This window comes from Thiosocius teredinicola, from assembly GCF_002009425.1.
GTDB lineage: Bacteria > Pseudomonadota > Gammaproteobacteria > Chromatiales > Chromatiaceae > Thiosocius > Thiosocius teredinicola.
This window is the reverse complement of the sequence record NZ_CP019936.1, coordinates 719,301-949,986: the sequence shown is the minus strand read 5'-3', so window position 1 is coordinate 949,986 and position 230,686 is coordinate 719,301. Positions and strand designations below refer to the sequence as shown.

The window sequence follows — 230,686 nt, the reverse complement described above, 5'->3', positions numbered from 1 at the left end:
ATTTCATTTGTGCTTCCTTTCAGAACATAACGCCCAGTTAAGCGGCGGCCAGCTCGGAGCGCCGTTTGCGTGAAAATGGCGAAGCCACACGCAATAAGGCGCGGAGTGCTGGACGTCCGAGCGAGCATAGCGAGCGGCTTGAACGCTTTGTTAGCCCACCAGCGATTTCGAATAGCGCAACTCATGCAGCGGATTGCCGGAATGGTTGCTATCTGTTTTGCTTCTACCAGAATACTCAAAACCAAACCTCTCATACAGTTTGATAGCTGGCGTGTTGCCCTTTATGACCCATAAATGTAGCGACTTGTAGCTTTCTTTCGAAACGCTCTCAAGTACCCTTTTCAACAGACTCGTACCAAGATTTTGGCGCCAGAATTCTGGATGTACGTTGAGCGCCACCAATTCGCTCGATGATTTATCTAGATCACTGTCGCGAGCCGGCCCGAACACAGCAAAGCCCTGAATGTGGTTTTGGACCTCGGCAACGAGATACTTCCCGCCGCCCGGTTGTTTCAGAGCGTTTTCCCACATTTCTTTTCTTTGATCGATCGACAGCGAATTTAAGAACTCACTGCCCATGAACTCTGTGTAGGCTGCCTGCCACGCAGCCACATGGACTCTTGCTATAGATGCTTCATCGCCGAGGCTGGCTTTTCTTACGATGACTTCCATGTTCATTCTTTCGGGCTAACGCCCAGTTAAGCGGCGCTTTGCGCGGAGCGCCGGCTGCGCAACAATGCCGAAGGCATGCGCAGCAGGTGCGGAGTGCAAAGCGTCCGAGCGAGCTTAGCGAGCGGCTTGAACGACTTGTTATGCATACATTGCACTAGCGAACCCTTTCGCCGAAAAAGAAAGCGACAAAATAGGCTAAGTAACCGACCGTAAACAGACCAGTGATTGCCATTCGGTACCTGTATTCGTTATTTCGCTTATCAATATGGTCAGCAATCATAAGGAGAAACCCAGTGCCCACCAATACCATCGCAACGACTGGCAAGGAAACTTCCCAGCCGAAGAATTCATATCGCCTTCGAATCGCGGAAAAGTACCTGCTGCCATGCGATAACACCAAGTGTTGCGTGAAAACACCATAAATGGACATTGCCAGCAAACCAAAGCCAGCTAGCAGCGCAATAAACCTTTTTTTCTTCGGTAGAGAATTGGGAACGTATGTTTCGGGCTTTAACGTCCAAATTATTGGCTTATAGCAGTTCACGCATTTTCCATTTTCGAACTCGCTACGCATAAAGTGGTTGAGTGCCCCACAGTTTCGGCATTCTATTTCATGACTCCAATCCATGAGTTCGCCGCAGGCATCGCATTTGTAGGACTTACCCGGCGACTCATAGGTGTTTTCTTTGCCGCAGTGCCTGCAGGCTTTGATTCTTCCTTTATCTTGCATAACGCCCAGTTAAGCGGCGCTCGGTATGGAGTACCGTTTGCGCAACAATGGCGAAGCCATGCGCAACAAGGTGCGGAGTACCGAGCGTCCGAGCGAGCATAGCGAGCGGCTTGAACGCCTTGTTAGGTGTTTTCCACATGCAGCCTAACCTCTGGCGAAATACTTGAGTACGTATGGCTCTTAGAGTACTCCGACAAATAGCTATAGCCCTCTTTACGAGTAGCTAAGGTGCCAAGGAATAGATAGAGTTCCTGAAGAGCCTGCTTGCCACCTACCACCCGTAGGATATTTCGGCCCTCCCAATCCTCCATGGAAAGATACTCGTTCCTCGCATTTTGCAACGAAGTGAATAACTCTGTTTCTTCGCCCTTCCCAAGTGATATTTCGACCGAAATTGAGGAGCTTGTAGCCAACTTTATCGGTGTTTTTCCACTACGAGCTGATTCCACCGCTTTGGCGAATTCTTCATAATCCCCTGCAGTTCCATAGATTACGAAATCATCTATGAGGCCATTCGCACGGAATAGTTTGCGAGCTTCCAGCTGCAGCACTTTTACACCTAACGCCCAGTTAAGCGGCGCTCGGTGCGAAGCACCTTTTGCGCAACAATGGCGAAGCCATGCGCAACAAGGTGTGGAGTACCGAGCGTCCGAGCGAGCATAGCGAGCGGCTTGAACGCCTTGTTAGGGCTATTATTGCTCACAGCGCCTCAAGCCCTCCTCAGCCACAAAGGCCAAGAAGTTTCTGAAGCGCGTTGGAACCGCCGCATATGCTTGCTCGTGATCCAGGAAGTAGAGTGTTTCAGAGCATGCTCCATTTTTTATTTCGAATGCGTAGAAATCTCCGCAACCATTCTCAGATACCGGTAAGTACCTGTGTGCTAATTCACCGAGATACTTGGCTGGCTGCAAAATACTTGCTTCTCCGGCGCGGATCGAGAGAACCGACACAAAGCCGAAATGACCAAAACCGTGGTTCAAGGCAAATTGTCGAAAAGCCGCCGGAAGCGCACATGCACAATGTTTTTCAAACTGCCGTAATTCTGATTCAGTTGCCGGAACTTCACGCTCACCCTTGAACCAAATCGGATGCTCTGCTTTCGCTTTCTCAACGCATTCACTAAACGCTGAAAATTCCATTTCTTAGCCCTAATGCCCAGTTAAGCGGCGGCCAGTACGGAGCGCCGTTTGCGCGAACATGGCGAAGCCACGCGCAACACGGTGCGGAGTGCTGGGCGTCCGAGCGAGCATAGCGAGCGGCTTGAACGACTTGTTAGGTGCTGCCTCATAGCCGGATATGCCTCGATACCTTAGTTTGAAGCAACCGAATCAACTCCGGCTGCATTCTCTCGTAATTATCTGGGATATCAAGAACCACCAGCTTCTTGCCCTTCAGCAACTCTTTGTACTTCTTCGACACCATATTTCGATGAGCCTTTTCCATTACCAAAACGATATCTGCCCATTCAATTAGATCACCACTTAGTGGTGTTTCTGCATCTGCATTTGTTCCGGCCGCAAGAGCTTTGACGCCCTCATACCTTGAGAATACTTCTTCTGCCGTAGGGCTACGCAACCGGCACTCACTACAGACAAACAGAAGATGTTGCATTTTCCTTTTTTTCACCTAACGCGCAGTTAAGCGGCGCTTTGCGCGGAGCGCCTGCTGCGCAACAATGCCGAAGGCATGCGTAGCAGGTGCGGAGTGCAAAGCGTCCGAGCGAGCTCAGCGAGCGGCTTGAACGACTTGTTAGGTTTCATTGGTAACCCAACGAGTGAACCGAATTACCTCGACATTGACACACAGTGTGGTTGAAAGCTCTCCGAGCAGTTCATGCACGGTTAGATCGCCATTCTTCACATAGGGTTGGCTCAGCAAAACATAATTCGCATTCATCCGTGCGTTTGCATCGTTAATGGCTTGTAGTTGCGCCTCGGCATCAAGGCCTTTGATTTCCGAATGTATCTCCGCTAGTTCATTGTTGCGGACCTCCGGACTGAGCTCTGACGCTGTTAAAACCAATGGGCCTTCCGCCGCAATATGCACGGCGATGCCTGTTGCGACTTCCTTGAATTCCGGAGTTCTGAACACGATATCATCGACACATCGAAAGTGAACCATGACGCCAATCCGGCCTTGGTGGTTGTAGGTTTCGATGATTTCCGCCATTTCTTTATTCAACCTAACGCCAGGTTAAGCGGCATTCAGCACGGAGCGCCTGCTCGGGCCAAAATGCCGAAGGCATGCCCGAGCAGGTGCGGAGTGCTGAATGTCCGAGTGAGCGTAGCGAACGGCTTGAACGCCTTGTTAGATGATTTTGAAAATGCGTTAACTCGGAGGTAAAAAAGAAAGTTCTAGCACCGGCCGGGCAAACGCTTGATAGCTCAGAACCCTGCACCACGCGGAAATGGCCCTGCTCGATGACTTGCACTGACTTTCCTATTGGCACAACGAAACAACCTCCATATCTGAAAACTCGCAAGTGCTCGCTAATTATGGGCCACGGGCTATCAACTTACTCCGCAACCACGTACCGCGAATAATCGCTGACCGACAAAGAAAGCGGCCTCGACGCCCCACTTTAGCGGCTACTTCGGGACCACGAAACCACCGACTAGCACGGCAGTATTTTCATTCCTTCGGAGCTGCGAGCTTTCTTTTTCTTGTATGCGCATCTAACGCCCAGGTAAGCGGCATTCGGCATGGAGCGCTTGCTCGGGAAACAATGCCGAAGGCATGCCCGAGCAAGTGCGGAGTGCCGAATGTCCGAGTGAGCGTAGCGAGCGGCTTGACCGACTTGTTAGATGCTTTTGGAAATGCGTTAACTCGGAGGCCAAAAAGAGGGCTTTGCTCGGTACAACATAAATGCGCGCATCACGGGCATTGGGCACGGCCGTGGAAAGACCTTCCTCGACGATTGGCACTGACGTTCCTAATGGCACAGCGAAACAACCTCCCCATCTCGAAACTCGCAAGCGCTCGCTAATGATGGGCCACGGTTTATCAAGATACACCGCAACCACGTACCGCGAATAATCGCTGACCACCAAAGAAAGCGGCCTTGATTACTCACTTTATCCGCAACTGCCGGACCACGAAGCCCTCTCGCTACGCAGCAGCTTATTCATTGGCACGGGCTACCCGGCACTCATTTCTTCTATGCGCATCTAACGCCAGGTTAAGCGGCGCTTTGCGCGGAGCGCCGGCTGCGCAACAATGCCGAAGGCATGCGCAGCAGGTGCGGAGTGCGAAGCGTCCGAGCGAGCATAGCGAGCGGCTTGAACGCCTTGTTAGCCATTTGAAGCACTATCTCTAGATAGAGGTTTACCGACAGTGGTGTGCACGTAGCTACCTCCGAGACTTGACGCCTCTTCTTCTACGATCTTAGCCAGCAACGCTGCTTCATGTTTTCGTGAAACTGTTGTGACGACGACTCGATACTTTTTCGAATGCTCGATGAATTTTGATTTTGCTGAATAGCCCTTTTTCCCAAATGAATCTGCAAAAGCCTTCGCGCCAGTTTCTTCGGGGAAAAGCGCGTAGTACTCCCATTCGAACTGCTCGGACTCGGAAAGTGGGAACTCTTCAATTTCATTGCTCTTTGCTCCTTGCGCCATGGCAGGTTGTGCAAAGACAAGAAATACGAACAGGATTATTAGCTTTCTCATGTCTCTCTTCTTTGATTGGCTAACGCCATGGTAAGCGGCATTCAGCATGGAGCGCTTGCTCGGGTGAAAATGGCGAAGCCATACCCGAGCAGGTGCGGAGTGCTGAATGTCCGAGTGAGCTGCAAGCGAACGGCTTGACCGCCTTGTTAGGTTTTTTCACCGTAGATTTCCTTTAGCTCCTCGAATACTTCCACCGCTTGGCTGGTGAAACCGTAGAACGTGTTTTTGGAATGATTTGCCAGATCTTTTTCTTCACGCAGTGCGACTTCAATATCTTCTAGTGTTGGAGTGAAAAGAGCACGAGGCTCTTTCAGCGCAACCAACATGTACTCTTCGAACATTTGAAACAGCAAGACCTTCAACACATCTTCATTCAATCCGTGGGATTGCATGTTCATGAGCATTTCAATTTCGGGATTCCGAAGATCACTGATGCAGGTAAACATTTCTTCAACGTAGCTAAATATCTGATACTTGGCGAAATTCAGACGATTCCTTTCTATTCTTTGTGGAACCTAACGCCCAGGTAAGCGGCGTTTGGTGCGGAGCGGGCGCTGCGCAAACATGGCGTAGCCATGCGCAAGCGCCGGCGGAGTACCAAACGTCCGAGTGAGCATAGCGAACGGCTTGACCGCCTTGTTAGCCCTTCGCTTCATTGTTCGACCGGCGGGAACTCTGAATAACGCGGCAATTCATCAGAGAACTCGGCCCATGACAGGTGCCTCGAGTACCAGTAATGCATAGACGGCTGTACCGATTCGGGTTTATCAAAGCTGCCCACGGTGATATCAATCAGCCCAGGTAAGTATTCAGCCTCAAAACTGATTTGGGTACCGCATTCAGCACAGAACCCTCGTATTGCTTCTTCAGATGCCTCGTACTTCTTCAATTGCCCAGCCACGAACGCAACTTGCCCGGACTCGAACATTGCCCACGCTACAGCAGGCGCGGCATTGGCTTTACGGCAGGTTGAGCAATGGCAGATCGCTGCCATAATCGGCTCGCCTTCAATTACGTATCGCACTGCGCCGCACTGGCAACCGCCCTCAATGATTTGCTTTGGCATTTGGGTTTTCCTCTTCGGGGCTAACGCCCAGTTAAGCGGCGCTTTGCGCGGAGCGCCGGCTGCGCAACAATGCCGAAGGCATGCGCAGCAGGTGCGGAGTGCAAAGCGTCCGAGCGAGCTTAGCGAGCGGCTTGAACGCCTTGTTAGAGCGGCGTTCTATGGTGGAAATTGACATATAGCTCCTTCAACCCTCTCGGTAGCGCCGCCCAATAGCTTGCCGCTTGATGCTCCGGCACCTCCCAGAAGAGATTCTCCACAAAAGCCACATCAATGGCTTTTGCAATTTCTGCACCTTCACTCTCGAATGCATTGCTGATTACTTTCAACAGCGCACCATACAGCGCAGGATCCGTTTCCTTTCGCATTTCGCCATTCAGCGCATTGGCTAACGCCTCGAACCACGAGTAAGAGTAGTACTCCGTATCTGTTAGATCATCCCAGCGCAGCGTGTACCAGCGATCTGCTTTTGCAGAAATTTCAGGAAATCGATCTTTTATCTCTTGGCAAAATCCATCTAAATCCATTTTCGCTCTAACGCCCAGTTAAGCGGCGTTTGGTACGGAGCGCCTTTTGCGCAAGTATGGCGAAGCCATGCGCAACAAGGCGCGGAGTACCAAACGTCCGAGCGAGCATAGCGAGCGGCTTGAACGACTTGTTATGTTCATACCTCTCCTCTCAAGAAGTTAATGCCGTTGATGTGCGCACCAATTAACGCTGCTGCCACCACGAGCCAAAACATGGCCATTAAGCCATCGAAGGGCACACCAATCCCCAAATAGCCAACTACCCAGATTACACCCAGACTCAGTACTGACAGACCGACCAGCGCGAAGAGGTTCCAGGGCACTCCCATTAAAAATGCCACACCCAAGAGGATCAGGCCGGCTTCGTTTCCCATCGCTATGCCCACTGCAATAAGGAGCGCCGCAGGAACACTGAAACGAAATCCATACGCAAACTCGAACAACGCTTCACGAATCTTTCTTAACATAACGCCCAGTTAAGCGGCATTCGGCGTGGAGCACTTGCTCGGGGAACAATGCCGAAGGCATGCCCGAGTAAGTGCGGAGTGCCGAATGTCCGAGCGAGCATAGCGAGCGGCTTGAACGCCTTGTTATGCGCTTCGCCCACATTCTCAAAGACCTCGGGGGATAAACCATACTAGCGCCCCAACCCCGCAAAGGACGAAAATCGCGGATTGAATCATTCGCTGCCGCTTCAATTCTCTTTGAGACTTTACAAAATACTCTGGGTTACGCGGCGGCAGTTCCCAACGACCAGACCGAACAACTTTCAGTAGGTGGCCTACCGACACAGGATAGTAACCATACTCTGCATCTGAGCTTTTCCCGACCTCGGGCAAGAAATGTTTTTCCAGTTCAAACCCCGAAAAATCAACTTTGAACTCTTCTTCTAACGCCTCCACAAGTTCATCCGCATCATCTCCAGTAATGCCTAGATCTTCTTCGAGCAGCGCATTTTCAAATAGCTCTTCCTTCTGAGCACCTGCATATTCGAGTATGACTTGCTCAACGCTGGTTGTAGTGCTCATATCTTTTTACGCATAACGCTCAGTTAAGCGGCGGCCAGTGCGGAGCGCCGTTTGCGTGAAAATGGCGAAGCCACACGCAACACGGTGCGGAGTGCTGGGCGTCCGAGCGAGCATAGCGAGCGGCTTGAACGCATTGTTATGCGACCACCTTTCCGAGATAACTCAACACATCGGTACCTGCCCGGTGAATATGCGCAAGATCTAGACCATCAAAAGAGATACCCGGTTCTTGGATGGTTGCACGGACGTTGCAACCCCTCGCGACCAACAATTTGATGATACTCAAATCACCTCTGGAGCACGCTTTCAGGAAAGGCGTTTTCTCCATATAGCCGCGCTTTTCGATTTCAGCGCCTTTGTCAAGCAGATACTCTACGATCTCAAGAGCAAAAGTTGGATTTTTTGCGCAGTGATCTATCACGCAGAGCAGCGGGGTATCGCCAACCGAATTTGGGGACTCAATTGATGCACCCTTTTCGACAAAATAGCGCACATTCTCGATTTGAATGAGGTCACATGCGGCATTCAACAAATAATCTCCCAGCGCATCTTGCTCTCTCACCGAAAGCGACGAATCGTAGACCTCTTGAATTTCCTCGTGTGTCAGAGATTCAAGAACCTCCGCAAAACTATCGATCGTACTCATTCGTTTTCCGCATAACGCCCAGTTAAGCGGCGCTTTGCGCGGAGCGCCCGCTGCGTAACAATGCCGAAGGCATACGCAGCAGGTGCGGAGTGCAAAGCGTCCGAGCGAGCACAGCGAGCGGCTTGAACGCCTTGTTATGCGTTTTTGATCTCATATGCAATCACTCCAATCCCAGGTAACGCGCACAGTGCGGCCAAAGGAAACAGAATAGCGAACGCTCTTAGTTGCTCGCCAATTCCAAGCTCATAGAAAGTACTTGCGACCACCACTGAAACCAAACCACACATAAGGACCGATGTAAAAAGCAAAGACCGAATTCTTGATGACTTTCTGTTTGTTATTGCGCTCGCCAAAGCCCAGTGATAGACGATAGAAATAGCTGATATCGGCCAAATCATAAAGAGCAAAAACATTCCTGCTCCACGCTCAGCCGCATCATCAATTTGCCCATTGGGCAAGATAAAAGGTTCGTTGTATATTTCCCACACCCCCCAAAATGCAGGCACTATCATCGCGGCCAAACCAGCCAGAACACCAACTTTCAGATTTCTTAGTGCCGTGCTCACTGAATCCACTTCTTCGCATAACGCCCAGTTAAGCGGCGCCTAGCGCGGAGCGCCTGCTGCGCCAAGATGCCGAAGGCGGGCGCAGCAGGTGCGGAGTGCTAGGCGTCCGAGCGAGCATAGCGAGCGGCTTGAACGCCTTGTTATGTTTGGCAATTATTTAGCCCTTAAACCTATATTCAATAATTGGGCGCACCCTATCAACAACAATGCTCACAGTACCGCGGGCATTCGAGATTCGCATTTTACAAACAAGATTTTCGCTCGATTGTTGCTCACGTAGCAGGCCATTATTAGCCTCTGTTTCTAGGCACCTGGCGAGAATGCCTGCATGATCTTTCTCTTCAATCTGAAATCTACCCGACGAATAGACATCTGTTTGATTTGAATCGTGCTCAAATCGAAAGATCTGGACAATTGTTGGCGATCCAATCGACGGAAACGACCCGAATACCGCATCAATGTGGCGCTGCGGAAAGTTCTCCGTACAGCCTTGAGCAGCAGCCACTATTAGCAGGAACAAGACAGTTCTAGTAGCCAGCTTGCTCTCCTGCGGGATCATGCAATTCATCGACAAACATAACGCCCAGTTAAGCGGCGCCCAGTACGGAGCGCCGTTTGCGCAAAAATGGCGAAGCCATGCGCAACACGGCGCGGAGTGCTGGGCGTCCGAGTGAGCGCAGCGAACGGCTTGAACGACTTGTTAGGTGCGCAACGGAGTACGTTACCATGGGCGATGAAATAGCCTCTGCACTCTTCAAATGGCACCCCCACCAAGATCGCACACTGCCAATTTATTGCGTTTCTTCGCACTGACCTTCACTCCAAGAGCAACTTGCGTACCGCGAATACGGCTTCGCGAACCCCCATTTGAATACCGTACCGATCTCATTCCGCTATCGAGCGGCGCGCTTCGATGGAGACTAGCACTGCACCAGATGTTTCGCCGCTGCACTCGAATGAGAGCGCCGTAGTTTCCGCAACTGCCGCAATTGCTAGAAACACAATTTTCTTCTGCACCTAACGCCCAGTTAAGCGGCGCTTTGCGCGGAGCGCCCGCTACGCAACGATGCCGAAGGCATGCGCAGCGGGTGCGGAGTGCAAAGCGTCCGAGCGAGCATAGCGAGCGGCTTGAACGCCTTGTTATGTTCTTGCGGCAATACCATAAACCATGATTCCAAAATACAAGATAACAAATAGAACGAGAAATACCGCCACAGGAACAGTGAGTAGCTTTGCGTGCCCTTTTCTTAGTTGCTTTCCGACACTCAATGCCAATAGCACACCCGACAAAGCGAAACCAGCCGCGTACATCAAGCTGACTGTTCCGGCAAACGCCAATTCATGGCACAAACCATCAGTGCAATTGACGTAGGCTATGAACGAGTAGACAGACAACGCCAGAAATAACAACCAAGCAAGCTCAGATAGCAATGACAGCGAAAACCGCAATTTCTGCCAAATACTCATGAGTACTTATTGAACATAACGCCAAGGTAAGCGGCATTCAGCACGGAGCGCTTGCTCGGGGAAAAATGGCGAAGCCATACCCGAGCAAGCGCGGAGTGCTGAATGTCCGAGCGAGCTTGCGAGCGGCTTGACCGCCTTGTTAGGCGAATTCTTTCTACCCATTAACAAACTGAACCTGTACGCCGCTCTTCCACGCAAACTGAACTGGTGGAACCTGAACCAACTTGCCATTGATGATCATTGACGGCCATTCCACAACATACAACTCGGACTCGCTATTCTGAAAGAAGGCACTCAATTCCAGAAAGTGATCGACAAGCAAGTGAATCTCATTGGTTGAGGGCTTCACGACTGAGCGATTATTGGTGCCATACTGCCCCTTTACGACTTCAACATTGCCGGCGTTCTTTTCGGTAACACCCGAGGTTACCAATGGACCTTCTCTTAGCTTGGCAAATTCTACGGTAATCGGTTTTACCGCCAATCTGGCCTCCTGCCTCTTTTGGGCTGAAAAGCTGTTCTCTCCAGGCAAACGAAGTGGCTGAATATTGAGCTTAAAAATGCTGTGGCCCGCGCCGTCCCGGCCAGCAGAGAAGTAGAACGTTGCACCATCGCGCTCAAGAATCCATATCGGCTCATCAAAGGCGCGCACCGAATGCCCACTCCTGTAACCCTCAGTAGACTCCGGTAGGTAGTACGAATTGATGTAGGGTGCGCAACCAAACAAAAGGAAGAGCGAAAGAAATAGCGGGATTCGGCTCAGCATGTGAGGTGCGGTCATTGTTTTGCGCCTAACGCCCAGTTAAGCGGCGGCCAGTACGGAGCGCCGTTTGCGCAACAATGGCGAAGCCATGCGCAATAAGGTGCGGAGTGCTGGGCGTCCGAGCGAGCATAGCGAGCGGCTTGAACGACTTGTTATATTTCAATTTTTAGCCATACCCATAGAAGATGCGTTTCAACAGCACTTTCTTATTTCTCGGCAATCTTGCACGGCGAAAATCTTGAATTACGTCAGACTCTGCTGGCACGCAGCCTGAAGCCATCAACAACGAAACCACTTCAATATGCCCCTGTTCCAGCGCATAAGAGAGAGAGATACTGTCCGGGCGTGCTCCACACGCCAGAAGCAGTTCCACAATTGCCTCCTTACCTTCCATAGAGAACCAGTTCAGCACCGTTTCCCCGGCATAGCTTCGACATTCAAGTATCGCCGGATCTTCTCTGACCATTGCTGGTACTTTTTCAGGGAAGAATTGAACAGCATCAAACAGCCGATCGAATCCATATTCGCTGCCCTCATGCCCGATCATGTGAATCTCCGGATCATCGGCACTTAGCCTTTTGAAATATAACGCCCAGGTAAGCGGCATTCAGCATGGAGTGCTTGCTCGGGGAAAAATGGCGAAGCCATACCCGAGCAAGTGCGGAGTGCTGAATGTCCGAGTGAGCGTAGCGAACGGCTTGACCAACTTGTTAGCCTTCTAGGGGAACTGGCGAGAGAACGCGGGCAAACCTAGCTTTTGAGACAATGCTTCAAACTCCTCGACCGTAAACGGCCCTTCGGTAATCTCATGCCCATTAAGCTTCGCTCCATCATTGGACTTTGCAATGTAGTAGTACAAAGTTGTTGTTGCACCTGGGCTTTGTTGTTTTGCAACTACGTACTTATCATTACTCCCAACCGCTATGATCTCAGGATCTACCCGACCAAGTAGGCCACCATCTCCAAGGCTGAAAAAGAGCGATCTGTTGCTTTCGACGTCAATCCACACCACCTCATAGGGCGGATCACTCCATTCGGTACCACTGTCGCAGGCAGATAAGGCCAAAGCTGCGATCAACGCCAAATACTTCATGTCCGTTCTTCAGGCTAACGCCAGGTTAAGCGGCATTCAGCACGGAGTGCTTGCTCGGGGAACAATGGCGAAGCCATGCCCGAGCAAGTGCGGAGTGCTGAATGTCCGAGTGAGCATAGCGAACGGCTTGAACGCCTTGTTATGCGCTTCTTCACCAACCCTAATCAAGCCATTTTTTTCCATAGGCACTTCGCGCAACTTCAAAACTCTCAAGAAATTTTTCGTACTCAGATTTTGGCTGCGAGTGGTACGACATGGTTGCCAGTGATTCTGCTTCACGACGCTCCCTCGGGTAATTGAGACAACCTCCCATGCCCCAAACACCTTGCCCCTTCTTTCGACTTCCTTCCCACTGGGGATCGACCAGGAACGTGATGTATGCCTCCGCTTCCATAGGTGACCAGACGGAACGCAATTTCCATATCTCATCAGCCCACCACTCTAGCTCTTCTTTCTCTTTCCATTCGAGCTCCCAACCATAAGCAGCCAGCCACTCTTCCAGCTTCTGCTCGGGCGATTTCATTCTTTTTTACGCATAACGCCCAGGTAAGCGGCATTCGGCATGGAGCGCCTGCTCGGGAAACAATGCCGAAGGCATACCCGAGCAAGTGCGGAGTGCCGAATGTCCGAGTGAGCGTAGCGAGCGGCTTGACCGACTTGTTAGAGCATCAACGATCATTGTTCAAAGTGGACGCAATCTTCTGATACTGCACTCTATCTAACAGCACGATCTTCACGTTACCAAAGCCGCTGTGTAGAACCCAGTGTGCAACAAGCCAATACATCAGGAACATTAGGATGAACGGAACGATTACCGTGGGCCAGAAACCAATGAGGTTGAAAACATCCTCCAAAGGAATCTGATCGAAGAGCCAGCCCAACGCCAATGATAGCAGCGCAAATCTCCAACTGATGGCCCACGTGAATGCCGCTGAGGCACCCTTTCTTCGAGTGAGTTCGTTTGGTAATTCCATTTCTTTTCTGCTCTAACGCCCAGTTAAGCGGCGTTTGGTGCGGAGCGCCTTTTGCGCAAGTATGGCGGAGCCATGCGCAACAAGGCGCGGAGTACCAAACGTCCGAGTGAGCGTAGCGAACGGTTTGAACGACTTGTTATGCATTTTCTACCGCCGATAGATGCTCCTTCATTAGTTGAATTAGCATTACTATCGATTCGTTGACCTTCGGAAACAGTTCCTCTGCCTCCTTCTGGTACTTTGAATCTTGGCTAGAGATTGCGAGCATATTCCCTCCCATTTCCTTTGGAGCTCCCTTCACATGCAGTGTTGACCACCGAAAAAGCAGAACGGATATTTCTTCGACTTGGTTATTGACGCGATCGCTAGCTAAGAGCTTCAAATACCCATTATTTTCAGAGAGTTTCCTTTCTAGATCGCCAGACTCAGGGGTTCCCCGCGTAATCCTAATCGCCATTTCGAGAAGAGAGATGGTTTGAGCATACAATTGCTCAAGTTTCTCAACACGCACCTTCTTCTGTTCAATCTTCCGAACATTGAGCTCCCTTAGCCCAGCAAGGAGCCACGTGACGATTGCTACGATTACGCCGAAGCTCCCGGCAATTATGGCTTGCTCAAGTTCCACTAATTCTTCCTTTTATGCATAACGCCCAGTTAAGCGGCGGCCAGTGCGGAGCGCCGTTTGCGCAACAATGGCGCAGCCATGCGCAACACGGTGCGGAGTACTGGACGTCCGAGTGAGCGTAGCGAACGGCTTGAACGACTTGTTAGGCAATCTGCTGAATTCCAAACCCACTGCACTACTCGCCAGGATAGACATCGAAACACAGCGCCACACCGAGACTGCCGAACTCAGCTTGCATTTTAGGTGATAATTCAATCACGTAGTTTCTCGCGCCGAACGTACCAATGAATAGCTGTATATAACCGCTTTCACGCTGAATTTTCGAGAAGAATTCGGAATACTGCCTGATTGTTGCCAGGGTTTCGGACAGAAAATCCTCGAGCAGATCATCACCCGAATATCGCTCTCCTTCTGGCACTAGCTTTGTGTACCAATAGCTTTCTCTATACTCACCTTCAAGCCGAGTACCCTTCGGAGTTTCGCGCGGCATCCCCACTTTACAAGTGCGAACTGGGGCGAGCGAAAGCGCCTTTGTAATTTCCTCCGGATCGATTGTTGGATGGAAGATTCTGAGGGAAACTGAGTAACTATATGGTGCCATTTTTTGCCTAACGCCCAGGTAAGCGGCGTTTGGTGCGGAGCGCCTTTTGCGCAAACATGGCGAAGCCATGCGCAAAACGGTGCGGAGTACCAAACGTCCGAGTGAGCGTAAGCGAGCGGCTTGACCGACTTGTTAGATGCTTTTTGAAATGCGTTAACTCGGAGGCCAAAAAAGGGGTAATGCACGGAGCAAACCGAGTGCGCGCTTCCCTGCCATTGGGCACGGCCTCGAAATTACCGTGCGTAACGAACTGCACTGACTTTCCTAGTAGCACAGTGAAACAACCTCCATATCTCCATACGCCCGATTGCTCGCCAATTATGGGCCACGGGCCATCAAGCACCACCGCCACCACGTACCGCGAATAATCGCCGACCACCGAAGAAAGCGGCCTCGAAAAACTCACTTTAGCCGCTACTGCGGGACCACGAAACCTGTACTTTGCACAGCAGGACTTTTATTCCTTCACGCTCGCCAACTTTCATTTTCTTTTGCGCGCATCTAACGCCCAGTTAAGCGGCGTTTGGTACGGAGCGCCTTTTGCGCAACAATGGCGAAGCCATGCGCAAAAAGGTGCGGAGCACCAAACGTCCGAGCGAGCGTAAGCGAGCGGCTTGAACTACTTGTTAGGCGCATACCCTTCTCCGGAACCTGGTGCACCAAACCGATTACCGCTCCCCTGGCCTCGTAAGACGAAACCTTGGATCACCAACCACAATATTCCGGCGACTGGAATTATGCTTGAAAGCAGCGCCAGCCCCGAATAATTTCGGTCGTGCAGCCGTTTGACCCAGATATTGATGTTCGCGAAGAACAATGGAACCAGCACCAATGCTGCTAAGGCCACCATTTTTACCGGCGGCTTACCTTCAAAGACCACTATTGCGGACCAGATTGCTCCAAACCACAGCGGCAAGAAAACCAATTGAAATGCCGCAAACGATTTTCTCGATACTCGACCATGGTTCGTCCATAGATATTCGAGCCAACTCCTTTTCATATGCTTCCTTTTGCTCGCCTAACGCCCAGTTAAGCGGCATTCAGCACGGAGCGCTTGCTCGGGGAACAATGGCGAAGCCATACCCGAGCAGGTGCGGAGTGCTGAATGTCCGAGTGAGCCGCAGGCGAACGGCTTGAACGACTTGTTAGATGCTGCTCCACAGCTTCTTTCTCCCTAGCCATAGCAATTGAGCCGTGATCATCAGCGGCACGACAACGACCAACGAATACCAGCCGCCATCGAAGAATAGAGCTGAACCCGCCAAAACTGCGGCTGCTATACCGAATAATACGAACAGTAGCGTAGTTCTTGGGTAACGATATGGTTCGCCATCTTCGTACGAAACCTCAACCGTCAGTATAAGAACGCCAACAGCACCTAGCACTCCCAGAGGCACACCGAGCGCTACCGCCGTTTCGAACATTCCGGCAGTTCCCCCAATCACCATCGCGACGGTTCCCGGCCACACAATGGAACCCCATACCAAAAACATCAGTATGGGAAAGAATCCAATGATCACTTCAAAGATTATGTAAACGCGGTTCTTTATCATCTAACGCCCAGTTAAGCGGCATTCAGCATGGAGCGCCTGCTCGGGCAATATTGGCGAAGCCATGCCCGAGTAGGTGCGGAGTGCTGAATGTCCGAGTGAGCCGCAGGCGAACGGCTTGAACGACTTGTTAGGCGCTTTATTGAACGCAAGCCATGAACCCTTTCGTACTCACACGCTCGAATTGTATTCGCTCCAAAGTTATCTCTTTTTCGCCAATTTTAAGGCCATGGAGTGACACAAGAATGCGGCGAGAAAAGTTGCCTTCAAGCTGCAGCGAGACACCAGAGTGCGCGTAACCCTCAATCAATTATTGAGGCTCACCCAACTTCAATTGCTTTGATCGCTTCTCAGCGCCAGACGAATCGTATACTTCGAGTAATATCGTATCGCCTTCAAGAGTGGCGAATGGCGGGCCAGATAAGACTAAGCCGATTCCGACATTCAGGCGTGTTTTCTCGGGAGCAAGATAAAGGGTAATACGAGCACCGGAGCTTACCTCTTTTGAATACCCGCCATAAGGCACCCACCCGCAATAATAATCTTCTTTACGAACGGCTGCTTCGACGGGGAGATAGTAATCGCGCACCACTGGTGCACAACCAGTGAGAAAGGAAAACACTGCGAAAATTGCTAGTCGCATGGCTTGCTCTCGCCTAACGCCCAGTTAAGCGGCGCTCAGTATGGAGCACCGTTTGCGCGAAAATGGCGAAGCCACGCGCAATAAGGTGCGGAGTGCTGGGCGTCCGAGCGAGCATAGCGAGCGGCTTGAACGACTTGTTATGCATTCCGTTCCCAGTAGTTGTATGAGCTGGACCTTTCAGTTCGGCGCGCTCTCTCTATTTCAACGGGAGTTGTGCAAAATTCTCTGTCTTTCTCGACAAGCTCTCGCCACTTGGGATTCTTCCTATCGGCGGAGCTAGGCGGCCTTGTATCTGAGACAAACCGTTTTTCCATGGCGCCAAAGGCCTTAAAGTTGCTCTGTGCTTCAAACAATGAAGGCGTGTTTGCCCCACCTTGGAACCAAGGATCAGCTTCTTGAACCGGATCATTCTCCCAATAACATATTGGGCAAATTTCGTAGTTCCCCTTCTGATCGATTGTGGCATAACCACAGCAAGCACAGGTTTCCATAGCACATTCTCTTTCTATGCATAACGTCCAGTTAAGCGGCGGCCAGCGCGGAGCGCCGTTTGCGCGACAATGGCGAAGCCATGCGCAACACGGTGCGGAGTACTGGGCGTCCGAGTGAGCGCAGCGAACGGCTTGAACGACTTGTTAGGTGCACAACGGAGTTCGTTACCATGGGCGATGAAATAGCCTCTGCACTCATCAAATGGCACCCCTACCAAGTTCGCACACTGCCTTTTTCGGGCGCTTCCTCGCACTGACCTTCACTCCATGATTCACTTCCGTACCGCGAACATGGCTTCGCGAACCCCCATTTGAATACTGCATCGATCTCATTCCGCTATCGAGCGGCGCGCTTCGATGAAGACTAGCACTGCACCGGAAATTCCGCCGCTGCGCTCGGCCGAGAGCGCCGTAGTTTCCGCAACTGCCGCAATTGCTAGAAACACAATTTTCTTCTGCACCTAACGCCCAGTTAAGCGGCGTTTGGTGCGGAGCGCCTTTTGCGCAAGTATGGCGGAGCCATGCGCAACAAGGCGCGGAGTACCAAACGTCCGAGCGAGCCTAGCGAGCGGCTTGAACGCCTTGTTAGGCGTTGCCACACAACCTTTTTCCTGCCAACCGGTTCTCAACACCATGTTCGCGAAAACATTCATTGCGGAGCTACGATTCAATTGGAGGCCCAAGTTCCGACTCATAGACTTCAGCGCTGTAAATGAATGACTCATTTCTGCCGCGACAGTACGCCAGCACCATCGTCAAACCATCTTCTGAAGTGAAACCTTGATCAAGCTCCAGAATGTCACCGACGATTGGAGCGCGGCCGTTAGCACCTGCAATGGAGTATCGATTTGCCGGCAACTCCGCCATCAGTCGCGCTTGAGGAGAATGTGGAGATGATCGCTTGAACATACCCATACTTTTACGCCTAACGCCCAGTTAAGCGGCGCTTTGCGCGGAGCACTCGCCGCGCAACAATGCCGAAGGCATGCGCAGCAGGTGCGGAGTGCAAAGCGTCCGAGCGAGCATAGCGAGCGGCTTGAACGACTTGTTAGCTATTTCGGTCATGTATGCGATAACCAAAGCACTAGCGATAGCGCAACCAACAACAGAGAATATGTTGCGCTATTGCTGACTCAGCACAACTGCTTGGCCGAAACCGCAGCAATTTCTCCTCGTTTTACCCAGCGCTTGTACAAGACGTAGTGCTCCAACTGAATCGTAAGGAGGTACGACACGACCAGCCAAAAGCACATGAAAGCTACAGACCATTCTGGATACTGCACCCTTTCGAACAACCAGGTTCCGATAGCCAAATAGTAGCCTTGCTGCGAAGGCAGCGCTTCGCTAAGAATACCGGTGATTGCCGCCACTACCAGGGGAACACCAATACCTATGAGTACCGTGGACCAAACGTTTGCAATGAACGAATCTTTGAGCGCATTCATTTTGGATATCTCGCCTTTCGATCCATAAACATAGGCTTCAATCAGTACGATAAGAACACTGCCAAACACAAAGGCGAAGAAGTTCCAATAAAGCAGCAAAGGCCCTCCGCCATTCGCGAGGGCGGCCCCAGGAATCATCAGCATTACCACCAATAGTAAGGCATGCATTCTTATAGCTAACGCCCAGTTAAGCGGCGTTCAGCACGGAGCGCCGTTTGCGCAACAATGGCGAAGCCATGCGCAACACGGTGCGGAGTGCTGGGCGTCCGAGCGAGCATAGCGAGCGGCTTGAACGCCTTGTTAGGCAACCACCGGTTCTTTGAACTCATTGAGTTTGCCATTGGTGCTATTTTGCCACCAGAGTTTCGGCGCCAAAAAGTATTAGATTGGCAATCGTTTGAAGTGCCAACATAACGACGACTACCCAAGGCCATTTGTGCTTGTGCCAATCGTCGGTCGGAATACGTAGAGCAGAAACGACAATAATCAACGCCAGAATTGGGAGAGCGAGCATTGATCTCAAGTTAACAAGCACCAAGAGCAGTATTACGAACGGAAGTGTGCTCTGAAAGAGTGGCGATGCTGCCGACGCACTGTGGTGAGCGGCACCAACCACATTATCTGACTCGATCTCTTCCCTGCTATCTCTCATTTTCCAACAATCTTTCTTGCCTAACGCCAAGGTAAGCGGCATTCGGTATGGAGCGCTTGCTTGGGCAAAATGGCGAAGCCATGCCCAAGCAGGCGTGGAGTGCCGAATGTCCGAGTGAGCATGGCGAACGACTTGACCACCTTGTTAGGCATTTTCTACTACCCGATTTCGAGCAACTGCATTCCAAGCTGCTTGTGCGCCGAAAGAAGGCAGCAACGACAGAATAAGAACAACTACCATTACCCCATAACCTTTTTCAATACTCACGCCTTTGTTTACGGCATAAACGGAAAAAGTGGCAGCTACTAACACCGACATTGCCATAGCCTTACCTACGCCAAATTCTCTTCTGTTTGGGCTCAGACGGTTGAGCAAGCAATGAACGATACCGCCCAATAAACCGAGTTGCGCTGCTAAGACGACCATAAAGGCGCTCTTTCCATCTTGGCCTACAGCCAGCGCTGCGGGAACGAAACCCACAAGTATGGATAGCAGAAGCCAAACACCAATCACTACAACGTACTTAATGATACCCATGAGCCCAATAACTTGTTTTGCCTAACGCCCAGTTAAGCGGCGCTTTGCGCGGAGCGCCCGTTGCGCCAAGATGCCGAAGGCATGCGCAGCTGGTGCGGAGTGCAAAGCGTCCGAGCGAGCATAGCGAGCGGCTTGAACGCCTTGTTAGGCACTTACCACTGCCGCCATTTTTCAGTGACATCAAGCTTGCCGTTTCCATACCCAACCTTTTCAGCAGCCGCAATGATGAGTGCCGCGAGATCTTCTCTTGCATCTGTAAGAATTAGCTCGCCTTCGCATTTCTTGTTCAGCTCGTTCAATGAAACAACCACCTTCCTGACAGCTTCTTTGGCTTTCTGAGTATTCCCTTTTTCGATCTTGCTTAGGGATTCAATGAAAATATCAATGAGCTTCCCACATTTCTTCACATCTTTCTTCGAATACCCCGGATCTAGCCCATTTTCAACGCACTCCGCCAAGTAATCATTCAGCCCATCAAGTGCTGAAGATCTCAGGGTTGCCAGTTCGTTGCTAAGAAGTTGGACCATCTTGTATGCCTAACGCCCAGTTAAGCGGCGCTCAGCATGGAGCGCCGTTTGCGTGAAAATGGCGAAGCCAAACGCAACACGGTGCGGAGTGCTGAGCGTCCGAGCGAGCTTAGCGAGCGGCTTGAACGCCTTGTTAGGCGTTGCCACACAACCTTTTTCCTGCCAACCGGTTTTCAACACCATATTCACGAAAACATTCATTGCGGAACTACGATTCAATTGGATGCCCAAGTTCCGACTCATAAACTTCAGCGCTGTAAATGAATGACTCATTGCTGCCGCGACAGTACGCCAGCACCATCGGCAAACCATCTTCTGAAGTGAAACCTTGATCAAGCTCCAGAATGTCACCGACGATCGGAGCGCGGCCACTAGCACCTGCAATGGAGTATCGATTTGCCGGCAACTCCACCATCAGTCGCGCTCGAGGAGAATGTGGAGATGATCGCTTGAACATACCCATGCTTTTACGCCTAACGCCGTGTTAAGGGGCGGCCAGTGCGTAGCGCCGTTTGCGAAACAATGCCGAAGGCATTCGCAAAAAGGCGCGGAGTACTGGACGTCCCAGCGAGCATAGCGAGCGGCTTGAACGCCTTGTTAGCATTTTGTTTTGCACTGGCTACTTTAGATACTTTAGGTTGGACGTATCAACGTCCTTCAAAACCTGCCGCTCCAGGTGATACTGCGCCGCACGTTCACCTGCCTTACGTTGCTCGGCTAGCTTTTGCTTTTCGACCGCAATTCGCATTTGACGCTGCGCTGCCTCTTGCTGCGATTCGCATTGCCTAAAACCATCTGACCAACCCTGAGCGTAGTTGCTTTCTCGGGAGAATCTTCCTACATCTTTTCGGAATTCATCGAAAAGACTTCCCCCGGCTTTGTTGCCACTATGGCATCCATCGTCGAAGCCTTCCGCATATACCAACGGATAGCCTTTCTTCACCATCGCTTCTTTCTGCGAGACGCACCCTGTTGCCAGTACTAAACTGAGGACAGTAATGACAGGCAGATCGATTGCAACTTTCATAATCACTTCCTCCTCTCAAATGCTAACGCCCAGTTAAGCGGCGGCCAGTGCGGAGCGCCGTTTGCGTGAAAATGGCGAAGCCACACGCAACACGGTGCGGAGTGCTGGGCGTCCGAGCGAGCATAGCGAGCGGCTTGAACGACTTGTTAGCTTCGTTCATGTGTAGGACAACCAAAGCACTAGAGATAACGCAACCAGAAGCAGTGAATACGTTACAGAGTTACTCACCCAGCATAATCGCTTAACTTTAACCACGGCCGCTTCACCTCTTTTTAGCCACCGCTTGAACAACACATAGTGCTCCAATTGGACCGTAAGGAGATACGACACGCCGAGCCAAACATATATGAATGCTACCGAGACGTTTGGATACTGCATTTGATCGAAGACCCACGTGCCTACTGCCAAATAAAGACCCTGGTGCGAAGGCATTGATTCACTGAGAATACCCGTGATCGCCGCCACGACTAATGGCACGCAAAAACCAATTAAAAGCGTGGACCAAAGATTGGCAATGATCGAATCTTTGAGTGCATTCGCTTTGGAAATAGCACCATTAGCGCCATAGACGTAGGCTTCAATTAAAACAATAAAGACGCTGCCAAAGAGGAAAGCAAACAGGTTCCAATACAGCAGCAAAGGCCCGCCGCCATTTGCAAAAACCGGCCCCGATGCCACAAACATTGCCACTGCAAGTAGCGCCCGCATCTTTGAAGCTAACGCCCAGTTAAGCGGCGCTTTGCGCGGAGCGCCCGCTGCGCAACGATGCCGAAGGCATGCGCAGCGGGTGCGGAGTGCAAAGCGTCCGAGCGAGCATAGCGAGCGGCTTGAACGACTTGTTAGGCCTAGACGTTTGCGTAGGCACCTTCGGACTCCATCGTTTCAAACGCAAGTTTTGCGCAAGCCTCGCATATGTGGACACCGGGACCACGAAGAAGACGTTTAGCCTCTCCCTCCGTTTTGCCGCAGAAAGAGCAATATGGCGAGGCTTGTTTCTGTTGTTTCCAGCTGTGAGGGGAGACCTGTGTATTTCTCCAAGCATCCGGAGCTTCCGTATCGACCACGGCCAGATCAAGCGCTGAGAGTTCGCCAGCAACATCATCAGCCCATATCAGTTCTTCGAATTTACCAAGCTCTTTCGAACGGGACGTAGCAGACAGCGTGTAGTAGCCCCGGCCACCGCCTACAGAGTACGTGCATCGCAGCATCAGCATCACTGCATCAGAGCTTCCAGCAGTAGCGACCTCTCTCCCGTTCACCTTCAATCGCAGCGCTTTCATCTCATTTCTCCCGTTGGCCTAACGCCCAGTTAAGCGGCGCTCAGCATGGAGCACCGTTTGCGTGAAAATGGCGAAGCCACACGCAACACGGTGCGGAGTGCTGGGCGTCCGAGCGAGCATAGCGAGCGGCTTGAACGACTTGTTATGTGCGCAACGGAGTGCGTTGCCACAGGGAGATGAATCGGCTACCAAGACGACCCAATTGGCACCAGAGAATGTTGGCACCCGCTTTGGTGAGCGCTTTTCCATTTTTTGCGGCCTTTGCCTCCCTGCCTTAGTTTGCGTTCCGCGATTATTGCTTCGCGAACCCCGGAGGAAAAGCCCCCGATCGCTTTCCGCCATCAGGCGGCACACCCCTTAGCCAGATGATGCAGGGCTTTAGCGTGCTTCAGCACTTGCCAGCGGTAACGGTCTGCACGAAAAGACTTTAATTCTTGACTTGCTATTACCCCGTACATTCTGCACATAACGCCCAGGTAAGCGGCGTTTGGTGCGGAGCGGGCGCTGCGCAAACATGGCGTAGCCATGCGCAAGCGCCCGTGGAGCACCAAACGTCCGAGTGAGCATAGCGAACGGCTTGACCGCCTTGTTAGGCATTTAGGCTTACCTCACCCTTCACGGTTCGATCTGCATCCATGTAAGGGACGCAGGATGACCAACAATATTCGACGTTAAGCTGTTGACCTGTTGCAGTAATTTCTGCCTCGCCTGAAATGATGCGATCCCCTCCAGTCTCAGGAACCCCAATTGCGCCTTTTAGCGCTGCTTTTAGCCCCCTAATATAGGTACATTCTTTAATTCGAAACTCGCCTAGGTATAAGCTGAATTCGGTTTTGCTTCCTATCCACTCGGGGCCCATATCAGAGGTTACAACCCACTCAGCTTCAATTGAGCGCCCTGCGAGATGTTCAAGTAGCTCTGACTTATTTGAGATCTCAATCTCTTTCGGTTCGTCCACTGACTTGCGATTTTCCAGTATGCCTAACGCCCAGTTAAGCGGCGGCCAGTACGGAGCGCCGTTTGCGCGAACATGGCGAAGCCACGCGCAACACGGTGCGGAGTACTGGACGTCCGAGCGAGCATAGCGAGCGGCTTGAACGCCTTGTTAGGCGCTTCACCAATTCTCTTGCACCTCAGGGCATTGCTTGTGAACCATACATGCATAGATTTCCGCTAGCCTGTTCAGCGTTATTCCATGCTCCTGTTCTTGGGCCAACGGATGGCCATTCTTCTCCAGCTCGATAGACGGCCGAATTCCGTTATCACGGATGTGAACTATTGCTTTGAGGTTCTCCGTGTCTGGATACAGCGCAATAGCTGCAGACAACCAGCCCACATAAGGGCCATAGCCGGACCGCTTTTCAACCCCCAGAAGATCTTGGAACTCAAAAAACTCGGATTCGCTCAAGGACACCCACAAGCCCCAAACAAACGGTTCTTCTTCGCCGATCACAGGTATTTCGAGGCAGCCTCGAACAAAAAACCATCTATCTGCGATTACGCATAGATCTTCGGTAAGAAACACTTCTTCATTGCGCTTTTCTTTCGGCACATTCAGATAAAACAACGGGTAATCCCAACCGAACGTCGGAATACCCTCAATCTCCTCGTTACAGCACGCACACTTAAACTTCATGTTTTCCTTTCGCGCCTAACGCCCAGTTAAGCGGCGTTTGGTGCGGAGCGGGCGCTGCGCAAAGATGGCGAAGCCATGCGCAAGCGCCGGCGGAGTACCAAACGTCCGAGCGAGCATAGCGAGCGGCTTGAACGCCTTGTTAGCACTTGCTTCACGGCCAGAGACATATGACCGTAATTCAATCGAATAGTAGTACCCGCCATCGAACATTTCATGAGGATAATCGACGTAGATGTAGCCATTTTGCACTTCATCTTCGCTTAGCAACGTTTCGTAAAAAATGCCCTCTTTCGTAACTTTTGGAATCATCTCCAAGGCAGATAGCACTCGCGCTTTCGGTTGCTCTTTCCACCAGATGTAAGCCCTTAGTTCGGCGCCCGATTTCTCAAGCGGCTGCGCGGTAAGCACCAGCCACGCTTTTTGATACCCATGACCTATAGCGGGGATTTTGATTCGATATTCGCGATTCAGATTTTGGTTTATTTCCGCGAATTCTACTCGGATTCCGTATTCCGATTCCGTGGCGGGAGTAACGTGAGCGAATGCACTCCAGACCGAGTAGGAGCTGGAGGAAAACACGAAGAGCAATATAGCCACAAGCTTTTTCATTACGGGTGCTAACGCCCAGGTAAGCGGCGTTTGGTGCGGAGCGCCTTTTGCGCAAGTATGGCGGAGCCATGCGCAACAAGGCGCGGAGTACCAAACGTCCGAGTGAGCGTTAGCGAACGGCTTGACCGACTTGTTAGATGATTTTTGAAATGCGTTAACTCGGGGGCCAAACAATAAGTTCTGCAGACGCCCCGAATAACACCCATTTGCTCAGCGGGCCGCACGGCATCGAAATAGCCATGCTCAATGATTGGCACTGAATTTCCTATTGGCACAGCGAAACAACCTCCTTATCTTAATACGCACAATCACTCGCTAACTATGGGCCACGGACTGCCAACCTACACCACCACCACGTACCGCGAATAATCGCTGACCCGCAAAGAAAACGGCCTTGATAGCCCACTTTAGCCGCTACTGCGGGACCACGAAACCTTCTTGCTGCACGGCAGCCTATTTACTGGCAGGGGCTCGCCAGCAATCGATTTCTTCTGTGCGCATCTAACGCCCAGGTAAGCGGCGTTTGGTGCGGAGCGGGCGCTGCGCAACCATGGCGGAGCCATGCGCAAGCGCCAGCGGAGTACCAAACGTCCGAGTGAGCATAGCGAACGGCTTGACCGCCTTGTTAGGCGCCCTCATCTTCGCCCAGCTCTCGTTTCAATTTTTTTAGACTTAGACGCGCGAGTTCATCCTGAACAGGCTGCACTTCGACGTACCACTTGTAGAACCCCCACCCCAGGAGACAAAAGCCGAACGCCGCGAAAACGGATATTGCATTTCGTAGGAACTTCTTATCGTCTAACGCTACCTCAATCTTGCGCTTCAAAGCGGAGAATTGAGCTTCTTGGGGAACGCTCCGCGCTTGCATAGACTTCAACGTTACATACTCGACATTCGACTCGAATAGAAGATCGTTGGTTGACTTGGAAATAAGCATAATAGATGCGAAAGACGCTATTACGATCAGCAAACCGAATAACGCCGAAAACTTATATAAGCTATCTGTGGGGAGTGGAATTTGTCCTTGCATAGATTTCTCCTTGTATTTCGCCTAACGCCTCAGCTAAGCGGCCCGCGGCGAAGCCGTGGGTCCGAGCGAGGAACAAAGTGACGAGCGGCTTGAGCGACTTGTTAGGCAACTCGTAGAATAAAAACAGCCACCACGGTTGGCTGCCCCACCCGACAATACACAAGCCATCGAACTCGCCTTTTCGATGAAACTACCACCAATTTTTCTGCGGACAAAAGGGTTGCCTGCGTGCTCAATGATTTGATGCCTAAAACGATGCGCGGCCGCTAGGCACCATTCCGCGCAGGGACTGTTCTCTTGGCACCCAAGGTCGGAGCAACCTTTGAAGCCATATTTGCTCGCAATGCAACCGGGCGGCTTTAGTAGACCTTCGTAGGATTGCAGCATTTCCGATGCTCTAAAGAAACTCAAAGAGTGTTTTGCCTAACGCCCAGGTAAGCGGCATTCAGCATGGAGTGCTTGCTCGGAAAAAAATGGCGAAGCCATGCCCGAGCAAGTGCGGAGTGCTGAATGTCCGAGTGAGCCGCAGGCGAGCGGCTTGACCGCCTTGTTAGCGCAATTCATTCATCGGCGCCTTCAACGTAACCTACGTACCGGTAGTACACCGAACCCTGCTCAGTTTCTACTCTTGACAGTTCCAATAGTGAACCCGATCTGATGGGGCGGCCAACTGGCGCTTGTACCAACACAGTTTGACCATTTTTCAATTGAACGGACAATCTCGAATGCGCTGAGCCAGTGTTTCCTTGGAATTGATGAATACCAACAACCCTTCCGATTTTCTTTTCCGATTTGGCTACCCGATCATTGGCTTTATAGATATTCCAAGCAAGCACGGCCAATACGACAAGAACAAACCCAATTGCGAACTTCGATTTTGTGATTGCCTTTAGCCAAGATTCGCGGCCTTGGCGCTGAATTTCCTTTGCTATTCGATCCATGCCTTCCTAGCGCTAACGCCCAGTTAAGCGGCGGCCAGTGCGGAGCACCGTTTGCGCAAAGATGGCGAAGCCACGCGCAACACGGTGCGGAGTGCTGGGCGTCCGAGCGAGCATAGCGAGCGGCTTGAACGCCTTGTTAGGTTGCATGATCTTTAACCCCTCTTAGCAACGCACGCCTAGTAAAAACGAAAGCAGCTAAGCCAAAAACCAGCACAATAGCAATTGCTAAAAGGTACCCAGCATCGCTAACCGCAAGCTTTGAAAAATGAAGCGGACCGTTGCTAAGTTTGCAATCCAATGTTTCCCAGCGAAAGACTCCACTTTGCTCAAGACAATGATTCCTTGCAACAAACGCGAACGCTGCACTAAGTAGCAGGAGCGTAACAATCGAAGTAGCCACGGCAATGGCAAGGGGCAACATGCTTTGTGATCGATGCTCTTGCATTTGCAACCTAACGCCCAGTTAAGCGGCGCTTTGCATGGAGCACCAGCTGCGCAACAATGCCGAAGGCATTCGCAGCAGGTGCGGAGTGCAAAGCGTCCGAGCGAGCTTAGCGAGCGGCTTGAACGCCTTGTTAGGCGTTTCACCCAAAGCCTTTTGAAAGCTCATTGAAGACATCAATTTCTCGCTGCTTTTCAATGATTTCGACCATTGCCAAAATCTCTGGTTGATCGCATTCCTTTGCCTTGCTCAGCCAATACTCACCAATTAAAAGATCAGCATCTTTGATCAGGCCTCGCATGTGAAGATACGCCACATTTACTTGGGCCATTGGATTTCCATTCTCCGCCAGCGGGAGCCACAACTCGCACGCCTTCTCGAACTCGCGATTCTGTGCGGCAACCAATCCCACTTGCCAGTTATCAACTTTGCTCATTTTCAGACTAAGGATCTATTACGCCTAACGCCAAGGTAAGCGGCATTCGGCATGGAGCGCTTGCTTGGGCAAAATGGCTAAGCCATGCCCGAGCAGGCGTGGAGTGCCGAATGTCCGAGTGAGCATAGCGAACGACTTGACCACCTTGTTAGGCATTTTCTACTACCCGATTTAGAGCAACTGCATTCCAAGCTGCTTGTGCGCCGAAAGAAGGCAGCAACGATAGAAAAAGAACAACTACCATTACCCCATAACCTTTTTCAATACTCACGCCTTTGTTTACGGCATAAGCGGAAAAAGTGGCAGTTACTAACACCGACATTGCCATAGCCTTGCCTACGCCAAATTCTCTTCTGTGTGGGCTCAGACGGTTGAGCAAGCAATGAACAATACCGCCCAATAAACCGAGTTGCGCTGCTGAGACGACCACAAAGGCGCTCGTTCCATTTTGGCCTACAGCCAGCGCTGCGGGAACGAAACCCACAAGTATGGATAGCACAAGCCAAACACCAATCACTGCAACGTACCTAATGATACCCATGAGCCCAATAACTTGTTTTGCCTAACGCCCAGGTAAGCGGCATTCAGCACGGAGCACTTGATCGGGCAAACATGGCGAAGCCAAGCCCGAGCAAGTGCGGAGTGCTGAATGTCCGAGTGAGCGTAGCGAGCGGCTTGACCGACTTGTTAGATGCTTTTTGGAATGCGGTAACTCGGAGGCGAAAAAGAACTTTCTGCGCCGGGCTGGGTAGACGCTCGTTGACTCGACGGGCGGCACGGCACTGAAATGGCCATGCTCAATGATTGGCACTGACTTTCCTACTGGCACCGTGAAACAACCTCCTTATTTCATTTCGCCCCATCGCTCGCTAATTATGGGCCACGGAATATCAGCATACACCGCAACCTCGTACCGCGAATAATCGCTGACCGACAAAGAAAGCGGCCTCGAATCCCTCACTTTAGCCGCTACCGCGGGACCACGAAACCCGCTCGCTACACAGCAGCAAATTTGCTGGCACGGGCTTGCCAGCATTCATTTTCTTTTGCGCGCATCTAACGCCAGGTTAAGCGGCATTCAGCACGGAGCGCCTGATCGGGCAAAAATGCCGAAGGCATGCCCGAGCAGGTGCGGAGTGATGAATGTCCGAGTGAGCATAGCGAACGGCTTGAACGCCTTGTTAGGTGCATTTCTGCTCATCTTTTGTGGACCATAGGAATTCGGAACACGCAAACACGTAACTCACTCCGACAGTGAAGATTGCAGCATAGCCCCAGTGCTGATTGGCGTAAAAAACCACCGAAGCCAGAACCGCAGCGCAAACAGCAAGTACCAACGAAGCTATTAGTGCGATTCGATTGAACAGCAGCATACCGACCGACAACCCAACCATTGCAAACGACGTTGGCAACCCAATCCATTGCTGGTGCGCTCTGTACTCGGTGAATCCGAAGGTATAAACCCACGCCGCCGCAAAAAACAGTGGCACTAAAGCACACAGGACAATCAAACCCTTCTGCATTACACGGTAGCTAAGATTTCTCATTCTTCGACCACCTAACGCCCAGTTAAGCGGCGGCCAGTACGGAGCGCCGTTTGCGTAACAATGGCGAAGCCATGCGCAAAAAGGCGCGGAGTACTGGGCGTCCGAGCGAGCATAGCGAGCGGCTTGAACGCCTTGTTAGCCACGTTTTGATTCCTCAGCCTCCAGCCAATCATCGGTGTGACGATGACGATTGAGGCCAACAGCATCGAATTCATCAACTGCATGTTCCGAAACGGTGACGCCAATTGATGCCAAGGCTTCATTGATCGGGCCAATCTCGGCATAGAATGGCCCATAAGACAACTGGCCACCCGAAAACGCCGCGGCACCTTGCTCACCAACGCCACCAAAATAATCAGTTTCGACATAGACGATCGCGCCACCCTTCGATGCACGTGCTACTAGGAGAGCTAGTTGCTTTGAAAGGTAGGTGAAGCCACTAGCAACCTCCGTTTGCGGTTGTGTGACGAAGGCATCGATGTCCTCGTCACGAAGCGGTAGGAAACCGAAACCTTGGTTAATCTCTCTAGGGTTGGGCAACGAATTTTGAGAAGCAAAGACTTCCAGTAATTCTTTTCTTGCAACGAGGCCTGTAATGGAGTGACTCATAGTGGCTAACGCCCAGTTAAGCGGCGGCGAGCATGGAGCACCGTTTGCGCAACGATGGCGGAGCCATGCGCAATAAGGTGCGGAGTGCTGGGCGTCCGAGTGAGCGAAGCGAGCGGCTTAAACGACTTGTTATGTGCGCAACGGAGTGCGTTGCCACAGGGAGATGAATCGGCCGCCAAGACGATCCAATTGGCACCAGAGAACGTTGGCACCTGGGTTGGTGAGCGCTTTTCCATCTTTTTTGCGACCTTTGCCTCCCTGCCTTAGTTTGCCTTCCGCGATTATTGCTTCGCGAACCCCGGAGGAAAAGCCCCCAGTCTCTTTCCGCCATCAGGCGGCGACCCTCTTGGCTTGATGGTGCAGGGCCCTAGCGCGCTTCAGCACTCACCAGGGGTAACGGGCTGCACGAAAAGACTCTAATTCTTAGCTTGCTATTGCCCCATACTTTCTGCACATAACGCCCAGGTAAGCGGCGTTTGGTGCGGAGTGCCTTTTGCGCGAATATGGCGGAGCCATGCGCAACAAGGCGCGGAGTACCAAACGTCCGAGTGAGCGTTAGCGAACGGCTTGACCGACTTGTTAGACGCTTTTGGAAATGCGTTAACTCGGAGGCAAAAAAGGACGTTCTGCACACACCCCAAATAACGCCTATTTGCTCTACGGGCCGCACGGCAACAAAATAGCCACGCTCAATGATTGACACTGACTTTCTTATTGGCACAGCGAAACAATCTCCTTATCTCGACACCCGCAAGCGCTCGCTAATTATGGGCCGCGGGCTATCAGGCTACACCGCAACCACGTACCTCGAATAATCGCTGACCACCAAAGAAAGCGGCCTTGATAACTCACTTTAGCCGCTACTGCGGGACCACGAAACCCTCTCGCTACACCGCAGCCAATTTACTGGCACGGGCCTGCCAGCAATCAATTTCTTATGTGCGCATCTAACGCTCAGTTAAGCGGCGGCCAGTGCGAAGCGCCGTTTGCGTGAAAATGGCGAAGCCACACGCAAAAAGGTGCGGAGTGCTGGGCGTCCGAGCGAGCATAGCGAGCGGCTTGAACGACTTGTTAGCCATCTTCGCCCTCTTGTTCTTCCACTTCCCATTCGCCATCAACCTCTTCTCTCCATGCCAGCCAACCACGCGGCAATGAGGCAAACGCCCGTACCATCGGATGCTTTTCATACATACACCCTAAGCAAGCTACCACCATATCTTTTTGATCATCTGTGGTACCACAAAGAAACTGCCAATCGCCATTATCATCATGTGCGACCAGCATAATTGGATGCGCTTCGTACATGACCTGCTTGGTTGAAAACGCGGCGCTGTTGATTGGTTCTTCGAACGGCCATTCCCGCTCATCGAAGTTATGTGCATGGGTATCTGTTTTCATGGCTAACGCCCAGGTAAGCGGCGTTTGGTACGGAGCGCCTTTTGCGCAAACATGGCGAAGCCATGCGCAAAACGGTGCGGAGTACCAAACGTCCGAGCGAGCGTTAGCGAGCGGCTTGACCGACTTGTTAGGCGTTTCGAGGCAGCCAAATTTCTTCTCGCTCAAATGCGTACAAATACAAGCCCCTAAGCTCAATCGCGTAGATAAGAAGCGAAATGAACAGGCTACCAATTAACACCGTGATGACAGCTAGCGGCAATTCATCTTCGGCAGAGACACCACTCACTGCCACTGCAAGCAAGATACCGGCTATCGCCAATACTGCTATTGCCGCTAGCCAAAAATAGCCTTTCCAGAAGTTTACACTCCAGATGCGTTTCTCGAATGCCAGACCATATAGCCCGACAAGATTCATAAAAGCGAGAATGAGGCTCGGCTGAAACTCAAAGGATGATATCGCACCGAATACGCTAAACAGAAAAAAAGAGAAAAGAGCAAACCAGATGATTTTCCACATGCTCGGATTCTTTTCAAAATTTTTCCAGCTCATCGAAACTTGTTCCCTTTTTTCTGCCTAACGCCCAGTTAAGCGGCGGCCAGTGCGGAGCACCGTTTGCGCAACAATGGCGAAGCCATGCGCAAAAAGGTGCGGAGTGCTGGGCGTCCGAGCGAGCATAGCGAGCGGCTTGAACGCCTTGTTATGTTTGATTTTCATCTAACAGACTTTGGGCTTCTTCCATTGTTGCGATCGCAACGTTCTGACTTGCCGCTGCCGCCATCAAAAATGCTGATACGCTTCGCAGTGAGGCACCTCGAGACAATAGAAGCTTCGCCAGCTCAAGATTGGCATCTTCATCGCCAGCAGCTATGGCCTTCTTGAACCACGCTTCAGACTTCCGATACAGCCGCTGCTCTTTGTACGCGATAGCAAGATTTGAGAAGGCCGACATTTCTCCGTAAGCCAACGCCTTTTTGTACCAAAACATTTCGCGCTCACGATTTGGCGAACCATTGGCCCCATCTCCGTACAGAACCCCGAGGTTCAACATACAGCCTGAATCGCCCGCCTCTGCGCCACCTTTGAAAAGGCGAAACGCCTCCTTGGGCCTTCCGTTCTCAAAGAGCCTACTCGCACGCATGAAAAGTGGATATACCCATTTCCTCAAACGGATCTCCATCAAACATAACGCCCAGTTAAGCGGCGCTTTGCGCGGAGCGCCGGCTGCGCAACAATGCCGAAGGCATACGCAGCAGGTGCGGAGTGCGAAGCGTCCGAGCGAGCATAGCGAGCGCCTTGAACGACTTGTTAGAGCTTTTTACGCACATTCTTTTGACATACTAAGGCACAGTTAAAAGGGTGACGGCTAACAGCAAGGGTACCAAAGCGTTTATGCCCCAGAAGTTCCGCCACCAACCCAACCCTGGCGCTTTCGACAAACACGTACCCACCAGCACCACCATAGACACCAAGAATACCGGCAAACCCAGCTTGAAAAGAAAAATTGCCAGCTCGAAATCGGCCTGAGCACTTCCGGCACCATCCCCGACCAACGAATATGCTGCGAACAGAATGAGCCAGATGTTCACGCCGGCGACGGCGATTGACGGAACAAATTTAAGAGCCGATTCCATTCTTATCTTTCTAGCTCTAACGCCCAGTTAAGCGGCGCTTTGCGCGGAGCACCTGCTGCGCAACAATGCCGAAGGCATGTGCAGCAGGTGCGGAGTGCAAAGCGTCCGAGCGAGCCTAGCGAGCGGCTTGAACGCCTTGTTAGGCGATTTTCCCCAATCAAAACAGCTCATGTATCTACCGTTACGCCAGTTACCGCGCCGCGCTCAAAATGGCACGTGAACAGGACGCCGGAATTATTCTTGATACACTCGAAAGTGATCTCCCAAGCTTGCGCGATATCTCCTTTCAAAGGAACACCCACGCTGCCCAAGACAAAAGCCTCTCGCCATGAAGGCGGCAAAACCTCTTTGAAAACGTTTGAATACTTGGGAGCGACGAATTCTCGGCACTGTTCGAAATAACGATCGAGGTTATTGGTGACCTCCAAAAAGAACTTTTCTTGCTCGATGGATGGCCGTTCCGTTTCTACAGTATCGATTGCGATACAAACTTCATTATCGGTAAAAGACTCGTGTAGCCAATACGGCCCCTTCGCACCTTGTTGGAATATGAGACTACCAAAGACCGGGTGATCGATAGCCGGCACCTTTCTTCCGAATGCCGCACCTGGGCCAAACCACCTTCTCCCAAACCATCGCTGCAGTATTTCGCGCATGTTTACTCGCCTAACGCCAAGGTAAGCGGCATTCAGCACGGAGCGCTTGCTCGGGAAAAAATGGCGAAGCCATGCCCGAGCAAGTGCGGAGTGCTGAATGTCCGAGCGAGCTTGCGAGCGGCTTGACCGCCTTGTTAGCCATTACTGCTCCTTCTCAATCTCCGATTGCATAAGCTCGTGGAACTGGACAATGCATTTCTCGCAGATACTGCCTCGGCCAAATGCATAAAAATACCAAACCTGATCTGGCCGGATTCCACAGAAGGTGCACGCATCTTCCGAGAACACCTCATCAAGATATGCCTCAGTTTGTTCTTCCGTATATCCCGTTTCCTGCCAGAGACCGGAGATGCCTTCGTAATAGGATTCGGCTTTTTGCTTTGCCTCATCGACCGAAGCACAACCGACAATTCCCAGCACTCGCCACTCTTCATCGCAGTGCAATATTAGGATATCGCTATTATCTGCTTGCGCTATTACAAGAATCGGGACTTGGCCCAATCGCTCACCATCGACAATCAAGCACTGACGCCCAGTGAACTTCACAGGAGGTTGTGTTTTCGCCCAAGCTATTGGACGGGTGCATGCAATTGCGTATGGCGGTTGATCGTTCATTTCTTATGGCTAACGCCGAGTTAAGCGGCGGCCAGCACGGAGCACCGTTTGCGCAACAATGGCGAAGCCATGCGCAATAAGGTGCGGAGTGCTGGGCGTCCGAGCGAGCATGGCGAGCGGCTTGAACGACTTGTTATGTGCGCAACATTCACACGACATTTGAGGATGGGAGCTTTCTTGTGGCAGCAGAGCCGACGAACGCCGACAGAGCGAAACGCCCGGTTATCGGGGAATATTGCAAACGGTTCGGGACTTCTACTCATCAAGCGCACTATTTACTGCCTCCCAATTCATGTAGCGCAGATCTACCGGTAGATTGCGCTTTATACGGACAAAGTAACCGAGAGTTGAGGCTAGGCCACCCAGGAAGACACCAAAAGGAAGACTGTAGGGACCGAATTCGAAAACGACGAAGACTCCAAGCCCAATCGAGAACACCAACGCCAGCCAGAATGGCTTTGGTTGAATCGAAAGCACATCGATGAAAGAGATGCGTTCTTTTCCCCGCAATGCCACCCAAGTTTCGAGCCTGTATCTTTCTGATTTCTTCATCTCTTAAAGCACATAACGCCAAGCTAAGCGGCGGCCGGCGCGGCCGGACGTCCGAGTGAGGAGCAAAGCGACGAACGACTTGAGCGCCTTGTTATATGCGCTACGGAGTGCGTTATCACTGCAGCGGAAGGATTGGGTGATGCCAAGGCCTGGCACCCCAAGATGTTCTGCACTTGGCTGGACGAGTGCTCGAACCATTACCTGCCTCCCTGCTCCCGGTTTCGTTATGTACCTACCGCCTCGATTTTGGCCCGATGCGCCCCGGAGGAAAAGCCCCGGGTACCTTTCCCGCCATTAGCGGCGCACCCCTTGGCAAGAGACTGCAGGCTGTAGCGGCGCATCGGCGCACACAGCCGCCTTGGGCTGCACGAAATGAATTAAATTCGTGGCTTACTACTGCCCGGTATTTACTGCATATAACGCCAAGCTAAGCGGCGGCTGGCGAAGCCAGACGTCCGAGTGAGGAGCAACGCGACGAACGACTTGAGCGCATTGTTATATGCGCTACGGAGTGCGTTATCACTGCAAGAGAAGGATTGGGTGATGCCAAGGCCTGGCACCCCAAGATGTTCTGCACCTGGTTGGACGAGTGCTCGAACCATTACCTGCCTCCCTGCTCCTGGTTTTGTTATGTACCTACCGCCTCGATTTTGGCCCGACGAGCCCCGGAGGAAAAGCCCCGGGAACCTCTACCGCCATTAGCGGCGCACCCCTTAGCCAGATGCTGCAGGCTGTAGCGGCGCTTTGGCGCGCACAGCGGCTATGGGCTGCACGAAATGAATTAGATTCGTGGCTTACTACTGCCCCGTATTTACTGCATATAACGCCAAGGTAAGCGGCATTCAGCATGGAGCACTTGCTCGGGCAAAAATGGCGAAGCCATGCCCGAGCAAGTGCGGAGTGCTGAATGTCCGAGTGAGCCGAAGGCGAACGACTTGACCGCCTTGTTATATGCCATTATTCAGGCTCCGCCATCTTCTCCGACAACTCATCAATGAACGCGGGCTTGATATTCGCTCCAGCACCCCGTGCCGTTTTGACATACCGCCATGCCTCCGCGTACCTCTGATTTTCAAAGTACCAGACCGCAATATTAACGTTCACATCACCATCATCGGGTGCGAGCTGCAGAGCTTTTTGTAGTGACACAAGTGCCTCTTCATTCTTACCTGAATAGAGCAACGCAAGCCCTAGATTGCTGTGCGCGTAGGGAAACGATGGCGCCAATTCGATGGTTTTACGATAGTACTCAATAGCTTCTTCCAGCCTTTTTTCAGTACTCAATACGTACGCCGTACCGAAGTAAGACGGCGCAAAATCGGGCTTCAATATTCGGGCTTGATTGAAACGCTTCAGCGCAGTTTCCGAATCTCCCTGCGCGAAATACTGCCAGCCTAGCTCAACGGCACCCTTCGCATGAGCTTCCATGTTTTCAGCCGCTAGTACTGAGTGCCAGCAAAGTACGAGTAAGATCGAGATAACTGCAGTCTTCATGGCATATAACGCCCAGTTAAGCGGCGGCCAGTGCGGAGCGCCGTTTGCGCAATAATGGCGAAGCCATGCGCAACACGGCGCGGAGTGCTGGGCGTCCGAGTGAGCGTAGCGAACGGCTTGAACGACTTGTTAGGTGCGCAACGGCGTACGTTACCATGGGCGATGAAATGGCCTTTGCACTCATCAAATGGCACCCCTACCAAGATTGCACACTGCCTGTTTATTGCGTTTCCTCGCACTGACCTTCACTCCAAGAGCAACTTGCGTACCGCGAATACGGCTTCGCGAACCCCCATTTGAATACTGCACCGATCTCATTCCGCTATCGAGCGGCGTGCTGCGATCAAGACTAGCACTGCACCAGAAGTTTCGCCGCCGCGCTCAACTGAGAGCACCGTAGTTCCAACAACTGCCGCGATTGATAGAAACACATTTTTCTTCTGCACCTAACGCTAGGTTAAGCGGCATTCAGCATGGAGCGCTTGCTCGGGGAATAATGGCGAAGCCATACCCGAGCAAGTGCGGAGTGCTGAATGTCCGAGCGAGCATAGCGAGCGGCTTGAACGACTTGTTAGATGCTGCTCCACAGCTTCTTTCTCCCTAGCCATAGCAATTGAGCCGTGATCATCAGCGGCACGACAACGACCAACGAATACCAGCCGCCATCGAAGAATAGAGTTGAACCCGCCAAAACTGCGGCTGCTATACCGAATGATACGAACAGTAGCGTAGTTCTTGGGTAACGATATGGTTCGCCATCTTCGTACGAAACCTCAACCGTCAGTATAAGAACGCCAACAGCACCTAGCACTCCCAGAGGCACACCGAGCGCTACCGCCGTTTCGAACATTCCGGCAGTTCCCCCAATCACCATCGCGACGGTTCCCGGCCACACAATGGAACCCCATACCAAAAACATCAGTATGGGAAAGAATCCAATGATCACTTCAAAGATTATGTAAACGCGGTTCTTTATCATCTAACGCCCAGTTAAGCGGCGTTTTGCGCGGAGCGCCTGCTGCGCAACAATGCCGAAGGCATGCGCAGCAGGTGCGGAGTGCAAAGCGTCCGAGCGAGCATAGCGAGCGGCTTGAACGCCTTGTTAGGCATTGGTTTGACCCTTAGAGCCGATATGGCTCTAGCAGCAACTGGTTTGCCTTGGATAGTTTGTTGGAACTCCATTTTCCCTCTACGACCCAGGTTTGATCAGAAATCCTACTCTCAACTTCGCCTAGAACCTCATCGTGGGGGTACAGATAAGTTTCCCCATTCTCGCGGAAACAGATGTGGATGTTTTTACCGCGGTATTTTTTGGCGAATGACAGGCGCCCCTTCAGCTGAACCTTCAGATGCGTGACGCCATCGACATGAACCGCTATGAAATCCGCCCCTTCCCAATCGTTGTTGAGCCACATTGTGGCAAATCCATAGTCGGCCAGCACCGCCGAGACCTTTTGAAAATTGTAGATCTCTTTCGCGCGTGAGTTGAGCTCTTCATAGCTGATCTTTTTCAAGTTCATGATTGTTCTTATGCCTAACGCCAAGTTAAGCGGCGGCCCGTGCGGAGAGCCGTTTGCGCAATAATGGCGAAGCCATGCGCAAAAAGGCGCGGAGTACGGGACGTCCGAGTGAGCGAAGCGAACGGCTTGAACGAATTGTTAGGGGCTTTTTTGCTCGATAGCATAATGCTGCCCATCTTCCATTACGGTTACGGCGGCGCCAAATCGACCAATCACGGTTTCTGACAATTCCCGCTTCATCTGTGAATAGGCTTCGGTTTCACCGCTGCCAGGATGAAAATGCAACAAATCGACCACGACACCATCTGCCACCGTTCGTGCGCCGAGAGTTATTGGGAAGTACTCATCACTGCTCTGATAGTACAAGAGCGTACCTTGCACTTGAGACTCCGCTTTTTTGTTTATGAGCCCTTTTTTCTCTGCAAATGCCGTCACAACCTCGGCTACTGATACTTCCAGTGATTTGGCTTCCTCGGCCTTAATACCCGATCGCACCAGCAGTTGATCGCGATTCAAGGAATCGCACCCAAAAAGGCAGAAAGCAATCAGCAGCACTAGAAAGGATCGCATGCCTATTTTCCCCTAACGCCCAGTTAAGCGGCGCTTTGCGCGGAGCGCCTGCTGCGAAACAATGCCGAAGGCATGCGCAGCAGGTGCGGAGTGCAAAGCGTCCGAGCGAGCATAGCGAGCGGCTTGAACGACTTGTTATGTGCTGCTTCCATTAGGACTCCTAAGCACCGCCTCTCACGCACAATCATCGGACTGCGAAGTTAATACTGAACCCCACCCTAGACCTTTTCTAAACACCTATTGATACACGTTGACGTTGAATATTCGCCAAGCGCCATCAACTCGGTGCAGTACATAGAGTGTTCGGAAATCGATATCTTCCCCAGTCGTGATGATACGCCAATCAATATTTGCCGCCACGCCATCTTCGCCAAGTTTTTCATGGGCTCTCATGCGAAACTCTGAGCGCTTGTAACCGAAGCCACGCATAGTATTGCAACTAGCATCGAGTTTCTTAATCAGCTGTGTTTTCTCGGAGAACACTTGCACGCCATCAATATCCGCAATCGAACACGGCAGACGGTACAAACTTGCGATTGCTTCCGCATCGAAAGCGTCAAATGCTGCCGAATACTTTCTGAAGAAATCTTCCATGATCGAGTTTCTCTTTCTACACATAACGCCCAGGTAAGCGGCATTCGGCATGGAGCGCTTGCTCGGGAAACAATGCCGAAGGCATACCCGAGCAAGTGCGGAGTGCCGAATGTCCGAGTGAGCGTAGCGAGCGGCTTGACCGACTTGTTAGATGCTTTTGGAAATGCGTTAACTCGGAGGCCGAAAAGAGGGCTTTGCTCGGTGCACGATAAATGCGCGCATCATCGGCATTGGGCACGGCTGTGAAACGACCTTGCTCGACGAATGACACTGACGTTTCTAATTGCACAGCGAAACAACCTCCCTATCTCGAAACTCGCAAGCGCTCGCTAATTATGGGCCGCGGGTTATCAAGATACACCGCAACCACGTACCGCGAACAATCGCTGACCCACGAAGAAAGCGGCATTGATAACTCACTTTAGCCGCTACTGCGGGACCACGAAACCCTCTCGCTACACAGCAGCCCATTTACTGGCACGGACTTGCCAGCTCTCATTTCTTTTGCGCGCATCTAACGCCCAGGTAAGCGGCGTTTGGTGCGCAGCGCCGTTTGCGCAACAATGGCGTAGCCATGCGCAACACGGTGCGGAGTACCAAACGTCCGAGTGAGCATAGCGAACGGCTTGACCGCCTTGTTAGGCATTTGCTTCTTCCCCAAGCTTTCTCGGAAGTAGAGCAAACGAGAATACCAAGAATGCAAACCAAAGGAGTGCCAAGAAGAAACTCACAACCAAGAAAGCTACGTAAGCCATTTTGTGATCTGCGATGAAATTTCGGCCGTAGATGATTTTGATACAAGCCACCAGAACCCCAATCGAGAGGATCACCCAAACCAACGAAGCTATGGCGAAGAAATTTGGATGGCTGTCGAATACCGTGTTCGCCAACAAAAGCAACGAAAAGGTTGCGACGGCGTAAAGAACCGATACAGCTTTTAGAACTGACAGATTATTTCGATTCACGACGTTTTGATGCCTAACGCCCAGGTAAGCGGCGTTTGGTACGGAGCGGGCGCTGCGCAAATATGGCGAAGCCATGCGCAAGCGCCGGCGGAGTACCAAACGTCCGAGTGAGCATAGCGAACGGCTTGACCGCCTTGTTATGTTTCATTTCTCACCCGATAAGAAGCGCCCGTAGGCAAATACTTTAGATACTCTTGAAGATCGTTTTCGATTGTGCGCCGTTTGGCGCCCTCGTGCGATACCTCCTCAATGAGCAAGAGTTCAGATTCGAAGATTTTCTTCGCAAACAAGGCAAACGCAGCAGCGCGAGGCACGCCCAGCTCGACCGCTAAGATTTCAGAATGTGTATGAAAATCGCCATCGATGAGTTGGATTGAATCATCCTCATCGGGCCATAGCTTAAGTTCTAGGATGCCAAAATCATTTGGCAGCTCGACATGAATGCAGTCGTGGTAGCAGGAATGCGCCACATCCGCGGCCTTCAACTCTGCTTCGAATTCGCTCAGCTTATCGGACATTTCGAAACATAACGCCCAGTTAAGCGGCGCTCAGCATGGAGCACCGTTTGCGCGAACATGGCGAAGCCACGCGCAATAAGGTGCGGAGTGCTGGGCGTCCGAGCGAGCATAGCGAGCGGCTTGAACGCCTTGTTAGCGCTCACAACCGCATGCCCAACCAAATCACCGCTTCTGTTGCTGCCTCTACGACAGCGACAAATGGCTTGTAAAAAAGGCATTCCACTCGTTCCGCCCTACCGGCTTCTTGGTGCGCTTGCTCATCTTGGATGATTTGCGATACCGCCTGATACGCCTCGATATCACCTAACGCTGACAATGCCTGCAATTGATCTTCAAGATGTCTAAGCACAACTGTTTCTACGGCCGCAGTACAAGCCATTACAGATGAACGACCAAATATCGCTGACACTAGCCCCAAGCAGTACCCACCTACACCGCACAAATAGTAGCTCTTGCATCTCCTAATACCACGCCGCTTTAACTCGCCTCCAAAGACAGCCAGGTGCCTTTTTTCGTGCTCTAGAAACTCACGCAGCACCGGCAAGTGAGAAGCACCATAGAGAGTGCCAACAAAAATCTGCGCGCGGTAGATGTTCACTGCGCCGAACTCTCCGGCATGATCGACCTTCAGTATTCGACCAGGAGTTTCCCGCTCACCATCCACTTTTGATTTTGAAAGCTCCATTGTTTTTTTGCGCTAACGCCGTGTTAAGGGGCGTTCAACGCGGAGCGCCGGCTTGGGCAAAATGGCGAAGCCATGCCCAAGCTGGTGCGGAGTGTTGAACGTCCCAGCGAGCATAGCGAGCGCCTTGAACGCCTTGTTAGGGCCACCACCCATCATTTGCCAATCAGTGCTAAAACAACCACAGCCACCACGAGCGCAATGATTGCCCACTTAACAAACGGTGATAATCGAGAGACACCACTCCGATAAGACAACCGCTCAATTGTTTCGCGTTTTCGTTCGTGATCGGTCGGCTCAGCTTCGTGTTTCGACGGAACGCTTGCTATAAGAGGTTCATCGTACATTGCTAGCACCTCAGCTTTGTAACGAGAATTATCTAAGGCCGCAGCTAAAATTTTTGGATCTTTTATCTCCCGCTCCAATATTTCCTTAGCCTCAATATCCCAGGCAGCTAAATTTTCTTCCATTTCCTCCCGGCTTGGCCCGAGCTCCATGCGTTTAATATCTTCAAGGAGGCGCTCGTTCTCATCTATATACGCTTCAAGGTTTTGAATCGTTTTGCTCGTTGACTCCTCTTCGCCAGTCGGAGGCCGGCTTGAGGTTAACCGATCGAACAATTCATCGAGCTTTCGCTGATTCTCAAAATCCATCTTGATCCTTTTGCCCTAACGCCGTGTTAAGGGGCGGCCAGTGCGTAGCGCCGTTTGCGCAACAATGGCGAAGCCATGTGCAATAAGGTGCGGAGTACTGGACGTCCCAGCGAGCATAGCGAGCGCCTTGAACGCCTTGTTATGTTTTTCCAGCGCTTTCATCTAAAGCACCTCCGATAGCATACCCAACGAAGTAGCCAACCGCTCCGAGAATGAGTGACCAGAGGGGAAAGAACAAGAAGACAAGGCCGCTGGTTGATGAACCTGTTTTCGCGCCATCAATATCGAATAGCCATGCCACGTGGACATAAAGCAAAAGCGCCAGGCCGGTAAACGCATAACCTATTGCACCTAGCAATATTTTTCTTGATCCAGAAGTGGAAGCACCCTTGAATGCGAAATAGGCCACCATCACTGGCACGAGATTCCAGACAGTGAAAATGCTCGGCGACACTCCCTCTGCAACTACAACGAATATTGCCAGCGCTACAGCAATGCCTGCAATGTATGGTTCTTTGAAATAGCTATCCATGCTCTTTTCGAACATAACGCCCAGTTAAGCGGCGGCCAGTGCGGAGCGCCGTTTGCGCAACAATGGCGAAGCCATGCGCAACACGGCGCGGAGTACTGGGCGTCCGAGCGAGCATAGCGAGCGGCTTGAACGATTTGTTAGGTGCGCAACGGAGTACGTTGCCATGGGCGATGAAATGGCCTCTGCACTCATCAAATGGCACCCCTTCCAAGTTTGCACACTGCCTGTTTCTGGCGTTTCCTCGCACCGACCTTCACTCCATGATTTACTTGCGTACCGCGAACATGGCTTCGCGAACCCCCATTTGAATACGGCACCGATCTCATTCCGCTATCGAGCGGCGCGCTTCGATGAAGACTAGCACTGCACCAGAAATTCCGCCGCTGCGCTCGACCGAGAGTGCCGTAGTTTCCTCAACTGCCACGACTGCTAGAAACACAATCTTCTTCTGCACCTAACGCCCAGTTAAGCGGCGCTTTGCGCGGAGCGCCTGCTGCGCAACGATGCCGAAGGCATGCGCAGCAGGTGCGGAGTGCAAAGCGTCCGAGCGAGCATAGCGAGCGGCTTGAACGCCTTGTTAGGTTTGCTGCTGCCAAAGCCTTCGGTTCGACAGCTCTACCCAATACCTGCCTCCATCGTTCTGAAAACTCAGCATCACTCTACTACGTGGATTTTTTTGGTCCATTTTCCCCGTTGCATACGTTCTGCCTTCACCTGTTCCAGGCTCACCGGGCGCCCTGAATGAAAGTGCCGTTTGCCGAAAGAAATGCAGATGTTCTTCGCTTTCTTCAAACCAACGGTACAACACCACAATTGAGTGACCATTTGCCAAGGGAAGCCTAGCCACCTCTGCAACAGATTGATCTTCCGACTCAACGGTAGCCCCTAGTGCAATATTAGCCCGGTAAAAAGCAATGGAGGCGATTTGCCCCGGTTCACAGCTAAGTAACAACTCATTACCCGTACTAGGTGTTTCCCAGGCATCAAGATGTGAGTACGGGAAAAGTATTTCGAATAGCTTGACCTGCTCACCTTCTCGAAGTGCGGTTTCGACGGCCCATCTACTAAAAAGCCGGCTTTTCCCCGACCAATTGCTATCATCGATCAGCGTTCTACGTATTTCTTTCGATAAGCCGATATGACACTGCCCAGATTCGTGAAAACTCGCTTTGTACTCATGTGAAATTCGACGAGTGCCTAAATAGCAATCATTCCCGCGAACCCATGCCTTCCAAGATTGAGAATGTACCCCGGAATCTGCGGCTGCCATAAAACGAACGGAGTGATCTGACATGATGGAAACCTAACGCCAGGTTAAGCGGCACCTAGCGCGGAGCGCCTGCTGCGCAATAATGCCGAAGGCATGCGCAAGCAGGTGCGGAGTGCTAGGTGTCCGAGCGAGCGTAGCGAGCGGCTTGAACGACTTGTTATGCATGTTTTTGCTCTTCAATTATTCGTTGTACTGAAGATCGCACATCTGAACAGGTTTGAAAATTCTCTTTCCATGCAGTTTGGCGCCACCCTTTCAAGGCTTTGAGATCAAGGCGTGCGTAGCGAATGAGCGCAGCCTTACCACAGAGATGAAGAGAGCGATTAGTTACAACGAACCGTAAACGAATGAATGCCACCTCGTACGCCATGTAGACCACCAACGCAAAGATGAACGGCAGGAAGAAAAGCGACAATAGAATTGGTATAGCGAAACTCCTCAAGGTTTCCACAGTGGCGAATTCAGAGAAATTGGCTGATATTTGCCAGAGTGCATAGATTGCCGCAAATGTACCTATAGCCGCCAGAACAATATTTGCTAGCTTATGCGCCGACGCATACTCGGGCTTGTGCTCGGTGTATGCGACAACGCCACCAAATAGAACGCCAAAAGGAACGAGTAAGAACTCAGCCAAAAAAGGAAAGACATGAAGGTTGACGAGGAAATCGATAACAACCGATAGCTTGAGATTAGATTTTGCCGCCTTTGAGAAATAATGCTCCTCATTTTGAATCTTATGCGCGGTGGATATGGTCACTAAGGCCGAAGCCACTAACCAAACAATTGTGGGCTTCAGTTGAGAAAAATTCCAAATCTCCAGGCTTTTCAGCAGCAGGACAACAAACAGCGTATAGACACATACAGAAAAGGCTACAACCACTATAGACTTAGCTGCCGCGGCCTTGAATACCGTCTTTAGCGCGCCACGAACGCTTTCGTTAGCCATCCCCCAGACGGCGAAAATCAATAGCCAAACGGCTACGGCCAGTTCCCGATTGTCGAACGTCTCAAAAACCTGCATTAATGCTACGTGCTACTTTTTGCATAACGCCCAGTTAAGCGGCATTCAGCACGGAGCGCTTGCTTGGGTAAAATGCCGAAGGCATGCCCAAGCAGGTGCGGAGTGCTGAATGTCCGAGTGAGCGTAGCGAACGGCTTGAACGACTTGTTAGATGCTTTTCGAAATGCGTTAACTCGGAGGCAAAAAAGAGCATTCTGCGCTGGATCGGGCAGACGCCCGTTGGCTCGGCGAATCGCACGGCACTGAAATCACCATGCTCAATGTTTGCCGCTGCCTTTCCTATTGGCGCCATGAAATAACCTCCTTATCTCAAAAACCGCAATTGCTCGCTAATTATGGACCACGAGATATAAGGATACACCGCAACCACGTACCGCGAAAAATCGCTGCCCCACAAAGGAAGCGGCCTTGATAGCTCACGTTAGCCGCTACTTCGGGACCACGAAACCTTATGCCCCACAGCAGCCTATTTGCTGGCACGGGATTGCCAGCATTCATTTTCTTTTGTGCGCATCTAACGCCATGGTAAGCGGCATTCGGCATGGAGCGCTTGCTCGGGCGAAAATGGCGAAGCCAAGCCCGAGCAAGTGCGGAGTGCCGAATGTCCGAGTGAGCGCAGCGAACGGCTTGACCGACTTGTTAGATGAATTGCCAAACGCACCAGCTTTGATGAAAAAATAGCCGATACGCTGCGTGCTAGACGGTTGCCGCCGCAACTTGGCGACGGCACGAAACACAAATGGCGATGTGCAATGATTTGCACAAACGTTCCTACTGGCACAGCGACAAAACCTCCCTATCTCAACACTCGCAAGCGCTCGCTAATTACGGGCCACGATATATCCGCTTACGCTGCCACCACGTACCGCGAGTAATCGGTGACCACCAAAGAAAGCGACCTCGATGGCTCACTTTAGCCGCTACTGCCGGACCACGTAACCCTCTCGCTACACAGCAGCCAATTTACTTGCACAAGCTGCCCAGCACCCATTTTCTTTTACGCGCATCTAACGCCCAGTTAAGCGGCGCTTTGCGCGGAGCGCCCGCTGCGCAACGATGCCGAAGGCATGCGCAGCGGGTGCGGAGTGCAAAGCGTCCGAGCGAGCATAGCGAGCGGCTTGAACGACTTGTTAGGCCTAGACGTTTGCGTAGGCACCTTCGGACTCCATCGTTTCAAACGCAAGTTTTGCGCAAGCCTCGCATATGTGGACACCGGGACCACGAAGAAGACGTTTAGCCTCTCCCTCCGTTTTGCCGCAGAAAGAGCAATATGGCGAGGCTTGTTTCTGTTGTTTCCAGCTGTGAGGGGAGACCTGTGTATTTCTCCAAGCATCCGGAGCTTCCGTATCGACCACGGCCAGATCAAGCGCTGAGAGTTCGCCAGCAACATCATCAGCCCATATCAGTTCTTCGAATTTACCAAGCTCTTTCGAACGGGACGTAGCAGACAGCGTGTAGTAGCCCCGGCCACCGCCTACAGAGTACGTGCATCGCAGCATCAGCATCACTGCATCAGAGCTTCCAGCAGTAGCGACCTCTCTCCCGTTCACCTTCAATCGCAGCGCTTTCATCTCATTTCTCCCGTTGGCCTAACGCCCAGTTAAGCGGCGCTTTGCGCGGAGCGCCCGCTGCGCAACAATGCCGAAGGCATGCGCAGCAGGTGCGGAGTGCAAAGCGTCCGAGCGAGCATAGCGAGCGGCTTGAACGCCTTGTTAGGCGCCACTGACTGCGGGAACCAACCTTCTAGTAGCCCGCAAGAGATCTCCGCTGCTGGGAATGCTACCGACGCGAACAAAGTGCTCTTCATTTCTCACATTCCTTAAAGCCTGCCTTCTATTTACCCTCAGCGTGAAATCTTCAATGCCGATATCTTGGAGGGGGACATTGGCTGACTCTGCGGCATCTCGCATAGCCGACAATACAAGAGAAAACGCCGCCGCACGTTGTTTCGCTGCCTCGGGATTGCGTTTTTCCCAAAACGCAAGATTGCTAGTTATTTCTTTCTTTAGCTCAATGCCGAATAGCCTAAGGCATTCTCGGTGCTCGTTCAGATCCCTTTTTATCGACATTTTTTCCTCCTTGTTTCGCCTAACGCCCAGTTAAGCGGCGTTTGGTGCGGAGCTGGCGCTGCGCAAACATGGCGTAGCCATGCGCAAGCGCCTGCGGAGTACCAAACGTCCGAGTGAGCATAGCGAACGGCTTGAACGACTTGTTAGAGCTTTCTACGCACATTCTTTTGACATATTAGGACACAGTGAAAAGGGCGACGGCTAAGAGCACGGGCACCAAAGCGTTTATGCCCCAGAATATTCGCCACCAGCCCAAACTTGGCGCTTTCGACAAACACGTACCCACCAGTACCACCACAGACATTAAGAATACCGGCAAACCCAGCTTGGAAAGATAACTTGCCAGCTCGAAATCAGCTTGAGCGGCTCCGGCGCCTTCCCCGGCTAATGAATAACCTGCGAACACAATGAGCCAAATATTCACACCTGCGACGGCGATTGACGGAACGATTTTAAGAGCCGATTCCATTCTTCTCTTTCGAGCTCTAACAGTTAATTAGACAGTTTCACCGTGAACTGCATTTGGCAGCACTGTATAATCCCGCCAATATTCCGTCGATACGGATAAATTTGGCAGTTTGCTGCTTTCGGCCATGGAGGGCCTGCTATGTCTTCGAGTCAAGGCGACACGACGTCGCGTGCGATTGAGCTGTTCTGGCATAACTATTTCTCTGTCCTTGAAAGATCGCGGGTTTCGGTGGATGTGCGTCCATACTACCGAAAACATATTGAGCGTTACATCAATGCACACAGAGGCCTGAAACTTGCCGATCATTTACCCGCGCAGGTGAATCGGTATCTGACTGAACGGGGACGGGATACCTACCTTAAAGAGTGGCAGTTTCGCCAGATCGTCGATGCGCTGCGGTTGCTCTTTTGCGGACTAGTTTCGCCTGACTGGGCTGCGTCCTTCGATTGGTTGGCGTGGAAGGTCTATGCCAGAACGCTGGCGGCTGATCACGTGACATTGTCACGCGATGCTCGTCCCGGCGAATTGGCAGCGCCGACGCACAACGTGTTGGTCACCAGACTGCGCAAACACTTGGCGGATCATCATGCGGCCTTCGTGACAACGCTACGCGTGCGCCACATGGCTGAGCGAACTGAACAGACCTACGAACACTGGCTTGCCCGTTTCTTTGCCTTTCTCGACTGGCCGCCTGTCGAGCGCGTCGAAACGCGCGACATCACACGTTTTCTCGAACACCTCGCCGTTCATCGTCGTGTAGCGGCTGCCACGCAACACATTGCGATGAATGCCTTGGTGTTTCTGTTTCGCGAAGTGCTCGGCAAGGATCTCGAATTCGGCGGTTCGTTTTCCCGTGCCGCGGCGAAACGGAAGATCCCGGTCGTGCTCACGCAAGATGAGGTGAGGATACTGCTGCAGCAGCTCGATGGTCGTACCCTTTTGATGGCCTCACTGATGTACGGTACCGGCATGCGGGTGATGGAATGTGTTCGCCTGCGCGTTCAGGATATTGATTTTGGCTACAAGCAGATCACCGTCAGGCGCGGTAAGGGCGACAAGGATCGCGTTGTGCCGCTACCGATGAAACTCGTCCCTCAGTTGCATGAACACCTGGCTGACATCAAGCTGATGCATGATGGCGATCTCGCGTCGGGCTTTGGCGCCGCCTATCTGCCACCTGCCCTGGCGCGCAAGTACGGCAACGCCGTACATGCCTTGGCGTGGCAGTACGTGTTTCCGGCGATGCGTCTGTCGGTCGATTACGCAAGCGGTGAAACACGCCGCCACCATATCCACGAGTCGACGCTGCAGAAAGCTATTCGCGAAGCAGCGCGCAGGGCCGGTATCGACAAACGCGTCACCAGTCACACGCTGCGCCATTCTTTCGCGACGCATCTGCTACAGAGCGGCAAAGATATCCGCGTGATACAGGAACTGCTCGGGCACGCCGACCTGGCGACGACCATGATCTACACGCACGTGCTGAAGAAGGGCGGATTGGGCGTCGAAAGTCCGCTGGACGCCCTGTAGCCTGCGGTTTGATTCATCCGTCAAGCGCCTCCCAACGCTCGTAGGCCTGCGCCAGCTCGCCTTCCAACTGTTGCAGCCGGTCGTTGTACTCGGTCACCTTGTCCGGTGACTCGCGGTAGATATCGGGGTTGCCCAACGCGGCCTGAATACCGTCTATCTCAGCTTCGAGCGACTCGATTTGGCCCGGTAGCATGTCCAGCTCGCGTTGGTCCTTATAGCTGAGCTTCTTTGGTTTGGCAGGCGCCAGCGCTGCACTTGAACTTGGTTGCTTGTCGGGCGCTTTGTCGGGCGTCGACGCCTTCGATCTGTCGGACGGCGTTTTGCGTTGCCGCAGCCAATCCTGATAACCCCCCACATAGGGGATCACCACACCGTCGCCTTCAAACACCAGCGTGCTGGTCACGACGTTGTCGAGAAACGCGCGGTCGTGGCTGACCAGCAGCAAGGTGCCTTCGAACTCCATCAGCAGTTCTTCGAGCAGTTCGAGCGTTTCCAAGTCCAGGTCGTTGGTCGGCTCGTCCAGCACCAGCACGTTGGCCGGCCTGGTAAACAGCTTTGCCAGCAGCAGGCGGTTGCGCTCTCCACCGGACAGGGCGCGCGTCGGCTGGCGGCAGCGCTGAGCAGGAAACAGAAAATCCTGCAGGTAGCTGATCACGTGCTTTTCCTTGCCGTTGATCTCGACCTTGTCGCTGCCGCCGTCCACGTTATCGATAACCGTCTTATCGAGATCGAGTTGATCGCGCAGCTGATCGAAGTACGCAACGTCGATCTTGGTGCCGAGTTCGATTCGTCCGGTATCGGGCTTGAGCTTGCCGAGCAGCAGGTTCAGCAGGGTCGACTTGCCGCAGCCGTTCGGCCCAATGATGCCGATGCGGTCGCCACGCATGATGGTGGTCGAAAAATTACGAATGATCGGCTTGTCGTCCCATGCATAGCTCACGTCGACCGCTTCACACACCAGCTTGCCCGAGCGCTCGGCGGCGTTCATCGCCAGCTTGGCGGTGCCCTGACGGCTGCGTCGCTCACCGTATTCCTGGCGCATCGCCTGCAGGCGACGCACCCGGCCTTCGTTGCGTGTGCGCCGCGCCTTGATGCCCTGGCGCACCCACACCTCCTCTTGCGCCAGGCGCTTGTCGAAGCGCGCCCGTGCCTGCGCCTCGGCGTTGTCCATCTCGTCGCGTCTACGCAGGTAGTTGGCGTAGTCGCCGGGAAAATCGGCAACGCGACCGCGATCGAGCTCAACGATGCGCGTCGCGAGGCGTTGCAGAAAACTGCGGTCGTGGGTGATGAACACCAGCGTTCCCGGCCAGCTCAGCAGAAACTCTTCGAGCCAGCCGATCGACTCGACATCAAGGTGGTTGGTCGGCTCGTCGAGCAACAGCAATTGCGGATCGCCGGCCAGCGCCCGAGCCAGCAACACACGGCGCTTCATTCCGCCGGACAGCGCCTCGAAGCGGTCATCGGCGTTGAGCTGCATGCGCGATATCACGCTCTCGACCTGCTGTTCCATGCGCCAGCCGTCGGCGGCTTCGAGCTGGTGTTGAATGCGTTCCAGGCGCGCCAGTGCGGCTTCGCCGGCATCGTCGGCCAGTGCCAGGCTGGCGGCGTGATACTGCTTGATCAGTGCTCCGGTCTCGCCGACGCCGTCGGCAACCACCTCGAACACCGATCCCTGAGTCTGCTCGGGCACCTCCTGCGTCAACCGGGTGATGCGCACGCCCTGTTTGACCAGGCGCTCGCCGTCGTCGGCCTGCAGTTCGCCGGCGATCAGTTTGAGCAGGGTCGACTTGCCCTCGCCGTTGCGCCCGAGCAGGCACACCCGCTCGCCGGGTTCGATCGACAGATCGATGCCGTCGATCAGCGGCGGATCGCCGTAGCTCAGTTGCAGGTTGCGCAGTGTCAGTAAAGCCATGACCAGCCGGCTCGCAAAAGCGTGCATGCTGCCACAAAGCCGCGCGCGCGGCACGGGCAATGCGACACCTCAGCGGCGGGTGATCTCATAGGCCAGTTCGATCAGGCCGTTGGGGTGTGGCACCTGTTGCGGCGGTTCGTCCGGCCATTGCCAGCGCGCGTCATCGAACAGGGCGCGCATGTCCGCAACCGGGCAATCGAACGGCGGCCCGCCCTCGCGCCCGGTTTGCATGAACAACGCGAGCAGCTTGCCGCCGGGCACCAGCCAGTCGGCGAGGCGTTGTGCGTATGCCTGCCAATGGCCGGGATCGAGGGCGCACAGGCAGGTCTGTTCGTACACCGCGTCGAACGGTTCGGCCGGCTGCCAGTGCAGCAGATCGGTCTGGATCACGTCGGCATGCAGGTCGCGTTCAGCCAACTGCGCCATCAGCCGGATCACCGGCTGCGTTGCGATATCGACCGCGGTTACCTGCCGACCCGCGTGAATCAGTTCAGCCACCTCGTGGCCATGTCCGCAGCCGGGCACCAGCACCTTGCCCTCGGGCACCTTGCCGGCGGCCAGCCATTGGTCCAACATCGGGCTGGGCTCGCCGCGGTCCCAGCCGGTTCGGCCGCCGTCATAGCGTTGTTCCCATTCGGTTTTCCGCTCGTTACTATCAGTCACGTTTCACTCCGGGATAGCGTCGACCGCGAACACGGCCGCGCCTGCATCAGCGCTTGGTTTCGGGCAATTCGACCTGATACTGAATAACAATATCCCCGAACCTACTAAATTGGTAAAATTGACGAATGACATTGCGCGTCCCCTTCAAAGAGGCTTGGTCTGGCCAAGCCGATTGCAAAACGTGCTCGCTGCGTGAGTCGGTTCTGTTCGCCGGGTTGAAAGAATCGGATTTCGAGAAAATCCATCAGCCGATCGATCAGTTCGCCCTGCAGCCCGGCCAGTCGCTGTACCACGCCGGCGACAAGGGCGACCGCATGTACACCATTCGCAGCGGCCTGATCAAACTCGTCCAATACCTGCCCGACGGCTCGCAGCGCATCGTGCGCCTGGTCAAGACGTCAGACGTCATGGGCCTCGAGTCGCTGGTCGGCAATCCCTACGAACACGACGCCGTCGTCATGCAGCCGTCGGAAGTCTGCAGCCTGCCGGTGGCCACCGTGCAGACACTCAGCAAGGACAACCCCGATCTGCACGTGGAATTGCTCAAGCGCTGGCAGCGCGCACTGAGCGAGGCCGACGCCTGGCTCACCGAGTTGTCGACCGGGCCTGCCAAGGAACGCGTGGCACGCCTGCTACTGCGCCTGGTGCGCGGTGAACAGGATCCGGTATGCACCCTGTTCGGTCGCGAAGACTTGGGCGCCATGCTCGGCATCACCACCGAAACCGCCAGCCGCACCATCGCCGAGTTCAAACGCCAGGGCCTGTTGCAGGATCTCGGCAGCAACCGTTACCGCCTCGATACCGAACGCTTCGAAGACCTGCTCGCCGACTGAGGCGAAAAACCACGTATTTCATAAGACAATCCTATGACGGCATTCGCAGTTGCGATGCGTCAATGACCGCGCTCGTCCCTACTCCCTAGACTGCGACTCGATTATGGCGTTTCGTGCCGCACCCGCGACGCCAGACCAACCACAGGCAGGTGGTCCCACTGCCGTAAGACGCGGAGTCGCCGAGCATGCTTGACCCAACAATGATCGAACTGTCACGTTGGCAGTTCGCGATAACAGCGCTGTATCACTTTCTCTTCGTGCCCCTCACCCTGGGGCTGACCTGGATCCTGGTGATCATGGAGTCGGTCTACGTGATGACCGGCAAACAGGTCTACAAAGACATGACCAAGTTCTGGGGCAAGTTGTTCGGTATCAACTTCGCCCTTGGCGTGACCACCGGCCTGACGATGGAGTTCGAGTTCGGTACCAACTGGGCCTACTACTCGCACTATGTCGGCGACGTGTTCGGTGCACCGCTGGCGATCGAAGGCCTGATGGCATTCTTCCTCGAATCGACCTTCGTCGGCATGTTCTTTCTCGGCTGGGAACGCCTGAGCAAGATCCAGCACCTTGGCGTCACCTTCCTCACCGCGCTCGGCACCAACCTGTCGGCGCTGTGGATCCTGGTCGCCAACGGCTGGATGCAGAACCCGGTCGGTGCCGAGTTCAGCGCCGAGACCATGCGCATGGAGATGACCAGCTTCGCCGATGTGTTCTTCAACCCGGTCGCGCAGGTCAAGTTCGTGCACACGGTTGCCGCCGGCTATGTTGCGGGTTCAATGTTCGTCGCCGGCATCTCGGCCTACTACCTGTTGAAGAAGCGTGACCTCGGCTTTGCCCGACGCTCGATGGCGATCGCCGTCGGCTTCGGTCTGGCGTCGATCCTGTCGGTGATCGTGCTCGGTGACGAGTCCGGTTACGAGGTCGGCGATATACAAAAGGTCAAACTCGCCGCGATCGAAGCCGAGTGGGAAACGGAACCGGCGCCTGCCGCGTTCACAATCGCCGGCTGGCCGGATGACGAGGCGCAGGAAACTCACGGTGCAATCAAGGTGCCGTACGCGCTGGGCATCATTGCAACCCGCTCGATCGACGAAGAGGTGACCGGTATCAAAGACCTGCAGGCACACGCCGAGCACCGCATCCGCGCCGGCATGATCGCCTACCGTACCTTGACCGCGATCCGTGAAGGCACGGCCGACGAACAAGACCGCGCACTTTTCGATATGTACAAGAAAGACCTCGGCTACGGCCTGCTGCTGAAACAGTTCACGCCGAACGTGGTCGACGCAACGGATGAGCAGATCGCCGCTGCCGCACGCGGCACGACCCCCGACGTCACGCTGATGTTCTGGACCTTCCGCATCATGGTGTTCGCCGGCTTCACGATGCTGTTCATGTTCGTCGCCGGCTTCTACCTGGTTGCGCGTCGCCGGCTCGAACGTCATCGCTGGCTGCTGCGCATGTTCCTGTACGGCATCCCGCTACCGTGGATCGCGATCGAGACCGGCTGGTTCGTCGCCGAATACGGCCGTCAGCCGTGGGCGATCGGTGAGGTGTTGCCGACCTTCCTCGCCACTTCGTCGTTGACCGCCAATGATCTGATCCTGAGCATCGCCGGCTTCGTCACCTTCTACACGGCGCTCGCGATCATCGAGATGTTCCTGATGTTCAAGTTCGCACGCTTAGGTCCCAGTTCTTTGCATACCGGGCGCTACCACTTCGAACAATCCGATAAGCCGACACTGCGCGGTGCACCGACCCTGTCGGACGCACCGGCCCGGCAACGCGTCGAGTAAAGGAGATCACCATGGTACTTGACTACGAAACACTGAAATTCGCCTGGTGGCTGCTGGTTGGTATTCTGTTCGTCGGCTTCGCCATCATGGACGGCATGGATATGGGCGTCGGCACACTGCTGCCGTTCCTCGGCAAGTCCGACAACGAGCGGCGCGTCATCATCAACACCGTCGGCCCGCACTGGGACGGCAACCAGGTGTGGTTCATCACCGCCGGCGGTGCGATCTTCGCGGCATGGCCGGCGGTCTACGCCACGGCCTTCTCCGGGTTCTACTTCGCGATGCTGCTGGTGCTGTTCGCGTTGTTCCTGCGACCGGTCGGCTTCGACTATCGCTCGAAGCTCGACAGCCCACGCTGGCGCAACACCTGGGATTGGGGTCTTCTGATCGGCAGCGCCGTGCCGGTACTGGTGTTCGGTGTCGCCTTCGGCAACCTGCTGCAGGGCGTGCCGTTCAACTTCGACAACTTCATGCGGCCCTGGTACACCGGCGGTTTCTTTGAACTGCTCAATCCTTTCGCGTTGCTCACCGGTGTCGTCAGCCTGTCGATGACCGTGCTGCACGGCGCTGTGTGGCTGGCGATGCGTACCGACCAACCGATTGCCGGTCGTGCAGCCAGGGCCGCGCAGATCGCAGGGCTGGTGTTCATCGCCACCTTCGCCTTGGCCGGTATCTGGCTGAGCCTGGGCATCGACGGTTTCCAGATCGTCAATGAGCCGGCACACAGTGCACTGCCCAACCCGCTGACCAAGGAGGTCGCAATCGTCGAAGGGGCGTGGCTGCACAATTACCAGACCTACCCGGTCATGCTGGCAGCACCGATCGTCGGATTTACCGCCGCGTTCCTGGCGATCATCCTGGTGCGTATCGGTCGCCACGGGCCGGCGTTCGTCATGAGTTCGTTGACCCAGGCGGGTGCGATCTTTACCGCCGGGGTGTCGATGTTCCCGTTCATCATGCCATCGAGCACGCACCCCAACTTCAGCCTGACGATCTGGGATGCCTCATCGAGCCATCTGACACTCAATGTGATGTTCATCGCCGCGGTGATCTTCGTACCGATCATCGTCAGCTACACGGCGTGGAACTTCTACAAGATGTGGCGCGTGATCACCATTGCGGAGATCACCGAACAAAGCCACTCGGCCTACTGACGGAGAGACATCGACATGTGGTACTTCACCTGGATACTCGGCGTGTTACTGGCACTCGCCTTCGGTGTGATCAACGTGATGTGGCTGGAGCACGAAGATTGCCTCGACGAAACCAACTGCAACGGCAACAGTGACTGAAGCTCAGCGATGCGGTGCGTGCCGCGATCGACGCATCAGCCACACGCCGCCCAACAGCATCAAGGTCAGCGGGGGCACTGCCGGCACTTGACCGTCACCGTTGCCTCCGCCGCCATCGGGCAAGTCAACAGCGATACGATTGTCGACGATCCCGGCGGAGAGCGACGTCAGGGTATATCCCTGTGGCAGATCCAGGATCGGCCCCGCGGGGTTGAACCAGAGTGTGCTGCCGAAGTCGCTGATCGCACCGCCGTCCAGCCCGATGAAGGGGCTGGTCGTGCCGCGTGTCGCGCCGGCCGACGCGATCGCATTCAATGTCATGCGAACGCTGAAAGGCACACCCACCGTCACCGTGAACGGCGCAGTCGATATCGACCCGGGCCCGAGCTCCGTATCGGTGATCGTGGGGGTCGTGCCGCCAGCAAACGCACCTGCCGAAACGCTTGCGGTGAGTGGTGACACGCCGCCGACCACACCGGAGACATCGACGCGGGCATTAGACAACGCCGATGTATTGCCCCGTAGATTGCCACCGTTCACCGGCACCAGGTAGGCGAACGCTGTACCGTCGTAAACGAAGCTCATGGTCGTCAATATCGTGCCGGACGATGGCCCGGTGACGATGAAGTCATCAGCAAAATAACTCGCCGTTGCGCGGTAACCGGCGCGCCCCGTATAACTTGTACCGACCAGGTCGACCTTTGCCTTGAGCCCGGCCAAGCTTGCCGAGGCCTCCGCCAACACGGCGCAACGACCTCCCGGGCTTGCACCATTGACGCGCGCCCCGGCCGCCTGCGGCGAATTGCCGGTCACGCTGTTCGTTTGATTGTCCGACGACGGAATAACACTCTGACAAGGCCCGTTCAGCGTCGAACTGACATTGGCCGACGCGATCACGGTGGCATGCACCGAGGTTGTCGCGGTCAGTCCCGTGACGGCCGCAAACAATGCCAGCCTGCCAAGCCTGCTGGTCCGTGCTGCGGTCTGCAGCGGCTTGTCGGCTACCCCGACGGTCTCGTTCCCTGACATGACTTACCTCCAGCGGCACTGATTTTCGTTGTTCGTGTTCTGTGCGTGACCGGTCGCGCTCATGCGGGACCGACGCGCTTTAAAAAGTGTACGCACTGTGGATGGCTCGTCTATCGCATGAACATGCGATATCAGGCAGGAACCAGCAAGGAAAGACGAGTACCTTCGGCGTCGGATTGAAAGTCGACACGTGCCGCGATCTGCCCGGCGCGGTAGTGCATATTGGCGATGCCACGCCCATCGATGTCGGACGACTGGCGTCCGCATCCATTGTCGGCGAGGTGGATACGCACGTGGCGATCATGCTGTTCGACAACCTCACCTGCACGCACCCGCAACCTTGTCGCGCCACTGTGGCGCAGGGTGTTGGTGACGAACTCCTGCAGAATGCGCAACAGGTGCAGCGCCTGCTGCGAACCGAAACCGGGGATCTCATCGATCGCCGCAACCTGCCACTCGAGCTTTATACCCTGCGCCTGCAGGCTTGGCTCGACGCGCATACGAAACATACCGAGCAGTGTCGGTAGGCTCTGCACGTCCTGGTCGAATGAATCGATCATCAGACGAAGATCGTTCAACGCGGTTTGCAACGACTGCTCAACCGTACCGAGATCGGCATCGCCGTTGCGGATAGAGGTCAATGCCGAGATCAGTTGACCGCCGACGCCGTCATGCATGTCACGCATGATACGTTCGCGCTCCTGGGCAAGCAGTCGCTGTTGCTCCGAGCGCCCCAATCGTTCATAGGTTGCCTCGAGCTCGATGCGACGCTGTTCGACGCGTTGCTCGAGTTCGGCGTTGAGTTGCTCCGCGGCACTCACGCTGGCGACGAAGCGTTGCAGCAATACGATGCAGAACAGGAACAGAATCAGCGGCATCGAGTATTGAATGATGTATCCGCGCGACCAGTCGAGCACGCCGAGAATCACCAACAGATCGTGCCCGGCATAGCCGACCAGCACCAGGCCCGATGCCGAGATCACATGGCGCTGCAGCGAACCGCTTTGCCAGGTCGCATGCAGCATGCGCACCAGTCCATAGGTGCCGACGCTCTGGCATAGCGGATGCCAGACGAAGTAGGCGAACGCATAGAACCAGGCAGTCGGCAACGCCGCCATCGCCAAGGTCAGGACGACACCGGCGATGACCACGCTGCGTTCGCCCAGCGGATGGCGTATCCCCAAGTATCGGTGCACATAGATAACGCCACCGAGAATCGCGAACCACCCGAGTGTGGCGAACACCAGCCAATCCCACACGCGGTCGCGGAATGGGATCTCGACGGTGAAATAGCTGATGCTGTGCAATGCCCAGATCAGAGTGCCGACGGTAAACCAGGTGTACTCGCGATCCTTACGGCGGATCATCGCGAGCACACCGATAACACCGCCGACCAGCACGATGATGACGGTGATCACCGCTACCAGCGTGACGCGGACAAAGTAATAGCGCTGGTAGGCCGGCCGCAGGTCTCGCTCCGGCCCGATCAGCAGCGGACCGAGATAACCGAAACCATCCGCCGCCGCACGCACGCTTACGTCTACCTGGTTGCTGCCGGCATGCAACAGGCCGTCCGGCAGACTGAAGATCAGCGGGTTTCTGAGGTTGCGTGCTACCGGGTCGGCCCAACGACCGCCGCTACCGACCGGCGTGCCGTTGATACTGACCTGCAGATTCATCCGTACGTTTGGGATGACCAGCGCCCAGAACTCTGCAGGGGCCTCGTCGACGTCCAGCGTTAGACGGTAGTGGACCTCTCTCGACTCCACCGTATGGTCTCGCCAGTCGTCCGGCAGTATGCGACTCTCGGGCGATGCGCCCCCATCGCTGTCGCCGCCGGACAGTGCGGCCAAGCGGATGCTGCTGGCGGGCGGTTCGAAGTCGAACAACGGGATCCACATCGCCGAACCCAACACAGCGACGTAGATCAACACCGTCGCCAGCCGGATCATGGGTCGATCCAGCCCTTGTTCGACGCGATGTATACCGCCTCGCCGCGCGAACCGGCTTCGAGCTTGCGGTAGATGTGACGCACGTGCGTGCGTACGGTATTGATCGACATGTGCAACTGATCGGCAGTCTCGCCATAGCTGAAGCCGCGCGCGATCAGCGTCAACACCGCCTGTTCACGCTCGGTCAACGGCCCCGGGTCGACGTCGGTTTGAAGCGCGGCGGGCGTGCCGGCAAAATGTTTGAGCAGGTGACGCGCGATCGCCGGGTTGATCGGAGACTGACCTTCAACCGCCAGCAAAACCGATTCGGCAACGTGTTCTGTGTCGCTGTCCTTCAGCAGATAGCCGGTGGCGCCCGACTTGATCGCGGCCGTGACGCTGCGTTCGTCGGCAAACACGGTGATCACCACCGATTCGATCCGACGACGGGCGGCCTGCGCGATCACCTCGGTACCCTGCCCGTCCGGCAGATTCAGGTCGACCAGCAATACGTCCGGTGAATGCTCGCTCAGCCAGTCCAAACAGGTCCGTACGCCGGCGAAATCCGCGACGACATCCAGCGCCGGGTGCGCATCGACGGCCTGAACCAGACGCGCGCGCAGCACGTCGTCGTCTTCTACGACCGCTACCTGATGGATTGTTGTTGTTTCGCCCATCGGTCGCCCGCGTTGTGCAACAGCCAGGCGCCAAGGGTAAACAGATTCGGGCCGTGATTGCCAACGGCTCGGCACGCTGCTCAGCGTGGCGGGTCGATCATCCCCGCGATCGAATTGTTGACCCGGAACCAGCCGGCGATGCTGTAGCGCGTGCGCTGCGGCGCCAGTACCTCATGCGGAAAACGCTCGCTCAGAAACACCACCAAGCGGCCGAAGGTCGGAGTAACCGTTTCAAGCAAATCAGTGTCATCGTCGGCGTACAGCAACATCTCGCCGCCGTCGTCGTGTGCCCACTGCGGGTTCAGATAGAGCACGGTCGACAGCACCCGGTTGGTGGTGCCGTCGGCGAAGGCATCGCGGTGCTTTTTGTAGAAGGCGCCCGGCGCATAGCGCGCAAAATGCGCCTCATAGTCGAACAGCCCGAGGAATAGGCGGCGGTTGAGCCCCTGACGAAGTTGCTCCATCCAGCGCAGAAACTCACCCCCACTAGGGTCAGTGCGATCAATCCAACGCGTCTCGTCGCTACGCACGAAGCGGTTGAGCTGATGTTCATCTTCGCGGCCGATGCCGGCGTGCGTCATCGCCTCGTCGTCGAACCCGTTCACCTTGAGGAACAGGCGTTCGACCAGTTCGGTTGGCAGCGCGCCGTCGATAACCGTGTACCCATCGCATTCGATCGCATCGGCGATGCGCGTAAACACATCACCGTCGCCGGGATCGAAGGTCGAAAGCAGTGCGGCCAAAGAAGTCGCCTCAAGCGAAAATCAGGACGCGGCTTTATACGCCCGTTTCGGCCGATCACCTACGATTATTTTCACTGCCGCCAAAACGGCTTGTCGATCTCCTGCCGCGCCTGCTCCGGGCTGATGCCGATATCGCGCAGCAGGCGTGGGTCCAGACGTGCCAGCGCCCGGCGCTGGCGTGCCCGCTGAAACATCAGTGCGACCAGCGCAAACAGCGAATCCACGAACCGCCCAACGCGCTGCAGCAACGCCGAGAGCGACGGCAAACTCACCATCCTGCGCTGAACCATGTGAATCGAACTCATCTCGCTACCTCCAAAACCGGCTCCGACACTAGCCACAGCGACCTTCGCGGCCCACCCGAAAAACGGCATCACGCAGTGCTGCACAGGGCTTTCGAGCCAGGCCGATGTCGCGTTACCCGGCGGGAATGCCGGCCTGGGCGAAAACTTAGCCGGGCGTACCGGTGGCGACTATTCGTTTGTTCCGAAGGCTGGTTTCAGAAAATATGATGGGCGGTTTCAGCTGCGATCTGCTTCAATTTGCGGGGAAGTTACGCCTGCGGAGGGGCCGATGGAGCTCTACCAGCTGAACACCTTTGTGAAGATCGCCGACGAAGGCTCACTGACCCGCGCTGCCGAGCTGCTGTTCACCAGCCAGCCGGCGATCAGCGCGCAGATCAAGGCGCTCGAGGAGGAACTGGGCGTCACCCTGTTCGAACGCACGTCACGCGGCATGCAGCTCACGCCGAAGGGCCGCTTGCTGTACGAACAGGCCGTCGAGACCCTCAACGCGGCGGCCAAGCTCAAGGGCCAGGCGCAGGATCTGCAGCAGGAGTTGGTCGGCGAGGTGCGCATCGGCATCCATACCGATTTCGACTTCATGCGCATCGGCGAGCTGCACCGCGCCTTTCACGGCAAATACCCGCGGGTCAGCCCACACTTCGTGCAGAGCATGACGGCGAACATCCTGCCGGACCTGCGGCGTGGCGCGCTGGACGCAGGTTTCTTCTTCGGCCCGTGCCGCTACGCCGACCTCGCGGTCGACACCCTGGCCGAGGTGCCGATGCAGTTGATCGGCCCGGCCGACCTCGGCGAAGCGTTCCGCGACGCGACGCTGTCTGAGCTGCGCGATTTGCCCTGGGTGTACACCTCGGACACCTGCCCGTTCTTTACGCTGACCCAGGATCTGTTCGCCCCGCTCGGCGAAGAACCGGCCAAGGTCGCCTATGTCGACAGCGAGGATGCCGTCCGCGAACTGATTCGCGCCGGCGCGGGGGTCTCCTTGCTGCGCGCCGACGATGCGATGCGCCTGCAGGACCAGGGAGCCGGTGTCTGCTGGAGCGGTTCCGGGCCGAGCATCCAGCTCAACTTCGCGGTCCAGGTGCAGCGCACCGGCGAGGCATTGATCGATGCGGTGCGCTCGGTCGTCTCGTCGATGTGGCTCGACGACGCGGCCAAGACCAGTCAGATCGGCGCCTGAACACGGTGGATCCGACGGCACCGCGTCTTGCCTTGTTATAAGGAGCCTGAAGCACGCGGCTGGTAACATCACACATCGCCCCGGGGTTGCCTTACACCTCGTCAACATGTGGTTTTGCTGTTGCCGCCGAACGATTCAACCGCCATCCACCGCTGGCTGAAAGCGCAGCGTTCTCATGCCGCCGCCGGATTGCGCCTGGCGACGTGGCTGGGCGCACTCGGCGGCACACTGGCAATCGCGCAAGCCTGGCTGGTTGCCTATGTGATCGACGCGAGCGTTTTCCGCGGCAGCACCTTTGTCGAACTCCAGCCGTGGCTGGCGATCTTGCTTCCTGTCCTGGGTTTGCGTTTCGCATCCACCTGGGGCGCCGAACACCAAGCGTTCGCCGCCGCGCAGCAGATCAAGCAGCAGGTGCGTCGCCAACTCGTCGCTAAACTGCAATCCATCGGGCCCTTGGGGTTGAGCGATCACTCCAGCGGCAGTGTTGCCAGCAGCCTGATCGATGGCGTGGAGGGCCTGGAGGGTTATTACGCGCGTTATGTACCGGCCGCCGCGATTGCCGGCATGGTCCCGCTGCTGTTGTTGCTCGCCATCGCGCCGGCCGACTGGGTGTCCGCGGTCGTACTGCTGATCACCGCACCCTTGATCCCGGTGTTCATGATCCTGATCGGCAAGGGTGCCGAACGTGCCAATCAACGCCAATGGCGTGAACTGGCACGCATGGGCGGTCACTTTCTCGATGTGCTGCAGGGGCTGGTCACGCTCAAGGTGCTGAACGCCGGATCGCGCGAGCGGCAACGGATACGTCACATCGCGGACGACTTCCGCCGCACCACGATGGGCGTGTTGCGCGTCGCCTTTCTGTCTTCCGCGGTCTTGGAGTTCTTCGCTGCAATCAGTATCGCCATCATCGCGGTATTGATCGGCTTTCGTCTGCTCGATGGCGACATGGCGTTCTTTTACGGTCTGTTCGTGTTGCTGTTGGCCCCCGAGTTCTTTCTGCCGTTACGCAACCTCGGCGCGCACAACCATGCCCGCATGGAGGCCGTCGGCGCAGCAGAGAACATCGTCAACCTGTTGTCGCTGGATGCAGACAAAGCAGACGGCGCAAGCACCGAGCCGCCGCTAACCGGCGACATCCGGTTCGACGATGTGCACTTCGACTACGGCAAGGGCCGGCGCGCACTCAACGGACTGTCGCTGACGATCGCGGCGAATGCCCATACCGCACTGGTCGGGCGCAGCGGCTCGGGCAAGAGCACGTTGGCCAATCTGCTGTTGAAGTTCGCGTCTGCGCAGTCCGGTGATATCACGATTGGCAACCGATCATTGAACGACATCGATCAGCAGGCATGGCATCGCCAGGTCGCCTGGATACCGCAGAAGCCACGACTATTTGCCGGCAGCGTCGCCGACAACATCCGCCTGGGATGTGCAGACGCCAGCGATGCCGACGTTGTCGATGCCGCAACCAGGGCGCAGGCCCTGGGCTTTATCGAACAGTTGCCGGAGGGATTCGATACCCACATCGGCGACGGCGGCCGCACGCTATCGGGCGGCCAGGCACAACGCCTGGCCATCGCACGCGCCCTGGTGCGCGACTGCCCGATCGTGATCCTCGACGAGCCCACTGCGCACCTCGATACCGTCTCCGAGCAGGCCGTTCAGCAAGCGCTGGCCGTATTGATCAAGGACCGAACGGTGGTCACGATCGCCCACCGACTGCACACCATCCGCCAGGCAGATCATGTGATCGTGCTGCAGGATGGCAACGTGATCGAAAGCGGCAGCTATACACAGTTGAGCAGCGCCCGTGGTGCGTTCGCCGAACTGCTGGCGGCCGCCGAGGAGGCGCTGACATGAGCCCGATGCGTCGCCTTCTGCGCCTGTATCGACCGACGCTCGGCTGGATGCTGCTCGGCGCCTTGCTGTCACTGCTGGCGCTGCTGGCCAACGTCGGCCTGATGGCCTTGTCCGGCTGGTTCATCACCGCCATGGGTCTGGCCGGTGTCGCCGGTATTGCGATCAACTACTTCACGCCGGCGGCGATCATCCGCGGCCTGGCAATCGCGCGTACCGCCGGTCGTTATGGCGAACGCGTGGTCACCCACGAGGCGACCTTCCGCCTGGTCGCACAACTGCGTAGCTGGCTGTTCGACCGCATCGAACCGCTCGCCCCGGCGGACCTCGGCGAACTGCACAGCGGCGACCTGCTCAACCGCGTGCAGAAAGATGTCGACCGGCTCGACGGCCTATACCTGCGTATCGTGCTGCCGGTTGTTGTCGCCATCGTCGCCCTGTTGCTGTTCGCTGCCTTCATGAGTATCTACGACATCACCATCGCTGCCGCGGTCTGCTCGCTGCTGCTGGTCGGCGGTGCATTGCTGCCGCTGTGGTCGATGCGCCGTTCAACACAGGCGGCCGCTGCAACCGTCACGCACCTGGCCACGCTGCGCACCCAGGTCGTCGATACGGTGCAGGGTCTGGGCGAGTTGATCAACAACGGCGCCTTTGCGCGCTACCAACAGCGCATAGCCGATACCGGCGATCGACTCGCCGCGGTGCAATCACAGCTGCATCGGCTCAACGCCTTGAACACCGCGGCGATCGCACTGCTTGCGGGCCTGGCGATGCTGGCAGTGCTGTATCTGGGAATGCCGATGGTCGACGCCGGCACGCTCGACGGCCGACTGCTGCCGATGCTGGCGCTGTTCGCATTGGCCGCATTCGAGGCGGTGGCCCCGCTGCCACAGGTCGCCCAGGTGTGGAGCGAAACCCGCGCCGCTGCCGACCGGGTGCTGACGCTGGCCGATCGCGTACCCAGTATCCAGACGCCGCGCTTGGCAATGCCCGTGCCGCCGCAAGGCGAGATCGACTTCGACCACGTGGCGCTGCGCTATACGGAGGGCGGACCACTGGCGCTCGAAGACATCCGACTGCAATTGCCGGTCGGCAGCCGCACCCTGGTGATCGGCGAGAGCGGCGCCGGCAAGACGAGTCTGACCAGCCTGCTGCTACGTTTCGTCGATCCGACCGAGGGACAGTTGCGCTTTGCCGATCACGACCTGCGCAGCTTCGATGTCGATGCATGGCGCCAACGCATCGCGATCGTCTCGCAGCACCACCACCTGTTCAACGCGACCCTGCGCGACAACCTGTTGCTGGCCGCGCCCGACGCGAGCGATGCGCAGATGGAGGCCGCATGTCGGCTGGCGCAGATCCACGAGTTCATTGCGGCCCAGCCCGATGGCTACGATACCTGGCTGGGCGACACCGGCACCAAGGTGTCGGGCGGACAGGCGCGACGCATCGCCATCGCGCAAGCGGTGCTCAAGGAGGCGCCGATCCTGATCTTGGACGAACCGACGGAAGGGCTAGACAGCGTTACCACCCGTGCGCTGTGCGAAACGCTCGACCTGGTGATGCACAACAAGACCGTCGTCGTCATCAGCCACCGGCCGCTGCCGCTCTCCGGCATCACCCAGACGATCCGTCTCGAGGCAGGCCGGCAACTGCAGTGAACGGCGCAGCGGCCGATAACACGTTGATGAACCACGAGGAACCCGTCAGCTCGGAACGAGTTCACTTCAGCGCAACATTCGCGGTAACCTGTGGCTTTAGGGAAGACCGTTTAGCCGACCGGTTGGCGAATCCGCGCAACCGGCACAATGGAAGCACAACAATGATGATGTCTCACTCAAGGACGATGCCGAATCACCTCATACTCCTCTTGATGCTGTGCCTGCTGTCGCCGACAGCGGTGATGGCCGGCTTCCTGTCGGATGATTCAACGTGCGATGACGTTCGCCTCAGCGCCTACCACAGCACGCGCATGGATCGCGAGATTGCGGCCTTTCAGACCCTGGCCGAACAGGCGCTGGCCCTACGGGCCGACGCGATCGGCTTCCTCAAGTTTCTCGAAGAAAAAGACGCTGCCGGCGAGCCCTTGTCGGGCGGCGATCTGCGCGGTCTGAATGCGGGCGGCGCCGAGCTGTTGCGGCAGCGCGAGGCGCTTTGGGATATCGCCACGCGCTATGAATGCTGGCTCGACGATCCGATACCGCAGGACCCGGCACGCGCCAGGCTGCAGGCCAAGGGCATCGGCATGTCGCTGGCGGCCTCATTGACGCTGTACGACAACTACGTGACCGCGGTTGGCCTGTACCAGGCCAACGGATTTCTGCGCACGCATTTCAATCGGGGCGACGTCGGCTTCGGCCTGCCGCCCGGCGAGCTACGCAAGATCTCACTGTCGTTCAACTCGGCGATCAACCGGGCGCGCGTGCGCCGCGGCCTCGAATGGTATGAGACCTTCGGTGGCAGCCTGCACTCGACGGGTGACGACGACGCGCGTTACATCGGGACTCTGATCGATCAGAGTCCGTCGTACAACATGGTGCGCAAGATCCAGCCGTTGAACTACGCGCAAAACCTCATGGGTTTCTTCGGCGACCTGTCGGTGGATACCTTGGCCTCGCTGCAGAATGAGGGTGTCAACTTTTCCAGCATGATGTTCGGCAACACCGTCGGCCTGATCGAATCGCGGCGCGGCAAACTCGATGGCGAGACCGCGGTGCTCGACGAGGTGGCCAACACGCTGCGCGCCGGCGACATCCTGTTGGAAAAGACGCCGTTCCGTCTGACCGATTCATTCATACCCGGTCATTGGGGCCACGCCGCCGTCTGGGTCGGCAACGAGCAGGAACTGCGCGCGCTCGGTATCTGGAATCACCCGGTAGTACGCCAATATCACAAACAGATTCGCCGTGGGCGCGGCGTTGTCGAGGCCTTGCGCTCAGGCGTGGAGATCAACAGCCTGCAGCATTTCATGAACATCGACGACCTCGCCGTGTTGCGCAACGCCTCGTTGGACGAGCAACAGCGTGCCGACGTGATCGTGCAGGCGTTGCGCCAGGTCGGCAAGGATTACGACTTCAACTTCGATACGCAATCGACCGATCGCATCGTCTGTTCCGAACTGGTGTATCACGCCTACGGCACAATGCAGTGGCCAACCGAGCGCCAACTGGGACGCTATACCGTGAGCCCCGACAACATCGCCGTGCTCGCGACCAACGACGGGCCGCTCGAGGTCATGCTGCTGTACCACGACGGCAAGGCAATCGACAGCGACCCGCGAGCAAGCTTCGCCAACCTCCTGCAACCGGAGACGGTCACCATGGCGCGCGGCGGTCCCTCGCTGATCGAACCTTGAACGGGTCGGGTCGCGACCCGACCCGCGTCTCGCACACACCAGCTTGTGCGCACCCCAAAAACGAAAAACCCTGTCTGGAAGACAGGGTTTTTGCGATCGGCCCGACGGCTTGCGGTTAGACCTACATCGACATCTCGAGGTCGGTCTGCACGGCGTCGACACCGGCCTGGGCACATTCCTGGTCGGTTTCACCCGCCGGTGCACCCGACACACCGACACCACCAACCAGCGCGCCGCCCACCTGGATCGGCACACCCCCCGGCGACATGATCACCCCGGGAACACGACCGATCGGCGTATCCGCACGCGATGCAAGATCGGACGTCGGCACATTGAACATGACCGCCGCATAGGCCTTGCCCTTGGAGATCGGCAGCGTAATGGTCGGCGCTATCGTGTCGCGCAGCGCCGCCTGCGGAATACCGTCGCGGTCAACGACCGTCACACCGATCTGGATGCCTTTTTCGCGACAGGCATCGATAGTCGCCTTGGCGATGGTCATCGCGGTATCCATCGACATCCGCTTGACCTGCGTGACCATGGGATCTTCTGCAAGCACCGGGGTTGCGGCGAGCATACCGGCACAGATTGCACTTAACGTAACTGACTTCACGTCTCTCTCCTCTGACTTGGTCGATTTTTCATTGTTGGCCCGGCCATCGAACGTCTACTGACGACGGCAGGGCTGTTCGTGCTGCGATCAGCACACGCGGCCGGCGACCGCTAATAACAGTAGACGCCTGTCGGCCGCAAAAATTGCAACCGATTCGGCCGAACCCCGACGTTAACCGCTAAACGCCGGCTGCTTGGTCGCCATAGTGGGTCTGTACATAGTCGTCGACGATCGCCTGGAACTCGGCAGCGATGTTGTCGCCCTTGAGCGTGACCGTCTTCTTGCCGTCGACGAACACCGGCGCCGCCGGCTGCTCACCGGTGCCCGGCAGACTGATGCCGATGTTCGCGTGCTTGCTCTCGCCCGGACCGTTCACGACACAGCCCATGACGGCGACGTCCATCGTCTCTACGCCGGGATAACGTTGCCGCCATACCGGCATCTGTTCACGCAGGTAACTTTGGATGTCCTGTGCGAGTTGCTGAAAGTAGGTGCTGGTGGTACGACCGCAACCCGGGCAGGCGATCACCATCGGCATGAAGGCACGCAGACCCATCGACTGCAGAATCTCCTGACCGACACGCACCTCTTGCGTGCGATCGCCACCCGGTTCAGGCGTCAGCGAGATGCGGATGGTGTCGCCGATACCTTCCTGCAGCAGCACGGCAAGTGCGGCGGTGGATGCCACGATACCCTTCGAACCCATGCCGGCCTCGGTGAGGCCCAGATGCAGCGCATAGTCGCAACGTGCAGCGAGCGTGCGGTAGACGCGGATCAGGTCCTGCACACCGCTCATCTTGCACGACAGGATGATCCGATCGCGCGCCAGTCCGATCTGCTCGGCACGCTCGGCGCTCTGCAGCGCGGAGGCGACCATGACCTCGCACATCATCTGCTCGGCATCCAACGGTTCGGCCGAGCGCGCGTTCTCGTCCATCATGCGCGCGACCAGATTCTTGTCCAGCGATCCCCAATTCACGCCGATGCGTACCGCCTTGTCGTTGGCGATGGCGATCTCGATCATGCTGGCGAACTGTGCGTCACGCTTCTCGCCGCTGCCGACATTGCCGGGGTTGATGCGGTACTTGGCCAGCGCCTGGGCGCACGCCGGAAACTCGGTCAGCAGGCGATGCCCATTAAAATGGAAGTCGCCAACCAACGGTACCGACACACCGCGCGCATCCAGCCCCTCGCGAATCAACGGTACCGCTTTCGCGGCCGCCTCGGTGTTGACCGTGATGCGCACCAGTTCTGAGCCGGCACGCGCCAAGTCGGCGACTTGGTCGATGGTTGCCTGAATATCGGCAGTATCGGTGTTGGTCATCGACTGTACGACGACCGGCGCATCGCCGCCGACAAGCAGTTTGCCGACCTTGACCGCCTGGGTGCGATGACGCTGGATGTGAGAACTCATGTTGGCTGCTTGGTGACGCGAAGCGATCGCGGGATGGTCTGTCGACGAGGGTGCAGGATAGCCTACTCAACCGTTCGAAAACACCGTCGGCATCGCGCGAATCGGCTGTGGCGAAACAAAAAAACCCGGCCGATTGGCCGGGTTTTTGACCGCCGGGGTATGCGCCGATTATTTCAGACGATTGATGCCCAGCATCTTGAGGATGTACTTCTCGTAGATGGGTTCGGAGGTCCCTTTTTTCATTTTGCGAATGAAATACTTCTCGAACGCAATCTTGGCCATGTGCACCCACTTGCCCTTCTTGAACCACGCCACGTTACGCGGCGGAATCTGCGGCAAGGCAACGAAGGCCGCACCTGTGTCACCCATGTCGGCGAGACAGATGGCGTTCCAGGTGCCCTTCTGGTCGGGCTGTTTGCCGTCGAGCTCGTTATGGATGTTGTGCACGATAGCGGTAACCATCGACTCGATCATGTAACCGGTCTTCGGCGCACCGGTAGGTACCGCGGTCGCTTCTACCGGCGGAATGGCGATACAGACGCCGGCCGAATAGATGTTCGGGTAGGTCGGGTTACGCTGGTATTCATCGACGAACACGAAGCCGCGCGGGTTGCACAGGCTCTCGACATTCATGACCGCATCGACGCCCTTGAACGCCGGCAGCATCATCGAGAATTTGAACTCGACTTCGTGGTCTTTCACCTTGTTACCGGCGTTGTCGTATTCCTCGACGAACATCTTGCCGGCCTCGACCTTGGTGACCTTGGCGTTGGTGATCCACTTGATGTGGTGGTTGCGCATCTCGCTCTCGAGCATGCCCTGCGAGTCGCCCACGCCGCCCAGACCGAGATGGCCGATGTACGGCTCGGAGGTGACGAAGGTCATCGGGATCTGGTCGCGCATCTTACGTTTGCGCAGATCGGCATCCATGATGAAGGCGAATTCGTAGGCCGGACCGAAACACGATGCAAACGGCATCGCGCCGATCACCGCATGTCCCGGGCTGTCGAGCAACTTTTTGTAGCTGTCGTAAGCGGTCTCGGCATGGTCGACGGTGCAGATCGAATGGGTGTGGCCGGTTTCGGGGCCGGCACCTTCTACCTCTTCGAACGCCAGACGCGGACCGGTCGCGATGACGAGGTAGTCGTAATTCAGGGTTTCGCCGTCCTGGAAGACCAACGAGTTGTTGGTCGCGTCGATCTTGTCACAACGCTTGGCAACGAAGTTGATACCCTTGCGCTCGAGATGAGGACGGATATCGAAGGTGATGCTGTTGCGGTCGCGCCAGCCTACGGCGACCCAGGGATTGGACGGCACAAACTGGAAATAGTCGCGTTCGTTGACGACGGTAATCTGGTGTTCACTGCCGAGCTCAGCGCGGAGCTCGTAAGCAGCGGGCATACCGCCGGTACCTGCGCCTAGGACAACGATGTGGGCCATTGGTCTCTCCTCAAAGAAGGCTTTTCGACGTTCAAGCGGCGCGCAAAAACCCCTGTGCGGCAATAGGGTTCATGCTGCAACTCCAAACATCGGGTTGATCATCCAAGTCCATCCAGGTGCGATTCAGGCAGACATGGACACTGGCGCGTTGTCTTAGCTTTTAGTCGCCAGCCGTAGCGAGGCAAGTATTGCACAGGCCCTCCCCCTCAAGCGAAGGGTTTTTTGGCCTGCATTTGGCCCAGATCAGAAAACTCTGTGACAAAAAACCGGCCGCTGGGGCCGGTCTTTGCAAGCAACGGAATCCGCGGGTCAGAGGTCGCCGTTCACACCGGCATCGACGATGCTGTAGATGGTGTCGCGCACCTTCTGCGCCAGCGGCTGCAGGTCTTCCGGCAGGTCGACTGCGTGCAGCATCATGTCCATGTTCATGGTCACGATCCAGCCTTTGCCGTTGCCGTCTTCGAGCACCGCGATGCGGCACGGCAGAAAGCCGGCGAAGATGATGTCGTGCTCGACCATCTTTTTGGCGATCAAGGCATCGCAAAACGCCAGGATGCGCATGTAGTTGGCATCTTCACCCATCGCCTGCACCTGCTCGGACAACGGCAGGTCGGCCACCATTTTGAAGTTCAGCATGTTGGCGCGCAGCTTCATCGATTCCACCGCATCCTCGACGCCGACGCCGTCGGCGATCTCGAAGCGCTGGATGCTGTTGCCGATCATCTGCTGGGCGATCGCCTTGTCGAAGGCAGGGGTATCGATCTCTTTCTTGCTGCCCGCGTGGCTCACGCCGGCGAGGCCAAGGATCAGCGCGCAAACAACCAAAATCTTTTTCATCAGGATCTTCCTCGTGTCGACAAACCGACGATCTGTCTTGTTATGAAAGGGCTAACGGCGATGCCGGGATGCCGATTGTAACGAACACCCTGCATGCCTGACCGTTATCCGCGAAAAGACGCGGGTCATTGAAAATCCTTCCATAGATCACACTAATTGGCCTATAGAATCACTGCCTGCGCCGGCGCGACTGCCTGGCGGCCAACTTGCGCCAGACCCAGCTTTGCGGCGCATCGTAGCCAGTCTTGATGTAATCCAACGTGTGGCGGTGCGACACCGTCCACAGCATGCGGGTGAACGCCGTGCGATTGCCGCAGATCAGCAGCCGATCGCCGACCTTGATCGGCGTGTCCGGGTCGGGCAACAGCAGTCGATCGTTGCGTCGATGGATCAACAGCACGATCGCCTTGAGCGTACGGTCGCGCTGCCAGGGGTTGCGCATCAGGTCGCTGATCGTGAAGTGACCGCCCTGATGCAGGTATTCCTGGAGCACCGCCGACTGCACTTCGTCGACCGCCCATTCGCGGATATGCGGTACCTCGTCGCGCACCAGGGCGCTGACCCGGCTGGCCAGTTCGCAGGCCCAGCTATCGTCCTGGTACAGCGCCAGCGAGATGAATTCGTACAGCATCGGCGTTGCCAGCAACACGCGGATCTTGTCGGCAATCAGCGCGCTCGGGTGCATCGTCATATCGGCTTCGACGGCATTGATGATGTCGCTGTTGCCGTGCTGGTTCTGGCGCACCACGACGAACAGCTTGGGATTGAGTTCGCGTGCGGTCATGACGATCGAGAGATTGTTGGCATCGTTGTCGGTGCCTGCCACCAGTCCGGCAGCCTGTTCGATGCCCGCCTCCATCAGGGTGTCGGCCTCGGTGCCGCGCCCGGCAACGAAGTCCTCTTCCGGCCTGCCGGTCAGGTCCGGGCGCATCTCGACCACGGTCACCTTGATACCCTCGCCCTCCAGGCGACGGCATACCGCCTTGCCGAAGCGCCCGTAGCCGCACACGATCCACGGCTTGTCCTGCGGCGGATACACCGGTTCGGTGAGCGGCGAACCTTCGCGGCCGGTCAGCCAGCGTTGCAGCAGGTACAGGCACGGCGCCTGAAACGCCACCGCCAGGTGCGCGGCGAAGGTGTCGAAGGGGTCGACGATGTGGTCGGTGCCGAACGACGCCATGTTCTTTTCGACGTCGTGCGAATCGGCGCGGCAGATCACCTTCAGCGAGGGGTTCAGCAGCTTGGCATTGATCGAGATCTTGAGGTTGACCTCGTTGTCGTCAGTCAGCGCAACGATGCCGGCGCATGCCGGGTGCTGCAGGCCGGCTTCCTGCAGATGACGGGTGATCGAGGCATCGCCATGCAGCGCCGGCACCGACTCGCGCAGATCCTGCAACTGGATCACGCTGGTGCGTGCCTCGTCGATATCGATCACCACCGCGTGTTGACCGCGCTGGGTCAGCGACTTGACCAGGGCCGTGCCGGTCTCGCCGTAGCCGCAGATCAGGTGGAACGGTTCGCGGAAACGGCGAATGCGGCGCGCGAACTTGTACTCGGCGATGGCGTCCTGAAAGGTGCGGTCCTGCACCAGCGACAGGATGGTGCCGAAGGCATAGATCCACGCCATGACCGACGCATACATCGACAGGCTGACCCACAGGCGTTGGGTATCGGTAAACGCGTAGGGGATCTCGCCGAAACCGATCGTGGTCGCCATGTAGCTGACGAAGTAGAACGCATGGAAGATACCCATGTGCCATACCTCGCCGTTGTCGTCGCGCCCCGGGATCAGGGTCAGTCCGAGGATGGCGATGGCATACACCACCAACAGCGTCAGCAGCGGCTGACGCATGCGACGCAGGATCAGGAAGACGATGTTCTCCATCATCTCGATGCCGCCGTGTACGCGCCAGACCGGCCGCGCCGCGATGTGGTTGAAGGGGACTTGGCAGACACGTAGAAACGCTGCTCAGCGGCGCAGCATCACCGTTTCGATGATCAGCAGCACGACCGAGATGACGTTGGCCAACATGGCGCCGCCGGACAGCGACACGATGCTGGCGGTCACGACCGGCGTCAGACCGACGCTGTAGACGTGCTCGGCGAAGGTCCACACCAGGGCGGCGGCGATCAATTGCAGGATGGCCACCAGACTGGTCGCCAGCAGCAGCGCCCCCATCTGGCTGCGGTCGCCGAACTTGAGCACCGTGGCGATCAGGTTGACGACAACGACCGCGAACAGCTCGTAGACATGGTGGTGGTCGGGGTTTTCGATCTCACCCACGAAAAAACCGAAATTCAGCGTCAGTGCCAAAACGATGAAAAAACCGAAGACCACCTTTTCCGGGTTCATACCCGATTCTCCTGCGCTGTTGTCGCGTTGATTTGTCGTTTGTTATTAAAGCATGCGTGGCCGCCGCTCAGGCGGGCCGTTGACGGGATCAATCGTTACTTTTAGTAACACTCGCGCGATGCTAGGCTTTGCCGATGCTGCCACCGCGCTTCCCTTTCAGCAAAGAACTCGCTGCAATTCTCGCCGCCGCACTGTTGCTGTTTTTCATCAGCCCGGTGGCCGACTGGTGGGCCAGCGCCAACATGTCGTGGACCACGCCTTACGCCCTGTGGCTGCTGGTGATTCTCGGCGCCGCGCTGATCTATCGGCGGGACGATTCCGATGAGTCATGAACTGGCGACCCTGTTCGCCGCAGGGTTCATCTACCTATTGTTGTTGTTCCTGGTCGCCTACGCTACCGACCGTGGCTGGGTACCTGAACGCTGGGTCACCCACCCGCTTACCTACACACTGTCGATCGGCGTGTACGCCACCTCGTGGACCTACTATGGCAGTGTCGGCTACGCCGCGCACAACGGGCTGCAGTTTCTAACGATCTATCTCGGCGCGACGCTGGCATTTGTTCTCAGCCCGTTCCTGCTGCGACCGATCCTCAAGCTGTGCCGCGAATACCAGCTGACTTCGCTGGCCGACCTGTTGGCGTTCCGTTACCGCAGCCAGGCGGCCGGCCTGCTGGTGACGCTGTTCACCCTGATCGGCACGTTGCCCTACATTGCGCTGCAGGTACGGGCGGTGACCGAATCGCTGCGCGTGCTGAGTAACGAGGTGCCGCCGAACACCATCGCGCTGGTGTTCTGTGCCTCGTTGATCCTGTTCGGCGTGTTGTTCGGCACGCGGCATATCTCGCCACGGCAGAAACACCGCGGCCTGGTCGTCGCCATCGCTTTCGAATCGCTGATCAAGCTGGTGGTGCTGCTGATCATCGGCGGCTATGCCCTGTTCCACGTGTTCGATGGCCCGAGCGGCCTGTCGTCCTGGCTCAAGGTCCATCCTGAGGCGATCGAGGCATTGTATCGACCGGTCAACGAGAGCCCGTGGGCGGCGCTGATGTTCCTGTCGTTCGCCGCGGCGTTCCTGTTGCCACGCCAGTTCCACATGCTGTTCGCCGAGAATCTGGATGTGCGCAGCATCCGCACAGCGACCTGGGCGTTCCCCGCCTTCCTGCTGTTGCTGAACATCGCAATCCCGGTGATCTTGTGGGCCGGCCAGAGCCTGTCGCTGAACATCAATCCCGACTACTACGTGCTCGGCGTGGTGCTGGCCGAGGGCCCGTCGTGGCTGTCGCTGTTGGCCTATATCGGCGGTCTGTCGGCAGCCAGCGCGATGGTCATCGTCACCAGTATCTCGCTCGCCTCGATGAGCCTGAACCACCTGCTGTTGCCGGCCAGCTACCCCGACCCGGCAATGAACCTGTATCGCTGGATCCTGTGGGGGCGCCGTCTGCTGATCGGCCTGATCATCATGGCCGGCTACGGTTTCTATGCCGGGCTGCAGCACAACGACAGCCTGGTCGAACTGGGGCTGATCTCGTTCGTCGCGGTCGCGCAGTTCCTGCCCGGTGTCAGCGGCCTGCTGTACTGGCGGCGCGCGACCCGCACCGGTTTCATCGTCGGTCTGCTCGGCGGCATCTGCGTGTGGTCGGTGTTGATGCTGGCGCCATTGCTGTACAGCTCGGGGATACTGATTACCGACCTGGGCGTGCCGCAGCTGGTCGCCGCCAGCGGTATGGACAAGTGGGCCTTCGCCACCTTCCTGACGCTGACCGTGAACGGTGGCCTGTTCGTGCTGGTATCGCTACTCACCCGCCAGTCGCCGGGCGAGATCGAGGCGGCGCGCGCCTGCTGCACCGAGGCGACGATGCCGTTGTCCGGCGTGGTCGCCGCCGGTTCGCCGGCCGAGTTCCGCGCCGGCCTGGCCGAGACGCTGGGACAGGCGATGGCCGACCGCGAGGTCGACCAGGCGCTGACCGACCTGGGCATGCGGCCCAACGAGAAACGCACTACCGAGCTGCGGCGGCTGCGCGAACGCATCGAACGCAACCTGTCTGGCCTGCTCGGTCCGCAGTTGGCGCACATCATCGTCAACCGACGCCTGGAACTCGATCCCGAGGCCAAGACCGCGCTGGCCGACTCGATGCGCTACGTCGAAGAACGCCTCGAGGCCTCGCGTTCACAGTTGCAGGGTCTGAGCGTCGAACTCGACAAGCTGCGCCGCCTGCACCGCCAGATACTGCAAGACCTGCCGCTGGGCGTGTGCGCCACCGACAACCAGGGCAAGATCGTGCTGTGGAACCTGGCGTTGGAGATCATGACCGGCATCGATGCCGAGCCGCTGATCGGCACTCAGCTCAACAAGCTGCCGCGCCCGTGGGACGGTCTGCTGGCCGGCTTTGCACGCACCTCCGAAGATCACATCTACCGCATGGAACTGCCGGTGATGGGCAAGCCGCGCTGGTACAACCTGCACAAGGCGGCATACGCCGACCCGATGATCGAGGGCGGCGGACCGTCGCAACCCGGTATGGTCATGCTGATCGAAGACCTGACCGATCTGGGCACGCTCGAGGCCGAGCTGGCGCACAACAACCGCCTGGCGTCGGTCGGCCGTCTGGCAGCCGGTGTCGCTCACGAGATCGGCAACCCGGTGACCGGCATCGCCTCGCTAGCGCAGAACCTGCGCCATGAAGACGATCCGGAGATCGCCCGGCAGAGCATCGAAGACATCATCCACCAGACGCGTCGCATCAGCGACATTCTCGGCACGCTCAAGAGCTTCAGCCGCGGCAGCCGCCACCTGCAGCAGCGCGAAACCTTCGCCTTGTGCGAAGTGATCGACGAGGCGGTGCATATCCTCGAACTGACGCAGGAACACGACGGCATACGTTTCGAGGCCAGCTGCCCCGGCAATATCGTGCTGACCGGCAACCGCCAACAGTTGTCGCAGGTGCTGGTCAACCTGCTGAGCAATGCCGCCGACGCATCACACGGCGGCGACCGCGTCGATCTGCTGGCGCGCATCGACGGTGGCGAGGCGGTGATCGAGGTCATGGACCAGGGACAAGGGATACCCGAAGAGTTGCAGGAGACCATCTTTGAACCCTTCTACACGACCAAGCCGACCGGCAAAGGCACCGGCCTGGGGCTGTCGCTCGCCTACCGCATCATCGAAGACCACAACGGCACCCTGAAAATCGATTCGCAGCCGGGATTCGGCACGCGGGTCGTCGTGTCATTACCCATACCGAACGCCGAACAACACTATGAACCACTTGCTCATCATTGAAGACGAGGCAGTGATCCGCGGCGCCTTGCGCCGCCTGCTCGAACGCCATGGCCACCAGGTCAGCGAAGCCGAATCGGTCGAGGCGGCGCAGGCCGCCGGCAACCTCGGCGACTACAACCTGATCATCACCGACCTGCGACTGCCGGGTAAGCCGGGCAACAGCGTGATGACGCTGGCCCCCGGCGTGCCGGTGATCATCATGACCAGTTATGCCACCGTCACCTCAGCGGTCGAGGCGATGAAGGATGGCGCAGCCGACTACATCGCCAAACCGTTCGACCACGACGAACTGGTCATGCTGGTCGACAAGGTGCTGCGCGAGAAACAAAAGGAACGGCGCACCGCTGCCTTGCAGACCGATGTCGACCAGGCGTTTCCGGTGGCCGGCATGGTCGGCCGGAGCCTGGCGATGAGCGAGGTGTGCAACCGCATCCACAAGGTCGCGCCGACCGACGCGACCGTATTGATCGTCGGCGAATCGGGCACCGGCAAGGAACTGGCGGCACGCGCCCTGCACAAGCACAGCAAGCGCGCCGAGGCGCCGTTCGTCGCATTCAACTGCGCCGCGGTGCCGGAACAGGCGATCGAAGCCGAGCTGTTCGGTCAACACCAGTCCGACAAATTCCGCCCGGGCCTGATGCAGAACGCCGAAGGCGGCACGCTGTTTCTCGACGAGATCGGCGAGCTGCCGATGACCGCGCAGGCCCGCCTGCTGCGCGTATTGCAGGGCAACCACAATGATGGCGCCGACGCGGCAACCACGCCGAATGTCCGGGTGCTGGCCGCGACCCACCGCGATATCCGCAGGCTGGTGCAGGAAAACGCCTTTCGCAGCGATCTGTACTTTCGCCTGCGCGTGGTCGAACTGACCCTGCCGCCGCTGCGCGAGCGCGACGACGACGTCATCGAGTTGGCGGTGTTCCTGCTCGACAAGGCGCGCAAGCAGCTTGCCCGCCCGCCGCTCAAACTCAGTCGCGATGCACTCGAGGCGATCCGCCGTTATCACTGGCCGGGCAACGTGCGCGAGCTGTCGAATGCGATCGAGCGCGCCGTGATCCTGTGCGAAGGCGATGTGATCACCCCCGATCTCTTGGCGATCGATCACCGGGTGGCCAGCGCGGCCGCTGCCAACGATGTGCAGGACAAGCTGTCGCTCGAGGAATACTTCCGGGTGTTCGTACTCGAGCACCAGGACCAGATGACCGAAACCGAACTGGCGCAGGCGCTCGGCATCAGTCGCAAGACATTGTGGGAACGCCGCCAGCGTTTCGGCCTGCCCAGGCCCAAAAAACGTGGCTGAAGATCGCCTTAAAGAATCGGCATCCCTTACCGACAAAAAGAGGAACTTCTGTCGCGAATTGCCGTCCATCTATTGTGCAGCGCAACAGAATCACTCAAACTCTGTTGTGCACTGCAACACCCGCCGTCCGGCCGAACTTTCTTTGCTCCTTTACGCGCGGAAACACGCACGTTACCGAACGTAACACCTGACCCCTTTTTACGTTACCTTCCGACCCAAAACAGGCCTTTTTCGAGTCGTTAAGACTGGGTTTAAGTCTCTGATTTCCTTTGACAATAATCAATGCCCGCCGGGACAATCGCGGCGTCTGGCAGCCTGCGTCAAGAACAGGTAACAAACTCCGGGCCCGCAGCCGAACAAGTACAGAACGGAATCAAAAACCAAGGCGTGAAAGCCAACGGTGTGCGGTAAGCCAGGACCCGGAAAACACTATCAACAGCTTCATCTTCAACAACCGCGGAGTGATCGAGCTATGGATTCAAAAGCTGCGCAGTATTGGAAGGCGAACATTCGCCTTGTCATAAGTCTGCTCGTGGTCTGGTTTGTCGTGTCATACGGCTTCGGGATCATCCTCGCTGACGCCCTCAACGCCATCCGTATCGGCGGTGTCGGTCTCGGCTTCTGGTTCGCCCAACAAGGATCTATCTACGTCTTTATTGTGCTGATCTTCTTTTACGCTGCCCGCATGAACGCGCTTGATCGCGAGTTCGACGTGCACGAAGACTAAGAGGTTTCGTTCAACATGGATCTCTCTACACTTACTTATATCGTCGTTGGCGCGACCTTCCTGCTGTACATCGGTATCGCCATCTGGGCCCGTGCCGGCTCAACCGGCGAATTCTACGTTGCCGGTAAAGGCGTTCACCCGGTGGCCAACGGTATGGCTACCGCTGCTGACTGGATGTCTGCTGCATCCTTCATCTCGATGGCCGGCCTGATCGCCTTCAACGGCTACGGCGCTTCGGTCTTCCTGATGGGTTGGACCGGTGGTTACGTGCTGCTGGCGCTGCTGCTTGCTCCTTACCTGCGTAAGTTCGGCAAGTTCACCGTGCCGGAGTTCATCGGCGAGCGTTTCTACTCGCAGACCGCACGCCTGGTTGCCGTTGTCTGTCTGATCCTGGCCTCGGTTACCTACGTAATCGGTCAGATGAAAGGCATCGGTGTGGCGTTCTCGCGCTTCTTGGAAACCAGCTACGAGACGGGCCTGGGCATCGGCATGGGTATCGTGTTCGTGTACGCCGTACTCGGCGGCATGAAAGGCATCACCTACACCCAGATCGCGCAGTACGTCGTACTGATCTTCGCCTACACCATCCCGGCCGTGTTCATTTCGATGAACCTGACCGGCAACCCGATCCCGCAGCTCGGCCTGATCGGCTCGATGTCCGACGGTTCGGGTCTGGACATGATGGCTAAGCTCGACCAGGTCGTTACCGACCTCGGCTTCCCGCAGTACTCCGAACAGGTCATGGGTTCGAAACTCAACATGTTCGTGTACACGCTGTCGCTGATGATCGGTACCGCGGGTCTGCCGCACGTCATCATCCGCTTCTTCACCGTACCTAAGGTGAAGGACGCGCGTAGCTCGGCAGGTTGGGCACTGGTCTTCATCGCGATCCTGTACACCACCGCGCCGGCTGTCGGCTCGATGGCTCGTCTGAACCTGATGAACACCATCCAGACCGGTCCGGTCGGTGAACAGACGGCGAACATCGAGTACGCCAATGTCCCGCAGTGGTTCAAGAACTGGGAAAAGACCGGACTGTTGGCGTTCGAAGACAAGAACGGCGATGGTCGCATCCAGTACTACAACGATGCTGATCCGGAAATGGCCAAGAAAGCCGAGAGCTACGGCTGGAAAGGCAACGAGATGACCAAGGTCGACAACGACATCATGGTACTCGCCAACCCGGAAATCGCCCAACTGCCGAACTGGGTCATCGCGATCGTGGTTGCCGGCGGTCTGGCTGCTGCACTGTCGACCGCTGCCGGTCTGTTGCTGGCAATCGCCTCGGCGGTATCGCACGACGTGGTCAAAGGCATGATCAATCCGAACATCTCGGAGAAATCAGAGCTGCTGGCCTCTCGTCTGGCGATGGTCGGTGCCATCTTGATGGCCGGTTACTTCGGTCTGCACCCACCGGGCTTCGCGGCGGGTACCGTGGCAATCGCGTTCGGTCTGGCTGCCGCGTCGATCTTCCCCGTGCTGATGATGGGCATCTTCAACAAGAAGGTGAACCGCGCCGGTGCTATCTGGGGCATGATCGCCGGTATTACCGTGACCATGCTGTACGTGTTCCAGGAAAAAGGCATCTTCTTTATCCCGGACACCGCGCATTACCTGCAGTGGGCTGACTTCCAGTCGAGCTGGTTCTTCGGTATCTCGGTGAACGCGTTCGGTGCCGTTGGTGCATTGATCAACTTCGTCGTCGCTATCGTGATCTCGAAGGTCACCGCAGAGCCGCCGGAGCATATCCAGCACCTGGTTGAGGACATCCGTGTACCGAAAGGTGCCGGTGCCGCCAGCGGACACTAATAACAATCCCTGTAGAAGGCTTGGCCCCGTCTTTTTAGACGGGGCTTTTTTTCATACGTCGTTTTCTGCATCGCATCTGACCTCGGGCAGTTTCCAGTAGCGATACAGAAACCGGCTTTTGCTAAGCTGCAACAACAACGACACCCGGTTCAAAGGTGCCATAACGATGGAAGTCGAACTGCTCGAGATCCGCCAGTTTCTCGAAGAACGCAATCCCTTCAGCTACCTGTCGTCGGAACTGCTCGACGAACTCCCGAAGGACATCGAGATACGCTACCTGCGGCGCGGCAGCCGATTCCCGCCGAAGGATTCGGCGCTGTACATCGTGCGCAGCGGCGCAATCGAGATCTTCGACAAAGACGACGAACTTTGCGAAAAGCTCGCCGAAGGCGATATCTACAGTGTCGCCTGCCAGTTGGTGAACCTGTCGCAGTGTGATCGCGGCGAGGCAGCAGAAGACACCCTGCTCTACCTGCTGAGCTGCGACCGTCTCAAGGAGCTGTGCCGCGAGTCGAAGGCATTCAACGAACACTTCTCGGCCAACGTCAAAGAGCGCCTCAAAGCGGCAGTGACCATCACGCAGGAATCCGACGACCCGTCGGTCACCGCGATGATGATCGAGGTCGGCAGCCTGGTGCGCAAAACCCCGGTCACCATCGAAGCGACGGCGACAATCCGCGAGACCGCGGCCTTGATGAGCAACAAGGACGTGTCGTCGGTCATGATCATGAACGGCGACGAGCTGGTCGGCCTGGTGACCGACCGTGACCTGCGCAAACGCTGCGTGGCCATCGGCCTGAGCGGCGCCGAACCGATCGACAAGATCATGACGACCAGTCCGAAGGTGATCGAAGCCCGCACCTTGAGTGCGCAGGCACTGATGACCATGACACGTATGCACGTGCACCACCTGCCGGTGGTCGACCACGGCAAACTCCTGGGAATGATCACCGCCACCGACCTGGCCAATCACCAGAGCGCCAACTCGGCCTACCTGGCGGCCGATGTGCGCAAGGCGAAAACGGTCGATGACCTGATCGAGGTCAGCAAACGCCTGCCGAACCTGCACCTGCACCTGGCCAATGCCAGCGCCACGGCGCGCCATGTCGGCGAGGCGGTATCCAGTCTGACCGATTCGATCACCGCGCGTCTGCTGGAGATGGCCGAAGCCGAACTCGGCCCGCCCCCGGTGCCCTATGTGTGGCTGGCCGGCGGCTCGCAGGCCCGTCATGAGCAGAGTTCGCACTCGGATCAGGACAACGCACTGCTGTTGTCCGACGACATGCAACCGGAGCAGGACAGCTATTTCGCCGCACTGGCGAAGTTAGTCAGCGACGGCCTGAACGCCTGCGGCTTTGTTTACTGCCCGGGCAACGCCATGGCCACCAACCCGCAATGGCGGCAGACGCTGCACGTGTGGCAGGGCTATTTCACGCGCTGGATTGAAAGCCCCGACCCGATGTCGATGATGCTGTCGAGCATCTTCTACGACCTGCGCCCGGTCGCCGGCGCCATGGAACTGTTCGGCCCCTTGCAGACGACCATCCTGAAGAAATCTCAGGAAAACCGCATCTTTCTCGCCTACATGATGGCCAACGCGATGCAGCACCGGCCACCGTTGGGATTCTTCCGCCAGTTCGTTCTTGAGCGCGGCGGCGAGCATGATGAAACGCTCGATCTGAAACACCGCGGCATCGTACCGATCACCGATATTGCGCGTATCATCGCGCTGTCGCTGGGCAAGGAACCGGTGAATACGATCGATCGCCTGCGCGCCTGCGCCGGCAGCCCGGCACTGTCGAGCGACATGGCCGAGAACCTCGAAGACGCACTCGAGTTCATTGCATCGTTGCGCATCCAACACCAGGCAGCGCAGATCAAGAAGGGCGTAAAACCCAACAACTATGTGCCGCCGGACAACCTGTCGGCACTCGAGCGTGAGCACCTGAAACACGCCTTCAAGGTGATCCAGGCGATGCAGGAAACCATGGTCAAACGCTTCGGTGCGGACAAGCTCGGTTGACGATCATGAATGCACGCGCAACCGTTGAAGGGTTCACCGATGCTTGAGCGTTTTCTCGGCAAGGAGTACCGGCGCAAGAAGGCGCTCGCCAAGGTCCAACCGGGACCGCTGAAGACGTTCCTGGAGACGCCGACGCCGGACAAGAAATCGGATTGCCGCGACATCAAGATCGTTGCACTCGACCTGGAGACGACCGGGCTCGATCCGAAAAAAGACGAGATCCTCAGCATGGGTCTGGTCGAGATCGATCATTTCGGCGTCAAGCTGGGCACGGCGTGGCACAACATCGTGTGTATCGATCGCGATATTCCCGGCGAGTCGGCGGTGATTCACCAGATCACCGACGATCAGGCCGCCGCGGGCAAGCCGTTGGAAACCCTGTTACCCGAACTGCTGCGACGTCTCGCCGGCAAACCGATGCTGGTGCACTATTCACCGATCGAGCAGAACTTTATCGATGCGGCATGCCGCCGTATGTACGGCGCACCCTTCGTCACGCCGATCATCGACACGCTGGAGATCGGACAGCGGGTATTCGAACGGCGCAACCATACGATTCAACCGGGCGATCTGCGCCTATTCAACCTGCGGCCACGCTACAATCTGCCGCAGTACAAGGCGCACAACGCGCTCAGCGATGCACTGGCCACGGCCGAACTGTTTCTCGCGATGGCCGACAATCTGTATCCGGAAATGCCGTGCCCACTGGGTGAGTTCCTGAGCAGACGCTGAGCACGCCGATTTAAACCCTGCGATACGTAATCGATGCCGGTTACGCTCGCCACGCTACCGAGGCATCGAACAACGTCATGGCCGACAAGAAACCCAGCCTGCACAAAACCCTGTTCTTTTTGATCCTGGTATTCGTGCCACCGTATTTCCTGATCTTCACCGACGAAGGCTCGCGCCTGTCCGACACCGCCCTGTTGTGGCTGCTCGGCGAAGAAGACATCAAGGTCGATATCGCCAAGCTCGATCGCTCGTTCAGCGAAACCGACATCAAAACGGTATTCGCCGAACACGAATGGACGTGCGGAGAAAAGCAGACGCCGTTCGGTGAGAGCCTGTGTGCCGCACGCATCGGCACCTTCAATACGCTGCCGGCGCGACTCATCACCTTCTACTTCGTCGACCAACAGGTGACCGGTATGAAGGTGAACTATCGCGAGCCCTATCACGAACAGATGCTCGGCCAGTTTATTACGGCGTTCGGTCAGCCGAGCAATGTCGAACAGGCCGTATCGGACACACCCGATGCGGCCGAGGTCCTCGAATGGCGACTCGATCGCGGCACGCTGGTTATGAAGAAGGAGCTGGCAAAGCAGGACGAGGCGTCGGTACTGTGGCTGGCCGCCAGGCCGGGCAACTAAACCGCACCTCGGGATAAGATTCAGCCGGCGAAGACAACTCTCACGGCCAACCCGCGGCCGTGCAGTCCTTCGCCAAGTTCGATCGTTGCGCCATGCAGTTGGGCGATTCGCTGCACAATTGACAGGCCAAGGCCACTGCCGGTCGTGTCGTTGGCCTGCTCCGCTTCGCCGCGATGGAAGCGGTCGAAGATCTTGCCGCGCTCTTCCGCGGCAACACCCGGGCCGTCGTCGGCCACCTGCAACCAGGCCTTTCCGGCGTTGCTGCCGGCACTGACGGTGACCGTGCCGCCACGCGGCGTATAGCGCACCGCATTGTCGACCAGATTGCGCAGCATCACCTGCAACGCGGTTGCATCGCCAACGACGTTGACCGATCCGGATCCGTCGACACCCAGGTCGATATCGCGCTCCACCGCCTGTTGGCTCATAACCGAAACGGCATCGGACACCAAGGCACCCAGGTCGACCTTGGCATCGACCAACGCCTTGGCCTGCTGTGAATCGGCACGTGCCAACAACAACAATTGCTCGACCGAGTGGGTGGCACGATCCACGCCTTGCAGCGCCTGGTCGAGCGACTGCCGCGTCGAGGTCTCTCGTGATCGTTTGCGCGCGACCTGCAAGTGGGTCTTGAGCGCCGCCAACGGGGTACGCAGTTCATGTGCGGCGTCAGCCGTGAACTGGCGCTCGCGGCGCAGGGTCGATGCGACCCGAGCAAACAGGTCGTTCAGCGCCTGTACAAGAGTGTGGACCTCTTGCGGCGCATTGCGTGCCTCGATCGGGTCGAGCGCATCCGGTGCGCGCCGCGCCACGTCGCGTGCAACCGATTCGAGCGGCTTCAATGCACGTCCGACTATCCAGGAAATCAACAACGCCAGGATGGGCAGGGCGATCAACGCTGGCATCAAGGTATTGCTGGTGATATAGCCGACCAGTTCGGCGCGAAATGCCTGCTTCTCGCCGACCTGCACGACGAAACCGGTTTCCTTTTGAGTCAGCGTGAATACCCGCCACGCTGCATCGCCAAGCTCGACATTGGCAAAGCCATCATCAAGCTGCGGCATGTCCGGCGCCGTGCTGTCGCGAACCAGCACGGTACCGTCGCCGTAGCGCGCGACAAACGCCAGACCGGCCTGGTAGCGTTGCCCGGCGTTCTGCGCGGCGGTGACCAGTTCGAGCCGCTCCCTGCCTTCTTCCTCCATGTACTCTTGCAGGATTGCCGCCAAGCGCGGCATCGATTGACCCTTGATCGCATTGAGTTCGGCGGTGACCTCGCGCACCTTTTCCGCCATCTCCTGCTCTTCCTCGACTTCGTGGATCAGCAGCGATTGCAGGATGCGCGCACTGCGCGCCATGTCGGCATCGAAGACCTCTTCCACCTCATGTTGCGCGGCACGGTAGACCAGCACGAGCACCGCCAGCCAGACCAGCAGGATGCCGGAGATCAGCATCACCAGCAGACGACGTTTGAGGGAGGTGGGCGCGTTCATCGATAACGACAGGTGTGCGAGGTATCAGGCCTTGGGGATCATATAACCCAGACCGCGAATCGTACGAATGCGATCTTTGCCGAGCTTTTTTCGCAGGTGATGGATGTGGACCTCGACGGCGTTGCTTTCCACGCCCTCGCCCCAACCGTACAGAATCTGTTCCAGGCGCTCACGCGACAACGGCATGCCGGGACGCTCCAGCAGCGCCTCGAGAATCGCCAGGGCCTTGGCCGATAGCGCCACGGTCTCGCCATCGACGGTCACGCTGCGTGCCGCCGGATCAAACACCATGTCGCCATGCTCGATCACCGGGCTGGCCCGGCCGCCGCTGCGTCGCGAGATTGCACGCAGCCGCGCCGTGAGTTCACCCAGATCGAACGGCTTGACCAGATAGTCGTCGGCACCGATGTCGAGACCGGCGATCCGATCCTCCACCGTATCGCGCGCGGTCAGGATCAGCACCGGCAGCAGCGAGTGCTGCGCTCGCAGTTCTTTGAGCACGGTCAGACCGTCTTTGCCGGGCAGGCCCAGGTCGAGCACCAGAACATCCGGCTGCTCGGTGCGCAGGCTGTCGGCCGCCATGCGACCGTCGCGCAACCAATCGACGGTATACCCCGATTGCTCCAGGCCGGCCTGCACAGCCGAGCCCAACAAGGCATCGTCTTCAACCAGCAGAACTCTCAAGCGTCCCGTCTCCGTGAACAAAGGGCACCGGGCAAAGGTGCAACGCCAGCGTTGCGCCCCAAACAAACGACATCAGGCGTCACGTGCGAAACCACCCATAACCTGATTCTGCTTGCGCAGGCCGCCGTCGACAAGGCGCGGCAGGAAGCTGTTCAGGCGGGCGAAGAATTTCTCCGGGAATCCGAGGTAGACGTCCTTGGCGTCTGCCTCGATCGCGGCGACCGTCTTGTCGGCGACCCACGCCGGATCGTCCATGTTCATCTTGGTCGCTTCGGCCATGCGGTACATGGCGTCGGTATTGAGCTTGGTCTTGACCGCGCGCGGCGCAACGTAGGTCAGGTTCACGCCGGTGCCGTCCAACTCGCGACGCAGGGCCTCGGAAAAGCCCCGCAGGCCGAACTTGCTCGCCGAATAAGCGGCAAACCAGGCGAAGCCGATGCTGCCGAACGTCGAGCCTATGTTCACGATATGTCCGCTGCCGCGCTTGAGCATTTCAGGCAGCACTTGGCGGGCCGCCATCATCGGCACGGTCAGGTTGAGTTGAACGATGCGCGCCATCAGTTCCGGGTCTTCTTCACTGAACGGCCTGAAGCTCATCAGGCCGGCGCAATTGATCAACATGTCGATGCCGCCAAGCCGCTGGTGCGCCTCGTTGATCGCCTGCTCACGCGCTTCGCGATCGAGCAGGTCGGCCGACAGCCCGTACACGATGGCCCCATCTGCCTTCAGGCGATCGGCCAATGGCCCGGTCTCGTCGTCGTTGCGCCCCAGCAGGGCCAGGTTCGCACCTCTGGCCGCCAGCTTTTCTGCAATCGCCGAACCGATGCCCCCCGCAGCACCGGTCAGCAATACACGCGTGGTTTCAAGCTTCATGGTTTTCCTCCCCCTCCGTAGTCTCTTGTAATGCAACCGGTCAGGCCGCCGCCGCGGCGTTCAGCGTCAGCGGCAGTGCGCGGAACACATCGCCATACAGGCGGAAGAACCGCTTCGCGCAGTGGATAACTGTCTGGCGATCTGCTTCATCGTCGAGGCGGTTGACCAGGTTCTTGTAAAAATCCATGTGTGACAGATCCAACGAGCCGTGGCTCGTCAGATAAGAAAACGCCTTGAACGGCAGACCCAGATTGCCCTGCAACGCGGCAGCGGCGTCGGTCGCGACGCGGATACTGGTCCCTTCGAGCACCAGCACCATGCCGAGAAAGCCAACCGGATTACCGCGGTCAATCGTGTGGTAAGCGTAGGCAACCATCAGCTCTGCCGCCATGCCGGGTTGTGCACGACGCACCGCTTCGGCATCGCCGCCGCACGCCTTGATATCGTTCAGGATCCATTCCTGGTGCCCGACCTCTTCCTCGACGTACTCGGCCATGGCATCGCGCAACCATTCCTTGTTGTGCGGTACGCGCGAGCCACACGCCATCAACAGCGGCGTGGTGTGCTTGACGTGATGAAAAGCCTGACCGAGAAATGCCATGTAGCTGTCGAGCGACAGTTCACCCTTCCAGCCGTGTTGAATGAAGGGGATCGACAGCAGTTCCTCGCGTTCCTTTTCGGTCTCTGCGAGCAAGCGCTCGAAAAAATCGGTCATGACGTTTGAGCCTCGACAAAGAGTGATTCGATGGTGTCGCGGTGCTGTTCAAGCAACTTGTCGCGACGGATACGGCCCGTGCCGGTCAACAGTCCGTTGGCCGGCGTGAACGGGTCCACCACAACCCAGCGCGAAACGCGCGCATAGTCGGGAAGATTCTGATTGGCGCGCGCCACGGCCGACTGGATCGCCTCGTGACACACCTCACCCGCCGGCACCAGCAGCGCGATATTGAACGGCCGGGCCTCGCCGATAACCGCGGCCTGAGCGATCTCGGGTTCCAAGGTCAGCTCGCTCTCGACCCATTCCGGCGCGACGTTGCGGCCGAACGCCGTGATAAACACATTGCGTCGCCGCCCGGTAAGCTGGAGATAGCCGTCGACATCGAGCTCGCCGATATCGCCGCTTCGCCAAACCGTCGCCGCGTGGGCAACGCTGCCCGCCGGTTGTGCGTGCAATCCGCCGAGATACCCGGCAAACGGCATGCCCTCGATCAATACCTCGCCGTCGCGACCGATGCGGATGCCGACATGCGGCAGCGGCCGACCGACACTGCCCGGTCTGTTGTGTGCCGGCGTGTTCAGGCACACCACCGAGCAACACTCGGACAGCCCATACCCTTCATACACGGGCAAGCCACATTCCTGAGCGCGCTGCAGCAGGCGCGGCGATACCGGGGCCCCACCTACGGCCGCGAAGCGTAGCGCCAGCGCGCCGCGCGTATCCCACTCGCGCGTCTCGACCACGCCCTGCAGTGTTTGCGGTGTGAAGATCACCGTGCTCGCTGCATTGGCGACGAGGGCGGCCGTCATCGTGCGCGCATCCAGGCCGGAAGAGCCACTCAGGCCGACCTGTTCACCCGGCAGCAGGATGCTGCTGGCGCCGGCCCATAACGGCACATAAACGCCGCCGATGTTCTCCAGCAGCACGGCAAGCGGCATCAACGCGAGATGGCGATCGTCGGCCGTCATGCCGGTTGCATCCGCCAGCGACTCGACCACTTTGCGCATCTGCGGCCAAGCCAGCATCACGCCCTTCGGCGTACCGGTGGTGCCGGATGTGAACGTTACCTTGTGTACCCCGGCCGGGATCGTCGCGGCGGGCTTACCGCTGCCGGGCTCGGTTTGCAGGCAGACCAGATCGGTACCGGCGATATTCAGCGTCTCTTGCGCAGTCGCCAAGCGACCGCGACAACATTCGCGCAACCGCGCCGGTGCGTCGCTGATGATCGCCTGGGCGCCGGACAGTTCGAGCACGTGCCGCACCTGGCTGGCCGAGAAGAACGGCGGCAAAGGCACCAGGCAGACGTTCGCCTGCATGGCCGCGATGTCGAGCACGGCCCATGCCGGGCTATTGGCCATATCGATCGCGAGCACGCGGATATCGCGGGCTCTCAACCAGGCAACAGCGGCGTCGATCGATGCCACCAGCCGCTCGTAGCTCACCGACTGATCGGCGCTGATCAATGCGGCACGTGCAGGCATCCGGCCCGCGTGCTCAACTATCCGCTCGTACAGGGTCATGCGACGTTACGGCCCGCCAGCTGGGCGCGAGTCCAAAGCGAGTTCAAGGCGCATTCCTTCTCGAACAAGGCCGACAAAACAGCGTAGCTCTGCGCCACGCTGGCCGCCATCACGCGCGGTCGCTGCTCGTAGTATCTGCCCCAGCACGCACATTCCTGCGGCGACAGGCGGCCCGGATCGGCGGGCGCAATATCCACCAGCTCGACCCCGAGGCGGCGGAAGGCATTACGCAACTCCGGGCCACAGGTGAACACCGCCCAGGTATGACCGGTGCCGAACAGGTAGGCGGTCAGCGCCGTGATCAACCAGCGACCGCCGCCGATGGCACCGACCGCGAAGTTGCCTACCTCGACCAGGCTGGCACGATCGACCGGAAGCCCGGCCGCGGCGCTCAATGCCTGTTCTACCGGGCGGTCCAGGTACTGCTCCAGAAACAGCGGCTGGCGATCGACGATGCGCAGACCGAGCACGGCAAGCAAGGTGTCGTCGTCATTGCGCAGCGACATCAGGGTCGGCATGAAATGCTGGACATGCGCACCATAAGCGCGCTCGAATGCCGCATGCACGAACGTCTCGGCGTCCAGGCGGCGCTCGGCCTGCGGCCCGTCGAGATCGACCAACGTCGGCACTTCCGTCTTGCTTTTTCGGGTTGTCATATCAGCCATGGGTAGGTCCTCTTCGCCCTATGGCATGCAATCCTGGCGTTGCATACTTAAGCAGGCCTTAAGTAGACCGAATCAAAATCCCCACTCTTTCAGCCGCCGCTGGGCAGGTTTCACCGACTGTGCCCCGGCTCACATTCAGCGAGTCACAGGAGTGAACCTCGAATCCCCATGAAACACCGCGCGTTTTCAGCAAGTTCCACGCAACTCATCGTCGGCACGGCCGTCTTTCTGACGCTGTTTGCGAATTTCGCGTTGTTTCGCAACCTAATCGACGCGTTTGCATCGGCACCTTGGGGCTACGCGCATATCGCCTCGATGGCGGCAGTCCTGCTGTGTGCACTGACCTTTCTGCTCGCGGTGCTGTGCATCGGGAGGGCGACCAAGGCGGTGCTCGTAACCCTGTTGATGGTGTCGTCGGTCACCGCGTATTTCATGGATACGTACAATGTGATCATCGACAGTGACATGTTGCACAACGCGGCGGCAACCAATGCCGCCGAGGCGGGCGACCTGATGAGCTGGCGCTTCGCGTTGTATGTGTTGCTCCTGGGAGTATTACCAAGCGCACTGGTGGTGCTGATCGAGCACCAGCGAAAAGCGCTCAAGACTGCAGTCGTGTCGCGTGCCAAGCTGCTCGCCATTCCGCTGGTGGCCGCGATTGGCCTGATGCTGCTGTCGAGCGGCTTCTACGCATCGTTCATCCGCGAACACAAGGCGCTGCGTTATTACAGCAATCCGGCGACACCGATCTATGCCTTGTTCAGATTCGCCGACGAACACATCGCCGGCGCCAGCCGACCTTTGCAGGCGATCGGCACCGACGCCCGCATACCGGCGGCCGATATCGAACGCGAGCTGATCATCATGGTGGTCGGTGAGACTGCCCGCGCCGATCGCTTCTCGCTGAATGGTTATCAGCGCGACACCAATCCAGAACTGGCGAAACGCAAGGTTGTCAGCCTGTCGCACGTGTCGGCCTGCGGCACGTCGACGGCGATCTCCGTGCCCTGCATGTTTGCATTGAGTACACGCGACGACTTCGACGGCAAAGACGCGCTAGCGACCGAGAACGCACTCGACGTGCTCAAGCATGCGGGCGTGAACATTCTGTGGCGCGACAACAACTCCAGCTCGAAGCACGTCGCCGACCGTGTCGAGACCCAGGATTATCGCTCGCCCGACAACAACACGATCTGCGACGTCGAGTGCCGTGACGAAGGTATGCTGGTCGGCCTGCAGGAATACGTCGACGCGCACCCAAGTGGCGACATCCTGATCGTGCTGCACCAGATGGGCAGCCACGGGCCTGCGTATTACAAGCGCTACCCCGACGCCTATCGCAAGTTCACACCGACCTGCGATACCAGCCAGCTCGACGACTGCGCACCGGAAACGATCGGCAACGCCTATGACAACACGATTCTGTACACCGACCACTTCCTGTCTCAGGCTATCGATTTTCTAAAGCGCAACGACAGCCGTTTCGAAACAGGCCTGATGTATGTCAGTGACCACGGCGAATCGCTCGGCGAGTCGGGCCTGTACCTGCATGGACTGCCCTACTTCGTCGCCCCCGAGACCCAGACCCACGTACCCGTCATCCTGTGGTTCGGTGCCAACTACGAAGAGGCCGACAACGACAGCTTGCTGGCGATCCGCAACGAACATCTGTCGCATGATCATGTGTTCCACACCCTGCTGGGTATGTTTGAAATCGAGTCTGCCGTCTACGACCCGCAAAAGGATATCCTGCAACTCGCGCGCAGCCGAAACGATCCGCAAAAGTGAATCCCTGCAGATCGCTGGAGCGGATCGGTTTGACTTTGGTGACGCTTCCTTTCGAGAATTGAGCTTGCGCACCCGTCGCCCTGTTGCGTCGGGTGCGCGGATCGACCATCACTTGAAGCCCGGGAATCGTATTGAGCAACATCAAAGTGGGCGTCTTCGTTGACGCCGAGAACACGCGCTATAACGGCGGCTATCAACTTCGCTACGACATCCTGCGGCGCTTCGCAGCGCGCAACGGCGGTACCCTGTTGAGACTCAACGTCTACCTGGCATTCGATTCCGAACGCGCCAAGGAAGACCAGGACTACGCGCGCCGCACCTACGCCTACCAGAACACGCTGCGCGACTTTGGCTGGAAGGTCATCACCAAGGAGGTCAAGCGCTACACCGATGAAGAGGGCCACACGACCACCAAGGCCAATGCCGACCTCGACCTCGCGGTCGATGCCATGCTGCAGGCCGAGAACCTCGACGAGATCCTGCTGGTCAGCGGCGATGGCGACTTTTTGCAATTGGTGACGGCGCTGCAGAACAAGGGCTGCCGCGTAGAACTGCTCGGCTTCAACAATGTCTCGCGGGCCTTGCAGCGCCAGGTCGACGCCTATCACTCCGGTTTCCTGATACCGGACCTGGTACCGATCTACTACGAGCCGCGCAATGCCTGGGGCGAGACCGGATCGTGCGTGCGCGGCTACTGCTCACGCTGGATCGAAGACAAAGGCTACGGCTTTCTGAGCTTCATAAAACGCATCGGCAACAACCTGTGGATCACCGACAACCGCGACCCGGCATCGCCGTGGGACAGCGCCTTCTGTCACATCAATGAACTGGCTGACGGCCTGCAGGCCGATGACCTGGCAAACCGCGACATGGTGCTTGAGTTCTACCTGAAGGAAAGCGAACAGAAAGACGGCGGCCTGGTCGCGCAGAACGTGCGCCGGGTGCAAATCAAAGGTCGTTGACGCGCAGCCGCCACACCTTGGCGTCGTAAGACATACGCCAACCGTAGACCCTCATCGACAGCGAGTCGGCAGCAGGCTTCCGAACTCCAGTGCCTTGGCGTGCTCCGCTGTTCGCCTTAGGCAGTGCCTTGTCGCGCCGAATGTGCGCGACAAAGTTTGTTCCACTAGCTGCCGACTTAAGGATGCACTAAGCCGCGCGGCGCACGCTGCCCAATACCGATAATACGCACGACGAAACTGTCGAAACCCGACTAGTGCTCCGTGCCCCCACAGAGGTATTCATGGGTATGCACGACCCTACGCTCGCCGAACTCGATCACGACTATCAATTGACCATGACGCGCTTCGATCATGCCGGCGTTGCCCAGCGCTATGCCGTCAAGAAGCACGCACCCGATTGGCGCAACACCCGGGAGCTTGAGCTGATCCGCAGCACGCTGTCGGCATTGCCCGCCGGTTCCCATGTACTCGATCTGCCGAGCGGAACGGGGCGTATCGCGATGGCGTTGGCCCGCGACGGCTTTCAGGTTACCGCAGCGGACTCGTCGGCACATATGCTGTCGGTCGCTCAGCAGCAAAGCCATCGCCAGGGTATTGATGGCATCAGGTTCAGCGCATGCGACATCCTCAAGAGCGGTTTTGCCGATGACGCCTTCGATGCCGTGTTGTGCAATCGCTTGCTGCACCACTATCGAAAGCCCGAGGTCAGGAGCGCAGTGCTGGCCGAACTCCGTCGCATCTCCCGCGGGCCGGTTATCGCCTTCTATTTTCTGCGCACATCCAGTTCATGGTTGAGCTACGACGCACGCAACTGGATACGTGGCAAGCACCCTGAAGACCGCATTCCGGTGGCAAAGGCACAACTCGAGGCGGAAGCAAATGCAGCGGGCCTTAAGATCGAACGCATCGATTGGGTAAGGCCGATGCTCTCGCCGCAGTGCTATGTCACATTCCAGCCGATCGCGAAATGAACCCGCGTCGCGCGCTGACAAGGGCGTATTGATCGAGACCCACTCAGGAGATACGCCGCACCTGGTAGCGACCCGGGACGCCACCTTCGCGCACGATATCCAGCATGCGTACCGGGTATTGTCCTTGCGCGCGATCGGCGAAGTACAGCCGAAGCGCCTCAGAAACGGTGGGGAACGCCATCTCGTTCCACGGCATCTCGTCCTCACCCAGCAGGACCACCTCGAGGCTCTCTTCGCCGGGTGAGAAATCGAGATCGAGCAGGCGGCCGCGGAACAACATGTAAACCTGATTGATGTGCGGCAGGTTGACGGTTACGTACAGATCGTCGACCGCCACGCGGGCGTTGGCCTCTTCGAGCGTCTCGCGCACTGCGCCTTCGTAGGTCGTCTCGCCGTTTTCCATGAAACCCGCCGGCACGGTCCACAGACCGAGACGCGGTTCAATCGCCCGGCGGCACATCAGCACCTTGTCTTCCCAGTGGGCGATGCAACCGGCAACCACTTTGGGATTGTGATAGTGAATGGTGCCGCATTGGTCGCAGATATGCCGCGGCCGGTTATCACCGGCCGGCACGCCCACGCGGACCTCACTGCCACAGACACTGCAATACTTCATCACCCTTCCTGATTGTGCGATCCCTGCATCATAGCAGGCGGTCTGGCGGATTCGCTCAGCGGCAACCCTGCGGCACCAGCTCGGCCTGTCGACCGTCGTCGAACTGCATGCGGATGCGATCGCAGAACGCCAACGATAGAGTGACCTGCAAGGTGTTGGGGTCGACGATCGCAACCTCGACCTGGTTACCGCGCAGAAACTCGGTGCGCGTACGCAGTACCGTCGGCTTTGATTGTTCATCCGGCGGTACGTACACGCGAAACGGTTTGCCGGGATCGATCACGAATGACCGAGCCGTCTGGCCGACGATCACCATCGGCAGCTCGTCACCACGCGTTCGGAACATCCATTCGAATGAGCGCCGCTCGCCATCGAGTACGGCGGAGACACTCGCCAGGTAGCGGGTCGACCACGCCAGCCGTTGCAGTGGGAAGAGTGCGAATTCGTGGCTGCCGAGCAATTGATGCGGATCGCTGGCCTGATCGAGCAGGCGCACATCGCTCACGATAGCGCGTCGGTCACCGTCGAGCCGGTACAGCTCGAACTTCTCGAGCGTCACCGTCCGCACTTTGGCCGGATTGAATTGCAGCGAGACCGGCTGGCCGGCCACTTCGCGATCGGGCAGCGGGTCGGGCTCTTCGATGAAGAAGGCCGGCGTGACATCGGTTGAGCCCTGCGGTGGCCAGATGACGATCTCGGGCGACGGCAGACGCGCCGCCCGATCCAACTCGTCGAGATATTCCACGCGCACGTCAGTTTGCTCGGCACACGGCCTGCGGTACCGACCGGAGTCTTGGTAACGGCCGCTGTCAGGCACGTTCGCGCATTGCGCCTCCAACCATTCGGCGTGCACCGCGCGCTGCTCATCGCAGATCTCGTAGTAGCTGCCGCTCGCACGGTATACCGCATGCTCCGGCTGGTTCTCGCACAGCGCGTTGAACCAGCGCGCGTCCAGACGCGTGCCATTGTCGCAGGCCTCGTAGTAGCGGCCATGGCCGATGAAGCGCGCTTCGCGCGGCGGATCGTTGCACACCTGCTGCATGAACTCGGCCTGCAGCCGCACGCCGTTCGGGCAGGTTACCGGGTACGAGGCTTTGAACAACGCACGTTCAGGGATGCCGCGACACATTTGCAGGTAATAGTCGCGGGTGATGGTCTGTCCCAGGCAATCGACCGGTGTCTGGTAACGCGCCTGTGTAGGAGGTTCGGCGCACACCTTTGCAAGATCGGAGCGCCCGAGCACGAACACACGCGACTTTTCGCCGACCGCCACCCCCAGTTGGTCGGCTTCGAGATCGAGGAAGGTCAAGCGATGGTAGATCGCACTCATCAGGCCATCGATCGCCTCATCGGCATCGGCGTAACCCATGCTGACGTTCTCCAGCACGTCGCGATGCGGATAGCCCGCGGCGACGGCCCGCGCACCCGGATCCTCGCCGGTGAAGCCGGCCAAGCCGGGCTGCTGCTTGTGCGCCGACAGGCCGTGTGGCGTCTTGCCGGGTTCGCGGTGCCGGTCGAGGTAGGCGGCATGCTGCCGCGCTGCCTGGTCGAGCACGGGCGAAGGCGCCAACGACGCCAGGCCCGCACGCTCGCGCAGCGCATTCACCCTGTCGGCATCGACACCTGCGGCCAGCGACATCGGCAGATAGGCCAGCAAACCAGCAAAGATGTAAGCAATCGACTTCACGCAGAGCAACGGGGATCAGCCATCGGCTGCCAAGCATAGCGCGCTTCGCCTACGCTGATCCGCACCGGATGCTCGACCGCGCACGCCTCGGTACGCAAGCGCGATGCGATCGATCATTCGCCTTGCCACCGGCATCGGGTTAGCATTGCGAAAAATCTTGAGAATCCCCCGGGCATGACCGAATCACAAACCGCACCGGCGGTGCCGGAGACCGTAGCCGCCGTCGACCTGGGCTCCAACAGTTTTCATATGATCGTCGGGAAACTCGATAACAAACAGCTTGTTATCGTCGACCGTCTGCGTGATGCCGTGCGCCTCGGCGGTGGCTTGCTACCGGACAAGACGCTCAGCGACGATGCCTGGGATCGCGCCCTGGAGAGCCTGTCGCGCATGGGCCAGCGACTGCGCGCATTGCCGCACCACGCGGTGCGCGCGGTCGGCACCAACACCATGCGCCAGATCCGCGATGGCGGCGCCTTTCTGCAGGCCGCCGAAGACGCACTGGGCCACCCGATCGAGATCATCGGCGGTCGTGAAGAGGCGCGCCTGGTCTACCTCGGCGTCGCCCACGGCCTGGCGACCGGCGACGAGACGCGCCTGGTGGTCGACATCGGCGGTGGCAGCACCGAGTTGATCCTCGGCGAAGGCCTCGAGGCACGCGAGCGCGAAAGCCTGTTCATGGGTTGCGTCAGCATGACCGGACGATTCTTCGCCGACGGCAAGATCAGCCAGGAGGCGATGGAAGCGGCGGTACTTGGCGGACGCGTCGAACTGCGACCGGTCCGGCGGATGTTTCACGCCAACGAATGGCAGACCGCGGTCGGCAGTTCGGGCACGATCAAGGCGATCGAGAAGGTGGTCGTCAGCAATGGCTGGAGCGACGAGGGCATCACCAAGTCGTCGCTGAAAAAGCTGCGGCGCGCGCTGGTCGCCGCCGGACATAGCGACCAACTAACGCTCGACGGTCTGTCGGAAGACCGCCGCCCGGTGTTCGCCGGCGGGGTCGCCGTACTCAGCGCCGTGTTCAAGGCGCTGGATATCGAAGTCATGCAGGTGTCCGACCTGGCACTGCGTGAAGGCCTGTTGTACGAACTGGTCGGCCACATCCAACACGTCGACGTGCGCGATTCGACCATCCGCGCCGTGCTGCAACGCTTCGGCGCCGACATCAAGCAGGCCAACCGGGTCGAGGCCACCGCGCGCGCTCTGCTGCGCCAAGTCCAGGACAATTGGCAACTGGATAACCCCGAACACATCCTGATGCTCAACTGGGCCTGCCGCCTGCACGAACTCGGCCTGGCCGTGTCGCACAGCAGCTTCCACAAGCATGGCGCCTACATCGTCGCCAACGCCGACCTGCCCGGTTTCTCACGCCAACAACAGGCGGTGCTGGCTGCGCTGATTCGCGTGCACCGGCGCAAGTTCATCGCCGGAGAATTCGCCAGCCTGCCGCCGCATATCGCCGAATGCGCCAAACGGCTGGCCGTGCTGTTGCGCTTGTCCGTACTGATGCACCGCGGCCGCGGCGGCAGCCACAAACCACCGATGAAAGTCACCGCGAAGGCGATGGAGATCCGGCTGGAGTTTCCCGAAGACTGGCTGCACGAGCACCCGCTGACCGAGGCCGAAATCAAGCGCGAAGCGGAGTATCTCGCGGCCGCCGGTTTCACTCTGGAATTTGCCTAGCGGACATCCCCGATAGGGGCATTGCCGCATTATCCGCATTGCCCACTAGGTATTTGATCGCGCGCAGCGTGCCACACTTCGGTGATTGGCTAGACAGGAACGGAACGCTGACATGAATGACATTACCGAGGCCCTGATCGGATTCGAACTGGCCGGCGACAGCAACGACGACAGCGTGCAGACGCTGGAACGCACCGGCAGCCGCGCCATGTGCGCCATGGCGTTCAGCGTGAGTTGGGAGAGCGAGCACGCCCGGCACACCGATCAACTCGTCGCACGCAAACTCAATCTGTGGCGCGATATCCTGCCCGACGCCCTGGAGCCGGAACTGATGGACAAACCGGTGGACCACGTGGCCCGGCGCCGGTTTGCACCCGGCGAGTTCATCGTGCCCTACCAATCCGACCTGTGCTTCAACCTCAGTCAGCGCGCCTTCCACCGCAATCTGCGCACGGGCAATTACATCGAACCGCGTACCGGCCGCTTTTACCCGCGCGCCTTCATCGGGGGTTCGCGCGGCGTGTTTCCCGAAGAGATCCTGCCGTTTCGCATCTGCAGTACTAGCGGCGACATGATCTGCTGTGACCTGAACAATCCCCTGGCCGACAAACCGCTCGATGTCACCGCACGCATTCTCGATATCTGGGCTGCACGCGAGGAACACGGCGGTAGCTGCAACGACATCGCCGAGATGCTGACCTTCAATGGACCGGGCATGCAGGCGCGCTGGCGTGGCAAGCCGACCGACTTCTGGCAGGACCTGCCGTTCACCCGCGTGGCCGGTGAACCCGATGCCGGCTTTTATGCCATGACACGCATGGTGTCGCATATCGACAAGACTGCATCGGCGCAGATCGAAAAGCTGTATACCCGACTGCTGCCCAAAGGCGGCCGTGTACTGGACATGATGGCCAGTTGGGAATCTCATCTGCCGACAGACAACGACTACACCGAGGTCGTCGGCCTCGGCATGAACGCAGAGGAACTGGCGGCCAACCCGCTGTTCACGTCACATGCAGTGCACGACCTCAACCTCGCACCGACCCTGCCGTACGACGACACATCGTTTGACGCAGTGATCTGCAGCCTGTCGGTCGAGTACCTGGTCAAGCCCTTCGAGGTGTTCGCCGAGGTCGCACGTGTACTGAAACCCGGCGGCGTGTTCATCACGACCTTTTCAAATCGCTGGTTCCCACCCAAGGTGATCCGCGCCTGGGAAGGCATGCATGAGTTCGAGCGGCCCGGCATGGTGCTCGAGTACTTCCTGCAAGACGGGCTGTTTGCCGGCCTCGAGACCTGGTCGATGCGCGGACTGCCGCGCCCGGCCGACGACAAGTACGCCGACCGCATGGGTGAAAGCGATCCGGTGTACGCCGTGTGGGGCACCAAGGCTTGATCCCGCAGGGTATCGACAGCATCGCTTGGATGCAGGACCTGGCCAGGCGTATCGACGGCTTGCACGACCGCGCGCAGATCGAATCCGCACTCGATGACCTCGAATACCTGATGGACGCGCTCGACCCGGAGCTGCAAGACCCCGCCTACCAGTTGATCGAGATCCTGCGCGGTAAACTGGAACAGGCATGACGCCCGGTGAGCCCGACAAGGACTTGCGCTGCTACGCGGTCCGCCGGGTCAATCCCTTCGAAGGCGTGCTACAGGTCGCCGAGACCCACAATGCGCGCGCCTACAGCCCGAACGGGCATATCTGGCAGGTGCAGGTCATTGCACAGCGTCCCGACCACACCTGGCGCAGTTTCAGCGATGTGCCGCCGATCGAGCAGTTCTTCAACTTCGGTCTGTGGGATGCCGAGGAAGGCCTGCAACGTATTCCGGCCAACCCTGTCATGGACATCGGCGCAATGTCGGCGGCTGCCGACACCCTGACCACGGCACTGCGTGACGCGCTTCCCCGTTTGCCTTTTGCACTGATCGATCGATTCGAATGCTGGGCCACCAGTTATGACGGCAGGCCCGTTGCCTTGCTCGCCACCTGTGAACAGGCAGACTTTGTGCGCGACAAGCATGTCACACGCTGGCAGGCGACGCGGGTTTCAGACCATACCTTCACCTCGCCATCGCTGCTTGAACATGGTGTGCCGACCAGCGGCCAACTCGGCCCACGGCAACATGCCGAACAGCTCGAAAGGCAGGTGCGACAACTCGGTCAACACAAGGTCTGGTTCGAACGCAAAACAGATGGCGGCGGCGTGAGGCTGATCGATAGCGGGCAGCATACCGAACTGGCAGCCGATGACTTTCCGGCGCTGACTCTGTTGACCGATTGGAAAGACGACACGGCACGCGCACTGGCGGCCGACTATCTCGAATGGCAGGCGCCGCGGCTGTTGCTGTTACAGCACCTCGACGATGCGTTACGCGCGCAGCTCGAAGTTCAGGCCTGTCGTCAGGCCGTGGAGTTGAACGCACTCCACCGATTGTTGCCGCAGGTCATCGACCGTGAACGTGTCGATGCTGCACGCGTGGAGGCGCGGCTGCGCCGGGCGACTGCCTGAGCAGCGACCCGGCGCATCGCGCGTTACTGTGCCTTCTGCAGGTCGACCAATTCCTGCAACAGTCTTTCGATATTGGCCAGGCGCTGCTCCATGTTCTTCATGTGTTCGCGGCGCTCCATCATCATTTTTCCCTTGCCGCCATGTTTGCCCATGCCGCCGTGCTTACCCTTGTGGTGACATGCGTACCCTTGGCCGCCCATCTTGCCCTGACCGGCTGGACCCGCCTGACCTGATTGACCGGCTTCGGCCATGGCCTGACGGCGTTGCTCACGCATCTCCTGCATCTGCTTCTGCATGTCGGGGTCCATCATGGCGCCACGTGGACCCGGCCCCATCATCGGCATGCCGCCCTGGCCGGCCTGAAGCTGTTGCATACGCTGCTGGTGGCGCTGTTGCATCTGCTCGAACATCTCCGGCGTCATCTGCCCCTGACCGGGACCACGCCCCATCATCGGCATGCCACCCGGGTTGCCCTGCATCATCTGCATGCGTTCCTGACGCATCTGCTCCATGCGTTGCATCATCTGCTCAGGGGTCATCGCCTGCGCTGCCGGCGCCTGGGCCTGGGCCTGCGGCGCGGCCGGCGCAGCGTTGGTTGCATCCTGTGCATTGGCCGACGACGCGACGGCAAGTCCCAGGGCGAGCGGTAGAAATAACTGTTTTGCGTTCAAGGCACATTCCTCCTGGATTGATCCAGATTAAGTCGGATGGCAGATCGACAACAATCCGGTCACGCTTTGCGGGTATTGTTGCTTGTAGGGTTCACGCGCCGCTGGTTTTGCGGCGCAGCGACGCCTAAAGTGTAGCCTCCGGCGTGGCCCGAGGCAGATATCCATTTCGCACCGTGCTGCGACTGACCGAGCGTCGTGGGTCTGCGTGACCACCCTGTTGATCGCTGGCCAGGCCGGCGCCGCAATCTGCATAGATCGGTCGGTGCTGGGCGACGGTGTTTCGGTCTGACAGCCGGGATCACGCAGGGTTCCTACCGATGCGGGGAAGTCATCACAGGGTCCGTCCATTGTGCGACGCAAGTCGTTACACGAGGTAGGTGCAATGAAGTTACTAAAGGCGACCATCGAAACGCCGGTTGCACGCCACGGTATGTTGATTGGCGAGGCACTGCGCATCTGTGTGGACTACGACGTCCCCGGTATTCCCTACGTCGACGAGCAAGGCAAGATCATTGGCCGCTTATCGGTACGTAATGTGTTTCTGATTTCCAGCCTTCCATTGGACATGATCAAAGGTGCCCACCTGATCGGCCACGAAGCACTGCACCTCGATCTGTCGAGAGACCACTACGAGAAAGTGTTCAGCCAAGTGGTCGATCCCCAGATCCTGGACGACTGTGCCTGTCTGTCACCGCATGCGCAGATCACCAAGGCGATGGCATTGATGGAAAAATTCAACAGTTCTTATCTTTTCGTTATCGATGAAGGCCACTATCTCGGAGTGGTCACCCGCTTGGGTTTGACGCGGCTCCTGCTGGAGGAACAAGGATGACCGAAGCCGTACCTGCGGGCCTGAGCAACGACATGTTGATCGCCGCCGCCATCCTCGTCGGTTCCTATGTTCTGATCTTTACCGAAGTCATCCACCGCACCAGCGCCGCGATTCTCGGTGCGACCACGATGATCGCGGTCGGCATGTTCTTTGGCTTTTACGGCCAGGAAGAGGCGTTGCTGTCGGTCGATGCCAACACAATCCTGTTGCTGGCCGCGATGATGATGCTGGTTGCCATGTTGCGACCGACCGGCGCCTTCGAGTACCTGGCGGTCGTGATCGCCCGCGTTTCGGCGCGTGATCCGCGCCTGCTGCTGATCTATCTGAGCCTTGCAGTCAGCCTGATCTCCATGGTGCTGGACAACGTCACCACCATCATCGTGTTCGCACCGTTGACCGTGCTGATCGCGCGCATACTACAGCTCAATCCGCTGCCGTTTCTGATGTCCGAAGCGATTCTGTCGAACGTCGGCGGTGCCGCGACGCTGGTCGGTGACCCGCCCAATATCATGATCGGCAGTGCTGCGCATATCAGCTTCAGCGATTTTCTCGCCCATATGGGCCCGCCGATCGCTGCGGTATGGATCGGCACCGTACTGCTGTTGCTGGTGATGTTCCGCAACCACCTGCGCCCGGGCGACGGCCAGATGCGCGCGCAGCACTTCGAGATCAGGCATGCGATCAAAGACCGCAAGGCGCTGATCCGCATCCTGGCGGCGCTCTCACTGGTGATCGTGCTGTTCTTCGTCCACCACCACCTGGATATCTTCCCGGCATTCGCCGCGCTGGTCGGACTTGCACTCGGCATGCTGATGCTGCGTCCACAACCCGACCAGCTTTTTGGCGAGGTGAACTGGTCGGTACTCATATTCTTTGCGGCGTTGTTCGTGATCGTGGGTGGCGTCGAGGCGTCCGGGCTGCTGGATCTGCTCGGCCGAAACCTCGCCGACATGGCATCCGATCCCACCCAGCTGATGATCACCGGGCTGCTGTTGATGTGGGTGGCGGCACTGATGAGCGCCATCATCGACAACATTCCGTTCACCGTGACAATGATCCCCATCATCATCGGCCTGGAGGCCAGCGGCGCGCAGATCGGGCCACTATGGTGGGCATTGGCGATTGGCGTCGGCCTCGGCGGCAACAGCACACATATCGGTGCCACGGCCAACCTGATCGCGGTCACCGAGGCCGAGAAAAGCGGTATCGACGGCGCGCGCATCTCGCCGGTGGCCTGGATGCGGATCGGTATCCCGACCACCCTGCTCGGCTTGATCGTCGCCAGCACCATCTACAGCGTATTCTTCGGCTATTTCTCCGACTGAAACCCTGCCGGTAAACGCGGGGGCGTTTCGCGGCCATATTCGCGACTGCTAAACTTTGCGCAGCAATTCCCCGGCAATTCGTGCCGCAAAAATGCGCCGCAGACAGATACACTGCGAGCTGCAGCAAGATCATTCGCGCCAAGTCGACAGCATCGGGAACCAAGGCCTTGAACGAACCCAACCTGCAAACGTATCGCCACGATCAGGCAGCACGCATCGGTGTGTTGATGGTCAACCTCGGCACTCCGGACGCACCGGACAAATCGGCGGTGCGGCGCTACCTCAAAGAATTTCTCTGGGACCGACGCGTGGTCGAAGTACCCCGGCCGATCTGGTGGTTCGTACTCAACGGCATCATCCTGAACACGCGGCCGGCGCGTTCGGCGAAGGCCTACCAGAAGGTTTGGACGGAACACGGCTCGCCGCTGCTCAGTATCTCCGTGCGGCAGCGCGATGCGTTGGCGACCGCGCTGAACAACCATTTCGGTCGCGAGGTCCCGGTGGTGTTGGGGATGCGTTACGGCAGGCCTTCGATCGCATCCGCGCTCGGCGAACTGCGCGATGCCGGCGTCCGCCGCATCCTGGTGCTGCCGATGTACCCGCAGTATTCCGCAACCACGACGGCGTCGATCTTCGATGCCGTCACCGCAGAGCTGCGCCAATGGCGTTGGGTGCCCGAGCTGCGCTTTATCAACCACTATCATGACGATCCCGCGTACATCAGTGCGCTGGCATCCAGCGTCAATCGCCATCGCGCGCAGCACGGCGATGCCGATCGCCTGCTGATGTCGTTCCACGGCATACCCGAGGACTACTTTCACAAAGGCGACCCCTATTACTGCGAATGTCAGAAGACCGGCCGCCTGTTGGCCGAGTCGCTGCAATTGAACGCCGACCAGTGGCAATTGAGCTTCCAGTCACGCCTGGGAAGGCAGCAGTGGCTGCAACCCTATACCGACCACACGCTCGAAGCCATGCCGGCACAGGGCGTCAAATCAGTACAGGTCATGTGCCCCGGCTTTTCGGCAGACTGCCTGGAAACCCTCGAAGAGATCGCGATGGAAAACCGCGATGTGTTCCGCGATGCCGGCGGCGAGCGCTACGAGTACATCCCCTGCCTGAACGACGACGCGGAACACATCGCGCTGTTGTCCAAACTCGTCGATCGTCACACCCAGGGTTGGTGGGACGACGAAGCGCAAGATACCGCGCAGTCGCGCGAGCGGGCCGTCGCGCTGGGCGCATCACAATGACGGACGCCGGTTCAGCGCGCGATAAATCGATGCTGAGTCATGCACTGGTGACCTTGCAGATGACCTCGATCGTCGTCATTGCATGGCCTTTCTTTGCGCAGCCAAGTGGCAGATTGCATTGGCTGGCGATCAGCGCGATTGGTGTCGTCGTCGGTCTGTATACCCTGGCGCACAACAAGCTCGGCAACTTCGGCATCTACCCCGAACCCCTGGATAACGCCTGTCTGGTCACATCGGGCCCCTATCGCTGGATCCGACACCCGATGTACACCAGCCTGTTGCTGTTCATGCTGGGCGTCGCCTTGTATCGCAACGCATGGCCGAACTACCTTGGGCTTGCACTGCTGATGCTCGCCATCTTCGGCAAGATGCAGCGCGAAGAGGCCCACCTGCACCTGAAGTTCACCGACTATTCGGATTACGTGAAACGCACCCGGCGACTGCTGCCGGGCGTCTATTGATCCGCCGGAACCGCTATGAGCAACACACCCAAACCGACCGATATCGTGCTGCACCAGCAGTCGCATATGCTCGAGATCGCGTTCGATGACGGCGCGCGATTCGAGCTGCCGTGCGAGCTGCTACGCGTCTATTCGCCTTCGGCCGAGGTCAGGGGCCATTGGGGGCAGCACGCCAAGCTGCAGTTGGACAAACAGGACGTGAACATCACCGAGATGCGGCCCGTCGGTGCCTATGCCATCAAGATCGTGTTCGATGACGGACACGACTCCGGGCTCTTCGACTGGGGCTTTCTGTACGACCTCGGGCGGCGACAGGCGTTGCACTGGAACGACTATTTGCAACGGCTCGCCGAAGCGGGACACACGCGTCAGGAACCGAGTTGGCAAAAGTCAGGCGATCAGGTCGAGTAGCTGCTCGGCCGATGCGCGCGACGACGACTCGGTGCCGCGATAGGCTTCGATAGCCGCCCGCGTGCGCAGATCCTGCTGACGCTCGTCGCCAGCGGCCTCATCCGCTGCTTCCTGCGGCCGGCGTGGTCCGATGAAATCCGCATTTGCTTCGGTCGCGGTCGATTGCTCCCTTTGCAGGTCGGCGCGGGCCTCGACGATACCCTGGGCAGCGGCAGCTGCCACGGCGCGGTCTTGCGATGAGGGTTCGCCGGGTGCGGTTGCGGCGCGCTGCACGGTTTCGAGCTTGCGGATCGTTGCCGCCGGATCGTCGGGAATCGGCGCGGTGTCGATCTGCACCTCGCCGCCCACGGCGTACAGCTTGCCATCGTCACCGCGCTGGTACTCGTATGTCGGCCCACCTCTTACGTAGGCTCCTCCGGCAGCGATGTGCGCCTGTTCGTGTTGGCGGACCTCACGATCGCGCTTTTTGAGTTCTTGAAGTTCGCGGTACTCGCGCGACGTTGCATCGCGCACCGGGTCGGTCTTGGTAACAGGCTGCAAGGCGTTCGCCAGCCCCGAGCGCGACTCTCCCACGTTCGACAGGGCCGCGCGTCCGAAGGACGATACATTGCCGCTGGTTGCCACCATCCGCTTGCTACCGTAGATCAACAGCTTGAGCTCGTTATCGATCAGTTTAGCGTGCCGCTCAAGGCAACGATGGGAAGGAACGGCATAAGTTGCGTCATAGCGATAACACGATCACGCGAGCGTCTTCGGCGGAGAACGCCATAGCGACAAAAACCCGGGGATTTGTCGCCAAGTAACATGCATCCAACCCGAACTTCGCGATTCGGCGGCGCTGCCAAGCCATCGCGCCCGATACGAACCTTGTGCCCGATGCGCCAAGTTAGTCTCGAGCTTCCCATTTCGGCTGGCTCGCCTAAAGTTAAGCGGCACAGGCTTCAGAAAAGCCGGCACTCAACCCCTATCGGCGAACGTCGATAACTGAATACATGTCCCATCTCACGAAATTCATCGCAGTGTGCCTGCTCACCGCACAGTGCGTGATCGCATCCTCGGCGACCCACGCCATGGAGACGGTGCGATTGTTCGTGCTGCATTCCTATAGCCAGGAGTACCCCTGGACCAAGGGGCAACATCAAGGCTTTGTCGAATCGCTGCAGCAAGCGGCAGATACCCAGTTTCAGATCGAGACCGAATACCTCGACACCAAACGCCGTCGCTACGAGACCGATTACGCTCAGCGGTTCGCAACGTTTCTGCAGGACAAATACGCGACCTACCTTCCGGATGCGATCTACGTCAGCGACGACAACGCGCTGCGTTTCGCTCTCGACCACCTCGACAACGTCTTCCCCGACGTGCCGGTGTTTTTCTCCGGCGTCAACGACAGCAGCGTCCTCGATCGAATCGAGGGCCGTCCCGTCACCGGCATCATCGAGAAGAAGGAGATCGAGCCGAATCTCGCGTTGCTGGCCGACATGGGCAAGGCAACAAGCGACATCGTTGTGGTTGGTGACGACAGCGGCACATACCGCGCGATAGAACGCGACATCAAGCTCGCGCTGAAAGACTTTCCGCGCATCAATGCCGACTTTCTCGCCGGCAACCGAATCACCGAGGTGCTGTCGGTACTGCGCGAACACGAGGCCGGCACGCTGTTTCTGACCACCCTCGGCGGCATGCGCGACGAAGACAACCGCACACTGCCGTTGCGTGAAACCTTGCGTCGCATCGTCGCCACCCGCCCGCGTCTCGTCGTCAGCATGGAAGACGCCTACATGTTCGACGGGGTTCTCGGCGGCTATGTTACCTCCGGCCCCCGCCAGGGACAGGCAGCAGCCGCACAGGTGCTCGATTTTCTGCGCTCGGGCGCTATACCTGCGCCGGTGACCAAGAGCCCGAACACCTACCTGATCGACGAGCACCAATTGACCAGACACGGCCTGACGCTGCCACCGTCGGTGCTGCCCGAAACCACCCTGGTCAATCCGCTACCGTCGCTATACCAGCGCTACCGCGGGCTGATCGTGGGCGCCCTGGCGGTGCTCAGTACCTTGTTGGTCGCAATGCTGATGCTCCTGTTGTTCACCCTGTCGGTGAAGAATCGCGAGATCCGCCTGCGCTCCAAGGCGTTCGAGGAGCAGGCCGAGATCGCTCTGCGCGCCAAAGACAGTCTGAACGAGGCGCAACGTTCAGCGCGACAAGGGAGCTGGGACTGGAACCTGGAGAGCAATGCCTTCATGTGGTCGGACGGTCTGCGCCACCTGTGCGGCGACCCGGATACGCCATTCGGCACCAGCTGCGATTCGTTTCTACTCTGTCTGCCGGCCGAAGACCGCGCGGCGTTCAGCGAAGCCATCCATGAAGTGCGTGAACGCGGGGATAGCCTCGAGCTGATTCACCACATCAAGCAGGCAGGCACCGAGGAGCGTACCGTCAAGCAGACGATTCGCGCGATTCGCGATCATGGCCTCACGGTCGAACGCCTGATCGGCACCGTGCAGGACATCACCGAACAGCACCAGGCAGAGGTGCAGTTGCGCGAGAGCGAAGAGAAATACCGGCGCCTGTTCGAGCTGTCGGAAGATCCGATGTGGCTGATCGTCGACCACTGCTTCGTGATCGCCAACAAGGCGGCAAGTCGTGTGCTCGGCTATCCATCGCCGAATGAATTGATCGATGTCCATCCCTCGAAATTGTCGCCCGAGTTTCAGGCAGATGGCCGGCCGTCTCGCGAAAAAGCCGACGAGATGATGAACCTGGCGTTTCAGAACGGCTATCACCGCTTCGAGTGGCAACACCGCAAACGCGACGGAAGCGGGTTTCCGGTAGAGGTGTCGCTGACCAAGGTGCCCTACCACGGCGGCGTTGCGCTGTTTTGCGTGTGGCGCGACATTTCGCAGATCAAGGCCACGCAACGGGCGCTGGAAGAGAAATCGGCCTATCTCGATGGGATTCTCGCGTCCTCGGAAAAGGTGGCGATTGTCGGCACCGATGCCGATGGCTGCATCCACTACTACAACCCGACCAGCGAAAAAATCTTCGGGCTTTCAGCAGAGAAGGCGCTCGGCGCCAATTTGCGGGATATCCACGACGCACTGGGGATCGACCCCGCGCGCTACGTGGAACGTCTCGAGCAGGCAAAAACCGACGGCGAGTTCCGTTTCACGATGAAGCTCGAACGCGACGACGGCGTGCACGATATCGATGCACGCGTGTCGCCGATACACCGCGACGATGAGGCCTTCGCCGGTTACATGCTGATGTGCGAAGACGTCACCGAACAACGGCGTGCCGCCGAACTCGTCGAGTACCACGCGACCTACGACGCCCTGACCGACTTGCCGAACCGTCGCCTGTTCATGGAGCAGTTGCAGCAGACGATCGCACGCGCCCGGCGACATGGCCACTTGAGTGCGGTGCTGTTTCTCGATCTCGACAACTTCAAGACCATCAACGACTCGCTCGGTCATCCGGTCGGCGACGAACTGTTGCGCGAAGTCGCCCACCGGTTGAAGTCGCGCCTGCGCGAGGAAGACACGGTTGCACGACTCGGCGGCGACGAGTTCGTGTTGCTGCTGCCGGAACTGGCCAGGGATCGCGATGAAGCGGCCAACGGGGTACGCAGCCTGGCCGAATCGATTCACCAGTCGATAATCGCCCCGTACCGACTCGGCCCCCATGAGCTGCATGTCACGACCAGCATCGGTATCTCGGTGTTCCCCTCAGCCAATGAGACCGCTGACGACGTCCTGCGCCAGGCGGATACCGCGATGTACCGGGCCAAAGAGACCGGGCGCAACACCATCCGCTTCTTCCTGCCGAGCATGCAGCAGGAGGCCGAAAACCGCCTGCGCCTGATCAGTCAGCTGCGCAACGCGCTGCCGTCGTCGCAATTGCGCGTCGTCTTTCAGCCGCAGTTCGGTGCAGACCGCAACCTGATCGGTGCCGAGGTGCTGCTGCGTTGGCAACACCCGGACCAGGGCCTGATCACGCCGGAGCACTTCATCACGACGGCCGAAGAGGCCGGGTTGGTGCTGGATATCGGCCACTGGGTCATGCACGAGGCGTTCAAGCAGATCCATTCCTGGAACGCCGGCAAGAGCAACGGGCACGGCGCCGGGCGCATCGCTATCAATATCAGTGCGCTGCAGTTTCGCCAGCCGGACTTCGTCAACCGTATCGAGGGCCTGTTGACCGAGACCGGTACAGACCCTCATTGGGTAACGCTGGAGATGACCGAAAGCGTGCTGTTGGAAGACATCGGCGAAACCGTCGACAAGATCAAGCAGCTCAAGGCCCTGGGCGTGCATTTCTCGATCGACGATTTCGGCACCGGTTATTCGTCGCTGTCCTACCTCAAACGCCTGCCGGTCGACGAGATCAAGATCGACCGCTCGTTCGTACGTGACGTATTGCAAGACACCAATGATGCCGCCCTGGTCGATACGATACTGACCATGGCCCGACACATCGGTCTGAACGTCGTCGCCGAAGGCGTCGAATCAGAACCCGTATTGGAGTTCCTGATAGATCGCGGCTGTCGCTTGTTTCAGGGATACCTGTTCGGCAAGCCCTGCGACGCCGCAACATTCGAACGACAGTACCTGGCGCCGGTTACCGAGCACTGAACCTCATTGCCCTTTGAGCAGGGATGCCGCGGCGTACAGACGCGCTTCGGTGAGGCTCAGTGTCCATGGATTGACCGTCACCACATCGCCGCGCGCGAACTCGTCTTGTACAACCCCGATCAGGCTTGCGACCACTGACGCATCATCGAGAGCGTCACCGCCGTGCGTATCGACAGCCGACGACATGGCCGATTCGATCTTGGCCAGCAAGGTTTCCAGGTCCGCCTCGTCGGGATGCGCCGCGAGATAGGCCGCACCCAGTCGAGCGACCGCCGCAGGCTCACCGGTGATCTTGCGCAGCCACGCCGGAGGACGGACCTGCGGAGCGAGGGTTTCAGGCTTGGTCGGTGTCTGTGTCGAACAGGCCGCCAAGCTACCGCCGGCCAGCATGGCGAGCAACGCGTTGCGGATGAATCGCCGCCGCGACAGATCGGTGGTTTGCACTTCGAGCATTTCATTAGCATTCATGTCGTGTTACACCCGTGCGCGCAGATGATCGCCGAGGCGCAGCGCCAGGGCGACCAGGGTCAATGTCGGATTGGCTGCGCCGCTGGTCGGAAACACCGAGCTGCCCGCCACGTAGAGATTGTCGATGCCGTGTACCTTGCAGTTGCGGTCGACCACACCCTGCGTCGGATCATCGTGCATACGCGTCGTCCCCATGTGATGACTGCCACCGGCGACCAGTTCAGGCCATTTGCCGTCGTCTTCAACGCCGATCAGCATCCGCCCGATCCCCAGAGCGCCGACCTCCATCGCCAGCGAACGCATATGTTCGACCACGCTGCGGCGGTCGAGCTCGGTCAGGCGCCAGTCCAGCTTGATGCGCGGCAGGCCGAGCGCATCTTTATCATCGGCGAGCGAGACGCGGCTGTCGGGGTTCGGCTCCTGCTCACACGCGCAGCCCATGCCCATCCAGTGGCCTATGCGTTTGGGGAATTCCGGATCGGGCGGGCCATCGCCATCGGTCAGGAAGTACTTGGCCGCCTGCAACAGGTCGACGTGCTGCGCGGCGCGATCCCAGGCATCCTGCGTGTCGGCCTGGTAGTGCCCTGCGATGCCGCCCATGAAGGTGGCGTTCAACAGCCGCCGCTCACGCATGAACTCGGTCGAGGCGTTGAACGCCGCCTTGCACGGGCGCCCTTCGATGATCAGGCGGTCGCGATACAGCTCCGGCATGCGTTTCTGATCGGCCAGCACGATCTCGCCGAACCCGGTGAGATGTGGATGCTCCATGAAGTAACGGCCAACCAGGTCGTTCTGATTGCCCAGGCCGACCTTCATCTGCTTGTTGGACAACAGCAGCATGCGCGCGTTTTCCAGGCCGCCGGTGGCGACCACATAGGTCTTGGCGCGCACCGTGTGTTCGAGCCCGTTCAGGGTCTTGATGCTCAGGCCGGTGACCGCGCGTGCATCGTCGGTCGCATCGATGTGGCTGACGTTGGCGTTCAACATCACCTGGATGTTGCCCGCGGCCTCCAGCTCCGGCCCGTAACGCTTGCCGAAGCGCGTGGGCGGGCTGAAATGCACGAAGCGGATCTGCATGCGCCCGGTCCGGGGATCGGGCAGCTTGTCCTTGGTGCGCTCCTGCCAATACTGCTTGTCGGCATAGCGGCCGGGCGCGACCTCGACGATCTCGCTGGCAGGCTCGTAGTACGGTTCGAGTTCGTCGATGGCGAACGGCCAACCGCTGTGCGGCACCCAATCGCGCTTCTCGAAGTCGATCGGGTCGAGCGGCCGACAGTAGCCGCCCCAGTGATTCGACGAGCCGCCGAAGTAGCGCATGCGGTTGACCGCCAGCGGATACTCGATACCGGTGTTCACCCCCTCGTACATGGCCTGCACGTCGGCATCGAAATCAACACCGCCGGCTTCGACGATCATGATACGCGTGGCGCGTCCGGCAAAGCTCCTGGCGAGTGTTATCCCGGCAGGGCCGCCGCCGATGATCGCGATATCGGCGTCGAAGCTGGAGCCATTGGGGAGTTTACGGGCATCTATATACATAAGTTGGCAGCTTGATTAGTCCTGATGAAAGGGGAAGACGATCCTTCGCCAATGAATGCGCAGCGATCCACGGAGGCCGGCAAACATACCGCGCGCGCGCCGCTGGAAACCAGCGAAATCTCACAATCCTTGGTCGGCGTTTGATACACGTCAGACGGTTTCGCAGCCGTCGTCCATCTCGCGACCACCGGCAACTGAAGTGCACCGCATGCCACTCAGAACAGGCAGCGGCATGCAGGTTCCGGGGCAATGTGAACCGATCGACATTTCCGGCGAAGATGCCCGCAGCACGTTGCGCATCAAGCCCCTTACTCAGCGGAAGCTGACCGGTGGCGGCCGCTCGCCGATGCCGGTGCTCTCGGCGACGATCTCTTTCGCCGCCGCTGCACCGAGGTCTCTTGCGGCGTCTATTTCGTGGCCGTCTTCGACTACCGCATGTTCCTCGCTGCGCACATACAGCGTCTGTGTCGGGAACGCGTACTCCACGCCAAGCCGTTTCGCCAACCGCAGACAGTCCATCAGAAAACGGTGGCGTTCACGCAGCTCGGTGCTCCAATCCGGTGTCTGCCAAAAGACATACACCAGCACCTCCAGCGCGGAATCGCCCAAACCGTTGAGATAGACGTGGTAGTAATCCTTACGCATGTAAGGGTGCTGGCGTACGATCTCGCGGATGCCCTCGCAGAAACTCTCGATCCGGTCGGGCGGCGTGTCGTAGGCAATCGCGAACTTGGTCGACAGTCGGCGATAGCGGCGCTCGCCCATGTTGTCGACGGTCGCCGTGATGAACTGCGAGTTCGGCACCGTGACCACCGAATTGTAGAAAGTGCGGATGCGCGTGCTGCGGAAGCCCAGGCTCTCGACCGATCCCTCTTGGTCGCCCACCTTGATCCAGTCACCGACGGTGAAAGTGCGGTCGAGCAGGATCGTGACCGAGCCGAACAGGTTCTGCACCATGTCCTTGGCCGCCAAGGCGAATGCCAGGCCACCCAGGCCGAGACCGGCGATCAGGCCGGTGACGTCCACGTTGAGATTGTCGGCGACGAAGATGATGCCGACCACCGTCACGAAGATCTTCAGCGTGCGCGTGATCAGTGGCGCCAGTACATCGTCGACCTTGTTGGTCGTCAGGCGGGCGCGGCGTTCCAACCAGGCGGAAACCAGGTCGACCAGGCGGTAGGCGGTCCACACCCCGGCGGCACTGGCGAGAAACTTGACCGCAATCAGCAGCACCAGCAATGCCCGTTCGGGCAGCCCCAGCAGGTTGATGCCGACCCACCAGACCAGTGCCATCGCCACCATACCGAGCGGGCGCAGCATGCGGTCGGACACCTCGTTGAACGCGCCGTGGCCGACACGGCCGCGCCAGCCACGCATGAACAGGCGCAGCAGGAAACTGACGATCGCGTCGACCAGCACACCCGCTGCGGCAATGATCAGCAGTCCCAGCCAACGCCAGTTCTCGAGCAGAAATATCTCTTGTTTGAGCACCGGCGGCAGATGTGACCGCAAGCGCAGATGAAACGGCAGGTGCGAGGTGTCCTCGTCAGCGCCCGCAACCCGCTTGGCATCTGCGAGTTCTTCCAGGATCGCCGGCAGCTTGTCGAGCGACTGCGCATCGAAAAGCCAACGGCCATCGGGCTGGCGACTGATGCGGATTGCACCGTTTTGGTATTCGGCAAACTGCCAGGGTTCGCCTTCGGTACGCTTCGGCACCTTTTTCGTGTCGACCAGGCGGGTGCGGTCCATCACCTCGAGCAGGGTCCACGCGAGATCGGTACCGCGCTCGGTGCGGATCAGTACATTGACACCTTCGAGGTCGAGCGTGGAGATCGCGGCATCGATGCGTTCCGGCTCACCGCGCTTGATGTCGTTCATCGCATGCAGAAAGGTCTCCATGGTGGCACGCGGCGATGCAAGCGCAGCCGGAACAGACGCCTGAACCTCGGCCGGTCCAGCAGTCGCCTGGTCTTCGGCGCCGACGCGCGTGACCAGTGAGAGTCCGAAAAGCAGAATCAGGAGCGGAAGGCAGCGTGTCGAGGATATGAGCATAGAGACAATCGGTCGCGGCGACGTATCGGGGCGCCGCATTGTAAAACACCCGGGTGCCCGATTCGACGCCCCACCCCACCCCGGGCCGCGAAACGGTGCGAATCGGCTGCGATCCGGCCGGGCTCGCGTTGCGTTTCCGGCCTGGCCCACCTACGCTCGTTAACGATCAGCAAGTGGAGAACCGACATGCCCCGACCCACCAGCACCCCCCTTCTCGCCGCTGGCATCTCACTGCTCTGCGCCAGCACACTGGCCGGCGCCGCCGGCCATGTCACGGTCACAGCATTGGGCAGCCACGACGGTGAATTCTGCCGCGCCGATCGCGCACTGGTGTTCGAAGACCCGAACGGCACACGCGTGCTGTATGACGCCGGGCGCACCGTGGCCGGGGCGGCCGATCCGCGCCTCGGCAAGATCGACATCGTGTTGGTCAGCCACATGCACGGCGACCACCTCGGCGACAAGCGCATCGAGACGACCGGCAAGGGAAGCTGCGCCGCACCTGAAACCCCGGTCGATGCAACACCGAACTCCAACAGCGTCGAGATCGCCGTCGCCAGCAAGGCCAAGCTCGTAACCGGTAGCGAGATGCCGCGTTTTCTGGCCACCAAGATGCAGGCCGCGGGTGGCGATCCAAAGGACTCGGTGCTGGTACGCTTCGGCGCCTCACAAGTCGTCGGCGGGGTTGCCATCACCACGGTGCCGGCCGCACACAGCAACGGGGTCGCACCGGAGTTCGTCGGCGGGAAGCTTGCCGAACTGCTTGAAGCTTCGGGCCTGACCGCCTACGTCGGCCCACCGACCGGCTATGTGCTGACGTTCTCCAACGGCCTGATCGTTTACCTGTCGGGAGATACCGGCATTACCGCAGAGCAGGACAGCGTGGTGCGCGGACACTACGCCGCCGAACTGGCCGTCATGAACATCGGCGACACCTACACCACCGGCCCGACCGAGGCGGCCTACGTCGTCAACCAGCTGATCAAGCCGACCAGCATCATCGCATCACATGCAAATGAGGCGGCGACCCAGGACGGCAAAGTCGTTGCCGGTTCGCGCACGGCTCGGTTCATCGAGGCCAGCCAGATGCCGGTCCATATACCGTTGAGCGGCACCACGATGGCATTCGATGGCGGCGGGCAGTGTGTGACGGGATGTTGAAACGTTTCCGCTGAACGCAGGCGTTACCAGCTGCGTCGAGGTCAGCAACCGACCGGGCGCTATCGGCGGCGATGCAACACCCTGCCGCACAAGCGATCTACGCATTGCCGTCAGGTTGTCTGCGATGCGCTTTTGCTCTTGTTGCCGAGAAGGTGAGGGTTAAGCCGCGCGGTGCCGATCGCAGCGGCTCAATCGTCGAGAAGTTCGAATCGCACGCCGCGTTGGCGCAGGCCCTCGGTCAATGCCTGCATCGCCGGCTCGAGATCGCCGCGGCCGCGAAACCCGATCTCGATCTGAAACTCCTCGCCCAAGCGCGGCAGGCTGAACAACTTGGCATCGCCATATCGCTCGGTGAGTTCTGCCATCAGGTCCATCAGGCTGCTCTCGGTGACGCCGTATACGCGAACCGACCGCTGTTTCTCACCGAGACCGCCCTGCGCATAGTAGGTATCCAATACCCAGTCGGCCATCGGGTGCGCCATATCCGGGAAACCGGGCATGAAGTAGTGTCGGTTGATACTGAAACCGGGGATGCGATTGTAGGGGTTGGGGATCAGCTCGCTGCCTTCGGGAAGCTCGGCCATCTTTATCCGATTCGGGTACGCCTCTTCGCCAAAGCGCGCCTCGATCTCGGCGACCGCACCGGCGTGCAACGTCAACGGCACACCCGCGGCCTGCGCGGCGCAGGCGCGTGTGTGGTCATCCGGGGTCGCGCCGATGCCGCCGCAACAGAACACCGGGATAGCTTCGGTCATCGTACGCGCGAACTCGCCGATCAGGTAATCCGGATCGTCCGGCAGGATGCGCAACCAGGCCACCGAAAAACCACGTGCGCGCAGCTTTTGACCCAGCCCATCGAAATGCCTGTCTTTACGGCGACCGTTCAGTATCTCGTCGCCAATCACGATGATGCCGAACATACTGATTGTTGCCGGCACCGCCATCAGATGTTGTTCCTCAGCCCCAAGGATTCGGGATAGGGATCGAGATACCATTGCTGATCGATGTAATTGTCGGGATGACAGCGGAAGTAGTGCCGCAGGAGCTTCATCGGCACGACCAGCGGCACCTCTTCGCGACGATAGGCCTCGATACTGTCGGCCAGCTCTTTCTTGTCATCGCCATCGATGCGGTTCTTCAGATAACCCTGGATATGCTGTAGTGCGTTGACATGCCGCTTGCGACCCACGCGCCGCTTCAGCGCGTTCATGAACTCAGCCTCGTAGGCGTCGGCAATCTGATCGAGATCGACACCTTTGAGATGTGAAAGCAATCTGCCCAATCGCTGGTAGGCGGCCTGCGAATGCGCCATGACCATATACTTGTGACGGGCATGAAAGTCGGTAAGGGCTTTGGCGCTGAGGCCGTCGCGGCGCAAGGTCTGCCAACGCCGATAGGCGAACACGCGGTTGACGAAGTTCTCGCGCAACAGGGCATCGTGCAGTCGACCTTCTTCTTCGCACGGCAGGTTGGGCAGGCTTTGCATCAGGACGCGCGCATAGGCACCGACACCCTTCTTCTGCGCCGGCCCCTTGTCGGCGTACAGCTTGACCCGCTCCATACCGCAGCTCGGCGATTTGCTCATGAACACATAGCCGCTGATGTCGGGTAGCTGGGCGGCCGTACTCAAAGCGAAATCCTCCAGCGCCTCGGTCACGTCGACGCTGGGATCGTCGACACCAACGACGCGGATATCTTCCGGCGTGCCCACCAGGCGGATCGGTGGTCGCGGCGTACCCAGCCCGATCGCCATCTCCGGGCAGAACGGGCGGTAATCGACGTGTTTACCGAATTGATCGACCAGCCAGCGGTCAAGCTTGGCCGTACCGTCGTAGCGCACCTTCTGCCCGAGCAGACAACTGCTGATGCCAATCACCGGACGCTCGGCGTAGCTCATGACGAGTAATCAGAACGCCGCGGCTTCGGCTTCGAGAAAGGCGCCGTTGATGTGCTTGCCGAGTTCGATATCGAAACCGGACCAGGCCTGCCAGGCCTCGAGCTTGGGCAACAATACCGGTCGTATCTCGAAATCGGCCAAGCCCTCGTCAACACCCTGCTGTGCTGCGCCATACACGGTTTGCAGGTAATCGCGATACGTCTGCGCGACCTCTTGGCCACCGGTCTTGCCGTGGCCCGGCACGAACACGCTCGCGCCCATGGCCATCGCGCTCTCCAGCGCCTCGATGTTGCCGGCAAAGCTACCGCCTTCCAAACGCAGGATACGGCCGTTGCCGGCATTGTCGCCGAGGAACATCACGCCACGCTCTTTGACCAACACCATGATGTCGGTGTCGGTATGCGCCTTGTCGTTGTTCATCACGACGTAGGTGTCGCCGCCGATGGCTATCTCGTCGCCGTCCTTCACCGGATGATCCGGCCCGACCACTTCGGTACCGGCAGTCGCCTTCTCGGTCATCGACAGCATCATCTGCACCCACTCGGTGCCGGCGCCGGCGATAACCCGCGGACCGACACGCTCATGGCCATAGATCGGTGCCTCCGGGTACTTGGCGCGGATCGCCTGATTGCCCAGCCAGTGATCGCCATGGATGTGCGAGTTGAAGACGGCGATTACCGGCTTGTCGGTGATCGCTTCGATACGGGCCAACACCATCTCGCCAATCTGCACGCTGCCGCCCGGATCGACCACGACCACGCCGTCGTCCGAAATGATGAACGCCGGGTTGTTCATGAACCCCTGGTTCGACGGCGACGGCAGTTCCGTCGGCCCATGAATCACGTAGACCCCGGAAGCGACCTGCTCGGGAGCCCATGCGCCGCGCAGCGGCCCGGCCTTTTGCAGGGCATAGGCCGCGCCTGCGATCAGCAGCAATCCCAACCAGAGACTCTTCTTCAACATCGCCCTACCCCGTTGTTTCACTTGCGACGCGCGCCGACACGCAGGCGCAAGGCATTCAGCTTGATGAAGCCCTCCGCATCTTTCTGATTGTAGGCACCGGCGTCGTCTTCGAACGTCGCGATCGACTCGTCGAACAGGCTGTGGCTCGGCGACTTGCGACCGGCGACGATCACATTGCCCTTGTACAGCTTCATGCGCACCGTGCCGTTCACCACCTTCTGCGTCTGGTCGATCAGCGCCTGCAGCGCCTCGCGCTCCGGGCTCCACCAATAACCGTTGTAGATCATGCTGGCGTACTTGGGCATCAGTTCATCTTTGAGATGGGCCGCTTCGCGATCCAGGGTCAGCGATTCGATCGCACGATGCGCCTTCAGCATGATGGTGCCGGCCGGCGTTTCATAGCAGCCGCGCGACTTCATGCCGACGTAACGGTTCTCGACGATATCGTCACGGCCGATGCCGTTCTCGCCACCGACCTTGTTCAGGTATTCCATGACGGTTGCCGGCGACTTGGCCTCGCCGTTGACCGCGACGATGTCGCCGTTCTCATAGGTCAGTTCGACATAGGTCGGCTGGTCGGGCGCCGATTCCGGCGAGACGCTCCAGCGCCACATGTCTTCCTCGGGCTCGGCCCAGGGGTCTTCGAGAATGCCGCCCTCGTACGAGATATGCAGCAGGTTGGCATCCATCGAGTAAGGCGACTTCTTGCCCTTCTTGGCGAAATCGACCGCGATACCGTGCTCCTCGGCGTATTTCATGAGCTTTTCGCGCGACAGCAGATCCCACTCACGCCACGGGGCAATCACCTTGACATCCGGCTTGAGCGCGTAGGCGCCGAGTTCGAAACGCACCTGATCGTTACCCTTGCCGGTTGCGCCGTGCGAGATCGCGTCCGCGCCGGTCTCGTTGCAGATCTCGATCAGACGCTTGGCGATCAGCGGACGGGCAATCGAGGTGCCGAGCAGGTATTCGCCTTCGTAGATCGCATTGGCGCGGAACATCGGGTACACGAAATCACGCGCAAATTCCTCGCGCAGATCGTCGATGTAGATCTCCTTGATACCCGCCGCCTCGGCCTTGGCACGCGCCGGCTCTACCTCTTCACCCTGACCGATATCGGCGGTGAAGGTCACCACCTCGCAGCCGTATTCGTCCTGCAGCCACTTGAGGATGATCGAGGTATCCAGCCCACCCGAGTAGGCCAGAACGACTTTTTTGATGCCCGATTGAGCCATATTGCGCCCCTATGGAAAACGACATTGCGGAAACGCGGATTATACATCGGGCGAGCGGGTTTAGAGACCTGCGCCCTGCCTCCGGGAGGCGTGGCTGACGCTCGAACCCCCGAATGGCACAATGGCATCTTCACCTGTGAGCCGCCGCGCCACCCGGCTTGCACCCGATTCGGATCGATCGCGGGCGAATCAGCCGTTCTGCCCGAGCGATCAACACAGGAACGACGATGGCCGAACCGAATCCAAGCCAGCGACACGCCACGATCAAGACGCTCTCCCCGATCCTCGTCCCATTCAGTTTCCGCACCGGGACAACCGACGCCCTCGATGAATACCGCGAGTTTCTGCGCAACATCGAAGACTTCGACCCCGCCCTGAAGGTCAAGGCGCCACCGACGGGCTCGCAGGAATACCAGAACCTGTCGAGCGACGTCCGAAATCTCGACATCGCCACCTGGCAGGACACGAACAGCGAGCACGACATCCTGTTCCATGTCTTTCCCAACGCCATCGCCATCGTCGAGATCACGTTTCGCCACATGCCGGTAGTTTCCAGCGAAGAGCTGGAGAAACAGGTTCAGGACCGCAGCCGCGCCTTGATCAAGGCCTCGTTTCAACGCTTTGTCGAGCTGCTGAAGGCACTGCGTCAAAGCCACCCGGACCCGATCTTTATCGACCCATCGACGCACCCCGCCAACCAGAAGAAGGTGCATATCTTCTGGACATCCCGCGCGCTGCTGCTGTCGCAGGAGCAGGCAACGTCATCGGCATGGAAGACCATCATCGATGATTGGCTGGCGCTCACTCAACGCCCCGAAGACGCCGCAGCGATCACCAAGGGTGATCTCAACTGCTCGATGACCTGGCTGAATTACGTGCTTGTCGACAGTGCAGACGGCGCAGAGGACTTTCGCATCGAAACGATGGTGCTGGCACAGTACATCTATACGGCACAGGCACAGTGCAATCTGCATCTCAAGCAGGCCATATCCGTTGCCTACACCAGCGACCGACCGCTGCGGGCCAAGACGCAACTCGAAGAGAGCCGAGTGATGAGCCGCCTGCACCAGGTGACATTCAACGACCACCTGGGCTACATGACGCGACCGAAACGCAAGCTGCTGGATGAAATACTCGAGTCCTGGGAATTCGAGCAACTGCTCGACAATGGTCAACGCATGATCGAGGTATGCACCAGCCGGATCGAAGAGGCCAGCGAACGGCAACGCGAACGCAGTTCGATGTTGACCGACCTGCTGCTGGTGTCGTTGAGTTTTTTCGCCGTGTTCGAGCTATCGATGAACCTGACGCAGTTCAGCCGCGAGGCGATGTCGCGGCCGACGCTCGATTACAACGACGACCAGCCGTCGTTCTTTCTGCGCCTGATCGCCGAGATCGACACCGACATCATGTTCGGTTTCGGCGTGACTGCAACCCTGTTGCTCGTCATTGTCTATCGTTTCCTGAAATCGCGGTAACGCAACGGGATTGCCATGATTTACTCGCTGAAACAGCTGGCAGGCAGATACATCGCGGTTGTCGCCTTTGTTCACTTGGCCGGCGTATCCCACGCAAGCGATCGCTTGGAAGTACTCACCGATGCGTGGCCGCCGTATATCAATGCCGAAGGCGAGCCACTGGGTTCGGCGGCGCATGTGCTCGACCTGATCGGTACCGAGGCCGATGCAGAGGTGGCATGGCGTTACAAGCCGTACGGCCTGGCCTATCAACTGGTCAAGCGCAACAAGGCATTGCTGGCTTACCCCTACTTCCGTAACCGGCAGCGCAGCGGCGAGGTGCTGTTCTCCGAACCGGTTTTCTCCGTCCGCAGCCGCATTTACTACAATCGCCGCTTCATCGACGGCGAACGCGTCAAACGGGATTTTGAACAACTCCGCATGGGGCGCGTTGCCGGTTACAGCTATGGCGAGCAACTCGACAAGCTCATCAAAGATCCGATGATCTTCCCCAACGAGCTGGCGGCTCTCGAGGCGTTGTTCACCAACGATATCGACCTGTTGCCGATGACCGAGGGCGTAATGTACACGACCCTGCAAAGGCACTTTCCGAATCGCGAGCAACTGGTATTACCGATCGACGGTATCGAAGACGAATCCAGCCTGCATGTCATCGCCGCCAGAACGGCCGATGGTGAAGCAGCGATTGCCAAACTGAACCAGGCATTGGCGAGGCTGGACGATCTGGGCATCGCAGCAACCCCGCAGAGCATCGACTCGAACAAGAAGCGCCTGGATCTGGCCAAGCTGATTCCGGCAGAAGGCTACCCGGTTATCCTCGGACGCCTTTCCGACGATGAGAGCAATCAGCAATACTTCGCCCTGCCGCAAGGTACCCGGGTGATCGTGCTCGAATGGAGCGACAAGATCCAACGCGCATCCGATTCCGATCGGCTTTACAAGATCATGATCGACATGAGTAAGGTCGTCATTCTCAATGGCCCGCATGTCGGCAAGGTGCTGTTTGTACGCAATATGCACATCGAACTGTTGTGACGGCATTCGATGCGCTCGGCTACGCGGGCACTGTCCTGTATCTCGCGAATCACGCCTATGTTTCGCTGCATCCCAGCTACAGAGAGACCTGGTATTTCTCAGCCAATCTGATCGCTGCACTCGCCGTCGTTGCCAGCTCGCTGGCATTGATGTCGATGCAGGCCGTCGCGACCAACGCGTTCTGGGCAATCATCAGTATTCTGCGTTTGTTCGGTAAGACGCCGGCACTCGCCATCTCTGTACCGACGTTGGGATGGCAAACCCTGCTTGCCACCGGCGTTTGCCTGACCATCGGCTGGTGGCTGGATGCCGCTATCGCGATTGCGGTAGCTGCATGGTGTTCCGTGTTGTTGTTTGCGACTGCGTACTTTCTGTTTGCATCCGGGCAGCTCGCGAAACGTCACTATCTGATAGCCAACTTCGTCGCTGCGATCGTGATCATGCCGCAGCTTTGGGTAGACGCTAACTATCCCGTGCTATTGCTCGAGTTCGCCTGGGCGGTCATATCCGCGGTGGGCGCCGTTCGCGCCGACCGCGCGGCGCGTGTCGTGGAGTAACGCGACAACATAAACCCCGCTTCTGTCTGGATTGCGACCTGCAGCATGCGACACCGTCTAACAGTCACAAGCGGTCGCTTATTGATCGCCGGTAACTCAAAGTAACCATCTCGCCACATAACGCACGCCCCGGATCATCGCGATTGAGTACGGAACCTGCGATAATTCAACCGAATCAACAACAGCATCGCGATTGTCAAGGCTGGTAGCCATGGCCGGAAACAAGACGGCACGCCGCACCTTCATCTTCCTTCTTATCTTGGCCGTTCTGGCAACGTGGATCTGGTGGGCCACGCGCGCCAAGCCGATCTCGGTCGCCGTGGCCGCGGCCGAGAAGGGCACGGTAGAGAAAACCGTCGCCAACACCCGTGCAGGGACGGTAAAGGCCTGCCGGCGCGCCAAGCTCTCGCCCAGTGCAGGCGGTCAGATCGACAAGCTGCCCGTCAGCGAAGGCCAACAAGTCAAGCAAGGCGACCTGCTGCTGGAGCTATGGAACGACGATATCGAGGCGCAGCTTGCGCTGACCTTGCAGGAAGCCAACGCCGCCGCCGCGACATCGCTGGCCAAGTGCATCGAGGCCGAACAGGCGCAGCGCGAAGCCAATCGCTTGAAGAAGCTGCTGTCGCGCAAACTGGTATCGGAGGAGCAGGTCGACCAGGCCGAGACTGCAGCGCAATCCGGCAGCGCCGCCTGCGAGGCATCGCGCGCGACCGCCCTGGTCAGCGAAGGGCGTATCGGCGTCACCCAGGCGACCCTGGAAAAGACGCGCCTGATCGCACCCTTCGATGGCGTGGTCGCCGAGATAAACGGCGAGTTGAACGAGTACGTTACGCCATCGCCGATCGGTATCCCCACCCCGCCCGCGGTCGACCTGATCGCCAACGATTGCTTCTACCTGACCGCGCCGATCGATGAAGTCGATGTGGCGCAGATCAGTGTCGGCCAGACGGCGCGCATTACGCTCGATGCCTTCGGTGAGCGTCGCTTCGACGGCAAGGTCCGCCGCATCGCCGACTATGTGCTGGACGTTGAAAAGCAGGCGCGCACGGTCGACGTCGAGGTCGAGTTCGTCAACAAGGCCGATATCGAGCAACTGCTCGCGGGCTATTCCGCCGACGTCGAGATCATTCTCGACATCCGCAAGGACACCTTGCGCATCCCGACCGAGGCATTGATCGAAGGCAACAAGGTTTACGTCTATCTGCCGGACAGCCAAGTCGTCGAAAAACGCGAGGTCAAGCCCGGCACTGCAAACTGGGATTTCACCGAGGTCAGCGACGGGCTGGCCGAGGGTGACCTGGTCGTCACCTCGGTCGATCGCGAAGGACTCGACGACGGCGTGGCGGCCAAGCGGGAAAAAGCCGACGAAAAATGATCGTCCTGCAAGACATCGAGCGGCATTTTCAGGTTGGCGACGAAGTGGTTCATGCACTCGCCGGCGTGTCGCTGGAACTGCCTGAAGGCGACTACGTATCGGTCATGGGTCCGTCCGGTTCGGGCAAATCGACCCTGCTCAACGTGCTCGGCCTGCTCGACCGACCGGATGCCGGGCATTACCGTTTGAACGATGTCGAGACCACCGAGCAAGGTGAAGAGAAACGCGCCGCACTACGCCGCGACCACATCGGCTTCGTCTTCCAGGCCTTCCACCTGATTCCCCGTCTCAGTGCGGCCGACAACATCGCGCTGCCGATGTTGCTCGCCGGGGTCGACCCGGACGAGCGCCGACAGCGGGTCGACGAGGTGCTGGCATCGCTCGATCTGACGAAGCGTGCCCACCACCGTCCCGACCAGCTCTCCGGCGGTCAACGCCAACGCGTCGCCATCGGCCGCGCGGTTATCATGAAGCCCGACCTGTTACTCGCCGACGAACCCACTGGCAACCTCGACCAGCACTCGGGCAGCGACGTGATCGAACTGCTGGAACAACTCAACCACTCCGGCATCACGCTGGTCGTCGTCACCCACGACCCGGCGATCGGCGATCGCGCACGTCGTGAGATCCACATGGTCGACGGGCAGATCGATCGCGATGCGCGCGATTGACCTGATCCGCTTTTCGATGGCCTCGCTGGCCGGCGCGCGTGGCCGCACTCTGCTGATGCTGCTGGCGATGAGTATCGGCGTGGCATCGGTGGTGGTGCTGACGGCACTCGGCGAAGGCGCGCGACGCTACGTGGTCGGCGAGTTCGCACAGCTCGGCACCCACCTGTTGATCGTCATGCCCGGGCGCAACGAGACCACCGGCGGCGCTCCCCCATTGTTCGGTTCGACGCCGCGCGACCTGACACTGGATGACGCCCTGGGCCTGCTGCGCGAGCGCAGTATCGACCGTATCGCGCCGGTCACGGTCGGTAATGCGCCGGTATCGTACGGCTCACGCGAACGCGAGGTCACCATCGTCGGCACCACCTACGACTACTTTGTAATCCGCCATCTCGAGGTGAGCAGCGGCAGGCCGTTGCCGGATATCGATCCGCAGCGCAGCAGCAACGTGGTCGTGCTCGGCCCCGGCTTGAAGCGCGAGTTGTTCGGCAGCCAACCATTCCTCGGTCAGTGGGTGCGGCTCAACGATCGGCGCTTTCGGGTTATCGGTGTGCTCGGCGAAGGCGGCCAGTCGCTCGGTCAGGACATGGACGATATGGCAATGATCCCGGTGGCCTCGGCACAGAGCCTGTTCAATGCCCCATCGCTGTTCCGCATCATGATCCAGGCGCGTAGCGAGGGCGACATCGAACGTGCAAAGACCGCCACGCGCGACATCATCCGTGAGCGACATGACGGTGAAGACGATGTCACCATCATCGCCCAGGATGCGTTGTTGTCGACGTTCGACGGTATCCTGCGCGCACTGACCTATACCGTCGGCGGCATTGCCGGGATCAGTCTTGCGGTCGCCGGCATCCTGATCATGAACGTGATGTTGGTTGCTGTATCGCAGCGGGTCAGCGAGATCGGTCTGCTCAAGGCGCTCGGCTCGCCCGAGCGACAGGTGTTGCGCCTGTTCCTGGTCGAATCGGTGCTGCTCGCCGGCGCCGGTGCCATGCTCGGCCTGCTGATATCGATCGTGGCCATCGTCGCGCTGCAGCGCGTGTTCCCGAGCTTTCCGCTGGCAGCACCGCTATGGGCACCGATCGCTGCCGTCGCGGTCGCCGTGTCGACCGGGCTGATCTTCGGCGTGCTGCCGGCGCGCCGCGCCGCGCGGCTCGACCCGGTCAAGGCACTGACCGGTCGTTGAGATGTTATTACGCGATCACATTCACCTGACCAGCAGCGCAATCTTCGCGCATCGTTTGCGTAGCCTGCTGACCGGCTTGGGCATCGCCGTCGGCATCGCTGCGGTCGTCTTGCTGACGGCGATCGGCGAAGGCGTGCAACGCTTCGTGGTTTCCGAGTTCACCCAGTTCGGCACCAACCTGTTGGCGATCGCACCGGGCAAAACCGAGACCTTCGGCATGTCCGGCGCATTGATCAGCAACGTAAGACCACTGAGCCTCGACGATGCCGAAGCACTCAAGCGGACCCCGCAGGTGCGCGCCGTGATGCCCTTTATTCAAGGCAACGCTGCCGTTGAATCCGGTGGTCTGACACGGCGCACAGCGGTGTTCGGCACCGGCGCGCATGTGCCCGAGGTATGGCAGATCAAGCCGGTGCTCGGGCGCTTCCTGCCGGACGACGAGCCGCGCCGCGCGCGTGCCTTTGCGGTGCTTGGCAGCAAACTGCGCAGCGAGTTGTTCGGCGATCAGTCACCGCTCGGCGCGCGCATCCGCATCGGCGGCGAAACCTACCGCGTGATCGGCACGATGGAATCCAAGGGCCAGATGCTCGGGTTCGACCTCGATGACTCGGTCTATATTCCGGTTGCACGCGCCATGGCGATGTTCAATCGCGAGAGCCTGATGGAGATCGATGTCCTCTACGACGAAGAGGCCGACGCCGATGTGATCGCTGCGCGCGTCAAAGAACGCCTGTTGGCGCGTCACGGCAACGAAGACTTCACCATCACCACGCAAGATCAGATGCTCGAGGTGCTCGGTTCGGTCCTCGAGGTACTAACACTCGCCGTCGGTGCGCTCGGCGCCATCTCGTTGCTGGTCGGCGGCATCGGCATCCTGACGATCATGACGATCTCGGTAAACGAGCGTACCGCCGAGGTGGGATTGCTGCGCGCCCTGGGGGCCGGCAAACCGCAAATCATCAGCCTGTTCCTCGGTGAAGCCGTGATCCTCGCCGCTACCGGTGGTGCGGCCGGACTACTGCTGGGTATCGGTGGTTCATGGGCGATCGGCGCCGCGATACCCGGACTGCCGACCCATGTCGCGTGGAGTTACGCCGGATTGGCACTGGCAATCGCCGCGGCGATCGGTCTGCTGGCAGGCGTGGCCCCGGCGTTTCGTGCGGCCGGTCTCGACCCGGTCGAGGCATTGCGCGCCGAATAGCCGCACCGGATCCTGCCGGATCTCATCCTGGGTGTTTCGACAGCAATGCTCTGCCATGCGTAGCGCCGGCAAACACCGCAGGCCGGCTGATCGGGTTCAGGCATCGCGGTGTTGCGTGTCTTCCCCCGGGGTGATGAACAACACCTGCGACGCCGTGGCAACTTTGGCGGTATGCCAGGTTGCCGCGGGCACGATGGCGAAGTCGCCAGGCTTGCACAAGGTGGTCGACCGAGTGCCGTCATCTTGTTGCATCAAAAAGGTCACGCGACCGGACAACAGGCACACGATCTCGTCGCCGTTGGGGTGCATCTCCCAACTTGGCCAATCCGCATCGAAGGCGTGGATCGAGACCAGGTACTCATCGTGAAAACTGCCGAGTTCACCGCCGATAAGGCGCTGGTAGAAGTGCTCGTCCACACGCAGCGGCTCGGCGGCCGCATCGGCGCGAAGGCGCAGGAAGGTCGATGCAAGATTGGGACAGGGTTCGTCACTCACGGCAGTTTCCTTGCCGCTGTGCGGCTCGATGCAGATCAAGCCTAGCAGATGCCGGTGGGTTGCTTGGCAAAGGCGCCCACATTGCCGACTCAGTCTGCGCGAGCGCGCCTTTCAGTGATCACTGGGTGTCGTCGGTCGGCTTGTCTGCGTCAGGGTAGAGCTCCAGGGCCACGGGCGTCGTGCGTACCATCGGCACGTACTCGCCCTGCTCCGCCAGCGGCGGCGGCGAACGGCGGGTGACTCTGTACAGACCGAACAACGCGAGCAGCGCAGCGGTCGTTGCCGATACCACCGGCAGGCCCACCGCACCCATGTATTCCATGGTGCCGCCAACCAGCAACGGCCCGCTCAATGCCCCGGCGCCGTATACCAGCAGCAGACCGCGGGTCGCCTCGAGCACCTGCCCCGCTTGCAGGTGATCGTTGGTGTGCGCGACACACAGACCGTATAGCGAAAACATCAAGCCGCCGTAGATACTGGCGGCGACGATCAGCCCGGTGTACCCGGCTGTGACCACAAACGCCAACACACCCGCCACCGTGGCGGTCAGCAGGCTCACCACGATCAAAACGCCACGCCGGTCGTGCCGGTCGGAGAAATGACCGATCGGCCACTGCAACAAGGCGCCGCCGAGAATGGTCGCACTCATCAGCACCGCGATCTGCAGCTCATCGAGCGCCAGTCGCTGACCAAACACCGCGGTCATGCCCCAGAACGAGCCGTTGACGATGCCGGCGGCCAGTGCGCCGACCGCGCCCAACGGTGAAATACGAAACAGATCCTTGAGATGCACGCGCTGGACGAGTTCGATACGCGGCTCGGTGACACGAGTGATTGCGACCGGCACGATGCCGAGGGTGATCAACATGCCCGCCAGGGCAAACAACACCAGCTGGCCGGTATCGCCCGCCAGCAGCAAGAACTGCCCGCCCCCCAGCGCGACCAGGGTGCTCATCATGTAAACGGAGAAGATGCGACCGCGCGCACCACCTTCACTTTGTTCGTTCAGCCAGCTCTCGACGACCATGTAGATGCCAACGACGCTGACACCATTGATCACACGCAGCAGGAACCAGGCCAAGGGATTCACCAACAGACCGAATGACACCGCAATCACCGCCGTAATCGCCGCCAACGCCGCGAAGGTGCGGATATGACCGACATTGCGAATGATGCGCGGCACCCACAAGGTGCCGGCAATATATCCCACGTAATAACCGGCCATGATCAAGCCGATTTCCAGGCTGGCGAACTGATCGAGTGCAGCGCGCATACCCAGCAAGGTACCGAGCAGTCCGACACCGGCCAGCAACACGGCCAAGCCGCCAAGCAACACGACGATAGTCGCCGTCATTCGACACCCGAACAAGCGGTTTGCAGATGCGGCACGATCACTTTTCTACGATGCATTAATGACTGGCTGAAAACTGGTTTATTTCAACAAGTTTAAAGAAGCGATATCGAGGATCAAGCACTTACACGCCCACCACTTGCCGATATTCACCACTTGCCTGAACAGCCGCGGTGTATTTGCGGCGACCGTTGCGGTTGACTCTGAAGAATCTCAAAAAGGGTCACAAAACTTGCGGAACTCGCGCTGCGCTACTAGCGTCGGATAAGGACAAACGCCACAAGGAGTCGACGATGGAAACCATCAATCACGACATGACCAACCTGTTTGCCCAACTCGGGCTGCCCAGCGACCGGGCGTCGATCGCGGAGTTCATCGAGGCGCATGGCCCGCTGCCGCAGAGCATGCCGCTGGCCGATGCGCCGTTCTGGAATCCCGCGCAGGCCGCGTTTCTGCGCGAAGAGCTGCGCGAGGACGCCGATTGGGCGCCGGTGATCGACAACCTCAATGCCAATCTGCATGCCTGAAGAGGCGTTGCAGCGGGTCACGTCAGATTCATGCTGCAAGACGATGGACGGCGCGCTAGCCGGCTAGAAACGCCTCCAGGCAGTGGCGAAAACCTTCCGGCTGCTCGGCGTACACCCAATGCCCGGCGCCAGCGACCGGACACAGCTCAGCGTTCGGAAAATAGCGGCGTATCGCTTGTTCGTATGCCGGTTTCACATAGCCGGAGAGTTCGCCGTAGATAAAACTGCTCGGCCCTTCGTAACTCACACCGTCGGGCTGGTCCGGAAAGTCCGTGATCTCGGCTTGGCGTGCGGCCAACGACGCCAGGTTCAGCCGCCAGCCCCAGCCATCGGCTTGCTTGACCAGGTTCTGCAGAAGGAATGCACGGATGCCGCGTTCCGGTATCTGCGTGGCCATCTGGGCATCGGCCTCGCTGCGATTTTTGACGGCATGCACGTCCACCGCATCAAATCCCGCAAGAATATTGTCGAAGTCATGGGAATAGCTGATCGGCGACATATCGACCACGGCCAACGCGTTCACCCGTTGCGGGTAGTTCAATGCAAGGTGCATCGACACCTTGCCACCCATGCTGTGACCCACCAGCGTCGCGGCATCGATGCCCTGCGCGTCGAACAGGCCGAGCAGATCGTCAACCATCGCCTGATAGCTGACGTCGGGATCGTGCGGTGACTGCCCATGGTTGCGCAGATCGGGCACCAGGACGAAATAGCGCTCAGCCAGGTATTTGGCGATCGATCCCCAGTTCGACGACGAGCCGAACAGGCCGTGCAGCAGCACGATGGGCGGATCGGCATGGTCGCCATAATGTCGAAAACTCAGTTGCAGCATGCCCGAAGTGTATGGCAATCCAGGGCCCGACCGACAGTTGGATCGAAACGCGCCATAAATAATGGTCTGACCTATCGAGCCAGGCGAGGCTGAATCTGGGGGACACTCGCTGTATCATCGCGCCAACAAGAAACGGACAGGCATTGCATGAGCAGACACGCCCCCTGGGAAAAGACGTTCGACAAAGTCGTCACCCCATTCGAAGAGTTTATTCATCACGAGTCGACGTCTGGCCTGCTGCTGATGGCCTGTGCGGTGGTGGCCCTGGTGCTCGCCAACACGGCGCTGCACGACACCTACGAACACATTCTGCACGCGCCCATCGGCTTCAGCATCGGCGGTTGGCAACTCGAACACAGCCTGCATCACTGGATCAACGATGGCCTGATGTGGCTGTTCTTCTTCCTCGTCGGCCTGGAGATCAAGCGTGAGGTGTTGGTCGGACAGCTTTCCGACATGCGCCAGGCGATGCTGCCGATCATTGCCGCCATCGGTGGCATGGTGGTGCCCGCCGGCCTGTATGCGCTGATCAACGCGGGTGGCACCGGCATCTCCGGCTGGGGCGTACCGATGGCGACCGACATCGCGTTTGCCGTCGGCGTGCTGGTCATGCTGGGTAGCCGCGTGCCCAAGAGCCTGCTGACCTTTCTCGTGGCCTTGGCGATCGTCGACGACCTCGGCGCGGTCGCGGTCATCGCCATCTTCTATACCGATACGATCGTGTGGGAGGCGCTCGGCGCCGCCTTGCTGCTGTTCGGCATACTCGTCTCGTTCAACCGCTTCGGCATTCGCAGCCCGCTGCCGTACTTCGTCGTCGGCCTGCTGCTGTGGATGGCGTTTCTCGAATCGGGCGTGCACGCGACGGTCGCCGGCATCCTGACTGCGTGGACGATCCCGGCGCGTTCCAAGTTCGACTTCAACCTGTTTGCAGAAAAGATCGAAGCGCTCAGCCAGCGCATCCATCAGCGTCGCGCCACCAACGACGTCTGCACCGTCGAACACAACGAAGAAGAACGCCGCGGCGTCATTCAGACGCTACTCGATGGCATTCACCTGGTGGAGACGCCATTGCAGCGCCTGGAGCACGGGCTGCACGTACCGGTGGCCTTCCTTGTCGTGCCGATCTTCGCGCTGGCCAACGCGGGCATCCCGATCCACCTCGACCAACTGCCCGCGGTCGTCACCGACCCGATCACCCTCGGCATCATCGCCGGCCTGGTACTGGGTAAGTTGATCGGCATCGCCGGCATCTCGCTGATCGCCGTAAAACTCGGCATCGGCCAGTTTCCCGAAGGCACGAATGCCAAGCACCTGGTCGGCGTCGGCCTGCTGGGTGGGATCGGCTTCACGATGTCGATCTTCATTGCCGAACTCGGCTTCAAGGGGCAGACGGAGGCGTTGCTGCTGGCCAAAACCGGCGTGCTGCTCGCGTCGATCATCGCAGGTGTGGCCGGCTACCTGTGGTTGAAGCTGGCCAGCAAACCGCAATAAACCGTGCCGGCTCGTCGCCGGCATTCGGCTATTTCGCTGTCTCTGCCATCGGCAGGCCTTTCGCGGCGGCATAACGATCGGCAGCCCGGATCACCTCGTCGGACGTGCACACGAACGAGTAGCTCATGACCTTCGACGAGAAGTACTCGCGCATCTTGTCGTTGCCGGCGGCTGCGTTGGCGACAGCTAGATCGTCGCTGAACAGCTTGCCGAGCATTGCATCCGCGCGAACATGCTGGTCGATGCAATCGTAGACCTGCTGGGTCGGGTATTGCTGCTCGATGTACAACGCCGTGGGGCGCCGCTCGGTCGCCTCGTCGGCCAACTTCTGGCAGATGTTGGGCCAGTTTTCGACGAAGCTGCCGTCCTGCGGCAAAGGCTCGGCATACAAACCGGTGCTGAAAAAGATCAACCCGGCTGCCCCCAGCCAACCCGCCGACCGCTGACAACGGCGAACCGCATTGCGCAAAGCGCCGGTGGCATCTGCCACGCTGCATTTCATCGTCATTGCTGCACGCTCCCCAGGTAGGCATCGCTCGATCTGCCGAGCTGATCGGCAAAGCACTGGATCTGGTAAGCCGCCATCTTGCCTTCGAGATAAGGACGAAAATCGGGGTTGCGAACCTGCGCCTTCAGACTTTCGGCATCTGCGCCGATGGCGCTGAACACCGGATCGGCTCGGAGCTTCTGATCGACGCACGCGCAGGTGCCCTCAACGGAAACGGGATGGGCATCGACCACCTTTGACGGTCGCGACATCAGCCGCCTGACGAACTTGGGACAACTTTCCGCGGCGCGATCGGCGATCAGCGACGGCGATGAGGCATCGTCGGCAACGACCGGCAAGGCAAACAAACAACCCACCAATATCGCCAGCAGCCTTGTTGCTGGCAGTCGACGTTGCACGACAACGCGTGAACTCAACGCATTCCATGGCATGACAAATGATTCCCCTGTACTGGCGCCGGGCGGCGCAATGCTCTCAAACCGGATCGCAATCCCGGCTACCGAGCTCGGGGATTCTAGGGGATAAACGCCTATGCGCAAGTGACAGGCTCACACCCTTGGGTGGGCCTGACCGTTCTTGCCGAAGGCAAAACCAATCGGCGCAGATTGAGCGACCCTTCCCCCCGGGGGATTGGTCGCCGTCCGACACCACCGCACGCGACGGTTGGGAAGCTCGCTGTTCCCGCGCGGCGGCGGGCACCGTCACAGCGCGGCGATGCCGGAAGACGTCAGGTGCGGAACTGGCCGACGATGCTGCCGAGCCTTCCCGCCAGATCGGAGAGCTGGCCGGTCGACTGCACGATGCCGCCAGCCTCGTTTTCAGTGTCCTGCGCTGAGGTCTGAATGCGCAGCAGGTTATTCGATATCTCGCCGGCCACGTGCCCCTGCTGTTCTGCGGCGACCGCGATCTGTCGATTGAGTTCGGTCATCGACTGCACCGCCTGTTCGATGGCCCGTAGGGCCTCGGACGCATTGCCCGAGGTCTCGACCAGCTTCGTCGTCGTTGAACCACTCGCTTGCATCGCCTCGATCGATTGCCTGGCGATAGCCTGCAGACCCTCGATCATGTCCTGGATCTCGGCAATTGATTTCTGGGTTCGCGCCGCCAGGCCACGTACCTCGTCGGCGACGACGGCGAAACCACGTCCGCTCTCACCGGCGCGCGCCGCTTCGATCGCCGCATTCAACGCCAGCAGGTTGGTCTGTTCGGCGATGGTCTTGATCACATCGAGTACGGTACCGATGCGTTGGCTGTCTGCCTCGAGCTTGTTGACGACCTCGGCGGCGTGTTCGACGTTTTGTGCCAACTGGTTAATCGTGCGGATGGTGTCGTCGACCACCTTGGCACCATGATGCGATTGCTTGCTGGCTTCCTGTGCCGCCTGCGACGCCGCCGCAGTGTTCTGCACGACATCGCTGACGCTGGTCGCCATCTCGTGCATCGCCGTGGCGACCTGTTCGGTGTCCATGCGTTGTTGCTGCATGCCTTGGCGCGTGCGCGCGGTAACTCCGTTGAGCGCCCCCGCCGACTGGTTGACCGTACCGGTCACGTCCGACAGTGTCGCAACCGTCTCGCGCAGATGCGAGACAAAGGCATTGAACGCCTTTGCCAGGTCCGCCACCTCGTCTTGACCGTTGGCAGGCAGGGTAACGGTCAGGTCACCGCGGCCTTGGGCAAAGGTCTGCAAGCGCTTGGCGGCGGCCTTGATCGGCTGGCTGACACTGCGCACAACGATCCAGTAAGCAAGCAACGAGATCAGAATGCCGAGCGCCATGGTCATCGCCGTAATAACGAACGCCGTCGATTTCGTGGACTCGATCGCCGCGGCCTCGCCTTCGACGGCACCGTCGCCGGCCTCTTCCATCTGCTCGACGAACTCGAGCAGTTCGCCCACGGCGCGATCAAAGGTTTCGCCGGCGGCCTCACGTTGGGCCGCATTCGACTGCTGCATCGCGGCCAGCAAGGTGTCGCGCACGCGCTCGAACTCCGTATGACGCCGTTTGAACTCCCCGGCGATGTCGGCGGCAATCAACCCGCTATCCAGCATCCGCTGACTGGCCTCCGCAGCCACCTCGATGCCTTCGCGCAATGCGGCCTGGTAGTCGGCGATGCGATCCGGGTGTTGCACCATGCGCTGCACGGCAATGATCTGTCCTTGCAGACCAATAGTCGTCTCCATCGCCCCGTCGGCCGCGTCCCAGGCATTACCCGAAACAAAGTCGAGTGTTCTCGACAGGCGATCGACACTCCATAGGCCGGCGCCGCCGGTCGCCAGTAACAGCGCACCGATACAGGTGAAAGCCAGTCCAAGCTTCTTACCAATGGTGAGTCGCATCGAAGGTCCTCTCTGGGGTTTGTCGCCCCTGCCAAGATCAAGGAATCAACCCGTACGAGGGTTGGCTCAGCGCACCGCCGGTGGCGTGGGGTGAGTCTGCATGGATTGCGGCTGCGAACAGTCGTTCTTGAATTTCCTGTGAACCTGTTTCCGGGTCGCGCGTGGGGCGCGCTCCGCGAAAGAAGAAAGCACGAAAAACCCCTTATTTATCGGGTTTTAGCGCAACCGGAACCAAAAACTCGGGATCGAAAAGATTCGCCTTTTCGTGATCCGGGTCGATAAATACGAGGATGGCAGGTTGTGCTTGCAGGGACCGTTGACGTTGCCGTCAACCGTTTGCAGCGGTCGGTGGCATACCACTGATCGCCAGGTTTCCAGGGGATGGAACAACAACCCGTAGTTTGAGTACCCAGAGACCTCTCGATGGCAATAACCCAGCATACGTTCACGTGGCGACCGATCATCGGTTTCGACCGTGCAGCAACACCATTGGCCGATCAGGCACAACTCGTATTGCTGTTTGCGTCCGGCAATCTCATGCCCGACCTCGCTGTACCCGTACGCGAGGTGATCGAGATGTTTCCCAATGCCGAAATCGTCGGCTGCAGTACTGCGGGCGAGATCCTCGACGTTGCCGTCGGCGACTCCAGCATTGTCGGCATTGCAATGCATTTCTCCGCCACCACGGTACGCACTGCGCTGGTTGCCGATCACGGCCACAACCTGAACGCCGCGGTCGATAGATTGGTGACCGATCTGCAAGGCGAGAACTTGCGCTATGTGCTGCTGCTTTCCGAAGGCCTGTACATCAACGGTTCCGAGCTTGCGTCGGCCATGCAGGCAGCGCTCGGCGACGACGTTGTGATTACCGGCGGCATGGCCGGCGACGGCGAGCGCTTTTCGACCACAACCGTGTTTCACAATGACCGCTTGTGCAGCCACGGCATTGTCGCGGTCGGCCTGTACGGGAATAGCCTGCGTGTCGGCCACGGCTCAATGGGCGGATGGGATCCTTTCGGACCAACCCGCACGGTAACGCGTTCTGAAGACAACAAGCTGTACGAACTCGACGGCGTATCGGCACTTGATCTCTATAAACGCTATCTCGGCACCTACGCCGAAAGCCTGCCGGCTACCGGCTTGCTGTTTCCGCTAAGCATCCGCCCGGCCAACAGAGAGCATGAACTCGTACGCACCTTGCTGGCGATTGACGAGGAAGCGCAGAGCATGACGTTCGCCGGCACCGTTCCGCCCGGCAGCCAGGCGCGTTTTATGAAGGCCAACTTCGATCGCTTGGTCGACGGTGCCGCGGGGGCCGCCGATCAGGCCAAGACGTGCATGCAGCGCGATGCCGACGTAGCCCTGCTGATCAGTTGCGTCGGCCGGCGCATGGTGCTGGGCGACTTGGTGGAGGAAGAGCTCGATGCGGTTCGCGAAGTATTGGGCACGCGTTCCGTTCTGGTCGGATTCTATTCCTACGGTGAGTTGTCGCCGGTGGCCGACTATGGCTGCGAGTTGCACAACCAAACAATGACGATAACGACGCTTTCCGAGGACTAGGCGTGCACCCATTGCTCGAGCGACAACTCAAACGCTACTACGGCGACGGCCCGATCGACGCCGACCTGCAGCGCCTGCTCGAGGCGGTCGACCACGCCTATACGCGCAACGATCAGGATCGTGCGTTGCTCGAACAATCCCTTGAGCAGAGTTCGAATGAACTCTATGAGCGCTACAACAAACTCACCCAGCAGCTACAGGCGAACAAGGCGGCACAACGCGATCTTCAACAGACACTGTCATTGCTGGATGCCACCTTCGACGCCACCGAGGAAGGCATTCTGGTCATCGACAACGACGGCCGCGTGGTGAGAGTCAACGAGGTATTCAACCGCATCTGGCAGGTGCCGCCTTCGCTGACCGAGCTGAACGACCCCGGCCGGGTGCTCTACTACGCGGCAGACCAGGTCATCAACCCGACAACCTTCATCGGCGATATTCAGGCCTGCCACACCTACGGACGTACCGAAACGGCCGGGATCATCGAACTCAAGGACGACCGCATCTTCGAGGTGTTCTCCCGTCCACAGGTCATGCAGGGTGAATGCATCGGCCGCGTGTGGTCATTCCGCGACATCACCGAAAAGAAAACCGCAGAGAGAAAAGTCGAGCTCGCCAGCAAGGTGTTCGAAGTCTCGACACAAGGCATCATGATCACAGACGCCGATCTGAATATCATCGACGCCAACCACTCACTGTGCGAGATGCTGCAACTCGACCTGGCGGCACTCGTCGATCGCCGCGTGACCGAACTCGAAAGCGAAGACCACGGCCTGTCGTTCAACGAGAACTTCGCGTCCAAGCTGACGGCCGATGGCGAATGGTGGGGCGAGCTACGTTCGCGCCACATGGCGAACGCCGACCGCGTCATCTGGATCAACTTCAGTACCGTGCACAACGAAAAAGGTGAGATCGCCAACTATGTCGGCATGTTTTCCGACATCACCAAGCTGAAGGCCGCAGAAGATCAGCTGCAACAGCTCGCGTACTTCGACCCACTCACGAGCCTGCCCAACAGGCGGTTCTTCAAAGAGTACGTAGACAACCAGATTACCGAACCGCAGGTGCCCGGGCAGACGCTGAGCCTTCTGTACCTCGACCTGGACCGCTTCAAATTCGTCAACGACTCATTGGGGCACGAATCGGGCGATCAACTTCTTAGCGAGGTCGCCAACCGTATTCGCAGCCAGGTGCGCCAAAACGACCTGGTATCGCGCCAGGGGGGAGATGAGTTCGCAATCGTACTTGTCGACGAAGATGACCATGCGGCGGTCAGCGAGGTCGCTACGCGGATCATCAAGGCGTTGAGCCTGCCGTTCGAGATCAAAGGGCAGCATGTCTATATCGGTGCGAGCATCGGCATCTGCGCGGTGCCGGAACAGGCCGCCACCTTCGACGAAGCGGTGAGCAAGGCCGATGCCGCCATGTACCTGGCCAAGGCTGCCGGTAAAGGCCGACACTGTTTCTGGAACGAGAAAACACAGTCGGCGATGGATGCGCGCATCGTGATCGAGCGCGAACTGCACGATGCGATCTCGCAGGATCAGCTGATGGTTCACTATCAACCCATCGTCGACGGCGTACAGTGCAAGCCGGTAGCGATGGAGGCACTGCTGCGTTGGGAGCACCCACAACGCGGCCGAATTTCACCGGACACCTTCATTCCGATCGCCGAGGAGAACGGCCTCATCAGTGCCGTCGAAGACTGGGTGATCGACCGCGTATGCAATGATCTGCAGCAATGGTCACGCAGCGGCGTGCCGCTGCTTCCGGTGAACATCAACGTATCGGCCAGACACCTGGCAGACAAGATGCTGCGGCGGCGACTGCTGTCGGCGCTGCAGCGACATCAGATACCGCCCAAGTTGATCTGCATCGAGGTTACGGAAACAACGGCGATGAGCGAGCCGGAAGAAACGATCAAGGTATTGCAGGAACTCCAGGAGATCGGGGTGCAATCGGCGATCGACGATTTCGGCACCGGCTACTCGTCGTTGAGTTACCTCAAGCAGTTGCCGGCCAACACGCTGAAGATCGACCGCTCGTTCGTGCGCGACATTGCACACGATCACAACGACCGCGATATCGCCAAGGCGATCGTCGAACTCGGCCACAGCCTGTCGATGGAGATTACGGCCGAAGGCGTCGAAGACACCGCTCAGTTGGCCATTCTGCGCAAGATGGGTTGCGACAAGATTCAGGGATGGTTGTTTGCCAAGGCCTTACCGGCCGATGAAATGGCGGAACTGTTGCGAGGCGGCAGTTCGTTGCTGTCAAGTAACGACAATGCGGCGGCGTGTTCCTGAGCGAGGTGCACCGCCGCTGACGCTTCCGCCATGACTGGCGGAAGCCGTTGATCGACTCAGCGCTTTTTCGGCGGCATCAGGTCGGTGATCGAGCCTTCTGCCATCTCGGCCGCAAAACAGATGGTCTCATTCAGCGTTGGGTGCGGATGGATGGTCAGGCCGATGTCTTCGGCATCTGCGCCCATCTCCAGGCCGAGCACCGTCTCACCGATCAGCTCGCCCGCGTTGCGCCCAACGATACCTGCACCGAGCAGACGCTTGGTTTTGGCATCGAAGATCAGCTTGGTCATGCCTTCTTCACGCCCAATGCCGAGCGCGCGGCCGGATGCGGCCCAGGGGAAGACGCCTTTTTCGATCTCGATACCCTGCGCTTTCGCGTCGATCTCGGTCAGGCCCATCCAGGCGACTTCCGGGTCGGTATAGGCGACCGAGGGGATGGTCAGCGGATCGAACAGCGCCGGCAGACCGGCGATCACCTCGGCGGCCACCTTGGCTTCGTGCGTCGCCTTGTGCGCCAGCATCGGGTTACCGACGACGTCACCGATGGCAAAGATGTGCGGCACATTGGTGCGCATCTTGTCGTCGGTCGGAATGAAACCACGCTCGTCGACTTTGACGCCTGCGGCCTCGGCGTTGATCTGCTTGCCGTTCGGTGAACGGCCGACGGCGACCAGCACTCGGTCGTAGACCTTCGACTCGGGCGCCTTATCGCCCTCGAACGAGACCTTGAGCCCACTCTTCTGCGCCTTGATGTCGCTGACCTTGGTCTTCAGCATGATACTGTCGACCTGTTTTTCAAGGCGCTTTTGCAGCGGACGCACCAGGTCGCGGTCACAGCCTGGAATCAGGCCGTCCTGCAATTCAACGATATCGATCTCGCTGCCCAGCGTCGCGTACACGGTAGCCATCTCAAGACCGATGATGCCGCCACCGACGATCAGCATCTTCTTCGGCACGTCTTCAAGGGCAAGCGCGCCGGTCGAGTTGATCAGGCGCGGATCATCATTCGGGAAACCGGGGATCTTCACCGCGCTGGAACCGCACGCGATGATGCAATGTTCGAATTCGATACGGGTCAGGCCGTCATCGGTCTGCACTTCGAGATGGCGCGGATCGGTGAACTTGCCGACACCGGTCACCACCTGCACCTTGCGTTGCTTGGCCAGCGCCGCCAGGCCGCCGGTCAGCTTGCCGACAACCTTGTCTTTGCCGGCGCGCATCTTGTCCAGATCGATCTTCGGCTGCGTGTAACGCACACCCATGTGTTCGAGCTCGGCAACCTCGTTGATCACCTCGGCGGTGTGCAGCAGCGCCTTCGATGGGATACAGCCAACATTGAGACAAACACCGCCGAGGCTCGCATAGCGTTCTACCAACACCACCTGCTTGCCGAGGTCGGCTGCGCGAAAAGCCGCCGTGTAACCTCCGGGCCCGGCGCCCAACACCACCACCTGGGTACGGATATCCGCGACTTCGCCTTGCTTGCTCATAAAAGTTCCTCTATCCCAAATCTCTGCGCGACCCGACGCAATTATGGACCTTCGTAGTACAGCACATACTCGAGATCTCGTTTGACGGCAGGCATTAACGCAGCATTTCAGCCAGTGTGCACGGCAACGATGTCAATGCTGTGCATTGCGTGCCGAACATTAGCCGACACTAAAGCAGCAGACGCCGGATGTCGCCCAACAGCTCACCCAGATAGGTCGTGAAACGCACCCCTTCAGCGCCGTCGATCACGCGGTGATCGTACGACAGGCTGAACGGCATCATCAGTCGTGGTTCAAAGGTTGAACCGTCCCACTTGGGTTTCATCTCGGCACGCGAAACACCGAGAATCGCAACCTCCGGCGCATTCACGATCGGCGTGAACTGCGTGCCGCCGATACCGCCGAGGCTCGAGATCGACAGGCAGCCGCCCTGCATATCACCCGGTGCAAGCTTGCCCTCGCGCGCCTTGCCGCTGACCGTGCCCAGGTCGGCGGCGAGGTCGAAGATGCCCTTCTTGTCGACGTCGCGGATCACCGGCACGACCAGGCCGTTGGGGGTGTCGACCGCCACGCCGATGTGCACGTACTTCTTCATGATCAACGCCTCGCCATCGGGCGACAGCGAACTGTTGAACTGCGGATAGGCCTCGAGTGCCTTGCACACCGCCTTCATCAGGAACGGCATGAAGGTGAGCTTGACGTCGGCCTTGGCCGCGGCATCTTTCTGCGATTTGCGAAACGCTTCGAGCTCGGTGATGTCCGCCTCGTCGAACTGGGTAACGTGCGGCACGTTCAGCCAGGCACGATGCAGATGTGCGCCACTGAGTTTTTTGATCCGACCCAGAGGCTTTTCTTCGATCTCACCGAACTTGGAGAAGTCCACCGCCGGAATGCTCGGTAGCTGCACGCCACCCCCACCTGCCGATGCAGCCGCCGTCGGCGAGCCTTCGGCCAATGCGCGCTTGACGAAGTTCTGCACGTCGTCCTTGATCACGCGACCCTTTGGCCCGCTGCCGTCGACATAGTGCAGATCGACACCCAGTTCGCGGGCGAAGCGGCGTACGCCCGGGCTGGCATGCGGATTCTTGCGTGGCGCATCGGACGGGCGTGCGATCACCGGGCGGCGCAATGGCTCTTTCTCGCCGGGCGCCCTGGCCGGTTCCGCCGGGGCCTCTGCTGCCGCCGACGTCTGCACCGGCGGTTCACTCGGCGCACTCGGTGCCGCTGCCGGTGCAGCGCCGCCGCCCAACGTTTCCATCGTACCTAGCAGATCGCCTTCGTTGACCTTGTCGCCGATCTTGACTGCGATCGACTTGATCGTGCCGGCGAACGGCGCCGGGATCTCCATGGTCGCCTTGTCGCTCTCCAACGTCATCAACGACTGTTCGGCCTCGACCGTATCGCCTTCGCTGACCAGGATCTCGATGATCTCCACGTCGTGAAAATCGCCGATGTGCGGCAAGGGCACGTCGCGCACCTCGGGTTCGCCACTCGGCGCGTCGGCTGCAACCGCCGGTTCGGTTGTCGCAGCTGGGGCCGGCGCGGTGGTCGGCGCTGGCGACTCTTCGGCCTGCGGCTCGGCTGCCTGGGTGTCGGCAGCCGCCGCGTCCGCCGATGCGCCGTCGCCGGCCTCGAGGGTAACGATCAGGTCGCCCTGGTTAATCTTATCGCCGACCGCCACCTTCACTTCGGCGATCACGCCGGCCTGCGGCGCCGGTATATCCATGCTCGCCTTGTCGCTCTCCAAGGTCAGCAGGGAGTCTTCGGCCTCTACCGTGTCGCCCGGCTTGACCAGGATCTCGATGACCTCCACGTCGTGAAAATCACCGATATCGGGCAACAACACATCGATTATCTGTGCCACGTTACTGTCTCCGTATCACTGTCTGTGCTGGCTATTCGCTGTCACTCAGACAGTCGCGGGGTTGGGCTTGTCGGGGTCGATCTTGTAGGCCTTGATCGCCTGCGCGACCAGGCTGGTATCGACCTCACCGACATCGGCGAGCGCCTTCAGGGCCGCCACGACGACATAGTGGCGATTGACCTCGAAGAACTTGCGCAGCTGCGAACGAAGGTCGGACCGGCCGAAGCCATCGGTACCGAGCGTCAGGTAGTGCCGGTCGCCGAGGTACGGTCGGATCTGCTCCGGGAAACTGCGGATATAGTCGGTCGCCGCAACCGCCGGGCCTTTCTTGTCGTCCAGCATCTGGCTGACATAGGGCACGCGCGGCTTGTCCATCGGATGCAGCATGTTCCAACGTTCTGCATCGATCGCGTCACGCTGCAGCTCGGTGAAGCTGGTCACGCTCCACACGTCGGCGGCGACGTTCCACTCGTCTTCGAGCAGGGCTGCAGCGGCGATGACCTCACGCAGGATCGTGCCCGACCCCATCAGCTGCACACGCTTCTTCTTGCGCGATCCCTGACGGTACAGATACATGCCCTTGATGATGCCGTCGGCGACATCGTCCGGCATCTCCGGCTGCACATAGTTTTCGTTCATGACGGTGACGTAATAGAAGACGTTGTGCTGCTCCTCGTACATCTTCTTCATGCCGTCGTGCAGGATCACTGCGAGTTCGTAGGCGAACGTGGGGTCATAGGCGCGGCAGTTCGGGATGAACGCCGCCTGCAGATGACTATGGCCATCCTGGTGCTGCAGACCTTCGCCCGCCAAGGTCGTCCGACCGGCGGTACCGCCGAGCAGGAAGCCACGCGCCTGCATGTCGCCGGCCGCCCAGGCCAGATCGCCGACACGCTGGAAGCCGAACATCGAGTAATAGATGTAGAACGGAATCATCGTGACGCCGTTGTTGCTGTACGACGTGGCAGCCGCGATCCATGACGACATCGCGCCGGCCTCGTTGATCCCTTCCTGCAGGATCTGGCCTTTCTTGTCTTCGCGGTAGTACATCACCTGATCGGAATCGACCGGCTTGTACAACTGGCCGACCGACGAATAGATGCCAAGCTGACGGAACATGCCCTCCATACCGAAGGTGCGTGCCTCGTCCGGCACGATCGGCACAACGAATTTACCGATGTCCTTGTCGCGCGTCAGGCTCGACAGGAAGCGCACGAACGCCATCGTGGTCGACATCTCGCGGTCGCCGCTGCCTTCGAGCAAGGCTTTGAAGGTATCCAGCGCAGGCACCTTGAGCGGCTTGGCTTCGGCGCGTCGACTCGGGATGTAGCCGCCGAGCTTGTTGCGACGCTCGTGCAGATAGGCCATCTCAGGGCCATCGGTCGGCGGCTTGAAGTACGGCGCTGGACCGATCTGGTCGTCGGGGATCGGGATATTGAAGCGGTCGCGGAACGCACGCAGCGCCTCTTCACCCATCTTTTTCTGCGAGTGGGTGATGTTCTGCCCCTCGCCGGCCTCGCCCATGCCGTACCCTTTGACGGTCTTGGCGAGGATGACGGTCGGCTGCCCCTGGTGCGAGGTCGCCGCTGCGTACGCCGCGTGGACCTTGATCGGATCGTGACCGCCACGGTTCAGGCGCCAAATATCCTCGTCGGTCAGGTTGGCGACCATCGCGGCCAACTCGGGGTACTTGCCGAAGAAGTGCTCGCGCACGTAGGCACCGCCGTGCGCTTTGTAGGCCTGATAGTCGCCGTCGACCGCCTCTTCCATGCGCTTGAGCAACAGGCCGTCCTTGTCGCGCGCCAAGAGCGGATCCCAGTAACCACCCCAGATCACCTTGATCACGTTCCAACCGGCACCACGGAACACCGCTTCGAGTTCCTGGATGATCTTGCCGTTGCCGCGCACCGGGCCATCGAGACGCTGCAGGTTGCAGTTGACGACGAACACCAGGTTATCGAGACGCTCGCGCGCAGCCAGCGAGATGGCGCCGAGCGATTCGGGCTCGTCCATCTCACCGTCGCCCATGAACGCCCACACCTTGCGGTCACCGGCATTCTGCAGACCGCGGTCGTGCAGGTAGCGCATGAAACGAGCCTGATAGATCGCCATCAGCGGACCCAGGCCCATCGACACCGTCGGGAACTGCCAGAAGTTGGGCATCAGCCAGGGGTGCGGATACGACGACAGGCCGCCGCCATCGACCTCCTGGCGGAACAGATTGAGCTGTTCTTCGCTGATCCGCCCCTCGAGGAAGGCGCGCGCATAGATGCCGGGCGCCGAGTGTCCCTGGTAGAAGATCAGGTCGCCTTCCTGGCTCTCGTTGGTCGCACGGAAGAAGTGGTTGAAGCCGACGTCGAACAAGGTGGCGCTGGACGCAAAACTGGCGATGTGGCCGCCAAGCTCGGTCGCCTTGCGATTCGCCTGCACCACCATCGCCATCGCGTTCCAGCGAACGAAGGAGCTGATGCGCCGCTCGATCGACTGATCACCCGGATAGGCATCCTGGCGGGTCACGGGGATCGTATTCAGATACGCGGTATTCGCGCTGTACGGCAGGTAGGCGCCTGAGCGGCGCGCCTTGTCGATCAGCTTTTCGAGCAGGAAGTGGGCGCGGTCCGGGCCCTCGTTCTCGAGCACACCTTCAAGTGCGTCGAGCCATTCCTGTGTTTCCTGGGGGTCCAGATCCGGTTTCACGGCCATAGTGCTGCGCTTCCAACGGGTTGATCGGAGACGTGTTCGGGTAAAGAAAGCTGTTCGGCACGCCAAATATGGGGGGCAAGTAAAGCAGATCGTTTGCAAACATGCCAATGCAAATTTCAATAATCTTTATTTTTCAGCAATTTAACGTTTTTCTGACTATAGACAATCGTCCTAAAAATGTGCACAAATGTAGGTCGTTTCGGTATTTTTCTGCGACTTTTCAGTGCGATAGACCAGCCCACGCGGGCCGCAAGCGCACCGTCAATGGGCGGGCAGCCGGCGTCGTTCGCAGCTATCGATGCAGACTGACCGGCGTCATACGACCAGCCACGCCAGCACCGCGTAGCGCGCGAATTTGCCGATGGCGACCATGACGGTGAACAACCAAAGGCGCACTTGCAGCAGGCCGGCGGCCAGGCACAAGGGATCACCAACGACCGGTAGCCAGGCGAGCAACAGCGTCGGCGTACCCCACCGTTGAAACCACCGCTCGGCGCGGCGTAGCGCACCCTCATCGATGCGCAACCAGCGCTGCAACACCAGATTGCCGCCGCGACCGATCGCATAGGTCGACAGGCTGCCGAGCAGATTGCCGACGGCGGCAACCACGACCAAGGCTGCGGGATCCCCGCCGCCCTGCTCGATGCGCAGCAGCAGCAAGGCCTCAGAACTGCCGGGTAGCAGCGTGGCGGAGAGGAAGGCGCTGAAGAAGAGAGTCCAGTCCAAGGGAGGCACGTTGAACAGATGAGCGGGACAGCCCGCGCGAACAGTTTACCCTTCCGCCCGCACCTGTCTGTCGCAGACGCGAGCCGAAAAAAAAACGCCCGGCCATGCCGGGCGTTTTCTATTTGCTGAATGCCAGCGAAGTGCAGATTAGATCTGCTTGCAGCCCTGCTGCATCTGAGCGCGTCGCTCTTCCATCGCCTTCTTCATTTCTTCCATCTTGGCCTGCATGGCAGCCTTCTGCTCTTCCTGCTTGGCCTTCATAGACTCAAGACGCTGCTTCATATCAGCCGACATTTCAGGTGCCTTGGGCGCTTCGAAAGCTACCGGGCGAGTCATCGGCTTGAAGCAGTTGCCGGTCATTTCCGGGCGTTCAGCGCGAGCGAACTCAGGCATCGGCGGACGCTCAGGACGCTGCATGTCGAACTTCGGCATTTCCGGGCGCTCCGGACGGGTCATCTCGGGCATCGCGAATTCCGGCATCTCGGGAGCGCGGAACTGCATCTGCTGAGGAGCCTGAGCAGCGTACTGCTCAGCTGCCTTGCGCTGGGCTTCTTGCGCAGCCTTGAAGGCCTCGGCCTGCTTGGCAGCATACTGTTCGGCTGCCTTGCGCTGAGCTTCTACGGCTTTCGCCTGCTGCTCGGCCATGGCTTCCTGCTGTTCCTTGGTCATCGTCGGCGCGGTATAGGCCGGTGCACCGTAAGGCGCTGCCCAGTAAGGCGCGTTGTAGTTGTAGCCACGGCCATAGCCGTCGCCGTAACCGTAGCCATTGCCGTAACCGCGCATGTTGGTGTGGCCGCGGCCCGAGAAGTTCATGCTGAAGGTGCCTTCACCGGCAGCGTCGCCAGCACCGTCGAGCACGCCATTGGTGTAGCCATTGCCGGCGCCATAACCATTGTTATAGCTGTTGTTGTAGCCGTTACCCCACCAGGCAGAGGCACTTGCAGAAGCGGTCGCAATGGCTGCGGCCAAAGCAATTCTGGTCAATTTGGTCATGTTATTGGTCCCCAAAAGAGAATGTTGGCGTCAGAAGGATTCGGGAGCCATACAACTTCTTCCCGGATATCCCGCCGAGCGATCAGCGGGATATCCGGACCGAGTCGCACACTTCCTTGTGTGCCGATGCTTCCGTGCGTCCCGACCAGACGATTACTGGGCTTGAGCCGGAGCTTCCGGAGCCGGAGCCGGCGGAGCCATCGGTGCAACCGGTGCGCCGTAAGGTGCGTAGCCGCCGTACGGGTAGCCGTAGCCGTAACCACCGTAGTAAGGCTGGTTGTAGTTGTAGCCGCGGCCGTAACCGTCGCCGTAGCCATAACCGTTGCCGTAGCCGCGCATGTTGGTGTTGCCACGACCCGACATGGTCATGCTGAAATCACCAGCTGCAGCGCCGTCGCCGAGGAAATCGCCAGAGGTGTTGCCCCAACCGGTGCCGTCACCCCAGCCATTGTTGTAACCGTTGTTGTAACCATTGCCGCCCCACGGGCCGCCGCCCCAAGGACCACCCCACCATGCCGAAGCCGAGGCTGAAGCAGCGATCAAAGCTGCGGTGGCAGCCACTTTCAAGAGTTTCATAGCGTTCTCCAATTGTGGAAATCGTCGGAATTGTGTTTGTACTGCTGGGTCGTACGTCCCCTGTGCGACCCTGAGCGCAAGTATTTTAGTATTTACTTAAACTGTCAATTACTAAATGGCCCCGGCGGGTACGAAATAACCCTTCGATTGCAGTTGGTTGATCCGCGTCAACTTGGCCCACGCGCAACGAAAAAAGCCCCCTGAAAAGGGGGCTTTGACGGTAGCTGTACGCGACGGATCGCGGGCTATTCGTAGACTTCCGGCGGTGGGTTGCCGTCGTATACCTGATCCTGGCGCCGTTGCAGGTAGGCATCACGCACGAACGCATAGGGATCGAGCGCCGCCTCGTCGAGCACGCGACTGGCGTTGAGCAGATCGGCGCGCTTATCCACGACGTTGAGCCCACGCAGACTCCAGCGAACCGCGTCGTCTTCGACGTAGGTCACCGGGTCGGTGAACCAGTCGACGACCACGCCCACGCCGTCGCGCGCGCTGCTCGGGCCGAAGAACGGCAGCACGACATACGGCCCCGAGTCGAGACCCCAGACGCCCAGCGTCTGGCCGAAGTCCTCGTTGTAACGCGGCAGATCCATGTTGCTGGCAACGTCGATCAGGCCAAGGATGCCGATCGTACTGTTGACCGCGACCCGCCCGACGTCACTGAAGGCGCGCCCGATCTTGAACTGCAGCAGGTTGTTGATCGCCGACCGCACGTCCGCCAGGTTGTTGAAGAAATTGGTGACACCCTTGTTGACCGGGGCCGGCGTGATGTAGTTGTAGCCACGCGCCAGCGGCTTGAGCACCGCATTGTCGACGGACTCGTTGAAACTGTACATGGCACGGTTGTAGGACTCCAACGGGTCCCGCGGATCGCGATCGACACCACTCGCACATCCACCAAGGCCCAGCGTCATCCCAAGCAGCAGGGCCAATCCCACCTTGTACAACCAGGTAGCGTTATTCATATTGTTTTCCTTTGTTTCCAGCACGTCGGATTTACGAGACTCCCCTCAACCGACCGGTGCATTATAGGCATTCGGTTCGCCACTGCGACAGCCGATACCGACCGCGCGTGTGAAACCTCACTCACTTCACCAGGGCTCGACCCGGTAGCCGAGACGCTGTAAACCCTTGACCAGGCCGGTTTCCCCGCTCAGGTGCAAGGCGCCCACGGCGATCATCATGGGCCGCTGCTGCAGCATCTCCTGCACGCGCTCAAGCATGCGAATGTTGCGCTTGGCCAGCAGATCGTCTTCAAACCAGGCCTCGACCTCGGGCGGCATCTCATGGGTCTGTTCGCGGGCAACCGCGTCCAGACCGGCCAATCCACCGTCCAGATAGGCCTTGGTCATCTCTTCGAGCTGTTTCGGCACCAAATCGGCGTTCTGAATCAGGTTATCCAGAAGAGACAACTCCATTTCCCGCGACATGCCGCCGAACAGGGCCATCTGTTCAAAAATCGTTTCGATGCCGAAAACCTCGCGTTCGAGTCGTAGCGCCTCCAGGTAGATCTTCATATCCAGCACCACGCCGGATTCCTGCGGCGGCATCCACAAGGTCATCGCCGCTGCCCAGGGTTTGAGACGATCGAGGTACTCGGGAGCCACCCCGATGTCCTCGCCCATAGTGGCGAGCCGCCGAAACCGACAATCGCCCACGATCTCCCGCAGACTCTGGTCGGGGGGCAGAAACAACGTCAAACCGGCGGCCAGCATCGGCAGCCCGTCGGGGATCAACTCGAGTGCGACGACGTCGACTTTCTCGATCGCTGTCGAGATTCTGGGCACCAGGGCGAGAATCCGTTCGTCCTCGGAGTGCATGGTGCCGACCAGGTAGCTCGTCGGCGCGCCTTCGCGGCTGACCTCGAAGATCAGGCCGCGTGATTGTGCCGCGACGTCGCCCCAAACCAGTACCAGTACCAGTACCAGTCCGATCCATCGCCATCCATGAGGGTAAATCGCTATCAGTCGTCGCATTGGGTATCCTGCCAAATGTGGAAAACAGAGCTTACAACACCGCCATCAGCCAACGCTTCCGTGGCTATCTTCCCGTCGTTGTCGACGTCGAGACCGCAGGCTTCAACGCCCAGACCGACGCCCTGTTGGAGATCGCTGCAGTGATCATCGACATGGACGGCGACGGCAACCTGTTACCGGCCGAGTCGGTGGACTGCCATGTGCAGCCGTTCGAAGGCGCCAACCTCGACCCCAAGGCGCTGGCCTTCAACGGCATCGATCCCGATCACCCTTTTCGCGATGCCAAGGTCGAGAAAGCCGCCCTCGACCACGTGTTCGCGCCGATCCGTGCCGCGGTCAAGGCGAGTGCCTGCAAGCGGGCCATCCTGGTCGGGCACAACGCATTCTTCGACCTGGGATTCATCAACGCGGCCGTGGAGCGCACCCGGCACAAGCACAACCCGTTTCACCCGTTCAGCACCTTCGACACGGTGACCCTCGGCGGACTGGCCTATGGGCAGACGGTGCTGGCTCGCGCGGCCATCGCAGCCGGCCTCGACTGGGACGCCGACGAGGCGCACTCGGCAATCTACGACACGATGAAAACCGCCGAACTGTTCTGCGGGATCGTCAACCGTTGGCAATCGGCATTCAGCGAACATCCGTGGATGCAGGTGGCCGGCGGCTAGCCGACCCTACTTGGCGGACACGCCCTTACAAAACAAAAAAGGCGGCTCGAAGCCGCCTTTTAGCTGCGTTGGTGGAGCCTATCCGGTCAACTGCCCGATTCTTCCGCCGGCCACTTCTTGGCTGCTTCGCCCACCGCTTTCTTCAGGTCGCCACTGGCGTGCATCTCCAGCGTGATATCGCAGCCGCCGATCAGTTCACCATCGATATACACCTGCGGAAAGGTCGGCCAATCGGCAAACCGCGGCAGATTCTCGAAGATCTCAGGATCTGCCAGCACGTTGACGTAGGCGAATTTCTCGCCGCAATCCTGCAATGCCGCAGCTGCGCGCGATGAAAAGCCGCACTGGGGGAACTGCGGCGTACCCTTCATGTAGATAATGATCGGGTTGTCTTCTACCTGGCCTTTGATTCGTTCCAATACGTCCATCTCACCACCTCGATTGATTTGCGCCGATCCCGCCAAATTATGGCCGAACGCTCGTTTTTCAAGTGCTGGACAGTGTAACAGGCCCTTGATCGAAGATTCCCCACGCCCACTACGGCCGTTCCGACCAACCGGTGGCCTATACCGAGGGCGCGTTGTCCACGTTGCGTTGCAGCCAGAACTCCAGCAGCGCCAGATGCCACAGCTTGCTGCCCATGATGCGCGTGTGGTGCATCTCTGGGGCGGCCAGCAGGCGCTCGACATACCCGCGATCGAACAGGCCGCGCTGCCGGCAGGCCTGGGAATCGAGGATGTCGCGCATGAAATCCAGAAACTCACCGCGCACATACTTCAGCGCCGGCATCGGGAAATAGCCCTTGGGCCGGTCGATTACCGCATCGGGCACGATGCCGCGCGCGATGCGCTTGAGTAGGTGTTTGCCGTCCGATTTGAGCTTGAGGTCGACCGGGCAACGCGCCGCGACCTCGACCAGGTGGTGATCGAGAAACGGCACACGCGCCTCCAGCCCCCAGGCCATGGTCATGTTGTCGACCCGCTTGACCGGGTCATCGACAATCAGGGTCGTCACATCCAGTTTCAACACGGCATCGAGAAAGTCGCCCGACAGGCCGTCATCCAGGCGCTTGCCGATATACGCGCCGGTATGGTCGTCGCCACGGTAGGGCGGTGTCACCATATTCAGAAACTCGTCGTGGTCACGATCGAAATAGTGTTTGCGAAAGCGATCAAGGCGGGACCCTTCGGTCTCGGCAAGCATGCGCGGATACCAGAAATAACCGCCGAATACCTCATCCGCCCCCTGCCCTGACTGCACGACCTTGATGTGCTGCGAGACCTGTTCGGATAACAGATAGAAGGCCACGGCATCCTGGCCGAACATCGGCTCGGCCATCGCATCGACCGCTTCGGGCAGGCGTTCGAGCACCTGCTCGTTGGGCACCAGAAACTTGTGGTGGATTGGCTGGTAGCGTTCGACCACTTGGTCGGAATACTCGAATTCGCTGCCCTTCTCTTCCGGTTGGTCTTCGAAGCCGACCGAGAAGGTGTGGAATCCCTCGACGCCGATCTCAGCCAACAGCGCCACCAGCAGGCTCGAATCCAGGCCGCCCGACAACAATACGCCGACCGGCACGTCGGCCACGTCGTTGCGCTTGCGCACGGCTGCCATCAGTGCCTCGTGGGTCGCGTCGACCCACTCCTGTTCACTGCGCGCCTCGGGCAGACGCGTGGCATCGAGTTCCCAATAGCGCTGCAGTTGCTGTCGGCCGTCGGCCTCTACGACAAGCGAATGGGCGGGTTCGAGCTTGCGGATGCCGCGCAGGATCGTGTGCGGTGCCGGGATCACCGCATGCAGGGTGTATTGAAAATGCAGCCCGACTGGATCGATCGCGGTATCGATACCGCCGCCGGCGAGCAGCGCCTGGGTGTTCGACGCGAAGCGCAGGCGTTTATCGTCTACGGCATAGTAGAAAGGCTTGATGCCGAAGCGGTCGCGCGCGGCGAACAGCCGTTGCTTGCGCTCGTCCCAGATCGCAAAGGCGAACATGCCGTGCAGATAGCGCGGGCAATCGTTACCCCACTCGCGGTAGGCCTTGAGGATCACCTCGGTGTCACCGCCCGAAGCGAAGGTGTGACCTTTGGCCTGCAGCTCGCTGCGCAGTTCGCGGTAGTTGTAGATCGCGCCGTTGAACACCAGGCTCAATTCATCGTCGACCATCGGCTGATGCGAACGCGCTGACAGGTCGATGATCGACAGCCGGCGATGGCCAAACGCAACACGACCCTGCCGCCATACTCCGGCGTCGTCCGGGCCACGCCTTTCAAGCGCCGGTAGCATTCTTTCGATCAGCCCGGACTCGACCGCTTGCGCATCGAAGCGCAATTCACCACAGATACCACACATGTCAGGATTTCTCGTTCAAAGGACTTCCGCAGCCACCGCCGCCGGGGGTCTCGATACGCAGGCGGTCGCCTGCAGCGAGGTTGCCCTCGCATTTGGAGGGCAGCAGCTCACCATTCAACAGGTTTCGGCCGACCATGCCGGCGCCGCCGTCTTGCACGCCCCACGGCGCGTGTCCGCGACGCTCGGTAAGCAAAGTGAAATGCGCCGCTGACAGAAATCGGTATTCGCGCACCAGGCCGTCGCCGCCTCGGCGACGGCCTTCTCCGCCCGATGCGCCTCGCAGGGCGTAGCGCTCGACACGCAACGGGAAACGGCTTTCGAGCACCTCGACCGGTGTGTTCAGGGTGTTGGTCATATGCGTCTGCACGCCACTGAGGCCGCCACCGGCCGGCCCGGCCCCCATGCCACCGCCGATGGTCTCGTAATAATCCCACGCTGCGCCTGGTGTGGCACTGCCCATCGCGAGGTTGTTCATGCTGCCATGACTGGCTGCCGGTATGCGTTCGGGCAACGCCTCGGCCAACGCACCGAGCACCACGTCGACCACACGCGTGCTGGTCTCGACGTTGCCCGCGGCGACCGCGGCCGGTTTGCGGGCATTCAGCAGGCAGCCCCCGGGAGCACTCAAAGAAATCGGTCGAAACGCCCCTGCACAGGCCGGCATCTGCGCCGGCATCAGGCAGCGGAAGACGTAGTAGACGGCCGCCGCGGCCACGGCCAGGGGACAGTTCACGTTGCCGTCGACCTGGGCGGCCGTACCATCAAAATCGGCAACAATGCCGGCCCCGCTGACGATCAGCGTGACCTTGATCGGGATATCCCGGTTGCCCTGACCATCGTCGTCGAGAAAGTCGGTGAAGCTGTAGCGCCCGGCCGGGATCTCGGCCAGCGAGGCGCGTGCCAGGCGTTCTGCATAGTCATTCAGCGCCTGGATACCGGCGACAAACGCAGCGCTGCCGTAGCCGCTGATCAAGCCCTGCAGCCGCCGTGCCCCGGCGCGATTGGCCGCCACCTGGGCGCTGAAGTCGCCGCGCGATTCGGCCCGGTTGCGTGTCTGTTGGGTGACGCGGTCGAGCACATCGCCGACGAAGACGTCATCGCGCAGCAGGTGCACGGGCTCGATGACCACGCCTTCCTCGTCGAGCCTCGAAGAAATCGGCATCGAACCCGGCGAGGCCGCCCCGATATCGGCGTGGTGCGCACGATTGACGACGAAGGCGATCAACCGCTCGTCGCAGAACACCGGCGCAATCACCGTGACGTCCGGCAGGTGCGTGCCGCCCAGAAAAGGATCGTTGAGCATGACCTGATCGCCCGCACGCCAATCGATGCCGGCAACGATGTCGCGCATCGCATAGGCCATGCTGCCGAGATGCACCGGGATATGCGCGGCCTGCGCGCACAGCTCACCCTGTGAATCGAACACGGCGCACGAGAAATCGAGGCGATCGCGGATATTCGGCGAGAACGCCGAATTACGCAGAACCAGGCCCATCTCCTCACACACGGCGTTGAGACGGCTGGAAAAGATATTGAGTTCAGCCGGATTCATATTGTCGGATAGTCACCGTTCCGCTGTTGCATTTGCGTCATTTCCGCCTCGTATTACACCCGATGCAGCCGCCGGGTTGCCAAAGGCTATTGCTGAGATATCAAACAGTAAGCCGCACGAAGTGCCGCGCGTCATCATCCGTTGACATCTGTCGCGAAGACCACAGTGGCAATAGCAGCGATCGCGCAACCTGCAAAAATTCGGACTTCCTCGCGCACGATACGGTTGAAAGTGTCGACGTGCAGTCCCTAGAATCCTGGTCAAACGAGCGCGGGACCCGGTTCCGCATTAATGACGACCAAGGAGTTAAATAATGGCGCACGAACTTCCCGCCCTGCCCTATCCGATGGATGGCCTCGAGCCGACGATCTCGAAAGAAACCCTCGAGTATCACTACGGCAAACACCACAACACCTATGTGACGAACCTGAATAACCTGATCCCGGGTACCGAGTTCGAAAACATGACCCTCGAAGACATCATCATGAAGTCGTCGGGCGGCGTGTTCAACAACGCTGCGCAGGTGTGGAACCACACCTTCTACTGGAACTGTCTGAGCCCGACCGGCGGCGGCGAGCCGAGCGGTGCGCTGGCCGATGCGATCAACAGCGCGTTCGGCTCTTTCGATGCGTTCAAAGAGGCGTTCAGCAAGTCGGCCGCGACCAACTTCGGCTCGGGCTGGACCTGGCTGGTCAAGAATTCAGACGGCAGCGTCGAGATCGTCAATACCTCGAATGCAGCCACCCCGATGACCGACGGCAAAACCGCCCTGCTGACGGTCGATGTATGGGAGCACGCCTACTACATCGACTACCGCAACGCGCGTCCGAAGTATCTCGAAGAGATCTGGAAGCTGGTGAACTGGGACTTTGTCGCCTCGAACTTCGGCGGCTGAGCAACTTCTCAAGCTCCGCGAAACCCGGCCTCGGCCGGGTTTTTTGTTCCTGTCGGCAGTCTTGCCAGTAATAAAAAGTGCTGGTAGGGTTCCGCCTTTGCTGCCAGAGCGGCATCAATGGCGAAGGTGGTCCCCGCGACCGGGGCTGCCTTTTTGTTTTTTTGGAGAAGCGCGGATTCCGACGACCGAGCTACGTTCTACAGACGACCGCTCCTTCTCCCTGAAGGCGGGCCTACATCCCCATGACGCACTTGATGAGCACCTACAATCGCCTGCCCGTGACGTTCTCACGTGGTGAAGGTGCGCGCGTGTGGGACACCGACGGCAAGGAATACCTGGATGCATTGTGCGGCATCTCAGTGACCAACCTCGGCCATGCCCACCCGGATGTCACCAAGGCTATCTGCGAACAGGCAGCCACGCTGATCCATACCTCCAATGTCTACGGCATCGCGGCACAAGAGGCGCTGGGAAATGCGCTGACCGAACTGGCCGGCATGGATCGCGTGTTCTTCGGCAATTCCGGTGCCGAAGCCAACGAGGCCGCGATCAAGCTGGCGCGTCTGCACGGCAATCGCAAAGGCGTGAAATCGCCGACTATCGTGGTAATGGAGAGCAGCTTCCACGGTCGTACCCTGGCGACGCTGACTGCCACCGGCAACCGCAAGGTGCAGGCTGGATTCGAACCGCTGGTCCAGGGTTTCGTGCGCATACCGTACGGAGACCTCGCAGCGTTGCAGGCCGTGGCCGATAACCAACCCGATGTGGTTGCCGTCATGGTCGAGCCGATCCAGGGCGAAGGCGGCATCAATGTCCCGCCCGACGATTTTCTGCCCGGCGTCAGGACGCTGTGCACCACCAAGGGCTGGCTGATGATCCTCGATGAGATTCAGACCGGCATGGCGCGTACCGGCAAACCCTTCGCCTACCAGCACTACGATTTCAAGCCGGACGTGATGACGGTCGCCAAGGCATTGGGCAACGGCGTGCCGATCGGCGCCTGCCTGGCGCACGGCGACGCAGCCGCTCTTTTCGGTCCCGGCAATCACGGCTCCACTTTCGGTGGCAACCCCCTGGCCTGTGCGGCTGCACTGACGGTGTGCCACGCGCTCAGCCAGGACAAGCTCTGGGAACGCGCCGCCAGTCTCGGTGAGTACATCCAGAACGGCCTGCGCGCTGCGCTGGCAGATCTCCCCGGTGTCATCGAGGTCCGCGGTAAAGGTCTGATGATCGGCGTGCAGCTCGACCGCCCCTGCGGCGAACTCGTCGCGCGGGCATTGAGCGCCGGCCTGCTGATCAATGTCACGGCCGACTCGGTCATCCGCCTGTTACCGCCGCTGATCATGAGCGACAAGCAGGCCGACCAACTGATCTCGACACTCGGCTCACTGGTTCAAGCCTTCCTCTCGGATCACTGATCGCCCCGCCACGGCGCGAGGTTTATTGTCATGAGTACTTCCCCTGCACCCCGCCATTTTTTGACGATGATGGATCTGAGTTCGACTGAGCTGCGCGCGCTGATCGCGCGCGCCAGCGAACTCAAGCAGATGCACCGCGCCGGCAAATCGCATACGCCGCTGCACAACAAGATGCTCGCGATGATCTTCGAAAAGAGCTCGACGCGTACCCGCGTGTCGTTCGAGGCCGGTATGGCACAGCTCGGTGGTTCAGCAATGTTTCTGTCACCGCGCGATACCCAACTCGGACGTGGCGAGCCGATTGAAGACACCGCGCGCGTGCTGTCGCGCATGGTCGATTGCGTCATGATCCGCACCTTCGAGCATGCCAGTGTCGAGGCCTTTGCTGCGCATTCGAAGGTGCCGGTGATCAACGGCCTGACCGATCTGTGCCACCCCTGCCAACTGCTGGCCGACATGCAGACCTTCAGCGAGCATCGCGGCGACATCACCGGCAAGACAGTGACCTGGGTCGGCGATGGCAACAATATGTGTCACTCGTATATCGGCGCAGCCGTGCAGTTCGATTTCAAGCTGCGCATCGCCTGCCCGGAAGGCTTCGACCCCGATCCCGAGGTGCTGCGCACCGGTGGCGATCGATGCGAGATCCTGCGCGACCCGCGTGAGGCGGTCAGCGGTACCGACCTGGTGGTTACCGACACCTGGATCAGCATGGGCCAGGAAGAGGAAAAGGCCGCTCGCGAAAGAGCCTTCGCCGGCTACATGGTCGACAAGGCAATGATGAGTCTGGCCGCACCGGACGCACTGTTTCTACATTGCCTGCCGGCCTATCGTGGCAAAGAGGTCTCCGAAAACGTGATCGACGCACCGGACAGCGTTGTCTGGGACGAGGCAGAGAACCGTATGCATGCGCAGAAAGCGCTGCTTGAGTTCCTGCTCACTTGATAAACTCTACGGCTCTGAACATCGCCGAACCCGAGCAGATGCCGTTACTCAAGGTCGAACAAATCAGTGCCGGATATGGCGACGAGACAGTCGTCAACGACCTGTCGTTTCACGTCAACCGTGGCGAGATCGTCAGCCTGCTCGGCCCGAGTGGCTGCGGCAAGACCACCGCACTGCGGGCGATCGCCGGCTTCGAGCCGATCAGCAGCGGCCAGATTCTGATCGCGAAGAGAATCGTCTCTTCACCCGAGATGACCGTACCGCCGGAGAAACGCTCGATCGGCATGGTGTTTCAGGACTATGCCCTGTTCCCCCACCTGACCATCGCCGACAACATCGCGTTCGGTCTGCGCAAAAAGCCGGCCGTCGATCGCCGCGTGCAGGTCGAACATCTGCTCGATGCCACCGGCCTGCAAGGTATGGGGCAACGCTACCCCCATGAGCTCTCGGGCGGGCAGCAACAACGCGTCGCACTGGCGCGCGCACTGGCGCCCCGCCCGACCCTGCTACTGATGGACGAACCGTTCTCCAATCTCGACGTCGAATTGCGCGAACGCCTGAGCATGGAGGTACGCGACATCCTCAAGTCGGAGGGCATCAGCGGTATCCTGGTCACCCACGACCAGCATGAGGCGTTCGCGATGTCGGACAAGGTCGGTGTGATGCGCGATGGTACGATCCTGCAGTGGGATACGCCGTTCAACCTGTACCACGAGCCGAACCATCGCTTCGTCGCCGATTTCATCGGTCAGGGCCGCTTCATTGCCGGCACGGTCAAGACACCTGAAACCTTCGATACCGAACTGGGCGAGTTGCGCGGCAATCGCTCCTGCACCGAGCACATCGGCAACCAGGTCGAAGTGCTGATACGGCCGGACGACCTGGTACCGGACAACAACGGCGATATCGAAGCCGTGGTCAAAGACAAGGCGTTCAAGGGGGCTGAAATCCTCTATACACTGGAATTACCCACCGGAACGCGCCTACTATCGCTGTTTCCGAGCCATAATGATCATCATATGGGTGATACAGTTCGCGTCCGCCTGAACGCCGAACACTTAATCTGCTTCCCGGCCGGGAACAGGCCCTAATGCTCCGCCGTACGGAATCGACTCAGTGAAAAAACTCGTTACGCTCATCTTCATACTCTGCAGCACAACGGCGTTCGCCAAGACCGCCTACGTGACCGACGAACTGAAAATCACGCTGCGCAGCGGCGAAAGCCCGACGCATCGCATCCTCAAGATGTTGCCGACCGGCGAAGCCGTGACGGTACTGTCGACCAACAGCGGCAGTGGCTACAGCAAGGTGCGCACGCAGGCCGGCGCCGAAGGTTTCGTACTGACACGCCAGCTGGTGAATCAGCCGGTAGCACGCGATCGACTCGTGTCACTCGAAAACGAAGTAAAGGCGCTGAAGGCCGCGCCGGGCGAGCTGAGCAGCCGACTGGCTACGGCGACTGAGCAATTGCAGACGCTGACCAAGCAGTACGAAGAACTCAAAGGCTCCAAGACGCAGGTCGACCAGGAATTCACTGCGCTGCAGCGCACCTCGAGCAACGCCGTACGGATTGCCAACGAACGCAATGAACTGCGCAAACAAGTCGCCTCGCTGACACGCGAGGTCGAAGACATCAAACAGCAGAACCGCGAACTCGAGAACAAGACCGCGCAGAACTGGTTCCTGATCGGTGGCGGTGTCGTCGTCGGCGGCATACTGCTCGGGCTGATCCTGCCTCACCTGCGCGTACGTCGCCGCAAGAGCTCCTGGGGTTCGCTGTAACCTTCTCGCTATAAAGCAGACTGCGCACGCCTTGCGCAGTCTGCCTGCCTACCTTATCAATGGAAGGAGTCGGTGAAGAGATTGCTCGCCCAGGCGAACATCTCCTCATAGTTGTCCTTGCTCCATCGTTCCGCCTCACCAAGATGCTTCAGCATCATCTGGCGACTCGTTTCATCGTACGAGAAATTGGCAGTTAGCCACGACGCCTGATCGTAACTGACCGGGCTATAGCAGGCCGAGTTGGTCGTGATATTTGCGACACGCTCGGGGGCGGTCACCGAAATGCCGTTGATGATCCTGATGATGGCATCGGCACACACCTTGGCCTGCGAATTGGCCATATGCGCAGACTTCGGCTGACCGGTCGCCTGGGTATCACCGATGATATGGACCCCATCGAAACCGGATTGCGTCGATGCATAGCTCAGCGGATCGACGCCTGCCCAGAGCCCGCTTCCGGTAAGCCCGGATTCACGCACGAAACCCATCGCCTGTTGCGGCGCGATCACATTGACGACGTCGCCCCGATACTCGCCTGCGCTGGTATCGACAATGCGCTGTTGCGAATCGACGGCGTTCAGCGTGGCATTGGGAACATAGTCGATGATGTTGCGGTACAGCTGGCTATACACCTGCTCGAAGGTGTGCCGTTCTGCCTGGATCGACGGATTGGCATCGAGCACGACAACACGTGCGTCGCCGTTGTTGTAGCCCTTGCGCTTGAGTATGTCGGCCACCACGCAGGCGCGCTCGTAGGGCCCTGGAGGGCACCGATAGGGCGACGGCGGTATCGTCATGATGAAGGTCGAACTCGGCCCAAGTGAACTGACCTGCGATGCCAGCAACTGGGTTTGCGGACCGGCAACCCAGGCATGTGGCGTCAGATTGAAGTCGAGGCCCGGGATGTCGACAAAGTCGATGCCGGTCGCGATCACAAGGTGATCGTAGTCGATCCAGCCTGCATCGTTCAGACGGACACGCTTCCCGGTGCCGTCAATCTCCGCCGCGCGATCGCGCATGACGTTGACACCGTAGAACGACGACAAGCTGGAGTACGAAATCGTCAGCTCGTTGAGTGAAATACGGTTGTTGAGTACCAGGTTGCTCAGTACGCAGGAGGTGTGTGCCGCGTTCGGATCAACCATCACCACCTCGATGGTCTTGTCGCTCCACGCACGCAGATACTTGGCGACGGATGCGCCGGCAAAACCACCGCCGAGCACGACAACGCGGGGCGTCGCCGCGGCCTTCACAGTCGTCGGCAGCGTCATTGCCGCGCTCGCCGCACCGAGTGTTTTCAGAAACTGTCTACGATTGAAAGTCATGGATATGTTCTCCGCAAAAGGTGATCAAGGGTCGTAGTCGTTGAACAACGCATCAGTCGTCGTCCCGATCACGTCTCTTGCGCCGTTCGCGCTCGTATTCCTTGCCGGAGTCGCGCGAACGTTCATGTTCGTCTTCATCCGATTCATGATCGCCGGAACCACTGCCACCCGAACCTGAACCCGAACTGCCGCCCCCTATCGACCCGTAGTACGCGGCTATACGGCGGATCTGATCCTCCGTATAACCCATAGCCTGGTGCTCCATGATGTCTTCCGGCGTGTCTTCCGAACGCATCTCCATCAGCTCTTCATAGATCTCGTCGGCACTCTCTCCGGCGAGACTATCCATGTCGCCGACCGCCCTGCCGTTGGACCCGTGACACTGGGCACATTGCGAGGCAAGCAGTCGATTGATCGTTGCGTCTTCAGACCATGCCGTTTGACAGACCCCCGCTGCGACAAAGCCCAAACACATGGCCTTCAAAAAGTTTGTCGTCATAGCTCCTGTTCCTTTTTTGTCAGACCCTGTCACTGAGTCGTCCGTCGTGACACGGCCGTATTGGTTGTGCACGTTTCAGCGTGCAACACGCGAACCTGACGGGTGCTTTCGGTGCGAAAGCCTCCGCCAATTGAGCAATGCATACGAGTGCCGGTCATACCAACATTCACTCGGGCACTGACTTGCATGGAACGTCGTGCGTTATTGAAACGACGGCCGAACCGGGTTTAATCCGCACCATCGAGCATCAGCACTCACTTTGTGACCGGATACTGAAAAATGGACGTAGTCGAGAACAGCGCCTTGTCGGCGGGTCGGACATGTAGACGTGACAAGAAGCGGAAAACCCATGCGCTCATCGTCGCAACAAGGCTGATTGAGTAATGCGGGTCGTGAATTCTTAAGCGAATCTTAAGGCGCACAAAAAAGCCAGCACCTGTACAGGCGCCGGCTTTGCTCTAGCAAGCTATGCGCTTGCGGGTGTTACTTTTCGAGCTGTGAGAGATCGCGAACCGCACCGCGCGCCGCCGACGTAGTCAGTGCCGCATAGGCACGCAGCGCCTGCGATACGTAACGATCGCGATCGACCGGTTGCCACGCCTTGTCGCCACGCGCCTGCATGGCCTGACGACGTTGGTCGAGCACCGCATCGTCGACTGCAACGTCGATCGTACGATTCGGGATATCGATCTCGATCAAGTCACCCTCTTCGACCAAGCCGATGTTGCCACCCTCGGCGGCTTCGGGTGAACAATGACCGATCGACAAACCGGACGTGCCACCGCTGAAGCGCCCGTCGGTGATCAACGCGCAGGCCTTGCCCAGGCCTTTCGACTTGAGATAGCTGGTCGGATACAGCATCTCCTGCATACCCGGGCCGCCCTTTGGTCCTTCGTACCGGATCAATACCACGTCGCCGGCGACGATCTTGTCGTTCAGGATGCCTTCGACGGCTGCGTCCTGGCTTTCAAAGATTCGCGCCGGACCGGAGAATTTCAAGATCGATTCGTCCACCCCAGCGGTCTTGACGATACAGCCCTGCGCAGCGAGGTTGCCATATAGCACCGCGAGTCCGCCGTCTTTCGAATAGGCGTGCGCGATATCGCGGATGCACCCACCTTCACGATCGAGATCCAGGTCGGGCCATTGACTGTCCTGGCTGAAGGCGACCTGCGTGGGAATGCCGCCGGGGCCGGCAAGGTAGCGCACGCGCGCCTGTTCTTCTTCACCACGAATCACGTCCCATCCGTCGATCGCCGCGCCCATCGACGCACTGTGCACCGTGTGGCACTCGCGGTGGATCAGGCCACCACGGTCGAGTTCCGCCAGGATGCCGATCACGCCACCGGCGCGGTGCACGTCTTCCATGTGGTACTGCTGCGTGGCCGGTGCCACCTTGCACAGGTTCGGCACCTTGCGGCTCATGCGATCGATGTCGGCCATCGTGAAATCGACGCCGCCCTCATGTGCCGCCGCCAGCAGGTGCAGCACCGTGTTGGTCGAGCCACCCATGGCGATATCCAGGGCGATCGCATTTTCAAAGGCATCGAAGGTGGCGATATTGCGTGGCAGCACGCTGGCGTCGTCCTGTTCGTAGTAGCGCCGTGCGATCTCGACCACCAGGCGACCGGCCTCGAGGAACAAGTTTTTTCGCTCGGCGTGGGTCGCCAGCAGCGAGCCATTGCCCGGCAACGACAGCCCCAGGGCCTCGGTCAGGCAGTTCATCGAGTTGGCGGTGAACATGCCCGAGCACGAACCGCAGGTCGGACAGGCCGAACGCTCGATCGACGCGACGTTATCGTCGGTCTCGTTCGGATCGGCCGCCGACACCATAGCGTCGACCAGGTCGAGCTTGAGTTCGCCCTTGTTGGCCAGACTGACCTTACCGGCTTCCATCGGGCCACCGGAAACGAACACCGTCGGGATATTCAGGCGCAGCGCCGCGTTGAGCATCCCGGGGGTGATCTTGTCGCAATTGGAGATACACACCAGGGCATCGGCGCAGTGCGCGTTCACCATGTACTCGACACTGTCGGCGATCAGGTCGCGCGACGGCAGCGAGTACAGCATGCCGCCGTGACCCATGGCGATGCCGTCGTCGACCGCGATGGTGTTGAACTCCTTGGCCACACCACCCGCCTTTTCGATCTCGCGCGCCACCAGTTGGCCGAGGTCTTTAAGGTGGACATGGCCGGGCACGAACTGGGTGAAGGAGTTGGCGATCGCAATGATCGGCTTGTCGAAATCGCCATCCTTCATCCCGGTGGCGCGCCACAAGGCGCGGGCACCCGCCATGTTGCGGCCGTGGGTGGTCGTGCGTGAGCGATACTGGGGCATCGAAATCTCCGGACTGTTTTCGTCGTTCAATCACGCATTATCACTGTTCCGGGTCGACGACGGAACCACGTGCCACAAGGTATTTCATACGGACGTCCGGCATCGACTATAATTAGACGCATAACAATTATTTCGTACGTCCGTCTGACTTTGAAAGCGATGCCGAAAAAGAGCGAAAGAACCCGCCAACGCGTGGTCGAGGCCGCCAACCGCCTCTTCTACCACAAGGGTTACAACCAGACGTCGTTCAGCGACGTGGTCGAGGCCGCCGGCGTGCCGCGCGGCAACATCTACTACTACTTCAAGACCAAGGACGAGATCCTCGAAGCGGCGATCCACTATCGCACCGAGCGCATCTCGCAGATGCTCGAGAACTGGTCGGGCAGCTACCGCACGCCGATTCAGCGCCTGCACCGGTTTCTCGACATCCTGACCAACAGCGCCGATGCCATCATGCGCTACGGCTGCCCGATGGGCACCCTGAATACCGAACTGGGCAAAGATCAGGGCGAGCTGCAAGAGCAGGCGGAAAACCTGTTCAAGGTCTTCGAGAGCTGGCTGACCGACCAATTCGCCGAGCTCGGCTATGCCGGTCGCGCGCATGAACTTGCCTTGCGCCTGATGTCGCAGGGCCAAGGGATCAGCGTGATGGCGCATGTGCACAACGACCCGGGATTTCTGCGCCGCGAGAAAGAGCGCCTGGCCGCATGGCTCGATCAGTTGGCCGAAGGCAAAGACGAATGCGCCTGATCCACGCCCCCGCAGGCCGTTTCGACCTTGCGCTCCCCCACCCCTTGGGCGACTGAACACAGCGGAAGCCAAAGATGTCACTGGATCAACTACTGACCGAGCTGGAACGACAAGGCGAGGAGAACGACGCCGCGACTACCGACCGGCCGCACAAGCTGTTGAACATCACGCGCGATACCGGCGAGTTGCTTGCGTTGCTGATCAAGGCCAACAAGGCGCGCAATGTACTGGAGGTCGGGACGTCGAACGGCTATTCGACACTGTGGCTGGCCAACGCCTTGCCTGACGACGGCAAGGTGGTCACGGTTGAAAAGCTGCCGCACAAGATCGAAATGGCTCGCGCGAACTTCGAGGCATCCGGCCTGGCGGCAAAGATCGAACAGTTTGTCGGCGACGCTGCCGACTATCTCGGCGCCCTGAACCGCCGGTTCGACCTGGTGTTTCTCGACGCCGAGCGTACCGACTACATGAGCTTCGCCGATGCGGTAATCGATGCCGTTGTACCCGGCGGCCTGCTGGTGTGCGACAACGCCTTGTCGCATGCCGACGAAATCGCACCCTTCATCGCCTACGTGGAACAGACCGGCGAGTTCACCACGGCGACACTGACAGTCGGCAAAGGCGAGTACGTGGCGTGCAAACATAAACGCGCACACAGCGACTGAGCAGACGTCATGGAGCTCACCGCATTCGTCGTCGCCGCACTGTTCGTAATCCTGATACCCGGACCGAACGTACTGGTCATCGTGTCGACCAGCCTGGTGCACGGCCGATGGCGGGGCCTGCAGACGGTCGCCGGCACGAGCACGGCGATGATTCTGCAGCTCTTGATTGCCGGTGTCGCCACGCAAAGCCTGCTGCAGCTCGCCGGCGTGGCGCTCGAATGGCTGAAGTGGTGCGGTGTGGCGTACCTCTTCTACCTCGGCATACGTCACCTGACCGATGCGGCAGCCCCCGAAACGACCAATGCGTTATCTGCAGCGGGTTCGTTCAGCCGCGGCTTTTGGGTGTCGCTGACCAACCCTAAAACGATCCTGTTCTTCAGCGCCTTTCTGCCACAGTTCGTGTCCGATGCCACGAATTACGGCTACGCAATCGCGCTGCTGTCGTTGATCTTCTGGCTACTTGCAGTGGTGCTGGATAGCGGCTACGCGCTGTTTGCGTCGGCGATCCAACAGCGCTTGAGAAGACCGGCCTTTACCCGAGGCGCGCGGCGCGTCGCGGGTGGCTTTTATATCGGTGCGAGTGCGCTGTTGGCGCTGAGTCATCAGCGCCAGTGAACGTATAAGACCGGCTAGACAGGCTCGAGTATCTCGTGGATCTGCACGTCTACAGTCAGGGTCGGCACCAAGTCGTTGGGACCGGTGAACGAACCGGCCACCGGGGGTACTTTTTCCGGATGGCGGTGCACCGCAACCGGAATATGGTCCGGCCCGACGACCGCAATGTTGGTCGGATCGAATCCCTTCCAACCGGCGCCTGGCAGATAGACCTCGGCCCAGGCATGCGACGAGGCACCGCCCGCTTCGGTCGCCGGACCATGCACATAGCCGCTGACAAAGCGTGCTGCGATGTTCAACCGCCGACACGCCTCGACAAACAAGGCCGCCATATCACGGCATGATCCCTTGCGTATCTCGAGCAGTGTTTCGGGTGCCAGCACACCCGGCTCGTCACGTTCTTCGTAGACGATCTCTTCATTGATACGGTGGTTCATCTGATCGAGCACGAAAAAAGTCTCTGTGCCCTTGTTCATCTGCGTGTAAGGCGCGATCCATTCGTCAGTCAAGTCATGCCGGTCATATACCGTCTCCAGAAACGGCCGAAGCGCCGTCTGTTCTTCTTTGCTGTAGTCGATCGGAAACTGCACGGCATGGGGGTCCACAACGAAATCCAATGGCGTGATCTCATAGAGTTCGACTTCGAGCCTACTCTCGAACGAGACCTCTGTGACCGTACCGTCCGCAAAGTTCGCAACAGCCAGCACATTGTCGTAGAAGTCACGCCGCCAGGTGACATTCGCTTCCGGCGAGATATCCAGCGACGACGAGGCGATGCGCAGGTCGTGACCTTCGCGCGGTCGCAACAACAGCGTGTGGGCACCCAAGGTGACCGGGGCGGCAAAACCATAGCGTGTGGAATGCCTGATCTCTATGCGTTTCATTTCCTAAACCTCTTGCGTGTGTACGACACACGTGGCGGAACTGCGCCACTCGAACCGGTCCATGCGGTCGAATTGCAGCAGCGCCGATGGATAACCTTCGCTGGACGAGGGCGCGGAAACCACGCAGATCGAAGCAAAAACCTTGTTCAGTCTTGCAGTAACGAGAGTTGTCGATACCCTGCGTCCCGCAAGCCCCGCGCATGTTCCAGCATATGTTCCCAACGTTGCGATATTGATGCCAACTCATCAGCCGACGCCGACACCGTCTCGGCGTCGAGCAGGCGCAGCATGACCCGATACTCATCGGCACGCTGTGCGGCCGACGGCGAGCGAATCAGCTCGGCACGCAGGCGCCGGCGCTGTTCTGCCTGCAAGGTGCGCTTGGCCTGTTCGATCTGGTCTCGCAGTGGAACAGACAGGTCGAAGCCCAATGCGAAATGGGAGGGTTCAGCAAACCAATCAACATCCGCGGCAACCACCGTCTTGACCGGCTGCTGGACCTCACGCCAGGTCAAACGTTGATCGCCGACCGGATCGTCATCCCTGGGGTCGGGCGGAAACTTGTAGAAACCCCAGCGCGCGCCGAGCGCACACTCGATCAGCACCTTGTCGCCATCGATCCGACAGTCGCCTTCGGTGCAGCTATCGGCCGGAACCCATGCCCGCGGATCGGCCTTCCATGCACAGAAGTCGCGGTTGGGAGGCCGGCCATAGGCCGCCTCCAATTGCTGCCACACGTCGTTGAACGCCGACCACTCCAGCTGGTAGACGGGGTTGCGCCGCAGAAACTCCCACGCCCACTGGGCACCGTTTAGGTGCTGCACGGATACATAGGCGTCCGCCTGTTTCCAGTCGCGTATGACGAATCGGCGTTTCGCGCTCATCTGTGTTCCCGTGCAGCAAAACAGGTTGTAAATGAAGCGCTGGTCGGTCCAGCCAAAGCAACTTCGGCAGCGCATTCTGCACAACCCATGATACTGGACGACGCCCCAACCATGGTTCACTCTAATGCCATGAAACAACCCTCTCTTCACCACATGATGGAACGCCTGATCGGCGCGCCATCGGTCAGCAGTGTCAGCCCGGAATGGGACCAGTCGAATGCGCGCGTTATCGACCATCTCGCCGAGTGGTGTGAGTCCGCGGGCTTCAAGGTTGAACACCTGCCGATCGAAGGCTACCCGGGAAAGTTCAACTTGGTTGCCAGCATCGGCAGCGGCCCTGATGGTCTGGTACTGTCGGGCCACACCGATACGGTGCCGTACGACGACAGCCGCTGGCAGACCGATCCATTCAAACTCGTCGAGCGAGACGATCGCTGGTACGGGCTCGGCACCTGCGACATGAAAGGTTTCTTTGCGGTGGTGCTCGACGCCCTGCAAGACATCGATCTCGGCAAGCTCAAACACCCGTTGATCCTGATCGCGACCGCCGACGAAGAGAGCAGCATGTGCGGCGCCAAGGCCCTGGTCGAAACCCACCAGAAACTCGGCCGACACGCGGTGATCGGCGAGCCGACCGGGCTCAAGCCGATCCGCTTGCACAAGGGCATCGCTATGGAAGCCATCCGCCTGCATGGCCGTTCGGGTCACTCGAGCGACCCGGCACTCGGCGTCAATGCCTTGGACGGCATGCACCTGGTGCTGAGCGAATTGCTGACATGGCGCAGTGAATTGCAGCAGCGCTATCGCAACCCCTTGTTTGCGGTCGACGTACCGACCGTCAATCTTGGCCACATTCATGGCGGCGACAACCCCAATCGGATCTGTGCGCAATGCGAGCTGCACTTCGATATCCGGCCACTGCCAGGCATGGACCTCGATACCTTGCGCGACGAAATCGATCGACGCATGGGTGAGACCCTGGCGCAAACCGGATTGCGCTATGAACGCATCGCGCTGTTCGAAGGCATTCCCGCCATGGATACCGCTGCCGATTCGCCGATCGTGCGTGCAGCCGAGGCGCTTACCGGCTATTCGGCGGGCGCAGTGGCGTTCGGTACAGAAGGGCCTTACTTCAACCAGATGGGTCTTGAAACCGTGATCATGGGGCCCGGCAGCATCGAGCAGGCGCATCAACCGGACGAGTTTCTCGCGCTCGATCAACTGCTGCCCGCCAAACGCGTAATCGGCGAACTGGTCAGACGTTTCTGTATCGACTGAGCCCGCTCCGTCACCTCTTCGGCGGGCATCGGCTTCCATTGGAGCCGGAGCCCGATTATTCTGAAACGTTAAATGCTTTGAACAAGACGCTTACGTGAGCAAACACAACAACCACCGCGGCTTCGTCGACTCTTTCCGCCGTTCCTCGCCTTACATCCATGCCCACCGCGGCAAGGTGTTCGTGCTGAGCTTCGGCGGCGAGGCGCTGGATGATGAAAGCTTCGCCAACCTGGTACACGACATTGCCCTGTTGAAGGGCCTGGGCATTCGCCTTGTGCTGGTTCCCGGCGCGCGCCCGCAGATCGAGCGGCAGTTGAATGCGCGTGGTGCCAAGCTGCAGGTCGTCAACGGACTGCGCGTAACCGACGACGACGCACTGGCCTGCGTCAAAGAGGCCAACGGCATGGTGCGTGTCGAGATCGAGGCGTTGTTGTCGATGGGCCTGGCCAACTCGCCCATGGCGGGCGTGCGCATACGTGTTGCGTCCGGCAACTTCGTTACCGCCAAACCGATCGGCATCATCGACGGAGTCGACTACCGCCACACCGGCGAGGTGAGGCGGGTCGACGCGGACGCGCTGCTCAACCTGGTCAACAGCGGCAGCATCGCCCTGGTTCCGGCGCTGGGTTATTCACCGACCGGCGAGGTCTTCAATCTCAGTGCTGCGGACGTCGCCGGCGCGGTCGCCACGGCCATCGGCGCCGACAAGCTCATCTTCTTGTCGGAGAACAAGATCGCCGACGGCAAGGGCCGTGTGATCAGCAGCATGGTGCCGCGCGAGGTCGACAATCTGATCGCGCGGCGCAAGCGCTTGGCCGAAGAAACCGTGCGCGTACTGCATAACTCGGCCGCCGCATGCCGTGGCGGCGTATACCGCGTTCACCTGCTCAACCGCCACCAGGACGGCATCCTGCTGTCTGAGTTGTTCACACGCGACGGTGCGGGCACGCTGGTGACAGCCGAACCCTACGAAGTCACCCGCGCGGCGCGTATCGACGACGTCGGCGGCATCCTCGAACTGATCGAACCGATGGAGGCCGCCGGCATCCTGGTGAAACGTTCTCGCGAATTGCTGGAGCAGGAGATCGACCAGTTCAGCGTCATCGAGCGTGACGGGGCCATCATCGCCTGCGCCGCCTGTTACCCGTTCGTCGATGAAGGTCTCGCCGAACTGGCCTGCGTTGCCGTTCACCCGGACTACCGGGCTGCCGGCCGCGGGGATACCCTGCTGCGTTACATCGAGGAAAAAGCCCGCGACGCAGGTGTCACTGAGTTGTTCGTGCTTTCGACCCGCACAACCCATTGGTTTCGCGAGCGCGGTTTCGTCAACGCCCCGGTGGAACGCCTGCCGCAGCGCCGTCGCGACCTTTATAACTGGCGCCGTGGCTCGAAGGTGTTCATCAAGCCGATCTAGCGCCCCGTTCAGGGTGGCCAGAACGGGGCCGCACACCGGGCAGCCCTGCCCAATGGCGAAGCACGCCTATTGGGCATCGCCCTCAATCGGTGCAAAAATCCCCAGAATCCGGCGGTTTTCCCACGGCATGGAGATTGCGTAACGTAAGGCGCATCCATCGCTGAACTCAGTCCGGAATCGTTATGCGAAACCGTAAACCCAAAGTCCAAAGCGGCCACCAGCCACCACCGTCAGACACTATTCGCCCTGCTTTACCTGGCGGGCGTGATCCTGCTGTTCAATGCCTGGCTGGTCACCCAACACGCCCCGGCGATCGGCAACTGACCACACCCGCTGACCAGCCGGCCTGATCAATCGGGCACGCGCTCACGTATCAGCTTGATGAATGCCTCTGCGACCGGGTTATCCAGGTTGGCGCGCGTTCTGGCGATCCACAGGGTTCTGCGAATGCGCAGCCCCTCGATGCGCACTTGGTGCAGTTCCCCTTCGCTGATCGCGCTCTCAACGGCAAACAGCGGCAGAAAGCTTACGTGCCGCGCCCGCTCCAGCATTTCGACGATCGTATCGGTCGAGCCAACCTCCATCGCGATCGGCAGATCATCGACGCCGATATCCGAGAGCGCATCGTCAAGCGTAATCCGCATCGATGACTCGCGCTCACGCAGCACATAGGTCTGTTCGGGAATCTCCGCGACCAACAACATGTCACGGTTGGCCAGCGGGTGTTTGGGCGAGCACACCAACACCAGTTCGTCGTCCAGCCATTTCTGCACCAGTACGTCCGGGTGATCGGGCTGGATCTCGGTCAACGCCAGGTCGGCCAGGCCGGTGGCCAGGCGCGTGTGGATGCTGCGGCTGTAGCCGACCCGGCTGTCGATACGATAGTCCGGGTAGGCGTCGGCGAACGCCAGGAGCAGATCCGGCAGCAGATGTTCACCGATCGACTGGGTGACCGCGAGGCGCAGTCGATCGCGCCCGGCCTTGAGCTGTTTCAGGTCACCCAGCAGTTCCACCTGGTGGTCCATGACCAGGCGTGAAAAGGCATACACGCGCTCGCCGGCGCTGGTCAGACGCAGCCGGCCCGCCTCGCGCACCATCAATTCGATGTCGAAACAGCGCTCGAGTGCCCGCAGGCGCTTGGTGACAGCAGGCTGGCCGATGTTGAGCGCGCGACCCGCCTCGGCCACTCCACCGCGCTCGACGATCTCACGGAGTGTCGCCAGTGCTTTGAGGTCTGGGAGCTTTTTATATTCCATATTGGAATGTTAGCTTTTTAGGATTCATTAGCAATAGTCAGTACATTACCGCAAAATACTGCCCACTTATGCGGTGCTGACGGCCATATAACGTGCAAATTCACGTTTCGGCTGGCTAAACGTCGATTTCCAATTCGGAATCTTAATACCTGCCTTAAGCAGTCTTATTCGGTGGCGGGAACGCCAATGCCCCTGATTCTGTTGCTGTTTTTAGCAGCAACGGTCGTCAGCCGCTTGAGCCCATCTGGCAGAAACACAGCGAGTTGACGAGGAAACCGAATGAGCAACGGATCTGAACAGGCCGCATCTGCGCCGATTGCCGACACCACGTCCGCCCCCGAGCCCCAACCACAACAAGCAACGCAGACGCCGCGCCGCATGAGCATCAACCTCAAACAGATTATTGCCGGTGTGTTGTTCGCCGGCCTGGCCTTTTACCTGTCGACGGTCGTACCGACGATCGAAATCGCCTGGGTGACCGCCATCCTGCTGTTGACCATCTACCTGTTCGCCTTCGAGGTCGTCGGCGTCGACGTCGCCGCGGCATCGATCATGGTGCTGCTCGGGTTGACCACGCTACTGGCGCCCTACATGGGTCTGCAGGCCGGGCTGGTCGACAATACGCACCTGTTCGACGGCTTCGCGTCGAACGCGGTGATATCGATTATCGCGGTCATGATCATCGGCGCGGGCCTGGACAAGACCGGCATCATGACCAAGGTCGCCGCGTTCATCCTGCGCGTCGGCGGCACCACCGAGAGCCGCATCATCCCGATCATCTCGAGCACCGTTGGGGTGATCTCGTCGTTCATGCAGAACGTCGGTGCCGCTGCGCTGTTCCTCCCCGTGGTATCACGTATCTCGGCGCGCTCCGGGCTGCCGATGTCGCGACTGCTGATGCCGATGGGCTTCTGCGCCATCCTCGGCGGTACCGTCACCATGGTCGGGTCGAGCCCGCTGATTCTGCTCAACGACCTCATCCTGACCTCCAACAAGGCACTGCCGGCCGAGCAGCAGATGGAGACCTGGAGCCTGTTCTCGGTCACACCGATTGGCCTGGCCTTGGTAGCCACCGGCATCATCTACTTCGTGCTTGCCGGGCGTTTCGTGTTGCCATCCAGCCGCGACACGAAGAGCAAAGACGATGCAATGACCTATTTCCGCAACACCTACGGACTCGACTATGAACTGTTCGAGGTCGAGGTGCCGGAAGACAGCGAGCTGGTCGGCAAGACACTCGACGACATCGAGCACGAAGACAAAGTGCGCGTCATCGCCTCGGCCAGCGGCGGCCAGATGAAGGTCGGCCCCGGCACCATCGCACGCGACACCGGGATCGCCGCCGGCGCGGTGCTCGGCATCATCGCATCACCCAAGCACCTGCTCGATTTTGTCGACAAATACGGACTCGACCTGCACAGCAGCATTGTCGCCCTCGGCGAAATCTTCGCGGCGACCAAGTCCGGCGTGGCCGAGGTGGTTATTCCGCCGAGTTCCAACCTGGTCGGCAAGAGCGCGCGCGACGTCTGGATGCGTAAGAGCTACGGCATCGCGATGGTCGCCTTGCATCGCGACGGCGAAACGCTGCGCGAGGGTGACGACATCCGCAGCATGCCGCTGCAGGGCGGCGATACACTGGTGGTACACACCCAGTGGGATGCCCTCGCCCGTCTGCAGAAGGACCGCAACTTCGTCGTTATCACGACCGAATTCCCGCACGAAGAACTGCGCCCGACCAAGCTGCTGCATGCCGGCGTCTTCTTCGCCATCGCCCTCGGCCTGGTGCTGTTCACCGATCTGCGGCTGTCGGTCGCGTTGCTGACCGGTGCGATGGGTATGATCCTGTCGGGCGTACTCAAGATCGACGAGGCCTACACCGCAGTCAGTTGGAAGACAGTCTTCCTGTTGGCATCGCTGATACCACTCGGCCTGGCAGTCGAGACATCGGGCACCGCCAAGTGGATTGCCGAGCAGACGTTGAACATCGTCGGCGGCATGCCGACCTGGGTCATCCAGGCGTCGGTGGCCATCCTCGCCACGTTCTTCACGCTGGTGATGTCGAACGTCGGTGCAACCGTGCTGCTGGTGCCGCTGGCGGTCAACATCGCGATCGGTGCCGGCGCCAACCCCGCCGTGTTCGCCCTGACGGTGGCCATTGCGACGTCCAACTCGTTCCTGATCCCGACGCACCAGGTGAATGCGTTGATCATGGGTCCGGCCGGCTATCGTGTCCCGGACTTCATGCGTGCGGGTGGGATCATGACGATTCTGTTCCTGGTCGTTATGATGCTGATGATGAACCTGATCTTCTGATCGGGTCAGCGCCGGCAACTCCCTGGTCCAGGGAGTTGCCGGTCTTTCGTTGTGCCGCTCGCCAGTGTAGGAGCCTCCATGTCTGTTGTATCTGTCTGGTCTCGCGCATTCGCGCGTTCGGGATTCTCGCTGCTGCGTAGCGCCGTACCGGTAGCGCTATTACTGACATTGAGTGGCGCTGCGCTCGGCGTCACCACCAACGAACACCGACCGCTCGATCTCACTCAGCACTCGGTCGGCTATTTCGGAATCGGCGTGTTTATTCTTGCCTATCTGTTTGTGATGGCCGAGGAGTTCACGCATCTTCGAAAGTCGAAACCGGTCATCATCGCCGCTGGCGTGATCTGGGCAGCGGTCGCCTGGGTTTACCAATCGCACGGCTACACGCACGAAGCCGAAGCGGCGATTCGCGAAAACCTCGAGGAATACGCCGAACTGATGTTGTTCCTGTTGGTCGCGATGACCTATATCAACTCGATGCAGGAACTGCGGGTATTCGATGCGTTGCGTTCATGGCTGGTGAGCCGCGGCTTCGGCTTTCGTGCCTTGTTCTGGATCACCGGCATCCTGTCATTCCTGATTTCCCCCATCGCAGACAACCTGACCACCGCCCTGTTGATGTGCGCCGTCGTCATGGCGGTCGGTGGCGACAATCCGAAGTTTGTCGGATTGGCCTGCGTGAACATCGTGGTTGCAGCCAATGCCGGCGGCGCCTTCAGCCCATTTGGCGATATCACGACGCTGATGGTCTGGCAGAAAGGCATGGTGGAATTCTGGAGCTTCTTTGCCCTGTTTATTCCGGCGGTCGTGAATTTCGCCGTGCCGGCGGTATTGATGCACTTTGCAGTGCCCGATGAAAAACCACACCCGATCCGCGAGCAGATCACGCTGCAGCGTGGCGCCCGGCGCATCATCCTGTTGTTCCTGCTGACGATCGCTACCGCCGTCGCGTTCCACATCGTGCTCCACCTGCCTCCGGTCATCGGCATGCTGACCGGCATGGGCTACCTCGGCCTGTTCGGTTTCTACCTTAAAAAGACGCACGCGCGCTCGGCCACTAACGGTTCGGAGATCGGCGACCTGGTGGCATTCGATATCTTCCGACCCGTGGCGCGTGCCGAATGGGACACCCTGTTCTTCTTCTACGGCGTGGTCGCCTGTGTCGGCGGACTGGGCTTCATGGGCTATCTCGCCCTGACCTCCGAGGTTATGTACAACCAATGGGGAGCCACCAACGCGAACATCACGGTCGGCCTGCTATCCGCCATTGTCGACAACATCCCGGTTATGTTCGCCGTGCTGTCGATGGAGCCGAACATGCCGCTGGGCCAATGGCTATTGGTGACCCTGACCGCCGGCGTGGGTGGATCGCTGCTGTCCATCGGTTCAGCCGCCGGCGTGGCATTGATGGGCCAGGCGCGCGGCCACTACACCTTCTTCGGTCATCTCAAATGGACGCCGGCAATCGCCGCCGGCTATGCAGCCAGTATTGCCGTGCACTTCTGGGTCAACGCCGGAAGCTTCAACTGACGCCGAGGTGGCGGCAGCCGGCGACGGTTGCCGCCTTCTTCGCCAACCACTCCTAACCGCCTGCCTGTGCGCCTTGCAAAAGGTGCGTATGCACGCCGGCCACAGACGGCCGTATACCCGCTCGACGGCGTTACAGATCACACCCAGTTAGCTCGCAGCGCGAGACGGAACGGCTGTACCGATCAGGACTGCGGGTTGTAAAAACCGTCACCGTTTTTTACATGAACCGCACACTATTAACCTAATCAATTGAAATTTTTACAAATAATGTGCGGGCACGGTTTCTGCTTCGAGCATGACTGCCATGGATGCCGCGCTCGACCACCGGCCTATGCCGTTGCCGAGCGAACGGCGCGCGGCACTCGCCACCCCACGATGATCCGCGAAGACGTCGGTCAATCCCGTCGTTATTGCTGAACGGATCTCCGGGGCGACGCAACGCGACGGAATGCGAATAAAACATACAAAACGAGCGTTGCCGAACGACGTCGTCGTCGGTCAACGGAGGTGCCGTGAGAACGTTGCGAAACCGTCGATACCGTCGACGGCTTCCCGCCCTGTTGCGTCGGGTTCTGTACCCGGACGCCTTGACCTTGCACGACCTGCGTCGGCGCACGGCCGACGTGGTTGTGGACGTCGCCTTTCCATCGCGTGAGGTCGACACACCGCAGGCAGCTGAACTCGACGTGTGGCCCGCAGCCAAGTCTGCGGCGCGCGCCCGCTATGTAACGCCGGAATACTTTTCACTGCGCTTGCGCGGCGCCAAGTACGACCCGTTATTCAACCTGGTCACCACACAATCGGGCGCAGCCCTGATCGATTCCAGCAGCACCTTCTTGCCGTTGACACTACAGGCCTGGCAACGAAGGTTTCGTACGCCAAGCCGCCGGATAGAGGGACTGTGTACGATCTTCCGATCCGTCGACGGCAACTTCTACCACACGCTGATCGAAGACCTGTCGCGTGTGTTCCTGCTGCGCCAACCGGTCTACCGGGAGATGGGCACCATCAAGATGCTGTTCCCGTCCGAGCCGACCGCGCTCGAGCAATACCTCCTCGACCGCTACCTGCCGGACAACATCGAGATCGATGTCGTCGGGCGCGATCAGATCATCGAGCCGGACGAACTCATCCTGCCGTCGTTTCTGACACGGCAAAGCGTTACCTATCTGCCACAGGCATTCGTCGACGACCTGCTGCCACGCCTGCTGCCGCAGCGCGCGCGCAACAAACGCCGTCGCATCTATATCACCCGCCGCCCGGGGCCTTTGGGTCATGTGCGCCTGATAGAAAACGACGAGCAGCTCTGGCAGGCATTGCGTACCAAGGGCTTCGAGCGCTACGCCCTGGAAGATCTGTCTTTCGACGAGCAGATTGCGTTGTTCTACGACGCCGAAATGGTCGTAGCGGCCCACGGCGCCGGACTCGCCAATCTACTGTTCGCCGAGGCCATCGATGTTATCGAACTGCACGCCGGCACCTTGGTCGTACCCTACTTCTACTACATGAGTGCATCGCTCGGGCACCGTTATCAGTGGTGGAACGGCGACAGACAGCATTTCAACGCCAGTTTCACGGTCGACGTGTCTGCCGTGATGGGCATGGTCGACGCGGCGTTGGATTCACCGCCTGACCGGGTCGACAATAGTGCCGAGATCGGCGACGTCGTCATCGCGTAGCCGTAGTGCGACGGCACATCCTTGTGTGCGCTTACCTCGTTTTCCGAAGTTGTTGATCAACCAATGCGGCGCGGTCGCATTCTGAGATAGTAGTTAATCAGGCCGTTGGTCGACGCATCGTGATTATCGACCGGCGTGCCTCGATTGAGCTCATCCAGAATATGGTTGGCCAGTTGCTTGCCAAGCTCGACACCCCATTGGTCGAATGAGTTCAGATTCCAGATGATGCCCTGAACGAAGATCTTGTGTTCGTACAACGCGATCAGGCTGCCCAACGTTTGCGGATTGAGCGTGTAGAACAAGAAGATATTGGTCGGCCGGTTGCCCGGAAACACCTTGTACGGCAGCAGCTTGTCGATCGCCTCCGCCGACATACCGGACTTCTGCAGTTCAGCCCGCGCCTCGACTTCATCCTTGCCGCGCATCAAGGCCTCGGCCTGGGCGAAGATATTCGACATCAATGCCCTGTGGTGTCGCGCGATGCAGCGGAAGTTGGAGACCGGCGCCAGCATGTCGGCCGGGACCAGTTTCGTCCCCTGATGCAGCAGCTGGTAAAAAGCATGCTGGCTGGCGATGCCGATCTCACCGAACAGGATCGGGCCAGTTTCGTAATTGACCGCACCGCCGGCGCGATCGACGCACTTGCCGTTGCTCTCCATATCGGCCTGCTGCAGATAGGCCGGAAAACGGTGCATGTTCTGATCGTAAGGCAATACCGCGATCGATTCGGCACCGAAGAAGTTGTTGTACCAGATACCGAGCATCGCCATGATCACCGGGATGTTCTGCGCCAACGGCGCCGAACGGAAGTGTTCGTCGGCCGCGTAGGCGCCGGCCAGCAAGGCATCGAAGTTTTCCGAACCGATCGATATCACGATCGGTAGACCAATGGCGGACCACATCGAATAACGTCCGCCTACCCAATCCCACATCTTGAAGATGTTCTCGGGCGCAATGCCGAACGCGGTCGCCGCCGCCACGTTGGCGGTTACCGCCACCATATGGCGCGTCAGATCGGCTTCGTTGTCGATCTTGCGCAACAGCCATGCCTTGGCCGTCTCGGCGTTCACCATCGTGTCCTGCGTCGTAAAACTCTTCGACGCGATGATGAACAGCGTGGTCTCGGGGTTCAGAACCTCCAGCGTGTTGTTGATGTGGTTCTCATCGATGTTCGACACGTAGTGGATCTTGAGATCGTGGATGGCGTAGGGCCGCAGTGCCTCGGTGGCCATCAAGGGCCCGAGATGCGAACCGCCGATGCCGATGCTGACCACATCGGTAATCGGTTGGTTGCTGGCCCCGCGCCACTGCCGCGTTCTGACTGCCTCGGCCAGGTCTTTGACGCGACGCAGCTCGCTGCGCACTTCGGGCATCACGTCGGTGCCGGCGGCAGACATCGGCCGATCGCTGAGGTTACGCAGAGCGGTGTGCAGAACCGACCGCCCTTCGGTGTGGTTGATGGTCTCTCCGGCGAACATGCGGTCGCGCCACTGTTCCACATCGCAGACCCTCGCCAGGTCCAGCAGCAACTGCATCGTCTCGTCGGTAATCCGGTTTTTCGAGAAGTCGAACAGGATATCGTTGAGCTGCAATGAATATTTCTCGAAACGATCCGGTTCTGCGGCGAACTGGTCACGCATGTGCAGATCTTTCACCGCGTCGAAATGTGCCTCCAGGGCTTTCCACTGCGGCAGATCGGTCGGTCGGGTCATAAGGGGTCCTTGATTGAGGTAGGCCGGTAAATAAGGCGATACACGGGTGTTAGCAATAAGCTTGCCGGCGACAGGGTTGGAATCCCGGTGCTATGTGCACCCAATCAACGCAAAGTTTCGTAACAAATTAACATTGGATGTGCCAAAGTTGTGCACGGTTGTTTGATTCTGCCCTGTATTATCTCTCGTCCGTTTATGAAACGTCATCTTCGCGCCAACGCCATTTACCGATTGAACCGCTGCCCGGTCTTTTTTACATCCACCGAATGCTTAACCTAAGTAAACCCACCGGTCGGTTCGCCGCGTTTAACCGGCTTACAGGGACGATCGAAACGTGCGTTGCCGGTTCACCTCGCTCGATACAATCACCGGCTTGGTGCGCTGGCGCGATGGCGCGCACGCTTTTTGCAGGTCAGCCCCCAAAGCTGCTGGCCGTGTATGTTGCTCTGCACCTTCCGGAGATTGCATCGATGGGCGATACCGGGCCGGCGCTGTATTAGAGGTAGTTACCGTTGACTGAATCCTGCACCCTGATCATCTTCGGCGCGACCGGTAACCTGGCCCAGTTGAAGCTGTTTCCGGCGTTGTATCACCTCGAATCCGCCGGCCTGCTGGCTCCACCGATCCGCATCGTTTGCTCGGGGCGCCGCGAATACAGCCAGGAGGCCTGGCGCGAGCATGTGCTCGAGATCCTCGAACAACAGGCACACGACCCGATCGTGCCGGAGATCTGCGAGACCTTCTGTCAGCGCATGGACTACTTCCGTGGCGATCTGGCCGATGCGGCCACCTTCGAACGCCTGTCTGCACTGCTCAAGGCGCCCGAGTTTCCGGACAACCATGTATTTTATGTATCGCTACCACCGGCTAACTATGGCGGGACTATCGAGATGCTCGACCGCCACAACATGCTCGCCGAAAACGGTGCGTGGCGACGGGTGGTGATCGAAAAACCCTTCGGTTACAGCCTGGAGAGCGCGCAGAATCTGCAGCGCAAGATCAGCCGGCACCTGCGCGAAGACCAGACCTATCGGATCGACCACTACATGGGCAAGGCGATGGTGCAGAACGTGCTGGTTTCGCGTTTCGCCAACCTCATGCTCGAACCCCTGTGGTCGCGCGATTACATCGACCACGTGCAGATCACGCGCACCGAAACCCTTGGCGTCGGCGACCGGGCCGGCTTCTACGAGGGCACCGGCGCCTTGCGCGATATGTTGCAGAGCCACCTGATGCAACTCATGTCGCTGGTGGCCATGGAGCCGCCGGTATCGATGGACGCCGACGATCTGCGCGACGAAAAGGTCAAGGTGCTCAAATCGGTCCGCCCCATTCATCCCTCGGCGGTGCATTCGCACGCCTATCGGGCGCAGTATTCCAGCGGGCATATCGACGGGCAGAACGTGCCCGCCTATCTCGACGAACCCGATGTCGATGGGCAAAGCGTGACCGAGACCTACGCCGCGCTACGCCTGTATATCGACAACTGGCGTTGGCGCGACGTGCCGTTCTACCTGCGCACCGGCAAACGCATGCCCGAAGCGCGCACCATGGTGGCGATCTGTTTCAAACAGCCGCCGAAGCATTTTTTCCGCAGCGCGCACATCGACCGGCCGCCGCCGAACTGGCTGATCATGAGCATCACGCCGGAAGAGTCGCTACGCCTCGAGATCTCGGTCAAAGAACCGGGGCTCGAGATGAAGACCCGGCAGATCAGCCTCGATGCGCCGTTCCGCTGCGAGCACCATGCGCAGACCGATGCCTACGAGGGACTGCTGCTCGATGTGATCGAGGGCGACCGTTCGCTGTTCCTGCGTTACGACGAGGTCGAGTGGGCATGGCGCATCGTCGACCCGGTACTCGGCGTGTGGGCCAGCGAACGCGACTTCGTGCCGAAGTATTCGGCGGGCCAGTGGGAGCCCGACGAAGTCAGCCGGATCTTCGACAAAGCACATCATCATTGGCGACATCTATTGGATCCTGAGTAATGGCAGAATGGCAGACTGAAGTGGATGCTGCGGCCGTGGCGGATGCGGCCTGCCGCTTGATCGGCATGGCGGCACGCAATGCGATCGCCGATCACGGCAAGTTCCGGTTGGTGCTGGCCGGCGGCAGCACCCCGATGGCAACGTACGAACGACTCGCCGCAAGCGGCCAGGACTGGAAGCGCTGGTCGCTTTACTACGGCGACGAACGCTGCCTGCCGCCGGAGCACCCCGAACGCAACAGCCAGATGGTGCGAACGACCGGGCTCACACTGCGCGCCGCCAAGCACTACCCGATCGCGACCGAGCTCGGTGCGAAAGAGGCCGCAGCCGACTACCGCACCCGTGTAAAACGCGCGACGCCGTTCGACATGGTAATTCTCGGCATGGGCGAAGACGGCCATACCGCCAGCCTGTTTCCCGGGCAAGACTGGCCGGACAAACCGGTATTCGCCGTCAAAGACTCACCGAAGCCGCCCGCCGAACGCGTAACGCTCGGCGTATCCGCACTGCAGAACTGTCACTCGATGCTGGTATTGGTAACCGGCGAGAGTAAGATCGAGGCCGTCCGCCAGTGGCGTGCCGGCGCCGACCTTCCGGTCGCCCGCGTCAGCAGCGTCGGCCACGCGATGGTGCTGGTGGAAAAAAAATGTCTGGAGTTTGCCGGTAATCAAGCGCCGCAGGATGAAGAGGCAGTAGAGTCACCGAAATGATATCTCTCGCGGCCGACATCGGCGGCACCTACAGTCGGCTCGCCTGGTCTGAGACCGGCCCGCACGCCGATGTCGTCGAGCAGACGTTCGACAACAGCGATTTCGACACGCTGGAAGGCGTGATCGACGAGGGATTGAAACGCTACGGCAGCGACCACGCGATCGACAACATGGTGTTGGCCGTGCCCGGCCCGGTACATCGTGATCCGGTAGAGCTCACCAACATCAATTGGTCGATCAGTCGTGCGAGCCTGAAGGCGCATTACGCTACCGAGCGGCTGACCATCGTCAACGACTTTCAGGCCGCCGCCATGGGCGCAATCAGTGCCTCACCGGACGACATGACGACGTTGAACAGCGGCAGCCACGCACGCGGCCCGCTGGTGGTCACCGGAGCCGGCACCGGCCTGGGCATGGCATGGTTCGCCGACAGCGAAGCGCCGGGACTACCCCGGGCTACCGAGGGCGGACACATAGATTTTGCACCCAATGCCGCAAAAGAGGTCGAATTCTACCGCTGGTTGGCGGCACAATTCGGCCATGTCTCTTACGAACGTATTCTGAGTGGCAGCGGCCTGCAAAACACCTATCGATTCGTCAGCGGCGATGAGGGCGCCGACGAGTCACCGGCGCAGATCGTTGCGCTGGCAAAACAAAACGACTCGGCGGCCACGCAATCGATAACCACGTTCGTCAGGATATTTGCGGCTTACGCGGGCAATCTCGCCCTCGCGTTCAATCCGACAGGGGGTATCTACCTCTGCGGTGGACTGACGGCGCATTTGGCCAAGTGGTTCACGCCGGCCATCTTCGTGGACGCGCTGACGGCCAAAGGACGTATGGCAGATGTCGTACGCCGCATACCGATCTACCTGGTGACCCGGCCGGATACGGGTTTGGCCGGGGCCAGACGCATTGCACAAGAAATCTACAGGGCAGACACATGACAACCAGTGAAGAGCAGCATCACCTTTACAAGTACTATGTCGAACCGCAGGCGGTCAGCGATCTGACCCGCCGCACGCTGGTTTTGGTGCTTGCAGGCGGTGAGGGTTCACGACTGAAGAATCTCACCAAGTGGCGCGCCAAACCGGCCGTGCCGTTCGGCGGCAAGTACCGCATCATCGACTTCGCCTTGTCGAATTGCATCAACTCCGGCCTGCGTCGCATCGGCGTGCTGACCCAGTACAAATCGCATTCGCTGATCCGCCACCTGCAGCGCGCGTGGGGCTTTATGCGCCCGGAGATCGGTGAGTTCGTCGAGATCATTCCTGCGCAACAACGTCTGCGCCCCGAGTGGTATCAAGGCACCGCCGATGCGATCTATCAGAACCTCGACATCGTGTACCGCCACGAACCGGACTACGTGTTGATTCTTGGCGGCGACCACATCTACACGATGAACTACGCCAAGATGCTCGCCGCGCACGTGCAGTCGAATGCCGAACTGACGATCGGCTGCATCGAGGTACCGCTGGAAGATGCCAAGGCCTTCGGCGTGATGTCGGTCGATGAGGAATACCGGATCACCCGCTTCTCCGAGAAGCCGGCTGAACCGGAGCCGATCCCCGGCAAGCCCGACCTCGCGCTGGCCTCGATGGGGATCTACATCTTCTCGATGGAATACCTCACCAAGGCGTTGATCCGCGACGCGGAAGACGAAACATCGCAGCATGACTTCGGCAAAAACATCGTGCCCGAAGCCATCAAGCACGCAAAATCGGTTGCCTATCCGTATCTAAACAACAAAGGCGAACCCGCCTATTGGCGCGATGTCGGCTCACTCTATTCATATTGGAAAGCCAACATCGAGCTGTGCGATATCGAGCCCGAACTCAACCTGTACGAACGCGACTGGCCGATCTGGACATACCAGACGCAAAGCCCGCCGGCCAAGTTCGCATTCGATGACGAAGGCCGTCGCGGACAGGCAATCGATTCACTGGTCGCCGGTGGTTGCATCATCTCCGGCGCCAAGATCAAGCGTTCGGTGATCTTCTTCAACACCCAGGTAGAGACAGGTTCTTACGTCAAGGAAAGCATCATTCTGCCCAAGGTACGCATCGGCAAGAACTGCCTGCTGCAACGTTGCATCGTCGACAAGGGCACGGTGATCCCCGACGGCACGCAGATCGGCGTCGATCACAAAGAGGATCGCAAGCGCTTCATGGTCACCGACGACGGGATCGTACTGGTCACCCCCGGCATGATGAATCAGCGCCTGCACTACGAGCGCGATTGAACATGCCAGCCGACAAAACCATGCCGCTCAATCTCGTATTGTGCTGGCATATGCATCAGCCGTGGTACCGCGAGAGCCAGGAAGGCGACTACCACCTGCCGTGGGTGTACCTGCACGCGCTCAAAGACTATTCAGATATGGCCGCGCACCTCGAGGCCCATCCGCAGATGCGCTGTGTGGTCAACTTCACACCGGTGCTGCTGGAACAATTGGATGACTACGGCGTCCAGTTCCGCCGCCACCTGGCCGATGGACACCGCTTCAGCGAGCCCCTGCTGAACCTGCTGGCGGGTGTCGAACCGATCCCCGATGACATCGAGCAGCGCGCCGACATCGTGCGTGCCTGCAAGCGCGCCAATGCGCCGATGATGATCGACGTCTACCCGATGTTCCGTGAATTGCTCGGCATGGTCGAGACCAGCGACGGCAAGGATATCGACGAACGCCTGCTGGCCTATATGAGCAGCCAGTATTTCCTCGACCTGCTGAGTTGGTATCACATCGCCTGGCTCGGCCACTCACTGAAGCAGCTGCCGCACGTCCAAGCCTTGCTGAAACGCACCGAGGTATTCGACCGGGAGGCACGGCACGAACTGTTGGCGGTTATGTCCGATACCTTCGACAACCTGCTGGAACGCTACCGCAAACTGGCGAAGAAGGGTCAGATAGAACTGTCGATGACCCCCTATGGTCATCCGATCGTGCCGTTGCTGATCGATATGGAAGCCATGCATTGCGCCATGCCCGAGGCACAGGGCCCCGACCTGCAGCAATACCCCGACGGCCTTGAACGGGCCCGCTGGCACATGCGCGAAGGTATACGCATCTTCGAACACTACCTTGGCTGCCGCCCAACCGGCGTGTGGCTCTCCGAAGGCGGCGTGAGTGACCCTGCGCTGCAATTGTTGGGCGAGTTCGACATCAAGTGGAGCGCCTCCGGCGAAGGCGTGTGGGGCAACAGCCGCTTCCTGTCGGGACTCGAATCGCAGGGCGAGGAAGCCCGCCGCAGTCTGTTCTGCGCCCACCAGGTCGGCGAACTCGACACCTTGATGTTCTTCCGCGACGACGGCCTGTCGGACATGATCGGTTTCGACTATCAGAGCTGGGACGCGAACGATGCCGCTGCGGATTTCCACCAGCATCTGCACAACATCGCTCACTATCTCGACGACGAATGTGAGCAATCCGTGGTCAGCGTGATCCTCGACGGCGAGAACGCCTGGGAGTATTACCCGGACAACGCCTACCACTTCCTCGGCGCATTGTACGAACGCCTGGCCGACAGCGACCTCGTCAACACGGTGACGTTCAGCGAGGCCATCGAGCTGTGCACGCCGCACAAGCTGCCGTCGCTATGCCCGGGAAGCTGGGTATACGGCTCTTTCTCGACCTGGGTCGGCGATGCCGACAAGAACCACGCCTGGGATCTGTTGATCCGCGCAAAGCAGACCTATGACGACGTCATGCGCAAAGGTCGTTTCGATGCCGCCGGTGTCGAAAGACTGGAGCGCCAACTGGCGATCTGCGAAGGCTCCGACTGGTTCTGGTGGTTCGGCGATTACAACCCGTCCGACAGCGTCAACGACTTCGATCGACTGTATCGTCAGCAACTTCGCCACCTGTACGAGATGCTCGGCGAACCGATACCGCCGGAACTCGACCAGCCGATATCGGCTGGAGGCGGCGATGCAGAAAACAGCGGCACGATGCGGCGCGGCCATGGGTGAAGCCCTGAACCGCAAGGCCGGTGCGCTGCTGCACGTCACGTCGTTGCCGTCCGGCAAGCTGGATGACGACGCGCTGCGATGGGTCGACTTCATGGCCGAATCCGGGCTCAGTGTGTGGCAGATTCTCCCGCTGGTGATTCCTGATGCAACGCACTCTCCGTACCAGAGCCGTAGTGCCTTCGCGATGAACCCAGAGCTGTTGCCGAGCAGCCCGCCGGACGTCAACGAGTCCGACTTCGAGACGTTCTGCGCGCGCGAAGATTACTGGCTGGATGACTTTGCGCTGTTCCAGGTTCTGAAAGGACGCCACGACCAGAACGCCTGGGTTAGCTGGCCCGATGTCTACCGGCACCGCGACGAACAGGCGCTGCGCAAACTCGCGCAAGAAGCCGGTGATGAAATCAGGCAGATCAAGCAGCAGCAGTTCCAGCTGGATCGCGCCTGGCACCGCATTCGCGAGCATGCCAACGCGCGCAATATCGAACTGTTTGGCGATATCCCGATCTTCATCGCCCACGACAGCGCCGACACCTGGGCGCGACCGGAAGACTTCCTGCTCGATGGCGACGGCCAACCCACATATGTCACCGGCGTACCGCCCGACTATTTCGCCGAGTTCGGGCAGCGCTGGGGCAATCCGCACTATCGGTGGGATCGTATGCAGACCGATGGCTTCGCCTGGTGGATATCACGCATGCAGCGTCAGTTCGATCTGTTCGATATCGTCCGGATCGATCACTTTCGCGGCCTGGTCGCCGTGTGGATGATCGCGGCCGATTGCGAAACGGCGGTCGACGGCTATTGGCAGGAAACACCCGGCGATGCGCTACTCGCCACGTTGCAGCATCGCTTTCCGAAGCTTTCGATCGTTGCCGAAGACCTGGGCGTCATCACCGACGAGGTACGCGACCTAAGGCACAAATACGGTCTGCCCGGCATGTCGGTGTTACAGTTCGCATTCGACCAGTTCGAAGACAACCCCCACAAGCCGGCCAACATCACGCCAGACAACATCGTCTACACCGGAACGCACGACAACGACACCACCGTAGGCTGGTTTTACAAACTGCAACCACATGAGCAGGCTTTCGTGTTTCAGATACTGCACAAGGAACCCACCGACGACATCGCGCGGCTGCTGATCGAGACGGCAATGCACAGCAACGCCTCGATCGCGATCGTTCCGCTACAGGACTATCTCGGCCTGGGCAGTGAGGCACGCATGAATACACCTGGCTCGACCGAGAACAACTGGCGTTGGCAGTGTTCCTGGGATGCCTTGACTCCGGCCTTGTCCACCTACATCAGATCGTTGGTCGAAGGCGGAAGGCGGATACATGCCGGTTAAACTGCCCTATCCCTTGGCCATGCTGCAGCGTGGCGAATCGCATGACCCGTTCAGTATCCTGGGCTGTCAGCCCGAAGGCGGGTGCACCGTGGTACGCGCCTTCATGCCGAACGCCGAAAGCGTCGAGCTCGACAATGTCGGTGCGATGCAGCGCATTCCAAACAGCGATATTTTCGAGATCGCCCTGACGCCAGAACAGGCCGCGGCGCTGCCCAAACACCACAGTCTCACCTGGGTTGAGAAGGGCGACGGCAATCGCCATTCGGGAATTTCTCCGTACAGTTTCGAACCCCTGATTTCCGACCTCGACCTGCATCTGTTCAACGAAGGTCGGCACCACCATATCTACCGCATCCTCGGCGCTCATTACCTGGTGATCGACGGCATCAGCGGCTGCCGCTTCGCGGTATGGGCCCCGGCCGTCAAACGCGCGAGCGTGGTCGGCGATTTCAACGGTTGGAACGGCCTGCGCCACCCGATGCGCAACCGCGGCGGTTCCGGTGTCTGGGAGCTGTTCATCCCAGGCCTGACCCCGGGCGATCTGTACAAATTCGAATTCATCAGCAAGCACGGCGACTGCCTGCTCAAGGCCGATCCTTACGGCCAGCAGATGACGTTGCGGCCCGATACGGCTTCCAAGGTCACCGTGCCGACCCAATACCACTGGCAGGACGGCGAATGGCTGTCCAGCCGCGAGCAGTGGGCCTGGATGGAACGGCCCATGTCGATCTACGAGGTGCACCCGGGATCATGGCGGCGGCATGCGGATGGCCGCTTCCTGAACTACCGCGAGCTGGCCGATGAGCTGATTCCCTACGTCAACGACCTGGGCTACACGCATATCGAATTGATGCCGGTCATGGAGCACCCGCTCGATCAATCCTGGGGTTACCAGGTATCCGGCTACTTCGCGCCGACGGCACGCTTCGGCGACCCGGACGACTTCCGCTACTTCGTCGACCAGTGTCATCTTCACAACATCGGCGTAATCCTCGACTGGGTACCCGGTCACTTCCCCAAAGACGATTTCGCGCTGGCGCGTTTCACCGGCGAAGCGGTCTATGAACACGCCGACCCGCGGCGCGGCGAGCATCGCGACTGGGGCACACTGATCTTCGACTATGGACGGCGTGAGGTCGCCAACTTCCTGTTGGCCAATGCGGTCTACTGGATAGAGGAGTTTCACGTCGATGGACTGCGTGTCGATGCGGTGGCATCGATGCTGTATCTCGACTATTCGCGCAACGACGGCGACTGGCTGCCCAATCAATACGGCGGGCGCGAAAACCTCGATGCCATCGAGTTTCTGCGCCACGTCAACGGTGTGCTGCACGCCCGCTTCCCCGGCGCCCTGACGATCGCCGAGGAATCCACCGCCTGGCCGATGGTGTCGCGACCGAACTGGATGGGCGGCCTGGGTTTCAGCATGAAATGGAACATGGGCTGGATGAACGACACCCTGGCCTACATGGAACTCGACCCGGTACACCGTCGCTACCACCACGACAACCTGACGTTCAGCCAGATGTACACTTACACCGAAAACTTCGTGTTGCCGCTGTCGCACGACGAAGTGGTGCATATGAAGCGCAGCCTGCTGGACAAGATGCCCAACGACCTGTGGCAGAAGTTCGCCAACCTGCGTCTGCTGTTTGCGTGGCAATACGCCCACCCCGGCAAGAAGCTGCTGTTTATGGGTGGCGAATTCGGCCAATGGCACGAGTGGCGCGACGGTGAAGCCATCGACTGGCCGCTGCTCGAACACAATACGCATCGCGGCCTGCAGAACCTGATCCGCGATCTCAATCACCTGTATCGCGAACAGCCGGCGTTGCACCGCCACGACTTCGAAAGCCAGGGATTCGAGTGGATCGAATGTCACGACAGCGACCAATCGGTGCTGAGCCTGATTCGACATGGGGCGGGCCAGTCTGTGGTATGCCTGTTCAATTTCACGCCGGTGCCACGCAAGGCCTACCGCATCGGCTTGCACCACGGCGGCGTGTACCGAGAGATTCTCAACACGGACGCGAACGTCTATGGCGGCAGCGACGTCGGCAACAGCGGCCAGGTCGTCGCTACCGCGGACGCATGGCGCAATTTCGAGTGTTCGGCAGCGGTGGATCTCCCCCCGCTCGGCGCCGTGTTCTTACAACGACAAGAATGAAAAGGGTTGAGTCTATGGCTGGGCAACAAGCAGGCAGACAGCACACGACAATAGTAGGTCGTCACTTGGCGGTCGCAACGATGCGGATAACTCTGGCAGTATCGAACTGTCACGCTCGCTAACCGCATCACCAATCGCCATGAAGTTGCTCTTCGCCGCCAGCGAAATGTTCCCGCTGATCAAAACCGGTGGGCTCGCCGATGTCGCCCACAGCCTGCCCAATGCGCTCGCCGAACTGGGCGTCGATGTGCGCGTCGTGATTCCCGCCTATCGCACCGTGCTCGACCGCCTTACCCAGATGCGCGTGCTCGGCTGGCTCAAGCTGTCGGCGGGCACCGAGGTGCGCATACTCGAAGCGATGCATCCGGAAATGAAGATGCCGTTGTGGCTGGTCGATGCACCGACGGCATTCGATCGCGTCGGCGATCCCTATACCGGAGCCAACCAGCAGGACTGGCCGGACAACCCCACGCGCTTTGCGCTGTTGAGCGAAGCCGCGGCCAGCCTTGCGATGGACGGGCTGAGCCTGGGATGGCAGGCAGACGCGGTACATGCCAACGATTGGCAGACAGGCCTGCTGCCGGCCTACCTGTCGGTTGAGACACAGCCGCCGCGTACCGTGTTCACCGTGCACAACATCGCCTACGACTGCCAGTTCGACTTCGGCACCTTCCAGTCGCTTCACCTGCCGGCACATTGGTGGTCGATGGAACTGGGCGAGTTCTATGGTCGTTTCTCGATGCTCAAGGCCGGCCTGATGTTCAGTGACGTGTTGACGACCGTCAGCCCGCGTTACGCCGACGAGATCCGCACGCCGGAGTACGGTTACGGTTATGCGCCGATCCTCAGTGCCGTCAGCGACAAACTTGTCGGCATCCTCAACGGCATCGATGACATCACCTGGAACCCGCGCACCGACAAGCACCTGGTGGCGCACTACCAGGCCGGCGGCAAGGTGCGCGCCGGTAAGCGCGCCAACCGCCAGGCATTGCTGACGGCAATGGGCGCCAGCGAAGAGGTCATCCAACAACCGGTGCCGCTGATCGGCTCGGTCGGCCGTCTGGTCTATCAAAAGGGTATCGACCTGTTGCTCGACGCCATTCCGCCCCTGCTCGAGCGAACCAACGCCAAGTTTGTGCTGATCGGTACCGGCGAAGCCAAGCTGATGCACCAACTTGAAGCGCTCAGCAAGACCCACCCCGACCGCGTGTTCAGCCATTTGGGCTATTCTGAAACACTGGCACATCAGCTCGAAGCCGGTTGCGACATCTTCGCAATGCCATCTCGGTACGAACCTTGCGGGCTGAATCAGATGTACAGCCTGTGCTACGGCACGCCACCGGTCGTTCGCGAGACCGGCGGACTGGCGGACACGGTCGTCGATGCAACACCACGCAGTATCGCCCGCGGCGAAGCCAACGGTTTCGTGTTCACCGAACCGACCACGCATGCCCTGCAGGCGGCAATTGAGCGGGCGCTCGAACTGTTCGAACAACCCAAGCAGTGGATGAAACTGATCAAGACCGGGATGCGTGCAGAGTACGGCTGGAAGCAGAGCGCACAGGCCTACCTGGACGTGTACGGTGCGGATTGACGAGTAGGAGGTAACTCTCGTGGCCGAACAAGATACGACTGACGCGTGCATTTTGCCCAACATGCCGGCCCTGCCCTCCGGTTCGAATGACCTGAGCGAGGATATCCGGCGGTACCTCGAATACCACCTCGGACGCTTCCTCGGTTGTGACCGTTTCTACCTGTACGAGGCACTCGCCTACACCGTGCGCGATCGCATCATGAGCGAGTGGCGCAACACCTGGTGCATGTACAAGCGCGACGGCGTACGCCGCTCGCACTACCTGTCGCTCGAATACCTGATCGGCCGCTCGCTGGGCAACCACCTGCTCAACCTCGATCTCGAAGAACCGGTCGACAAGGCGGTCAAGGATTTCGCCATCGCGCTCGAAGAAATCGAAGATACCGAACCGGATGCCGGCCTGGGCAACGGGGGTCTCGGGCGTCTGGCAGCCTGCTTCCTCGATAGCTGTGCCACGCTCGGCCTGCCGGTTACCGGCTACGGCCTGCGCTACGAGTACGGCATGTTTCACCAGCACATCGAGAACGGCTACCAGGTCGAAGACCCCGACCACTGGCTGCGCGATGGCCACCCGTGGGAAGTTGAGCGCCCCGAGTACACGCAGTTCATCAAGTTCGGTGGCCGCACTGAACACTTTACCGACCTGCAGGGCCGCCCGCGCGCACGCTGGATCGACACCGAAGACGTGCTGGCCGTGCCCTACGATGTGCCGGTATCCGGTTACCGCAACAACATCGTCAACACCTTGCGATTGTGGTCGGCTTCGGCAACCGATGCGTTCAACCTGCACGAATTCAACGCGGGCGACTACGCCGACTCGGTGGCAAGCAAGAACGAAGCGGAAAACATCACGATGGTGTTGTATCCGAACGACGCCAACGAAAACGGCAAGGAACTGCGCCTGCGCCAACAGTATTTCCTGACGTCGGCCAGTCTGCAGGACGTGTTCCGTCAATGGGGCGACCAACCGTTGACCCAGTTTGCCGAATGCAACGTATTCCAGCTCAACGATACCCACCCCAGCATCGCGGTAGCAGAACTGATGCGCCTGCTGCTCGACGATCCCGACAAGCGCTTGGAATGGAACGACGCCTGGGAGATCACGCGCAACTGTATGGCCTATACCAACCATACGCTGCTGCCCGAGGCGCTCGAACGCTGGCCGGTCAGACTGTTCGCGCAGTTACTGCCGCGCCTGCTGGAGATCATCTACGAGATCAATGCGCGCTTCCTGGCCGACGTGCGTCAGCGCTGGCCCGGCGACACCGACCGCGTGCGCAGGATGTCTTTGATCGAAGAAGGACCGGACCCGCAAGTGCGCATGGCCTACCTGGCAATCGTTGGCAGCTTCTCGGTCAACGGCGTCGCCGCACTGCATTCCGACCTGTTGACCAAAGGTCTGTTCAAGGATTTCTACGAACTGTGGCCCGAGAAGTTCAACAACAAGACCAACGGCGTCACCCCACGACGCTGGCTGGCGATGTCGAACCCGCAGCTCGCCGAATTGTTGACCGAGACCATCGGCGACGGCTGGCAGGCCGACCTGGGCCGACTCGAAAAGCTCAAGCCGTGGGCCGACGACGGTGACAAGAACTTCATGAAGCGTTGGCAGGAGATCAGACTGCACAACAAGCGGCGCTTGGCCGATATGGTGCTGGCCTTGACCGGGGTGCGCTTCGATCCATCGTCGCTGTTCGACATCCAGGTGAAGCGTATCCACGAATACAAGCGGCAACTGCTGAACGTGTTGCACGTGATCCACCTGTACAACCGCATCCGCAGCGGCGATACCGAAAACTGGGTAAATCGCTGCGTGCTGATCGGCGGCAAGGCCGCCCCGGGTTATCAGCGCGCCAAAGAGATCATCAAGCTGATCAACAACGTTGCCTCGGTGATCAATGGCGACCCGGCGGTCGGCGATCGCTTGAAAGTGGTGTTTCTGCCGAACTACGGCGTGACTAAGATGATGTACATCTGTCCCGCGGCCGACCTGTCGGAGCAGATATCGACCGCCGGCAAGGAAGCGTCGGGCACCGGCAACATGAAGTTCATGATGAACGGCTCGATTACGATCGGCACCTACGACGGTGCGAACATCGAGATCATGGATGCCGTCGGCGAAGAAAACTTCTTCCTGTTCGGGCTGAAAGCGGAAGAGGTTGCCGGCCTGCGCGGTCGCTACAACCCGCAAAGCTATATCGACAGCGACCCGGACCTGGCGGCCGTTATCGACCTGCTCGAGAGCGATCACTTCAGCGCTATCGAGCCCTGCCTGTTCCGCGGCATCATCGACAGCATCAAGAGCCCGCACGATCCGTGGATGACACTGGCCGACTTCCGCAGCTATATCGATGCACAGGCCAGCGCCGAAGCGGCATGGCGCGACCAGGATCAGTGGGTGCGCATGAGTATTCGCAACTGTGCTTCCAGCGGCGGCTTTTCGACCGACCGCACGATCAGCGAATACAACGACGATATCTGGAAGCTGAAAGCGCTGTCGTAAGGCGTGTGCGGCACGAATCGACGGACGGGATCACGATCCCGTCCGTAAAGCCGGTCAGTGCGGCGACATCATGACTTCGCCGCCGAGCTTGAAACTCAGCGACAAGGTCTTCTTGCCACGAAACAGGCTGTCACGCTCGACGGTCACGCTGACCTCGTTGCCCGGCAGCTCGTCGATCATGGCGATCTTCACATCGGCATAGTGATCGATCGGTATATCGTTGATCTTGACGATCCGGTCTTTCTTTTCGACGCCCGCCTTCTCCGCAGGACTGCCGTCGGAAAAATCTTTGACGAACACACCTTCGTCGCGTTCATCGAGCATGATCTGCATAAGGCCCGGCGGCGGTAGGGGCTGATCGTTGATCAGCACCAGGAAGTCCGCCTCACCGAACATGGCTGTCGCCGGGTTGAAGCTGCCGATGACCGTGCCATCAATGCCGGTACGCCGCGCCACGCGATTGGGGATGCCGCTACGTCCACCGATATGCCCCTTGCCCGCCAATACCAGCATGCGCGCATCCGGATTGGCCTTGAGATAATCCGCGGCACGTTGCGCCATCATCTCGTCCCAGGTGAGCTGCACTTCGAGGAATCGATCGAATTGCGCATCGCCTGCCGGGTGCTGCTTGAACATCTCGCGCAACCGGTCGGCATAGGCCTTGTCGGCAAAATCGTAGCCGTCCGGCAGATCCTGTTTGAATTCCTGCGACAGACCGTCGATGCCGACCCGGCGGATCTCGTTGGTCAGTTCGCGCGACGCGTTCAACGCGACCAGCGGAATGCCGTTGTCTTTGGCAAACTGCAGTATCGGTCGGTATAACCGGTAGTCGAATCGCCAGCGGTCGTAGTATTCGGTGCGGCGCAGCAGCTCGGCTTCATCGATGCGCCCGGCGCTGTAGTCGTCGAGGACAGGTTGAAAGCGCGCCTGAAACCATTCAACCCCGACAGCCAACGGCGCGGAGTCTGCCGCCATGGCCTTGAGTACGTCGAGCTGCAGCAGATGGTCGGCATATGCCGTGTGTGTCTCGCCGACATAAACCACGCGCTCACCTTTGAGACGCGACATGACTTCTGGCAGGGTTGCGCTTTTTGCCGTCTCGACAACAATCGGAGTCTGGCCTGTCGTTGTTTCGGAAGCCGCCACGGCGGAGATCAGGATTGCACTCATGAAAACACCGATAAACCCTGTTAACGCGTTGGCGCACACAGCGCGTTTCATCGTCTTTCTTTTCAGCATTTATCTTCCTCTTGATGCAATCGGTGCCGGTGTGGCGCATTCGATGTCGGTCGAACTCATCCCCGCGGCCGGCGAAATGCGCGTGACCGACGAGATCAGCGTCGATCGGGCGAGCGATAGATTCGAGTTCGTTCTCAACAGCGGCCTATCGCTCACCACCGCATCCGGCCGCCTCGAAACCGTATCGACTTCGTCCGACGGGCTGCGCACCGCCTATCGTGTCACATTAAAGACGCCAGGCAAGCGACTAAAGTTGCATTACCATGGCCGCCCCGTGTTTTCCGAGCAACGCGGCCACGGTGATATGCCGCAAGGTGTCGTGTCGCAGCAGGCGGTATATCTCGATGGCGCGTCGGCGTGGTATCCCGTGTTCGATGCCGCCATCACGCAAACCTTGATCGAGATTAGCCTGCCCGACGGTTGGCAGAGCCTCAGTATGGGCCGGCGCGATGCCGGCGAGGCCGCCGTGACCTGGACATCAAATGCGCCGCTCGACGATATCTACCTGCTTGCCGGTCGCTTCGTGCGGCACGCACGCCAGCACGGCGATGTCACGCTGTCGGTCTGGTTGCTCAATGACGATCCGGAGCTGGCTGATCGCTACCTCGGCATCATGGGCGACTACATCGATCACTACAGCCGCCTGATCGGTGCCTACCCGTTCGAGAAGTTCGCCGTCGTCGAGAACCACTGGCAGACCGGCTACGGTATGCCGTCGTTCACCCTGCTCGGCTCGCAGGTGATGCGGCTGCCGTTCATTCCCTATACCTCGCTGCCGCACGAGATCCTGCACAACTGGTGGGGCAACGGAGTCTGGATCGACTACGACAACGGTAACTGGAGCGAGGGGCTGACAGCCTACCTGGCCGATCACTGGATGCAGGAACGCCAGGGCAAGAGCGATCAGTATCGCTTGAAGGCGTTGCAGCGTTACAGCAACTACGCCGCAGAGAACCACGACCAACCGCTGACGCGCTTCGTCAGCCGGCACAACGAAGCCAGCCAGTCGATCGGCTACAGCAAGTCGCTGATGGTCTTCCACATGCTGCGGCGTGCGCTCGGCGATGACGCCTTCGCCGCCGGACTCAAAAGGCTGTGGAGCCAGCACAAGTTCACCCGCATCGGTTTCGTCGACGCCGTGAACACGGTCATCGGTGACGACAAAGCCATGCAGCAGCAATTCGCACCCTGGCTTATGCGACCCGGCGCACCGCACATCGGTCTCGGAACGGTCGACGTCGAACAACGCGGTAGCGGATTCCACGTGCTCGCGCAGATCCACCAACGCGGCAACACCGCCTTCAGTTTCGACCTGCCGATCGCGATCACCCTGCACGGAGAGTCTGAAGCCCGCTGGTTCACTCACCACATGTCCGGTGACGCCACACCGTTCGAGATCACCTTGCCCGCAGCGCCCCTGCGAATCGATATCGACCCGCAATACGACCTGCTGCGCTATCTGGATGCCACCGAACAGCCGCCAGCACTCAACCGCCTTTTCGGCGGCAACAGCTGGCTGATCCTGCCGAACGATGCCTCGGACGCAATGCTCGAAGCCTGGCACGATCTGGCGCGCCATTGGCAGCAGACATTCCCCGGCCTGCGGGTAACGACCGACTCGACCTCGATCGATGCGGAAGACAATCGCCTGTTGCTCGGGTGGGACAATCGCCTGTTGGCGTCGGCAACCGCCTTGTTCGAGCGCGATACACAGACCCTGACCAGGAACGGACTGCAAATCGGTAACACGACCTATCGCGCTGACGATCACAGTGTCGTGCTCGTCAGCACCGATGCGCACGGCGTGACGACCGGTTTCATCGGCGCATCCAACCCGACCGCAGTCGCGGCATTGGCCCGCAAGCTCACCCACTACGGCAGCTTCGGGCGCCTGGTGTTCGATGCGCAAACCAGTCAAAACCAGGTGCGCGATGCACTGACGTCGAGTCATTCGACCTTGAGCCGGCAACTTACCGATGCAGCAGTGCCGCTGCTGACCGCCCCGCGCGCGGTGCTGGGGGATAACCCGACCTCTCCGTGAACCTGATCGCTACTGAACTGCGAAGGCGCGCGCAGCTTCGTCGTTGCGCCGCGAGTAAGCGGAACATCCGCAGGCTGAAAGGTGTCTGATGGAGCAGTTGGACGCAGATTTGATCGTTGATCGGTGTTCCGACGCAGGTGCACCCGGTTTTCGACGCCCTCCCCAGGGTCGGGTCGCCTGATTTGCCCCCCGGTTCGCTGGGGGGTTTTGTTTTGTGCCGGATCGAACGCGTCCTAGCGTCGCCCCTCGCGACGAACCGGTACGGCAATCACGCATTCCTTGACGTCGGTGGCTTCAGGCGCGGCCTGCGCCGGCAGGTAGATCGCCGTCGGCTTCTGCGCACACTGCGTGCAACTCGAACCACAACCGGCTGACGGCGTTTCACGGCGAACGAGGCCGCGGCGCTGCAGCGTCTCGAGCATCAGCTCGACCGCGTCCAGTGGGGCATCCACCGCAGCGGCGATTTCGGCGAGCGTCGCACCGCCGCGCCGCTCGAGCAGCCCAAGCACTTTGGACAGAATCATCGCTCGGCCCAATCAAAGGCGTCCGGCTGGCGTCCGCCACGCCGCGCCCACAACCGCAGGCCGAACACGACCAACCCAAGCACGCTCAACAGGCCGACAGTCCACACCAGCGAGCGCTGCGGGTGTGCACTGTAGGTAGCCAGTTGATAGAACACGGTCGCAGTGAAATAGGCCACGCCAGTCGACCAGGTGGCGACAAACGCCGCCCAGGCTGCCCCCGTCTCACGGCGTATGACACCGATGGTCGCGACGCAGGGAAAATACAGCAGCACGAACAACAGATAGGCGAAGGCTCCGGCCTGCCCGTCGAAGCGGGCGTGCATCGCACCGAACACCGCATCGTCTACCCCGTGCGCAGTCGCATCGTGCGCTTCGACGACATTCAAACCCAAGGGGTCGAGGATGGCACCGGAGAGTTCGGCCAGGTTCGCCGGGACGGTAGCGGCGGCTGCTTGCAAAGCCGGCCACAGCTCGAATGCGCCTTGATCGGCCGCGTTGCCCGAGCGCCCTAGCGAGGTGTAGAGATTGTCGAGCGTGCCGACGACCACCTCCTTGGCCAACACGCCGGAGAAGATACCGACCACTGCCGGCCAGTTGTCTTCGCGGATTCCCATCGGTGCGAACAGCGGTGTGACGACCCGTGCCGTTTCACTGAGCACCGAGTGTTCGCTGTCTTCGTTGCCGAACGAGCCATCGGTACCGAGCGAATTGAGCAGGTTGAGCACGACGACCATGACAACAATCACCTGCCCCGCCTCTTTGACGAACAGCCGCACCCGATCCCAGGCGCGCAACATCACGCCTTTGAGCGTCGGCAGGTGATACGGCGGCAGCTCCATCATGAAGCCGGTGCTGTTACCGGGCAGCAGCGACTTCTTCATCATCAGCCCGGTCAGAATCGCGACCACGATGCCGGTAAGGTACAGTGCGAACACCACGTTCTGCCCCGATGTCGGGAAAAATGCCGCCGCGAACAAGGCATACACCGGCAGGCGCGCACCGCACGACATGAATGGATTCATCAGGATCGTCAGCTTGCGTTCGCGTTCGTTTTCCAGCGTACGGGTCGCCATGATCGCCGGCACGTTGCAGCCGAAACCGACAATCAACGGCACGAATGCCTTGCCCGGCAGACCAATCGCGCGCATCGAGCGGTCCATCACGAAGGCCGCGCGCGCCATGTAACCGGAGTCTTCGAGTACCGAGAGAAACAGATACAGCGCAGCAATGATCGGGATGAATGTCGCCACCACCTGCAGTCCGGCACCGGCGCCGTCGGCAAGCAGCACGCGCAGCCAGTCGGGGCCACCGCTCGCCGTTATGAGTTCGCCCAGACCGTCGACGAACAGCGCGCCGGCGACACCGTCAAAGAAATCGATAAAGGCGCCGCCGACATTGATCGTGAACAGAAACATCAGGTACATCACGGCGAGGAACAGCGGGATGCCGGTCCAGCGTCCGAGCACCAGTTTGTCAATCCGGTCGCTGAAGGTGCGCGACACCGGTTGGGCATGGCGGGAGACTTCGCGCGCCAGCGTATGTGCATGGGTGAAGCGCGTGTCGGCGATGGCCAGTCCAACATCTTTGCCATAACGCTCAGCAACCCAGGCGCGGATATCATCTACCTGCTGTTGCATGTCGTCTGACAAGACACCGACTTGTTCGCCTTCGAGCAGCTTCAGCGCAAGCCAGCGACGGTTGCTCGGCGCAGCGTCGTCGAGCAGCGGTTCGAGTTTGAGCAGCGCCTGCTCTACCGCTTCGTCGAGCGCCAACGGAAAGCCAGGCGCGGCGCGTTCGTCGGCGACCGCCAGCATCCTGGCCTTGAGCTCGCTCAGCCCTTCGCCCGTCGTCGCGACAATCGGCACTACCGGACAGCCCAGGCGACGCGCCAGCTCGCCTGCATCGATATCGATGCCCCGCTTGCGCGCGACATCCATCATGTTCAGCGCGACCACCAACGGCACACCCATCTCGAGCAATTGCACGGAGAAATACAGATTACGTTCGAGATTGGCCGCATCGATCACGTTGACGACCAGATCGGCATCGCGCGACAGCAGGTAGTCCCGGGTGACTTGTTCATCGAGCGAAGCGGCATCGAAGGAGTAGATGCCCGGCAAGTCGACAACCACGACATCGTGCGCATCGATTCGGCAGCGGCCTTCCTTGCGTTCGACCGTCACGCCGGGCCAGTTGCCCGTCTTCTGCCGGATACCGGTCAGGGCGTTGAACAAAGCCGACTTGCCACAGTTGGGATTGCCGGCGACGGCGATCGTTAACGAACCCGCGGCACGCGCCGCACTCCCGGCTCCATCCGCGACGCTGTTCGGCGGACAGCAACCGGCCATCAGTCGAGCACCTCGGCAAACAGCTTCTGTGCAACACCTTCGCCCAGGGCGACGCGATTGCCGCCGCGCGCCAGCACGACCCCACCGCCGCGCCGTTGCACGACTTCGGCCTCGCCGCCGATGCTCAAACCCAGGGCCAGCAACCGGCGCTTGAGTCGCATGCCGCCGTCGACGCGTACCAGGCGCAGACGCTGGCCCACTGCCAGATCGCTAAGGCGTTTGAGTTGCGACAATGCGTCCACCTGTACCCTATCCCGGTCATTTCGCCGATGATTCGGCCATCGATAGAATATCAGAGGATGCTAAATTAAGCAGCGGCGTACCGGCGGGCGGTACCGAACGAATCGGCGTGCCGATGGTCTGTGCTTCCGGTAGGCTTCGCGCCGTTACCCGGCCGCCCGTACCGACCTTGATCGATGTTTGGAAACGCAACGGAAACCCTATGACTTCAATACGCATGTTGCCGCTTTTGCTGGCCGTCTTATCGCTTGCTGCGTGCTCGCAATCCGAGCCCCCCGAAAATGCCGCTGCGCAGACCGATGCCCCGGCACCGCCGGCGGTGACCGACCTGCGCCAGTCCAACAACCCGGCCGCCGCCGCGCAAGCCGCCGCGGAGCAAAGCGAGCCGGCTGCGGCCAAGACTGAAGCAGCGCCCGAAACGCCAGCCACAGGGGGAACCAAGGAGATCGAGTGGGACAATCTGATCCCCGACGACTTTCAGCCAGAGAAGCTGATGGAGGAGTTCAACCTCGACGAGATCTCCGATGACGACCCGCGTGCAGAAGAATTCATGATCAAACTCAAGGAGTTATGGGACAAGGCACCGGTTCGCCAGGAACTTGACGGACAAGCGGTGAAGATTCCCGGGTTCGTCGTCCCGGTCGAAGGCGACGAGAAAGAAACCACCGGATTCCTGCTCGTCCCCTACTACGGCGCCTGTGTGCACGTGCCCCCGCCGCCGGCCAATCAGACCATCTACGTCGTTACCGAAGCCGGCAAGGGCACCAAACCGAACCTGTTCGACGTGATCTGGGTAAGCGGCACGATGAGCGTGCAGCGTATCGACAATGACGTGGCCGAAGCCGGCTACACCCTGTACGCGAGCGATATCGCGCCCTATGAGTAACCGGGCCTTGTGCATGGCCGTCTGGCTGGCGGCAGCACCTCCCCTGGCAGCCACAGAAGGCGTTACCTGCCATATCCATCCGCCGGGCTCGACACCGGAGCGCCCGGTCAACATCATCGGCCCGTACGCGACGGTCGACGCCTGCGAGCAGGCCCGCGCGGAACGTTTCGGCCCCGAGGGTCGCTGCCACTGCGTTTCCGACTTCTCCCCGCGCTGGCTGCCGCCCGCCGAAGGCGACCGACCGGGACAGTCTCCGCTGGGTTGAAGGTCCGTCACATTCCGCACCTGCGGGTGATCAAGGAGCCCGGCACCGTGCCGCTACACGCTTGAAGAAGTTAAGGCCTTCGCCGGCCGGGACCGACAGGCGTGGACGGAACCCCAAAACACGAGCACCGCGGGTCATTCTCCGCTCTCTTGAAAGCCGGGCTGGCAATCGGTCCGATGGTCGCGTTCGCCTTGCTGATCGCCTACCAGGCCGAGCTGTTCTGGCACCGCCAGGTCGCAGCCAACCTGAACACGCGTTTGGATGTGGCCGCAGAAAGCCTCGTGGCCGTGTATGACAACCTCGCGACCCGCGCCCAGCTACATGCAGCGCACCCGGCAATCGTCAACATCGCGCAAGCGCTCTCCGCTCCACGCGGCGGGGTCGACGCAGCAACGCGAGCGGCGCTGCATCCACGCTTGATCACGCACCTGAGCGGTCTCACCGACGCGCAGGATGTTCGCGGTCTGGCAATAGTCAGCGCCGACGGCCAGACGGTTGCCGCCACCGCCAACCAGCAATTGAGCCTGGACGACCCGCTACGTCGCTCGCCGAACCAGCTCGCCGCAGCCTGGTCAGGTCGGGCAGCTGCCGGCGTACCGCAGTTGATGGGCGACGATTGGCTGATTGCGGTGGCCGCACCGATACGCGATCGCAACGCGGCAACGGTTGCCGTACTCGCCTTGTACGTCGACGCAGAACCCTCTGTGTTGCGGACACTGCGCAGCGGTAGGAGCGGCGAAAGCGGCGAGGCATACATCTTCGATCGGCGCGGTGTGCTGCTCTCTGAACCGCGCTTCGCGCAGCGGATCCTCGACAAGGGCTTGATCGGCGCGGGGCAGAACGCGGTCGGCAACCTCAAGCTGACGACGCCGGATGGCGCCGGCTTGACCAGAATGGCCACCGATGCGGTAAACGGCATCGATGGCGTGGATACCGCGAGCTATCCCAACTACCTGGGTACGCAGGTGGTCGGCGCCTGGCGATGGCTGCCGCAGCAGCAGTTCGCCATTGCGGTCGAAGAAAGCAAACACGAAGCCTTCCATGGCCTGACGCTGATCCACACCGCCTTGTTCGCGTTCTTCGTACTCGCCGCCGCCCTGCTGTTGGCGATCATCCGCCTGGTCCGCGACCAGGCTGCCAACACCTCGCACCACGTGGCCATCGAGACCGCCGAAATCAACTCAGAGAAACAGAAGCTGCATGCGCTGTTCGACTGTGCACCTTTGGCGATGATCACGACCGACAACAAAGGCGCCATCAGCGACTTCAGCCTGCACGCCGAAGTCGTGTTCGGCCGCGATAAATCCAGCGTGCTGGGACAACGCATCAACAACCTGTTCGCCGAGCCTTTGCCGCAGTTCGACGACGGCACGACGTCACTGCATTTCGAGATCAAAGGGCGGCGCCCGAGCGGCGAACTGGTGCCGCTGCAGCTCTCGGTCAGTATCGCCGACACCGCCGAGGGCGAGATCCGCATCGTGATTGCGCGCGATATCAGCGACTACAAGAAAGTCGAACAGAACATGCGCGACGAGATGCGGCGGCGCGAGACGTTGGAAACCCGCCAACGCCTGTTGCTCGACGCCGCCGGCGAAGGCATCTTCGGGCTCGACAACCAGGATTGCATCACCTTCATGAACCCGGCCGGCGAGCAGTTGCTGGGCTATGGACCGGGCGAACTGCTGGGCCGCACCCTGACCAGCGCGGCAGCGGGCGGTCCGGCACTGTGCGCGGACGACAGCACGCTGACGCACAAGGGCAGAGGCGACGGCACCATGGGTACCGCCGGCGAGACACTGCTGACGCGTCACGACGGCAGCGGCTTCGAAGCCGAGTTTACCCGTGCTCCCTTGATATCCGATGGCATAAAGCGCGGCTCGGTCGTCGTATTCAGCGACATCAGCGAACGCAAACTCGCCGAGAAATATCTGATGCTGGCGGAGAACGTGTTCAAACACATCACCGAAGGTGTGGTGATTGCCGACCAGTCGGGCGTCGTGCTGCGGGTCAATCGCGCGCAATGCGAGATGGTCGGTTACGACGCCAGCGAGCTGATCGGCGAGAAACGCCCTCCCTACTATTCCGGCGAACACCCGCCGGTGTTTTACCAGCAGTTGTGGGACGCACTGGAATCCGATGGCGTTTGGGAAGGCGAGATCTGGAACCGCCGCAAGAACGGCGAACTGTTCCCGACATGGCAGACAATCGTCGCCATCAAGGACTCGCGCAACAAGGTGAAACAGTTCGTTGCGGTAACCCGCGACATCACCGAGCAGCGGCGCAGCGAACAGCGTATCCATCGCTTGGCGTATTTCGACAATCTCACCGGCCTGCCGAACCGCGAGCTGTTTTTCGATCGCTTCACCCATGCGATCCAGCGTGCATCGCGCCAGGGCGGCGGCATCAGCCTGCTGTTCCTCGATCTCGACCGTTTCAAGAACGTCAACGACGGTCTCGGCCACCCGGTAGGCGACCGCCTGCTGAAAGCCGTAGCGACCAGGCTGCAGGGGCTGGTGCGCAGTGAGGACACGATTGCCCGCCTCGGTGGCGATGAATTCACGGTGCTGCTCGAATCGATCAGCGAACGCGAAGCGGTCGAACGCGTGGCGGTCAAACTGATCGGTGCGCTGTCGCAACCCTTCGACATCGACGGCCACCGCCTGCATATCGGCACCAGTGTCGGCATCAGCCAGTTCCCGAACGATGGCGAAGACGCGGCTACCCTGGTGAAGAACGCCGATGCTGCGATGTACCAGGCAAAAGCGGCCGGGCGCAATAATGTGCAGTTCTATTCGGCCAAGATGTCGTCGTTCAGCAACGAAAAAGTGGCGATGGAAGAGCGTATGCACCGCGCCGTGCAGAACGAAGAGTTCATCTTGCACTACCAGCCGCAGTTCGATCGTGGCGGCCAAATCATCGGTGTCGAGGCCCTGGTACGCTGGCAAGACCCGGTGCTCGGACTGGTGCCACCGGGACGCTTCATACCACTGGCCGAAGAGAACGGCTTGATCATCGGCATCGGGGAATGGGTTCTGCGGACGGCCTGCGAGCAGATGCGACGCTGGCAGAACGAAGGTGCGCCCGAGATGCGCATCTCGGTCAATGTCGCCGGGCCGCAGATCACGCGAGGCGATATCGTCGCGACCGTGTCCGACGTGCTGCAGCAGACCGGGCTTGACCCCAAGTATCTCGAGCTCGAGGTTACCGAGACCTTCGTCATGGATCACGTAGCGCAATCCGTTGGCGTGCTGTCACATCTGCGCGACCTGGGCGTGCGTATCGCGATCGACGATTTCGGCACCGGGCATTCTTCGTTGGCCAGCCTGAAGCGCCTGCCCGCGGATACCCTGAAGATCGATCGTGCGTTCGTCTGTGACTTGCCCGAGGATCCGGACGATGTCGCGATCACGCGCGCCGTCCTCGCCATGGGCCAACAGCTGAACCTGGACACCGTCGCCGAGGGTGTGGAAACCGAAGCGCAGAAGGCGTTTCTCAGCCAGGAAGGCTGTGACCACTTCCAGGGCTTTTTGTTTTCGCGCCCCCTGCCGGCCGAGACCGTCGAGTTGCTTTGGCTGCCGCACCGTCAGTCCAGCCAGGCAGGTTAATCCAACAACGCAACCGCGCATTCCAGGCGTAAATACGCGACGTACCCGCATGCCGCTTTCGTGCGATCATGCGGGCTGTAGTTTCAAAGACGCCGACCATGCAAGACCTCGCTCCCCTGAATCTGGCCGCGATCGATGTGATGCACGTGGTGCCGCTCGGTGTGGCGTTTCTGCTCGGCCTTGTCGCCAAGGCGGCAAACCTGCCACCGTTGATGGGATTCCTCGCCGCAGGTTTCATTCTCGGCGCCTTGGGCATGCACGACACGCCGATGCTGGAGGAGATCGCCGACCTCGGCGTGACCTTGCTGCTGTTCACCATCGGACTGAAACTGCACGTCAAAGACCTGGCCGCCCCCGTCGTCTGGCTCACGGCCAGCGTGCACATGCTGATCACGACAGTTGTCGTGGCCCTGTTGCTCAGCGCGCTCGCACTTACCGGCCTGAGTTTCTTTTCCGCCTTCGATACGAACACGGCGTTGCTGATCGGTTTCGCCTTGAGTTTTTCGAGCACCGTATTCGCGGTCAAGGTATTCGAAGGGCGCGCCGAGATGAGCGCTATCCACGGCCGGATCGCGATCGGCCTGCTGATCGTGCAAGACATCTTCGCGGTGGTCTTCATCGCCATCTCGGCGGGCAAGGTGCCGAGTGTCTGGGCATTCTTATTGTTTGCCCTGATCCCGTTGCGCCCCCTGTTCTTCCGGCTGCTTGAGGCCGTCGGCCATGGGGAACTGCTGGTATTGATGGGCTGGTTGTTGCCGCTGGTGGGCGCCGGGCTGTTCGAACTGGTCGGCATCAAGGCCGACCTCGGCGCATTGGTGTTGGGTATCCTGCTCGCCGGTCACGCCAAGACCAACGAGCTGGCCAAGTCGTTGTTGAGCTTCAAGGACCTGTTCCTGATCGGCTTTTTCCTGTCGATCGGCCTGTCCGGCGAACTCAGTTGGGCGGTGCTCGGTGCCGCATTGCTCCTGGTGCTTCTGCTGCTGCCGCTCAAGGCCCTGTTGTATTTCCTGCTGATGACGCGTCAGCACATGCGCGCGCGCAGCGCGACGCTGGCATCGGCCGCGTTGACCAACTTCAGCGAGTTCGGCTTGATCGTCGGTGCGATCGGCGTCACCAACGGTTGGCTGGACGGCAGCTGGCTGTCGGTGCTGGCGGTTGCCCTTGCACTGAGCTTCCTACTCGCTTCACCGCTCAACGCGATGTCGAAACGCCTGTACGCCCGCTGGCGTCATCCGTTGCACCGCTTCGAGACACGCACGCGCCTGCCGGGCGACGATATGATCCGTCCCGGCAAGGCACAGGTCGTCGTGTTCGGCATGGGCAGGGTCGGCACCGGTGCATACGACTATCTGCGTTCGATCTGGGGCGACGTGGTACTGGGCATCGACATCAACGCCGATTATGTGGATCGCCACAGCGCGAAAGGACGCAATGTCGTACTCGGCGACGCAACCGATGCCGATTTCTGGGCACGTGCGGAACGCAGCGGACGGGTCAAGCTGGCCTTGCTGGCGTTCTCCGACCACGAGTCGAACATGGCGGTGGCGCGCCTGCTGAAAGAGCAAGGCTTCGAACTCGAACTGGCATCCGTCGCCCACTATCCCGACCACGAAGAGGCGCTGCGCAGTGCCGGCGTCAATGCAGTGTTCAACTTCTACGCAAGTGCGGGCGAGAGTTTCGCCGAGCATGTCGCCGAGGAGTTCGGCGATCGTATCGACAAAGAGCTAGGTCAGCCCGCATAACAACGGCCGGCAGGCGTCGAATGCAACCAAATCACCCTCGGTGCCCCCCTAACGGCATAGTCACGATTGAATTTAAGTATTAGATTTCTCTAATTTTATTCACTACACTGCCATGCCTTTCGACAAGCAGCACCGCGTAAGGCCTCCCCGATGTTCCCCCTCACCTGTCCCGGCAAGAAATGTATCAAGAACGACGTATTGTCGGGTCTGACCGTCGCACTCGCGCTGGTTCCGGAAGCGGTTGCTTTTGCCTTCGTCGCCGGTGTCGAACCGATCGTCGGCCTCTACGGCGCCTTCATGATGGGTCTGATCACCGCGCTGATCGGCGGACGTCCAGGCATGATCTCGGGCGCTACCGGCGCCATGGCGGTGGTCATGGTGTCGCTGGTCATGGAGCATGGTGTCAACTACCTGTTCGCCGCGCTGCTGCTTACCGGTGCGATCCAAATTACGGCGGGCCTGCTGCGCCTGGGTAAGTTCATCCGCCTGGTGCCGTACCCGGTGATGCTGGGTTTCGTTAATGGCCTGGCGATCGTGATCTTCCTGGCACAACTGAAGCAATTCGAGGTACCCGGAGCCGGCGGCACGAGCGAATGGCTGGGTGGCACAGCATTGTGGGTGATGCTCGGGCTGGTCGCGTTGACCATGGCCATCATCCATTGGCTGCCGAAGCTCACGGTTGCAGTCCCGGCCTCGCTCGCCGCCATCCTGTCGGTCAGCCTGCTGGCGATCGGCCTGGATCTCGACGCGCGCACCGTTCAGGATGTGCTGCGCGACATGACCGGCGACCCCGCCGCGACGATCGCCGGCGGACTGCCGAGTTTCAGTCTGCCGAGCGTTCCGCTGACCTGGGAAACCTTCAACATCATTCTGCCGTACAGCGTGATCCTCGCCGGCGTGGGACTGATCGAGTCACTGCTGACGCTCAACCTGATCGACGAGATCACCGAGACACGGGGACGCGGCAACAAGGAGTGCGTCGGCCAGGGCGTGGCCAACTCGGTCAACGGCCTGTTCGGCGGCATGGGGGGCTGCGCGATGATCGGCCAGTCGCTGATCAACATCAATTCCGGCGGGCGCGGCCGCCTGTCGGGCATCACGGCCGCGGTCTTCCTGTTGATCTTCATTCTGTTCGCGTCCGACCTGATCGAGATGATCCCGGTGGCAGCTCTGGTCGGCGTGATGTTCATGGTCGTGCTCGGCACGTTCGAGTGGGCCACGTTCCGCATGTTCGGCAAGGTGCCGCTTTCGGATACGCTGATCTCCGTCCTGGTGGCGGTCGTCACCGTGATCGCCGACCTGGCCATTGCGGTCGTCGTTGGCGTGATCGTTTCTGCGCTGGTGTTCGCCTGGGAACACGCCAAGCAGATGGGCGCAAAAACCTTCATCGACGAATCCGGCACCAAGGTGTACGAGCTGCGTGGCCCGCTGTTCTTCGGCTCGATACATGCGTTTCACGAACTGTTCGATCCGAAGAACGATCCAAGCAACGTGGTCGTGGACTTCTACGACTCACGCGTCGCCGATCACTCGGGGCTCGAGGCGATCGACACCTTGGCGGAACGCTACAAGCGCATCGGGAAAACGCTGCACCTCAAACACCTCAGCCAGGAGTGCCGCAACCTGCTCGAGCAGGCGGGCGATCTGGTCGAGGTCAACATGGTGGAAGACCCGAAATACCGGGTTGCCGACGACCGTCTGGCGTAGCGTCGCGAATCGGTTACTGCACGCTTCCGAAAGACAGGCTCAGCGCCCCCGCGGGTATCGGTAGTCCGGCCAACTGACAGCCCTGCGCCACCGGACCGCCGGGAAACAAGGTGTACAGATAACGCATGCCGCCGCGCCCGTGAAAGCGCTCGTCCAGCGCATCGTGCAGCTCACGAATACGCACGTCCGGTTTATCGTGCTTCGCAAAATATTCCTGCAAGGCACACATCGCCTCGAAATGGTCGGCATTCAACGCCAGCCCCTGCTCATGCGCGAGCCGTTCGGCATAGTGTTCGCTCCAATCCTGGGGAGCGAAGCGATAAGCCGCTTCGGCGGTCTTGCCGTAGTCGCGGATCAGGTTTGCCATCATGACGTCATCCTCCGTTGTATCCTTGAGTACCACTGCCATCAGGGCTCCCGCCGCAGCGACCGGCGGACGGGGTTTATGGAAAGAACTATAGACCGCGCACAAGGCCTATAAAGGCTTTGCGTCATCGACATTGTCGACAGTTCACATAGACGCATCTCGAATCAGAATCAGCTTATATAACCCGGTTTCCATTGACGGCCGAGACATGTTATTTCTGCGACATTAACCGAGCCCGAACCGAACTGCGCGAGCCCTCGCTATGACCGATACCTTCAAAGCCCTCGTTCTCGATCAACAGGACGGCAAGACCGTCAGCACAATCCGCGAACTGAGCAACGACGATCTGCCCGACGGCGACGTGTTGCTCGACGTGAGCTACTCGAGCCTCAACTACAAAGACGGCCTGGCCATCACAGGCAAGGGCAAGATCGTTCGAAGCTGGCCATTGGTGCCGGGTATCGATCTGGCCGGCACGGTTCGCGAATCGCACAGCGACGACTTCAAATCGGGCGATGAGGTGATATTGACCGGCTGGGGTGTCGGAGAGAAATACTGGGGCGGCTACAGTCAACGCCAACGAGTACGCTCACAGTGGCTGGTCGCATTGCCATCGAACCTGACCGCGCGCTCGGCCATGGTGATCGGCACAGCCGGGCTGACCGCAATGTTGTGTGTCATGACCCTCGAGGAAGCCGGCGTCACCCCGGACAAGGGTACGGTCGTGGTTACCGGCGCCTCGGGCGGCGTCGGCAGCATCGCGGTCGCTGTCTTGGCCAAGCTCGGTTACAGCGTAGCCGCAGTCAGCGGCAAGGCCGATGCCGAGCCGTTCTTAAAGAAACTGGGCGCCACCGAGATCCTCACGCGCGACGAGATGTCGCAAGCGGCGCGTCCACTCGAAGGCCAACGCTGGGCAGGGGCAGTCGATACCGTCGGCAGCACAATGCTCGCCCGCGTCCTCGCCGAAACCCAGTACAACGGATGCGTCACCGCGTGCGGTCTGGCCGGCGGCGCCGATCTGCCGACCACCGTGATGCCGTTCATCCTGCGCAACGTCAGCCTGCGCGGCGTCGACTCGGTGCAATGTCCGGTAGAACGTCGCAAGGCGGCATGGCAGCGACTGGCAGCCGACCTGCCGTCGGCTTTGTTCGACGACATCGAGACAACGGCCTCACTTGAACAGCTCCCCGACCTCGCCGAACAGATCACCTGCGGCAAGATCAAGGGACGGGTCATCGTCGACGTCAATGCCTAGCAAGCCGGTTTCAGGCTAGTCAGGACGCTCTTCGGATTCGATTGCCGGCTGATTGTGCAGGTGGACCGGTTCGACCACGACCGTCTTGCGCAGCCGCATGTTGAGCATCTCCACCGCCAGCGAGAATGCCATCGCGAAATAGATATAGCCCTTCGGTATGTGGAACCCGGCACCCTCGCCGACCAATGCCACGCCGATCAATATCAGGAATGACAGCGCCAGCATCTTGATCGTCGGATGGCGCTCGACGAACTGCCCGACGGGGCCGGCGGCCCACATCATGATCAACACGGCGGCAACGATCGCTGCAACCATGACCGGCACGCGATCGACCAAACCGACCGCGGTGATGACGGAATCGAGTGAGAAGATGATGTCGAGGATGCCGATCTGAACCACGACGCCGATGAAACTGGCGGCAACCTGTTTGCCGACGCTGTGTTCCTCTGGGCCTTCGAGCGACGAATGGATCTCCATCGTGCTCTTGGCGATCAGAAACAGGCCGCCGAAAAACAGAATCAGGTCGCGACCCGATACCGCGTGCCCCAGCAGCTCGAACAGCGGCGTCGTCAGCCGCATTACCCAGGCCAACGACAGCAGCAACAGGATGCGGGTACCCATGGCCAGCATCAGGCCGAAACGACGCGCGGCCGCACGCTGCGCTTCCGGCAGCCGGTTGGCCAGTATCGTGATGAAGATGATGTTGTCGATGCCCAGAACGACTTCCAGCGCGGTCAGCGTGACGAACGCCGCCCAGGCACCCGGGTCTGTGAATAGCTCGATCATGATGCTGCCAATGCTCCGACACCCTCGTGTAGCAGCGCATTGTGCGTGTTTGTTTTCGACAATCCCACTCCCATTGGCGCATTGCTCCTACGGAACACCGGGTGTCGCCGACAGTTCACGGTTTCGCTCGTCGCTGCCTGGACATTGCCTGCCGGCTGCAAGACACTGATGCGAACTCAGCATGGCACTGTTTGAACCGCGCATGACCAGATCTGCGATCGCCGTCGTCGATACATCAGCCTTCGTCGCGAACTATCGCTACGCGAAGTCTTTGGCGCCGCGCGCGCGGGCACTGGCCGTGATCAAGGCGAACGGCTATGGACACGGCGCTGTTCGCCTCGCCCGGTGCCTGGGCGACGAGGCCGACGCGTTTGCCGTCGCCTGTACCGAAGAGGCTATGGAACTGCGCGAGTCGGGCATTCGGCAGCCGATCGTCCTGCTTGAAGGTGTGTTCGAGCCACAGGAAATCGACAATGCCGCGTTATGCGCCTTCGGCATCGTTATACATGCCTTGCATCAGGTGGAATGGCTCGAACGCGCCAAACCATCGCAGCAGCTGAACGTATGGATAAAGATCGACACCGGCATGCACCGGCTCGGCTTCGCGCCCGATGAACTGTCGAGCGTGCTATCGAGAATCAAGGCGATTCCACATGTTGCCGACATCGTGCTGATGTCGCATTTTGCCCGCGCCGACGAGACGGCCAGCGATGCAACCGAGCGCCAACTGGCGTTGTTCGATCGCGCCGTGGCCGGGCAGACTCTGGCATGTAGCGTGGCCAACTCGGCGGGCATCATCGCCTGGCCCGGCGCGCACCGTGATTGGATTCGCCCCGGAATCATGCTGTACGGCAGTTCGCCGATAGCCGATCCGTCCGACACGCCTTCACCGCTGCTGCCGGTCATGCACCTGGAGTCACGCCTGATCGCGGTCCACCAGCTCGCGGCCGGCGAGAGCATCGGCTATGGCGCCCGCTATACCTGTGAGCGCGAGACGCGGGTCGGTGTGGTCGCCATGGGGTATGCCGACGGTTATCCGCGGCATGCAGTCGACGGCACCCCGGTAGCGGTCAACGGGCAGCGCACCCGACTGATCGGGCGCGTCTCGATGGATATGCTCACGGTCGATCTCAGCGACCAGCCGCATGCGCAGGTAGGCGATCACGTTCAGTTGTGGGGCGACCTGGTCAGCGCCAACGAGGTTGCCGCCTGCAGCCAGACCATCTCTTACGAATTGTTTACCAAGGTCACCCGGCGCGTTCATTTCCGCTATCGCTGAACCCCTCGACGGCGAAGTCGCCTCTATAAAGACTGGAATCGCCACGCCGATAACCAAGCATGACGGTCAAGAAAATGATTCCCGTACTCGCTGGCGGCGGCACACGCCTGCCGGCGCACGTCGGCATCCTCAGTGCGCTCGAGCAGCTGGACTACCAGGTTGACCAACTGGTGGGCGTATCCGGCGGCAGCATCGTCGCGTCGCTGTTCGCTTACGGCCATTCCACCGCGCACCTTAAAAAGCTGGCGTTCGACGTCGACTTTCGCCAGTTCCGCGGATTCTCAATCAAGCGCCTGATGCGCTGTGGCGGACTGTCGGACGGATCCTGCTTCGAGAACTGGCTGGACAACCAGCTTCATGGCGCAACCTTTGCCGACCTCGAACGCGACTTGCACGTTGTCGCAACCGACGTGCGTTCCGGCGAGCCGGTCATCTTTGACCGCGAACACACACCGGACTTCACCGTTTCGCGCGCGGTTCGGTTTTCCATGGGCATACCGCTGTTGTTCACGTTCGAGAAATATCGCAATCACCTGATGGTCGACGGCAGCATACTTGCCGAGGACGCCTTGTACCGGTCATGGACAGACGACGATACGCCAGTGGTCTATTTCCGCCTGCGCTCGGCCAAGGAAAACGTGCCGATCGAAGAATCCCGAGTCTTTCCATTGCCGGACTACGTCACGATGCTGATCAGAACCTTTATGACCAGCATTTCGCGCGAGTACATCCATGACCGCTTCTGGCGCAACACCGTCGTGATAGAAACCAGCAACGTCTCGCCGATTGAATTCGCCATGACGGCGGAACAAAAACTGGACCTCTTTGAGCGTGGCTTCGAAACGACACGTTCCGTATTGCCGTTGAAACTGAACGGCGTTTCGCTGCCGGACATGCCCGTCGCTGAGTCGTGAAACCCACGCGCTGAGCGAATAACCGTTACGATTCGGTCTTTCAAGCGCATGCGCTCGACGCCGATAATCCTCCTTGAAAAGAAAACCCAGGAGTTCCGAGTCATGAGATTCCCAGCCATTGCGGCAATAGCCGCGCTGCTTGCGGCAAACGTCCATGCCGACAATTCAACGCTCGATGCTGCGATCGGAGGCGGAATCGGCGGTGCAACCGGCGCGGCAATCGGCAACGAGGTCGGCGGGCGCGAGGGAGCCATTATTGGCGGCGCCATCGGTGGCGCTACCGGAGCGGCTGTAGCAACCGACAAAGCAGGCGAGGCCGTTGCGCCACAAACGCACTCAGCTCCCCACCCGCGGGCGCGTCCAGCACAGCCCTACTACCATTGCCCGCCCGGACAAGCGAAGAAAGGACGCTGTTGACACGTCATATCATCGCGTCGTCTTACAGCACGAAACGGCGCAGCCTCAACGAATCGACAGATCGACCCGATCAGCATGAACAGTAATAACGACTCAAAAACAGGTTCAAGCCGGCGCCGTTGGCGCGCACTGCTGTTGGCCACGGCGATGACCGCCATTGGCGCCGCGCAGGCCGCCGACCCCCTGGCCACCCGCTATTACGAAGACGCCGTTGCGCGCTTCAACAACGACGACCCCAAAGGCGCTTTGATTCAGTTGAAAAACGCCTTGCAACGCGATCCCGGGCAATTGTCCGCAAAGATCCTGCTGGGACGCGTGCACCTGACGCTGGACGATCCGGTCGCGGCCGAAGAGGAACTGGTGCAGGCGCAAAAACTGGGCGCCGACCCACTGCTGGTTGCAGGGCCGCTGGCAAAGGCGCGTAACGCCCTGGGCAAGTACGAACTCAATCTCGAGTCGATCATTCCCACCCGTTTTCCACGCAGCCAGCAACCGGACCTGTGGGAGCAGCTAGGCATCGCGCGGCTTGAAACCGACGATCCCGCAGGGGCCACCATTGCGTTCCAGGAAGCACTGCAGATCGATCCGACACATGTCGGCGCCAAGCTGGGCCTGGCCAAGATTCCGCTCAAACAAAAGAAGTTTGCCGAAACCTCGCGCCTGGTCGACGATATTCTGTCGGTCGCACCGGACAATGCGGAAGCATGGTTCGTCAAAGGCTCCGCTACACACGCGCTGGGCCAGTTCGATGAAGCGAGCAAGGCCTACAACCGCGCCCACTCGCTCGACCCGAATCACCAACAGGCCGCGCTCGGCGAAGCAACGGCAATCCTCGAATCGGGCGACGCGGCGCGCGCAGTGGCGTTGCTGGAACCGCTTGAACGGAAGTTTCCGGCCGTCGCCACGATTCCGTATCTGCGCTCGGAGGCACTCAAGGCGCTCAACCGGACAGCAGACGCCGACGCCGCGCGCGCCAAGGCATCCAGCCTGATCAGCGCCTACTCGTCGGCGGATGTGTCGAATCGAGGCGCAGACCTGTTGCTGTACGGCACCATCGCGTTCGAGGGTGGGCAGCTCGAAACCGCGTACCAATTCTTGTCGGCCTATGTCGACGGGCACTCCGGCGACGCCCAAGGTCGCAAATTGCTCGGGCGCATCCTGCTGGCGATGGGCAAACCCAACGATGCACAACGCGTCTTGCTGCGCCTTTCCGCCAACAATCAGGCCGACGCCGAGGCGTTGGCATTGCTGGGCGATGCGCATATGCAATCGGGCGATGAAGTCGCCGCCGAGCGCTATTACCGCGACGCCCTGGAAAACTACAACGGCGGACCGGCACTGGTGCGACGCCTGGGCATGACGCAGTTCTACAGCGGACAGCGTGATCAAGCTCTGCAGACGCTCGAATCGTTGGTCGAACAGACCAGCGGCGCGGCCAAAGCGGATTCATCGCTGTTGCTCGGCATGCTGTACTACAGCGAGAACCGCTTCAATGAAGCCGGCGGTGTCGCCGACCGGCTGGTGAAGGAATCGCCCGACAACCTGACGGCGCGCAACCTGCAAGCGCTGGTTGCGGTCGCTCGCGGCGACAGCGCGCAAGGCCGCTCGATCCTCGAGAGCATTCTGGCGAAAGACCCGACGTTTCGCCCGGCACGCTACAACCTGATCAAGCTCGATGTCGCCGAGGGGCGCACGCAACAGGCCGGTGCGGCGTTCGCCGAGCTGCTCGCTACCGACCCCAACGACACGCGCGCGCTGCTCGAGGCTGCGCGCTTCGCACTCAAGCAGAACAACGCCAGGCTGGCGATCCAACACCTGGAAAAGCTGCACGAACTCGAACCCAACAACGTCCTCGGCAACATCGAGTTGATCAATACCTACCTCGCCGTAGGCGACACCGCATCGGCCGCGACCAAGGCAGCGGCACTCAATCGCGCCGTGCCCAACGATTACCTGGTCACCGAGACCCTTGCCCGGGTCCAGCTCGCCGAAGACGACAAGACCGGGGCGACGATCACCCTGGGCGACGTCGCCCGTTTCGCAGGCGAAGACGTCGAGCGCCTGATGCATACCGCGCGCCTGTTCATCGTGGCCGACGATGCCGATGCCGCTGCCTGGGTACTGTCGAAAGTCTTGGCGGTCGACCCCGATGCACACTTCGCACGCAACGAGCTGGCCACCGTGTATTTCCGCCAGAGAAAACTGGCCGACGCGGAAGCTGAAGCACAGGCCGTGCTGCAGCGCGACGCGAAGAACGCCCATGCCATGGCGCTGCTCGGCGACATTCGTCTGGCGCAGCAGAAGCCGGCGGAAGCCGTTGGCTACTATAAGAAAGCGCGTGAGATTCAGGACTCGCCGCAATTGGTCATCAGCCAGCATCGCGGCTTGATCCGCTCCGGCAAAGAATCGGACGCCCTCAAGGTGCTGAGCGATTGGAACGCACAGCATCCCGGCGTAGCCGCAGTGGTTCGCGTGCTCGCGCGGCACCAGATGTTGCGAGGAGACCAGAAGGCAGCTCTTGCGCTGCACGAGGAACTCGTCGATTTGACTCCGGATGACCCGATCGCCTGGAGCAGCCTGGCGGACGCCTTGTCGACCTACGACACCGAACGGGCCTTGAAAGCAGCCACCAAGGCCTATGAACTGGCGCCCGACAACCCGGCCGTGCTCGACACACTGGGCTGGACCCTGACCCAACTGGGCGAACTCGAACGTGGCCTTGCCCACCTGCGGGACGCGTTGGCACGCAATGGCCGCTCCCCCACCATTCGCTACCACCTCGCCGTGGCGTTGCAGGAATACGGCAACGCGTCGGCTGCCAGGCGCGAATACGAGAACGCCTTGCGGATGTCGGATGATTTTCCCGAGCGCGCCGAGGCAGAGGCACGACTGAACGCACTGCAAGCGACGAAGTGACCGGCACGGCGCAGTGCTGTCGAGTTTCTTTACATCTGGGAAATTCCTGCTTGGTCCACCACGCGGCCCACGGGCTAACGAATTTTCTTCCCAATTGGGCTGCTGCGGTAAATCGTTGTTTTTGCGATATAGTTCGCAACTAATGATTTAAAGGCGTAAAGATAACAACGATCTAGGCATATTTTCTGCTAGCGAAATAACAAAGAACCCAAACAACTCACTGTTTCAACGATCACAGGCCGGGAAATGAATATTCTAAAATTCGCAGCGCTCGCCATTCTGGCCGGCGCTTCCAGCACTGCTTTGGCCACGTTCTCCCACAAAGGTGGTGGTAACCACTGTGGCGGAGGCAACAACGGCGGTGGCGACCCCACCCCCGAATGCGTCGTGACCTGGGATTTCACCAGCGGCAGCAACGTCAATGGCGATCCCCTGACCTATACCGGCACCTCGACCGCCGGTGGTTCTTATAGCTTGGTGTTGCAGGGCTTCACTGTCGGCCGCCACAAGGACAACAACGGCAACACGCTCGGTTACAGCGGCCAAATCGGTGACGGTGCGACCTCGTACACGACCGATGGAACCGTCCCTCGCTACGGCATCGGCGTTCACTCGCCGGGCGAAAGCACCCACTGGGGCAGCAAGATCGACAACATCAAGAACAGCGGGCAGTCGCAGTACCTGCGTGACGCCGTACTGTTCGACTTCGAATCGTGCGTGGTATCGGTTGAAGAGATCAGCCTGCTAAAGGCCTACAATGGCGCCGACACCGATTTCGAGCTGTGGGCCTACAGCGGCGCCGAACTTGAGATCAACAACCTCGCCGGTCCTGGCCAGATTCCGGACTACGACACCTGGGCGGGTAATGGCGACTGGACCCTGATCACCCAGAACTATGGCGACTCCAGCGACCGCACGGTGTCGATCAACAGCCCGGTAGCATCGCGTTACTTCGTTTTGATCGCCGGCGCGAATAAGAAACACAACAACGACGCCTTCCGCATCAGCGGCCTGACGGTCAGCTGCGACCCGGCACACTGTGAGCCGAGCGAAGGCGGTGGCGATCCGGGTGTACCGGTTCCCGGCACCCTGGCACTGCTCGGCATCGGCGCACTTGCGACCCGCCGTCGCTGGGGCCGCAAAGCGAGCTGACGCAAGTCGCTCAGCGCAAAAAAAGCCCGGCTTGGCCGGGCTTTTTTGTGTCTGAAAAAACGACGCGAAAGGCGCGCCGAAAACGCCTTCAGTCAGGCAACACGATGTTCAGTTCGAGTATCTCGTGACCCTGATCGTGTTCCACATTGACCGAGACGGCATCGTTGTCGACCGCAACATACTTGCGGATCACCTTGAGCAAATCTTTCTGCAACTGGGGCAGATACGACGGGCCGCCACCGCGGCGGTCGTGCGCGACCAGGATCTGCAGCCGCTCTTTGGCGATCGCCGCCGAACCGCTGGCCTTCCGCTGTCGAAAGAAATCGAGTAACGCCATATCAGCCCCCGAACAAGCGGCCCAGAAGGCCTTTTTTCTCGACATTCAGGAAACGGTGCGGCAGGTCGTCACCCAGGTACCGTGACACCATATCGCCATAAGCCTGGCCCGCACTGCTCTCACGATCCATGATCACAGGGACGCCCGCGTTGGATGCGTTCAGCACCGACATCGATTCCGGGATCACACCGATCAGGTCGAGCGACAGGATCTCCTGGACATCTTCCAGCGACAGCATTTCACCGCGCTGAACGCGCTCCGGCGAATAGCGGGTAACCAGCAGGAACTCGCGTATCCCCTCGAGATTCTGCTCGGCGCGCCGCGACTTGCTCGACAGGATGCCGATCATGCGGTCCGAGTCGCGCACCGACGACACTTCCGGGTTGGTGACCACGATCGCGTCATCGGCGTAGTACATCGCCAGCGTCGCGCCCTTCTCGATTCCGGCCGGCGAATCGCACACGATGTAATCGAACTCGCGGCTCAAGTCCTCGAGCACTTTCCCCACGCCCTCTATCGACAACGCCTCTTTGTCGCGCGTCTGCGATGCGGGCAGGATGAACAGGTTGGGATTGCGCTTGTCTTTGATCAGCGCCTGCCCGACGTTGGCGTCGCCCTGAATCACATTAACGAAGTCGTAAACCACGCGGCGCTCGCAACCCATGATCAGATCCAGGTTGCGCAGACCTACGTCGAAATCGATGACCACGGTCTTGAAACCGCGCTCGGCCAGACCCATTGCGAATGCCGCACTGGTCGTGGTCTTGCCCACTCCTCCCTTACCGGAGGTTACGACGATGATTCGAGGCAACTGATCGCTCCTATGGACGCCTGGTCCACGCTAGATGGTGTGAGGACGGGCCACGCTTCACAGCAGCTCGAATTTCAGCGCATCTTCCACAAGGGAAATCTGCACGGCCCGTCCTAGATAACGATTCTCAAGGTTCTCGCTGACCCGATAACGACCGGCGATCGAAACCAGATCGGCACCGAGGCTGCGACAGAATATGCGCGCTTCGGTATTGCCGGACACGCCCGCCAACGCCCTGCCGCGCAGCGGCCCATAGGCATGGATATGGCCCTCCGCCATCACCTCCGCCCCCGAACTGACGCCGGCCAGCAGCACCAGGTCGCCATTGTCGGCGAAGATTCGCTGGCCCGAGCGCACCGGCTTGTCGACGATCAAGGTCGGCACGGCCGGCTTTGCGGCGCTACGCACCGGCTGCGGGCGATTGACTGTCGCTTTGCGACCCGCCGGGATGATAGCCATTTCCAACGCAACGGCCTGTTCACGCTGTTCCGGCGACGCACCGCGGATACCCACCGGGATCATGCCGTGTCCACGCAACATACCGACGATCATCGGGAAATCGGTGAGCAGGTCGGTGTCCGGCAGGGCAGAGATGTCGATTGCGACCGGCGCCTGCTCAAAAAACGACGGCAAGCGGGCGACTTGCCGGGCGAGAAACGCGTCGAGCGCGTTCACGTCAAGATCACGCAATACCAGGGTCGGCAGCGTGTATTGGCCCGCTTTCATATCGAAAGCAGCGGGCGCTTGATCGGTACGTGGAGACACCTCGGACATGCCTGGTCACTACTCTCCGGCAATCGGCTTGTTTGTTGATTTCGGGCTCAGAGTCTATCCGAAATCGCCCTGCCAGGTAGCGTTTGCTTCACAAATTATCCCGCTCGAATCGGGCCATCCGGTGCATCGCCGGATTTCGGCGTCAATTCGGCAGAATCGGATTGATCGCACCCATCGGGCCGGAGATCTGATGGACATTCTGGCGCATCACGGCCATGCCCCCGGTGATGTGATTCATCTGCTCGCCGATGCCTGCCATTGCCGAGGTCACGTGCAGCATATCGGCGTCGATGGCCGCCATTTCGGCATCCATCGCCTGCATACTCTCACGCAGGCGCGGCATGATAGAGGTGATCTGCGCCATGTTCGTCGTGATCGGCGACATATGCTGAATGTGATCGTCGAAGCGATTCACACGGTCGGCGATCAGTTCCATGTCCTTGTCGACGCGCGACAGGTTTTTGTACATCGAATCCATGTTGCTGACGATGCCGTTCATGTCCTGATACAGCACCGTTACGTAGTACACGTTGACGAAGGCCAACACGGCCAGCAGGATCGAAATGACGAGGATCACCTTGTCGGTGATCTTGAAGTGACGATGACGCTCGTCAAGATGCAACTGCGTCTCGCGCCCAAGACGGGCCATGACCTGAACGATCGGCGCACGTGGATCGACACTCATTCTCGCATCCTCGCTGTAAGGTGTTTGCGCCGTCCTTCTGGTCGGCGCACGGCTGTCATGGGAACGGGAACATCTTGTTCAGTGTTCGGGCCGGTTTCGCCATGCGGTGCATCTCGGCACTCATAACCTGCACTTCGTGATTCATCGCATTCATCGTGAAGGCGATGTTCTCGACGTTGAGCCGGGTGCCGCCCATCGCCTGGGCGATGGTCAATACGCTGTCCTCAATATTGCCGGTACTGACCGCAATCGCCTTGAATTCGACTTCGAGCACTGCGGTGTTTTCCTGTATCTCTTTCAGGTTGGCGACCTGCTGCTCCATCGAGATCAAGTCCTTGGTAATGTCGTCCATACGGTCGGATACCGCAGTGAAATGGTTATTCATTTCTCCGACGACGTCTGAGATACGCGTGATCTGCGAGCTCAACGTAAGCAGCAGGATCAGGATGGAAAATGCAATAAGAAACAGAATGATCAGGCCGGCCCGGATGCTGTAGTTGAGCCGGTCGCCGAGTTTGTTCTTGACGTCGATCTGGCTCAGAACGATACCTTCGAAGGAACTCAGCGCCCTCAGGTACTGCTGCTGCAGAATGACGTCGTCGTTGCTTGTTCTCGGCTCTTTCTGGTCGTCGGCCATCGATCAATCGTATCCCACAAACTGAAACGTCGAAACCGGCAGGCCGGCGGCTCGTTGTTACATGGTGTGAGGTTCAAATCCGTCCGCTCAACCAACCAACAGATCCTCGGCTCCGTCAACTGCTTGGCAACCGGGCTACGCCTTGCCGATATGACACGCTGCCATCCGATGTAAAGACATCGGACAGATGTGATTTATGGATTCTGGCACATTCGCCGTGGGCCTGTCCCAACATTGTTTAAGTAAACCGGCAGTGCGCGTCCGCGATTCGCGCCGTACGCGATCAGCGTCATAGCTGCGGCAGACACCAGGCCTCGCGGATGAGGCGCCCGATCTGGGTGGGCGGTACCGGCTCGGAAAACCAGTACCCTTGCGCCTCCGGGCAATCGAGCGACAGCAGGGTATCGAGCTGATCCTGTGATTCGACGCCTTCGGCGACCACATTCATGTTCAACATGCGACCGAGCCCGACGATCGTCTTCACCACCGATACGCTGTGCGTTTCGCTGTGTATCGTCTGCACGAACGACCTATCGATCTTCAACGAATCATAGGTACAACGCTGCAGATACGACAGCGATGAATAGCCGGTACCGAAATCATCCATGTGCAGTTTGATGCCGTGTTCGCGCAGCGAGCGCAGTGCCACCTTGATCGCATCACCATGATCCATGCAATCGCGCTCGGTGATCTCCAGCGAGAGGTCTTTGGGCCGGATACCCGACTGCCGCACGATGTCTTTAACCCGCTGTACGGACTGAACCTCGCGGAACATATTGGCCGATACGTTCACACTGACCCCCAGCGTCTCACCATCGGGAAATAGGTTGCGCCAGGAATGCGCCTGACGGCAGGCCTCCTCAAGCACCCACCAGCTCAGCGCCGACAGCATGCCGCTGTCTTCGACAACGGCGAGAAAACTCGACGGTGAGAGCACACCCTTGGTGGGGTGCCGCCAGCGCAGCAGGGCTTCGAACGCCACGATTCGGCGCTCGGCAAGGGTAACGATCGGCTGGTAGAAAACGGCGAATTCACCCTGCGCCAAGGCCCGCCGCAGATCGGTCTCGAGATTGAGGCGGGATACGGCAGCCTGGTGCATGGTCTGGTCGAAGATCACGGTGCCTTCGGTGTCGGAGCGTTTTGCCCGGTACATCGCGAGATCGGCGTCGCGCAGCAGTTCTTCCGGCGAATTGTATTGTTCGGTTATCACGGCAATACCGATGCTCGCGCTCGAATACATACCGCGACCGGCGACCGAAAACTCACGCTCGAACAGATGGTGAATCCGCTCGGAAACCTGGGCAATGTCCTGCTCGTCTTCAATATCGGCCACCAGCACGGCAAACTCGTCGCCGCCCATACGTGCCACCGTGTCGCCCGGCCTGATAACGCTCTTCAGACGACGGGCTATCGACACCAGGAGACTGTCGCCCGCCGAATGGCCGAGGCTGTCATTGACGATCTTGAAGCCATCGAGGTCGAAATACAGCACCGCAAACTGCAACGCAGGGTTGCGCTTGTAGCGGCGCAGCGCCTGCATCAGGCGGTCGATGAACAACACGCGGTTGGGCAGCCCCGTCAGCGCATCGTGCAGCGCACGGTGCATCAGCTGCCGCTCGGTCTGCTTGCGCTTGGTGATACTGCTGATGGAACCGGCCATACGCACCGCCGAATCCCCGCCGTCGGTCAATACCACACCGCGCGCATAGACCCAGATGTAGTCGCCATTCTCATGCCGCAAGCGGTGCTCGTGTTCGAAGTGATTGCGGTCGCCGCTGACCGGCGGGATCATCAAACCTTTGAGTTCAGCGATATCTTTTGGGTGGACGCGTTTGAACCAGTCGTCGAGATCGCCGACCGTCGTCTCATTCTCGAGGCCGACGAGCTCGTTCCAGCGTGGCGAAAAGTAGGCCTGCCCACTGACCGCATCCCAATCCCAGATGCAATCGTTGGCTCCCTCGACCGCCAAGGCATAGCGCTCTTTGACCTTGATGAGATCGCGCTCGGCGCGCTGCCGCTCAATGGCGTAGACAATGGCGCGATGCAGCAACGCGGCATTGACTTCGCGCTTCACCAGGTAGTCTTGTGCACCACCGCGCACCGCTTGCGCGGCGATGCGTTCTTCATCGCAGTTCGTCAGAATGATGATCGGCACGCCGCGAACCTCGGCGGCCAATCGCTCGAACCCCTCAAGCCCGCGCGCACCCGGAAGATGAAGATCGAGGAGAATCACACCGGGCGACCTCTCGCCGGCGATCGCCGTCAATGCCTGATCGATGCTGCGGACATGGGTGAGGCGGTAGATATGCGCATGCCGTTTGGCGAGATAAAGGCGGACGATGTCCGCTTCTTGCGGGTTGTCTTCGACTAGCAATACATCGATGACTTCGCCGTTGGTTGTCAACTATTGAACACCTGCCGTATTGTCGTACGCCTGTGTCGAATCAATGTGGTCTTCGACCGGCAACGAAAAAATGAAGGCGCTGCCGCTATCCGGCGTCGAGCGCACCCAGATTCTGCCCCCGTGGTTGCGGACGATGCGTTTGCAAATCGCCAGCCCCATACCGGTCCCTGGATAATCCGCCGCTTCGGCGGTACGTTCGAACATGCCGAACACGCGCTTGGCATCTTTCTCATCGATACCGATGCCGTTGTCTTTTACCCCGATCCGCCAGGCATCGCCGACACGTTTTGCACGTACGGTGATGCGTAGCGGTTGATCACTGCGGAACTTGATGGCATTGCCGATCAGGTTCTGAAACACGCGGTGAAAGTGGCGTCTATCGACGTGCAAGGTCGGCAAATCATGACCGACATTGACCTTGGCGCCTATCTCCTCGAGCGTCAAACGGTACAGACCGAGGACCTCGTCCAGCAATTCATTGAGATCCACCGGCGTCTTGTCCGGCGTTGCGTTTTCGATGCGCGAGTAGTCCAGCAACTCATCGAGCATCTCTTGCGTCCGCGCCAGGTTGAACTGCAGGTGTTCGAGTACATCGATACCGGATTTGTCTAGCTGGCCTTCGAAATCGGTGCTGAGGATGTCCGCATAGCGTTTTGCAAGCTGCAGCGGGTCTTGCAGGTCGTGCGAGACCGCGTAGACCAAAGACCGTCTTTCCTCTTCGGATCCCGCGTCGTGCGCCGCTACGATCGACGAATGGTGGCGCCATTCACTGTTTATGTTCTGCGTGGCGATATTAGACGAAAGGCGGGATAAGGCAATGATACCCGCACTGCTCTTCGGGTAAACGGCAGCGACGCCGTGCGGCACGCTCGCCTCCCCGTGTTCGATGTGGGCGACAGACGACAACAACACAATCAGCGCTTCCGGGCGATTGCGGGTGCAGGCGCCGACCAGTGTCTTCCAATCTGCCCAGCGTTGGCGTTCGTCGACGACGACAATGTTGAAAGCCTGCTCGGAGTGCAGGGCGTCAAAGAATGCCTCGGCGCTTGGCGCCGCGACGATGTTGATTTTGTTCGGGCTGGGTTCAGCGGCAATCAGCGCCGACATCACGGTGAGATCGGCAACCGACGCGCTGACAAACAGCACGTGGATCTGGTTACTCACGTTCGTTGTTTTGTCGGCACTTTTATACGTTCATCTGCGATGGTCGACGGCATCGTTGTGCGCCACCGTCTGCGGCACGCCAGCGCCCGCCAGGCGCGCTGAGGATATCCGCGGGCATAGCGCCCATCGCTTTGTTTTTTCTGTATAAATCATATCCAAAGCACGATAGATTCGCGATCAAATACATGCTGTGCCGACCCAGGAAATTTGCCACCGGACACGACGGCAATCCGTCGCTCGGGGGATTATTGGCCTCAATCCGAGGTTTTCCAGAACGCACTTCACCAAATTCGCCTTTAAAGGCATTCGGCAAGGCATGAACGTCCCAATTTCACTGCTTTTGTTGCACGACGCTTGCCCGATCCGATTTTCATCTAGTACTTTTAATTCCCTGCCGGAAGCGGTAAACGACAGTGTTCGCGCCCCAAAAGCTCATAACAACGAAACTATCGGTACCCTGGCATCGTCTCAGCTCTTCCGTAGTCAAACCGCCGACAACCATCGATGAAGATTAACGACCCTTTCGGACGCGTTTCCAGACGCAACCAGCAGCAATACGATACATTCCGACAGCAATTGCGAGAGATGGGCGTCGACAACGCCGACCAATGCCTCACCTTCACCCGCAATGCCACGTTAACTTTCGTCAAAATCGCTGCGGTGATGGCGGTGATCAGCCTCGTTGTGTTCATAGCGTTGCCGAAACTGATCGCGCCGCTCGTTGTTATCGACGTACTCGTATTGCTCTGGCTGGCTGGCAGTTATATACAGTTGCGCGTCCAGATGAACCGATACCGACGCGAAGAATGTGATGAAGCGTCACATTGACAACAACATTGCCGGGAGATTTCTTATGCTGAACAAACGTCTTTCATACCACTCGATCGGCCCTTTTTCCGTTGTGCTCCTGGCGCTTGTACTGGTGGCGGGCACCTTGTTTACACGCCCAGTATTCGCCAGCGATGTCGTCAAGGTCGTCTACCATGCCGATTTCGCGGACCCTCGCCGGTTCAGCGCCCTGCTGACCAGTGTCAACAACATGGTTACTCACTATCAAAACGACCTGCTTGAGTACGATGTGCGTATCGTGTTCGTCGCCCACGGCATACGTTTCGTTACCGACGACAAGCTGACAGGCACACCCTTCGAAGAAGATGCGGCCATGGCAGAGCGGCGTGAGAGCAACGCTGGACGACTGCAGTCCTTGCACAAGGTTCAGGGCGTAAAGCTCGAGCTGTGCGATATCACGCGCTCGCAGATCGGCCTGAGTGAAGACAAGCTGTACGAGGGTGTGGAGACGGTTCCTTCCGGGGTCGTCAGGTTGGCCGAACTACAGAGTGAAGGCTTCGCCTACATCAAGATTGAGTGAGCTGACATGAACCACCGCACTCGCCCGACTGCCGCGACGTCGGGTTTCGCTCGACCCTGTGGGCGGCGTAACCGGCTGTCGATTGCCGCGCTGCTGGTGGTCCTCGGCATTTCCCTGACCATCGGCGGTTGCGCCGACGACGTGCCGGAGGTTGCTGAACTCACCGGGCCCACGATGGGTACCACGTTCAGCATCAAGATCTCACCACCGCCAGAAGCGGCGCTGCGCGACGAACTGCAGCGACAGATCCATCAGCGTCTGCACGACATCAATGCACAGATGTCGACCTACCAGCCGGATACCGACCTGATGCGGTTCAATCTTGCATCAACGACCGACTGGCATGCGGTACCACGGGAACTGGTCGATCTGGTCGATCGGGCGAACACCATCAGCCAGTTGAGTGGTGGTGCCTACGATGTCACGGTCGGGCCACTGGTCAATCTTTGGGGCTTCGGCAATGCGGGCCGGCGCGACACACCACCCGCGCATGCCGAGATCGCCAAAGCTCTGGCGACGATCGGGTTTCAGAAACTGCACACCCGACCCTCTCCGCCTGCGCTGAAAAAGGATGTTGCCGGACTGCAGGTGGACCTGTCGTCGATCGCCAAGGGCTGGGCCGTAGATCAGGTCGCCGAACTGTTAAACAAAGCCGGCATGACCAACTATCTTGTCGAGATCGGCGGCGAGGTCGTTGCCCGTGGACATAAGTCGGATGGCTCGGCATGGCGCATCGCAGTCGAAAAGCCTTTGCTGGATCAGCGCGCCGTCGAGCGTGTCGTCGCCCTCAACGAGGCCGCAATGGCGACCTCCGGCGACTATAGAAACTTCTTCACCGATGGCGGTAGATTGTATTCCCACACCATCGATCCGAAGACCGGCGAAACCTTGCGCCACCGGTTGGCATCAGTCACGGTGTTCGCCGACAACTGTACCGATGCGGATGCCTGGGCAACGGCCTTGATGGCTCTAGGTGAGCAACGCGCACCGGCGTTGGCCGACGCCCAGCAGCTCAAGGCGTTCTTCATCATCAGAACTGACAGCGGATTCGAAGAGATCGTCAGCCCCGCGCTGCGCACATCCGAGCTATGGGCCGGCGCGCAGTGAAGCGGTTTTCGACGTTGGCCGACCGTGCTTACACCCGTAGCGACAGGCCATCGCTCAGCGACATACGGTAAGCGCGGTAGCTGGGAATACTGCCGACCAGGAAACCGGCCAACAGAACCGCACCAAGCAGGGTGAACTCGTAAGCGGTAGGCGAACCGATCTCGATGAACAGGCCGAGGTGAACCTCGATGAACGGTCTGCCGACGAGTAGCAACAGGTATAGCAGCGCGAGTCCGAGCCCGATACCGAGCAACGTCAGCACCGCCGCCTCCCCCATGATCAACGCAAAGATATGAACCGGCCGCGCACCGACCGACCGCAGGATAGCCATTTCACGACGCCGTTCGTTGAGACTGGTCAACAATGCCACCAACATACCGAACAGGCCCACCACGACCACGAAGGCCGACACCACCAACAACGCATTCTCGGCAATCGCGATCAGGCCCCATAGCTCTGCCAGCGCAGCGCCGGGCAGTACGGCAGACAAGGGTTCGCCTTTGTATTCGTTGACGTATCGCTGCACCTGGAAGGTCGCGATCTTGGATTTGAGACCAAACAAGGCCGCCGTGATCACCTTCGGTTTCAGGTCCAGCTTGCGGGCCTGGTCGGCACTGATCGACAACCCCGGCACCGGCGCACCGCTCTGCCAATCCACATGAATCGCCTCGATGGCCTCGAGACTGACATGTACCGTACGGTCGACCGGGGTACCGGTGCGTTCGAGGATACCAACCACGCGGAACGGTTTGTCTTCATGCCGTGCGAACCCGACATCGGCACCGCCATGGGCAATGACCAGCGGCGTATCCAGCTGGTATCCGAGCTTGTCGGCGACCTCAGCGCCAATGACGGCGTCATACAGGTCGGCGAACTTACCGCCAGCCTCGAAGCGCAACGTTTGCTCTCGGGCAAATCGGTAGTACTTGAAATAGTCGCCGTTGGTACCGAGTACGCGATAGCCGCGGTGCGAATCACCGAGCGATAGCGGCACGCTCCATGCGACCTTGGGATGCGACGCGATCTCTTGGTAACTCTGCCACGAGATGTTGTTGGTGGGGTTGCCGATACGAAACACCGAGAACAACAACAGCTGAACCGGCCCACTGCGTGCACCGACGATCAGATCGGTACCCGAGATCGTGTTGGCGAAGCTGGCGCGGGTTTCATTGCGAACACGCTCCACGCCGATCAACATCGCGACACTGAGCGCGATCGAAACCACCGTGAGGCCGACCGAGAAACGCCGATTGCGCAGACTCTTCCAGGCAAGACCGAGTACCGGTGTCACAACACACCCCGGCGTGGTGCCCGATTCACGTCGGCAAGGCGAATGGTGCGACTGAACAGCGGTTCGAGTGATGCATCATGGCTGACGAACACCAGCGTCGAGCCGGCGGCACGACACTCGTCGAACAACAGTTTGACGAACGACTCGCGACGGCTGGCATCCAGCGACGATGTCGGCTCGTCGGCGATCAACAGTGCGGGTGAACCCATCAGCGCCCTGGCGGCGGCGACACGCTGCTGCTGACCGACACTCAACGCCGTGACAGGGCGAGCGATCAGTTCATCGTATCCCATGTCCAGATGGGTCAACAGGCGTCGTGCCTCGTGATCCAGGCTTGGCGCTTGGCGCAGCGCCCTGGCGCGACGTTTTGCGGAAAAGCGACACGGCAAGGTGACATTGTCGATCACCGACAGATACGGAATCAGGTTGAACATCTGGAAGATGTAGCCGATGTGTTCGGCGCGAAACGCGTCGCGCTGGGCCGCGCCCAGTGCGTTCAACGACTGCCCGAGGACCTCAACGCGCCCCGATGCGGGCAACGCCACACCGGCGAGCAGGCTGAGCAGCGTGCTCTTGCCACTCCCGCTCTCGCCCTCGACGAATACCTGCTCGCCGCGGTCTATCCGCAGCTGTTCGAGAACCAGCACAGGCGGCTCGTCGCGCTGCCAACTGAACGCAATATCGTGCAGACGAACAACGGCGTCGCTGGCCGAATCGTTGTCTTCTCGCTGATGCTGCGCCGACGTCACGCCGCGATCAAAGCCTCGATTGGAGTGAAACCCTGCGGCCTAGAACCGCAACTGGCGATTGTATGTCGTCAACTCCACCGACCCCTGGTTGGTCGCCGTGATGTATTGCACATGCGCGCGCTCGGTCGCCGGAAACGTCTGAAACAGTACCATATCGAGTTCGGTCAGACTTTCCGGATTGCCGCAGGTATAGCTGTACTCCGCCTCGATATCGCTGTGATCACCGTGATCATGTTCGTGTGCTGCGTGCTGTTCCGCCGGCAAGGTACCCGGCTTGAGACTGCCCTGCAGATCCCACGGCATCTCGACCTTGACCCTATCGATGGCGCAGTTCGCTGCGAACGGCGTGGCAAACATCTGGCTGGCATCGTGTAACACCTGCGCGGCCGTCGTGGCCTGGTCGATATCTTCGTCGCTCGTCGGCTCGTGCTCGAAGCCGACCAGATTGGCGGCGGGTGACGACAACTCGATCAGCAGCTGATTGCCGTCAACCGCAACGTTCAACTGCGCGGTGCCGTGCTCGTGCGCGTCGTGCTGTCGAAAACCCTGCTGCGCGAGAGCCGCCACAGACGAAAACATGCATGCCGCTGCGATCGACGCAGCAAACCTTTTCACCTTCATAGATCCACTCCCGTTACAGAGGCATTCGGAAAAACTGCCGCGGTCCGCGCACGGACCTTCAGCTCGCGCGCCACACAGCCAAAACGTAATGTTATTACGTTTTATAAATCAACCAGTACCTGGTGGCAAGCCCTACCGCCCGACTTGCTCGACTCGCATGCCGGCGAGCCGCTCGCTTAGATTGGCTAGCCCATCGCGAGTTTCGTACGATGGGTCGACAGGAAATCCCAGCGAGACCCGGTATGACCAAGTATTTTGTCGTCGCGAGCGTATTGCTCGCATCAACTCCCGTCGCGTACGGCGCCGACATCGACCTGCAATGTGAGCAGCTCTCCAACACCCTGATCGAGCGATTTCATCGCGAGGGACTGCTGCCGGCCAACGGCGAAGGCGCGCTGCGCGCGCAGGAGATCGCACAGGACGTTTGCGCGGGCGCCGAGGCGCAGGCCCAGCAACAGCACGAAGAAGGCAAGAAAGAGGCCCTGTCGAACTGGCTGTTCGAATCCACCGGCGGCAAGCCCGGCAACAAGCGCCTGCTCAACCTCAAGCGTTGACGTCAGGCTGTCACCGCTACGACTGAAACTGCTGCCCGGTTCACATTTCGCGCGCAGAGCCACCTAGCTCGACAACACCGAACGCATCCATCGCCTGTTCGTCAGCCATTCGTCAGCAAACGAATGGCTAACTCTACCCCCAGCAGAGACGGCGCCCATTGCGAAAACGCATTGGCATGGGACGACACCTGACCCATCCATGTTGGTTCGCACTGGCGCCATCCCAGCCAGAACCAGACAAGACCGACCATCAACGGAACGCGCGGTACTCGTGGCGAGTACCCGTCATATCCGTACAGAAGTCGGAACGTGCCGCGTCTGTGTTGAATTGACTCACTCAAATGGAGAAGCATGATGCGTATTTGGACAACACTGTTAACCGGCGGCGCGCTGTGCATGTCGCTATCGGCACACGCCTACGACTGGCAGGCCTTGCCCGAGCAAGCCCCGGCACCGGCAGACAACCCACAGACCGAGGCGAAGATTCAACTCGGCAAGACACTGTATTTCGACCCACGTTTTTCCGAGCACGGCACCCTGTCGTGTAACTCGTGTCACAACGTCATGGCAGCGGGCGATGATAACCGCCCCAACTCGATAGGCATGCACGATGCGCGCGGTGAGCGCAGTGCACCGACCGTATGGAACGCAGCATTTCTGTCGACCCAGTTCTGGGACGGCCGCGCCGCCACGCTCGAAGACCAGGCCAAAGGCCCGGTACAGAACCCGATCGAGATGGGCATGGCAAACCTCGATGCGGCGATGGCCCGCCTGCTCAAGATCCCGGGTTACAAACCCATGTTCGAGGCGGCCTTCCCCAACGAAGAGAACCCGGTAACCGCAGACAACGCGGCCAAGGCGGTAGCTGCCTTCGAGCGTACCTTGATCACCCCGGACACGCCCTACGACCGCTATGTCAAAGGCGACAAGACGGCGCTCAATGAGCGGCAGGTTCGCGGCATGAACCGCTTCGCCGAACTCGGCTGCACCTCATGTCACGCCGGCGCCAACTTCAGCGGACCGGAAATGCCGGTCGGCACTGGCTTTTTCATGAAGTTCCCAACGTTCGCCGGCAGCGAGTATGAAACCAAGTACAAGCTGACCGACGACAAAGGCCGCCAGACGGTCACCAACCAGGCCAGTGATGCCAACATGTGGCGCGTACCGACGTTGCGCAACGTGGCGCTGACGGCGCCCTACTTCCACAACGGCGCCGTGCCGACGTTGGACGAGGCCGTTCGCGTCATGGCGAAAACCCAACTGAACCAGGAAATCAGCGAAGACGATGTCAACGATATCGTGGCCTTCCTGAACGGCTTGGGCGGTGAGTTTCCGGAAATCGCCATGCCGCGACTCCCGGCCACGCCGAATATAAGCGTGATCCCGCCGATCGATCCGCATATGGGTCGCGCGGCCCACCGTTGAGGTAACGACGCCGGCGCGAGCAAACGCGTCGGCGTCAGTGCGAATCGGTTGGATAGGGCATCGCGAGGCGATACCATCGGGGCATCAGCCGAACCACGTCATGATGCTCGACCGAACGCTCTCCATTGCCCCCATGCTCGATTGGACGGATCGCCACTGCCGCTTCTTTCTGCGGCAGATCTCGCATCATGTCCTGCTTTACACCGAGATGATCACCACCGGCGCCCTGCTGCATCGCGATCCGGCGCGCTTTCTCGACTACAACGCTGCCGAACATCCGCTCGCACTGCAACTGGGCGGCAGCGATCCGAACGAGCTCGCGGCATGCGCAAAACTGGCCGATGAATGGGGTTACGACGAGGTCAACCTGAACGTCGGCTGCCCTTCCGACCGCGTACAGTCGGGCCGCTTCGGCGCCTGCCTGATGGCCGAACCATCGCTGGTTGCGGAATGCGTCGCGGCAATGGCGCAGTCAACGCCGCAAGCGGTTACCGTCAAGCATCGTATCGGCATTGACGATCTCGATGGTTACGATCACCTGACCCGGTTCATCGACGCCATTGCCAACGCCGGCTGCGGTACCTTTATCGTGCACGCACGCAAAGCCTGGCTACAGGGACTCAGCCCGAAACAGAACCGCGAGGTTCCGCCGCTAAAGTACGACGTAGTGCATGCATTGAAGTCGGACTTCCCACAACTGACATTCGTGATCAACGGCGGCTTCAAAACGCTGGCCCAAGTCGAGGAGCAACTCAGGCAGGTCGATGGCGTGATGATCGGTAGAGAGGCCTATCAAAACCCGTGGATACTGGCTGAAGCCGATGCGCGATTGTATGGCGACGATATCGGACCACAGTCGCGAAACGATGTCGTCGCACGCATGCTGCCCTACATCCAGCAACAACATGCGCAGGGTGTTCCGGTACATCGCATCACTCGCCACATGCTTGGCCTGTTTCAAGGCGTCAAAGGCGCGCGCGCCTGGCGTCGCCATCTTTCCGAAAACGTCCACAAAGCGGACTGTGGACCTGAGATCTTGACAGCCGCCATGTCGGCAATGGGGTGACGACAATGCATCGTTCTTACCGACAAACAAGCGTTTCAGCCGCATCCACCGCGGCATTGATAGCGACGCTTGCGGCGTATTCGGGCGCGCATGCCTCAGGCGACGCAGTCAAACTCCTCGAGCAGAGCGGTGCCTGTATCGGCTGCGACCTCGCCGGCGAAGACCTGTCGGGGCGACGCCTGATGGCAGCCGATCTATCCGGCGCCGACCTGCGCGATGCGAACCTGCGCGGCGCCATTCTGTTCCGCGCAAACCTGTCGGCCGCAGACCTGAGGGGAGCAAAGCTTGAAGGCGCCAGCCTGGGGCGTGCCAACCTGTCGAGCGCGAACCTTTCCGGTATCGCCTGGCAGCGCGCCAAGCTCGCGCACGCGACACTGATCGATGCCGATCTGCGTAACAGCGACTTGCGTGAGGCAATGCTGGAGCATGCCGACCTTTCGGGCGCCAACCTGTCGCGCTCGAACCTGGAAGGTGCGCGTTTGCGGCACACAACGCTGGACAACACCCATCTTCATGAAGCCCGGCTCAAGGAAGCAGACCTGCGGCAACTCGATCTGCGCCCGGTCGCCTCGATGACCCGTGTCGATCTTGGCGGCGCGCGGCTCGACAAGGCCGACCTGAGCGGCGTCGACCTCAGTGAAAGCAAACTGGACACAGCGCAGATCAACGACGCCAACTTGTCTGGCACTCGTTTGGTCGCGGCGTCATTGCGTGCCGCAGAGCTGCGCAAATCGAACCTGAGCGATGCAAATCTGGACAACGCGGATCTTCGCAACGCCGTTCTGCAAAGCGTCAAGCTGCAAGGCGCAACGCTCAATTCAACCAAACTCGATCAGATCACCCTCAGCGGCAACCTGATCGGCATGGATTTCAGCAACAGCAATCTACGGCGCGCCAACCTGCAAGGCGCCAACCTCAAAGATGCAAGGTTCACCAATGCCGACCTGCGCCAAGCCAACCTCTCGGCCTGCAATCTGTACAACGCCGACTTCAGCGGCGCCGACCTCAGGTCGGCGAACTTCACCCGCGCCAACCTGCGCGAAGCGAAGTTCGATAATGCCGATTTGACCGATGCGCGTTTCGACGACGCGAAGGGAGCCCCGCAACACGTCGCCGATTGAACGCGCGTAGTCAACGCGTGATGATCTCCGGCCCCATCAGTTGGGTCGGCAACCAGGTCGACACGACCGGCACATAGGTCACGATCAACAGGAAAAGGAACATGATCGCGACCCAGGGCGCGGCGGCACGGATGACGCTGCCGACCGACATCTGTGCGACCCCCGCGGTCACGAACAGGTTCAAGCCCACCGGCGGTGTGATCATGCCGATCTCCATGTTCACGACCATG

The 230,686-nt window shown here is 59.3% G+C and carries 223 protein-coding genes (2 of these 223 only partly in view); 84 read left to right on the top strand and 139 right to left on the bottom strand.

What is annotated here, in order from left to right; all coding sequences use genetic code 11:
* The 67 genes from B1781_RS04490 to B1781_RS04195 all read right to left on the bottom strand — a co-directional run.
* On the bottom strand, window positions 1-7 hold the 5' end (the start) of the coding sequence (locus B1781_RS04490) for a tetratricopeptide repeat protein (RefSeq protein WP_078118514.1). Its footprint begins 545 nt before the window's first position; the window shows 7 of its 552 coding nt (coding positions 1-7); it begins with the start codon at window positions 5-7; its stop codon lies off the left edge, out of view.
* 143 nt (window positions 8-150) lie between these two features.
* Entirely contained in the window at window positions 151-672 is a 522-nt protein-coding gene (locus tag B1781_RS04485; protein WP_164513249.1) for a GNAT family N-acetyltransferase, read from the bottom strand.
* Between the two features lie 154 nt (window positions 673-826).
* Entirely contained in the window at window positions 827-1,402 is a 576-nt protein-coding gene (locus B1781_RS22785) for a hypothetical protein (protein WP_125931889.1), read from the bottom strand.
* A 122-nt stretch (window positions 1,403-1,524) separates the two neighbouring features.
* Window positions 1,525-1,953, bottom strand: a complete 429-nt coding sequence (locus B1781_RS04475) for a hypothetical protein (protein WP_078118511.1) — start codon at window positions 1,951-1,953, stop codon at window positions 1,525-1,527.
* A gap of 141 nt (window positions 1,954-2,094) precedes the next feature.
* The gene (locus B1781_RS04470; RefSeq protein WP_078118510.1) at window positions 2,095-2,541 is read right to left on the bottom strand and encodes an SMI1/KNR4 family protein; all 447 of its coding nucleotides are present in this window, start codon (window positions 2,539-2,541) and stop codon (window positions 2,095-2,097) included.
* A gap of 145 nt (window positions 2,542-2,686) precedes the next feature.
* Window positions 2,687-3,013 carry a low molecular weight protein tyrosine phosphatase family protein gene (locus tag B1781_RS04465; protein WP_078118509.1) on the bottom strand — a complete coding sequence of 109 codons (327 nt, stop codon included), beginning with the start codon at window positions 3,011-3,013 and terminating at the stop codon, window positions 2,687-2,689.
* Window positions 3,014-3,151: 138 nt separating this feature from the next.
* Window positions 3,152-3,571 (bottom strand): hypothetical protein, encoded by a 420-nt coding sequence (locus B1781_RS04460; RefSeq protein WP_078118508.1) that lies wholly within the window; start codon window positions 3,569-3,571, stop codon window positions 3,152-3,154.
* A gap of 1,121 nt (window positions 3,572-4,692) precedes the next feature.
* Window positions 4,693-5,070 (bottom strand): SPOR domain-containing protein, encoded by a 378-nt coding sequence (locus B1781_RS04455; protein ID WP_164513248.1) that lies wholly within the window; start codon window positions 5,068-5,070, stop codon window positions 4,693-4,695.
* A gap of 146 nt (window positions 5,071-5,216) precedes the next feature.
* Window positions 5,217-5,468, bottom strand: coding sequence for a hypothetical protein (locus tag B1781_RS04450; RefSeq protein ID WP_164513247.1), 252 nt, complete (start codon window positions 5,466-5,468; stop codon window positions 5,217-5,219).
* Between the two features lie 254 nt (window positions 5,469-5,722).
* On the bottom strand, window positions 5,723-6,136 hold the full coding sequence (locus tag B1781_RS04445; protein WP_078118505.1) for a GFA family protein: 414 nt from the start codon (window positions 6,134-6,136) through the stop codon (window positions 5,723-5,725).
* A gap of 143 nt (window positions 6,137-6,279) precedes the next feature.
* Complete coding sequence (locus tag B1781_RS04440; protein ID WP_078118504.1) at window positions 6,280-6,660, bottom strand: DUF7674 family protein; 381 nt, start codon at window positions 6,658-6,660, stop codon at window positions 6,280-6,282.
* A 137-nt stretch (window positions 6,661-6,797) separates the two neighbouring features.
* Window positions 6,798-7,127, bottom strand: a complete 330-nt coding sequence (locus B1781_RS04435) for a hypothetical protein (RefSeq protein WP_078118503.1) — start codon at window positions 7,125-7,127, stop codon at window positions 6,798-6,800.
* A gap of 144 nt (window positions 7,128-7,271) precedes the next feature.
* Window positions 7,272-7,688 (bottom strand): DUF1493 family protein, encoded by a 417-nt coding sequence (locus B1781_RS04430; protein WP_078118502.1) that lies wholly within the window; start codon window positions 7,686-7,688, stop codon window positions 7,272-7,274.
* A gap of 136 nt (window positions 7,689-7,824) precedes the next feature.
* Window positions 7,825-8,334, bottom strand: coding sequence for an ankyrin repeat domain-containing protein (locus B1781_RS04425; protein WP_078118501.1), 510 nt, complete (start codon window positions 8,332-8,334; stop codon window positions 7,825-7,827).
* 134 nt (window positions 8,335-8,468) lie between these two features.
* Window positions 8,469-8,900: a hypothetical protein gene (locus tag B1781_RS22780; RefSeq protein ID WP_125931888.1), complete on the bottom strand. Its 432-nt coding sequence runs from the start codon at window positions 8,898-8,900 to the stop codon at window positions 8,469-8,471.
* 157 nt (window positions 8,901-9,057) lie between these two features.
* On the bottom strand, window positions 9,058-9,459 hold the full coding sequence (locus B1781_RS04420) for a hypothetical protein (RefSeq protein ID WP_078118500.1): 402 nt from the start codon (window positions 9,457-9,459) through the stop codon (window positions 9,058-9,060).
* A gap of 581 nt (window positions 9,460-10,040) precedes the next feature.
* Window positions 10,041-10,367 (bottom strand): hypothetical protein, encoded by a 327-nt coding sequence (locus tag B1781_RS04415; protein WP_078118499.1) that lies wholly within the window; start codon window positions 10,365-10,367, stop codon window positions 10,041-10,043.
* Window positions 10,368-10,521: 154 nt separating this feature from the next.
* A complete protein-coding gene (locus B1781_RS04410) occupies window positions 10,522-11,019 on the bottom strand; it encodes a hypothetical protein (protein ID WP_125931887.1) in 498 nt (165 codons plus the stop codon).
* 277 nt (window positions 11,020-11,296) lie between these two features.
* Window positions 11,297-11,677, bottom strand: a complete 381-nt coding sequence (locus B1781_RS04405) for an ankyrin repeat domain-containing protein (RefSeq protein ID WP_125931886.1) — start codon at window positions 11,675-11,677, stop codon at window positions 11,297-11,299.
* Window positions 11,678-11,848: 171 nt separating this feature from the next.
* Window positions 11,849-12,223, bottom strand: coding sequence for a hypothetical protein (locus B1781_RS04400; protein ID WP_078118496.1), 375 nt, complete (start codon window positions 12,221-12,223; stop codon window positions 11,849-11,851).
* Window positions 12,224-12,383: 160 nt separating this feature from the next.
* Window positions 12,384-12,746, bottom strand: a complete 363-nt coding sequence (locus B1781_RS04395; RefSeq protein ID WP_078118495.1) for a hypothetical protein — start codon at window positions 12,744-12,746, stop codon at window positions 12,384-12,386.
* Window positions 12,747-12,891: 145 nt separating this feature from the next.
* On the bottom strand, window positions 12,892-13,197 hold the full coding sequence (locus tag B1781_RS04390; protein ID WP_125931885.1) for a hypothetical protein: 306 nt from the start codon (window positions 13,195-13,197) through the stop codon (window positions 12,892-12,894).
* A gap of 136 nt (window positions 13,198-13,333) precedes the next feature.
* Window positions 13,334-13,822 (bottom strand): hypothetical protein, encoded by a 489-nt coding sequence (locus B1781_RS04385; protein WP_078118493.1) that lies wholly within the window; start codon window positions 13,820-13,822, stop codon window positions 13,334-13,336.
* 175 nt (window positions 13,823-13,997) lie between these two features.
* Window positions 13,998-14,423, bottom strand: a complete 426-nt coding sequence (locus tag B1781_RS22775; protein ID WP_164513246.1) for a DUF4279 domain-containing protein — start codon at window positions 14,421-14,423, stop codon at window positions 13,998-14,000.
* A 619-nt stretch (window positions 14,424-15,042) separates the two neighbouring features.
* Window positions 15,043-15,423 carry a DUF805 domain-containing protein gene (locus B1781_RS04375; protein ID WP_078118491.1) on the bottom strand — a complete coding sequence of 127 codons (381 nt, stop codon included), beginning with the start codon at window positions 15,421-15,423 and terminating at the stop codon, window positions 15,043-15,045.
* 145 nt (window positions 15,424-15,568) lie between these two features.
* The gene (locus B1781_RS04370; protein WP_078118490.1) at window positions 15,569-15,976 is read right to left on the bottom strand and encodes a hypothetical protein; all 408 of its coding nucleotides are present in this window, start codon (window positions 15,974-15,976) and stop codon (window positions 15,569-15,571) included.
* A gap of 307 nt (window positions 15,977-16,283) precedes the next feature.
* Entirely contained in the window at window positions 16,284-16,616 is a 333-nt protein-coding gene (locus B1781_RS22770; protein WP_125931883.1) for a hypothetical protein, read from the bottom strand.
* Window positions 16,617-16,753: 137 nt separating this feature from the next.
* Entirely contained in the window at window positions 16,754-17,107 is a 354-nt protein-coding gene (locus B1781_RS23550; RefSeq protein WP_078118489.1) for a CPCC family cysteine-rich protein, read from the bottom strand.
* A gap of 660 nt (window positions 17,108-17,767) precedes the next feature.
* Complete coding sequence (locus B1781_RS22765) at window positions 17,768-18,022, bottom strand: hypothetical protein (RefSeq protein ID WP_125931882.1); 255 nt, start codon at window positions 18,020-18,022, stop codon at window positions 17,768-17,770.
* Window positions 18,023-18,240: 218 nt separating this feature from the next.
* The gene (locus tag B1781_RS04360) at window positions 18,241-18,690 is read right to left on the bottom strand and encodes a hypothetical protein (RefSeq protein ID WP_125931881.1); all 450 of its coding nucleotides are present in this window, start codon (window positions 18,688-18,690) and stop codon (window positions 18,241-18,243) included.
* 658 nt (window positions 18,691-19,348) lie between these two features.
* The gene (locus tag B1781_RS04350; protein WP_078118486.1) at window positions 19,349-19,741 is read right to left on the bottom strand and encodes a hypothetical protein; all 393 of its coding nucleotides are present in this window, start codon (window positions 19,739-19,741) and stop codon (window positions 19,349-19,351) included.
* A 152-nt stretch (window positions 19,742-19,893) separates the two neighbouring features.
* On the bottom strand, window positions 19,894-20,268 hold the full coding sequence (locus B1781_RS04345; protein WP_078118485.1) for a hypothetical protein: 375 nt from the start codon (window positions 20,266-20,268) through the stop codon (window positions 19,894-19,896).
* 208 nt (window positions 20,269-20,476) lie between these two features.
* A complete protein-coding gene (locus tag B1781_RS22760; protein WP_125931880.1) occupies window positions 20,477-20,731 on the bottom strand; it encodes a hypothetical protein in 255 nt (84 codons plus the stop codon).
* A gap of 156 nt (window positions 20,732-20,887) precedes the next feature.
* Complete coding sequence (locus B1781_RS04335) at window positions 20,888-21,295, bottom strand: hypothetical protein (RefSeq protein WP_078118483.1); 408 nt, start codon at window positions 21,293-21,295, stop codon at window positions 20,888-20,890.
* 156 nt (window positions 21,296-21,451) lie between these two features.
* Window positions 21,452-21,985, bottom strand: coding sequence for a hypothetical protein (locus tag B1781_RS04330; RefSeq protein WP_164513245.1), 534 nt, complete (start codon window positions 21,983-21,985; stop codon window positions 21,452-21,454).
* Window positions 21,986-22,140: 155 nt separating this feature from the next.
* Window positions 22,141-22,575: a ClpX C4-type zinc finger protein gene (locus tag B1781_RS04325; RefSeq protein ID WP_125931865.1), complete on the bottom strand. Its 435-nt coding sequence runs from the start codon at window positions 22,573-22,575 to the stop codon at window positions 22,141-22,143.
* Between the two features lie 589 nt (window positions 22,576-23,164).
* Window positions 23,165-23,533 carry a hypothetical protein gene (locus B1781_RS22755; protein ID WP_125931878.1) on the bottom strand — a complete coding sequence of 123 codons (369 nt, stop codon included), beginning with the start codon at window positions 23,531-23,533 and terminating at the stop codon, window positions 23,165-23,167.
* Between the two features lie 156 nt (window positions 23,534-23,689).
* Window positions 23,690-24,211, bottom strand: coding sequence for a DUF2199 domain-containing protein (locus B1781_RS04320; RefSeq protein WP_078118481.1), 522 nt, complete (start codon window positions 24,209-24,211; stop codon window positions 23,690-23,692).
* Window positions 24,212-24,226: 15 nt separating this feature from the next.
* A complete protein-coding gene (locus B1781_RS04315) occupies window positions 24,227-24,820 on the bottom strand; it encodes a hypothetical protein (RefSeq protein WP_078118480.1) in 594 nt (197 codons plus the stop codon).
* Between the two features lie 625 nt (window positions 24,821-25,445).
* Entirely contained in the window at window positions 25,446-25,850 is a 405-nt protein-coding gene (locus B1781_RS04310) for a hypothetical protein (RefSeq protein WP_078118479.1), read from the bottom strand.
* A 560-nt stretch (window positions 25,851-26,410) separates the two neighbouring features.
* Window positions 26,411-26,791: a hypothetical protein gene (locus B1781_RS22750; RefSeq protein WP_125931877.1), complete on the bottom strand. Its 381-nt coding sequence runs from the start codon at window positions 26,789-26,791 to the stop codon at window positions 26,411-26,413.
* A gap of 584 nt (window positions 26,792-27,375) precedes the next feature.
* On the bottom strand, window positions 27,376-27,669 hold the full coding sequence (locus tag B1781_RS04305; RefSeq protein ID WP_078118478.1) for an SEL1-like repeat protein: 294 nt from the start codon (window positions 27,667-27,669) through the stop codon (window positions 27,376-27,378).
* A 148-nt stretch (window positions 27,670-27,817) separates the two neighbouring features.
* Window positions 27,818-28,210: a hypothetical protein gene (locus B1781_RS22745; protein ID WP_164513244.1), complete on the bottom strand. Its 393-nt coding sequence runs from the start codon at window positions 28,208-28,210 to the stop codon at window positions 27,818-27,820.
* Between the two features lie 640 nt (window positions 28,211-28,850).
* Window positions 28,851-29,216 (bottom strand): hypothetical protein, encoded by a 366-nt coding sequence (locus tag B1781_RS04300; RefSeq protein WP_125931875.1) that lies wholly within the window; start codon window positions 29,214-29,216, stop codon window positions 28,851-28,853.
* Between the two features lie 135 nt (window positions 29,217-29,351).
* Window positions 29,352-29,825: a hypothetical protein gene (locus tag B1781_RS04295; RefSeq protein WP_125931874.1), complete on the bottom strand. Its 474-nt coding sequence runs from the start codon at window positions 29,823-29,825 to the stop codon at window positions 29,352-29,354.
* Window positions 29,826-30,896: 1,071 nt separating this feature from the next.
* The gene (locus B1781_RS04290) at window positions 30,897-31,223 is read right to left on the bottom strand and encodes a hypothetical protein (protein WP_078118475.1); all 327 of its coding nucleotides are present in this window, start codon (window positions 31,221-31,223) and stop codon (window positions 30,897-30,899) included.
* A 127-nt stretch (window positions 31,224-31,350) separates the two neighbouring features.
* Window positions 31,351-31,773 (bottom strand): hypothetical protein, encoded by a 423-nt coding sequence (locus tag B1781_RS04285; RefSeq protein WP_125931873.1) that lies wholly within the window; start codon window positions 31,771-31,773, stop codon window positions 31,351-31,353.
* Between the two features lie 148 nt (window positions 31,774-31,921).
* Window positions 31,922-32,401, bottom strand: coding sequence for a tetratricopeptide repeat protein (locus tag B1781_RS04280; protein ID WP_125931872.1), 480 nt, complete (start codon window positions 32,399-32,401; stop codon window positions 31,922-31,924).
* A 160-nt stretch (window positions 32,402-32,561) separates the two neighbouring features.
* Window positions 32,562-32,855, bottom strand: a complete 294-nt coding sequence (locus B1781_RS04275; RefSeq protein ID WP_078118472.1) for a hypothetical protein — start codon at window positions 32,853-32,855, stop codon at window positions 32,562-32,564.
* A 167-nt stretch (window positions 32,856-33,022) separates the two neighbouring features.
* The gene (locus B1781_RS04270; RefSeq protein WP_125931871.1) at window positions 33,023-33,511 is read right to left on the bottom strand and encodes a hypothetical protein; all 489 of its coding nucleotides are present in this window, start codon (window positions 33,509-33,511) and stop codon (window positions 33,023-33,025) included.
* Window positions 33,512-33,652: 141 nt separating this feature from the next.
* Entirely contained in the window at window positions 33,653-34,126 is a 474-nt protein-coding gene (locus B1781_RS04265; protein WP_125931870.1) for a hypothetical protein, read from the bottom strand.
* A 255-nt stretch (window positions 34,127-34,381) separates the two neighbouring features.
* Window positions 34,382-34,678 carry a hypothetical protein gene (locus B1781_RS04260; RefSeq protein ID WP_078118469.1) on the bottom strand — a complete coding sequence of 99 codons (297 nt, stop codon included), beginning with the start codon at window positions 34,676-34,678 and terminating at the stop codon, window positions 34,382-34,384.
* 957 nt (window positions 34,679-35,635) lie between these two features.
* Window positions 35,636-36,172: a tetratricopeptide repeat protein gene (locus tag B1781_RS04255; RefSeq protein ID WP_078118468.1), complete on the bottom strand. Its 537-nt coding sequence runs from the start codon at window positions 36,170-36,172 to the stop codon at window positions 35,636-35,638.
* Between the two features lie 571 nt (window positions 36,173-36,743).
* Entirely contained in the window at window positions 36,744-37,151 is a 408-nt protein-coding gene (locus B1781_RS04250; protein ID WP_078118467.1) for a hypothetical protein, read from the bottom strand.
* A gap of 142 nt (window positions 37,152-37,293) precedes the next feature.
* Window positions 37,294-37,692 (bottom strand): hypothetical protein, encoded by a 399-nt coding sequence (locus B1781_RS04245; RefSeq protein ID WP_078121926.1) that lies wholly within the window; start codon window positions 37,690-37,692, stop codon window positions 37,294-37,296.
* 138 nt (window positions 37,693-37,830) lie between these two features.
* The gene (locus B1781_RS04240; RefSeq protein WP_078118466.1) at window positions 37,831-38,262 is read right to left on the bottom strand and encodes a hypothetical protein; all 432 of its coding nucleotides are present in this window, start codon (window positions 38,260-38,262) and stop codon (window positions 37,831-37,833) included.
* Window positions 38,263-38,499: 237 nt separating this feature from the next.
* Entirely contained in the window at window positions 38,500-38,856 is a 357-nt protein-coding gene (locus B1781_RS04235) for a nuclear transport factor 2 family protein (protein ID WP_125931869.1), read from the bottom strand.
* Between the two features lie 638 nt (window positions 38,857-39,494).
* Window positions 39,495-39,896, bottom strand: a complete 402-nt coding sequence (locus B1781_RS22740) for a hypothetical protein (RefSeq protein WP_125931868.1) — start codon at window positions 39,894-39,896, stop codon at window positions 39,495-39,497.
* Window positions 39,897-39,958: 62 nt separating this feature from the next.
* Window positions 39,959-40,339, bottom strand: coding sequence for a hypothetical protein (locus tag B1781_RS04225; protein WP_078118463.1), 381 nt, complete (start codon window positions 40,337-40,339; stop codon window positions 39,959-39,961).
* Between the two features lie 139 nt (window positions 40,340-40,478).
* On the bottom strand, window positions 40,479-41,024 hold the full coding sequence (locus tag B1781_RS04220; RefSeq protein ID WP_078118462.1) for a demethoxyubiquinone hydroxylase family protein: 546 nt from the start codon (window positions 41,022-41,024) through the stop codon (window positions 40,479-40,481).
* Between the two features lie 152 nt (window positions 41,025-41,176).
* Window positions 41,177-41,674 carry a hypothetical protein gene (locus tag B1781_RS04215; RefSeq protein ID WP_078118461.1) on the bottom strand — a complete coding sequence of 166 codons (498 nt, stop codon included), beginning with the start codon at window positions 41,672-41,674 and terminating at the stop codon, window positions 41,177-41,179.
* Window positions 41,675-41,813: 139 nt separating this feature from the next.
* On the bottom strand, window positions 41,814-42,206 hold the full coding sequence (locus B1781_RS04210) for a hypothetical protein (protein ID WP_125931867.1): 393 nt from the start codon (window positions 42,204-42,206) through the stop codon (window positions 41,814-41,816).
* A gap of 577 nt (window positions 42,207-42,783) precedes the next feature.
* Window positions 42,784-43,500: a hypothetical protein gene (locus B1781_RS22735; RefSeq protein WP_125931866.1), complete on the bottom strand. Its 717-nt coding sequence runs from the start codon at window positions 43,498-43,500 to the stop codon at window positions 42,784-42,786.
* A 133-nt stretch (window positions 43,501-43,633) separates the two neighbouring features.
* Window positions 43,634-44,497 (bottom strand): hypothetical protein, encoded by an 864-nt coding sequence (locus B1781_RS04205; protein ID WP_078118459.1) that lies wholly within the window; start codon window positions 44,495-44,497, stop codon window positions 43,634-43,636.
* Window positions 44,498-45,633: 1,136 nt separating this feature from the next.
* Entirely contained in the window at window positions 45,634-46,068 is a 435-nt protein-coding gene (locus B1781_RS04200) for a ClpX C4-type zinc finger protein (RefSeq protein ID WP_125931865.1), read from the bottom strand.
* 141 nt (window positions 46,069-46,209) lie between these two features.
* Window positions 46,210-46,566 (bottom strand): hypothetical protein, encoded by a 357-nt coding sequence (locus tag B1781_RS22730; RefSeq protein ID WP_125931864.1) that lies wholly within the window; start codon window positions 46,564-46,566, stop codon window positions 46,210-46,212.
* Between the two features lie 175 nt (window positions 46,567-46,741).
* Window positions 46,742-47,035 carry a hypothetical protein gene (locus B1781_RS04195; protein WP_078118458.1) on the bottom strand — a complete coding sequence of 98 codons (294 nt, stop codon included), beginning with the start codon at window positions 47,033-47,035 and terminating at the stop codon, window positions 46,742-46,744.
* A 138-nt stretch (window positions 47,036-47,173) separates the two neighbouring features.
* Between B1781_RS04195 and B1781_RS04190 the strand changes: the two genes are divergently transcribed.
* Window positions 47,174-48,565, top strand: coding sequence for an integron integrase (locus tag B1781_RS04190; RefSeq protein ID WP_078118457.1), 1,392 nt, complete (start codon window positions 47,174-47,176; stop codon window positions 48,563-48,565).
* 13 nt (window positions 48,566-48,578) lie between these two features.
* On the opposite strand, the gene B1781_RS04185 is transcribed toward B1781_RS04190, so the two are convergent.
* The gene (locus B1781_RS04185; RefSeq protein WP_078118456.1) at window positions 48,579-50,477 is read right to left on the bottom strand and encodes an ATP-binding cassette domain-containing protein; all 1,899 of its coding nucleotides are present in this window, start codon (window positions 50,475-50,477) and stop codon (window positions 48,579-48,581) included.
* A 69-nt stretch (window positions 50,478-50,546) separates the two neighbouring features.
* Complete coding sequence (locus tag B1781_RS04180) at window positions 50,547-51,140, bottom strand: methyltransferase domain-containing protein (RefSeq protein WP_078118455.1); 594 nt, start codon at window positions 51,138-51,140, stop codon at window positions 50,547-50,549.
* 125 nt (window positions 51,141-51,265) lie between these two features.
* Here B1781_RS04180 and B1781_RS04175 point away from each other — a divergent pair, with 125 nt between their 5' ends.
* The 4 genes from B1781_RS04175 (at window position 51,266) to cydX (ending at window position 55,064) form a co-directional block, all read left to right on the top strand.
* Window positions 51,266-51,973: a Crp/Fnr family transcriptional regulator gene (locus B1781_RS04175; protein WP_078118454.1), complete on the top strand. Its 708-nt coding sequence runs from the start codon at window positions 51,266-51,268 to the stop codon at window positions 51,971-51,973.
* Window positions 51,974-52,158: 185 nt separating this feature from the next.
* Window positions 52,159-53,772, top strand: a complete 1,614-nt coding sequence (locus tag B1781_RS04170; protein ID WP_078118453.1) for a cytochrome ubiquinol oxidase subunit I — start codon at window positions 52,159-52,161, stop codon at window positions 53,770-53,772.
* Between the two features lie 11 nt (window positions 53,773-53,783).
* Window positions 53,784-54,926 (top strand): cytochrome d ubiquinol oxidase subunit II, encoded by a 1,143-nt coding sequence (cydB, locus tag B1781_RS04165; RefSeq protein WP_078118452.1) that lies wholly within the window; start codon window positions 53,784-53,786, stop codon window positions 54,924-54,926.
* 15 nt (window positions 54,927-54,941) lie between these two features.
* Window positions 54,942-55,064, top strand: coding sequence for a cytochrome bd-I oxidase subunit CydX (gene cydX / locus B1781_RS04160; protein WP_078118451.1), 123 nt, complete (start codon window positions 54,942-54,944; stop codon window positions 55,062-55,064).
* Window positions 55,065-55,067: 3 nt separating this feature from the next.
* On the opposite strand, the gene B1781_RS04155 is transcribed toward cydX, so the two are convergent.
* The 5 genes from B1781_RS04155 to B1781_RS04135 form a co-directional block, all read right to left on the bottom strand.
* Window positions 55,068-56,093 carry a hypothetical protein gene (locus tag B1781_RS04155; protein WP_078118450.1) on the bottom strand — a complete coding sequence of 342 codons (1,026 nt, stop codon included), beginning with the start codon at window positions 56,091-56,093 and terminating at the stop codon, window positions 55,068-55,070.
* A gap of 131 nt (window positions 56,094-56,224) precedes the next feature.
* Window positions 56,225-58,045 carry a sensor histidine kinase gene (locus tag B1781_RS04150; protein ID WP_078118449.1) on the bottom strand — a complete coding sequence of 607 codons (1,821 nt, stop codon included), beginning with the start codon at window positions 58,043-58,045 and terminating at the stop codon, window positions 56,225-56,227.
* Window positions 58,042-58,701 carry a response regulator gene (locus B1781_RS04145; RefSeq protein ID WP_078118448.1) on the bottom strand — a complete coding sequence of 220 codons (660 nt, stop codon included), beginning with the start codon at window positions 58,699-58,701 and terminating at the stop codon, window positions 58,042-58,044. Before B1781_RS04145 ends, B1781_RS04150 begins: the two co-directional genes overlap by 4 nt.
* 80 nt (window positions 58,702-58,781) lie before the next feature.
* Complete coding sequence (locus B1781_RS04140) at window positions 58,782-59,444, bottom strand: 2OG-Fe(II) oxygenase (protein ID WP_334223881.1); 663 nt, start codon at window positions 59,442-59,444, stop codon at window positions 58,782-58,784.
* Between the two features lie 71 nt (window positions 59,445-59,515).
* The gene (locus B1781_RS04135; protein WP_334223880.1) at window positions 59,516-59,749 is read right to left on the bottom strand and encodes a DUF1127 domain-containing protein; all 234 of its coding nucleotides are present in this window, start codon (window positions 59,747-59,749) and stop codon (window positions 59,516-59,518) included.
* A gap of 268 nt (window positions 59,750-60,017) precedes the next feature.
* Between B1781_RS04135 and B1781_RS04130 the strand changes: the two genes are divergently transcribed.
* The 4 genes from B1781_RS04130 (at window position 60,018) to B1781_RS04115 (ending at window position 66,141) form a co-directional block, all read left to right on the top strand.
* Window positions 60,018-60,926, top strand: coding sequence for a LysR family transcriptional regulator (locus B1781_RS04130; RefSeq protein WP_078118447.1), 909 nt, complete (start codon window positions 60,018-60,020; stop codon window positions 60,924-60,926).
* Window positions 60,927-61,046: 120 nt separating this feature from the next.
* Entirely contained in the window at window positions 61,047-62,789 is a 1,743-nt protein-coding gene (cydD, locus tag B1781_RS04125; protein WP_078121922.1) for a thiol reductant ABC exporter subunit CydD, read from the top strand.
* The gene (cydC, locus tag B1781_RS04120; protein ID WP_078118446.1) at window positions 62,786-64,447 is read left to right on the top strand and encodes a thiol reductant ABC exporter subunit CydC; all 1,662 of its coding nucleotides are present in this window, start codon (window positions 62,786-62,788) and stop codon (window positions 64,445-64,447) included. The genes cydD and cydC overlap by 4 nt, the downstream gene beginning before the upstream one ends.
* 161 nt (window positions 64,448-64,608) lie before the next feature.
* Window positions 64,609-66,141 (top strand): YiiX/YebB-like N1pC/P60 family cysteine hydrolase, encoded by a 1,533-nt coding sequence (locus tag B1781_RS04115; protein WP_334223879.1) that lies wholly within the window; start codon window positions 64,609-64,611, stop codon window positions 66,139-66,141.
* Window positions 66,142-66,262: 121 nt separating this feature from the next.
* Here the strand turns inward: B1781_RS04115 and B1781_RS04110 are convergent, their stop codons facing one another.
* From B1781_RS04110 to B1781_RS04085, 6 genes are all read right to left on the bottom strand, one after another.
* Window positions 66,263-66,754, bottom strand: a complete 492-nt coding sequence (locus B1781_RS04110) for a GlcG/HbpS family heme-binding protein (RefSeq protein ID WP_334223878.1) — start codon at window positions 66,752-66,754, stop codon at window positions 66,263-66,265.
* Window positions 66,755-66,932: 178 nt separating this feature from the next.
* The gene (gene ispG / locus B1781_RS04105; protein ID WP_078118443.1) at window positions 66,933-68,168 is read right to left on the bottom strand and encodes a flavodoxin-dependent (E)-4-hydroxy-3-methylbut-2-enyl-diphosphate synthase; all 1,236 of its coding nucleotides are present in this window, start codon (window positions 68,166-68,168) and stop codon (window positions 66,933-66,935) included.
* Window positions 68,169-68,336: 168 nt separating this feature from the next.
* Complete coding sequence (locus B1781_RS04100) at window positions 68,337-69,608, bottom strand: NAD(P)/FAD-dependent oxidoreductase (RefSeq protein WP_078118442.1); 1,272 nt, start codon at window positions 69,606-69,608, stop codon at window positions 68,337-68,339.
* 309 nt (window positions 69,609-69,917) lie between these two features.
* On the bottom strand, window positions 69,918-70,445 hold the full coding sequence (locus B1781_RS04095) for a DUF302 domain-containing protein (protein ID WP_078118441.1): 528 nt from the start codon (window positions 70,443-70,445) through the stop codon (window positions 69,918-69,920).
* 169 nt (window positions 70,446-70,614) lie between these two features.
* Window positions 70,615-72,333: a potassium channel family protein gene (locus B1781_RS04090; protein WP_334223877.1), complete on the bottom strand. Its 1,719-nt coding sequence runs from the start codon at window positions 72,331-72,333 to the stop codon at window positions 70,615-70,617.
* An 81-nt stretch (window positions 72,334-72,414) separates the two neighbouring features.
* Window positions 72,415-72,798 carry a DUF6394 family protein gene (locus tag B1781_RS04085; protein ID WP_078118440.1) on the bottom strand — a complete coding sequence of 128 codons (384 nt, stop codon included), beginning with the start codon at window positions 72,796-72,798 and terminating at the stop codon, window positions 72,415-72,417.
* A gap of 134 nt (window positions 72,799-72,932) precedes the next feature.
* On the opposite strand from B1781_RS04085, the gene B1781_RS04080 reads away from it, so the two are divergent.
* From B1781_RS04080 to B1781_RS04045, 8 genes are all read left to right on the top strand, one after another.
* A complete protein-coding gene (locus tag B1781_RS04080) occupies window positions 72,933-73,130 on the top strand; it encodes a hypothetical protein (RefSeq protein ID WP_078118439.1) in 198 nt (65 codons plus the stop codon).
* Window positions 73,120-76,080, top strand: coding sequence for a sensor histidine kinase (locus B1781_RS04075; RefSeq protein ID WP_078118438.1), 2,961 nt, complete (start codon window positions 73,120-73,122; stop codon window positions 76,078-76,080). The genes B1781_RS04080 and B1781_RS04075 overlap by 11 nt, the downstream gene beginning before the upstream one ends.
* Window positions 76,058-77,380 carry a sigma-54-dependent transcriptional regulator gene (locus tag B1781_RS04070; RefSeq protein WP_078118437.1) on the top strand — a complete coding sequence of 441 codons (1,323 nt, stop codon included), beginning with the start codon at window positions 76,058-76,060 and terminating at the stop codon, window positions 77,378-77,380. Before B1781_RS04075 ends, B1781_RS04070 begins: the two co-directional genes overlap by 23 nt.
* Before the next feature lie 472 nt (window positions 77,381-77,852).
* Window positions 77,853-78,107, top strand: a complete 255-nt coding sequence (locus B1781_RS04065) for a DUF4212 domain-containing protein (protein WP_078118436.1) — start codon at window positions 77,853-77,855, stop codon at window positions 78,105-78,107.
* Window positions 78,108-78,122: 15 nt separating this feature from the next.
* Window positions 78,123-79,916, top strand: coding sequence for a sodium:solute symporter family protein (locus B1781_RS04060; protein ID WP_078118435.1), 1,794 nt, complete (start codon window positions 78,123-78,125; stop codon window positions 79,914-79,916).
* A 166-nt stretch (window positions 79,917-80,082) separates the two neighbouring features.
* A complete protein-coding gene (locus tag B1781_RS04055; RefSeq protein ID WP_078118434.1) occupies window positions 80,083-81,939 on the top strand; it encodes a putative nucleotidyltransferase substrate binding domain-containing protein in 1,857 nt (618 codons plus the stop codon).
* Between the two features lie 9 nt (window positions 81,940-81,948).
* Window positions 81,949-82,671, top strand: a complete 723-nt coding sequence (locus B1781_RS04050) for an exonuclease domain-containing protein (protein ID WP_334223876.1) — start codon at window positions 81,949-81,951, stop codon at window positions 82,669-82,671.
* A 77-nt stretch (window positions 82,672-82,748) separates the two neighbouring features.
* Window positions 82,749-83,309 carry a hypothetical protein gene (locus B1781_RS04045; protein ID WP_078118433.1) on the top strand — a complete coding sequence of 187 codons (561 nt, stop codon included), beginning with the start codon at window positions 82,749-82,751 and terminating at the stop codon, window positions 83,307-83,309.
* 20 nt (window positions 83,310-83,329) lie between these two features.
* Here B1781_RS04045 and B1781_RS04040 read toward each other — a convergent pair whose 3' ends face one another.
* From B1781_RS04040 to B1781_RS04015, 6 genes are all read right to left on the bottom strand, one after another.
* Entirely contained in the window at window positions 83,330-84,799 is a 1,470-nt protein-coding gene (locus B1781_RS04040) for an ATP-binding protein (RefSeq protein WP_078118432.1), read from the bottom strand.
* 24 nt (window positions 84,800-84,823) lie between these two features.
* Window positions 84,824-85,483, bottom strand: coding sequence for a response regulator (locus tag B1781_RS04035; protein ID WP_078118431.1), 660 nt, complete (start codon window positions 85,481-85,483; stop codon window positions 84,824-84,826).
* A gap of 72 nt (window positions 85,484-85,555) precedes the next feature.
* The gene (locus tag B1781_RS04030) at window positions 85,556-86,356 is read right to left on the bottom strand and encodes an SDR family oxidoreductase (RefSeq protein WP_078118430.1); all 801 of its coding nucleotides are present in this window, start codon (window positions 86,354-86,356) and stop codon (window positions 85,556-85,558) included.
* Window positions 86,357-86,396: 40 nt separating this feature from the next.
* Window positions 86,397-87,071 (bottom strand): TenA family transcriptional regulator, encoded by a 675-nt coding sequence (locus B1781_RS04025; protein ID WP_078118429.1) that lies wholly within the window; start codon window positions 87,069-87,071, stop codon window positions 86,397-86,399.
* Window positions 87,068-88,594 (bottom strand): AMP-binding protein, encoded by a 1,527-nt coding sequence (locus tag B1781_RS04020; protein WP_078118428.1) that lies wholly within the window; start codon window positions 88,592-88,594, stop codon window positions 87,068-87,070. The genes B1781_RS04025 and B1781_RS04020 overlap by 4 nt, the downstream gene beginning before the upstream one ends.
* Window positions 88,591-89,259: a thermostable hemolysin gene (locus B1781_RS04015; protein ID WP_078118427.1), complete on the bottom strand. Its 669-nt coding sequence runs from the start codon at window positions 89,257-89,259 to the stop codon at window positions 88,591-88,593. Before B1781_RS04015 ends, B1781_RS04020 begins: the two co-directional genes overlap by 4 nt.
* Before the next feature lie 168 nt (window positions 89,260-89,427).
* On the opposite strand from B1781_RS04015, the gene B1781_RS04010 reads away from it, so the two are divergent.
* The 3 genes from B1781_RS04010 to B1781_RS04000 all read left to right on the top strand — a co-directional run bounded on the left by B1781_RS04010 (window position 89,428) and on the right by B1781_RS04000 (window position 92,980).
* The gene (locus B1781_RS04010) at window positions 89,428-91,047 is read left to right on the top strand and encodes a phosphoethanolamine transferase (RefSeq protein WP_078118426.1); all 1,620 of its coding nucleotides are present in this window, start codon (window positions 89,428-89,430) and stop codon (window positions 91,045-91,047) included.
* Between the two features lie 131 nt (window positions 91,048-91,178).
* Window positions 91,179-92,009 carry a LabA-like NYN domain-containing protein gene (locus B1781_RS04005; RefSeq protein ID WP_078118425.1) on the top strand — a complete coding sequence of 277 codons (831 nt, stop codon included), beginning with the start codon at window positions 91,179-91,181 and terminating at the stop codon, window positions 92,007-92,009.
* A gap of 281 nt (window positions 92,010-92,290) precedes the next feature.
* Window positions 92,291-92,980, top strand: coding sequence for a class I SAM-dependent methyltransferase (locus tag B1781_RS04000; protein ID WP_078118424.1), 690 nt, complete (start codon window positions 92,291-92,293; stop codon window positions 92,978-92,980).
* Between the two features lie 43 nt (window positions 92,981-93,023).
* On the opposite strand, the gene B1781_RS03995 is transcribed toward B1781_RS04000, so the two are convergent.
* Window positions 93,024-93,596 (bottom strand): NUDIX hydrolase, encoded by a 573-nt coding sequence (locus B1781_RS03995; protein ID WP_078118423.1) that lies wholly within the window; start codon window positions 93,594-93,596, stop codon window positions 93,024-93,026.
* Window positions 93,597-93,651: 55 nt separating this feature from the next.
* Window positions 93,652-95,283 carry a CAP domain-containing protein gene (locus B1781_RS03990; protein WP_078118422.1) on the bottom strand — a complete coding sequence of 544 codons (1,632 nt, stop codon included), beginning with the start codon at window positions 95,281-95,283 and terminating at the stop codon, window positions 93,652-93,654.
* 174 nt (window positions 95,284-95,457) lie between these two features.
* Here B1781_RS03990 and B1781_RS03985 point away from each other — a divergent pair, with 174 nt between their 5' ends.
* From B1781_RS03985 to B1781_RS03970, 4 genes are all read left to right on the top strand, one after another.
* On the top strand, window positions 95,458-96,969 hold the full coding sequence (locus B1781_RS03985) for a Ppx/GppA phosphatase family protein (protein ID WP_078118421.1): 1,512 nt from the start codon (window positions 95,458-95,460) through the stop codon (window positions 96,967-96,969).
* A gap of 112 nt (window positions 96,970-97,081) precedes the next feature.
* A complete protein-coding gene (locus tag B1781_RS03980; RefSeq protein WP_334223875.1) occupies window positions 97,082-98,365 on the top strand; it encodes a class I SAM-dependent methyltransferase in 1,284 nt (427 codons plus the stop codon).
* On the top strand, window positions 98,347-98,556 hold the full coding sequence (locus B1781_RS03975) for a hypothetical protein (protein WP_125931862.1): 210 nt from the start codon (window positions 98,347-98,349) through the stop codon (window positions 98,554-98,556). Before B1781_RS03980 ends, B1781_RS03975 begins: the two co-directional genes overlap by 19 nt.
* Window positions 98,553-99,485: a hypothetical protein gene (locus tag B1781_RS03970; protein WP_078118419.1), complete on the top strand. Its 933-nt coding sequence runs from the start codon at window positions 98,553-98,555 to the stop codon at window positions 99,483-99,485. The genes B1781_RS03975 and B1781_RS03970 overlap by 4 nt, the downstream gene beginning before the upstream one ends.
* 23 nt (window positions 99,486-99,508) lie before the next feature.
* On the opposite strand, the gene B1781_RS22725 is transcribed toward B1781_RS03970, so the two are convergent.
* Window positions 99,509-100,156 (bottom strand): hypothetical protein, encoded by a 648-nt coding sequence (locus B1781_RS22725; RefSeq protein ID WP_125931861.1) that lies wholly within the window; start codon window positions 100,154-100,156, stop codon window positions 99,509-99,511.
* 382 nt (window positions 100,157-100,538) lie between these two features.
* Here B1781_RS22725 and B1781_RS03955 point away from each other — a divergent pair, with 382 nt between their 5' ends.
* From B1781_RS03955 to B1781_RS03935, 5 genes are all read left to right on the top strand, one after another.
* The gene (locus B1781_RS03955; RefSeq protein WP_078118416.1) at window positions 100,539-100,988 is read left to right on the top strand and encodes a CBS domain-containing protein; all 450 of its coding nucleotides are present in this window, start codon (window positions 100,539-100,541) and stop codon (window positions 100,986-100,988) included.
* Window positions 100,985-102,313, top strand: a complete 1,329-nt coding sequence (locus B1781_RS03950) for an ArsB/NhaD family transporter (RefSeq protein ID WP_078118415.1) — start codon at window positions 100,985-100,987, stop codon at window positions 102,311-102,313. Before B1781_RS03955 ends, B1781_RS03950 begins: the two co-directional genes overlap by 4 nt.
* A gap of 227 nt (window positions 102,314-102,540) precedes the next feature.
* Window positions 102,541-103,566 (top strand): ferrochelatase, encoded by a 1,026-nt coding sequence (gene hemH / locus B1781_RS03945; RefSeq protein ID WP_078121918.1) that lies wholly within the window; start codon window positions 102,541-102,543, stop codon window positions 103,564-103,566.
* Window positions 103,563-104,027, top strand: coding sequence for a methyltransferase family protein (locus B1781_RS03940; RefSeq protein WP_078118414.1), 465 nt, complete (start codon window positions 103,563-103,565; stop codon window positions 104,025-104,027). The genes hemH and B1781_RS03940 overlap by 4 nt, the downstream gene beginning before the upstream one ends.
* A 15-nt stretch (window positions 104,028-104,042) precedes the next feature.
* Window positions 104,043-104,438, top strand: coding sequence for a gamma-butyrobetaine hydroxylase-like domain-containing protein (locus B1781_RS03935; protein ID WP_078118413.1), 396 nt, complete (start codon window positions 104,043-104,045; stop codon window positions 104,436-104,438).
* On the opposite strand, the gene B1781_RS03930 is transcribed toward B1781_RS03935, so the two are convergent.
* Window positions 104,418-105,086, bottom strand: a complete 669-nt coding sequence (locus B1781_RS03930; protein ID WP_334223874.1) for a putative metalloprotease CJM1_0395 family protein — start codon at window positions 105,084-105,086, stop codon at window positions 104,418-104,420. The genes B1781_RS03935 and B1781_RS03930 overlap by 21 nt on opposite strands.
* Before the next feature lie 344 nt (window positions 105,087-105,430).
* On the opposite strand from B1781_RS03930, the gene B1781_RS03925 reads away from it, so the two are divergent.
* Complete coding sequence (locus B1781_RS03925) at window positions 105,431-109,072, top strand: EAL domain-containing protein (RefSeq protein WP_078118412.1); 3,642 nt, start codon at window positions 105,431-105,433, stop codon at window positions 109,070-109,072.
* A 3-nt stretch (window positions 109,073-109,075) separates the two neighbouring features.
* Here the strand turns inward: B1781_RS03925 and B1781_RS03920 are convergent, their stop codons facing one another.
* The 3 genes from B1781_RS03920 to B1781_RS03910 form a co-directional block, all read right to left on the bottom strand.
* The gene (locus B1781_RS03920; protein WP_125931859.1) at window positions 109,076-109,540 is read right to left on the bottom strand and encodes a Rossmann-fold NAD(P)-binding domain-containing protein; all 465 of its coding nucleotides are present in this window, start codon (window positions 109,538-109,540) and stop codon (window positions 109,076-109,078) included.
* A gap of 6 nt (window positions 109,541-109,546) precedes the next feature.
* Entirely contained in the window at window positions 109,547-111,079 is a 1,533-nt protein-coding gene (locus tag B1781_RS03915; protein ID WP_078118410.1) for an FAD-dependent oxidoreductase, read from the bottom strand.
* Window positions 111,080-111,391: 312 nt separating this feature from the next.
* Window positions 111,392-113,131, bottom strand: a complete 1,740-nt coding sequence (locus tag B1781_RS03910; RefSeq protein WP_164513243.1) for a mechanosensitive ion channel family protein — start codon at window positions 113,129-113,131, stop codon at window positions 111,392-111,394.
* A 186-nt stretch (window positions 113,132-113,317) separates the two neighbouring features.
* Here B1781_RS03910 and B1781_RS03905 point away from each other — a divergent pair, with 186 nt between their 5' ends.
* Window positions 113,318-114,292 (top strand): MBL fold metallo-hydrolase, encoded by a 975-nt coding sequence (locus B1781_RS03905; RefSeq protein ID WP_078118408.1) that lies wholly within the window; start codon window positions 113,318-113,320, stop codon window positions 114,290-114,292.
* Between the two features lie 188 nt (window positions 114,293-114,480).
* On the opposite strand, the gene B1781_RS03900 is transcribed toward B1781_RS03905, so the two are convergent.
* The 4 genes from B1781_RS03900 to B1781_RS03885 are packed head-to-tail and all read right to left on the bottom strand — an operon-like array spanning window position 114,481 to window position 118,387.
* On the bottom strand, window positions 114,481-115,236 hold the full coding sequence (locus B1781_RS03900) for a competence/damage-inducible protein A (protein WP_078118407.1): 756 nt from the start codon (window positions 115,234-115,236) through the stop codon (window positions 114,481-114,483).
* Window positions 115,236-116,189 (bottom strand): YbgA family protein, encoded by a 954-nt coding sequence (locus B1781_RS03895; RefSeq protein WP_078118406.1) that lies wholly within the window; start codon window positions 116,187-116,189, stop codon window positions 115,236-115,238. The genes B1781_RS03900 and B1781_RS03895 overlap by 1 nt, the downstream gene beginning before the upstream one ends.
* Window positions 116,190-116,198: 9 nt before the next feature.
* Window positions 116,199-117,152 carry an MBL fold metallo-hydrolase gene (locus B1781_RS03890; protein WP_078118405.1) on the bottom strand — a complete coding sequence of 318 codons (954 nt, stop codon included), beginning with the start codon at window positions 117,150-117,152 and terminating at the stop codon, window positions 116,199-116,201.
* Between the two features lie 17 nt (window positions 117,153-117,169).
* Complete coding sequence (locus B1781_RS03885) at window positions 117,170-118,387, bottom strand: argininosuccinate synthase (RefSeq protein ID WP_078118404.1); 1,218 nt, start codon at window positions 118,385-118,387, stop codon at window positions 117,170-117,172.
* A gap of 227 nt (window positions 118,388-118,614) precedes the next feature.
* Between B1781_RS03885 and B1781_RS03880 the strand changes: the two genes are divergently transcribed.
* The 7 genes from B1781_RS03880 to B1781_RS03850 all read left to right on the top strand — a co-directional run bounded on the left by B1781_RS03880 (window position 118,615) and on the right by B1781_RS03850 (window position 125,896).
* On the top strand, window positions 118,615-119,865 hold the full coding sequence (locus tag B1781_RS03880; protein WP_078118403.1) for a hypothetical protein: 1,251 nt from the start codon (window positions 118,615-118,617) through the stop codon (window positions 119,863-119,865).
* 15 nt (window positions 119,866-119,880) lie between these two features.
* Window positions 119,881-120,900 carry a substrate-binding periplasmic protein gene (locus B1781_RS03875; RefSeq protein ID WP_078118402.1) on the top strand — a complete coding sequence of 340 codons (1,020 nt, stop codon included), beginning with the start codon at window positions 119,881-119,883 and terminating at the stop codon, window positions 120,898-120,900.
* The gene (locus B1781_RS03870) at window positions 120,897-121,457 is read left to right on the top strand and encodes a CBU_0592 family membrane protein (RefSeq protein ID WP_078118401.1); all 561 of its coding nucleotides are present in this window, start codon (window positions 120,897-120,899) and stop codon (window positions 121,455-121,457) included. Before B1781_RS03875 ends, B1781_RS03870 begins: the two co-directional genes overlap by 4 nt.
* Before the next feature lie 211 nt (window positions 121,458-121,668).
* Window positions 121,669-122,832 carry an efflux RND transporter periplasmic adaptor subunit gene (locus B1781_RS03865; RefSeq protein ID WP_078118400.1) on the top strand — a complete coding sequence of 388 codons (1,164 nt, stop codon included), beginning with the start codon at window positions 121,669-121,671 and terminating at the stop codon, window positions 122,830-122,832.
* Window positions 122,829-123,503: an ABC transporter ATP-binding protein gene (locus B1781_RS03860; protein WP_078118399.1), complete on the top strand. Its 675-nt coding sequence runs from the start codon at window positions 122,829-122,831 to the stop codon at window positions 123,501-123,503. Before B1781_RS03865 ends, B1781_RS03860 begins: the two co-directional genes overlap by 4 nt.
* Window positions 123,490-124,695: an ABC transporter permease gene (locus tag B1781_RS03855; RefSeq protein WP_078118398.1), complete on the top strand. Its 1,206-nt coding sequence runs from the start codon at window positions 123,490-123,492 to the stop codon at window positions 124,693-124,695. The genes B1781_RS03860 and B1781_RS03855 overlap by 14 nt, the downstream gene beginning before the upstream one ends.
* A 1-nt stretch (window position 124,696) precedes the next feature.
* Entirely contained in the window at window positions 124,697-125,896 is a 1,200-nt protein-coding gene (locus B1781_RS03850; protein WP_078118397.1) for an ABC transporter permease, read from the top strand.
* 96 nt (window positions 125,897-125,992) lie between these two features.
* Here B1781_RS03850 and B1781_RS03845 read toward each other — a convergent pair whose 3' ends face one another.
* Both B1781_RS03845 and B1781_RS03840 read right to left on the bottom strand, forming a co-directional pair.
* A complete protein-coding gene (locus B1781_RS03845) occupies window positions 125,993-126,391 on the bottom strand; it encodes a cupin domain-containing protein (protein WP_125931858.1) in 399 nt (132 codons plus the stop codon).
* A gap of 118 nt (window positions 126,392-126,509) precedes the next feature.
* Window positions 126,510-127,745, bottom strand: a complete 1,236-nt coding sequence (locus tag B1781_RS03840; RefSeq protein ID WP_078118395.1) for an MFS transporter — start codon at window positions 127,743-127,745, stop codon at window positions 126,510-126,512.
* A 290-nt stretch (window positions 127,746-128,035) separates the two neighbouring features.
* Between B1781_RS03840 and B1781_RS03835 the strand changes: the two genes are divergently transcribed.
* Window positions 128,036-128,269 carry a DUF2789 domain-containing protein gene (locus B1781_RS03835; protein WP_078118394.1) on the top strand — a complete coding sequence of 78 codons (234 nt, stop codon included), beginning with the start codon at window positions 128,036-128,038 and terminating at the stop codon, window positions 128,267-128,269.
* Window positions 128,270-128,324: 55 nt separating this feature from the next.
* On the opposite strand, the gene B1781_RS03830 is transcribed toward B1781_RS03835, so the two are convergent.
* Complete coding sequence (locus tag B1781_RS03830; protein ID WP_078118393.1) at window positions 128,325-129,101, bottom strand: alpha/beta fold hydrolase; 777 nt, start codon at window positions 129,099-129,101, stop codon at window positions 128,325-128,327.
* A 147-nt stretch (window positions 129,102-129,248) separates the two neighbouring features.
* Between B1781_RS03830 and nhaA the strand changes: the two genes are divergently transcribed.
* Window positions 129,249-130,592, top strand: coding sequence for a Na+/H+ antiporter NhaA (nhaA, locus tag B1781_RS03825; protein ID WP_078118392.1), 1,344 nt, complete (start codon window positions 129,249-129,251; stop codon window positions 130,590-130,592).
* Window positions 130,593-130,620: 28 nt separating this feature from the next.
* Here nhaA and B1781_RS03820 read toward each other — a convergent pair whose 3' ends face one another.
* The 3 genes from B1781_RS03820 to B1781_RS03810 all read right to left on the bottom strand — a co-directional run bounded on the left by B1781_RS03820 (window position 130,621) and on the right by B1781_RS03810 (window position 133,435).
* The gene (locus tag B1781_RS03820) at window positions 130,621-131,100 is read right to left on the bottom strand and encodes a hypothetical protein (protein ID WP_078118391.1); all 480 of its coding nucleotides are present in this window, start codon (window positions 131,098-131,100) and stop codon (window positions 130,621-130,623) included.
* Complete coding sequence (locus tag B1781_RS03815; protein WP_078118390.1) at window positions 131,097-131,531, bottom strand: hypothetical protein; 435 nt, start codon at window positions 131,529-131,531, stop codon at window positions 131,097-131,099. The genes B1781_RS03820 and B1781_RS03815 overlap by 4 nt, the downstream gene beginning before the upstream one ends.
* A 296-nt stretch (window positions 131,532-131,827) precedes the next feature.
* Window positions 131,828-133,435, bottom strand: coding sequence for a methyl-accepting chemotaxis protein (locus B1781_RS03810; protein WP_078118389.1), 1,608 nt, complete (start codon window positions 133,433-133,435; stop codon window positions 131,828-131,830).
* A 423-nt stretch (window positions 133,436-133,858) separates the two neighbouring features.
* Here B1781_RS03810 and B1781_RS03805 point away from each other — a divergent pair, with 423 nt between their 5' ends.
* Window positions 133,859-134,995: an FIST signal transduction protein gene (locus B1781_RS03805; RefSeq protein ID WP_078118388.1), complete on the top strand. Its 1,137-nt coding sequence runs from the start codon at window positions 133,859-133,861 to the stop codon at window positions 134,993-134,995.
* Window positions 134,996-134,997: 2 nt separating this feature from the next.
* Entirely contained in the window at window positions 134,998-137,301 is a 2,304-nt protein-coding gene (locus B1781_RS03800; protein ID WP_078118387.1) for an EAL domain-containing protein, read from the top strand.
* A 56-nt stretch (window positions 137,302-137,357) separates the two neighbouring features.
* Here B1781_RS03800 and lpdA read toward each other — a convergent pair whose 3' ends face one another.
* The 8 genes from lpdA to B1781_RS03760 form a co-directional block, all read right to left on the bottom strand.
* Window positions 137,358-138,791 carry a dihydrolipoyl dehydrogenase gene (gene lpdA, locus B1781_RS03795; RefSeq protein WP_078118386.1) on the bottom strand — a complete coding sequence of 478 codons (1,434 nt, stop codon included), beginning with the start codon at window positions 138,789-138,791 and terminating at the stop codon, window positions 137,358-137,360.
* A gap of 169 nt (window positions 138,792-138,960) precedes the next feature.
* The gene (gene aceF, locus B1781_RS03790; protein WP_078118385.1) at window positions 138,961-140,655 is read right to left on the bottom strand and encodes a dihydrolipoyllysine-residue acetyltransferase; all 1,695 of its coding nucleotides are present in this window, start codon (window positions 140,653-140,655) and stop codon (window positions 138,961-138,963) included.
* A gap of 45 nt (window positions 140,656-140,700) precedes the next feature.
* The gene (gene aceE / locus B1781_RS03785) at window positions 140,701-143,358 is read right to left on the bottom strand and encodes a pyruvate dehydrogenase (acetyl-transferring), homodimeric type (protein ID WP_078118384.1); all 2,658 of its coding nucleotides are present in this window, start codon (window positions 143,356-143,358) and stop codon (window positions 140,701-140,703) included.
* A gap of 315 nt (window positions 143,359-143,673) precedes the next feature.
* Window positions 143,674-144,093 (bottom strand): YqaA family protein, encoded by a 420-nt coding sequence (locus B1781_RS03780; RefSeq protein WP_408646338.1) that lies wholly within the window; start codon window positions 144,091-144,093, stop codon window positions 143,674-143,676.
* A 138-nt stretch (window positions 144,094-144,231) separates the two neighbouring features.
* A complete protein-coding gene (locus tag B1781_RS23100) occupies window positions 144,232-145,077 on the bottom strand; it encodes a sulfur globule family protein (protein WP_164513242.1) in 846 nt (281 codons plus the stop codon).
* A 153-nt stretch (window positions 145,078-145,230) separates the two neighbouring features.
* Entirely contained in the window at window positions 145,231-145,653 is a 423-nt protein-coding gene (locus B1781_RS03770; protein WP_078118382.1) for a sulfur globule family protein, read from the bottom strand.
* A gap of 245 nt (window positions 145,654-145,898) precedes the next feature.
* Window positions 145,899-146,618 (bottom strand): MlaA family lipoprotein, encoded by a 720-nt coding sequence (locus tag B1781_RS03765; RefSeq protein ID WP_078121916.1) that lies wholly within the window; start codon window positions 146,616-146,618, stop codon window positions 145,899-145,901.
* A gap of 126 nt (window positions 146,619-146,744) precedes the next feature.
* Window positions 146,745-147,629, bottom strand: a complete 885-nt coding sequence (locus B1781_RS03760) for a TraB/GumN family protein (RefSeq protein WP_078118381.1) — start codon at window positions 147,627-147,629, stop codon at window positions 146,745-146,747.
* A 17-nt stretch (window positions 147,630-147,646) separates the two neighbouring features.
* On the opposite strand from B1781_RS03760, the gene rnt reads away from it, so the two are divergent.
* Entirely contained in the window at window positions 147,647-148,297 is a 651-nt protein-coding gene (gene rnt / locus B1781_RS03755) for a ribonuclease T (RefSeq protein ID WP_334223873.1), read from the top strand.
* Between the two features lie 86 nt (window positions 148,298-148,383).
* Here the strand turns inward: rnt and grxD are convergent, their stop codons facing one another.
* The 3 genes from grxD to B1781_RS03740 all read right to left on the bottom strand — a co-directional run bounded on the left by grxD (window position 148,384) and on the right by B1781_RS03740 (window position 152,198).
* Complete coding sequence (grxD, locus tag B1781_RS03750) at window positions 148,384-148,725, bottom strand: Grx4 family monothiol glutaredoxin (protein WP_078118380.1); 342 nt, start codon at window positions 148,723-148,725, stop codon at window positions 148,384-148,386.
* 136 nt (window positions 148,726-148,861) lie between these two features.
* On the bottom strand, window positions 148,862-150,646 hold the full coding sequence (locus tag B1781_RS03745; protein ID WP_078118379.1) for an N-acetylglutaminylglutamine amidotransferase: 1,785 nt from the start codon (window positions 150,644-150,646) through the stop codon (window positions 148,862-148,864).
* A 1-nt stretch (window position 150,647) separates the two neighbouring features.
* Entirely contained in the window at window positions 150,648-152,198 is a 1,551-nt protein-coding gene (locus B1781_RS03740; protein WP_078118378.1) for a hydantoinase B/oxoprolinase family protein, read from the bottom strand.
* A 313-nt stretch (window positions 152,199-152,511) separates the two neighbouring features.
* Between B1781_RS03740 and B1781_RS03735 the strand changes: the two genes are divergently transcribed.
* From B1781_RS03735 to B1781_RS03715, 5 genes are all read left to right on the top strand, one after another.
* Entirely contained in the window at window positions 152,512-153,093 is a 582-nt protein-coding gene (locus tag B1781_RS03735; protein ID WP_078118377.1) for a superoxide dismutase, read from the top strand.
* A 254-nt stretch (window positions 153,094-153,347) separates the two neighbouring features.
* The gene (locus tag B1781_RS03730) at window positions 153,348-154,511 is read left to right on the top strand and encodes an aspartate aminotransferase family protein (RefSeq protein WP_125931857.1); all 1,164 of its coding nucleotides are present in this window, start codon (window positions 153,348-153,350) and stop codon (window positions 154,509-154,511) included.
* A 30-nt stretch (window positions 154,512-154,541) separates the two neighbouring features.
* Entirely contained in the window at window positions 154,542-155,456 is a 915-nt protein-coding gene (gene argF, locus B1781_RS03725; RefSeq protein WP_078118375.1) for an ornithine carbamoyltransferase, read from the top strand.
* Window positions 155,457-155,494: 38 nt separating this feature from the next.
* Window positions 155,495-156,547 carry an ABC transporter ATP-binding protein gene (locus tag B1781_RS03720; RefSeq protein ID WP_078118374.1) on the top strand — a complete coding sequence of 351 codons (1,053 nt, stop codon included), beginning with the start codon at window positions 155,495-155,497 and terminating at the stop codon, window positions 156,545-156,547.
* Window positions 156,548-156,572: 25 nt separating this feature from the next.
* Window positions 156,573-157,238 (top strand): TIGR04211 family SH3 domain-containing protein, encoded by a 666-nt coding sequence (locus B1781_RS03715; RefSeq protein WP_334223872.1) that lies wholly within the window; start codon window positions 156,573-156,575, stop codon window positions 157,236-157,238.
* 56 nt (window positions 157,239-157,294) lie between these two features.
* Here the strand turns inward: B1781_RS03715 and B1781_RS03710 are convergent, their stop codons facing one another.
* The 3 genes from B1781_RS03710 to ilvD all read right to left on the bottom strand — a co-directional run bounded on the left by B1781_RS03710 (window position 157,295) and on the right by ilvD (window position 161,399).
* A complete protein-coding gene (locus B1781_RS03710; RefSeq protein ID WP_078118372.1) occupies window positions 157,295-158,563 on the bottom strand; it encodes an FAD-dependent oxidoreductase in 1,269 nt (422 codons plus the stop codon).
* Between the two features lie 52 nt (window positions 158,564-158,615).
* A complete protein-coding gene (locus B1781_RS03705; RefSeq protein WP_078118371.1) occupies window positions 158,616-159,062 on the bottom strand; it encodes a c-type cytochrome in 447 nt (148 codons plus the stop codon).
* 483 nt (window positions 159,063-159,545) lie between these two features.
* Complete coding sequence (gene ilvD, locus B1781_RS03700; RefSeq protein ID WP_078121914.1) at window positions 159,546-161,399, bottom strand: dihydroxy-acid dehydratase; 1,854 nt, start codon at window positions 161,397-161,399, stop codon at window positions 159,546-159,548.
* Between the two features lie 159 nt (window positions 161,400-161,558).
* On the opposite strand from ilvD, the gene B1781_RS03695 reads away from it, so the two are divergent.
* From B1781_RS03695 to B1781_RS03685, 3 genes are all read left to right on the top strand, one after another.
* Window positions 161,559-162,149: a TetR/AcrR family transcriptional regulator gene (locus tag B1781_RS03695; protein ID WP_078118370.1), complete on the top strand. Its 591-nt coding sequence runs from the start codon at window positions 161,559-161,561 to the stop codon at window positions 162,147-162,149.
* A 74-nt stretch (window positions 162,150-162,223) separates the two neighbouring features.
* Window positions 162,224-162,814: an O-methyltransferase gene (locus tag B1781_RS03690; protein ID WP_078118369.1), complete on the top strand. Its 591-nt coding sequence runs from the start codon at window positions 162,224-162,226 to the stop codon at window positions 162,812-162,814.
* A 9-nt stretch (window positions 162,815-162,823) separates the two neighbouring features.
* Window positions 162,824-163,429: a LysE family translocator gene (locus B1781_RS03685; protein ID WP_078118368.1), complete on the top strand. Its 606-nt coding sequence runs from the start codon at window positions 162,824-162,826 to the stop codon at window positions 163,427-163,429.
* 14 nt (window positions 163,430-163,443) lie between these two features.
* Here B1781_RS03685 and B1781_RS03680 read toward each other — a convergent pair whose 3' ends face one another.
* Window positions 163,444-164,313: a transglutaminase family protein gene (locus tag B1781_RS03680; RefSeq protein WP_078118367.1), complete on the bottom strand. Its 870-nt coding sequence runs from the start codon at window positions 164,311-164,313 to the stop codon at window positions 163,444-163,446.
* A 146-nt stretch (window positions 164,314-164,459) separates the two neighbouring features.
* Window positions 164,460-165,197, bottom strand: coding sequence for a transcriptional regulator domain-containing protein (locus B1781_RS03675; RefSeq protein WP_078118366.1), 738 nt, complete (start codon window positions 165,195-165,197; stop codon window positions 164,460-164,462).
* A 129-nt stretch (window positions 165,198-165,326) separates the two neighbouring features.
* Between B1781_RS03675 and argE the strand changes: the two genes are divergently transcribed.
* Both argE and argA read left to right on the top strand, forming a co-directional pair.
* Entirely contained in the window at window positions 165,327-166,475 is a 1,149-nt protein-coding gene (gene argE / locus B1781_RS03670; protein WP_125931856.1) for an acetylornithine deacetylase, read from the top strand.
* 94 nt (window positions 166,476-166,569) lie between these two features.
* A complete protein-coding gene (argA, locus tag B1781_RS03665; RefSeq protein WP_078118365.1) occupies window positions 166,570-167,889 on the top strand; it encodes an amino-acid N-acetyltransferase in 1,320 nt (439 codons plus the stop codon).
* A gap of 350 nt (window positions 167,890-168,239) precedes the next feature.
* Here the strand turns inward: argA and B1781_RS03660 are convergent, their stop codons facing one another.
* A complete protein-coding gene (locus B1781_RS03660; RefSeq protein WP_078118364.1) occupies window positions 168,240-169,145 on the bottom strand; it encodes a LysR family transcriptional regulator in 906 nt (301 codons plus the stop codon).
* 378 nt (window positions 169,146-169,523) lie between these two features.
* Here B1781_RS03660 and B1781_RS03655 point away from each other — a divergent pair, with 378 nt between their 5' ends.
* From B1781_RS03655 to B1781_RS03645, 3 genes are all read left to right on the top strand, one after another.
* A complete protein-coding gene (locus B1781_RS03655; protein WP_078121912.1) occupies window positions 169,524-171,458 on the top strand; it encodes an SLC13 family permease in 1,935 nt (644 codons plus the stop codon).
* 78 nt (window positions 171,459-171,536) lie between these two features.
* Complete coding sequence (nhaD, locus tag B1781_RS03650) at window positions 171,537-172,988, top strand: sodium:proton antiporter NhaD (RefSeq protein WP_078118363.1); 1,452 nt, start codon at window positions 171,537-171,539, stop codon at window positions 172,986-172,988.
* A gap of 512 nt (window positions 172,989-173,500) precedes the next feature.
* The gene (locus B1781_RS03645; protein ID WP_164513241.1) at window positions 173,501-174,667 is read left to right on the top strand and encodes a glycosyltransferase family 61 protein; all 1,167 of its coding nucleotides are present in this window, start codon (window positions 173,501-173,503) and stop codon (window positions 174,665-174,667) included.
* Window positions 174,668-174,723: 56 nt separating this feature from the next.
* On the opposite strand, the gene pgi is transcribed toward B1781_RS03645, so the two are convergent.
* A complete protein-coding gene (gene pgi / locus B1781_RS03640; protein ID WP_078118361.1) occupies window positions 174,724-176,379 on the bottom strand; it encodes a glucose-6-phosphate isomerase in 1,656 nt (551 codons plus the stop codon).
* Between the two features lie 512 nt (window positions 176,380-176,891).
* Between pgi and zwf the strand changes: the two genes are divergently transcribed.
* The 9 genes from zwf (at window position 176,892) to B1781_RS03595 (ending at window position 190,658) form a co-directional block, all read left to right on the top strand.
* Window positions 176,892-178,367 carry a glucose-6-phosphate dehydrogenase gene (gene zwf / locus B1781_RS03635; RefSeq protein WP_078118360.1) on the top strand — a complete coding sequence of 492 codons (1,476 nt, stop codon included), beginning with the start codon at window positions 176,892-176,894 and terminating at the stop codon, window positions 178,365-178,367.
* The gene (pgl, locus tag B1781_RS03630; RefSeq protein WP_078118359.1) at window positions 178,367-179,077 is read left to right on the top strand and encodes a 6-phosphogluconolactonase; all 711 of its coding nucleotides are present in this window, start codon (window positions 178,367-178,369) and stop codon (window positions 179,075-179,077) included. Before zwf ends, pgl begins: the two co-directional genes overlap by 1 nt.
* Window positions 179,074-180,024 carry a glucokinase gene (locus tag B1781_RS03625; RefSeq protein ID WP_078118358.1) on the top strand — a complete coding sequence of 317 codons (951 nt, stop codon included), beginning with the start codon at window positions 179,074-179,076 and terminating at the stop codon, window positions 180,022-180,024. The genes pgl and B1781_RS03625 overlap by 4 nt, the downstream gene beginning before the upstream one ends.
* Window positions 180,021-181,319, top strand: a complete 1,299-nt coding sequence (glgC, locus tag B1781_RS03620; protein WP_078118357.1) for a glucose-1-phosphate adenylyltransferase — start codon at window positions 180,021-180,023, stop codon at window positions 181,317-181,319. Before B1781_RS03625 ends, glgC begins: the two co-directional genes overlap by 4 nt.
* A gap of 2 nt (window positions 181,320-181,321) precedes the next feature.
* Entirely contained in the window at window positions 181,322-183,046 is a 1,725-nt protein-coding gene (locus B1781_RS03615) for a glycoside hydrolase family 57 protein (protein ID WP_078118356.1), read from the top strand.
* Window positions 183,006-184,394 (top strand): 4-alpha-glucanotransferase, encoded by a 1,389-nt coding sequence (gene malQ / locus B1781_RS03610; RefSeq protein WP_334223871.1) that lies wholly within the window; start codon window positions 183,006-183,008, stop codon window positions 184,392-184,394. The genes B1781_RS03615 and malQ overlap by 41 nt, the downstream gene beginning before the upstream one ends.
* Window positions 184,384-186,561, top strand: coding sequence for a 1,4-alpha-glucan branching protein GlgB (gene glgB, locus B1781_RS03605; protein ID WP_078118355.1), 2,178 nt, complete (start codon window positions 184,384-184,386; stop codon window positions 186,559-186,561). Before malQ ends, glgB begins: the two co-directional genes overlap by 11 nt.
* Window positions 186,562-186,700: 139 nt before the next feature.
* The gene (gene glgA / locus B1781_RS03600) at window positions 186,701-188,155 is read left to right on the top strand and encodes a glycogen synthase GlgA (RefSeq protein ID WP_078118354.1); all 1,455 of its coding nucleotides are present in this window, start codon (window positions 186,701-186,703) and stop codon (window positions 188,153-188,155) included.
* A gap of 61 nt (window positions 188,156-188,216) precedes the next feature.
* On the top strand, window positions 188,217-190,658 hold the full coding sequence (locus B1781_RS03595) for a glycogen/starch/alpha-glucan phosphorylase (protein ID WP_078118353.1): 2,442 nt from the start codon (window positions 188,217-188,219) through the stop codon (window positions 190,656-190,658).
* Window positions 190,659-190,712: 54 nt separating this feature from the next.
* On the opposite strand, the gene B1781_RS03590 is transcribed toward B1781_RS03595, so the two are convergent.
* Window positions 190,713-191,828: a ChaN family lipoprotein gene (locus B1781_RS03590; protein ID WP_164513240.1), complete on the bottom strand. Its 1,116-nt coding sequence runs from the start codon at window positions 191,826-191,828 to the stop codon at window positions 190,713-190,715.
* A 112-nt stretch (window positions 191,829-191,940) separates the two neighbouring features.
* Between B1781_RS03590 and B1781_RS03585 the strand changes: the two genes are divergently transcribed.
* Window positions 191,941-193,938 carry a M1 family metallopeptidase gene (locus B1781_RS03585; RefSeq protein WP_078118351.1) on the top strand — a complete coding sequence of 666 codons (1,998 nt, stop codon included), beginning with the start codon at window positions 191,941-191,943 and terminating at the stop codon, window positions 193,936-193,938.
* Between the two features lie 233 nt (window positions 193,939-194,171).
* Here the strand turns inward: B1781_RS03585 and B1781_RS03580 are convergent, their stop codons facing one another.
* Genes B1781_RS03580 through B1781_RS23095 form a run of 4 tightly spaced genes read right to left on the bottom strand, consistent with a single transcriptional unit; the run spans window position 194,172 to window position 197,269 of the window.
* Window positions 194,172-194,462 carry a FeoC-like transcriptional regulator gene (locus tag B1781_RS03580; RefSeq protein WP_078118350.1) on the bottom strand — a complete coding sequence of 97 codons (291 nt, stop codon included), beginning with the start codon at window positions 194,460-194,462 and terminating at the stop codon, window positions 194,172-194,174.
* Complete coding sequence (gene feoB, locus B1781_RS03575) at window positions 194,459-196,810, bottom strand: Fe(2+) transporter permease subunit FeoB (RefSeq protein ID WP_078118349.1); 2,352 nt, start codon at window positions 196,808-196,810, stop codon at window positions 194,459-194,461. The genes B1781_RS03580 and feoB overlap by 4 nt, the downstream gene beginning before the upstream one ends.
* The gene (locus B1781_RS03570; RefSeq protein WP_078118348.1) at window positions 196,810-197,052 is read right to left on the bottom strand and encodes a FeoA family protein; all 243 of its coding nucleotides are present in this window, start codon (window positions 197,050-197,052) and stop codon (window positions 196,810-196,812) included. Before B1781_RS03570 ends, feoB begins: the two co-directional genes overlap by 1 nt.
* Before the next feature lie 16 nt (window positions 197,053-197,068).
* A complete protein-coding gene (locus tag B1781_RS23095; RefSeq protein WP_164513239.1) occupies window positions 197,069-197,269 on the bottom strand; it encodes a hypothetical protein in 201 nt (66 codons plus the stop codon).
* On the opposite strand from B1781_RS23095, the gene B1781_RS03565 reads away from it, so the two are divergent.
* The 5 genes from B1781_RS03565 (at window position 197,253) to B1781_RS03545 (ending at window position 205,255) form a co-directional block, all read left to right on the top strand.
* Window positions 197,253-197,936, top strand: coding sequence for a DUF3299 domain-containing protein (locus B1781_RS03565; RefSeq protein ID WP_164513238.1), 684 nt, complete (start codon window positions 197,253-197,255; stop codon window positions 197,934-197,936). The genes B1781_RS23095 and B1781_RS03565 overlap by 17 nt on opposite strands.
* Window positions 197,929-198,201, top strand: a complete 273-nt coding sequence (locus tag B1781_RS03560) for a hypothetical protein (protein WP_125931855.1) — start codon at window positions 197,929-197,931, stop codon at window positions 198,199-198,201. The genes B1781_RS03565 and B1781_RS03560 overlap by 8 nt, the downstream gene beginning before the upstream one ends.
* A gap of 101 nt (window positions 198,202-198,302) precedes the next feature.
* Complete coding sequence (locus B1781_RS03555) at window positions 198,303-201,806, top strand: EAL domain-containing protein (RefSeq protein WP_125931854.1); 3,504 nt, start codon at window positions 198,303-198,305, stop codon at window positions 201,804-201,806.
* A gap of 98 nt (window positions 201,807-201,904) precedes the next feature.
* Window positions 201,905-203,548: a cation:proton antiporter family protein gene (locus B1781_RS03550; RefSeq protein WP_334223870.1), complete on the top strand. Its 1,644-nt coding sequence runs from the start codon at window positions 201,905-201,907 to the stop codon at window positions 203,546-203,548.
* Window positions 203,549-203,698: 150 nt separating this feature from the next.
* Complete coding sequence (locus tag B1781_RS03545) at window positions 203,699-205,255, top strand: SulP family inorganic anion transporter (RefSeq protein WP_078118344.1); 1,557 nt, start codon at window positions 203,699-203,701, stop codon at window positions 205,253-205,255.
* A 13-nt stretch (window positions 205,256-205,268) separates the two neighbouring features.
* Here B1781_RS03545 and B1781_RS03540 read toward each other — a convergent pair whose 3' ends face one another.
* Window positions 205,269-205,664 (bottom strand): TusE/DsrC/DsvC family sulfur relay protein, encoded by a 396-nt coding sequence (locus B1781_RS03540; protein ID WP_334223869.1) that lies wholly within the window; start codon window positions 205,662-205,664, stop codon window positions 205,269-205,271.
* Between the two features lie 220 nt (window positions 205,665-205,884).
* Here B1781_RS03540 and acuI point away from each other — a divergent pair, with 220 nt between their 5' ends.
* Window positions 205,885-206,877, top strand: coding sequence for an acrylyl-CoA reductase (NADPH) (acuI, locus tag B1781_RS03535; RefSeq protein ID WP_078118343.1), 993 nt, complete (start codon window positions 205,885-205,887; stop codon window positions 206,875-206,877).
* 15 nt (window positions 206,878-206,892) lie between these two features.
* Here the strand turns inward: acuI and B1781_RS03530 are convergent, their stop codons facing one another.
* Entirely contained in the window at window positions 206,893-207,663 is a 771-nt protein-coding gene (locus B1781_RS03530) for a TerC family protein (RefSeq protein ID WP_078118342.1), read from the bottom strand.
* Window positions 207,664-207,865: 202 nt separating this feature from the next.
* On the opposite strand from B1781_RS03530, the gene alr reads away from it, so the two are divergent.
* From alr to B1781_RS03505, 5 genes are all read left to right on the top strand, one after another.
* Window positions 207,866-208,942, top strand: a complete 1,077-nt coding sequence (gene alr / locus B1781_RS03525) for an alanine racemase (protein ID WP_078121908.1) — start codon at window positions 207,866-207,868, stop codon at window positions 208,940-208,942.
* A gap of 59 nt (window positions 208,943-209,001) precedes the next feature.
* A complete protein-coding gene (locus tag B1781_RS03520; RefSeq protein ID WP_078118341.1) occupies window positions 209,002-209,856 on the top strand; it encodes a patatin-like phospholipase family protein in 855 nt (284 codons plus the stop codon).
* A 48-nt stretch (window positions 209,857-209,904) separates the two neighbouring features.
* Window positions 209,905-210,273: a glycine zipper domain-containing protein gene (locus tag B1781_RS23545; protein WP_408646335.1), complete on the top strand. Its 369-nt coding sequence runs from the start codon at window positions 209,905-209,907 to the stop codon at window positions 210,271-210,273.
* A gap of 75 nt (window positions 210,274-210,348) precedes the next feature.
* A complete protein-coding gene (prsT, locus tag B1781_RS03510) occupies window positions 210,349-213,189 on the top strand; it encodes an XrtA/PEP-CTERM system TPR-repeat protein PrsT (protein WP_078118340.1) in 2,841 nt (946 codons plus the stop codon).
* 246 nt (window positions 213,190-213,435) lie between these two features.
* The gene (locus tag B1781_RS03505; protein WP_078118339.1) at window positions 213,436-214,341 is read left to right on the top strand and encodes a PEP-CTERM sorting domain-containing protein; all 906 of its coding nucleotides are present in this window, start codon (window positions 213,436-213,438) and stop codon (window positions 214,339-214,341) included.
* Window positions 214,342-214,429: 88 nt separating this feature from the next.
* Here the strand turns inward: B1781_RS03505 and minE are convergent, their stop codons facing one another.
* The 7 genes from minE to B1781_RS03470 all read right to left on the bottom strand — a co-directional run bounded on the left by minE (window position 214,430) and on the right by B1781_RS03470 (window position 221,153).
* Window positions 214,430-214,678, bottom strand: a complete 249-nt coding sequence (gene minE / locus B1781_RS03500) for a cell division topological specificity factor MinE (protein WP_078118338.1) — start codon at window positions 214,676-214,678, stop codon at window positions 214,430-214,432.
* A 1-nt stretch (window position 214,679) separates the two neighbouring features.
* A complete protein-coding gene (minD, locus tag B1781_RS03495) occupies window positions 214,680-215,489 on the bottom strand; it encodes a septum site-determining protein MinD (RefSeq protein ID WP_078118337.1) in 810 nt (269 codons plus the stop codon).
* Between the two features lie 57 nt (window positions 215,490-215,546).
* A complete protein-coding gene (minC, locus tag B1781_RS03490; RefSeq protein WP_078118336.1) occupies window positions 215,547-216,263 on the bottom strand; it encodes a septum site-determining protein MinC in 717 nt (238 codons plus the stop codon).
* Between the two features lie 142 nt (window positions 216,264-216,405).
* Window positions 216,406-216,948, bottom strand: coding sequence for a hypothetical protein (locus B1781_RS03485; RefSeq protein ID WP_078118335.1), 543 nt, complete (start codon window positions 216,946-216,948; stop codon window positions 216,406-216,408).
* Window positions 216,949-217,003: 55 nt separating this feature from the next.
* Window positions 217,004-217,585: a hypothetical protein gene (locus B1781_RS03480; RefSeq protein ID WP_078118334.1), complete on the bottom strand. Its 582-nt coding sequence runs from the start codon at window positions 217,583-217,585 to the stop codon at window positions 217,004-217,006.
* 289 nt (window positions 217,586-217,874) lie between these two features.
* A complete protein-coding gene (locus tag B1781_RS03475; protein WP_078118333.1) occupies window positions 217,875-219,989 on the bottom strand; it encodes a putative bifunctional diguanylate cyclase/phosphodiesterase in 2,115 nt (704 codons plus the stop codon).
* Window positions 219,990-221,153: a sensor histidine kinase gene (locus tag B1781_RS03470; RefSeq protein ID WP_125931853.1), complete on the bottom strand. Its 1,164-nt coding sequence runs from the start codon at window positions 221,151-221,153 to the stop codon at window positions 219,990-219,992.
* A gap of 585 nt (window positions 221,154-221,738) precedes the next feature.
* Between B1781_RS03470 and B1781_RS03465 the strand changes: the two genes are divergently transcribed.
* From B1781_RS03465 to B1781_RS03455, 3 genes are read left to right on the top strand one after another with little or no spacing between them, the layout of a single operon-like run.
* Window positions 221,739-221,981 (top strand): hypothetical protein, encoded by a 243-nt coding sequence (locus tag B1781_RS03465; protein ID WP_078118331.1) that lies wholly within the window; start codon window positions 221,739-221,741, stop codon window positions 221,979-221,981.
* Window positions 221,982-222,006: 25 nt separating this feature from the next.
* Entirely contained in the window at window positions 222,007-222,522 is a 516-nt protein-coding gene (locus B1781_RS03460; protein ID WP_078118330.1) for a DsrE family protein, read from the top strand.
* A 6-nt stretch (window positions 222,523-222,528) separates the two neighbouring features.
* Window positions 222,529-223,629 carry an FAD:protein FMN transferase gene (locus B1781_RS03455; protein ID WP_078118329.1) on the top strand — a complete coding sequence of 367 codons (1,101 nt, stop codon included), beginning with the start codon at window positions 222,529-222,531 and terminating at the stop codon, window positions 223,627-223,629.
* A 28-nt stretch (window positions 223,630-223,657) separates the two neighbouring features.
* Here B1781_RS03455 and B1781_RS03450 read toward each other — a convergent pair whose 3' ends face one another.
* Genes B1781_RS03450 through B1781_RS03440 form a run of 3 tightly spaced genes read right to left on the bottom strand, consistent with a single transcriptional unit; the run spans window position 223,658 to window position 226,290 of the window.
* On the bottom strand, window positions 223,658-224,920 hold the full coding sequence (locus B1781_RS03450) for an ABC transporter permease (protein WP_078118328.1): 1,263 nt from the start codon (window positions 224,918-224,920) through the stop codon (window positions 223,658-223,660).
* Complete coding sequence (locus B1781_RS03445) at window positions 224,917-225,669, bottom strand: ABC transporter ATP-binding protein (protein WP_078118327.1); 753 nt, start codon at window positions 225,667-225,669, stop codon at window positions 224,917-224,919. The genes B1781_RS03450 and B1781_RS03445 overlap by 4 nt, the downstream gene beginning before the upstream one ends.
* Window positions 225,670-225,708: 39 nt before the next feature.
* Window positions 225,709-226,290, bottom strand: coding sequence for a DUF2796 domain-containing protein (locus B1781_RS03440; protein WP_078118326.1), 582 nt, complete (start codon window positions 226,288-226,290; stop codon window positions 225,709-225,711).
* A gap of 242 nt (window positions 226,291-226,532) precedes the next feature.
* Between B1781_RS03440 and B1781_RS03435 the strand changes: the two genes are divergently transcribed.
* The 4 genes from B1781_RS03435 to B1781_RS03420 all read left to right on the top strand — a co-directional run bounded on the left by B1781_RS03435 (window position 226,533) and on the right by B1781_RS03420 (window position 230,456).
* Window positions 226,533-226,844 (top strand): hypothetical protein, encoded by a 312-nt coding sequence (locus tag B1781_RS03435; RefSeq protein ID WP_078118325.1) that lies wholly within the window; start codon window positions 226,533-226,535, stop codon window positions 226,842-226,844.
* A gap of 351 nt (window positions 226,845-227,195) precedes the next feature.
* Window positions 227,196-228,269, top strand: a complete 1,074-nt coding sequence (locus tag B1781_RS03430) for a cytochrome-c peroxidase (RefSeq protein ID WP_078118324.1) — start codon at window positions 227,196-227,198, stop codon at window positions 228,267-228,269.
* Window positions 228,270-228,369: 100 nt separating this feature from the next.
* Window positions 228,370-229,335 (top strand): tRNA dihydrouridine(20/20a) synthase DusA, encoded by a 966-nt coding sequence (gene dusA, locus B1781_RS03425; protein WP_408646334.1) that lies wholly within the window; start codon window positions 228,370-228,372, stop codon window positions 229,333-229,335.
* Window positions 229,336-229,340: 5 nt separating this feature from the next.
* The gene (locus tag B1781_RS03420; protein ID WP_078118323.1) at window positions 229,341-230,456 is read left to right on the top strand and encodes a pentapeptide repeat-containing protein; all 1,116 of its coding nucleotides are present in this window, start codon (window positions 229,341-229,343) and stop codon (window positions 230,454-230,456) included.
* Window positions 230,457-230,466: 10 nt separating this feature from the next.
* Here the strand turns inward: B1781_RS03420 and B1781_RS03415 are convergent, their stop codons facing one another.
* Window positions 230,467-230,686, bottom strand: the end of a protein-coding gene (locus B1781_RS03415) for a TRAP transporter large permease (RefSeq protein ID WP_078118322.1). It continues 1,148 nt past the right edge of the window; 220 of the gene's 1,368 nt are visible here — the last part of the coding sequence; its start codon lies off the right edge, out of view — the gene reads right to left on this strand; the stop codon is at window positions 230,467-230,469.

Bases quoted from the DNA above. Each gene is read 5' to 3' on its own strand.
- B1781_RS04350 (WP_078118486.1), bottom strand. From the start codon at position 19,741: ATGGGTATCATTAAGTACGTTGTAGTGATTGGTGTTTGGCTTCTGCTA.
- B1781_RS03460 (WP_078118330.1), top strand. From the start codon at position 222,007: ATGCTGAACAAACGTCTTTCATACCACTCGATCGGCCCTTTTTCCGTT.
- B1781_RS03925 (WP_078118412.1), top strand. From the start codon at position 105,431: ATGTCCCATCTCACGAAATTCATCGCAGTGTGCCTGCTCACCGCACAG.
- B1781_RS03675 (WP_078118366.1), bottom strand. From the start codon at position 165,197: ATGAGCGCGAAACGCCGATTCGTCATACGCGACTGGAAACAGGCGGAC.
- grxD (WP_078118380.1), bottom strand. From the start codon at position 148,725: ATGGACGTATTGGAACGAATCAAAGGCCAGGTAGAAGACAACCCGATC.
- glgC (WP_078118357.1), top strand. From the start codon at position 180,021: ATGACAACCAGTGAAGAGCAGCATCACCTTTACAAGTACTATGTCGAA.
- B1781_RS04175 (WP_078118454.1), top strand. From the start codon at position 51,266: ATGACATTGCGCGTCCCCTTCAAAGAGGCTTGGTCTGGCCAAGCCGAT.
- B1781_RS03530 (WP_078118342.1), bottom strand. From the start codon at position 207,663: ATGATCGAGCTATTCACAGACCCGGGTGCCTGGGCGGCGTTCGTCACG.
- B1781_RS04300 (WP_125931875.1), bottom strand. From the start codon at position 29,216: ATGAGAAATCTTAGCTACCGTGTAATGCAGAAGGGTTTGATTGTCCTG.
- B1781_RS04195 (WP_078118458.1), bottom strand. From the start codon at position 47,035: ATGGAATCGGCTCTTAAAATCGTTCCGTCAATCGCCGTCGCAGGTGTG.
- B1781_RS22750 (WP_125931877.1), bottom strand. From the start codon at position 26,791: ATGGATCGAATAGCAAAGGAAATTCAGCGCCAAGGCCGCGAATCTTGG.
- acuI (WP_078118343.1), top strand. From the start codon at position 205,885: ATGACCGATACCTTCAAAGCCCTCGTTCTCGATCAACAGGACGGCAAG.
- B1781_RS04465 (WP_078118509.1), bottom strand. From the start codon at position 3,013: ATGCAACATCTTCTGTTTGTCTGTAGTGAGTGCCGGTTGCGTAGCCCT.
- B1781_RS04200 (WP_125931865.1), bottom strand. From the start codon at position 46,068: ATGAAAGCGCTGCGATTGAAGGTGAACGGGAGAGAGGTCGCTACTGCT.
- B1781_RS04265 (WP_125931870.1), bottom strand. From the start codon at position 34,126: ATGAACGATCAACCGCCATACGCAATTGCATGCACCCGTCCAATAGCT.
- B1781_RS03830 (WP_078118393.1), bottom strand. From the start codon at position 129,101: ATGCTGCAACTGAGTTTTCGACATTATGGCGACCATGCCGATCCGCCC.
- B1781_RS04420 (WP_078118500.1), bottom strand. From the start codon at position 9,459: ATGATCCCGCAGGAGAGCAAGCTGGCTACTAGAACTGTCTTGTTCCTG.
- B1781_RS03860 (WP_078118399.1), top strand. From the start codon at position 122,829: ATGATCGTCCTGCAAGACATCGAGCGGCATTTTCAGGTTGGCGACGAA.
- B1781_RS03505 (WP_078118339.1), top strand. From the start codon at position 213,436: ATGAATATTCTAAAATTCGCAGCGCTCGCCATTCTGGCCGGCGCTTCC.
- B1781_RS03855 (WP_078118398.1), top strand. From the start codon at position 123,490: ATGCGCGCGATTGACCTGATCCGCTTTTCGATGGCCTCGCTGGCCGGC.
- B1781_RS04445 (WP_078118505.1), bottom strand. From the start codon at position 6,136: ATGCCAAAGCAAATCATTGAGGGCGGTTGCCAGTGCGGCGCAGTGCGA.
- ilvD (WP_078121914.1), bottom strand. From the start codon at position 161,399: ATGCCCCAGTATCGCTCACGCACGACCACCCACGGCCGCAACATGGCG.
- B1781_RS03910 (WP_164513243.1), bottom strand. From the start codon at position 113,131: ATGCTCATATCCTCGACACGCTGCCTTCCGCTCCTGATTCTGCTTTTC.
- B1781_RS04205 (WP_078118459.1), bottom strand. From the start codon at position 44,497: ATGCAGGTTTTTGAGACGTTCGACAATCGGGAACTGGCCGTAGCCGTT.
- B1781_RS04055 (WP_078118434.1), top strand. From the start codon at position 80,083: ATGGAAGTCGAACTGCTCGAGATCCGCCAGTTTCTCGAAGAACGCAAT.
- B1781_RS03695 (WP_078118370.1), top strand. From the start codon at position 161,559: ATGCCGAAAAAGAGCGAAAGAACCCGCCAACGCGTGGTCGAGGCCGCC.
- feoB (WP_078118349.1), bottom strand. From the start codon at position 196,810: ATGGCCGGTTGCTGTCCGCCGAACAGCGTCGCGGATGGAGCCGGGAGT.
- B1781_RS03720 (WP_078118374.1), top strand. From the start codon at position 155,495: ATGCCGTTACTCAAGGTCGAACAAATCAGTGCCGGATATGGCGACGAG.
- B1781_RS04405 (WP_125931886.1), bottom strand. From the start codon at position 11,677: ATGATCGGGCATGAGGGCAGCGAATATGGATTCGATCGGCTGTTTGAT.
- B1781_RS04430 (WP_078118502.1), bottom strand. From the start codon at position 7,688: ATGAGCACTACAACCAGCGTTGAGCAAGTCATACTCGAATATGCAGGT.
- lpdA (WP_078118386.1), bottom strand. From the start codon at position 138,791: ATGAGCAAGCAAGGCGAAGTCGCGGATATCCGTACCCAGGTGGTGGTG.
- B1781_RS03560 (WP_125931855.1), top strand. From the start codon at position 197,929: ATGAGTAACCGGGCCTTGTGCATGGCCGTCTGGCTGGCGGCAGCACCT.
- B1781_RS03905 (WP_078118408.1), top strand. From the start codon at position 113,318: ATGCCCCGACCCACCAGCACCCCCCTTCTCGCCGCTGGCATCTCACTG.
- B1781_RS03680 (WP_078118367.1), bottom strand. From the start codon at position 164,313: ATGAAACGCATAGAGATCAGGCATTCCACACGCTATGGTTTTGCCGCC.
- B1781_RS04020 (WP_078118428.1), bottom strand. From the start codon at position 88,594: ATGACCCTGTACGAGCGGATAGTTGAGCACGCGGGCCGGATGCCTGCA.
- B1781_RS04310 (WP_078118479.1), bottom strand. From the start codon at position 25,850: ATGCAAGGACAAATTCCACTCCCCACAGATAGCTTATATAAGTTTTCG.
- B1781_RS04150 (WP_078118449.1), bottom strand. From the start codon at position 58,045: ATGATCCGGCTGGCGACGGTGTTGATCTACGTCGCTGTGTTGGGTTCG.
- B1781_RS04250 (WP_078118467.1), bottom strand. From the start codon at position 37,151: ATGATAAAGAACCGCGTTTACATAATCTTTGAAGTGATCATTGGATTC.
- B1781_RS22770 (WP_125931883.1), bottom strand. From the start codon at position 16,616: ATGCGACTAGCAATTTTCGCAGTGTTTTCCTTTCTCACTGGTTGTGCA.
- B1781_RS03980 (WP_334223875.1), top strand. From the start codon at position 97,082: ATGAATGACATTACCGAGGCCCTGATCGGATTCGAACTGGCCGGCGAC.
- B1781_RS04115 (WP_334223879.1), top strand. From the start codon at position 64,609: ATGATGATGTCTCACTCAAGGACGATGCCGAATCACCTCATACTCCTC.
- B1781_RS03730 (WP_125931857.1), top strand. From the start codon at position 153,348: ATGAGCACCTACAATCGCCTGCCCGTGACGTTCTCACGTGGTGAAGGT.
- ispG (WP_078118443.1), bottom strand. From the start codon at position 68,168: ATGAGTTCTCACATCCAGCGTCATCGCACCCAGGCGGTCAAGGTCGGC.
- B1781_RS04210 (WP_125931867.1), bottom strand. From the start codon at position 42,206: ATGGATAGCTATTTCAAAGAACCATACATTGCAGGCATTGCTGTAGCG.
- B1781_RS04260 (WP_078118469.1), bottom strand. From the start codon at position 34,678: ATGAAGAAATCAGAAAGATACAGGCTCGAAACTTGGGTGGCATTGCGG.
- B1781_RS04000 (WP_078118424.1), top strand. From the start codon at position 92,291: ATGGGTATGCACGACCCTACGCTCGCCGAACTCGATCACGACTATCAA.
- B1781_RS22760 (WP_125931880.1), bottom strand. From the start codon at position 20,731: ATGGGTATGTTCAAGCGATCATCTCCACATTCTCCTCGAGCGCGACTG.
- minC (WP_078118336.1), bottom strand. From the start codon at position 216,263: ATGTCCGAGGTGTCTCCACGTACCGATCAAGCGCCCGCTGCTTTCGAT.
- B1781_RS23095 (WP_164513239.1), bottom strand. From the start codon at position 197,269: ATGCGTATTGAAGTCATAGGGTTTCCGTTGCGTTTCCAAACATCGATC.
- B1781_RS04345 (WP_078118485.1), bottom strand. From the start codon at position 20,268: ATGGTCCAACTTCTTAGCAACGAACTGGCAACCCTGAGATCTTCAGCA.
- B1781_RS04275 (WP_078118472.1), bottom strand. From the start codon at position 32,855: ATGGAATCGGCTCTTAAATTTGTTCCGTCAATCGCCGTCGCCGGCGTG.
- B1781_RS03615 (WP_078118356.1), top strand. From the start codon at position 181,322: ATGCCAGCCGACAAAACCATGCCGCTCAATCTCGTATTGTGCTGGCAT.
- B1781_RS03465 (WP_078118331.1), top strand. From the start codon at position 221,739: ATGGGCGTCGACAACGCCGACCAATGCCTCACCTTCACCCGCAATGCC.
- B1781_RS04130 (WP_078118447.1), top strand. From the start codon at position 60,018: ATGGAGCTCTACCAGCTGAACACCTTTGTGAAGATCGCCGACGAAGGC.
- B1781_RS04440 (WP_078118504.1), bottom strand. From the start codon at position 6,660: ATGGATTTAGATGGATTTTGCCAAGAGATAAAAGATCGATTTCCTGAA.
- B1781_RS03840 (WP_078118395.1), bottom strand. From the start codon at position 127,745: ATGACGGCGACTATCGTCGTGTTGCTTGGCGGCTTGGCCGTGTTGCTG.
- B1781_RS22775 (WP_164513246.1), bottom strand. From the start codon at position 14,423: ATGGCACCATATAGTTACTCAGTTTCCCTCAGAATCTTCCATCCAACA.
- B1781_RS04090 (WP_334223877.1), bottom strand. From the start codon at position 72,333: ATGATGGAGAACATCGTCTTCCTGATCCTGCGTCGCATGCGTCAGCCG.
- B1781_RS03985 (WP_078118421.1), top strand. From the start codon at position 95,458: ATGACCGAATCACAAACCGCACCGGCGGTGCCGGAGACCGTAGCCGCC.
- B1781_RS04415 (WP_078118499.1), bottom strand. From the start codon at position 10,367: ATGAGTATTTGGCAGAAATTGCGGTTTTCGCTGTCATTGCTATCTGAG.
- B1781_RS04080 (WP_078118439.1), top strand. From the start codon at position 72,933: ATGCTGCCACCGCGCTTCCCTTTCAGCAAAGAACTCGCTGCAATTCTC.
- B1781_RS03540 (WP_334223869.1), bottom strand. From the start codon at position 205,664: ATGGCAGTGGTACTCAAGGATACAACGGAGGATGACGTCATGATGGCA.
- B1781_RS03890 (WP_078118405.1), bottom strand. From the start codon at position 117,152: ATGTTGAAGAAGAGTCTCTGGTTGGGATTGCTGCTGATCGCAGGCGCG.
- B1781_RS03835 (WP_078118394.1), top strand. From the start codon at position 128,036: ATGGAAACCATCAATCACGACATGACCAACCTGTTTGCCCAACTCGGG.
- B1781_RS03955 (WP_078118416.1), top strand. From the start codon at position 100,539: ATGAAGTTACTAAAGGCGACCATCGAAACGCCGGTTGCACGCCACGGT.
- B1781_RS03420 (WP_078118323.1), top strand. From the start codon at position 229,341: ATGCATCGTTCTTACCGACAAACAAGCGTTTCAGCCGCATCCACCGCG.
- B1781_RS04145 (WP_078118448.1), bottom strand. From the start codon at position 58,701: ATGGGCGAAACAACAACAATCCATCAGGTAGCGGTCGTAGAAGACGAC.
- cydX (WP_078118451.1), top strand. From the start codon at position 54,942: ATGTGGTACTTCACCTGGATACTCGGCGTGTTACTGGCACTCGCCTTC.
- B1781_RS03810 (WP_078118389.1), bottom strand. From the start codon at position 133,435: ATGCGACTCACCATTGGTAAGAAGCTTGGACTGGCTTTCACCTGTATC.
- B1781_RS23545 (WP_408646335.1), top strand. From the start codon at position 209,905: ATGCGCTCGACGCCGATAATCCTCCTTGAAAAGAAAACCCAGGAGTTC.
- B1781_RS04050 (WP_334223876.1), top strand. From the start codon at position 81,949: ATGCACGCGCAACCGTTGAAGGGTTCACCGATGCTTGAGCGTTTTCTC.
- B1781_RS04245 (WP_078121926.1), bottom strand. From the start codon at position 37,692: ATGAACTTGAAAAAGATCAGCTATGAAGAGCTCAACTCACGCGCGAAA.
- B1781_RS03430 (WP_078118324.1), top strand. From the start codon at position 227,196: ATGATGCGTATTTGGACAACACTGTTAACCGGCGGCGCGCTGTGCATG.
- B1781_RS03880 (WP_078118403.1), top strand. From the start codon at position 118,615: ATGGCCGAACCGAATCCAAGCCAGCGACACGCCACGATCAAGACGCTC.
- B1781_RS04425 (WP_078118501.1), bottom strand. From the start codon at position 8,334: ATGAGTACGATCGATAGTTTTGCGGAGGTTCTTGAATCTCTGACACAC.
- B1781_RS03580 (WP_078118350.1), bottom strand. From the start codon at position 194,462: ATGATTCTGTCCAAAGTGCTTGGGCTGCTCGAGCGGCGCGGCGGTGCG.
- B1781_RS03995 (WP_078118423.1), bottom strand. From the start codon at position 93,596: ATGAAGTATTGCAGTGTCTGTGGCAGTGAGGTCCGCGTGGGCGTGCCG.
- B1781_RS04170 (WP_078118453.1), top strand. From the start codon at position 52,159: ATGCTTGACCCAACAATGATCGAACTGTCACGTTGGCAGTTCGCGATA.
- B1781_RS04135 (WP_334223880.1), bottom strand. From the start codon at position 59,749: ATGAGTTCGATTCACATGGTTCAGCGCAGGATGGTGAGTTTGCCGTCG.
- pgl (WP_078118359.1), top strand. From the start codon at position 178,367: ATGGCAGAATGGCAGACTGAAGTGGATGCTGCGGCCGTGGCGGATGCG.
- B1781_RS03765 (WP_078121916.1), bottom strand. From the start codon at position 146,618: ATGAATAACGCTACCTGGTTGTACAAGGTGGGATTGGCCCTGCTGCTT.
- B1781_RS04240 (WP_078118466.1), bottom strand. From the start codon at position 38,262: ATGCGATCCTTTCTAGTGCTGCTGATTGCTTTCTGCCTTTTTGGGTGC.
- B1781_RS03760 (WP_078118381.1), bottom strand. From the start codon at position 147,629: ATGCGACGACTGATAGCGATTTACCCTCATGGATGGCGATGGATCGGA.
- argE (WP_125931856.1), top strand. From the start codon at position 165,327: ATGAAACAACCCTCTCTTCACCACATGATGGAACGCCTGATCGGCGCG.
- B1781_RS03875 (WP_078118402.1), top strand. From the start codon at position 119,881: ATGATTTACTCGCTGAAACAGCTGGCAGGCAGATACATCGCGGTTGTC.
- B1781_RS03820 (WP_078118391.1), bottom strand. From the start codon at position 131,100: ATGACGATGAAATGCAGCGTGGCAGATGCCACCGGCGCTTTGCGCAAT.
- B1781_RS03550 (WP_334223870.1), top strand. From the start codon at position 201,905: ATGCAAGACCTCGCTCCCCTGAATCTGGCCGCGATCGATGTGATGCAC.
- B1781_RS03710 (WP_078118372.1), bottom strand. From the start codon at position 158,563: ATGACTTTCAATCGTAGACAGTTTCTGAAAACACTCGGTGCGGCGAGC.
- dusA (WP_408646334.1), top strand. From the start codon at position 228,370: ATGATGCTCGACCGAACGCTCTCCATTGCCCCCATGCTCGATTGGACG.
- B1781_RS04215 (WP_078118461.1), bottom strand. From the start codon at position 41,674: ATGGATTTTGAGAATCAGCGAAAGCTCGATGAATTGTTCGATCGGTTA.
- pgi (WP_078118361.1), bottom strand. From the start codon at position 176,379: ATGACCCGACCGACCGATCTGCCGCAGTGGAAAGCCCTGGAGGCACAT.
- B1781_RS03440 (WP_078118326.1), bottom strand. From the start codon at position 226,290: ATGAAGGTGAAAAGGTTTGCTGCGTCGATCGCAGCGGCATGCATGTTT.
- B1781_RS04155 (WP_078118450.1), bottom strand. From the start codon at position 56,093: ATGTCAGGGAACGAGACCGTCGGGGTAGCCGACAAGCCGCTGCAGACC.
- B1781_RS22740 (WP_125931868.1), bottom strand. From the start codon at position 39,896: ATGGCTTCGCCATATTTGCGCAGCGCCCGCTCCGTACCAAACGCCGCT.
- B1781_RS03660 (WP_078118364.1), bottom strand. From the start codon at position 169,145: ATGGAATATAAAAAGCTCCCAGACCTCAAAGCACTGGCGACACTCCGT.
- B1781_RS23550 (WP_078118489.1), bottom strand. From the start codon at position 17,107: ATGGAAACCTGTGCTTGCTGTGGTTATGCCACAATCGATCAGAAGGGG.
- hemH (WP_078121918.1), top strand. From the start codon at position 102,541: ATGGTCAACCTCGGCACTCCGGACGCACCGGACAAATCGGCGGTGCGG.
- B1781_RS03850 (WP_078118397.1), top strand. From the start codon at position 124,697: ATGTTATTACGCGATCACATTCACCTGACCAGCAGCGCAATCTTCGCG.
- argF (WP_078118375.1), top strand. From the start codon at position 154,542: ATGAGTACTTCCCCTGCACCCCGCCATTTTTTGACGATGATGGATCTG.
- B1781_RS03595 (WP_078118353.1), top strand. From the start codon at position 188,217: ATGCCGGCCCTGCCCTCCGGTTCGAATGACCTGAGCGAGGATATCCGG.
- B1781_RS03590 (WP_164513240.1), bottom strand. From the start codon at position 191,828: ATGAGTGCAATCCTGATCTCCGCCGTGGCGGCTTCCGAAACAACGACA.
- B1781_RS03885 (WP_078118404.1), bottom strand. From the start codon at position 118,387: ATGGCTCAATCGGGCATCAAAAAAGTCGTTCTGGCCTACTCGGGTGGG.
- B1781_RS03520 (WP_078118341.1), top strand. From the start codon at position 209,002: ATGACGGTCAAGAAAATGATTCCCGTACTCGCTGGCGGCGGCACACGC.
- B1781_RS04190 (WP_078118457.1), top strand. From the start codon at position 47,174: ATGTCTTCGAGTCAAGGCGACACGACGTCGCGTGCGATTGAGCTGTTC.
- B1781_RS04290 (WP_078118475.1), bottom strand. From the start codon at position 31,223: ATGAAAACAGATACCCATGCACATAACTTCGATGAGCGGGAATGGCCG.
- prsT (WP_078118340.1), top strand. From the start codon at position 210,349: ATGAACAGTAATAACGACTCAAAAACAGGTTCAAGCCGGCGCCGTTGG.
- cydB (WP_078118452.1), top strand. From the start codon at position 53,784: ATGGTACTTGACTACGAAACACTGAAATTCGCCTGGTGGCTGCTGGTT.
- B1781_RS04185 (WP_078118456.1), bottom strand. From the start codon at position 50,477: ATGGCTTTACTGACACTGCGCAACCTGCAACTGAGCTACGGCGATCCG.
- B1781_RS03565 (WP_164513238.1), top strand. From the start codon at position 197,253: ATGACTTCAATACGCATGTTGCCGCTTTTGCTGGCCGTCTTATCGCTT.
- B1781_RS04040 (WP_078118432.1), bottom strand. From the start codon at position 84,799: ATGAACGCGCCCACCTCCCTCAAACGTCGTCTGCTGGTGATGCTGATC.
- B1781_RS04360 (WP_125931881.1), bottom strand. From the start codon at position 18,690: ATGATTCCTGGGGCCGCCCTCGCGAATGGCGGAGGGCCTTTGCTGCTT.
- B1781_RS04485 (WP_164513249.1), bottom strand. From the start codon at position 672: ATGGAAGTCATCGTAAGAAAAGCCAGCCTCGGCGATGAAGCATCTATA.
- malQ (WP_334223871.1), top strand. From the start codon at position 183,006: ATGCAGAAAACAGCGGCACGATGCGGCGCGGCCATGGGTGAAGCCCTG.
- B1781_RS04285 (WP_125931873.1), bottom strand. From the start codon at position 31,773: ATGAGCTGGAAAAATTTTGAAAAGAATCCGAGCATGTGGAAAATCATC.
- B1781_RS03815 (WP_078118390.1), bottom strand. From the start codon at position 131,531: ATGCCATGGAATGCGTTGAGTTCACGCGTTGTCGTGCAACGTCGACTG.
- B1781_RS04255 (WP_078118468.1), bottom strand. From the start codon at position 36,172: ATGAAGACTGCAGTTATCTCGATCTTACTCGTACTTTGCTGGCACTCA.
- B1781_RS04335 (WP_078118483.1), bottom strand. From the start codon at position 21,295: ATGAAAGTTGCAATCGATCTGCCTGTCATTACTGTCCTCAGTTTAGTA.
- B1781_RS04370 (WP_078118490.1), bottom strand. From the start codon at position 15,976: ATGATAAAGAACCGCGTTTACATAATCTTTGAAGTGATCATTGGATTC.
- B1781_RS03915 (WP_078118410.1), bottom strand. From the start codon at position 111,079: ATGTATATAGATGCCCGTAAACTCCCCAATGGCTCCAGCTTCGACGCC.
- B1781_RS04450 (WP_164513247.1), bottom strand. From the start codon at position 5,468: ATGAACATGCAATCCCACGGATTGAATGAAGATGTGTTGAAGGTCTTG.
- B1781_RS04295 (WP_125931874.1), bottom strand. From the start codon at position 29,825: ATGAGTCACTCCATTACAGGCCTCGTTGCAAGAAAAGAATTACTGGAA.
- B1781_RS03940 (WP_078118414.1), top strand. From the start codon at position 103,563: ATGACGGACGCCGGTTCAGCGCGCGATAAATCGATGCTGAGTCATGCA.
- alr (WP_078121908.1), top strand. From the start codon at position 207,866: ATGACCAGATCTGCGATCGCCGTCGTCGATACATCAGCCTTCGTCGCG.
- B1781_RS03480 (WP_078118334.1), bottom strand. From the start codon at position 217,585: ATGGCCGACGACCAGAAAGAGCCGAGAACAAGCAACGACGACGTCATT.
- B1781_RS04325 (WP_125931865.1), bottom strand. From the start codon at position 22,575: ATGAAAGCGCTGCGATTGAAGGTGAACGGGAGAGAGGTCGCTACTGCT.
- B1781_RS04015 (WP_078118427.1), bottom strand. From the start codon at position 89,259: ATGGCTGATATGACAACCCGAAAAAGCAAGACGGAAGTGCCGACGTTG.
- B1781_RS03920 (WP_125931859.1), bottom strand. From the start codon at position 109,540: ATGAATGCTAATGAAATGCTCGAAGTGCAAACCACCGATCTGTCGCGG.
- B1781_RS04235 (WP_125931869.1), bottom strand. From the start codon at position 38,856: ATGGAAGATTTCTTCAGAAAGTATTCGGCAGCATTTGACGCTTTCGAT.
- cydC (WP_078118446.1), top strand. From the start codon at position 62,786: ATGAGCCCGATGCGTCGCCTTCTGCGCCTGTATCGACCGACGCTCGGC.
- B1781_RS04280 (WP_125931872.1), bottom strand. From the start codon at position 32,401: ATGGAGATCCGTTTGAGGAAATGGGTATATCCACTTTTCATGCGTGCG.
- B1781_RS03950 (WP_078118415.1), top strand. From the start codon at position 100,985: ATGACCGAAGCCGTACCTGCGGGCCTGAGCAACGACATGTTGATCGCC.
- B1781_RS03690 (WP_078118369.1), top strand. From the start codon at position 162,224: ATGTCACTGGATCAACTACTGACCGAGCTGGAACGACAAGGCGAGGAG.
- B1781_RS03435 (WP_078118325.1), top strand. From the start codon at position 226,533: ATGACCAAGTATTTTGTCGTCGCGAGCGTATTGCTCGCATCAACTCCC.
- B1781_RS04395 (WP_078118495.1), bottom strand. From the start codon at position 12,746: ATGAAATCGCCCGAGCAGAAGCTGGAAGAGTGGCTGGCTGCTTATGGT.
- B1781_RS04470 (WP_078118510.1), bottom strand. From the start codon at position 2,541: ATGGAATTTTCAGCGTTTAGTGAATGCGTTGAGAAAGCGAAAGCAGAG.
- minE (WP_078118338.1), bottom strand. From the start codon at position 214,678: ATGGCGTTACTCGATTTCTTTCGACAGCGGAAGGCCAGCGGTTCGGCG.
- B1781_RS03735 (WP_078118377.1), top strand. From the start codon at position 152,512: ATGGCGCACGAACTTCCCGCCCTGCCCTATCCGATGGATGGCCTCGAG.
- B1781_RS04030 (WP_078118430.1), bottom strand. From the start codon at position 86,356: ATGAAGCTTGAAACCACGCGTGTATTGCTGACCGGTGCTGCGGGGGGC.
- B1781_RS03895 (WP_078118406.1), bottom strand. From the start codon at position 116,189: ATGAGCTACGCCGAGCGTCCGGTGATTGGCATCAGCAGTTGTCTGCTC.
- B1781_RS22735 (WP_125931866.1), bottom strand. From the start codon at position 43,500: ATGTCAGATCACTCCGTTCGTTTTATGGCAGCCGCAGATTCCGGGGTA.
- B1781_RS04270 (WP_125931871.1), bottom strand. From the start codon at position 33,511: ATGCGCGAAATACTGCAGCGATGGTTTGGGAGAAGGTGGTTTGGCCCA.
- B1781_RS03745 (WP_078118379.1), bottom strand. From the start codon at position 150,646: ATGTGTGGTATCTGTGGTGAATTGCGCTTCGATGCGCAAGCGGTCGAG.
- B1781_RS04315 (WP_078118480.1), bottom strand. From the start codon at position 24,820: ATGAAAAAGCTTGTGGCTATATTGCTCTTCGTGTTTTCCTCCAGCTCC.
- B1781_RS04070 (WP_078118437.1), top strand. From the start codon at position 76,058: ATGAACCACTTGCTCATCATTGAAGACGAGGCAGTGATCCGCGGCGCC.
- nhaA (WP_078118392.1), top strand. From the start codon at position 129,249: ATGAGCAGACACGCCCCCTGGGAAAAGACGTTCGACAAAGTCGTCACC.
- B1781_RS04065 (WP_078118436.1), top strand. From the start codon at position 77,853: ATGGATTCAAAAGCTGCGCAGTATTGGAAGGCGAACATTCGCCTTGTC.
- B1781_RS04010 (WP_078118426.1), top strand. From the start codon at position 89,428: ATGAAACACCGCGCGTTTTCAGCAAGTTCCACGCAACTCATCGTCGGC.
- B1781_RS04435 (WP_078118503.1), bottom strand. From the start codon at position 7,127: ATGTTAAGAAAGATTCGTGAAGCGTTGTTCGAGTTTGCGTATGGATTT.
- nhaD (WP_078118363.1), top strand. From the start codon at position 171,537: ATGTCTGTTGTATCTGTCTGGTCTCGCGCATTCGCGCGTTCGGGATTC.
- B1781_RS04025 (WP_078118429.1), bottom strand. From the start codon at position 87,071: ATGACCGATTTTTTCGAGCGCTTGCTCGCAGAGACCGAAAAGGAACGC.
- B1781_RS03705 (WP_078118371.1), bottom strand. From the start codon at position 159,062: ATGACGACAAACTTTTTGAAGGCCATGTGTTTGGGCTTTGTCGCAGCG.
- B1781_RS04100 (WP_078118442.1), bottom strand. From the start codon at position 69,608: ATGGCCCACATCGTTGTCCTAGGCGCAGGTACCGGCGGTATGCCCGCT.
- B1781_RS04375 (WP_078118491.1), bottom strand. From the start codon at position 15,423: ATGAAAAGGAGTTGGCTCGAATATCTATGGACGAACCATGGTCGAGTA.
- B1781_RS03585 (WP_078118351.1), top strand. From the start codon at position 191,941: ATGTCGGTCGAACTCATCCCCGCGGCCGGCGAAATGCGCGTGACCGAC.
- B1781_RS03935 (WP_078118413.1), top strand. From the start codon at position 104,043: ATGAGCAACACACCCAAACCGACCGATATCGTGCTGCACCAGCAGTCG.
- B1781_RS03685 (WP_078118368.1), top strand. From the start codon at position 162,824: ATGGAGCTCACCGCATTCGTCGTCGCCGCACTGTTCGTAATCCTGATA.
- glgA (WP_078118354.1), top strand. From the start codon at position 186,701: ATGAAGTTGCTCTTCGCCGCCAGCGAAATGTTCCCGCTGATCAAAACC.
- B1781_RS04390 (WP_125931885.1), bottom strand. From the start codon at position 13,197: ATGGAATTACCAAACGAACTCACTCGAAGAAAGGGTGCCTCAGCGGCA.
- glgB (WP_078118355.1), top strand. From the start codon at position 184,384: ATGCCGGTTAAACTGCCCTATCCCTTGGCCATGCTGCAGCGTGGCGAA.
- B1781_RS03805 (WP_078118388.1), top strand. From the start codon at position 133,859: ATGGCAATAACCCAGCATACGTTCACGTGGCGACCGATCATCGGTTTC.
- B1781_RS22765 (WP_125931882.1), bottom strand. From the start codon at position 18,022: ATGGGTATGTTCAAGCGATCATCTCCACATTCTCCTCAAGCGCGACTG.
- B1781_RS04095 (WP_078118441.1), bottom strand. From the start codon at position 70,445: ATGAAAAAGATTTTGGTTGTTTGCGCGCTGATCCTTGGCCTCGCCGGC.
- B1781_RS04060 (WP_078118435.1), top strand. From the start codon at position 78,123: ATGGATCTCTCTACACTTACTTATATCGTCGTTGGCGCGACCTTCCTG.
- B1781_RS03865 (WP_078118400.1), top strand. From the start codon at position 121,669: ATGGCCGGAAACAAGACGGCACGCCGCACCTTCATCTTCCTTCTTATC.
- B1781_RS03545 (WP_078118344.1), top strand. From the start codon at position 203,699: ATGTTCCCCCTCACCTGTCCCGGCAAGAAATGTATCAAGAACGACGTA.
- B1781_RS04305 (WP_078118478.1), bottom strand. From the start codon at position 27,669: ATGAGCAAAGTTGATAACTGGCAAGTGGGATTGGTTGCCGCACAGAAT.
- B1781_RS03900 (WP_078118407.1), bottom strand. From the start codon at position 115,236: ATGGCGGTGCCGGCAACAATCAGTATGTTCGGCATCATCGTGATTGGC.
- B1781_RS03740 (WP_078118378.1), bottom strand. From the start codon at position 152,198: ATGAATCCGGCTGAACTCAATATCTTTTCCAGCCGTCTCAACGCCGTG.
- B1781_RS22785 (WP_125931889.1), bottom strand. From the start codon at position 1,402: ATGCAAGATAAAGGAAGAATCAAAGCCTGCAGGCACTGCGGCAAAGAA.
- B1781_RS03455 (WP_078118329.1), top strand. From the start codon at position 222,529: ATGAACCACCGCACTCGCCCGACTGCCGCGACGTCGGGTTTCGCTCGA.
- B1781_RS04320 (WP_078118481.1), bottom strand. From the start codon at position 24,211: ATGAAGTTTAAGTGTGCGTGCTGTAACGAGGAGATTGAGGGTATTCCG.
- B1781_RS22745 (WP_164513244.1), bottom strand. From the start codon at position 28,210: ATGGGTATCATTAGGTACGTTGCAGTGATTGGTGTTTGGCTTGTGCTA.
- B1781_RS03485 (WP_078118335.1), bottom strand. From the start codon at position 216,948: ATGAGTGTCGATCCACGTGCGCCGATCGTTCAGGTCATGGCCCGTCTT.
- B1781_RS22730 (WP_125931864.1), bottom strand. From the start codon at position 46,566: ATGTCGATAAAAAGGGATCTGAACGAGCACCGAGAATGCCTTAGGCTA.
- B1781_RS04220 (WP_078118462.1), bottom strand. From the start codon at position 41,024: ATGGAGCTTTCAAAATCAAAAGTGGATGGTGAGCGGGAAACTCCTGGT.
- B1781_RS04455 (WP_164513248.1), bottom strand. From the start codon at position 5,070: ATGAGAAAGCTAATAATCCTGTTCGTATTTCTTGTCTTTGCACAACCT.
- B1781_RS04085 (WP_078118440.1), bottom strand. From the start codon at position 72,798: ATGAACCCGGAAAAGGTGGTCTTCGGTTTTTTCATCGTTTTGGCACTG.
- B1781_RS04045 (WP_078118433.1), top strand. From the start codon at position 82,749: ATGGCCGACAAGAAACCCAGCCTGCACAAAACCCTGTTCTTTTTGATC.
- B1781_RS04225 (WP_078118463.1), bottom strand. From the start codon at position 40,339: ATGTCCGATAAGCTGAGCGAATTCGAAGCAGAGTTGAAGGCCGCGGAT.
- B1781_RS04075 (WP_078118438.1), top strand. From the start codon at position 73,120: ATGAGTCATGAACTGGCGACCCTGTTCGCCGCAGGGTTCATCTACCTA.
- B1781_RS03625 (WP_078118358.1), top strand. From the start codon at position 179,074: ATGATATCTCTCGCGGCCGACATCGGCGGCACCTACAGTCGGCTCGCC.
- B1781_RS04400 (WP_078118496.1), bottom strand. From the start codon at position 12,223: ATGAAGTATTTGGCGTTGATCGCAGCTTTGGCCTTATCTGCCTGCGAC.
- B1781_RS03770 (WP_078118382.1), bottom strand. From the start codon at position 145,653: ATGAAACTCTTGAAAGTGGCTGCCACCGCAGCTTTGATCGCTGCTTCA.
- B1781_RS03655 (WP_078121912.1), top strand. From the start codon at position 169,524: ATGAGCATCAACCTCAAACAGATTATTGCCGGTGTGTTGTTCGCCGGC.
- aceE (WP_078118384.1), bottom strand. From the start codon at position 143,358: ATGGCCGTGAAACCGGATCTGGACCCCCAGGAAACACAGGAATGGCTC.
- B1781_RS04460 (WP_078118508.1), bottom strand. From the start codon at position 3,571: ATGGCGGAAATCATCGAAACCTACAACCACCAAGGCCGGATTGGCGTC.
- B1781_RS03970 (WP_078118419.1), top strand. From the start codon at position 98,553: ATGACGCCCGGTGAGCCCGACAAGGACTTGCGCTGCTACGCGGTCCGC.
- B1781_RS23100 (WP_164513242.1), bottom strand. From the start codon at position 145,077: ATGACCAAATTGACCAGAATTGCTTTGGCCGCAGCCATTGCGACCGCT.